The sequence below is a fragment of the Mucispirillum schaedleri ASF457 genome, assembly GCF_000487995.2.
GTDB classification, from domain to species: Bacteria; Chrysiogenota; Deferribacteres; order Deferribacterales; family Mucispirillaceae; genus Mucispirillum; species Mucispirillum schaedleri.
Map to the genome: position 1 here is coordinate 1,016,370 of NZ_CP097562.1, position 230,686 is coordinate 1,247,055.

A 230,686-nucleotide genomic window follows, 5' to 3' on the forward strand; every position below is an offset into this window, starting at 1 on the left:
GGCCAGAAATAGAGAACACATCTTCAATTGGCATTAAGAATGGCTGATCAACAGCTCTTTCTGGAGTTGGAATATATGCATCTAATGCAGCTAATAAATCCCAAATAGGTTTAGTTTGAGCTTCATCAGTTGGGTTTTCTAATGCTTTTAAAGCAGAACCTTTAACAATTGGAGTGTCATCACCAGGAAATTCGTATGAAGATAATAATTCTCTTATTTCCATTTCAACAAGTTCTAAAAGTTCTTCATCATCAACCATATCGCATTTGTTCATGAAAACAATGATATATGGAACACCAACTTGACGAGCAAGAAGTATGTGTTCACGAGTTTGTGGCATAGGACCATCAGCAGCTGATACAACTAATATAGCACCATCCATCTGAGCTGCACCAGTAATCATATTTTTAACATAGTCGGCGTGTCCTGGACAGTCAACATGTGCATAGTGACGAGTTTCAGATTCATATTCAACGTGGCTTGTTGCAATAGTAATACCGCGTTCTCTTTCTTCTGGAGCTTTGTCAATATTTGCATAATCTACAAAAGATGCAAGACCTTTTTGAGATAATACATTTGTTAAAGCAGCAGTTAATGTAGTTTTACCGTGGTCAACGTGACCAATTGTGCCAACATTAACATGTGGTTTTTTTCTTTCAAATTTTTGTTTAGCCATGATTTATTCCTCCAAATCTTATTAATTTCTAGATTTTATAATTTCTTCTGCAATATTTGCAGGTACTTCTTCATAATGGTCAAACTGCATAGTATAAGTTGCACGACCTTGTGTAATAGAGCGTAATTCTGTAGAGTAACCAAACATTTGTTTTAATGGCACCATTGCATTAATAACCTGTGCATTACCTTGAACATTCATACCCTCTATTCTACCGCGTCTAGAGCTTAAATCGCCCATAACATCGCCCATGTATTCATCAGGAGTAACAACTTCAACTTTCATAATTGGCTCTAAAAGCACAGGAGAGCCTTGTTTCATACCATCTTTAAATGCCATAGATGCAGCAATTTTAAATGCCATTTCGTTAGAGTCAACTTCGTGGAAAGAACCGTCAAATACAGTAACTTTAAAGTCAACAACAGGGTATCCTGCAACAATACCATTTTCCATAGCTTCAGTAACACCTTTTTCAATAGCTGGAATATACTCTTTTGGTATTGCACCACCAACGATTTTATTTTCAAATTCAAAACCAGCACCCGGTTCAAGTGGAGTCATTTCTAACCAGCAGTGGCCATAGTTACCTTTACCACCAGACTGTTTAATGTATTTACCTTCAGTTTTAACTGCTTTACGGAAAGTTTCACGATAAGCAACTTGTGGGTTACCAATGTTAGCTTCCACTTTAAATTCTCTTTTTAAACGGTCAACAATAATTTCAAGGTGGAGCTCGCCCATGCCTGAAATAACTGTCTGACCAGTTTCTTCATCAACTCTTACTCTGAAAGATGGGTCTTCAGAAGCAAGTTTGCCTAATGCAACAGAAAGTTTATCTTGGTCTGCTTTTGTTTTTGGCTCAATAGCAATAGATATAACTGGCTCTGGAAACTCCATAGCTTCTAATACTACTGGATTTTTTTCATCACAAAGAGTATCCCCTGTTGTAGTGAATTTAAGTCCAACTGTTGCACAAATATCACCAGCACGGATTTCTTTAATTTCTTCTCTTTTATTAGAGTGCATTTTTAAAAGACGACCGATACGCTCTTTTTTATCTTTAGTAGAGTTAAGAACATAGTTACCAGCTTCAAACACACCAGAATAAACACGGAAATATGCAAGCTGCCCCATGTATGGGTCTGTCATAATTTTAAATGCTAATGCAGAAAATGGAACATCGTCACTAGCTTCACGAGTTTCTTCCTGATTAGTTTCTGGATTAATACCAGTAATAGCAGGAATATCAAGTGGAGATGGGAGATAATCAACTACTGCATCAAGAAGTTTTTGAATACCTTTATATTTAAAAGCTGTTCCGCATAATACAGGGTTAAACTGTAATGCACATGTCCCTTTACGAAGTGCAGATTTGATTTCATCATTAGTGATTTCTCCGCCTTCAAGGTATCTTTCCATAAGAGCTTCATCAGCTTCAACAGCTGTTTCTATCATTTTTGCACGATATTCTGCAGCTTTGTCTTTAAGGTCAGCAGGAATTTCTACTTCCTTAAATTTCATACCAAAGTCACCTTCAACATCCCAAATATAGCCTTTCATTTCTATTAAGTCTACAACACCTTGGAATTTATCTTCCGCACCTATTGGTATTTGAACTGCAACAGGTGTAGCACCAAGCCTGTCATTCATCATTTCAAGAACACGGTAGAAATTTGCACCAGTTCTATCCATTTTGTTAACGAATGCAACTCGTGGAACTTTGTATTTATCAGCTTGTCTCCAAACTGTTTCAGACTGTGGCTGAACACCAGCAACAGCACAGAATACACCAACTGCACCATCTAATACTTTAAGGGAGCGTTCAACTTCAATTGTAAAGTCAACATGTCCCGGAGTATCAATAATATTAACAACATAGTCTTTCCAGAAGCATTGTGTAGTAGCAGAAGTAATTGTAATACCTCTTTCTCTTTCCTGCTCCATCCAGTCCATAGTAGCAGCGCCGTCATGAACTTCACCGATTTTATAGTTAACACCAGTGTAGTAAAGAATACGCTCAGTTGTAGTAGTTTTACCAGCATCAATGTGAGCCATGATACCGATATTTCTTTGTAAATCTAAAGATTTTGTTCTTGCCACAACAAACTCCTGTTATTACCATCTAAAATGTGCAAAAGCTCTGTTTGCTTCTGCCATTTTGTGAGTATCTTCTCTTTTTTTAATAGATGCACCTTTATTAGATGCTGCATCCATTAATTCACCAGCAAGACGCTCAACCATAGTTCTTTCTTTTCTTGAGCGGGATGCTGTAATAATCCATTTAATAGAAAGTGCCTGCCTTCTTGCTGCTCTCACTTCTGTTGGCACTTGATATGTAGCACCACCAACTCTGCGAGATTTAACTTCAAGAACAGGTTTAACATTTTCAATAGCTTTTTTGAAAACTTCAATACCTTCTTCGCTGCCTCTTTCTTTAATCAAATTTAATGTTTTGTAAAAAATGCCTTCTGCAACTGATTTTTTACCAGAATACATTAAACTGTTAATAAATTTTGTAACAAGTGTATCCCTGTATATTGGGTCAGGTAACACTTCGCGTTTTTTAGTTCCTCTTCTGCGTGCCATTTATATTCCTCTCTTATTTAGGCCTTTTAGCACCGTATTTAGAACGGCTTTTTTTCCTGTTTGCAACACCGGCAGTATCTAATGCTCCACGGATAACTTTGTAACGAACACCTGGTAAGTCTTTTACCCTTCCGCCACGAACAAGAACAACAGAGTGCTCTTGAAGGTTGTGACCAATACCCGGGATATAAGCTGTTACCTCAATACCATTTGTTAAACGAACCCTTGCAACTTTTCTTAAAGCTGAGTTAGGTTTTCTAGGTGTTGTGGTATATACACGAACACACACTCCACGCCTTTGTGGGTTTGCTTGTAATGCCGGAGATTTAGTCTTTTTAATCATCTCCATACGACCAAATCTAACTAACTGATTAAGAGTCGGCAAAGAACACCTCCAATAAAATTATGACATTATGCCATGAATGTATTTATTTATTAAAATTTTTCTGCCTCTATTAAAAGCAATTTTAATTTTTTATTAATAATTTAGCTTGTCGGAAACTCCCCTTTAATGACATAGGCATGATAGACCTGACGGTTTGTTTCCATCTCAATGGCAGAAATCTTATAACATCTAAAAGAAAAAAGCAAGTATTTTTTTTCTGTTTCACCCACATTTTTCTTAAATCACAATTTATATGTTAAACTAAATATAAAAGAATAAAATTTACTGTAAATACATTCAATATATAATAAATTAGAATAAGATAAATATGTGCAGTATTTGCACTCTAGTTCCTTCGCCTGCTTGGCAGGCTCAGGAAGACATTTGAGAGAGTATGGAATGAAAATATGATGAATAACCTATAAATAGAAAGTGATAATTATAAAATTCAGGTTAAACCAATAAAAAACAGATTCTTCACGGCTTGCAAGCAAGCGTTCAGAATGACAATTACCCAGCGATTTTGTCATTCTGAATGTTTGTGTCAACAAACAATGAAGAATCTATAAGGCGAAGAATATAGAATATGCAAATTTCTAATATATTAAATAAACTAAAATGTAATAAATATATGCAGGATTTATAATCTATAATCTAGTTCCTTCGCCTGTTTAACAGGCTCAGGAAGACATTTGAGAAAGTATGGCATAAAAATACTGCATTTAAACCAATAACACATCATCCACTGTCTATTCTGTATTTAGCAAAATTTGACTATTAGATTTCAAAAAACAGCTCTACACAGTATTATTTATGTTATATACTGCATAGAGCTTTAAAAATTTCTTATAATTTCATTTTATAATGACTTGTGTCTGCCTGTTTATGATTTACCACAACTGTCCCTATTATAAACCATACTCCATAAATTACTAAATTAATTTTCACAGTATTTGCAGTATATATATCATTTCATATTTTCAAAAAGTGATATTATTTTATTAAATTCAGCAATAGGTTCTGCTAACTTATCATACAGCGAGTCTTTTACTTTTTTTATATATTCTTCATTATTAGTATATACTTCACTTTTAAAGTTTGTATCAGTCAAAATATACCAACCCCACTTATTGATTTTTTTATTTAAGTCTTTCTCAAATATATTTTTTAATTTATCATAATTATTATTTTGTTCAGCAGTATTGTTTTCGTTTCTTCCACTTCCTTGTAAATATATTGTTACATTTTCATCTTTTATTTCTATTGAGATTGTTAATGCAAGATATTCTCTATCTTTTTGAAATCCACATTGCAATTTTTCTCTTGTCTCACTTTTGCAGTGTGGTAAATATACTATATGACCATAATTTTTAAGTATTACCTTTCCATTATAAATTTGTTCATTATCCAATATTTCATTTATAACTTCTGTTAAATAATAAGTTGTATTTCCATACTGCATAATTTTATCTAATGCTTCTTTATGCTCCACATATAATTTTCTGCATAAATCTACCATTTCTTTATCTATACTGCCCATAATATATCTCCCTATTATTTCTTTATATTGTCTTATAATTACACTTATCTCAAATTTAATTTGATTTTCCTGTAATACACAATTTAGAACACTATAAATCATACTATATGTTATATGAATATATCCTTTATATTTTTCTTTTCTTTCTTTTTCTGGAGTAAGAAATAAAAATATCCTGTTATAATCACTATATTTTTCATCTATATAATTTTTATAATCTTCTAACTGGTTATCACCTTCTCCACTCCATATTTTATTTTCAATAATAAAAATTACTTTATTATTTTTACTTTCCATTACAATATCTATTCTTCTGCCGTTATCTACTGTATATTCTCTATATACTTCTAAATCAGAATAATCTAGTAAAAGCAGGTTTATATACTCTGCATCTTTTTTTGAAAGCTGCATCAATATTTCTTTTAATACTTTATCATTAAGATTATGATTTTCATAAGGATTAAAAAGCCATGCTAACATATCAGAATGAACTATTTCCTTATCTGCCATATTAATTATTTTAAAAATATTGGCTTCATCTTTTTTATATGTTAGTCTTTTAAAATCATTAGATAATAATAAATCTCTTATTTTTTCCTTTATGCTGTCTTCACTCATATATTACTCCAAAACTATAGATATTTTAAGATTATTTTTATACAGCTGTAATCAGCAGTTGATTTCTTCCAAGTATATTGCCGCTGATAATCAGGGATTTTAAGTTTATAGTCATTTATCAATACTCCTAAACTCTTTATATCTACTTCAATGCTTTCTGACATAATATAAACCCTCCATGCCATTATAAAATATAAAGTTTAATCTCTTAAATCTATTTTATGTTCCCATGTATCTTCATATTCTTTTCCACAACACTCATTTTTGTATTTACCTTTCCATTCTTCAACTCGCACAGGAACATATGTTTCAATTCTATTTCCATGTTTATTTTTTATTGTTCTTTTTTCTTGCTTATTATATACCCTAATACATTCTTCACTCAATTTTGTTGTTTTAAAATCTTTTTCATAACAGTAAGGACAGTATCTCCTTATTTCATCAGCATCAGGAACTTTTTTGACAAAATAAATAAATGCTATAATTAATGGAATAAATATAATACTATTTAGCACTAACAAAGGTAAATCCTGCTGATCCCCATTTAACACGGCAAATAAGAAAAGCAACTCAATCAACCCAAAAAAAATTGATGGAATAAAAAACAATGCTGATATAATACTATACTTCTTATCCATTTTTTTTAATTGTTCATATTTCTTTTTATTTTCTAAATTTTCCATAAAATTCTCCTTGTTTAACAATAAATTGTACAATACTATTCTTTATAACAGTGTGTGTATTTCTCTTGCACACCACAAAATGTTCTTTAAAATTATTACAAACTTTGATAAGGTGTAAATCTTTACACTGAATAATAATTATTGGAATTTAAGAAGAATTATCAAATAAAGATGAATGATACAATAAGATTGTGTTATTTATAAAGGGATATAGGCAAAAAGGGTGAGTTAGAAAATCAGAACTGCGTCTGCCCCCCCCCGATTAAAACCAGATTTATTTAATATTATTAACAAATTACACCTCAATATAACTATTATATAAAGAATAATATAAGTCACCATTTTTATTATACAGCAAACTTGTTATTTTGTCTATCAATATTTACCAGCTTGTAATACAATATTTAATCTACCAAACTTATGCGACAATAGGTTTCACTTTGAAATAATATTTTAAGATTAGTTATATTAAATTTTAACTCATCCAATATTTTCTAATAAGCTTATTGTAAAATATAATGCGTACTTATACTAAATCTCTTCCTAATTCTGCCAAGGGGGCGAGATAACTAGATTGTAAATATTACATATATTTACCACATTTTAATTTATTACATACATTAGAAATTTGTATATTTCAGATTATTCGCCTTACAGATTCTTCATTGTTTGTTGACACAAACATTCAGAATGACATGGCTCAGAATAGACAAACGAAATTTAAATTAGTATAATATTATATATTATTAATAGTTATTTTCTTTGCTTATAAAATATTACCCGTTATTTTACAATGTTAAATTTCATATAATACTTATTATTGAATAAATAACCTTATAGGGCTTATTCAACTTTTTATTCTAATTCTTTTAAGATTTCTCTTGTTCTAATAAGGGCTTTATCAATATGGTTTGTAATATTTTCTTCGCCAATCATCTCTATAAAGTGCATTTTTTTAAGTGTTGCATAAGGTGCTGGATTTACACCAGATAAAACAAGCTGTGTTCCTGCTTTTTTACATGTATTATAAAAGTTTTCCAGTGCATGCTCGCCAGTTGCATCTATTGCAGGAACATTTCGCATGCGGAGAATAAATACTTTTGGAGTTTTACCTATATGTTCTAATGTATTAATAAGCATATCTGCAACACCAAAGAAGAATGGTCCATTAATTTCATAAACTTCAACACCTTCTGGTATTTCTTTATTTGATGTTGCATCTGGGTCTGCAATATTCTTAGCAGTTTTTTCTGACACATCAAAATTTATTTTACCCATACTTGTAACATCACTCATACGCTTCATAAAAAGCAGTGCAGCAAGCACAACACCAACCTGCACTGCAGCAGTTAAGTCTATTACAATAGTTAATATAAATGTTGTAAGCAGCACAACCACATCGCTTTTTGGCGAACTTAAAAGGTTTGCCATATTTTTTATACCCATCATATCAACAGAAACTACTAAAAGAACACCAGCAAGAGCGGCCATTGGTATTATTTCTATTAAAAATGAAAAGAAAAGTATAAATAAACATAAAAATACTGCATGTGTAATGCCAGAAAGCGGGGTTACACCGCCAGCACGGACATTTGTTGCAGTCCTTGCTATTGCTCCAGTTGCTGGGATACAGCCAAAAAAGCCGCTTAAAATATTTGCAGCACCTTGACCTATAAGCTCTGTATTTGATTTATGATGCGAGCCTGTCATACCGTCTGCCACAACTGCTGAAAGCAGAGATTCTATACCTGCAAGCAGTGCAATTGTTATGGCGGCAGGAAATAATGCTCTTATTTTCTCAATAGTTACTTCCGGCACTGTAAATGATGGAAACACTGCATTAATTGTGCCAAACCTGTCACCTATTGTTTCTGCATTTAAGCCTAATAAAAAACAAGCAGCTGTTGAAATAACTATTGCAACAACATGAGATGGTATATTTGTAGACATTTTTCTTATAATTAATATTATGATAACTGTGCCTGCACCTATAGCTGCAGATGATATATTGATTGTAGAAAGGTTTGAAAATATACTTATCCATTTATCTATAAATTCAGGTGATGTTTCTTTATATGTTAAGCCTAAAAAGTCTTTTATCTGAGATGAAAAAATAACAACCCCAATGCCTGCTGTAAAGCCTGTTGTAACAGGATATGGTATAAATTTAATAAATGAGCCAACCCGAGCTATACCTAAACATATTAATATAATACCTGCCATAATTGTAGCAATAATCAGACCGTCATAACCATGCTGAGCAATAATACCATATATAATAATAACAAATGCACCAGTAGGACCGCCTATCTGATAACGGCTGCCGCCTAAAAATGAAATAAAGAAACCTGCAATAACTGCAGTAAATATACCCTGAGATGGTGTAGCACCACTTGCTATTGCAAAAGCCAGTGCCAAAGGAACTGCCACAATACCAACTGTTATACCTGCAAATAAGTCTTTTTTAAATAAAGCTAATGAATAATTTCTTATAACTTCAAAAAATACTGGAACAAACCTTTCCTTAGATGCCATAAAATACTCCACACTATATAATAAAAAATCATATAATACTTATATGATAAAATGGCAATATTTTATTAATAGCGTAACCCACTTTTTTTAAAACATCACATAAGTCTTAATAAATAATTACAAATAAAATTTGATAACTTATTAATAATACTAAATAAAATAATAAATGTATTCTAGTAGATGTATAAAAAGGCAACAATTAAACTTTGTCGCCTTATATGTTAAAAACAATTAAATCAAATTATATTAATTATTATATCCAATATCTGCTTTAAATATATTTGATATATCAGGTGTAGGAAATGCAGTATTTGGATCAAGAGTTTCTACATTATCAGATACTTTTTTCATACGAACAACAACAGGAGCAGTTTTTGCAATACTAATACCAGTATCTTTAATCATATCTATTATAACAATACCATTTTCTATAGTTATATTATAAGTATCATCTTTACTGCCTGCCAAACTATCTGCATTTCTACCAGTTGTTCCCTTTGTAACATTATCAAGATTTAAATAATTATCTTTAACAGCAGAAACTGGTATATCATTATAAACAGTGTAATTATATTTTTGATTTTTTGCAACTTGAGCTACCGTTGGATTATTAAATCCACCACCATCTAATTGAACTTTTGTAATTATTTTTACATAATCATTAGAAACAGCTATACTTCCTTTTCCTTGCATTTCCGAATCTCTTTGATTTGCAATGTTAGAACATTTTGCATCACTACCTACATATTCTTGAAGTTTGCTGCAATCATTTGTTAATGTTGCTACTGTTGCATATGTATAGAAAAACTCTATATCATATGTGCCTTGTAATGATTTCAAATCTGATTCTGATAATGTTGGCTGAGTTATCACTGGTGTATCATTTTTTTCTTCGTCTGCACAGCCAGTAAGTGCAAAAACAGTAAAAAGACTTGCTAAAATAAGTAATAAAGACTTTTTCATAAAATCACCCTTTTCTAAAAAATTTCTGGCATTATATATGGGGGGGATTTTGTCAACTATTTTTTTAAAAAATAAGCATTTTTGGATTATTTGTTTTGTGTATGTTTTATTTTAATATTTTTATTGATAATTTTATTTTAATAGTATAAGTTTACCCTATGGGTAATGGATGTAACCACGGCTGCATATATAAAAAAGAAATAAAAGTAGAGCAGATGAAAGAACTTTATATTTTCAGATGTGCAGCTCAAAAAAAATATATTACAAAAGATGAAGTGAAAACTAGATGCAGCCTTTTTCAAGGACCGCTTAAAATCAAGGAACATTCCATTGATGAATTCCTTGGTTCAGTTTAAGTCTATTCTATTATTTTGTATCAATATATAAGGAGAGTAAATGACTTCTACTATTTTACCAAAATATACTAAAAATGAAGAAATAATGAATGCAGTAACACATGGTCTTGGTGCAGGGCTCAGCATAGCTGGACTTGTTATATTAGTTGTTTTTGCATCAAAATACGGTGATGCATGGAAAATTACAGCATCAGCTATATATGGTGCTTCAATGATAATATTATATACTGCTTCAACATTATACCACAGCTTATCAAAAACAAAAGCAGCATCAAAACTAAATATGTTTGACCATATTTCTATATACTACCTTATAGCAGGCTCTTATACTCCATTTATGATTGTAAATTTAAGGGGTGGCTGGGGCTGGTCTATTTTTGGTGTTGTATGGGCTTGTGCAATAGTCGGCACTGTTTTAAAAATAATATATGGCAATAAATTAAGAAAAGTATCTACTTTTATTTATCTTATTATGGGCTGGATAATTATCATTGCTATATACCCTTTTATAAAAAATGTAGAAACAGGCGGTATTATCCTTGTAGTGCTGGGCGGGCTTTCATACACTGTCGGTGTCATATTTTATAAATGGAAATCACTGCCTTTTAACCATGCTATATGGCACCTTTTTGTGCTTGGTGGCACTGTTTTACAGTTTTTTGCAGTGCTTTTTTATGTGGTTCTCATTTAAAATATTCTATATTCTTCATCATATTTAGGAAATTTAAATGATTATTAAGCTGATTCAGCCTAAAATGTGTAAAAGACCAATGGATAGCGGGCTTAAAGCTCAAATGGCACCATCTCTTGGTCTTTTAACCATTGCTAATATGCTGCAGGATAAGCATACCATAATATATGAAAATGAAAATACAGCTCCAATTAACTATGATGAAAAAGTTGATATTGTAGGAATAAGCATTACAGTAGATGTTTTTCCAAGAGCAAAAGATATTGCAAAAAAATTTCAGGAAAAAAATATTCCTGTTGTAGCAGGCGGTATACACACTACTGCAAATCCAGAAGAAACTGCCAAATATTTTGATGCTGTATCTATTGGTATTGCAGAAACTACATGGCAGATGATTATTAATGATTTTGAAAAAGGCTGCTTAAAAAAAATATATAAACATAATGCTTCAGATATTACTCCATCACAAATTGTATCCCCTGCTTATAACCTGATAAAAGAGAAAAACTACCTTTACTGCAATATTATATCTACAAGCAGAGGCTGCCCTTATAAATGCGATTTCTGCTACAACAGCTGCGATGCCTATAAAAAGTTTTATATTAATAGAAATATAGAAGATGTTATAAATGATATTAAAACAGTTAATAAAAAACATATTATGTTTATAGATGATAACTTTATAGGCAATCCAAAATGGACTATGTTATTTATTAAAGAATTAAAATATTTAAATGTAAAATGGAATGCTGCTGTATCTCTTAATGTTGCTGATATGCCTGAACTGCTTGATGAAATGAAAGCAGGCGGCTGCCAGAGCCTTTTTATTGGTTTTGAAAGTATAAACGAAAGCTCAATATCTAATGTTTCAAAAGTGCAGAATAAATTAGAAAAATATAATTTTGCTGTTAATGAAATCCATAAGCGTGGTATTATGATTAATGCAAGCTTTGTATTTGGACTTGATGGTGACGATAAATCAGTATTTGAAAACACTTTAAAATGGATAATTGATAATAAAATAGAAACAGTTACATCACATATTTTAACCCCATATCCGGGCACAAAACTTTATAAAGAATTTCTTTCAAATAACAGAATTATAGATTTTGATTACTCCAAATATAACACCGCAAATGTAGTATTTCAGCCAAAAAATATGACTGCCTGTGAACTATATCAGGGTTATCTTAAAATATATAAAGATATATACTCCCTTAAAAATATTATTAAAAGAACACCAAAGGCAAAAAACCAGTGGATACCATACTATCTGTTTAATGTGTTTTACAGAAAATATGGCAGATTTACTGACTTATTATGCAAAATTATAGGTTATAAAAGAGTTGGTAAAATAGCAGCATTTCTATCATATCACACTAAATGAAATACTTTATTTAATAGTTTAAAAATTATACATCACTTTTATTTTTAATTATACCGCAGGCAAAAAATAATCTACCAATTATTATATTTTGCATTAAATGCTTCATCACTTGATATTAAAAGCATAATAAAATGAATAAATGCTATAATTGATGGAATAAATGTCCAGCAAAAAAGTATGGAAAGCACTCCATACATAGTCTTACCTAAATAAAACCACTGTATACCAAAACCACCTAATAAAAATGCCAATATAGCAGCAACAAACCTGTTTCTTCCAGAACCTGCTGCTTGTAACGGCTTTAATTGAACTCCACAGTTCGGGCAAACAACCGCATTAGAAGAAATCTCCCTGCCACATTCTGAGCAGTATTTAATATTATTACTCATTATATATACTCCTATAAATATATTGAAATATAATGCAATAAAATTATTTAGTCAAGGCATAATTAACAGCAGCTTGTGCCAGTTCATAAGTTGCATCAATTACTGGAAGGTTAGTTTTTACATAAGGCATAAGTAAAGGAATTTCTGTGCAGCCTTCTATTAACAAATCTGCCCCTAATGCAGTTATTTCATCAATGCACTGCTGAAATAATGGACTGTATTCTTTAGTTTTACCAGCTTTTACACCTTTATAAATGCAGTCCATTATATTATTTTCTATTTTTTCAGAAAGCACAACAGTTTCAAAGCCGTATTCTTTTAATATATTACCATAAACATCTGCTTTAATAGTGCCACTTGTAGCAATAAGACCTATTTTTTTAGTTTCTGGGTATCTACTTTTAACAGCTTCAGCGCTGCATTTAACAATATGTATTAAAGGAATATTTACTGCTCGTTCAATATCTTTTGCAAAATAATGAGCAGTATTGCAAGGCATAATAAGAGCCTCAGCTCCTGATGCTTCAAGACGCTTTGCACTTTCAACTAATTTTAATGATGGATTTATACCACCATAAAGTATATATCTCGTTCTATCTTCTATCTGTGGATAACTGTCAATTATAACATGTATATGGTCTTGGTCTTTTTCTGCTGGAGTCTGGTCTATGAGTTTTTGATATAAATCAATAGTAGCTGCAGGCCCCATTCCACCTATTATACCTATAGTTTTCATTGTATTCCCCATTATTTTAATAAAATATGAAAAAATTTATCCGCAGCCTGCACTGCGGATAAACGAATTAAATATTAAAGTTAATAAATTATATTAAATTTTTTCAGTGGTCCAGAATGAAGGGTCCATTTCATCTTCTAGTTTAGCCACAACACATGTTCCGCAAAGGTCGCCAACAATATTCATAGAAGTTCTACCCATATCTAAAAGAGCATCAATACCAAGTATCATTGCATAAGCTAATTTTACATTACCTTGTGTAACATCAAGGTTTACAGAGTTCATAACCATAATCAGCATAATTGCACCAGCACCAGGCACACCTGCTGTTCCAATAGAAGCTAAAACTGCTGTAATGATTACTGTCATCTGCTGGCTTGCATCAAGCGGCATACCTACTGCATTTGCAATAAAGGTTGCACAAACACCAAGATATATTGTTGTTCCATCCATATTAATAGTAGCACCAAGTGGCAGTGTGAAAGAATAAACACCTTTTGAAATACCCATTTTTCTTTCAGCTGTATCCATAGATACTGGCAGTGTGCCGCCTGAAGAACGGGTAACAAAAGCTGTAAGCCATGGTTCATATACTTTTTTCAGAAAAAGAACAGGATTTATTTTAAATGCTGCACAAATCAGCATATATACTACAAATATTTGCAATACTAAACCAATATATACTGCTAAAGTAACATGAAGAAGTGGTCCAAAAGCATCAGCACCTTGTTGAGTAAATACTTGGAAAATCAGGAAAAACACACCAATAGGAGCATAAAGCATTACCCAGCCAACTACTCTAAATATTACTTGAGCACAGCCATCAAAGAATTTGTAAACTACATCTGCACTTTCTTTTACTTTTTCATCTCTACTGTCCCTTGCAAATGCAAGTGCAATACCAAAGAAAATAGAAAAGAAAATAATAGGAAGAACATCACCTTTTGCAATAGATGCAAATGGATTTGTAGGGATAATATTAAGGAATATTGTTACAAGAGATGGAGCTTCTTTAGCTGTTATTTCTTTTGCAGTTTCCGCTAATACAATGCCTTGTCCTGGCTGCATTATATTACCAACAACTAAACCAACAATAATTGCCATCAAGGAAGTAAGCATATAGAAAATAATAATCTTAACACCAACTTTACCAAGCCTGCTAGGTTCAATACTTGCAACACCACTAACCAGTGTAAAAATAATAACTGGTGTAACAATCATTTTTAAAAGATTGATAAATAATGTGCCAAGCGGAGCAGCTACTAAAAGAGCATATTTTCTAACAACATTATCTGGTGAAATAAATGCGAAAATAACACCAGTTATTGCACCAAGTATAAGACCTATGAGAATAGCCCACAGCAGCATTTTGCGTTTGTCTCCAGCCATAATAGTCCTCCAAAAATAATTTATAAAACAAATAAAATATTGTTCTATCATTAAAGTAAACCATTTTATAGATATAATCAAGTAAAACTTTTATAAAACATTATTTTTTTTATTCTTTTACTTAAAATAATAATATAATTGCTTTTTTATAACTATATTTTAAAAGTATAAAAATACTAATGAAATATTTGGTGTTATATTATATGGTTTATTAATGCAGATTTTTTATTTTTTTTATAACTATGTTTAAATATTCAGCATTAACTTCAAATTGTAAAAATATACTTTTTTTACTAATGCTTTATTTTTTGTTTGACAATATATGATATTACTGATAAAAAATAATCTGTTTTTATAAAGTCTCTCTCCTTAATATAAAGGGGTGCATGATGACTCGTCAGGGGCTGTGCAACCGCTGTTTTAGTAAACCCCGTCAGGTTCGGAAGAAAGCAGCGGCAGCTATTACAGTGGTGTGCCATAGTTACTCTGGCGAGTCTTCTACAATATAATTATACAGGGAATATACTATGTTAAGTTCTATCAGAAATAATCGTAAAGCTTTATCTATCGTTTTATGGCTTGTAATCATTGCTTTTGTAGCCACAATATTTGTTGTATGGGGTGTTGGTGAGAAATCTAATGCTCTTGGATATGCAGCAAAAGTTAATGATAAAATTATAACATACGAAGAATATCAAACCAGATATAAAATGGCAGATGATGAGATACGCCGCTATGGTGGTGCTGTTCAAATTGAAAATCTGCCTGCAAGAGTATTACAATCATTAATTAATGAAAAATTAATGCTTATTGAAGCAGAAAGATTTAATATTCCTGCTACTGATTTAGAACTTGTTTCATATATCCGCTCTATCCCATCTTTTCAGGTAAATGGAGAATTTAATATTGACCAGTATGAAATGGTATTAAGAAATAATGGTTTAAATCCTGAACAGTATGAAAAAGCTGTTAAAGATGAAATAAAAATGAGAAAAATGACTAATCTTATATATCAAACTCAATCTATCGCAACTGAAAAAGAGATTGAAAATGAATATAATTATAGAAAATCTAATATTACAGTTGACTATGCTGCAATTCCTCTTAATACTTTTGAAAAAAATATTCCTGCAAACACTGATAATGCATCATTAAATGAATATTATAATCTCACAAAAGAAATATACAGAGTGCCTGCAGAAATAAAAGTGAAATATATAGCATTTGATAAAAATAAGTTTTTAGATGAATATAATGTATCTGATGAGCAGGCAAAAGAATATTATGATAATAATGTTATGCTTTATGATAAAAAAGAAAGTGCAGATGTCAGTTTAATATATATTATTGCAAATAACAGCGATAATAAATCAATGGAAGAAGCAAAAGCAAAAATAGATGAAGCTTACAGCCAGTTGCAGGCTGGTAAAAATTTTGCCGAAGTAGCTGATAACTATACTGATAAAAATATTATTCCTGCAGAAGGCGGGCATATTGGAACAGTTGAAAAAGGTATGCTTGAAAAAGATATTGAAGATACAGTATTTTCAACAGCAGTAAATACTTACTCTAAACCAGTAAAAGTTAATAACGGATATATTATTGCTTATTTAAATAACTTAATGTCTGCAAAAAAATATACATTTGAAGAAAAGAAAGATGAAATAAAGGAAACTATTAAAACATCTTCTTCGGCAGAGCTTTTTAATAAATATTTATTAAATGAGTTTCAAAAAATAGCAGATAGAGGCAGTATCACAGCAGTGCAGAACTCAAACCCTGATTATAATGCGAATATTACAGAGCTTGATTTTATTGCAGAAAATGAAATATTCCCAGTGACAGCAGTTGCTATTAAACCTGAAACAAAAAATACACTGTATAAACTTAATAAGGGAGAGTTAAGCCAGATAGTGCTTGACGGCAGTATGGCTTATATCTTTGAGATAGTTGATAGAAAAGCTTCCTATATCCCAAAAATGGATGAAATCAGCAAACAGCTTGTTATAGACTACAAAGTTGATAAAATAACAAAAGAAGGTATTAAAGCTCTTGAAAGCGATTTAGCAGGCAGTGGGTTTGAAAACACAGCTTCTAAATATAATGCTTATATTCAAAATGTATCATTTGTAAGAGACAGTGCAGAACTTGAAAAAATATTTAAAAATGATACTGTATTAATAGAGCAGATTATTAAAACTAAAAATGGCAGTTTTTTACAAAAACCTTTTCTTTTAGACAATAACTTTTACATTTTCAAAGTAGCAAAAATAACTCCTCCTGAAAAAAGCGGTCTTGAAAATGAAAAAGAAACTATTGCTGACTATATTTCAACTATAAAAGGTAATGCTGCAGTTGATGGATTTACAAAAAAAGCATTAGAAAAAGCTGATATAAAATTTAATCAGGAATTTCTAAACAGTATGAAAATTATAATACCTTAGTTAGATTAATATATTAATTGTTGGATATAGACTTATCCAAAAATGCAGTGTCATATTACTATACTGTTATAATCATGTCATAATGAGCCTGAAAGGCGAAGTATCTTAATCTATCCTTTATTAAAAAATTCATCCGTGAATTTTTTAAATCACGCTCTGCCGAAACAAGTTCGGCTATCACTTACTAAAGACGGGACTTCCTGTCCCTATCTTAGTCATACTGAGCCTTAAAGGGCGAAGTATCTTAATCTATATCTATCCTTTATTAAAAAATTCATCCGTGAATTTTTTAAATCACGCTCTGCCGAAACAAGTTCGGCTATCACTTACTAAAGACGGGACTTCCTGTCCCTATCTTAGTCATACTGAGCCTTAAAGGGCGAAGTATCTATAATAGTAATCTATATATTCATATTTAATTCGCTCGCTGATACTCACTCAGGAAGACATATTTTAGTATATCAAAAATTTATACAGTATAAAAATGCTACCGCATTAAAAAATATACAAAGTTAAATAAAGCACAATACACTTCAACTTATGTCTTACTGAGCTTGATTTTTAAGCGAAGTATCTAAAAAATAAAATAATTTAAATATATATACTCTACTGTAATATAAATAGTTTAGATTTTTCACCTTATAACTTCAGGCTCAAAATGACTTATATGACAAAATTTTTGGATAAGTCCAGTATCTAGAATGCAGCAGCTGCAATAATCTTAAAAAGTATTAATACTTATTGAAACTTATATTACATACATCCTTTGCCATATTATATTATATTATATTATATTATATTTAGATTAGATTAGATTAGATTAGATTATAAAATTTACTACTGCATATATCAAATGGCAAATTGTAAAAAATAAAATAAAAATTAATGCTATATAGTTTTTCCTATCAAGAGCAAAAAATAAAAATGCTAAACATGGTGGGATAGTTAAACCTAAAATCACAAACCCATTTATTATGCCAGCATAATAAACTAAAAAACTTGCAAAATATAGTAAACAGAAGCATACTGCAATGATAATAAGTGGAGTAAATGCAATTTTTTTACTTTTTATATTCTTTAAAAAACATAATGAAATAATCATAAAAATTTGAGATACAAATGCTGCTTTATCAATAGTTTCTGTAATTGAATTTGTCTGAAATATATCATGCAGGGGTGGGAAAACAAAGTAAATAAAATTTGGTATCATAATTATTAAAAATAAAATTAATCCCCAAAATTCAAAGCACAAGCGGTAATTTTTTAACATTTAATTAACTCTGATTATAAAACTTATTTATTATATTTATGCTTTTCACTATTTCTATAAAACAAATAAGCAAAATATCTCTGCCAGCAGTTAAAATGAACTAATTTAATATAAAACATTTATTAACCGTTTTTTATACTATACGATACTCAAACATAAAAATTAAGAAATAAAAATGAAAAAATCTAATTATTTAACATAAAAATAAGCATTTACAAAGTTTAAGTATGATTTAAACCTTTTAGCAGTACAAAACTAAATATTATTTTTCATAATTTTTTAAAAAATCCTGCTGTAAAATATTAAGCAGGATTATTCTATTACAGCTTATTTATTTAGCAGCGGATACCCCAAAGACTTTCTTGTTTCCACAAATTTTTCAGCACATATTTTTGCAAGTGCTCTTACTCGTGCAATATAGCTTGTTCTTTCTGTAACAGAAATAGCACTTCTTGCATCAAGCAGATTAAAAGTATGGCTGCATTTTAAACAGTAATCATAAGCAGGAAGCGGAAGCCCCATTTCTGCAATCCTTACACACTCTTTTTCATAAATCTCAAAAAGATTAAAAAGCGCAGGCACATCAGCTGCTTCAAAATTAAATCTGGAAAACTGCACTTCATTTTGGTGGTAAACATCACCATAAGTAAGTTTATCATTCCATTTAATATCATATACAGATTCTGCCTGCTGCAAATACATTGTAATACGCTCTAAACCATATGTAATTTCACCGGAAACTGGTTTTAAATCAATACCACCTGCCTGCTGAAAATAAGTAAACTGAGTGATTTCCATACCATCAAGCCATACTTCCCAGCCTAAACCCCATGCACCTAATGTTGGAGATTCCCAGTCATCTTCTACAAACCTTATATCATGGTCTAAAATATTAATGCCAAGAGCTTCAAGACTTTTTAAATAAAGCTCTTGAATATTATCAGGTGATGGTTTTAAAAGCACTTGAAACTGGTAATAGTGCTGCAGTCTGTTTGGATTTTCACCATATCTGCCATCTGTTGGGCGTCTGCTGGGCTCTACATAACATGCTTTCCATGGTTCTGGACCTAAACACATTAAAAATGTAGCAGGGTTGAAAGTTCCTGCACCTACTTCATTATCATAAGGCTGGTATACTATACACCCCTGGTCTGCCCAGTAGCGATGAAGATTCATTATTACATCTTGAAAATACATATATTCTCCTTATTTTTTTCGGGAAGCATGCATTTTTAATGGCAGAGAGTGCAGTCTGATAAACCCTGTTGCATCACTTTGGTTATATGCACCACCGTCATCTTCCATAGATGCAACAGCCATATTATAAAGAGAGTAATCAGAGCTTCTGCCAATACATGTGACATTACCTTTATATAGTTCAAGTTTTACTTTACCAGTAACATATTCCTGCGATTTATCAAGCATAGCTCGCATACAGTCCATTTCATGAGAGAACCAGTAGCCGTTGTATACAAGTGCAGCAAATCTTGGCATTAAAGTTTCTTTTAAGTTTAAAACACTGCCATCAAGAGTTAAGCCTTCTAAATCTCTGTGTGCTGCCATAATAATAGCTGCACCCGGTGTCTCATATACACCCCTTGATTTCATACCAACATAACGGCTTTCCACCATATCTACCCTGCCTATACCATTTTCGCCACCTAATTTATTTAAAGCTATAAGCATATTATATGGGCTTAATGTTTCACCATTTAATTTAACTGCTATACCTTTATCAAATTCAATCTCAATAACTTCTGCTTTATCAGGAGCAGCTTTTGGACTTTTGCTGTATTCAAACATATCATCTGGCGGACATACTGCAGGGTCTTCTAATATACCTGCTTCAAATGAAATATGTAATGCATTATCATCACTTGACCAAGGTTTAGAAACAGTAGCTTTAACAGGAATATCATATTTTGCAGCAAATTCCATAGCTTCTTTTCTACCTTTAATTACTGTAAAAAATTCTTCATCTCTCCAAGGAGCGATAACTTTTAAATCTGGAGCAAGAGCAGCAGCAGTTAATTCAAAACGGACCTGGTCATTGCCTTTGCCTGTTGCACCATGTGCAAAATAAGAACAGCCAGTTTTTCTTGCAGCTTCTACCATACCTTTTGCAATAACAGGTCTTGCAAGAGAAGTGCCTAAATAGTATCTGCCTTCATATAATGCATTAAATGATACAGCAGGAAAAACAAAATCTTTAACAAACTCTTCCCTTAAATCATCAATAATAACTTCGCATGCACCTGATTTATAAGCTTTCTCTTTAATATTATCCCAGTCAGAATCCTGACCAACATTTGCTACATAAGCAACTACTTCATAGCCTTTTAATGTAAGCCATTTTAAAATTACAGATGTATCTAAACCACCTGAATATGCAAGTAATACTTTTTCTTTTGCCATTTATATTCCTCCAATACAGTCTATTAATATAGCTTTTTGAACATGTAATCTGTTTTCTGCCTCATCAAAAATAACAGATGCTTTGCTTTCAAGAACTTCTTCGCTTACTTCTTCCCCACGGTGAGCAGGCAGGCAGTGCATAAATACTGCATCTTTATCAGCTAATGCCATAATTGATTTATCAACCTGATACCCCTTAAAATCTTGTATGCGTTTTGCACTTTCTTCTTCCTGCCCCATACTTGCCCATACATCAGTATATATAACATTAGCATTTTCTGCTGCTTCTTTTGGGTCATGGGTTAATGTAATTGTGCCGCCATTTTTTTCAGCATATCTCTTTGCATTTTCCACTATATCATAATTTACCTGATAGCCTTTTGGCGAAGCTATGGCAATATGAAAGCCCATCTGACAAGCACCATTTATCCATGAATGAGCCATATTGTTGCCATCACCAATATATGCAACTTTTAAGCCATTTATTTTACCAAATTTTTCCTGCATAGTCATCATATCAGCCATTATCTGACATGGGTGAAAACTGTCTGTTAAAGCATTAATCACTGGCACAGAAGAATATTCTGCTAATTCTCCCACTCTTTCATGACCAAATGTTCTAATCATAATGCCATGAACATACCTGCTCATAACTCTGGCAGTATCTTTTATAGTTTCACCCCTGCCTAACTGTATATCTTTACTGCTTAAAAACATAGGATAGCCGCCAAGTTCATTCATAGCTGTTTCAAAACTTATGCGTGTTCTTGTAGATGATTTTTCAAATATCATAGCAAGAGTTTTGCCTTCTAATTCCCTGTGTTTTATGCCTTTTCTTCGTTCATCTTTAAGCCTTATGGCATTGTCTATTAATGTTTGCAGTTCTTTTGGGCTTCTGTCTATCAGTGTTAAAAAATGGCGTGGTTTTGTCATAATTATTTACCTAATTCCTTAATAGTAGATACAAATATTTCTGCACCTTTTAATAAATCTTCACTGCTGATATTTAATGGCGGATAAAGACGCACAGAATTATTACCAGCAGTAACAACTAAAAGATGATTTTCTAAACATGCTTCTGCCACATCTTTTGGTGAATATGGAGTTTTAACACCTATTAAAAGACCTTCCCCTTTAACTAAGCATGTATCAGACAGATTTTTATATAAATAATCTTTTAATAATGCACCTTTTTCTTTTACTGACTGTAAAAAGCCCTCTTTTGTCATCTCTTTAATTACTGCAATACCAGCAGCACATGCAAGTGGATTGCCGCCAAAAGTTGAGCCGTGAGTGCCGCCAGTAAAAAGAGATGCAGCTTTTTCAACTGATACAACTGCCCCCATAGGAACACCACCTGCAATAGATTTTGAAAGTGTCATAATATCAGGCACCACTCCAAAAAGCTTATATGCAAATAATTCACCTGTTCTGCCGTAGCCTGTCTGCACTTCATCAACTATCATTAATATATCTTTTTCGTCACATATTCTGCGAACTTCTTTTAAAAACTCTATATCAACTGGAATAACACCGCCTTCCCCTTGAAAAAGCTCTAATATTATTGCAGCAGTATCATTTAAAGATACTGCATTTTTAAAAGCTTCAATATTATTAAATGGTATATACTGATTATATCCAGGCATAGGGTATGAGCCTTTTTGAATTTTTTCCTGAGCTGTAGCACCCATTGTGGCATAAGTTCTGCCATGAAAAGAGTTATACATTGATATAATTTTATATTTTTTTCCATGATGTATAGTATTGCCATAAAGGCGGGCAAGTTTTATTGCTGCCTCATTTGCTTCAGCTCCCGAATTACAGAAAAATACTTTACCATTAAAACTATTTTTAGAAATTAAATCTGCTAACTCTTCCTGTAACGGTATTTCATAAAGATTAGATGTATGCATAACCTTTGCAGCCTGAGAACATACTGCATCAGTTAATGGCTTAAAATTATGACCCAAATTTGTTACAGAAATCCCTGAAGCAAAATCAAGGTATTCTTCATTATCTGCTGTATAAAGTTTTGCACCAAGTCCGTAAGCAAATGATATTTTAAATCTGCCATAATTATTCATAAGAGATGACATATTATATCTCCAGTTTCATAATTCATATTAAGATTATTTTTATAAACCATATTTTTAAATAAATCAATGAAATATCATAGATTTTTTTATAATTTTTACAACAGAAAATATCTGTATAATATATATTTTAATTTTTTTTAAATTTTTGCAAAAAATAGATTGAAAATTATTTTATATCATATTATAAATATTTCTGTATGAATATTAGAAACAGTAAAGAAATAATTCAAAACATTTTAGAACGATACAATTTTACCGCTATATACAGCGACAGTTGTAACAAATTTGGCATTGAAACATCAAAAAATTATGCTGATGGTAATGATGCAATAGATTTCCTGTATTCTTCTGCAGTGATAGGCAGTAAATCTTTAGGTTTTTTTACAGAGCTTCCATTTTTTGAAGTAACAAGGCCTTTGCGAGCAGAATGTCTTTTCATTACACAAACTCTGCCAAAATACATAAGTACACCAGTCATTATTATTAAAAATGCAGAAGATATTTCAGCAAGACTTACACTTGCAGTAAAACTTTCTGTTGAACATAAAATACCTGTTACTGTTGTTATTACTCATAATGCTGCAAATAATTATACAGATTTTGAGCGTGCTAATAATGACTTAGGCAGGATTTCTCCATACATTAATGCTTCTACTTTTAAACAGTCTATTTCTAAAGAAGAGCTAAAAGAAACTTATAATGCAGTAAATAATAATCTTATGCAAGTGCTTCCAGCAAATTTAACTGATGATATTACACTTATTTCTTTACAGCATAAAGGCTGTTTTCCAGAATATTTTGTGCCGGAAATCAAACCTGATGTTTTTAAAATACTTAGTAATGATATTTATGCATATAGTAGTGAAAAAGATTTACTAGAACAGTTTTTCTTTAATAACTACAGCACAGAATTTGATTTTAAAGAACGAGAAGATAAAATATATCCGCAGATTAATAATCTTTTATGTCCGGGCTGCCCTTTTGTAAATATTTTTGCTCGTGGAGTAGAAAAAGATACTATTATATTTACAGATATTACATGCAAAGGTGTATTAGAGACTTTTCCTGAGCTTAATTATCTTACAATAGACGGGTATATGGGTATTATATCTAGTGAAGTCCGCTCATCTACTCTTTTTATTGGTAAAGCATCTTCATATAAATCTCACTATAATAACATTATCAGCAAAAGGGGAAGAGTTATTCTTTTAAATGACAGCGGTGTTGCAAAAATAGATGGTTTTTCATCTATCAGGCATCCTAAAAAACTGAATAAAATAAAAAATACTCTTTATCCATACAGCTGCAACAATATTAAAAAATATTCAAAAGTTAAAATTAAACTTCATAAATGTTCATGTATTAAAAATAATGCTCCATGCAGTGTATTTGAAAAAACTTTATGTCCTGCCATATATACATCATCTAATGATATATCAATAGATAATACAATGTGCAATGGATGTTTAGCATGTAAATTATTATGCAGTCAGGGAGCAGTTTCATGAATTACCGCATATTTTTAAACGGATATAGATTTTCTACTTATAATGACTGCATAAAACTGCTTATATATAGTGCAGAGCAGTCTGATTATATTGTTGATATAGAAGGGTTTGAAAAAACTACTCCATATTCCCCTGCTAAAAACTATATTTTGCTTAAAGGCAGCTCAAAAGAAATATACAGTGATATTATTATAGACTTTGATAACCTGCTTATTAATGCAAACTATGATAAGGCTATAACTATTTCGCCAAGCACACTGGAAACATCTCCACTTCCTGATGCAGTGCACTACTGGATGTCTATAGGTGCGGTATTTAAAATAATCAGTGACTTATCACCTGCTTATGTTACTGGGTATCTGCTTGAAAAAAATATGAAAAAAGAGCTGGAAGCATTTAATTTATCTTTAAGCAGGCTTCCGTTTGCTGTGCAGATAGCTGTAAACGAACTTATGACGGATATTGAATAATGGATGGGAAAAAAGCATACAGCACATTTAATGGTGTTATGCTTGGGTTTCTTATACTTATTGCTCTTTCACTTGCTGCTGTTTTACTTTTTACTAAATCATCAGTTTTCAGCAAAATAGACGAACATGGCTGCAACAACAGTGGCGGCTACACTTTCAGCTATGCAAAAGCTAAATGTATAAAAATATATGAAGAAGCAGTGCAGTTGAATAAAACAGGCTCAAATAATCCAAATGATTTAAAAGCATTTATTGTTTTTTCTGATGATAATAAATCGGCAGATATTTTTCTTCCAGACAGAATATATGCACTATTACTGCTAAAAGAGAATAATGCAGAATGGCACGACAACTCATCTACATATATACTTTATAATCTTCCTGAAAAATTAAGTCTTAAAGAAAATAGTGAAGAAATATATTATATTAACAGATAAAGTATATACTGAGCCTGCTTATATGTCATACTGATCCAAAGGCGAAGTATCTTAATTTATCCTTTATTAAAAAATACATCCTTGTATTTTTTAAACCATACTCTGCCGAAACAAGTTCGGCTATCGCTTACTAAAGACGGCTCGTCATGAGCCTAATAAGGCGAAGTATCTTAATTTATCCTTTATTAAAAAATACATCCTTGTATTTTTTAAACCACACTCTGCCGAAACAAGTTCGGCTATCGCTTACTAAAGACGGCTCATCATGAGCCTAATAAGGCAAAGTATCTTAATTTATCCTTTATTAAAAAATACATCCTTGTATTTTTTAAACCACACTCTGCCGAAACAAGTTCGGCTATCGCTTACTAAAGACGGCTCGTCATGAGCCTGATAAGGCAAAGTATCTAATAAAAAAGATAATTTAAAAATATTATACGCTTATGTAATATATATAATTTAGATTTTTCGCCTGTAAAAATCAGGCTCAAAATGACATGATTGTAATAGTTTTATTGTTCACAGAGTTATCGCTGCACAATGTCTATTCTGAGCGAAGCGAAGAATCTATTACAATTAGTTACATAAACTTATTATTATACAATTATTTTTAATCTCTTAAAAATGGAAGAAACTTAAACTTTCTTTCAGGCAGCGGCTCATCCTGATTATTTTGTGATGGGTTATTTGTAACATCATTTCTTTGGTTATCTAATGCAGAAGCTGGTGGAGTGTTTTGAGTGTTTTCTTCACCAGGCACAACAGGCACTGTTGTAACTGGTGCTAATACATTTGGTCTATTAATATTATCACTAACGGCATTAGGGTTTATAGATGCGGTATCAACAGCAAGTCTGAAACCAAGCCCTGCATATCTTAAAGAAGTTCTTTCATCTTTTATAACTTTTCTCATTTCTTTAGGACCGTCGCTAAATCCGCCGCCAGCAACAGCAAGGTTTGCAGCACCAAGCAGATTAGCACATGTATTAGTTCTATCATTTTCTGAATTGCAAAGCCATTCTTTTACATTGCCAAATAAATCATAGTAGCCTTTGCTGTTTGCTGCAAATGAGCCGACAGGTGCAGTGTTAGGAAATCTATCATCACATTCAAAATAAGCATTGCCAAATCGGTTTACTGTATTAGATGAAATATCATAAAAATTTGCATAAGAGCATACATCATCTCTATTAATTTTTATTTCTCCAACTGCTTCTTTCCATTCAGCAACTGTTGGAAGCCTGTAATTAGACTGAGTAGCAGAATTTAATGTATTTAAAAATTTCTGAATATCACCAATAGAAACAGATTCCACAGGATAAGAACCGCCTTTATTAAAATAAAATGGAGCTGTATTCATCACTTTATACCACTGCTCTTGAGTTACTTCATAAACAGCTAAATAGGTTTTGTTATTAAGTTTTTTAAACTCAATACCAGAGTAGCTGTCTATAAAGGATGGCTTGTCAAAAGCAGCAGCATATAACGGCATAACAATAAAACAAAGTAATATTAGTAATTTTTTAATCAAAATAATTCACCGTAATAAATACTATCCATAATATATTATAATCGCAATTATTATATATTTTAATAAGTATATTATCAAGTAAAAATATACTATATTACACTAATTTTTATAACATATTTATCCATTATTAAGATATTATCCTAAAAAGTTTATTTATTTTATCCATTAAAGCATTTATCTCAAAAATTATTTTATTATCTTTTCCGCTTAATTTTTATGAGCTGATTTTTAAATTAATATTTTTCATTTCCTTTTCTTTTTCGGACATAACGGACATATAAGTATTTTTTCTTGTATATATTAGCCATACAGAACAATAAAGACAAAAAATATTTTAAGGAAATATAATGAAGAAAAAATATAGAACACATAAAGATTTAGAAAAAATGGCAGAAAATTATTTTGCAGAGCAGGAAGAGCTTAATAAGCCATGCTCTATAGCAGGTATATCATACTTTATGGGCTTTGCAGATAAAAGCGAGTTTTTAGAGCTTGAAAAAGATGAAGAGTTTGCACCAGTTATTAACCGCATAAAGCTGAAAATTGAAAGTCAGGCTATTGAAATGCTTACAGATAAAAGTTATGCAACAACTGGTGTAATTTTTAACTTAAAATGCAGCTTTGGTTACAGTGACAAAATAACTGCTGGCAAAGATGATATGGCAGAGCTTATGCAGAATGCAAAAAAACTTATAGATGAGGCAGAGACTAATGAGTAAAAAATATGCTTTATCAAATACTGCACACGATTTAGCATATATTTTAGCCCGCACAGAAAGCGATCCGCTTTTATTTGTGCAGGCAGCATTTCCATGGGGTAAAGATGAGCTTAAAAATCACAGCATACTAGACTGGCAGAAAGATGTGCTGATAAATTTACGGGATGGAATAATAAACCTAAGTGAAGCTGTGCAGATAGCAGTATCATCAGGTCATGGAATAGGCAAAAGTGCTCTTGTTTCATGGCTTACTTTATGGGCACTATCAACAAAACCAAACACAAAGGGAGTAATAACTGCAAATACAGAGCATCAGTTGAAAAGCAAAACATGGGCAGAGCTTGCAAAATGGCACAGGCTTTCTATTGTGGAAAATATGTTTGAAGTAAGCAAAACTGCTATATTTTCAAGGGATGCAAGGTATGAAAAAACATGGCGAATAGATGCAATACCATGGAGTGAACACAGACCTGAAGCCTTTGCAGGTCTGCATAATCAGGGCGGCAGAATATTAATAATATTTGATGAAGCATCAGCCATACCATCATGTATATGGGAAGTGGCAGAAGGAGCTTTAACAGATAAAGACACACAGATATTTTTTGTATGCTTTGGCAACCCAACAAGAAGTGACGGCAGGTTTTATGAATGTTTTGGCAGGTTTAGGCACAGATGGATTACTAAAAAGGTAGACAGCCGCACAGTGCCTATTACAGATAAAAGGCAGATAAATAAATGGGTGGAAGATTACGGATTAGAAAGCGACTTTATAAAAGTGCGTGTGCTTGGTGAATTTCCATCTGGCGGCAGTGCTTCTCTTATCAAGCGGGATGATATAACAGCTGCTGTGATGAGAAATTTAGAAGAAAGCATATATATTCATGCACCAAGAATATTAGGGGTAGATGTAGCAAGATTTGGCGAGGATAAAACAGTAATAGCAAGGCGTCAGGGCTTAAAGCTTTATGATTTAAAAAAATACTCATCACTTGATACGCTGGAAGTATCTGATGCACTAATAAGGGAGATAAATGATTTTAAACCTGATGGTGTGTTTATAGATATGGGCGGAGTAGGAGCAGGAGTATATGACAGGCTTAAATGGATGGGCTATAATGTTACTGGAATAGATTTTGCAGGCAGACCAGAAAGAAAGGATAAATATATTAATAAACGGGCTGAAATGTGGTGCTCTATGGCAGACTGGCTTAAAATGGCAGATATTCCGCATGACAGTGATTTAAAAGAAGATTTAGCAGGTCCAGAATATTATTTCAGGGGAGATAATGCTCAAATTCTTTTAGAAAAAAAGCAGGATATGAAAAAACGGGGGCTTGCAAGCCCAGACTGTGCTGATGCTCTTGCTTTAACATTTGCAGGCAGTGTTCGTGCAGATAAAAGGCAGCTGCCTTCAGTTATGCTAAGATAAATAAAGGATATGTTTTAGGCAGTTTAAATTTAGCTGCAGTATTAAGAAATTAGATACTTCGCCTGTAAGGCTCAGTATGACATAGTTCAATATATAAATTACTTAGTATTATAAAACTAATGTCTATTCTGAGCAAAGCGAAGAATCTTTATTATAATCTTTTATTTACATTATAAATTTTTTAAACACTGTGTAATTAAAGGTATAATATTATGAAAGTAAAGTTAGAAGATAAAGATATTTTAGAGATTATAAAAAAGGATAAAGAGCAGGCTTTAAGTTACTATAACCAGCATTTAAAGCCAAGATTTAAAAAATATTATGAGCTTTATAATGGCGAAAAGATAGATACAAAAAAATACAGAATGCCTGAAAGCTCATTTATAAGCCGTGATGTGTTAGTAACAATAAGAGCATTAATGCCTGATATAAACAAGCTGCTTTTTTCTTCAAACCCTGTGGAAGTAACGGCAAGAAGTGGAGAAGATGAAGAAAAGGCAGCAAAAATGCAGGCTTTATTAAACTATCAGATAACAGCACAAAATCCATATCATACTATATTTACAAGGCTTATAACAAATGCACTTATAACAGGCTGTGCAGCTTTAAAAATCTTATGGATAAAAGAGTATAGTGAAAAAGAAATTGATGAAATAGTGCCAAAAGAAAAAATGCAGTCATTAATTAATGCAGGTTTTCAGGTAAAATCAAGCCCTGTGTATATAAATGGCATAGAAAAATACAGGGTCCAGTATAAAGCATCATATGTCAGTAAAAATCAGCCAGTTTTTGAAGTGCTGCCTTATAATGAATTTTTATTTGATGCAAGTGCCTTATCTTTACAGGAGGCAGATTATGTAATACACAGGAAACTTGTAAATTATGATTATTTAATCCGCAGGCAGAAAGATGGGGTGTATAAAAATATATCAAAGATAAAAGATAATGTTTTTACTTATGAAGATGATGATGTTCTAAATAAACCACACTATATTTCTTCCAGTGATAAAAATAAGGCAAGAAAGCTGTATATGCTTAATGAATACTGGGGCAGGATAGATATTGATAATGATGGTTTACTAGAAAATGTAGTTATAACTTACTGCGGCAGTCAGATATTATCTATAGAAGAAAACACTTATTCAATGTATCCGTTTTTTGTGTTTGCACCTTTTTTATCAATGGACAGCATTGCAGGCAGGGGGCTTGCAGAGCTGGCAGAAAATACTCAGATAATTAAAACTGCACTAATAAGGGAAATATTAGAAAATACAAGGCGGAATAATAACAGGAAGATTTTTTATAAAGTAGATGATTTGCTAAATCCATCGCAGATGGTAACAAGCGAGCAGTATGTTGCAGTGCGGGACAGTGCAGATATTAATAATATATTTGCTCCAGAGCCTTTTGAAGTAATAAGTGCAAATACATTTTCCTTAGTGGAATATTTTGATAAGGAAAACCAAAAGATAACAGGGGTCAGCGAAATGAAACATGGCTTGAAACAGTCAGTTGAAACTCAGACAGCAACAGAAGCAGTTATAAAATATGAATCAGCTGCTTCACAGGTGCAGACTGTTGTTTTAAATTTTGCTGAAAGTTTAAAGGAAGCATACAGATTTTTAGTATATCAAAACCAAAGGTTTATAGATAATGTGCAGGTTGTCCGCCTTTTAAATGATGTAATAGAAATAAATCCGCAGGATATAAAAGATATAGATTTTGATTTAAATATATCACAGTCCTTATCAAGCGGATGGGAAGATACAAGACGCAGAGCATTAAATAATGCACTTGCTATGATGATAGAAATAGGAGAGCCTAGGAATTTAACAGATAATATGCGTATAAGAAACCTAATGGCAAAAATATTAGAAGAAAGCGGGTTAAAGGATACAGAAAATTATCTTATAGGTTTAGAAAAACTTAGAGAGCAGGCAGAAAATGGATAATCTGCTTAAAAGCCGCATATCAAAAGGCGAAAAAGCATATTATGCAGCTGAATATATTTTACCGCTTTTAAAAACTTATGAAAAAGAAATATTACTGTCACTGGAAAAGGGTGAAAATATAAGAAAACTGCATGGTATGGCTTATATAATAAAGAAAATAAATGATGATATAAAGCGTGATATATCTCACGGAGAAGATGCAAAAAAAATGATGATAAATAAATCAGTAAATAAGGAATAAAAAAATGAGTGAAAATATGAAAGATAAAGAAACAAACAGTCAAAATATAAATATACAGGAACTGTTAGATAAATATAAAACTGGAAATATTGATGAATTAGAGATTCCAGAAGAGATTTTATCTCTTTTTGAAATGCTTTATGCAAAAAGAAAAGAGCAGGAGCAGTCAAATCAGAATGCAGCAGGAAATATGCAGGTGCAGATACCTTCTGTTTCTTATATTGATGGCTTAAGCCTTGAAGATATTAAGTATATTAATGAGCAGGCAGCTCATCATGTGGAAAAATATACTGGTGAAAATTTTAATATGGAAAATATAATTCACAGGGAATATTTTGAATACTTTAAACAGCAGGTATTAAAAGCAAAAGAGCAGGAAATAAAAATTATGCAGTTTGAAAAAAGTCTGCATGAAAAATACGGCTCAATGTATGAAAAGGTAGAAACTGCGGCAAGAAATGCTTTTGAAAATATGGCATATAGAGATGCAAAAAATATAATTATGTCCCGTATGAAAGGGGATATAGAAACCCTTATAACATTTTATGATAATATTTATAAAGGTTTACAGTCAGAAAATAAGTCAAAAGAAAATATGAATGAAAATGCAGTGTTTCCACCAAATGCAATAAAAGGCGGCAACTATACAAATACAGCCCAAAAACAGACAGGCTATGAAAATTTTATATAGAGTGAATATATAATACAGCAGCAATGCGAGCATTTTTTGCAAGTACACTTTTTTCCGACTGAGAAGTGAGGTATCAAAAAAAGTGGCTGAAAGAAAAAATTGAAAATGATTATATAATTGGAACATAAAGAATGAAACAGCGAAAAAATACTTTATGAGATTTACGGCGGTAAGACAGTATAGATTATAAAAACAAATACAAAATATATTTAATGTAAGGAGAATAAAAAATGAGTGTAATTTATGATACATATACAACAAACACACAAGCAGAATTAGTTAAAAGAAGTGTGGGATTAAGGGATAAAATATTTCAAAATGCAAAATTATCCCCATTATTTATGATGCTGCAGGCTCGCGGCAGAGTAATAAGCGAAACAAACCAAAAGTTTGAATGGCTTGAAACAAGGCTTAATAAGCCGACATTTAAAGTAAACCCAGCTGGCTCGTCAGAAACAAATTTAACTGTTGTAACAGATGAAGATACTGTTACATTTTTAACAGAGGGCTCTATCATTAAAGACATTAAAACCCATGAACAGATGAGAGTAACTGCTGTAAATGGTAAATCGTTAACAGTTATAAGGGGTTATGGTGTAACAAATGCAAAAGAAATCTTATCAGATGCAGATAATAATAATGCGACTCTTGTAAATATATCTGTTGCATATCCAGAGGGCAGCACAGCACCAAAAGGCACAGTTCTGCTTAAAAAAGATAACTTTAATTACTGCCAGACTTTTAGAAGAACTCTAAAAATCACCCGTAACAAACTCCGTCAGGGAGAATATGGAGATGACGGCACAACAGCAGAAAGCAGAAGAAAGGCAGAACGAAATAAAATATTAAGGCTTCATCAAAACGATATAGAGCAGTCATTAATGTTTGGAGAGCCAAAGAGAGATTTATCAGGCAGCGAGCCTTTATATGTTACTGGAGGACTTTTCCATTATATTAAAACTAATGTTATGAGTATTACAAACTCTGATAAATTTAAAATAGGCACTATTAATGAAATATTAGGTGCTATGGCAGATAAAGGTTCAGCAGGAGATAAAGTAATGCTTACAGGCTCAGGCTTTAATGCAAAGCTTAATGATAATGCAATTAAAACCTTTGCAGGCGGCTCAGGCTCTTTATTAAAAGAGTTTGGCATATCATTAGATAAAATAGATACTGAATATGGTGAGCTGAATATAATGTATGACCCAGTATTATCATCAGTTTATCCAAATACTGCTGTTATTATTGATTTAGATGAGCTGCTTTTACACTTTATAGAAGAAACAAAAATGGATACTAATATCCAAAGTGACGGCTATGACGGTGTGGCAGATACATTTTTAACAGACTGTGGTTTAGAAGTATCAAATGAAGAATGTCATGGCATACTAACGCTAAACTTTTAAGGTGCATATATGAGATTTTATTCATGTTTTACAGATTTAAAAGTAATCCATTTAAAAGGAACAGCCGTTTTCAAAAATGGCATATATGAAACATCAGATAAAGACATAATAACAGAACTTAAAAAAGATAAAAATATACAGGTGAAAAAATCTATTGAAGAAATAGTGACAAATGTAAAACAAAATCCATTAAAATGATAAAACAGGGGCAGTTTTGCCCCTGTTTTACAAACAAATCACTTAAAAATATGATTTTATTAATAATTTTATATTGATTTTTTTAAAAAATATTATATTATTGTTTCATGTGTTTTATGTATTTATACATTTATTTTATTTATTTAGGAGGAAAAGAATATGTTGAAAGTAAAACCGTTTTTATTCATTCTTTTTTTAACTGTTTTTGCTGCTCTTTTATCAACGGGCTGCAGCAATGATTCTTCTAGTTCTGGGGGGGGATATATAACCCAGATGGAGAAGAAGAAAAAGTAACACCTATTGATTTAGCAGGAAACCCATTCAGTCTTTTAGGTGTTTATGATGTTATTTTATACGGCATTAATGGAGAGCCAGTTAATACTCCAGCTATGAAAAGCGAACTTCGTGTTGGTTTGAATTTAAATAAAGCAGCAGGTGGTATGGAAGCACCAGAAGTTTTAATGTCCCTTGATTTTGAAGGCACACAAATCTTGTTTGATAAATATGTTATTGATTTATCAGGTTTAGAAAGTGCAGGTGGTGATTTAAATAAATTTATAGCTGATACATTTGATAATTTAGGTGCAGAATTAATTGAAGGCAGTGAATATGGTCTTTATTTCACATTAGACCCTGCTAAAAACCCACAATACAAACCAATATTAGATAACTCAATTGTTCAAGATGGTCAATATCTAAAATTAGAATTAAGAAAAACAAATGATATAGAAGTTGATGGCGGTTTAGATGTAGAACCAGCTGGTCCTGATGCCCCTGTAACCATTCCTGTAGAAAATATCGTTATAGATACTGCATCCCACTCATATTTCAGAGGCTCTAATATCACTATTGATTTTTCTATTACTCCATCAAATACTTCTGATACAGAAGTTGATTGGGCTACAAATTCAAATGGAAGTGGCACCATTACTTGTGTAAATGGCGAAGGAGAGCTTGTTTTATCAAAGGTAATGGTAGATGACACAGTTACATTGACTATTAAAAATGGTAAGACTGCACAGTTTCAAATAACACTTACTGATAGTATAGAAAATATAAGCTTTATCAAATCTTCATATCAATTAACACAAAATGAAACTCAAACTATTGCTATTGATAACTATGATACAATTAAAAATCAAATATCTAGTTTACAATACACAAGTAGTGATGCTAATATTGCTAGTGTTGATAATAATGGCAGTGTAAAAGCTTTAAAAAATGGTGTTGTAACTATCACAGCTACTGCTACATCAAACGGGAAAAATTTATCTGCAAGTTATGAATTAGATGTATTAGGCTTAGTTGATTTTTCTAGCAATGATTCTTTTATTGCATCAGCTCAAGGAACTTATAATATAACATTCTTTGGAACTAATCCAGGTAAAGCAGGTAGTTTTATGGGAGAACAAACAGAAGTGCCTGTTACAACTGACTGTGAGTTATATAAGGAATTATTTAATTCTACTAAGTGTGAAGGTGGTGGTTTTGTAAAAAATATTATTGTTAATAAAGATAAATTTGTAGGTAAGGCTACAATTACAATCCAAGATGATGGTTCAGCAGTTATACATACAAAAATATTAATGACTGCAGAATCTATGGCAAAGAATTCACCTGATGACCAATATCAATATTCTGTATATAGAACTACAAATCGTGGTGATTCTAATAACAGTAAAAACACTGTTCAAGGAATTACTGGCAGACATTTGACTGCAAATGGTACTTGGGCAACTTCTACATTTGATGTTAGACAATATAAAAATAATTTATCAAAAGAAATTATTTTATATTCTCATTTAATTGGAAAAGAAATTAGTATTCCAATAGCTGGAAATAAAACAGTTAACCCTATTACTTATGTTATTATGAGTAAGGAAAGTTCTCAACCAGAGAAAATGGGATATAGTGATATTTCTGTCGCACCATTTAATAAAGTTACAGGAATTAATCCTACAGATTTAGGTAAGGATGCACCAAATTATTAATTAAAATTAATCAACTTTCCCGCCCCGCATTATGCGGGGCTTTATTTTTATATATTTTACAGCCTGCATACTTCCTGTGCTGTTTTTCCAATTTCCTACCCTTATGTGTCTATTCCGATTTCCCTATCCCCAATGTCTATTATAAACCTTTAAAGCGAATAATCTAAAATATAAAACTACAAAACAATCTTAAAACAATATGGATAATTATTGAAACTTATATTATATAGATTCTCCGCTATGCTCAGAATGACAATATGTAGATTGCCATAACAGCATATATATAGATTTATCCAACAATATAGTCTATTAGTATAAATAGCATTGTTATTATTGTGTCATAATGAGCCTGCTTTATAAGCGAAGTATCTTAATAAATTTATATTAAAAAATTCATCCATGAATTTTTTAAATCACGCTCTGCCAAAACAAGTTTGGCTATCACTCACTAAAGACGGGACTTCCTGTCCCTGCATTGTCTTACTGAGCCTGCTTTATAAGCGAAGTATCTTAATAAATTTATATTAAAAAATTCATCCATGAATTTTTTAAATCACACTCTGCCAAAACAAGTTTGGCTATCACTCACTAAAGACGGGACTTCCTGTCCCTGCATTGTCTTACTGAGCTTGCTTTATAAGCGAAGTATCTAAAAGATAAGATACTTTTAATATATTATGCACTGCTGTAATATATATAATTTAGATTTTTCGCCTATAAAATCAGGCTCAAAATGACTTATGTGACAAACTTTTGGATAAGTCCAAAACAACAAAGTCATAAGCTGATATTTTCCACTATTAATGCTGATATATTCTATAAACCATGATTTATTTAGAACATTATGAAGATTAATTATACACAGCAGCTATATATTCTATCATGCCATATTAACATCTATAAAACTGTCTTATTAATGAAAGCACTTCATCTATGCTGTTAGTTTTATATATATTAGTTCTAAAATCTGCTGCCATTTCAAACCCCTTGCAAAACCATACAGCAAACTTTTTCAATATATGCATATAGTGAGTTTCTTTCATACCCCTGCCTTTTGTATGCTCAAGCATATAGCTCCAAAGCTCTATTAAAAGGCTGCCAATTTCAGCAGGACTTAAATAATTATATAAATCATCATCACTGCACTTATCTTCTATGGCTTTAAATACCCATGGTGCTTTCATCATGCTTCTTCCAATCATAATACCTGCAACGCCTGTTGCTTTCATTTCCCTATAAGTATTATATCCTGCTACACCACCATTACCAATAACAGTAATATTTGCCATATCTGCTATTTCCTGCAGTATATCAATGCGGACAGTGCCGCCAAACATATCTCGTTTTGTTCTGCCATGGACAACTAATGCATTTACACCTTCGTTTTCTGCTATTTTTAAAATCTCTTTATATACAAGATTTTTCTCATCAAGCCCTATGCGTATTTTAATAGAAAATGGTTTTTCTGTTGCATGGCGGATATTTGAAACAACAGCTTTTATTCTGCCTAAATCGCCAAGCAGAGAACAGCCACCGCCTGCTTTTATTACTTTTTTTACAGGACAGCCCATATTTACATCAAAAGCATCTACCTGACATTCATTTTCTGCCACACGCACTGCTTCTGCATAGTTTTCTGGTTTGCCTCCAAATATTTGAAACACTAATGGAGTATCACTTTCAAGCCTGTCAAGATATTCCATAGTTTCTTTATTTCTTCTTGCAAGCCCTTCTACAGAAATCATTTCTGAATATATTATGCCATTAAAAAATTTACGGAGTATTCTTCTATAAGGTAAATGTGAATAACCTGCCAGTGGTGCTGCGACTAGGTCATTTTTTAATAAATTATCTTTAAAAAAATCAGACATTATAATAAACCAATACTATGTTTTGTATCATATGCACTGCCTTTATAATTTAAAAAGTTTCTAAATCTATAAAATCTATATGCTGCATAGGCTATCATTTCTCCGTTATCTGTGCACCTTGCAGGCTCTGGAAAATATACATTTATATTTTCATAACTTTCTGCCCTTTCATTAAATACACGCCTTATTTCCTGATTTGCTGCAACACCACCGCCAACAACTATCTTATCTCTTTTAAAAAGTGATGCTGCCTGAAATGTTTTATCTGCTAATGTTGATGCAACAGTCCACTGAAAAGATGCAGCAATATCTTCAAGGCAGAACTGCTCTTTTTGTATAGTATTCATAACAGCAGTTTTTAAGCCGCTGAAACTAAACTTTATTTCCCCTTTGAAAGCCTGTGGAAACTTAACTGCATGCCTGTTCCCTTTTTCAGCCAGATTTTGAATAAATATACCACCGGGATATGGTCCACCCATAACCTTTGCAGTTTTATCAAAGACTTCACCTGCTGCATCATCTATGGTTCTGCCTATCAGTGTAAAATTCAATGCTTCATCTATATCAAAAATATGAGTATGACCGCCTGAAACAATTAATGCAGTATATGGCGGCTTTAAGTCTGGATATGAAAGCTCTGCTGCAAGGATATGTGCTGCTAAATGGTGAACTGGCACAACTGGTTTATGGAGTGCATAGCCTAACCCTTTGGCAAAAGAAACACCTACGAATAATGCACCTATAAGCCCCGGTGCATTTGTTACACCTATAATATCTAAATCCATACCTGTAAGAGCAGCATCTTTCATACAGGCATGGTATAAAGGCTCAATTTTTTGTATATGGTTGCGGGAAGCTACTTCAGGAATAACTCCACCAAATGAAGCATGAATATCTGCCTGAGAAAATGTTCTACTGCATAATGTTCCTTTCTCAGAAGAATATACTGCAACAGATGTTTCATCACATGATGATTCTATTCCTAAAACAATCATAATAACCTTTAATTTATAAGAGTTTTAATATCAACTAAATGATAGTTTAATTTTTCAAGCTGTGGCAGAGCTATTTTTAATGCTGCTAATGTGTTTGGGCGAATATGTCCGATAGCTATAATACTGCCGTCATCTCTTGCCTTTTCTGCAGCTTCATAGATTTTTGCAAGTATTGCTTCCACACTATTATCATTATCTAAAAACATTCTGTTTTCACCACATTTATAGCCTGCTTTCCTGCACTCTTCATAGGCTTTTGTCTGTGCTGTTGTGCGGCTGTCTACAAACCTGTTTGTGTAAGTTTTAGATGCACTTAATACTTGTGCCATTTTATGTGCATCTTCTGTAATAGCTGAGCCCATATGATTATTAAATCCGTCCACACTAACACCTAAACTTTCAAAATTTTCTTTTACAACACCAGCAATTAAAAGCTCCGGCATATTTGGAAGAACTGCACCCCTGCCCGGGTCAGTATTTGGATAGCTTTTTGGTGCCATTGGAAAATGCAGAAACACTGTTTTTCCAGCTTTTTTTGCAATCTGTGCTGTAAAGCTGCTATGCTCTAAATGAGGAAGCACAGCAACTGCAACAGGATATTTTATCTCTGCATATTCTTTTGCAAGCTCTGCACTATTTCCACCATCATCAAGAAGTATTGCAAACTTAACCTGTTTTTTAGAATATGGCGGAAGCGGAGGATATTTCACAGCTTCTGCCACCTGTGGTTTCTCTTTTACAGGCTCTTTCTTTTCCTGCTTCTTTACAACTTCTTTCTGAGGCTCTTCTTTTTTTACCACTTCTTTTTTAGGTGCTTTTAATACAATATTAAACTCATCTTTTTTACTTATACCTACTATTTTATTTTGTGCAGATTCTACTTTATAGCCATGTTTTCTAAGTATAGAACTTATGGCAGAATTTATGCCACGCTGCATATTTTCATCACATGTAATATCAAAATAAGTTATATCCCTGCCACTGCTTGTTTTTGACTTACGCTCTTTAACGGACGAGCGGCTTATTTCATGGTCATAAAGCACAAGGCGAATTAAATCTGTTATATTTTCATTACTAACTGTTTCCTGCTCTTTTTCCTTTTTAGGCTCTTCTTTTTTTACTGGCTCTTTTTTAGGCACAGGGACAGTTTTTGCAGCCTGCTGCTTTTGCTCTTTTTGTTCTTTCTGCTCTTTTTTCGCTGCTTCTGCTTTTTTCTGTGCAGGGATAACTGTTACAGTTTTAGGCTCTTCTTTTTCCTTAGAGCCTGTAATACTCATAATGCTGAAAGATATTAAAGCAATAAGCACAGCAATAAGACCAATGCCTAAAAAGATACCGCCACCTGCTGATTTAGATTTAGATGTTTTTTTACGGGTAGTAGTTTTTCTACCCGCAGGTCGCTTATTTGTTTGTCGTGCTGCCATATACTAACATACCTTTTAATACTTGAACTGCTGAAATGTATTGTAAATCATCATTTAACGGCAGCACTTGTGATGCTCTTTTTACTGAATCATCAACAGCTGCACTATTATCTTTTTCATTTTCGCCTTTTAAGTGGCCTGATAAATCTTTTTCTTTTATAACATAATAATCAGAAGTATATTCAATTATGCCAGGCTCTACTTCCACATCAGGCTTAATGCCTACACCCTGAATAGAGCGTGCGGCAGGGGTATAATATCTTGATGTAGTAAGGCGGACAGCAGAGCCGTCAGGAAGCGGAACAATAGATTGAACACTGCCTTTTCCAAAAGTTGATTTTCCAACAATTACTGCCCTTTTATAGTCCTGCATAGAACCAGCAATAATCTCACTAGCTGAAGCTGACCATTCATTAACTATTATAACCATAGGTATAGTTCTGTTAGAAAAATTAACTGATTCCGTTTTATAATGTTTTTCCTGTTTATCTCTTTCTCTTGTGAAAACTACTGTCTGGTTTACAGGTAAAAAGATACTTGCAATAGAAATAGCTTCGTTTAAAAGACCGCCGCCATTATTTCTTAAATCAAGCACTAAACCTTTTGCACCAGAATTAGTTAAGGCTTTGACTGCATCTGCCATTTCTCTGTATGAATTTTCCTGAAACTGTGTAAGTCTTATATAGCCAAGTTCTTTATCTATCATTTCATATTTAACAGATTTTATTTTAATTATTGCTCTTGTAAGAGTTAAATCAATAGGCTTGCTTTCCCCTTTTCTTGTAATAGTGAGCTTGATTTTAGAGCCTGATTTACCACGCATTTTTTTAACAGCTTCATCCAAAGTCATATTTGCAGTAGGCTCACCATTGATTAATGCTATAACATCGCCGCCTTTAATGCCTGCCTGCCATGCCGGTGTATCTTCTATTGCACTCATTACTGTTAATAAATCATTTTTCATAGTGATAGTTATGCCTAGCCCGCCAAAAGAACCGCTTGTGCTTTGCTGAAAACTGTTAAACTCTTCTGGTGTCATAAAAGATGAATGTGGATCTAGCTCTTCAAGCATACCCTTTATTGCACCATAAATTGCTTCTTTTTTATCTATTGTTTCTACATAATTTTTATCAACTAAATCAAGAACTCCCATAAATGTTTCAAGAGCTTTATACTGGTCATCTGGATTATATTTACCTTTTTGAGATAACTGAACAAATAAATTATTTATACCATCATTGTTACTATTTGCAGCGTATGCTTCACTTTTTGTGCCGCTGCCACTTAACTGCAATAAAGCATAAGAAATAAATACTATAGGAACTACTATAAATAAAACTTTTTGGATAATTTTCATATATAACTCCAATTTAAAAATTTAACTTTATATTATATAAACTATTTTCAAGATATATCAACCTTTTTTAAACCATAAATTAGGATTTAATGCCTGCTCTTTTTTCCGAAGCTCAAAATAAAGATACGGATTATCTACTGCAGGGTCTACTATAATATCGCCTAATATATCACTTTGACGAATTTTTTTACCTGTTTCTACAAGCAGAGTATCCATATTTCCATAAACAGTATAGTATGATGAGCCATGATCAATAATTACAAGATTATTAAAATTCTTTACATTATCTGCAAAAACTACCATGCCGTCTGCTACAGCTTTTACCTGAGTTGTGCCTGCTGGAGATATTTTTATACCTTTATGCATTATCTTAATGCCAGCATCTGCCACTATATGCTCGCCATACTGCTCTATTATTTTTCCATTTACAGGAGTAGGAAGTTTTTTTACAAGCCTGCCAAATGGTGAATCATCTGCCATAGCTGTCATAACAGGCTTATCTTCACCAAAGGTTTTTATCCTGCCCTGATTATTATTTGCACTATTTTTCTGCTGATAAATAGATTCTGCATTTGTATCTTTTTCTGCCTGTAATTGTATCTGGTCATCAAGCTCTTTTCTTTGAAATTTTAAAAGCTCAATATATTCTTTCCTGCCTGCTTCATCATGCTTAATCATAGTCATCATAGAATTATAGCGTTTTTTTTCTGACTGCAATTCTTTAACAGCACTATTCCTGCTTTCTTCTAATGATGCAAGCTCTAAAACTCTGGCTTCTTCTTCTACTTTAAGGTTTTTAAGGGTTTTTACATCTTCATTAAGCTTATCTATTTTCAGCCTTAAATTAACACCTGCTTTTCCTAATATTTCAAGAATTTTAACAGTATCTTGCGGCTTTTCTGATGTGGTGATAATCTTAATATCTGAATAACCCATATTATCTATCACATACATATTGCTTTTTGCAATATCCTTTTTATTTTCATCTATTTCTTTTGAAACTTTTATTATACTGCTGCGTATACTGTTTATATTGCTTTCACACCTTTTCTTTTCCTTATTAAGCTCAGAAATAAGAATATGATAGTTGGATATTTTAGATGATAATACACTTATCTGCTTTGTAATACTCATTTTTTCTGACTGCAGTTTTTTAAGCTCCGCTTCTTCACTGCGAATATTTCTATTTATTTCTTCTAATGATGCAGTCTGAGCATATACACAAACAGTATAAAATAAAAGTAATAAACCAGTTAGTATAAACTTAATCTTCATTGATAGATGATACCTGTTTTAAAAATGATATAACACTTGCTCTTGCAGAAATCACACCTATTATACATACAATTATACATGATAATATAAAATATTTTATATCTGGCACATCATATATGTTAATACCTGCCTGAATTAATATGCGACTGTTAAAAGGAATGAAAACTGCTGCAAAAATAATCAGGCTGCATAAGTATGCAAATAATGATAAAAAAAATGACCCAAATAAATAAGGCACTGATATAAAAGGTCTGGTTGCTCCCACAAGAGAATAAAGCTTAATTTCTTCCTTATATTTGTATAATGAGAGTTTAATAGTATTATACACTACAAAAACAGCTGACAAAGCAAAAAGCACACTCATTGCTGTAATAAAAAGCCATGCTCCTCTGCCTATTGCTTTAAATTTTATCATATATTCTTTGCCATAGCTTACTTCATCTACTCCTTTAATATGTCCTGCTTCTGTAACTATTTTATCAAGAGTTTCTTCTAATGTATCACTTGGATAAATCTCTATAAACGACGGGAAAAACTCTTCTGCAAAACTTTCAAGAGTAGCAGCTTTTGGTGCATTTGCAACTGCAAAAGCCTTTGCATCTTTCTGACTGTAATATTTTGCACTTGTAACATTATCAAGCACTTTTATAGATGACAATATTTGTTCCGCTATAATATCATTATTATTTGCAAGATATACCCTTATTGTATTAGCCTGTGATAAATGGTTTAAAAAACCTGCTGTGCCTGAGCCTGCCACCCAGAAAACATGATACATAAAAATAACAGTAGTAAGAGTTAAAAAAGAAAGAAAATTACTGCGTAATATAACAAAAAACCTAATCACACCACGCATAAAAAGATAGGTAAGCTTAGAGCTCATTTCTCACCTCATCTCTCATAACTTTACCTTTTTCAAGCTCTATTTCTCGGGCTGGATATTTTTCCCGTAAAAATTTATCGTGGGTAGCCATAATTACTGTAGCACCAGTGTCTATACATTCTCTTAATACTGCCATAATATTTTCAGCATTTTCCTGGTCTAAATTACCAGTCGGCTCATCTGCTAAAATAATTTTAGGGTCATTAATTAATGCTCTTGCAACAGCTACACGCTGCTTTTCTCCACCTGATAAGTTTTTAACTATATCATCACGCTTTTCAAATATTCCCATTCTTTTAAGCAAAGGCCATATACGCTCTCTTGCTGCACTGCGTTTCATATAAAATATATCAAGCCCTAGTTTTACATTATCAAAGACTGATACATTTTCTAAAAGTTTATAGTCCTGAAATACTACACCTATCTGACGGCGTAAAAAGGGCACTTCTATTCTGCTCATTAAATTAATATCTCTGCTTTCAATAGAGACAACTCCACGGCTTGGAAGTAAATCGGCATATATAAGTCTTAAAAATGTAGACTTGCCTGCCCCTGACCTGCCTATTATATATACAAACTCACCACGCTTTATTTCCACATTAACATTATTTAAAGCCTGATATTCACCAACAAAGGAAACACCAACATTAACAAACTTTACCAATACTTTACTCTCAAAAAATTTTTAATATTTTACTAAAAATATTCTAATTATTCAAGTTTTTTATTTTTAAGCATTAATTTACTTTATATATCAACATATTAAAAAAAATCATATTTTTTTAAATTTTAAGTTTATTTTTTTTGTTAATAGGATTATAATTCAATAACTAAATAAGGTAAGGAGTTTGTTATGCTGAATGATATTATTGAACAGTTTATGAAAAGCAAAAATATGACTAATTTTGATTTTTCTCTTAGACCAAATCACGATATAGACAATCCTTTTGCTAAAACATCAATGGATATTATTGACAGATTACAGCAGTCAATTGAAAAAGCTGATAAGTCAGTTTTAGGTGATGTTCTTTTAGATGAAGCAAAAGAACATATCAATTTTTCCTACAAAATATATAGTCAGGTTGTTAAAATGACAGCTGAAGATGAAGGACTTCTTTTTAAAGCCAGACTTATAGAAATCCTTAATGAACTTGAAAGTAAATGTGATAATGAAAATGAACAGTTTGCTGATTTATTAGATTTTGCTGCTATATTAACAAATATAATAGAAAACCACATACATGATAACGAATTAAAAAATGCTTTTATAATCACTCTGCTTTTATTTGAAACAGCTGAAGAAATGAGAATTAGAAATATACATATTCCTTTTACTTTAGAATTTAAGGATTATATTATTGATAACCATCTTACTTTACTGCATGTTATCACAGCAAAGGCACATCAGCATAATGATAAAGAAACAAATAACTTTTTTATAAATGAAATATTACAGTATATAAATAAGTTTGCATATAATAAAAATGTTGGTATATGCTTTGATATGCTTTATTTTGCATCTTATTTAACAAATGAAGAAAGTGCAGCTGTTATCACTCAGGCTGCAGCAGAGCTGCAAAAACATACTGCACATTCTACATCAAAATCTATACTTAATTACATTAATGCAGGCATTATATATGCAGACAAAGGCTCTGATGAAACAGTAGAATATGTATGCAAAAATGTTAAAGATTACCACTGCATAGGCAATATTGCAAACACATGTATGCTTATAGATGATATAAAATGTGCAGAAAAAATTCTTGAATTTGTTGTGAAGAATAAAAAATTACCTAAACAATTTAAACTTTCCTTTTATCAACAGTTACAAATTGTATACTCTTTATTACAAAATGAGACAAAATTTGCTAAAATTGCAAAAGCAAGATTTGCACTTGGCGATAAAAACGCTTATTTTGATGCAGTAGATGCCTATACATCACTTGGTATATATGAGCAGGTGAAAGAAGAAATACACAAAACAGCTTGCAGACAGGTGCCTATATATGATTACTGCAGCTTACTGGCAGATAATAAAGAATTTACATTATTAATAGACAGATTTAACATAATTCAATCTACAAAAGATATCAGCGAAGCTGTAAAATTTATGGATGATAAAGGTATTGCTCTGTATGATGATGACACAAATAAAAGGCTGCTTAATATTCTAGAAGAAAAAACTAAAAATTATAAAAAACTGTCAGCACATGTTAAAAGTCTGCTTGATTTAATTACATTATAGCATATACAATAAAATTTGTAAAAATGATATATTGTGTATATTTTGTTATAAAATACAAATAATAATTAAAAAATACTTGTAATAACAAAAAAAATGTGTTAAATCCTACTATATGACTATACATTAAGATTACACTTATTATTTTGTGAAAAAATGTTAAATATTCATTAATTTAATGTATAAATCATAAATATAAATTGACATAAGGAGCAATTATTATGATATATATTAAAAGCTTCATAATGAGTTGTGATAAGGAGAATTTATTATGATAGGGAAAAAGCTCAAAGTGCTGCTAAAACAGACTGGCAAAAGGCAAATTGACCTTGCAAGACATTTAGGTATCTCTGCATCTCGTTTGTCTAACTATTTAAGTGATAAAAGAGAACCAGATTTCCAAATGCTTTCTGAAATGGCATACTTCCTTGGCGTTGATTTAAACTATTTTTCTAACAAAAACTTTAAAAAGAAACGCAAAGATGATATTTTTGAAATAGCTGAAGATGGTTATGTTCATGGCAGCGAAAGAGAAAGCATTGTTAAAGTTGCCATCTCACCTGTTAATGGCAAAAAGAAAGGTATTACCACAAACACTATTCCTGTTAGTGGTCTTTTCCTTTTAGGCACAAAAAATCCAGAAGAAAATGTTACTGTGTTTGAAGTAAACAGCGAAGTTCCTGCTTTTATTGCAGGGGATAATGATTACTTTATATGCGTAAAATGCTCTGCTACTCCACTTAATGATGGTGATATGATATTTGAAAATGGCAGAAATATGAAATTTTACCGCTTTTACAGAGATAAAGATTTCGTTGTTCTTATTAATATGGAAAACAATAAAGAACATTTAAGAGTTACTTCTATGAGCGAATTAGAAGGTTTTCACAAAGTTCTTTGGTTAATAAAAAAATATTAATCAAAGCAGCTGCAAATCAAAACTGCACTTATTATTTATGAGACAAACCAGATTTCTGGATAGATTTTAATATTATATGGTTTGAGTTTTGTATTATACATGGCTCAAACCATTTAGTCCATATTTTATAGATTTGTCCAAAAATTTCTACTATATTCACTTTAAACCTGATTTTTAATATAAAAAATTTAAATTATATATTATTAAAGTATTGTATAATATATTTAAAACTATATAGCTTTTTAGATACTCCGCCTTTAATAAGGCTAAGTAAGACAATGCAGGGACAGGAAATCCCATTGCATAGCATAAGTAATGGGAGCATTTGCGAACAAGTGTGATTTAAAAAATTCAAGGGGAGCGTATTTTGCGATACAAGGACTTTCCGAGCAAGCAGCGGTGGAATTAAAAGTCCGCAGTTGGACAGTATTTTTAATATAAATTTATTATGGCATTTTGAGCCTGATTTTATAAGGCGAAAAATCTATCAGTGTGATATATCATAAAAATATATTATTATTTCTTTCATATAAATTTATATACAGCTTGTTTTTTTTGAATAAGTATATAAAAACTCCGCTCTGCAATACAGAGCGGACAATATATTAATGCAGGATATTTTATAAATATCAATGCAGTTACTTCACAGTATGCAGAGCACCTGATTTTGTTACAGGTCTTGTTTTGTGACATACAAGACAGTTTTTAGATGGGGTGTTATTCCAGCTGCCTACGGGAACTACACAGCTTGTGCCACAGTGGGAGCCTGCTCCTGATACAAATCCTGCTCGGGCATGGCTCATTGGATAGGATGTCTCATGACAGCTGTCACAGAAATCTTCTTTATGACATGTCTGACATGTTGTTCTGTTCCATCTGGATTCTAACCCATGTGTTTTATTCACAAAGGTTACTGTATGGTTTCTTGGAGCAGTATCTTCATGACAGGATATACATTCTACTCGTTCTTCATGGCACATTATGCATTCGCTCATATTAGTTTTGGCTGCCTGACCATGCTTCTGCTCCCAGCTGCTGTTATGGGTAGAAGGCTTAGTGGAATCTACTGCTGATGTTACACCTGCTGTAAGAAGAAATAATAAGATGATTAGTAATAAATTCTTTTTCATATCCTGCACCTACCAGATAAAGTTTGCCCAGATACTTAATGTATGAATATCTGGCTGTAAGTCGGCACTTTTAAAAAGGTCTGCATATTCATAACTATAATCAACCTGTAACACACACCAGTCTATTGGGCGATACATCGCTCCAATGTATGCCATTGTGGTATTTTCATTTCTGTCTTGTAAACTAACCATATCTTCTCCATACTGCGGGTAGGATTTTATCGGGCTGTTTCTATACTGATAGTTCTGAACATTTACTCCTGCCCATGCTTCTAGTCTATCTGTAAATACCTGAGTTATACGAAAACCTCCCATTACTTTAGAATTGCTGTCCTGTCTCTTATATGCTGCTACATCATACCAGTCTACTATTAAACTTAAATAATTGTTTTTATGGAGTAAACCCACAAGGTCTATATTACCGAATACTCTCTGGTAGTCTCTGTCGCCATAGCTTTCACTGAAATTAAATCGTGTTTCCCAGCCTATTCCTAATACTAAATAGTCAGTTATTCCCTGTGTAACCATTACTCCGCCCATTACATATTCACTGCTGCCGCCCAGCATATTTTCATACATGGATATATACGGGTTTATATCGCCTTTATTCTTATCATACTGACCTGCTATGTAGGCTGATATGCCTGTGCGGCTTATATCTATATTCGCATCCAGACCTGCTTCATAAAGCATAGCTTTACCTATTATGGCTCCTTCCAGATAGATATTGGATGATATTATATCGGGAAAGGATAAGCTCTGGTCTATTCTGCCTCTGGCAGTATGGGTGTTAAAGTCTCCGCCATCTTCATGTATGAAGTAATTATACTCGGCTCTGATTTTTGTGCCGCTTATCGTTACTGGAACTTCTATCGCTGCTCCTATTAAAGATGTTTTTAAATTGCTGTAATAGCTGACAGGCAGACCGCCGTATATGTCAAGCTTAAAATAGTCACAGGTATCAAAATGAAAACTGCCGCCGTCTATTTTATACATATCTAGATTGTTTAAATATATTCTGCCTGCTGTTATATCTGTATACGGCACTACTCCTTTAAACTCTACATTAGCCTGATATATTCTAAAATTACCATCATATTTACCGTTTAAGCGGGTGTATTCATCATATTTGCGGGAAGTATATAAGCCGTCATAAAACTGGTTATATGAATTTCCTGAATAGCTTGATGACTGGCCATCCATTGTGCTGCCACCAATATCTGGAAGACTGTCATAAGCTCCACGAATATTTAAGTTTACATTCACTGTGCCTTGACCTAGTTTCGTTTCACTTAATCTCAGACGGGCATACTGATAAATTGACCAGTCTTCATCTTCTCCAAATTTAAATGCAGCTCTTGTTGTTAACCCTATTTTTAATATGCCTGTATCTCCAAAGCTGAGACCGTTAAGGCTTGCTTTGATACCGTTGGCATTCACATGTCTGCTCCAGCTGTCTGGGGTTACATAAGAATCGCCAACATAGGAATATGCTGGAACTGCTAAAAACAGAAAAACAACTAATATAATATTTATTAAACTTTTTCTCATGTAGTTATCCTAATTTTTTGTTTCTGCAAGAATATTTTTAATATCTTGAAGAAAAATATAATTTTCATTAATATAACCTTCTGTAAATTCTGCTAATTTGTTATAATAAATTTTCTTGATTGGAGAATTATGAATATTAGCAGTGAATTTTTTTATCCATTTAGAAAAATGCTTATTATGGACATAAAGTTGTTTGTCTACTAATATTTCAAGTGATAAATAATCTTTTTGCTCAACTAATTCTGCACCTATATTATTATAAAGAGCCATAAGATATGTTTCAAAACCAATATGGTCTTCAGGCTCATTATAAAGTTTTCTTGGGTTTATTTTTTCTATGCTGAAAAGTTTAAGCATATCATCTCTTGCTTCCTGCATTTCAAGATTATTTTGAGATGTATACACAGATTCTGACATTGGTATTGCCACAGACCCTAAACAAAAAAGAGAAGTATATTCCATTAGTATCTCTGTATCATAGGCTGCCAGTTTATTATATTCTATACAGTTTCTTTCACTTATAACATTAGATATACCTTCTATACCATTGTTTAAAAGTGTATTACTGTCACTTTTCAGCATTATCAAGCACTCTTTTAAATCATTAAGCATTTGGAAATATGTATCACTTACAGGCTCAAAATATGAGCGAGAAATAAATTGGTATACAACTTCACTGCCTTTAAATATTTTGTATAAATCATTTAAATAATTTTCTAACATTCTCCATTTCCTTAACATCCAGATACTTTTACATATCTGGATGTATATTGCTTAGTGTGTTTTAAATATAATATTTAATGGATTTCTTGGTATAATTAAGAAAGATGGTCCTGTATCCTCATTATCATTTTGGTAAGCATAAGGAAATTTGTTTTTATTTATAGTAACTGCTGCTGGGTAATCCCTTTTTAACTCATCAATTGGTCCCCAGTGGATTGCTCTGCCTACACAACTTGCAACACATACAGGCTCCTGCCCATCATTTACTCTGTCTATACACATATTACATTTTTGTGCTGGGTGAGAAATCTGCCATCCACCTTGTTTTTCAGGTTCCTGATAGTCATCTGCTATACCAATCGCGCCAAATGGGCAGGCAGTAATACAAGCTAATACTCCTATACATTTTTCTCTATCTATAGATACTATGCCTGTGTTAGCATCTTTTGAAATTGCATTGCTGGAGCATGCTTTTACACATGCTGGTCTATCACAGTGGTTACAGCTCATAACTAAATTTTCAACATTTTGCAATATTGAAGTCCGTGTGGTAACATCATATCCTTCATTAGTTTTTTCATGTCCCACATGTTTTCTCCATCTAACTAAACCTGATTTTACCTGATTCCAGTCTTTACATGATACAGTGCAGGCATTGCAGCCCATACATCTTGATTGGTCAAATACAAATCCGTATTGCATGATTATCCTCCTAAGCTTTCTCTACAAATACTACTATTGACATTTGAGCATTGCCATGGTCACAGCGTGTTGGGGTTGATGCACAAAGTGTATTTGAACAGCCGCCATCATCTATGCCATTTGCATCTGGGTCATACCAGCCACCCTGTGGAAGTAATGTTACACCTTTACTCATTCTATTAGATAATTTAGCAACAGCATGGACAGAGCCAATAGGATTATATACTTTCACAAGGTCGCCATCTTTAATGCCTTTTTCATACGCATCAGACGGATTCATCCATAAAGCTTCATATCCACATCCTGCTTGACCAACAGGAGTAAGCCTTTTTAATGTAAGTTTAGTATTATATGGAGGGTTTATATCTGCAAAATCTGGAAGCACATCTGCAAATATATCAGTATCTGTTGAAGCTTTTCCACCTATAGCATATTTCCCAAGTTCTCTTACAAGCGGACTTTCATTAAATGTAGAGTGGGAACGATATCGTATATGAGTGCCAAGGTTAAAGAATGGTTTGTTGTTATTATCTTTAAATAAATCTTTTCCATAAGCTTGTTTAAAATAATCTCTATAATCAAAAAATACGGGAATATTATAAACAAGTGGGTCGCCCTGATTATCAGTATTTTTATTTCCCCTTTCTTCAATAGGAAGATAACCATGAAATTTTTCATTTCTATGCTCATATTCCCATACCATAACATCAGATAATACATGAAAACGATATGACATTTTAGGATCATTAGTATCTACTATATAATGCTTATAGTCGTTGCCTGTCCCTGTTCTACAAGACTGACCATCAAATGTATTAATAACACCTGCTCCACTACTTGCTTGAATAAATGGAATAGTCATATCTGTTGCTTTATAGTCATTAAATGCAGTAAGTATTGCATTTTCAGATAAAGACTTAGCATCATTTAAAGCAACTGGCTTACCAAGAATATAGCCATCTTTTTGATAATTTTCAAAAGTTCCCCACCGTCCTTTTGCTTCATCATTATTATTAAATGCCTGTTCAATTAATGAATTTGGAGTATCATTTCTTGAAGCAAACTCGCTGTTTAATCCTGCATAATATCCACCATCTATTTCTACTAAATATTTTGCTAATAATTTATTCATTTCAAAAGTAGATTTAGATTCACCTGGTCCATCTATTACTTTAGGCATATATATTTGTTGAGAAGCACCAGCACCATTGATAATATCAGTCATTTCCCAGTTAGCTGTGCCAGGAAGTGCATAGTCTGCCCAGCGCATAGTTGGTGAAAAGTTAGTATCAAGAGCTATATAGCAAAAACCGTCTGCATTTGATGGGTCTTCTGGATAAAATGGCAGACATTCAAGCATTTCTGCTGTATCATTTGAATTCATATGCTGATTAATAATTGCATTACCTGCTGCAGTGTATACAAACCTAATACCTGAATATACAGGTTTATTGCCATTCATTTCTACTGCATAATATCCATCAGGACCTACTTCATAGCGTTCTGCAGAATTATGATTTTGATTAATATAGTCTAATATAGAGCTGTTTTTAAATGTGGAACTTAATTTATGTTTTACAAATGATTTGATATTTGCATCATCTGCATAAGAATAACCAGCTGTAAATTTATTCATATCCATATCAGGAATATATCTGCCAGTATATCCATTTCTTTTTAATTCATCAGCAAATGCAAATTTTACACCAGCATGCCACATTGAGCATGATGGAAGTTTTGGAACAGTATTTGCATAGTTTGCTTTATCACTGTTTGCTGTTTTGTATACAAGTTTAGGAATTTCTGTATCATATTGAGCATTATATGCAGCAGCCTGATAATAGCCTGCACCGTCTACACCCCAGCCTTTTGAAATAATTGAAAGGTTTTGTAATGCAAATAAATAGTTTACACCTTCTGCATTTCTTTGCCATCCATTACTGCAATGATGAAGAACACCTTTCCCTGCTTTTACTGTATCACATATATTTTTAGCCATTTCCTTAATTGTAGCAGCTGGAACACCACATATACCTTCTGCCCATTCTGGAGATTTTGCTTTTCTTAAATCTTTTTTATAATAATATGCTGCATTTGCACCAACAGTATTATCCTTTCCAAGTTTGCATCTTCCACCTCTTACTTTCTGAGATGATTTTGAAAATTCTAAAGAGTTATAGTTTACTTTACCATTTATTGCTGTGCCATATTTTGCTTCTGCTAAACGATTATCTTCATTACCTAATATATAATCAGCATAAGAATATCCAGCAGGAACTGCATTAACTTTTGTATATCCATTTTGTGATGTAAGGCTGATATTTCCTGTTGTGCTGTCTATATAATATTCTGGAGAAGCAAAAAAGCCATAAACCATAGTATCAAGATAATCTACATCTAAGTAAGCATCTTCTTTTATAGAACCATCAGGATTAAATGTATTTACAAGCATTTCATAGATAATGGCTGAAATAAGTGCAACATCTGTCAACGGATTAAGCTGAACCCAGTCTGTTGCAAGAGTAATACCTGTATCTTCAAGAGTTGGACTCATATGCCATACTCTGCCACCTTTGTCTCTGATAGTTTGAGCACTGATTATTGCAGAATAAGCATAAGGATTAGAAGAAGTAAGCTGATGAGAACCCCATAAAAACAAGCTTCCTGTGTTTCTTTGCATTAACTGGGTAGTGTTACTTTTACCGTATGCACCTGTATATGTTGTGCCAAAATATGAAGCAGAATGTGCACTATAGTTATAACCCTGGTGCAGATAACCACCACTTAATGGTCCAATAACCGCTGCAAATACAGATGATGCACCATTACCACCACCACGCTGATATGGACCCTGCTGACCACTTGACATATGATTATATATTGCTTCAGAACCATATTTTTGCAAAATTGCATTATATCTTTGAGCAATTTCTTTCATAGCCTGTTCCCATGTGATGCGAACAAAACCTGTTAAATCACCGCGTTTTTTAGTTTGTTTTAATGGATATTTCATTCTGCTGGGAGAATAAAGACGACCTGCATAGCTTCTACATCTAGAACATGCACGGCTTTGAGGATTACTCACTTCATTTTCAAAACTTTTATCATAAGCGCGTTCGTCAGTGAGTATACGAACTATTTTACCATTTTTCTTAACTGCCCGAGTTACACATCTTCCGCCACAGTTATGTCCAGCAGTTCCTGCCCATACTGAAGCAACACCACTGTTAATATCATTTACAATGTTTTCCTGCTCACCAGTTGAGCCGCCAGCCCCCCCCCGTATATAATATCTGAACTGCCATCTTTAGAGCAGCCATACATGGCAGCCATTGCACCAAGTGCTGCTGTGCCTTTTAAAAAGGAACGCCTTGATACTGAGCTTTCTTCTAATGATTTTAAAACATTAGTTTCTTTTCCCATATTCTTTGCCTCCAAATTAGTTTATAAGCTAAAACTATAAAAAATATTTCACTTAGTCAATATCTAAAAATACATAATTTATACAAATTTAACATTTTTGATATATTTGTTAATATTGCATTATGTATTGATAAATAAGATAAAATTTATCTTATTTTGCTGTATCATTATTAATTTTTGCTTGATATAATTTGAATATATAAGATTTTATCAGGTAAAATATAGTAAAAAAGGGTTAGTTTTTGACCTAACCCTTTTGATTTATTATTAACTATTAATTTAAATTCTAACCTGCTGCATATTTTGAAATAAATACACCTGCTGCAACAGCAGAGCCAATTACACCCGCAACATTTGGTGCCATAGCATGCATAATTAAAAAGTTAGATGGGTCTGCTTTTGCACCCTCTACCTGACATACTCTGGCAGCAAGTGGAACGGCAGAAACACCTGCTGCCCCAATAATTGGGTTGATTTTATTTTTAGTAAATAAATTCATAATTTTTGCAAATAAAACCCCTGAACCTGTTGCTATACAGAAAGCGATTGCACCTAAACCAAAGATTTTAAGTGATTCTGGTGTTAAAAATTTATCTGCCTGAGTAGATGCACCTACTGTTAAGCCTAAAATAATAACAACAGTGTCTATTACAACTGTTCTTGCTGTTTTAGCAAGACGCTCTGTTACTCCAGATTCTCTTAATAAATTACCAAGGCATAGCATACCGATTAATATTAATGCACCGGGGTCTATCATAGAAACAATAATAAATGTGAATATTGGAAATAATACTCTCATTCTTTTTGATACTGGTTTAGACGGCGGCATTTTTATCATACGCTCTTTTTTAGTTGTTAAAAGCCTGATTACAGGCGGCTGCAGCACTGGAACAAGTGCCATATAAGAATACCCTGCCAGAGTAATAACAGGCAGATAATCTTTTGCAAGTTTACTTGCCACAAATATTGCAGTAGGTCCATCTGCACCACCAATAATACCTATTGCTGCCGCTTCTTTTAATGTAAAGCCTAAAAATAAACTGCCTAAAAATGTTATAAACACACCTATCTGAGCAGCTGCACCTAAAAGCATAAGTCTAGGCTGTGAAAGCATAGCAGAAAAATCTGTCATAGCTCCAACACCTAAAAATATAAGCGGTGGATAAATACCAAGCTCTACACCTTTATACAAAAAGCCTAATACACTATTATGGTCATACAAACCCATTTCCAGCACAGGGTCTGCTGGAATATTGCCAACAATAATACCAAAACCAATAGGCACAAGAAGCAGTGGTTCGTATTGTTTTGCTATTGCAAGATACAGGAAAATACCACCTACAATAAGCATAATCACATGCTTATATGTAAGCATACCACCTAAGGCACCTGTATCAATAAAATTCATTAAAATATCCATTCTTTTGCCTCCGCAATCTAAATGGTCTATTGAAACTCTACAAGCACTTGGCTTTCACGAACAGTATCACCTGCTGAAACATTAATAGATTTTATAGTGCCATCAACTGGTGAGTTAATTGATGTCTGCATTTTCATAGCTTCTAATATTAATAATTCTTGACCACTTTTAACTGCATCGCCAGCTTTTGCTTTTACTTCAACTATTGTGCCGCCAACTGGTGATATAATAGTTTTGCCACCTGCATTTGCTGCTGCGGCTGCTGCTGCACCTGCTGCTGCTCTGCTTGGTGGTGGTAATATTCCATCGTTGCTTTGGTTTGTTGGCATAGGATGTGACTGAACAAATCTTGGAACAGGTGGAAGACCGCTTAATGTGCCATAACCTTCTACTTCATCTAAAAGCTCAACTTCTACTTCGTAAGCTACACCGTGGAGAGTAATTTTCATTTTCATAATATATGCTCCTAAATATTTTTAATTTTTAATTTATTTTTTTCCACTATGGGAAGACTGCAATGCACTGCGTGCCTGCATAGCCCAGTTACCGCCTTGTTTTGCCTTAGATGGTAACACTCTAACTCGTCTCACTCGTGCTTTATTATGAGTATATGCTGCAACTGCTGCACTAATAAGAACTAATGTAGTATTATCAATATTTTGCTCTTCCTGTGAATTTGGCAGCACAACTTCGCCTTTATTATCTTTTTTTGCAAACATTAAGCCTATTTTATCAAGCATTGGCTCTAATGCTTTAAAAAGATTAATAAAAATAATCATAATAACAAGCACTGCAAATACAACCCCAACACCTGTAGCTGTAACAAGCAGACCTTCACCTATTGTATCATGAAAATCTCTGCTGTTATTTACAGCCTGAGTTGTGGCAGTAGTATTTATATCAGCCTGTGCAAGCTGTATACTTGTATATTCAGCCATAGTAAACTCCTATAATGGAATAAGACCGTGTTTTTTATATGGTCTTATTTCACGCTTGGAAGCATACATTTCAAGTGATGCTGCTAAATAGCTTCTTGTATCTGCTGGAAGTATAACATTGTGAATATAGCCTCTTTTTGCTGCAACATATGGATTTGCAAATAATTCTCTATATTCTTCAAGTCTTTTTTTAGTTTCAGCAGCTTTATCTTCTGCATTTTTGATTTCTTTGCCATAAAGCAGACTGACAGCACCTTCTGCTCCCATAACTGCAATTTCTGCACCCGGCCATGCTGCAACCCTGTCTGCTCCCATTTCTTTAGAACACATGCCTATATATGCTCCGCCGTATGCTTTACGGATAATAACTGTAAATTTTGGAACAGTTGCTGAAGCATAAGCAAATAAAAGTTTTGCACCATGTCTGATAATGCCACCATATTCCTGATCAACACCCGGCATAAATCCCGGAACATCAACAAGAGTAATCAATGGTATATTAAATGCATTGCAGAAACGAATAAAGCGTGCAGCTTTATCTGATGAGTCAATATCTAAAACACCTGCTTTAAATGCCGGCTGGTTAGCAATAATACCAACACTTCTGCCATTTAATCTGCCAAATCCTACAATAATATTTTTAGCAAAATTTTCCTGCACTTCTAAGAAATCTGCATTATCTACTATTCTCCAAATGATTTCGTGCATATCATAAGGCACTTTTGGATCATCTGGCACAAGAAAATTAAATGATTCATCAGGGCCTATTGAGCTATTTCTTGATTCTTCCATAATAGGTGCTTCTTCTGAATTATTAGATGGAAGAAATGATAAAAGTCTTCTAGCAAGTCCTAATGCTTCAGGACCTGATTTTGCAACAAAGTGCACAACACCAGAATAGTGAGCCTGTGCATCTACACCGCCAAGCTGTTCAAGAGAAACTTCTTCACCTGTAACTTCTTTAATGATTTTAGGTCCTGTAATATACATCTGACCTTCTCTTTGAACTTGTATGATAAAGTCTGTCAATGCTGGAGAATAAGCTGCACCACCTGCACATGGACCAGCAATAACACTAATCTGCGGAACAACACCAGAAAGAAGAACATTGCGATAGAAAATACCGCCGTAACCTGACAAGGCACTTACACCTTCTTGAACCCTTGCGCCGCCTGAATCGTTAATAAATACGAAAGGTGAGCCAGTTTTAAGTGCTGCATCCATTAATTCCTGAGCTTTTCTAGCACCTGCTTCACCCATAGTTCCTGCATTAACAGTAAAATCCTGACTGGCAACAAATACTGACCTGCCATCTACAAGCCCCATTCCTGTAACCATACCGTCAGCTGGCAGGTCTTTTTTATCCATACCAAAATCACTGCAACGGTGTTGAACCATAAGGAAATCTTCTTGGAAAGTATCTTCATCAAGAAACATTCCTATACGCTCTCTGGCTGTGTATTTGCCTTGAGAGTGCACTTTCTCAATCTGAGCATCACCGCCCCCTTTATATAAACGGGAACGAAGCTCAACCAGATCTTTAATTTTGTCCTTGCTCATTTGAACCTCATATCAAAAAATTATATTATAATGTTTTATCCTTAAAATACTAATCCTAAGCAATAATAAATTCAATACATTTATTACTTTTGCATATATTTTTTAAATGTAAAGAATATAATTTACTGTTTAAGGCATTATCAATTTTATACATTGCATATATTTACATTATATATTTCTATAAACTGAAGCTGATTTTATACCCTTTTTCCCCAGTTATCAAGTATAAATAACTGCAATATATTATCACTTTATAGATTAAATGATAGTATCCTAAAAATTTCGCAATATTTGTTACTGATATTTAAGTATATATGGCATAATATATATCCATCTTGCCACCGCAAAGCTCATAAAGTAATATTTTATCTATATTCCATCTATTAAATAAGTAAGATTATATTGATTTATACAATTAAACTCAAAAATTTATTAATGCATTATCTTAAATATAGTCTAGAATTTTTTATATTTACAACCTTTTCTACTTTTTTCTTTTAACAGGTCGCCTATTTGATACTTCTTTTCTGTTTTTCACTCTTTTTTCTCTGAAAGAGCCGGTTTTTTTTCTTCCTGCTCTGCCTGATTTAAACTGTTTTAATATTTTACTTAAATCATTAGGCACAGCCACAAGATTTTCTTCTGGGTTTATATAATTTAACTTATGTTTTGTATATGATTCTATTTTAGGAATAAGGTAAGAATCTTCTTCAGTTGCAAAAATAACCGACACTCCCTTTTCCCCTGCTCTGCCAGTTCTGCCTATTCTATGAACATAATCTTCAGGATCATCAGGCAGTGAGTAATTAAATACATGAGTAATGCCATCTACATGTATTCCGCGGGCAGCAACATCTGTTGCACATAATATGCGTATTGTGCCGTTTCTAAGTTCTTCTAATGTTTTAATTCTTCTTGACTGAGTAACATCACCTGAAAGCAGACCACAGGAAAGACCGCATGCTTTAAACATATCTGTAAGCCTTGCAACTTCATCCCGCCTGTTGCCAAAAATTATTACTCTGTTTAACATATCCTGAGAAACAATATTATATATTATAGCAAATTTTTCTTTATCTGATGCAATATATGCAATCTGTTCAATATTTTCAGAAGTTATTTCCTTTGATTCTACTTCAAAACTTACTGGGTCTTTTGTCCACTGAGAAGCAAGCCTTAAAATATCCTGATTTAATGTAGCACTAAAAAGCATTGTCTGTCTTTTAGATTTAGGTGGTGCTGCACTAATTATTTTCTTCATATCAGGAATAAAGCCCATATCAAGCATTCTATCAGCTTCATCAATAACAAGTATCTCTACTGCACTTAAATCAAGCACCTGCTGCTCTTTGTAATCAAGAAGTCTGCCGGGAGTAGCAACTAAAATATCAATAAATTTTTGTTCAATCTGGCGTTTTTGTTTTTCATAATTTATACCGCCAAAAACAGACTGTATAGTTAAGCCGCAGTATCTGCCAATATTTCTTGCATCTTTTTCTATCTGTATAACAAGCTCCCTTGTTGGTGCCATAATTAATGCTCTTGGAGTGCCTTTTTTTCTGTCACTTAATTCATTATTCATAAGCCTTGTAAATAATGTAATTAAAAATGCAGCAGTTTTGCCTGTGCCTGTCTGGGCTTTTCCTGAAACATCTTTACCTTTTAAACTTTCTGGCAAAATAAGCTGCTGAATTGGTGTGCAGTATTTATATTCACATTCATATATGCCTTTCATAAGTCTTGGAGAAAGCCCCAAATCATGAAAGCGGAGTATATCTTCTTTTTCTTCTACATGAAATTCGCTTATCTCCCAGCTGCCAAATTCTACTATTTCATCTTCTATGTTAATATTTTTAAGCTCACCACTTTTACTGTGCCTGCTTTTTGCTTTGCTTTTAATATTTCTACCATTTTGCCTTTTTTCTACATGCTTGTTTTCTGGTATTACTGCTTGATTTTCTCTATTTATTTCTTTCTGTGCGATTTTTTTTGAAATCTCTTTAATGATTATTTGATTTTGTGCAGTCTTATTTTTTTTAATAATTTGTTTAATTCTTTCCAGTATTGACATTTTACCCTTCATTATATTTGATTATCTCATAAAAAATTTATAAGCATTCGCAATATATAACATAAATTTAGATTTTGGTAGCGATTTTTTTATTTATTATGAAATTTTATTTTGGATTAAAAAATTATACTTTTGTATTAATAATTTAAGAAAAGATATAAAAAATAAAGTTTTTAATTGATAAAAAACACATACTTAAAACTAGAACTTAACTAAAAATTTTGTATTGCAGTTATTTTCAGCCTGATTTTACAGGCGAAGAATCTAAATTATATATATTACAACAGTGTATAGTGTATTTAATGTATATAGTTGTAGATACTTCGCCTTTGGCTCAGCATTACATGGAAGCAGATTCAATAAGACAATGCAGGGACAGGAAGTCCCGTCTGAAAGTAAGCGACGGGAGCATTTACTGCGACCAAGCGTGGTTTAAAAAATTCAAGGATGAATTTTTTAATATAAATTTATTAAGATACTTCGCTGTATTTCAAGTTCAGTGTGACCTAACTTACTTTAAATGCTCTTGCTGTATTCATTTTTTTGGATAAGTTTAATAATATATTTTAGAAAATAAATTACATGAAAAATTTGACAGTAGACGAAAAAGAGAATACCAAAAGACATCCTCTTTTCCATCTACTATTTGTAACACTACTAAATATACTACTATTTAATACTTTCTAATCTCAATATATACTTTATATATTTATATACTAAAGCTATACTTTATATACTAATATAAGTATTATTCTACTTATTATCTATGAGAATAATATAGATGCAATTAATTATAATGTCAATAACTTATTTTTATCTTTTTTACAATTCTTACTTTTTTGCTTAAAATTTAAGCAATAATTTTTAAAATATTTTTATATATCAGTAATTTAAAAATATTATTTTTTATATTATTTTTTAATAAATTGAATATATAAACTCTATTTTATTAAGTTTTATTTCGCATGTTTTCATTGTCCAAACTGATTAAAACTTTATAACTGCTTAAAAAAAAGGCAGATATTTAGTCTGCACCAATATCTGCCATTAACTTTGATGAGTTTTTAAGCAAAACATATAGTTTTATATATTTTTTTTAATACTTTCAGCATCTTTTGCGATTTCTGAAATTTCTACTTTTAATCTTGGGGGATTATGTTTACCAAAATCATCATTTTTGTATCTTGGAATAATATGAACATGAGAATGAAATACTTCCTGTCCAGAAGCAGGCTCATTTTGCTGAAACATATATATACCTTCTGCCCTAAAAGCAGCCTTTACTGATAAAGACACTTTTTTAAGCACAGGATAAAAACCTGCTCCCACATTATCAGGAGTATCAAGCAGGTTGCGGCAGTGATGTTTTGGTATAACAAGAGTATGCCCGCGAACCGCAGGATTAATATCCATAAAAGCTAAAAAATTATCATCTTCATATACTTTACAGGACGGAATCTCTCCTGCAATAATTTTACAGAATATGCAATCATTTTCCATTATACACCTCTTATACTTTAATATATATTAGTATGCGTTACATTTTTGTTTATGTAAAGTATTAAAATTTTTACAGTATTTTTCATAGATACTCTATCATTAAAACTATTAAGTTCTATTTTCAATTTCTTCAGGATAAGAATTATTATACAAATTAACTGGAACATAAATACTATTTTTATTTTCTGTAGTTTTGTTCCAAAAAAAATTTTATAATACTTGGAGTATTATACCCGACACCCAGCTCCAAATACATAAATTTAGAAGTTATATATTTTTCTGTAAAAGATAAAATCAGGCTCAGAATAGACAGGTTTTGATAGGATAGATAATTAATAAATAACAACTTATGTCATACTGATCCAAAGGCGAAGTATCTAGAATATAGATAATGAATTAAATTTAAAGCAGTATTAAAATTATAAGAATAAAATAAATTCTTCGCTTTCACTCAAAATAGACAACTGTTGCAATACAATATAGATTATATTCCTAAAATGTTTGTTACTGACTAAATAAGCTCATTATACAGCTTGTCTGATATTTTTAAGTAAGTCCAATATTGTAAAATATTTTAAAAAAATGTATAGTTATTTATATATTTAGTTGATTTTATTTTATTAATTTTATATGCTGTTTAGTAAATAAATAATATAAGGCGGTGTTATGAATTCAGATACACTTATAAATGACCTTAGTGTTGTTAGAGAATATTTTTCTCACAACCTGCGGACATCTACTGCTATGGTAGTTGCAACTGTCAGCCTTTTTAAATTTGGTCTTAGTGATGATTCTGACAGTATGGCAGATATGATTGTGGAATCTGCATACTTCCTTGATGTTTATGACAAAGGTATGGAAATATTATTTAACTATATATTAGGCAAGCCTATCCGCAATGATAAAGAAACTTTTGACCCTGTTAAAATAACAGGTAAAGTTATAGAAGATTTAAAAAACACAGTTAAAGAGCAGAATATCAATATTTTTTGCTGCTTTGAAAATATGAATACATGTGAAACTAACAGCTATGTAGCAAAAGCTCTGCTGGAACTTATTTTATGTGAAGAAATTAGAAAATGTAATGCAGAAATGACTATTTCTTCAAGAGATAATGTTTTATGCATAAAAAAAACAACAGAAACTAAAAACCCTGAAATATATAAAATCTTTGCTAAATTTTTTGCTGAATTTAGCATAGAATTTACATATACGCTTGATACTATTACACTGAGGTTTGCATAATGAAAGTATTAATTGCTGATGATGAACTTAGACTGCGTAAAGTTATTGCACTTTATATGTCTAAATGTGGTTATGAAATAATAGAGGCAGGAAATGGCGAAACAGCTATTGGACTGGCAAAAGAAAATAAACCAGACGCAATAGTGTTAGATGTTATGATGCCCGGTATGACTGGAATTGAAGCAACTAAAAAAATTAGAGAACTGCCAGAGTTTGCTGACACTCCTATTATACTTTTAACTGCTAATGCCAGTGAAGATGACATTAAAATAGGTCTTGCTTCAGGTGCAAATAAATATATTACAAAGCCTTTTTCTCCAAAGGAACTTGTAGAATCAATTGATAGTTTAATAAAATAATTAGTATATGGAATACGCATGAATATACGCTTTATTGGAAGTGAAAATGGATTAATCACTTTTAAAAAACTATTGAATGGTAAAGCAAATGTTTCAAACGGAGCTGATGCAAAAGATGCTTTAATATTTGAAATATCATCTTTAGAAGTGCTTTACAAAATACCAAAACGCAATTTTGGTGTGCCAGTATTTTTCTACATTACTACTCCTAATAAAAGTGTAATATCAAATATTAAAGAATATAGGATTTCTGGAATACTTTTTCCACCATTAAATGCTGAAACAATAATGTCAAAACTTATACGCTCGCAGACTCAGGATGCAGCAGTTAATGAAAGAGACTATGAAACTCTTCGCATTAAAATTATTGCAAAAGCTGAAAATATTCCTACTCTGCCAACTATTGCTCAAGAATTAATTAAATTAACACGCAATGCTTCTCAAGCTGCGATAGGACAGGTTACTTCTAAAATTAAAATGGATCAGGGCATAACTTCTAAAGTTATAAAACTTGTCAACTCCCCATTTTATGGTGTCCGTAAAGAGATAGCATCTATTGACAGGGCAACTATGCTTTTAGGTTTCAGCTCAGTTAAAAATATTGCTCTTGCTATATCCCTTGACCAGTATTATCAAAAACCATTTAATATGTATAAAACTACTGGACAGGCTATGTGGCAGCATGCTTATAATGTTGCATTAATTTCTTCAGAAATTGGTAAATATTTGCAGCAGGACTGCGATGCTCTTTATATGGCAGGGCTTATGCATGATATAGGCAAGGTTGTAATGGCAGATTTTCTTGTTAAAGAAGTTGAAGATGTGCAGGATGAGAGAGAGCAGTTAGGGTGCAGCCATGCAGAAATTGCAGCAGTTATTATGAACAAATGGTCTGTTGCTCCCGCAGTTGTAGATGCTGTTAAAACTCACCATGATACAAGGCCAGAGTTATATGGAAGAATTGTTGCTGCTGCAAACCATATAGACCATGATACAGATAATGCTGATGAATATATTTATCAGCTTGGCTCAGAATATCCAATACAAGATATTGATATGCTGAAAGATTCTATACAAACTATTTTAAGCGATAATACTGATGGCAGCTAACGATAATAATATATTAGATTTATTAAATATAGTTTCTTCTGATTCAACAGAAGATTTTATAAAGCATATTAATGAGTTTTTTATAAAACGCTCTATAACAGACTGTCATATATGGGATGTGATAGGCAATATTTGCGAGCCATGCCAGTATATCCATCCAGATGATTATGCAACTTTTGATATTTATGAGCTTGGATTTAAAGAAGATGAAGTGTTTTTGAAAAATATTAATCTTGATATATCTTACTTTGATTATAATTATCACATAGATTCTGCAATTTTTTTCTCATATAATTCAAGAATTACCCATATTATTACTTTTGAAACTCCACTGCCTGAAGATTTAGAAGCAAAAATCAAGATTGCAGCACCATACTTTGGTAAACGCTCAGTAGAGCTTTTTTCAAAAGAAAGGCAGATGGACTTATATATTAATTATCAGAAAAAGGTAGATTTTGTTAAACGAGCAAGCATAATATTTATGTGTCTTGAAATAGAGGAAACTATTTCTATGTCTCTTTCATTTTTTATGGATGTGTTTTCTGCTGATGTAGTATGTGCTGTATATAAAAATGAGTTCCATGGAATAGGTGTTAATGAAGAAGATTTAATAGAAAATATTACTATACACGATATGCCACTTAAAGATTATTTGATTAATATTAATGAAACAATATTTGTAGAAAACGAAGTTATTTCATCAAAATTTAATATAAAAAATGCTTTCTTTATATATGATGAATCTTCTGGACTTAGGTTTGCTCTTTTTAACATAATAGTAGATATTGTTCCTGATAAGGATTTTTGCTCCCTTGTTTCAAGCATTATATCTATTGCAGTAGAAAATGCCCTGAACCACGAAGCACTTACAAAATTTAAAATAGAAGAAACAGAAATAGCACATACTGCAGAAATTCTTAATAAATTTGTTAAATGCAATGTTCAGCTTGAAAATAACGACAATATATATGGAATAAGCTATCCTGCTAGAAATGCAGGAGGCGATTTTGTAAACCTTATGCAGATGGGAAATGATTATATTTTCTGTGTTACTGATGTATGTGGCAAAGGATATTCTGCTGCGGTGCTTACAGTTGTGCTTAGTGTATTTATGTCCCATTTTAAATCTGCTGATGAGCTGACTGCAAAAGTAACTAATCTAAACCAGTTTTTAATTTCTAAAAACTTTGACGACAGGTTTATTACCGCCTTTTTTGGAGTATATCACAGCAATACGAAAGAACTGGAATATATTTCATGCGGTCATGACCCTGCTGCTGTGCTTTCAAAAAATAATAAAATAGAATATATGACTTCTGATTATATGCCTATGGGAATTATGCTGGAAGATTATAAATCAAAATCTATAAAAATAGAAGATAACAGTATAATATTCATATATACTGATGGTTTAATAGAGTATTCTTCACTTGACGACCTGCTTTGTTTAGTGAATGCTCTATCAGATAAAAAATCAAAAGATATAGCAGAATCTTTATATAAAGAGCTTGTAGCAGATACAAGCCTGCAAAAGGATGATTTTACATGTCTAATAATGAAAATATAACAATTGATGAAAACTCTAAAAACATACAAAATATGTTTGATAAAATTGCTGACAAATATGACTTTTTAAATGGAATACTAAGTTTTGCCATGGATGAAAAATGGCGTAAAAAAGCCATACAGTGTGCTGATATTCAGGATAATCATAAAGTGCTTGATTTAGCATGCGGCACAGGAAATATGATTATAGAAATTAAAAAACAGCACCCTTTATGCCATATATTTGGCAGTGATTTCAGTATAAATATGCTGCACCACTGCAGAGAAAAAATACCGTCCTGTCCTCTTTCTGCAGCTGATGTCCATAATCTGCCATATAAAGATAACTATTTTGACAGATTGACTATTGCTTTTGGATTTAGAAATGTTACAGATAAACTAAAAGGACTTTCTGAATTCTTACGGGTAATTAAACCCGGTGGAAAAGTATGTATATTAGAGCTTACAAAGCCGGAAAATGCTTTTACAGATTTTGTTTATAAGATTTATTTCATGTATATACTGCCTGTAATTGGTGGTATATTTTCATCTAAAAAAGCATATAAATATCTGCCTGAATCAGTTTACCATTTTCCTAAGCGTAAGGAATATATGCAGTTAATAGAAGATGCAGGGTTTAAAAATGTTACATTTAAATCACTTGTTTTTGGAGCTGTGACTATTGCAATAATGGAAAAGTAGCTGCTACTGCTGCAAAATTAAATTTATTATACTTATGACATCATTTTTATGGGCTTGGCTTAATAATGCAAAAATTTTAAAAGTTTGTAATACAAATTCTTTATGACTTTCATCAAGTATTAAATATGCTTTTTCTTTTTCTTTTGCACAGCGACCAATTAACGGGTCGCTATCTGCTTGTAATTTAGTTACAGGGAAACAAACATACAACATAGGCTGCAAGCCAACTGCATATTGTTTTTCTTTAATAATAATTTCAACTAATACATCAAAAGAAGATAATTTATAAAGCAACAGTGGATATTGAACTATACTTTTTTGAAAATTTATTCCTTCTAATTCATATTCAACTGGATGACATCTTTGAACAGATAATTCTGCATTCTGCTCAATAAGTTTACTATTATCTATTTGATTTATTTCATTTAAAAGATTTTCTATTTCATCCTTACTTATTATTTCAATATCATAAAAATAATATAAATACTCACTTAATTCATATAATGCTTTTTCTTTTCCATTTGAGCCAATAAACCTTTTATTTTGTAATGTTGATAACTCAAGTTTTGTTTTCTCACTTGTTACTATATCATATCCTATTTGCCATTCTATATAAGAATTAAGCTCAAATTCTTTCTGCCTTGTTGCAACTGGATAACCATAACCATACCATATATCTCTACTTTTAACTCTTGTTTTACTTGTTTGCCCTGTCAATGGTATGGCAACTTTAATATTCTTATTTAATTCATCAATCTCTTCAATTTTCATAATGTATATCCAAATAATTCTGAAAAATATTTATCAATTTTTTCATTCCTAATATTTTTTTCAGAAGAATCTATAAATTCCTGCTCAATAGATTTAAAGTTATTATAATTAATAAACACATCAAAATTTCCAAAATAATATGGCAGTTTATCTATATATTTTTTAAATACATCAACATAGCAGTATAGTGAATATTTATTTTTAGTAACATAAACAGTATTTGAGCAATCATCTTGGATAAATGTTCTTGAACGCTTTAAAGCATTAATATCACGCATTGTATAAAATTTTGCAACAGCATTAGAAATATTAATTTTATTTTTATTCGGATATTTATCAATATACTTATTTATAAAATCATAATTATTCATAGAAAAATTATGACTGTCATCTGTTTTAAAAACATATCTTCTAATATATTCATAATCCATTCCTTTTTCATCTTTTTTGTATAAAGCAATAATAATAGGAAAAAAAGAACATGATGCAGGACAAAATTCCTGAGAACTAATAATTATACTATCCATTAAAATATAATTATCTTTAAACTGCCCTAACCCATTAAAATTTGTTTTCTTTATTAAATAAGATAAAGGATGAAGTACACATACATAATCAGCTTTTAATTCATTATATGATAATAAAAAACTAATTCCTAAATCTCTGTGTTCAACTTTTGGATTAATTTTATATATATTATATTTTTTTAAATAACTTTGTATTATAGAAGTCCTGTCATTATATGGCGGGTTGCCTACAATAAAAAGTTTATCACTATCCAATATATTATATTGTTTTCTATCAACATATTCCAATGAATTAAAAGTATATAAGCCAATATTTTTTTGACTAAGTCTATCTTTTGCAAACTCTATTGCTGCTGCATCAATATCTACACCTATTACTTTATTAAAACTATACATAAGTTCTAATAAATTTCCTGTGCCACAGGAATTATCAAGCAGAACATAGTCATTTAAAATATCAGTATTTATATTATTGCTTATAAGTTTATGAATATATTTTACAAGTTTATCTGGTGTATAAAAACTACCATAATTCACTATATCTTTTTTTGAAAGATGCTCTGCAGTTTTCAAAATAATCTCCAAAAATTTTTATGCTGTATATAATTACTGTTCCATTTCTACCATTTTTATATATTTACCATCATTATATACTTTAATATTATGTTTATCAATGTCATATACTACTTCACTGAAATTATATTTATTGTTTTTATGGTTTATAAGCATATAGTGTTCATTATAGACATATTCTACATTTTTAAATATTACTTTTAAATTTTCTTTACAGCCATGGACAGCTTTTGCATAAACTTTATCACCATTTACAGCAAAAACAAGTTTACCATCCTGAGTTATTGCAATGCTTTCTCCCTGCATTTTAAATTTTGAATTAATGTCTTCATAAGTTAAATCTATAAAATTGTTAGCAGATTTATATCCACCTGCTTTTTCAAAGAATATTTTTAATACTCCATGTTTACCAGTAAGAACTACTTTTTTCGTATTAGCTGCTGTAAGGTTTGCAAGCATACTTTCTGCCAGTGTTACATCAGCTTCCGCTTTTAATGATAATGGTGATAATATGACCAGTATCATCACAATACCTGCTGTTAATCTGTTAATAAACATACTTTTCTACCTCCTAAAATTAATATTGTATGAATTATATATTACCTAGGTATTAATTTTACACCTTTTGCGATATTATCTAACATATTTCCAGAGCGAATATATCCCGGAGAAATATATTTTTCTATTTCTGGAAAATTAGGATAATTTTCTTCACTTGCAAATATCATTTTAGTCAATACTCCCTCATGATGTCTTGGATTTACATATACTATACTTTCTGCAATATCAGGTTTGGTATATATATATTCTGTTTTATTAAATATTTTTTCTTTTACCCTGTATAATTCTTCTGAGCTTTTATAATCATCTACATTAAAGCCTAAACTGACTGCAATCTGTTTAAAAACATTTTCTGCATCTTTATCTATTTTTTTTCTAAAATAATCGCCTAATATATGAGCTATTTCCAGATTACTCTTACTGTTTATCGGGCTTTGCACTACTTTTTTCATGCGTAAAAGTCTGCCGTCTATACTTACAGCTGTGCCGTCAGTTTCTAAAACTGACCTAACAGGCAGCACTACATCTGCATTTTTAACTATGCCTGTTAAAAACATATCAAGTGCAGCATAAAACTCTGCATTTTCTATTAGCTGCATAAGTTCTTCATTTTTACCAATTGAAGGATTTACAGCTACTGCAAATACTGATTTAGGTGCAGCTGCTGCCACATCAAGAGTAGTCAGCCCGCCTGCATATAAACTGCCAACATAATTAACTTTATCATAAGTTAATATAAAGGCTCTTAATTTATCCTGCCCAATATAATCAGCAAATGATAATATAGATTCCAGCTTTTTTTCTCCACAAAAATATTCATTGCCTGCAATTATTGATATTTTTGTATTAGACGAAATCTGTTTTCTTAAAGCTGTATATATATTTTTATCTGATGATTTGATTTTTTCAAACTCTCCTGCAAAATCTGCATAATCTGCAATAAGGCTTAAATATGTTCTTTCGTCATAGTCATATCGCTGCAAACCAATTGTTATAACCTTTGCATTATTTTTACGGATTGCTTTAATAACACTCCATTTTACACCAACATTTTCTCGTGCAAAATCTGCCCCTATAACAAATATTACATCAGATTTTTCCACTTCTGCTAATGTGCCTACACTTTCATAATGACCAAACTTTTCTTTAAAAAGCCGTGCAAAACTGCCAAAATAAACTTCTGCCTCAGTTATAAATTTCATACCTGTTTTATCTGCCAGTGCTTTATAGCTGAAAAGCTCTTCATTTGAAAGCCAGCCTCCTGCAATGATAAGGCTGTTTTCCACTCCATATTCAGTTAAGCTGTGGTATACTCTATCCATAGCATAATGCCAGTCTGTTTTTGTAAAAACACCATCTTTTTTAATAAGCGGTGATTTTATTCTTTTATCAATATCTAAAAACTTAAACCCATAGCGTCCCTTAGAACATATAGATGTGCTGCAGGCAAGTCTTGTTCTATGTATCTGGTTTTGATGAACTCCATAATTAATTTTGCAGCCTACAGGACAAAATGAACATGTAGTATTAATATACTCTAACTCCCACACTTTTAAAGAATATGTAAAAGGCTTATCTTTTATAGCACCAACAGGGCAGCTGTCTACACACATACCACAGAAATCACAGTTTAATGGCTCATGTGCTGGCTCAATATGAGCATTATTTCCACGGGCAACCACATCTATTGCATCACAGCCTGCAATATCTCTGCATACATTAACACATCTCATGCAAAGAACACATGCATCTCTGTCATATAAAAGCATATTCCAGTCCTGTAATGGATGATGCTCTTCTTCATACACATCTGTTACTTCGCTTATACCCATTTGGCGGGCAAGTTCTCTTAATACACAGTCTTCTGCATTTTCACATGTTCCACATTTCAAAGGATGCTTTAAAAGTATAAATTCTAAAGCCTTTAACCTGTGTTTTTTTACTTCATCAGTATCAGTATAGACAACCATTCCATCAGTTGCAAAAGCAGAGCATGATGCAACTGGCTGTGGCACACCTTCTACTTCCACAAGGCATATTCTGCATGCTCCTGTTTCTGCAATATCTTTTATATAGCACAGGACTGGAATATGGATATTATTGCGTTCTGCCACCATTAATATTGTTTCGCCATCTTTAAACAGGCACTTTTTATCATTAATTGTAATATATCTATCCATTATTTCTCTCCTGCTGCAAACATACCTACACGCATGCACCTAAGGCAGCGTCTTGCTTCAAGTGCTGCTGTATGCTCATCATAAGCCTGCTCTACTTCATGAAAATTTTTTATACGCTCATCTACTGGCATTGCTTCTGTTTCATACCTTTTTATAACAGGTCTAGGCGGTTCTGGGGCTTCTCCATAGCTGAATATTTTATTATCATATAAATATTTTTCAATAACCTCTGACGGCTCTAAATAAGGACTGCCGCTCATCACATATCTATCCATCATTTGAGCAGCACGCTTGCCGTCACCTACTGCCCTTACCACTGTATTTTCTCCATCAATACAGTCACCTGCTGCAAAAATTCCTTTTATGGATGTAGTAAAATAAACCTTATCACATACTATTGTATTCCATTTCGTAATCTCTAAACCATCTTCTGCCTTAATAAAGCTCATATCAGGCTTTTGACCAATCGCAGGGATAAGATAATCACACTCTAATATAAAATTTTCGTCATTTATAATTTCAGGGCTTCTCCTGCCTGTTGCATCAGGTGACCCAAGCCGCATTTTACTGCATTCTATCCCTTTAAGTTTGCCATATTCACCTACTGTTCTAACAGGTGCAGCTAAAAAAATAAACTTTACACCTTCATCTTCTGCATATTTTATTTCATAATCTTCTGCAGGCATTTCATCACGGGTGCGTCTATACAATATAGTAACATCATTATTAAAACGAATGGCAGTTCTTGCACAATCTATGGCAGTATTTCCACCACCTACAATAATTACTCTGCTGTTTTCAAAAGGCTTTTCATATTTTGAGACCCTTTCTAAGTAATCTATTCCACTATATATTCCTTCCATCTGCTCCATATCTGCAATATGTGGGTCTTGAGCAAGCCATGCACCAATTGCTAAAAGTGATGCGTCATAAGAATTTGTCAAATATTCTAATGTAATCTCATTGCCTAATGTTTTATTATAATGAATATTTACCCCTAAACTTCTAATTATATTTGCTTCATACTGCAAATGCTCCCTAGGCTCTCTAAAATCTGGAATACCTGCCGCAGTCATACCCCCCGGCTCCTGCATTTTATCAAATACTTCTACCTGATGACCCATAAGTGCTAAATAATAAGCAGCAGAAAGCCCTGCAGGTCCTGCCCCTATTACTGCACATGTTTTGCCAGTAGGTGCTTTTTTCTCTGGAATATTTGGCACTTGGTTTCTAAAATATTCATAATTCCATGCAGACTGCTTTAAATTCATAATATTTATTGGCTCATCTACTTCACCACGCCTGCATACAGCTTCGCATGGGTGCGGGCATACTCTGCCACAGAGACCCGGAAGCGGCATATGCTCCCTGATAATAGATAAAGCCGGCAGAAATCGTTTAGTCCTAATTTCATCAATAAATTCTGGTATCTGTATATGAGCAGGACATGCAGAAGTACATGGTGCTGACATGTGAAAATAATAATCAAGTTTTGGAGCATTTTGATATTTATGTAATTTTTCTGGATATTCTTTTAGAAATGATTTTACTATACTTACAGAAGATGGAGCAAATGAACATTTAGAAGTAGCTTGAATACTGTCTGCTAAATCAAGTGCTTCCTGCATTTTAGTAAGCTCAGGGTCATTTTTTAACTCTTCCATCATATCTGCTAAAAGAGTTGTTCCGTTTTTTCCCGGAATACACCTGCCACAGCAGCCATGCTCGCTGACATACCGCACAAACTTACACATAGCAGCAGCTATATCTACTTCCCCATCATATACCAAAAACCCATGCCAGCTAATAACAAGTTTCACAGATTTACCGTTTACATCATCTTGAAAGATAAAGGGCGATTCTGGTCTGTCCTGCTCTTGAACATTCCTAAAATCAAGACGCTCACCTTTACGAAAGCCATAAACTACTTTTGGCATAATCTACCTCTTGTTCTCATCTTATATGCTTTATTATTCCATAATTTTTTAAAAAATGCTAGATGTGTTTTAAAGTTATTATGAACTTACCCAAAAAAGTTGGACGAGCCATATAATGAGCTTATATAGAAAGTAAATAAGGTCATACTGTGCCTGAAAGACGAAATATCTAAAATAGTAATCTATAATATTAATAGTTCCTTCGCTCGCTGATACTCACTCAGGAATACATATTTTAGTATATCAAAAATTTATGCAGTATAAAATGCTGCTGCATTAAAAAATATACTAAGAAAATACTATATTTTTCTTCCATAAAATTATTTTTCAAGATATAGTGATAATATGAGAAAAATTACATTAATATTATTCATAATTATAATATTTTCCAGTATCAGCTTTGCACAAACTGATATTCCTGTTAGAAGTATTAAACAGCTTGAAACTGAATGCAGCAATAATGATTTCCTTGCATGCTATTTTGCAGGTCAGCTTTTTCAAGACTCTGGGCTTATATTGTCAGCTGTTACTGCTTATAAAAAAGCATGTGGAAACAAAATATATGAAGCATGTGTCAAACTTGGAATATTATATAAAGGCGATTACAATAAAACTATGCAGAAAGAAGCCGTTAAACTTTTTAACACTGCATGTGAGAATAACATAGCTTCCGGATGCTTTGAACTTGCAGCCATTTATTATCAAGGGGAAATCATCAGAAAATCACTTAAAAAGGCTAAAAAACTATATGAAAAAGCATGCAGTCTGCAAAATGCTTCTTCCTGCTATAATATGGGTATTATATATCAGAAAGGCTTAAAAGTTGAAAAAGATATAACAAAAGCACTGGAATATTTTAATAAATCATGCAGCTTAAAATTTAAAAAAGGATGCTTAGAGTATGAAAAATTATTAAACAGCTTAACTGAAACTTTAAAGGAAAATTAATATGGATAATGTAATAATAAATATTGCAGAAAAAAGCGATATTAAAGAGATATTAGAGATTTACAGTTATTATGTTTTAAATTCCCCTGCTACTTTTGAAATAGATATACCTGATATAAATGAATTTTCTCTACAAATAGAAAAAATACAGAATAAATATCCATACTTAACTGCTAAAATCAATGGAAAAACAGCAGGATATGCTTATGCTGCACCACTTAGAACAAGAAAGGCTTATGACTATTCATGTGAAACAACAATTTATCTGCACCACAAATATTTAAATAAATCAATAGGCACAAAACTTTATACCTCTCTTTTTGAATATATCAAACAGATGAATATATTAAATATATATGCCTGCATAACTTATGCAAATACTGAAAGTGTGCTTTTTCATAAAAAATTTGGATTTCAGGAAGCAGCCCATTTTAATAACTGCGGTTATAAGCACAACACATGGCACGATATACTATGGCTTGAAAAAATCATAGGAAGCCATAAGACACCACCTGCACCATTTATTAATTTTAATGATTTAAAACTATAATTTTTTAGTATTACTTTTATTACTCATTTCATCAATGTAGTCTTTAAAGGCTTTTTTCACTTCTTCTTCTGATGAGCCTTTTACTGACACATTCTTTCCTGCCTTAACTCCTTTTACACTGCTTGTAAAATTATTATCATTAGAAGAATATGATATGCGGCCGTAATGTTCTTTATAATGTATTAAATTATGCATAGTAAAACTCCTTGTAACCAAACTTATACTATACAATAGTTTCTGCCCTGCTGTTTTGTATAAAAATCATACCATATAACAGGGCAGAATATATCTGCTAACCAATAAATTTAATAAATGCTTTTACTCTTTCATCATCAAAATTAATTTCATCTGGTTTATTCATTTCATAACTTGCATCTTTAATATAAAATGGATTTTCTGATACATCCATAGGCAAATCATCTTTTTCCTGCTTTTTTGCTTCATTATGAAGTGCCATAATGTATGCAAGCACCATATTTCTTTCTTTTACTGTTTCACCCTCTGCCATAAATGTAAGTTTTGGAGAAGTGTTACTCATGCCATACATTAAAAAGCCTGTTGCCCAGTCTATCCTAATCTGACCGTCAAACTCTACAATAGAAAAACCTGCCCTGCCTTCAAATGTTTTTCTTAATGTATCTAAAATAGAAGCTGTTATTGCATCTTTTGCTTCATTTGATACAGAAGTAGTGCGTATTTCTTTTGTGATAAAGCGTTTTGGCATTTTATCAAAAAATGGTTTTAATGTTTTTATATTCATTTCATCTAATACTTTTTCAAGCAGAAATATATTTTCAACAGCATCATCTCTTGGTATACCGTCCATAGTATCTGTTGCAAACATGTGAAGTGACGCTTCTATCTGTATATCTCTGTAACCTGTTTTTGCAACAAACTCTTTGATAGAAGAAAAGCCTGCAAGTGCTGCCATCTTATTCATATTAGCAGTAATAGTTTCTTTCCATAAAGAATGACCTTTTCTGTGAAACTCTGTTGTGCCTTTAAGCTCTTTTTCCACATAGCTTTTTACACTTGAAGTATAGCGTGGGTCTACATAAATAATGCTTGCAATTTTAACTATTTCATCAATTTTCTCTTTTGCAACATTTAAAGCTTCTAATTTTTTCTTTAATGCAGGCACTGCTATCATAAGTTTATAGCCGGCTAAAATAAATGCAAGATTATCACCTAAATAATGACCTTCCCCATTTAATGTTAATGCATCTTTGCCCTCTGTTATAGAGCCCCTGTCTGCATCTAAATCAAAAGAATGAACTCGTAAGCCTTTATCAAGAGCAGCCTGTAAAGACGGAACTCTTTCAAGCATTTCTTTTCTTGTAGGGTCTGCCAGTAAATCACCAGCATTTACATTTATATCTTTACCTAATATTGTTACTGTTTCGCCAAATATATCTTTAAATAGCTCTACATACTGCACACCTGTGCCACCAAACACATTTACTGCCACCATAGAGTTATCTCTTTTAGAAAAATAATCTTTATAAATATTTTTCATTTTTTCAAAATATACTTTTTTACCTTCTGCTGATTTATCTGTAATTGTGCCACATTTAGCATTTCTTGTGCTGAAACTGCCACTTGCAACAGCTTCATTCATCTGCCCCAAAAGATATGTATGAATACCTTGAGTGCCTATGCCAAATTTTGCTCCGTTAGTAGTTACTTCTACATGGCTTCTTGTAATCTGGCAGTGACCATGAGCCAATAACTGCTCTTGATTTTGGTACACCTGACCTGAAGAAGAAATGCCTATGTCATATACATTTACACCCTGAGAAGCTGCACCTTTTGCAAAAGATTCTGCTAATATTTTAGATGTAGGGCCGTTATCATAACCAACTACAATAGTATCTCCTTCTTTTAAAGAAACTGTGCCGCCATTTTGAGTATTAAATACCATACCTGCTGTAAGCATACCTGCTGTTTCCACAGCACTTGGTGTTAATACTGCATTATCATTAAAAAAATCTCCCGGCTCGCCAACATAAGCCCTTATATCATAAGATGTTTTCTTAAACAGTTTGTTATTATTTTCTTTAACTTTCTTTGGAAATTCAAATAACATAGATTACGCCCCCTTTTATATACATTATACTATATTAAATTATAAAAAAAAATACTTCAAGCATAATCACAAAAAAAATAAAAAAATCCCCTTTTTCATAAAAAGGGGACAGCATTTATTTAAATATTAATAATTAATGACCGCAGCTGCCGTGATGAGAGCAGCTGTTACTTCCACCATGATGAGAACATACTGAACTGCTTGATACAAGCTCTCCTTTTATAAATAATAATACTGCTTCATCTGGGTTTCCTGCAACACCTGTAACTACCTGCATATCCCTTGCATTGCAGCCATTTACAGCTCCAGCACCCATGCCGCCTGCAATAACGACATTTGCACCATGAGATGCTATAAAATCAGGCAGAATACCATGACCTGCACCGGGGCTTTGAATATTTTCTGATGATATTATTTTACCATCCTGAACTTCATAAAATGAAAAAGAAGGACTATGACCAAAATGGCCGCAAACCATGCCATTTTCTACAGCAACCGCTATTTTCATAAAACACCTCATCTATTTTGCAATAATGCTTTCTAAAATACTGTTTAAATTATCAATATCCACATATTCCACTTTACCAGCATCTACAAGCGAAGCTATTTTTGGGTCTACTGGTATTTTTGCAACAAGTGAAACATTGTGCTTTTTGGCGATTTTTTCTATATTGCTTTCGCCAAATATTTTTATCTCACTGCCACAGTCTGGGCATTTTAAATAGCTCATATTTTCCACAAGAGCTAATACTGGTATATCCATCATAGAAGCCATATTAACTGCTTTTTCTACTATCATACCAACAAGCTCCTGTGGTGACGATACTATAATAATACCATCAACTGGAATAGACTGAAATACTGTTAATGGCACATCACCAGTTCCGGGCGGCATATCTATAAACATTATATCTACATTTTTCCAAATAACATCAGTCCAAAACTGTTTAACAACGCCAGCTATAACTGGACCTCTCCATATTACAGGGTCAGTTTCGTTTTCTGAAATTAAGTTAAGAGACATAATCTGTGTGCCTTTTTTAGAAAGCGATGGCATCATTCCCTGCGGGCTTACCCTTGCCCTTTCATTAATTCCAAATGATTTTGGAATAGATGGTCCTGTAATATCTGCATCTAAAATAGCAGTATTTAAACCTTTACGCTGAGCCATTACAGCCATTAATGATGTTACTAAACTTTTACCAACGCCGCCTTTACCGCTGACAACCCCTATTACTTTTTTTACACAGCTGAATTCATTAAGCTTTTCAAACAAACTTTCTGCACTTCTATCACCGCAGTCCTCTCCACATCCGCTGCAATTATGTGAACAACTATCGCTACCCATATCCTAGCTCCTTATAATAATTTATAGTTATATTTATTTGAAAAATATACTGTTACAACCACAAAAACTGCATGGCAGTTCCTTTTTATCACATATAGTATAATCACCGCCATTAATCTCAAGCGGCAGCCCTAACACTAACGCATCTGCAATTTTTTTACGGGCATTGTTATAGACCTGCTGCACTGTTGTGCGGGCAACATTCATATATTTACTGCACTCGCTTTGCGAAAGACCTTCCCTGTCTATAAGCCTGATTGTTTCATATTCATCTATAGTCATAACTATAACTTCCATGCTTAAACCATCTTCATAAGATGATGGAGCAAACATATTCACAACAGGCATACAGCATACTTTACGGCATTTTTTAGGACGCGGCATATAACAACCTCATTTTATTATGCTACATAAGACTTCCGCTTTTTTCCTATACTACTCTGTTTTTAGAAAATTGCAAACATTATTTTTGACATATGCCATAAACTTTTTAATTTAAACATAATATATTATTAATTCTTTAGTTATTTTTTTATAAAATAAAGCCTGATATTTAATATTCTGTTTAAAATTTACTGCATTTTTTATATCGCATATAATTTCAAGGCTAAAATACTTATCAATGTAAAATATCATTGAAAATTAATTAATTGTATGCAATAATTAAGTGTAGTTTAATAAAAAAAAGTATTCTATCATTATGGTATTATGTATAAAAGATATTATGATTTAATAAAAAAATTTTTCTTTTCACTTAAATATACTGGCATTAAAGCTACTTATAAAAAGGTTGATATTTTCATTAAAAATATCATTGCAGGTAAACAGCTGAGTAAGTATTCCTTTGACTGCTTTTATCAGGCAAAGTATATTCCATCAAATACTACTAATACTGATATTAAGCCTATCGCCTTTTATAGTGTTGCTCAAACAGATATAGCATTACTTGCTGCTAGAAAACCACTTTATTTAAACCATTACTCTCCAAGAATTCCACTTGTATACAGCAACAATGCAAGTGAAAGAATAAACTACCATATAAAGCTTGCAAAAGAATACCAGATATATGCTTTCTGCTATGAAGTAAATGATACAAATAAATATAAAAATTTTATCAGTGCATTAAACCTGTGCGATAAAACACACCCTTTCTGCTTAAGCCTTGATGCATGCCTTACTGCTGATGATATAAATACGGTATTAAATATTACTGATTTTTCTAAAATGATAAAACTTGATGAAAAGTATATTATAATTTTAGATATACGCAGACTGAAAAACTATAAAGATATTGACAGCTTCATAAATTCAGCATTCAGTATTATATCACACAATATTAAAGATTTTCAAATATGGTGCAGAATACTTCACACTGCTGATATAAATCATGATAAAATATCACGATATATATATTCTGCTGATACTGATAAAATGCCGTCAATTTCTGCAAACAGTGTTTCATATATTAATAAAAAAATACAGCACTATTTATACAGCTATGATTTTTTAGCACATTTTTTCTGCCACCACATCATAAAATCAGATAAACCATTTTATAAAACTATTATCAACGGTAAAGATACTCTTTATAAAAATGAGCTGTCTGTTTATAAATACAGCCTTGAAATTTTTTATAACTGGATAAAAACAGAATGCAGCTTTTTACGAGATAATTTTAAGGAAAATGAAAGATTTTTATTTATAGATTCTTTTAATAACTGGGATGAATACAGCCATACTGCACCAGAGAAAAAAACTGGCTATGCTTATTTAAATACAATGTATAGAGCTGTATTTAATAAAAAAATATACGGCAAAAAACTTTCATCATACTCTCAAGCTATGCCAGAAGAAATGTGCAGTAAAGCTCAAATATGCCTGCAAATACATATTTTTTATCTTGATTTACTTGAAAATATTGTTACAGAAATAAATAAAATTCCTTATGCTTTTGACTGCTACATATCTACTGACAGCACTGATAAGGCAGAATATATTAGAAACTACTTTAAAAGCCATTCTAATGCTGTAAATGTTATAGTGGAAATTTATGATAATAAAGGCAGAGATGTTTATCCTTTAATTGCTCAAATGAGTAAATATGTTACAAAATATAAATTTATATGCCACATGCATACTAAAAAATCTAAAATAGATATTTTTGGAGATAACTGGCGGGAGTATCTTTTCGGCTCTCTTTTTGGCTCAAAAGAAAACATAGAAAATATCTTAAAAAATCTTGAAATGAATAAAGGGCTGGGGATAGTTTTCCCAAAACCATTTCAAAATCTGGAAAATGCTATCCACTGGGGTTTAAATAAAGAGCTGGCAGAAAATGTGCTGCAAAAGCTGGATATTGATATAAAACTGCCTGTAAATAATATTGTCTTTCCAGTAGGCAATATGTTCTGGGCAAGAGTAGATGCAGTGCTGCCTATTTTTACAAACACACTGGCAAACAACTTCCCTAACGAAAAAGGACAGGCAGATGGAACAATAGCTCATGCCATAGAAAGACTATGGGTTTATACAGCTGAATATAATGGATATACATTCAGCTATTGTGGTGAAAAATAAGCCTGTTTTACTTTCTGACAGCTTTCTATTTCACTTTTCAACATCATTCTATTTTACTTTTTGACATTAATATATTATACTTTTCAAATTAAGTTCACTTTATTTTTGAAACAAGCAGTCATTTTGAGCCTTAATTTATAAGACGAAAAAGCTAAATTATATATATTAAAGCAGCATATAATATATTTAAATTGTATACTTTTTAGATACTTCACCTTTTAGGTTCAGCATAACTAAGGTTAATAAAGGACAAATAAGAATAAGTATATTTAAAAAATGATAAGTCTTGATATAAATAATTAAAAAGCAGTGTAAAAAAGTGGCGGTTCAGGGAATTGAACCCCGGACACTGCGGATATGAGCCGCATGCTCTAACCACCTGAGCTAAACCGCCATAGAAAGTTGCGGGAGCCGGATTTGAACCGACGGCCTCCGGGTTATGAGCCCGACGAGCTACCAAGCTGCTCTATCCCGCGTCATTCAAGGATAAGTTATATAACCTATATATTTTTTTTTGTCAATAACTTTTTTTATTTTTTTAAAAAATAATTTTTATCTTACTAATAATAAATGATTTATTTTTCTTCTTCAACTGGTGGGTATGGCTTATCTTTTCTATACATTGTAGCTTGAGCTATGGCTATAAGGCTTTGGTCGCCATCATATACTTTAACTTCATAAGTGCCTAATTTCCTAGTTTTGCTAAGCTCTCTTGCTTCTGCTGTTAATGGACCTTTTGTTCCCGCCTTAATATAAGATATATTTGCTGCCGCTGTTACTGCAAATGTGCCATAAGCAGTTGCTGCTGCACCTAATGTAGTATCAACTATTGCAAATATTGCCCCACCATGAGTTATACCCATACTGTTTTTATGCTGCGATTTAAGCTCCATAATAGTTTTAGCATAGCCCTTATCTATATCAAGTATTTTTATATTCATTGCCTTTGCAAAAGCATTGTGTGTAGAGTGGTATTCTTTAATATGTTTTAACTCTTCTGTCATAACTCACCTTTAAAGATTTATGTAATACATTAATTAGAATATAAAATAACTTATAAATTCAATATATAACTTAAATAAAACCAAAAATTCTACATTGTTTTATATAAAGTAAAAAAAATAAGTTTTATGCAAAAACAGCTGTTCCTTATATAAAATTAAGAGAAAAAATATCTTATTTCTAAATAACTTATAAAAATATACATATATTATGCCGAAAATACTTGTGTTTTACATTAAGTTACAATAATATATGGTAATGAATTTTAATGTAATAGCATCAGGCAGTTCTGGTAACTGCTATTGTATAGAAAATAATGGATATTTTATATTTGTAGATGCAGGAGCAACATTAACATCTATTAGAAAAGGGTTGGAAAATAGAAAGCCTGATAAAGAAAAGGGAGCAAGCCTTTTTATTACTCATGAGCATACCGACCATATTTCAGGTGTTCTGCCATTAATATCATGCTATAACCCTAAAATATATACATCAAAGGGCACAGCAGCAGTTTTAGCAGAAAAAGGAGTAAACACTGAAATAATTTACACGATAGATGCTAATATTACTTATGAATTTGCAGATTTTACTGTTATGCCATTTAAAACTATGCATGATGCCTGTGAACCTTTTGGCTTTAAATTTGGATTTGGTGATAATGTTTTATCTATCGCCACAGATTTTGGCATAGTTACTGATGAACTATTTAAAGCTATAGAAAATACCCAAGTATTAACAGTAGAATCAAACTATGAAGATGATTTGCTGAAAAAGAACCGCAAGTATCCAGAATATTTAAAAAGACGGATACTTTCAAAAAAAGGTCACCTTTCCAACAAGGATGCTTTTTATCTTATAGGCGAACTAAGTAAAAGCGGATTAAAACGCTGCTTTTTAGGGCATGTTTCTGAAAATAACAATAATTATGATATTTTAGAAAAATATGCAGACGCATGCTTGAATGTTTATAATGTAGAAGCATCTGTATTAAAACAAAAAACAAGAGCAGTTTTTAATATATAACATTTGAAAGGTGCTATATATCTTTCAAGTCTTATAGTATAGAGCATATTGATATGTTTAAAATAGTTTTGGAGCTATTGAGTTTACTTCTGTATTTGCTCTTAATTTAGAAAAAATAATATAATATGTTAAAAAATTTCGCTTATATTCTATGCAGTTATTTATATTAACAATATTCATATACTGCTTTCGCTTAGGAATATAGTATGATATAATTTTTGGAGGAAAACACATGAAAGAAATGGGCTATGGAGCATCATTTGTAAAAAACTTTTTGGGGAATACTCCAGCATGGTATAAACTTTCCATACTGGCGTTTTTAATTATCAACCCAATACTTTTTTTGTTTGTAAGTAAAACACTTGCAGGCTGGGTATTAATTGCAGAGTTTATCTACACTCTTGCTCTTGCATTAAAATGTTATCCACTGCCATCAGGCGGTCTTTTGGCTATTGAAGCATTAATTTTAGGTATGACAAGCCCTTCTACACTTTTACATGAAGTAGAAGCAAATTTATCTGTTATACTTTTATTAATGTTTATGGTAGCAGGCATCTATTTTATGAAAGATTTTCTTTTATTTATATTTTCAAGACTGCTTGTAAAAGTAAAATCAAAACTGGCACTTTCTTTAATATTCTCTATTTTAGGAGCATTTCTTTCTGCCTTTTTAGATGCATTAACAGTAACAGCTGTTATTATTGCAGTAGCTTATGGTTTTTATGGTATATATCACAGATATTCGTCAAAATCAGGTGCTCAGGGCAGCCTGTCAGATGACAGCAGTATTCCAGAAGAAAGTAAACAGGATTTAGAGCAGTTCAGGGGCTTTTTAAGAAACCTTATGATGCATGGTGCTGTAGGAACTGCATTAGGTGGTGCTATGACTCAGGTTGGCGAGCCGCAAAACTTAATTATTGCAGCAGCTGCCGGCTGGAACTTCGTAGACTTTTTTATCCATTGTGCACATGTTTCTATACCTGTTTTTATTGCCGGTCTTTTAACAGTAGTGCTTGTTGAACTTACTCACTTTTTAGGCTATGGATATAAACTGCCATCAAATGTTCGTAAAATTTTAGAAGCAGATGTAGAAGAAAATGCAGCTAAAATGACAAAAAATACTAAAATGCGTTATATTGTGCAGGCGACTGTTGGGATAATATTAATTATTTCTCTTGCACTGCATATTGCAGAAGTTGGTTTTATCGGGTTAATGGTTATTATCCTTTTAACTGCATTTAATGGTGTTACAGATGAGCACCATTTTGGACATGCTTTTACAGAAGCACTGCCATTTACAGCATTACTGGTTGTATTTTTTGCAATAGTTGGTGTTATTCAGGATTTAAAACTATTTAAACCTATTATAGATATTGTTCTTAACATGCAGGGTAATGACCAGCTTGTGGCATTTTTTGCAGCAAACGGCGTGCTTTCAGCTATCAGTGATAATGTATTTGTTGCAACAGTATATATGAGTGAAGTGAAAACTCACTTTTTAGGCGCAGGAGCAAGAAGTGCAGCTGACATTTCTGCTGCTATTGCTAATCTTGATGAATCCACTCGTCAGCAGTATTATAATATTGCAGTTGCTATCAATATGGGAACAAATATTCCATCAGTTGCTACACCAAACGGACAGGCTGCATTTTTATTCTTATTAACTTCATCTCTTGCTCCATTAATAAGGCTTTCATATTTTGAAATGATGAAATTAGCGGCACCTTATGCGGTAATTATGACAGTAACAGGTTTAGTTGCCACAGCATTTTTATAAAATTTATATTCTGCCCCTGCATTAAAGTGGGGCAGAATTTTTTAAGGAATATCAATGGTATTTGGCAGGTATAAAAAACCAGTAAATATTAAAAACAGGCAAAACAAAGAAAATAAAAATCAAAATAAATCACAAAATATTTCTGCAGGAAGGCTTACTCCACTTTCATTTGAATATTCAAAAGATGTAGATGACCATTTAAATTATATTTTTCCAAGCCGTAAAACTGGTCTGCATATTGACCCAAATGGAGCAAAATATCAGATAGACATAAATATTATGTATCCATCAGATGATGAAGAATATTATGTTATTTATACATCAGGCATGAGCAGTGAAGATATGCTTTTACCAGAGAGTATTGAAAAAGAATATCCTGAATTTAAGCGTGCAGAACTTTTTATGCTGCTTCCAAAAAACTGGGATATAGATAATATGGTATCTCCCATACCAAAGCATAATGCTTACTGGCCTATGCAGCTTTTAAGAATGATGGCAAGGTATCACTATGAATTTTTTACATGGATTGGTCCGGGCTATACAATAGAGTATGAATCATTTGCAAATAATACAAAATTAAGTGCAGCTATGGTGCTTTCATTAGGTGATGATATATCTGTTATAAAAACAAGAGATAATAAACTAATATCACTATATTTAGTGCTGCCGCTTTATAAAGAAGAAGTAAAATATAAAATGCAGCATGGCTATGATGCTTTTGTAGATAAGTTTGCAGAATATTTCCCTGCAAATGATGGAAAAGAATGGATAGTAGATATAAACAGGAAAAATATAGGGTTATAAAAATCTTAAAAAGGTTATTTTTCAAAAAAATATGCAAAAATAATTATTTTCTCTTTATATTTTCATAAAAATTATTTATAAATATAATTTCATGGATTATATGGAGTGAACTATTTATAATGTTTTCTTTTGACATAGAATATAAAGACAGTGAAACAAGTGCCAGAGCAGGCAGAATTAAAACTCCTCATGGGGAGATAGAAACACCTATATTTATGCCTGTTGGCACAGTCGGTTCTGTAAAGGCATTATCCCCTGAAGATTTAAATAATGCAGGGGCACAAATAATATTAGGCAATACATATCACTTATATCTGCGTCCCGGAACAGAAGTATTAAAACATTTTGGCGGACTTGCCGCATTTTCTTCATGGAATAAGCCTACATTAACAGACAGCGGCGGATTTCAGGTATTTTCTCTTGCAGAGCTTAATAAAATAACAGAAGACGGTGTCAGCTTTAAATCACACCTTGACGGCTCATCATTATACTTAAACCCTGAAAAATCTATTGAGATACAGGAAGCTATTGGCAGTGATATAATTATGTCATTTGATGAATGTATCCCATATCCTGCAACTTATGAATATGTTAAAAATTCAGTAGACAGGACAGCCAGATGGGCTCTCCGTGGCAAGAATGCTAAAAAAAGAGATGAACAGGCTTTGTTTGGTATTGTGCAGGGCGGTATTTATGAAGATATGCGTAAACGATCAGCAGAGCAGCTCACATCTATTGGGTTTGACGGCTACTCTATTGGCGGGTTAAGTGTAGGTGAAGAAATATCTACAATGTATGAAATATGCGGATATACTGCATCTCTTCTGCCGCAGGATAAACCACGGTATCTTATGGGAGTTGGCACACCTGAAGATATACTTACATGTATTGGCTTAGGTGTTGATATGTTTGACTGTGTTATGCCTACAAGAAATGCTAGAAACGGCACACTTTTTACAAGCAGTGGCAAGTTTTCTATTAAAAGGGCAGATTTAGCTTTCAGCGACGAAAAGATAGATGAAAACTGCAGCTGCTATACATGCCGTAACTTTTCTCGCGGTTATTTAAGGCATTTATATAAAGCTGGTGAAATACTTGCTCTCAGGCTTAACAGTATACACAATATTTCTTTTTATTTATCCATTGTAAAAAACAGCAGAAATGCTGTAAAAGAAGGTAAATTTAAATCATTTCAACAGGAAATGCTTTATAGATTAAAAAATAATAATTAAATAATTTATAATACTTGGAGGTATTAATATGTTTTTTGAAACTGCAGCTTATGCACAGGCAGCAGCAGGTGCTGCACCACAAACAGCCATGGGCAGCTTAATGAGCTTTATGCCGATTATATTAATGGTTGTGATTTTTTATTTTTTACTTATCCGTCCACAGCAAAAAAGGCAGAAACAGCATGCTGTTATGCTTGATGCATTAAAAGCAGGTGACACTGTTCTTACTAATGCAGGGATGATTGGCACAATTTATTCCATTGACGGTAATGTTATGGTAATTGATTTAGGCAGCACAAAAGTTCGTATGTTTAAAACAGCTATTGCTGATAAACTTGACCCAGCAACATATAACACTGTTACAGATACTGCTGTTAAGGAGAATAAATAGATTATGGGAATTACTTCTCGCTGGGTATTAATTGTTCTTGTTCTTGCCTGGGCAGTTTATGCAATATACCCAATATCTGAAAAAATTAATTTAGGTCTTGACCTGCAGGGTGGTATGCACATTGTTTTAGAAGTGGATACAGATAAAGCTATTGAAGGCAAGATTGATAATGCTGCTGCCCAAATCCGCAAAGATTTAGAAAGCGAGCAGTTAGACTATACATTTGTTAGAAAGCAGAATGTTTATAATGTGGCAGTTGGCTTATCTGATGCAAAAGACAGGCAGAAAGTTGTTGATACAATAGATAAAAACTATCCTTATCTTACACAGGTCAGCTTAGATGATAATGAAAAATCAATACTTTTTGGTATGAAAAATGCAGATGAAAACCGCTGGAGACAAGATGCTGTTGACCAGTCTATTGAAGTATTAAGAAACAGGATAGATGAATTTGGTGTTGCTGAACCTTTAATACAAAAACAAGGCAGTAATAAAATTGTTGTTCAGCTTCCCGGTTTAGAAGACCCAGATGAAGCACTTAATCTAATAGGTAAAACTGCAGTTCTTTCATTCCACCTTGTAGATGAAAATGTTACTGCAGAAGCAATTAAAGCAGGGTTGCAGGCTCAGCCTATTGATGTGGCACTGCTTCCATATAAAATGACAGACCCAGTTACTGGTGGAACAATGCCTTCTACTGTTATGATGGCAGTCAAAAAAGAACCAGTATTGACAGGCAGCTATTTAATGGATGCAGAAGTAATGGTATCTCCACAGGATAACAGACCTTATGTTGCTATTAAGTTTGACCCAACAGGTGCTAAACTTTTTGAAGAAATCACTAAAAATAACCTGCAAAGAAATCTTGCTATTGTTCTTGACGGCACAATTTATTCTGCCCCAACAATACAGACTGTTATTTCAGGCGGTGAAGCAAGTATTTCAGGCAGCTTTACTTTTAAAGAAGCAAATAATCTGGCTATCGTTTTAAAAGCCGGCTCACTTCCTGCCCCTGTTACTGTTGCAGAAAACAGAACAGTTGGTGCATCTCTTGGTGATGACTCTATTAAAAGTGGTGTAACAGCAAGTATTACAGGCTTTATATTAATAGTGCTTTTTATTGGCATATACTACCGTTTAAGTGGTATAAATGCAGATATTGCTCTTGTATTAAACCTTTTATTAATTTTAGCTGTTCTTGCTCAGTTTAAAGCTACATTAACACTTCCCGGTATTGCTGGTATAATGCTTACTCTTGGTATGGCAGTAGATGCAAATGTTCTTATATTTGAGCGGATAAGAGAGGAGTTGAGAAAAGGCAGAACTGTTATTAATGCCATAGATATAGGCTACTCAAAAGCGTTATCTGCAATTATTGACTCTAACTTAACATCATTAATCGCAGCAGTTGTATTATTCCAGTTTGGAACAGGTCCTATTAAAGGCTTTGCAATTACATTAAGTATTGGTCTTATAGCTTCTATGTTTACTGCAATATTTGTAACAAGAACTATATTTATGTCATTTATGTATAAACGCACTATAAAGCATTTGAGTATATAGGGAGAGACTTGATATGTTTGAATTAATTAAAACAGAAACAAAGATAGATTTTATTGGCAAATCTAAAATATATTTTACAGTCTCTATTATACTCTGCATTATAGGGCTTGCATTTATATTTGGCAAAGGCTTTAACTATGGTGTAGATTTTTCAGGTGGCACAAGTGTGCAGGTAACATTTGAAAGGGCAGTAGATATTGATAAAATGAGAACTACACTTACTCAGGATATTGGTGCAAGTGTAAGCATACAAACATTAGGTTCAGACAGCTCATTCAGAATTAAAGTAGACCAGGGAGCAGGTGGGGAAGATTTGAAAAAGATTTCAGATACTATCAGCAATTCTTTGGAAACAAAATTCTCTGAAGGGGGCAAAGTTGTAATAGACAGTATTGAGCAGGTAGGTCCACAGGTTGGTAAAGATTTAAAAAGACAGGCTCTTTTAGCAGTGCTTTATGCAGTTATAGGTATATTAATATATGTTGCTATCAGGTTTGAATTAATGTCTGCAACAAGCTCTATTATAGCTTTAACACATGATATTATACTTACACTTGGTATTATTGTTGCAGCAAATGTTACTTTTGATTTAACAGTTTTAGCAGCTCTTCTAACAGTTGTTGGTTACTCATTAAACGATAAAATAGTTATTTTTGACAGAATTAGAGAAAGGTCAAGAATGGATGAACATAAACCATTGATGGAAAGTATAAATATTAGTATTAATGAAACACTTTCAAGAACAATATTAACATCTACTTCTACACTGCTTGCAGTAATAAGTTTGGCAGTTTTTGGCGGCGAAGTTATTAAAGGTTTTGCTGTTGTTATGATAGCAGGTATTATAATTGGCACTTATTCATCAATAGGTATTGCAAGCTCACTTGTGTATAATATTAAAATGATAAAAGGTAAAAAAACAGTTAAATAAATATATTGCCTGCTTTTTAAGCAGGCTTTATTCATGTATTAAATCAAATACAATGCATAAGTCAAAAATAAACTTTTATATATTTTACATATATATTTTACATATAATTAATGTAATACATACAATTCAGACGGCTCATCCTGAGCCAAAGGCGAAGTATCTAAAAACTAAAAAATTACCATATATAATAATTAATCATCATTCCAATTTATCATATAATCTTGCAACGGCTCTGCATAATCTATATCGCATGCTGCTTTTTTACCTATGATTTCTTTATAATATTTTGTGGATATTCCATATCCCGGTCTTACACTTTTGATATTATCTTCCGTAAAATACTCACCTTTTTTTATGCTTTTTGAAGTGAATAAAGACCTTCTATCCATTAATTGATTTTTCTGACTAAGTGATAAAGTATAGTTTATACATCCATAAGCTAGTTCAATTTCTCGTATCATTTTAACCATTGAATGAAATTCATCAGGTGTCATGCTGAATCCTGCATCAACTGTATTATCATTTTTATCAAGCACAACATGTTTTTCAATCACTCTTGCACCAAGGCAGAATGCACCAACAGCAACACTGTATCCTAATGTGTGGTCTGATATGCCTGCTTCTACTTGAAATCTTTCTTTAATATCCTTTATCATTATTATATTTGCATCACTTATGGAAGCAGGATATGATGAAGTGCATTTTAATAAACATATTTGATTATTTCCTGCATATCTTATAGTATTAACTGCATCCCATATTTCATGTTCTTCTGATAAACCTAAAGATAATAATATAGGCTTTTGTTTCTTAGCAATATGTTCTATTAAATATAAATCATTAATTTCAAAAGATGATATTTTATAGCATGGAATGCCTAATTCTTCTAAATAATCGGCAGATGTAATATCAAATGGAGTAGAAAAAAATTCCAGTCCTAAACTTTCTGCATAATCTTTTAACTCTTTATGCCAGCTCCATGGTGTATATGCTTCAGAATAAAGCTGATAAAGTGTTTTACCTGCCCATAACCCATTTATATTAGTATGAAAATAACTTTTATTAGAGTTTAATGTAATTGTATCAGGTGTATATGTTTGAAGTTTGACAGCATCTGCAGAAGCATCTGCCGCTGCTTTAATAAGTTTATAAGCCTTGTTAATATCACCACCATGATTTCCACTTAATTCTGCTACAATGAAAGCTTTTTTATTAGTGTCTACTTTACCTATAACCATATCATACTTCTCTTTGTTTAACATTTATATTAATTTTATTTATTTCATCATGTTTTAATAAAAATTTTATTACACTTTTTGTATCTATTATACTATTTTCTTTATAAAACTTATTATAAAGCACAGATGTCAGCTGGAAATCAGATTTTTCATCAACACATAGTCTTATATTTTTGCTTTTATATATTTCTTCAATCTTTGGGGAAAGTATTTTATACTCATTTTCATGATTATACATATATAATGTAACATGTTCTTTTTCTGAATCAGTTAAATCTTTGCCATGCATATCACATAATGCTTTAAAAGAGAATATTTCGTTATCAAGGCCTCTAATTAATCCGTCTTTACTTCGTGGAGATACACAGTCATGTTTACCCTTTAAAAATATATCTATATTTTTTTCAATAATAGATGGCTCAATAAATGGACAATCTGCTGTTATTCTAGTAATTATATCAGCATTATATTTTAGAGCACATTGAAAAAACCTTTCTAATACATTATTTTCATCACCTCTGAAACATAAAATATTATTAGCAGAACAAAATGAGAATATTGCATCATCTAATGGATTAATTGATGTGGCTACAACTATATCATCAATATTTTTAACATAGTGTAATCTGTTATATATATGATAAAGCATAGGCTTATTACACAGATTAAAAAGAACTTTTCCTTTTAATCTGGCAGAACCCATACGAGCTTGTATTATCACAATTTTTTTCATAAATGACCTAATATGCTGAACTATTTTTTATAACTTTATTTTATATCAGCCTGTATATTCTATAATTATCTCTATTTAGTAACCTGCAGCATCCACCAGCTATTATGTTTGTGTAAATTATCTTTATAGTAATCCTCTCTTTCTATATTTTCTATTTTAAAGCCTGTATTTATAAGCAGCTCTTTTGCTTCATCTAAATTAAAAAACGAATAAACTGCATCTTTATATTCATTTTCTAATATAAAAGTATTGTCATCAATTTTTTGACCTGTTTGATAAAGATAATCATAAGTAGTTCTAAAATTTATAAACATTTTGCCATTACTTTTTAATAATTTATTTATTACTAATAAATCATTTGTAATAGATTTTACATCTCTTAAAAAAATAACTCCAAAAATCAATATTACATCAAACTCCATATTAAAATTATATTCTGTAAAGTTGCCACAATATATTTCTTTTAAGTTTTTATAACCTTGTAGATTATTTTTAGCTATATTACATGCATCAGCAATATAGTCTATACCATAAGACTGAAAACCATAATCAAGTAATGCTTTAAGATTTCTTCCACTGCCTGTTCCTATATCCAATGCTTTCATTTCAGATATTACTGCTCTATCTATCTTGCTGTAATTTCTTCCTAAAAACCTTGCTACACTCTCTGCTGGATATAACATAACTGCATTTTCTATTACATTTTTCCAAACTGATTTATTTTGCTCATCCATTTTATTCATTTACTATTCCCCCTGTTAATTCATCTAATATTTTATTATTTTGAATATATAGTTCTTCCAGTGATTGATTTTCTATAATATAAAATCCCCTGTTTAATACATGTGATGTATTTGTAATTTTACCTATATATTGATTTTTTATAATATTATATTCCATGTAGATGATTTTATATTTATTTTGTATATATGAAATATCCAAATCTTTATCTACACACATATTCTCAAATGGTATATACTGTAATAATGTATAGCTGTTTGATTTTGATATTTTTGGGTTTGGTTTATTAAGTAATTGGTTAATATAATAGTCATATATATTAAATCCGCAAGATGATATAATTAATTTTGATGTAATATTAAGACCTGCTGCTCTAGGTGATATATCAATAATATATGCTTCATTATTTTTCAATATAATATCTGCATGAAATACTGCACTATCTATATTCATATTATTAATATATATATTTAATATATTATAAATTGTATTGTAGTCTTGATTAGAAATATTTGCAGGCATTATATAGGCAAGTTCCTGCCTATACGGCTCAGGTGTTATCTGTTTGCTGCGAATATTTAAGAAATGGAATTCCCCCCCCCCGATAACTATGTCGCAGCCATACTCAACACCTTGAATATATTCCTGTATTAAATATTCTCCATAGCTGCCATCATATTTATTATAAACTTCATCAAGTTCATTTTCATTATATACAATTTGGACATCTTTACTGCCAGAACCAAATTGTGGCTTTAAAATGGCAGGAAAAACAATATTATCTTTTTGGTATATCTGCGGAAAGGCAAGACCATTTTTTTCTAAATATTTATTATTTTTTAGTTTATCTGAACATATATCACAGCATGAAAACGAAGGACCTTTAAGCCCAAAATAATCATTTAAATACCCTGCTGTAACAACATTTCTACCAACAGGGCTTGGAAGAACACCACATATATCATATTGTGATAAAATATCTGCAATTTTTTCTTTTTCATGTATACTGATATTGTAAAATAAATCAGGTTTTACTAAACTATAATCACATTCTTTCATATCAAATGCAATTACCTTTAACCCTTTAGACATAGCAGTATTAATTGCAAATGCTTGTTCTTCTCCAGCACCTAGGGAAACAATATATTTCATTTAAGATTCAGTCTCATCTTCTGTAAGATTATGGTCATTCTTATAGATTTTATCAAGAATAACTGCAATAGCACCATCACCAGTAACATTTGTTGCCGTGCCAAAACTATCCATAACAATATATAATGCTATCATTAATGCATTTGTTTCTTGAGAAAAACCAAGAACTGCTGATAATGGTGCAAGAGCTGTCATAATAGCACCACCCGGAACACCCGGAGCCGCAACCATTGCAACTGCTAATGTAAAAATAAATGCAGAATACTGAGAAAATGATATATCCATACCAGTTGTATATATAACTGCTAATGAGCAGGCTACAATTTTAAGCATAGAGCCAGAAAGGTTAATTGTTGCACATAGTGGAACAGCAAAGCTTGCAATAGAGTTTCTAACACCATTTGATAAAGTAGACTCTAGTGTAACAGGAATTGTTGCAGCTGAAGAAGAAGTGCCAAGGGCTGTAATATAAGCAGGCATCATCCTTTTAAGCAGTGTGAGTGGATTTTTATGTGCTACAATACCTGCAATGCTGAAAAATATTAACAATAAGACAGCTGTTAAAATAAATATTAAAATTATAATCTTAATAAACACTGCTAAAACTTTACCAATTTCACCAACATAAGTTATACTCATAAAAATAGTTAAAATATAAAGCGGAAGCAGTGGAATAATAACTGACGAAATAATTTTATTAATAATTATTCTTAAATCATCAACAACATCCATAATTTTTTCTGTTTTTGTAACTGCTAAACCAAAACCTAAAACAAAAGCAAATATTAATGCTGATGTGACAGACATTATTGGCGGCATATCTATTGTAAAATATGCTTGAATACCTTTTGATACATCTGCATCTGGTGATATAAGTGCTGCACCGTCAAGCATAAAAGGATAAAGTAAAGATGCAATACCATAAGTAGAAAAGCCTGAAAAAAGTGTGAAAGCATACGCCAGAACAATAGTAATAAGTAGAAGTTTACCAGCATCTCTGCCAAGATGCCCAATGCCCGGTGCCACAAGCCCTATAATTAAAAGCGGTATGATAAAGCTGAGAAAATTACTAAAAATAGAATTAAAAATCATCAGTATTTTTGCAATAACAACACCGCCTGAAAAAAGGCTTAATATAAGTCCCAGCACAATACCAATAATTATTGCTGTAATTATTTTAATAAGTAATTTTGCCTGAAATTTTACAGGCTTTAAAGTGGATTGATTTTCTAAACTCATGGTATTTTCCATTAATAATTTATTTGCATATAAGCATGCCATAAAATACTAAACTAATAATCATTATTTGTAAATAATTATTTAAAATATACATTATAAAAAGTGTTATAAAGTCCATTACATAAAACAAGCAGAGATTTAATATATAAGTAAACATATTAAAATAATATTAATATCCTTGCAATTATTTTAATAACATAGTAAAATATTCAGAAATATATTTTTAAGGTGTTTAATGAAAAATATTCTCAAAAAAACAGTATATATTATTATAATTCTATTAATTATATTTATTTTACTTTCTATATTTTTATACTTTTTTACCCGACATCATTTAGATTTTCAGCCAGAAAATAAAGATATAGATAAAATTATTATATATGGCGATGTTCGCTCAGGATATTTAACCCATATAAGAATTGCTGATATGATTTATCAAGAAAAGCCTGATATGGTTATTTTTACAGGCGATATTGCCTCAAACAGCAGAAATTATATTCATTATATGCAGCATACCATATTTGAAAAAAAATTATGGGATAATGCAGAATATTATCCTGTAAGGGGCAATCATGAATCTACCTACTGGCTTTATGATGCTTTTTTTGATTTGCCAAATGATATGTCATATTATTCTTTTGATAGAATGGGTATGCACTTTATTGTGCTTGATTGCTGGAATGTATATGCTCCACTTGAAAAAACTCAGCTGGAATGGCTTAAAAATGATTTAGAAGCAAATAAGAATAAACCAATTTCTGTTGCTATGCATGTGCCGCTTTTTACATCAGGCAAATATGAGCCATATAATGAGCCAGACTTATTAGAACTTTTTGATAAATATAATGTAATGTTTGTATTTTCTGCCCATGTTCATTCTTATGAAAGGTCATTATATAAAGGGACAAACTATATAGTAACTGCCGGCGGCGGTGCTCCACTTTATCCTGTGACAAGAGATAACCCTTATAGACAGATAAGAAAAAATGTTCACCATTATACAATGCTTACAAAAGATAATGACACATATATGCTTAAAGCAGTAGATATAGATGGAAATATTATAGATACAGTAAGTACTTCATTAGAAAGTATTGTGAAAAATAAGGAAAAATAAAATGATATTAAATATTATATTTGTTATTTTTTTTATAATTTGTGTTTTTTTTACACTGGTTTTATTTATCTATTTTCTTGTCCGCCACAGGCTGAAATTTGACCCTGCTGATAAAAACATTAATAAAATAGTAATATATGGTGATGTGCGTTCAAGCTATAAAATGCATAACCATATTGCAAATATGATAAAAAAAGAAAATCCTGATATGATACTTTTTACTGGTGATATAGCTTCTAACAGCCACAATTTTCTCCATTACCTTATATTCAGCATTATAGAAAATAAACTTTGGAAAAAATGCGAATATTTCCCTGTAAGAGGAAACCATGAAGCTGAAATACACCATTATCAAATCTTTTTAGACTTGCCAAAAAATAAAACATACTATTCTTTTGACAGAATGGGTATGCACTTTATTGTGCTTGATGTTATTGATGAAAGTCTGCATACAGAGCTGATTACATGGCTTAAAGATGATTTAGAAAAAAACAAAAATAAAAATATAAGTGTTGGTCTGCATTACCCGCTTTTTACATCAGGCAAATATTACCCATACCAAGCACCATATTTACTGGAACTTTTTGATAAATATAATGTAATGTTTGTATTTTCTGCCCATGTTCATTCTTATGAAAGGTCAATATATAAAAAGACAAATTATATAGTAACTGCTGGCGGCGGTGCTCCACTTTATCCTGCATCTATTGAAAATAAATATAAAGTATGCAGGGTTAATGACCACCATTACTGTGTTATGACAAGAAATGATAAAGATGAATACACTATAAAAGTAATAGATAAAGACGGCAGCAAAATAGATGAAGTAACATCATCTAAAGCAGAAATAACAGCAGGTAAATTATGCACAGATATTTAAAACTTCTTTATGCTGTTTTAATTGGCCTTGCAATATTTACAGTTATCAGGCTGATAATATTCACAGTTTATTTTGATTTATTTAAAGAAAACAGTGCATGGAGCATATTTTTAGCACTGCTCCACGGCATAAGGTTTGATACATCTATCTTTTTAACAATAATATCGCCTTTTATTGTGCTTTTACTATTGCCTGTTAATTCTCAAAAATATCATAAAATAATATACTGGCTTATGTTTCCAGTATATGCAGTAATTACCATATACCTTGTTATAGATGCTGTATATTTTGGCTATGTTTCAAGACATCTGGCAGGTGAATTTGCCGCATTAGGCAATGATTATGAATTTATATATACAATGGCAAAAACTTACTTTTATATGGTGTTTATAGTATTAGCCATTATTGCAGTATGCGGTTTTTTCTGGAAAAAATTTGCAGATATTAAAGTAAAAGATGTAAATATTTCTAGAAACAGCTTAATTAAATCTGCACTTTATTTTATTCTTATAGGCGGCATTGTATTTATATTCATAAGAAGCAGTTTTGATATTAAACCAATAAGCACAATTAATGCTTTTGTAAGTGGAAATAATGCACTTGCCAACCTTACTTTAAATGGATTATTTACATCTCTTAGATATATGACGGAAAATGAAGCAGTGTCTAAAGATATGTATTCATTTTATGATGACAGGCAGGCACATGAATTTATACTGTCATTGAAACATGAAAACTGCACTCATCCTTATACTGAAATTAAAAGACCTAATATTATTTTTATCCTGCTTGAAAGCTGGAGCAGTTATTATGTAGATGCTTTTTCAGGCTCTAATATGCAGCTGACACCAAACTTTAACAGACTTGCATCTAATAGGGGGGGGATTATATTTAGTAACCACTATTCCCCTGAAAGACGCAGTATATCTGCAATACAAGCTATCCTTTTAGGCATACCTCCTATGGATAATATTCCAAAACTTGGCTTTGGTCTGGAAACTATTGCAGGAAGCGGCAATCTTGCTTCAAACCTTAAAGAAAATGGATATGACACAGTCTTTATACAGGCATCAAAAAGAAACTCTTTTTACCTTGATGTGATTGCAAAATCAATTGGATTTCAGGAATATTATGGTATGGAAGATATTAAGCAGATACTAGACTATCCAGACTATAAAGCATCTCAGTTTGGCTGGGACTATGAAACATATATGAAACTTGCAGAAGTTCTTAAAAATAAAGGAAAAGATAAACCATTTTTTGCATTTTTATTTACAGGCACAACCCATATTCCTTATGCTGAGCCAAATAAAATAAATGTAAAATTTCCACATGATATAAACAGTGAAAATGGCTTTAAAAATACACTTGTATATGCTGACTGGAGTTTAGGCGAATTTATTAAAAAAATAGAAAATGAAGAATATTTTAAAAATACCATATTTATTTTTACAGCAGACCATGTATTAGGCAACTTTGAAAAGCAGGAATTTCCAGATGATTTTAAAGTGCCGCTTTTAATATGGTCTCCATCATTTAAGGGAAATCAAAAAATTACATCTTCAACTAATCATGTAGATTTACCACCTACTATTTTAGGGCTTGCAGGACTTAATGATAATCTATCAGAATATATTGGTGAAAACATATTCTGCAAAGATAATAACAGCTACAGCATAATTCACACATGGGGCTCTGCTGCAATAATTAAAAATCATGAATGGCTGAAACATTCATTTAAATATATGCTTGAAAGCAGTCCAAAAAATATGGAACAGGACGAAAAAGATTATCTATCAAAAATACTTCTTTCATATTATCAGGAAAGTTATAATATCATGACAAAGGGGAAAAAATAATGCGTGCATTTATAGGCCTTGAAATACCAGAAAATATTAGAACATTGTATACATCATCATGCAAAACATTACACAATAGTGCAAATATGTCTTTTGTCCGTCTTAATAAAATGCACATAACTCTTGCATTTTTTTCAGATTTGTCAGATACACACATAAAAGATATTAAAAATATACTCTGCCATCTAAAAAGGGAACAGTTTGAAATAAAATGTGAAAATATTGGGCTTTTTAAAAGGAAAGGTATACCATCAACTGTATTTATTAAAATAGTTTCTGATGAATTAAAAAATTATACAGAACAGCTTCATCAAAAATTAAAAGAATTAAACATACTTTTTGATGACAGGAAACCATATACTCCACATATTACACTTGGAAGAATAAAAGAAATGAAAAACGAACAGGAATTTACAAAAAGTTACAGATATATTGCTGAAAATTTTCATTCATCATCTTTTATGGTGGAAAATATTAATTTATACAGCAGTGATATGGTAGTATATAAAAAAGAAGTTAGTGAAGAATTTATTAAAATATATTCAGAAGAAGAAAATAATATTACAAACTAAAAAATTAGATAAAGTATATAATCAATGAATATAGTAGAGCATTTAAAGCAAATAATGTGATACTGAGCCTGCATCTGTGTCTTACTGAGCTTGATTTTTAAGCAAAGTATCTAAAAAACATATACTTTAAATATATTATTAACTCCTGTAATATATATAATTTAGATTTTTCGCCTTAAAAATCAGGCTCAAAATGACTTATGCACAAAATTTTTGGATAAAATCTACCCGCCTGAATTTTTTATAAAATATATCTGCTTAAATCTAAATTTGTACTTATTTCTTTTAGTTTAGACTGCACATATTCTGCATTAATAATTATTTCACCTGTTGCTTTTTCCGGTGCTTCAAAAGCTATATCTTCTAATAATTTTTCCATAATAGTATGGAGCCTTCTAGCCCCTATGTTTTCATTAGAAGCATTTACTGTGCAGGCAATATCTGCAATAGCATCTATACCATCATCAGTATAAGTTAAAATAACATTATCAGCTTGCAAAAGTGCTGAATACTGTTTTGTAATAGCATTTTCAGGCTCTTTTAATATACGCAGAAAGTCTTCTTTGGTTAAAGCATCAAGCTCTACTCTTATAGGGAAACGACCTTGTAATTCAGGTATTAAATCTGATGGTTTAGCCATAGAGAATGCACCTGCTGCAATAAATAATATATGGTCAGTTTTTACTATGCCATATTTAGTATTAACTGTTGAGCCCTCTACAATAGGCAGTAAATCTCTCTGCACACCTTCTCTTGATACATCGCCGCCTTTTGAAGACCCTGTGCTTGATGAGCATATTTTATCTATTTCATCAAGGAAAACTATGCCAGATTGTTCCACTCTTTTTAATGCAGTGCTTTTTACATCATCCATATCAATAAGTCTGTTTAATTCCTGCACTTCTAATATGCCCCTTGCCTCGCTTATTTTCATTTTGCGTTTTTTCTTTTTATTTGGGAACATATTTTTCATCATATCATTTAAATCAACGCCCATATCTTGAAAACCTGCATTTGTAAGCACTTCTATATGTGGTGCAGGCTCATCAACATCTATTTCTATAAACCTGTCATTAAGCTCGCCTGCTGCTAATTTTTCTTTCATTTTTTCTCTTGATTCTTTGCCAGTGCTTTCATGTCCTTCCATAGAATAAGTCATAGGTTTAGGCGGCAGTAATATATCTAAAATTCTGTCTTCTACTAAGGATTTAGCTTTTTCAATATGCAGTTCTTTCTGCTCTGAACGCACCATATTTACCCCTATCTCTACTAAATCTCTTATCATAGATTCTACATCTCTGCCCACATAGCCTACTTCTGTATATTTGCTTGCTTCTACCTTTAAAAAAGGTGATTTAGTAAGGCGTGCAAGTCTTCTTGCTATTTCTGTTTTTCCAACACCTGTTGAGCCAATCATAATAATATTTTTAGGTGTAATATCTTCCTGTATTTTTGCCGGAAGCTGCAGTCTTCTCCATCTGTTTCTTAAAGCAACAGCCACTGCTTTTTTAGCATTTTTCTGCCCAACTATATATTTATCAAGCTCATCTACAATCGTCTTTGGTGTAAGCTCTTCTGCCATTTATTTCTCCTTAAATTATATTTCTTCTATAATAATGTTTTTATTAGTATATATACATATACTGCCTGCTATATTTATAGCTTTTTCAGCTATTTCTCTAACTGAAAGCTCTGTGCTGCTGGCTAATGCTCTGCCTGCTGCCAGTGCATAAGGACCACCTGAGCCAATAGCTGTAACTCCGTCATCTGGGTCTATTACATCACCATTTCCTGAAACAACATACATTCCAGTTTTATCTGCAACTATCATCATAGCTTCAAGTTTGCGAAGGTATCTGTCATTACGCCAGTCTTTTGCAAGCTCTACTGCAGAGCGTTCAAGATTAAAGTTATAGCTGTTTAGTTTTGCTTCAAATCTATCCATTAATGTAAAGGCATCAGCTGCTGATCCTGCAAATCCGCATAGAACTTTTCCGCCAGCTAAACGGCGGACTTTTCTGGCATTATCTTTCATTACCATATTGCCAAAAGTAACCTGTCCGTCTGCAGCCATTGCAACATGTTCTCCTTTTCTTATTGCGACAACTGTTGTTGCCTGTATTGAATTATTATCATGTTCCATTATAACCTCAAAATAATCTTTATAATTTATTAGCAAATTTTACAATATAATAAAAAAGTGTAAATAAAATGTCAAACTGTTATATTATTTTTTTGAATATTTTTTACAAATTTACTTTATTTATTAAAAATATTATAATAAAATGACATAAATAATTTTTAAGGTATAGTATGAAACTAAGTCGCAGAATAGGTTATGCAGTTACATATTATTTAGGCACTGCAATTTTAAAAACATGGAGAATAAAAAATATTAATAAAGAACCTTATAATAAAAGCAGAAAGGAAGGCAGGCGTCCTGTGCTGGTATTATGGCATGATTCTCTGCTTCCTTTATCATTTAGTCATTATAAAGACCCTATTGCTACAATAGCATCAGATTCAAAAGATGGTGATTTAATAGCATATATACTTGAAAAATGGGGATATAAACTTGCAAGGGGCTCATCTACCCGCGGTGGAATAAAAGCAGCTATGAAGCTTGTAAAATTATGCAAAACTCATAATATTTCTGCTGCAATTACTGTTGACGGTCCAAAAGGTCCACGCCATGAAGTTAAAAGTGGTGCAGTATTTATTGCAAAATGTCTTGATAATGAAATATATGCAGTTACACTAAAAACTGACAGCTTTATAAGGTTTAACAGCTGGGATAAATTTATTTTTCCTAAACCATTTGCAAAAGTGGAAGTATGGTATTCCGATGTTTTTTATGTTAGTGAAGATAAAGATGAAGAAGCATTAAATGAAGATACTAAAAAGCTGCAGAAATTTATGATGCAGAGAACTTGTGAAGTATACAGTGAATTTATTTAAAATGGTGAAATATGCGGATTTTACTTTTCATATATAATTTTATACTTATTATTTTAACACCAGTGTTAAGTATTGCAGGTTATTTTATACTCCGTAAAAAAAATAAACATCAGCACTACTGGGAAAGGTTTGGTTTTATCCCTGTTAACAATTTTAAGCCTGTTAAGTCAGTATGGTTTCACTGTGCCAGTGTAGGCGAAGCAAGAAGCATAAAAAAGATTGTTGATATTTTAAGGCAGGATAATCCAGAAATAAGTATTATTGTTTCTACAATGACAGCAACAGGCAGGCAGGCAGCATTAGATTATATACATGCAGACACTGCCTTTCTGCTTCCCATAGAAAATTCAAGAGCAGTAAGTATGATTATATCATATATGAGTGTGTCAGTATTGGTTATAGTAGATACTGAATTATGGCCAAATTTCATATTTACTGCATCAAATCAGGTGCCTGTATTTCTTATTAACGGCAGAATATCTGATAAAACATATAAAACATACAAAAGGTTTAAATTTATTTTTAAAGGTGTGCTTAAAAGATTTAGTGCCATTATGACTAAAAGCAGGCAGGATGAAGAAAGGTTTGCAAATATTTTAGGCAAAAGCAGTAAAATTATAACAGCAGGCAATATTAAATTTCAGGAAAGGAAATCAAAAAACAGTATAGAAACTATAAAAGAGCTTGAAAATATAAAATTTTTCTTAGCAGCCTCTACCCATAAGGGAGAAGAAGAAATAATATTATCATGGTTTACAAATAAAATGGAAGGCTTTGAAAAATTAGTTTTTGTGCCACGCCACATAGAAAGAGCTGCAGAAATAAAAGAGATAATTGAAAAACAGGGATACACAGTATCTTTCTATTCTGAAAAAGATTTTTCAAAGCAGGTAATTATTATTGATGCTTTTGGACTTTTAGAAAGTCTTTATATTTCAGCAGATAAAATATTTATAGGTGGCTCTTTAAAAGAGATTGGCGGGCATAATATATATGAAGCACTGCAGTTTGAAAAAACAGCAGCAGTAGGCAGGTATATGTTTTCTTTTAAAGAAATATTTGATGAGGCAAAAGAGTTTGGATTAGTTACTGTTATAAATAATAAGGAAGAAGCATTACAATTTTTGTCTAAACCAGAAAAAAAACATAATTTTATTGATTTTTTCAATAGAATAGATAAGATTAATCAAGATACAGTATCTATAATAACAGATACAATTAATGCAGTAATCAATAAATAAGGAAGTTGAAATGATACTTTATTATATATTAAAACCATTAGTAATACTTTTAAATTACACACCAAGAAAATTTTTGCATTGTGTGGCAAAATTTATGGCTTTCATGCTCTGGCATATATCAAAAGAAAGGCGTCATGTAGCAGTAACAAATGCAAAAATCTTAGGTGCAGAATACCCATATAAAACAGCAAGAAAATCATTTGATTATACATTTACAGCTTATCTTGATATTTTTTATGCCCACAGGATAGGTGATGATTATATAAAAAATCATGTAACAATAGAGGGCAGGCAGATATATGATAAAATAAAAAATGAAGATGAAAAATTTGTGTTTGTTGGCGGTCATTTTGGCACATGGAGCCTGCTTGCAACTATTGTTCCGCAGGCTTTAGATACTCAGGTAATTACAATAGGCCGTTCCACTAAAAATGCAGCATTAGATAAAATATTAGATGAGCTTAGAACATTTGACAGGGTAAAATATGTTACTCACAGGGGTGCTATGGATAAACTTTCATCATATATTAATGATGGATATATTCCGGGAGTATATATTGACCATACAGCAACTGAAAAAGACTGTATAAATGCAAATTTCTGTGGTTATAAAGTGCCAGTTATTGCAGGTATTCCAGCCCTTTGTGCAAGAAAAAATTATCCTATTGTATTTTTCTTTGGTCTTTATGATGGAATGGATACAAAAGTTATTTTAAAAGGTCCTATATATCCAGATAAAAGTTTAAAGCCTAAGGAAAGAATTATTAAAATTGCTGAAGATATAAATAAAGTATATGAAGAAGTTTTTAAGCAGTATCCTGAGCAGTGGTATTTAATCCACAGGCGTTTTAAAAGGGTGGAATTAGAAGACGGCACAATGAGTAATCATATTTATAAGGAGAGTAGATAATGAATGAATTGAAACCTGTTGTATTTTTAGACAGAGATGGCACTATAAATTATGATGCAGGCTATATTAATGATATAGATAATTTTATTATGTATCCTTATGCTGCACAGGCAGTTAGAATGTTAAATATAAACGGATTTTTAGTAGTAGTTATTACTAACCAGTCTGGACTTGCAAGGGGGTTTTTCACAGAAGACACATTATCAGAAATACATAATAAAATGGTGCAGGATTTAAAAAAACAAGGTGCAGAGATAGACGGCATATATTTCTGTCCCCATGACCCAAATGCAAAGGTAGAAAAATATAAATCTGTATGTTCATGCAGAAAGCCAGAAACTGGACTTATAGATATGGCATTAAAAGAGCTTAATATAGATAAAAGCAGAATGTATTTTATAGGCGATAAACATTCAGATATTATGGCTGGTTATAAATCAGGCTGTAAAACAATAATGGTAAAAACAGGCTATGGCAAAGGTGATTTAATTAATAAATCACATAAGTGGGAAGTTAAGCCTGACAAAATCGCAGACACTTTGCTTGATGGTGTAAAATTAATATTAAAAAAACAAATATAAAACTTGAAAATATTTTAATAATGTAATAGTATAAATTAAAGCAAAAAGGAGAGATTTTATGAAAGGTAAATTATTATTTTTTAAACTATTTATACTAGCTGCATTAGTTATTCCTGTATCTGCTTTTGCAGAAATCAAAGATGATGATGTTGCAAAAATAGATGAACTTATTAAAACAGGTAAATATATAGTAATTGATGTCAGGACAAAAGAAGAATATAATGCAGGACATCTTGCAGGTGCACTTAATTTTGATTACTACAGCGATGATTTTGAAGATAGTATTGAATCACAATTTAAAAATAAAAATAAACCATACATTGTTTACTGCCGTTCAGGTAAGAGAAGTCTTGCTTCTGCTGAAATATTAGAAGAACTTGGGTTTACTAATGTTACTAATATGAAAGGTGGTATTCTTGCATGGGAAAGTGCTGGCAAACCAGTAGTGAAGTAGGTTTATAATAATTTAGGTTTATTTTTAGAAGGAAATATGGGTTACGAAAAATTAAAAGAAGTAACAGTTCTCTATGTAGAAGATGAAGATATGATGAGAGAATCTGTTGTTATGCTTCTTAAAAGACGCTTTAAGCAGGTCTTTGTAGCTGCAAATGGTCTTGAAGCTGTAAATATATATAAAGCTGAACATCCTGATGTTGTAATTACTGATTTACAGATGCCTGTTATGGATGGTATGGAGCTTGCCCGCCAGATTAGAGCATTGGGAAATACTCCAATTGTGGTTGTTTCTGCATTTAATGATAACAGTCACCAAGTTCCAGAAGCAAACAGTATGCTGTTAAAACCTATTAGAAAAAATGATTTATTTGACACAGTAATGGACTGTATAAGTGTATAGTCCGATATTTATTGCTTTTTTTAATGGTGTTTAAAACTATAAACAGATAAACCTATCCAAAAAGAATGCATGGACTTTCCAAGCAAGTAGCGATGGAATTAAAAGTCAGTAGCTGGACAGTATTTTTTAATATAAATTATTAAGTCATTTTGAGCCTGATTTTAAAGGCGAAAAATCTAGATTATATATATTACAGCAGTGTATAATATGTTTAAATTATCTCATGTTTTAGATACTGAATTTATAATATTGATAAAGTGATTTTATATTGCATATCAATTATATCTGCATTTATAAATTATAAGCTTTTCTTAAAATATTTTCAGGGTCTTCTTTTATAAGGTTGCTGAAAAGCCTGATAATTCTTTTATTATCTTCTATATTATTGCCACAGGATATATTGTATAAAGCATTATTAATCACATTATCCACATAAATTTTAGTTGGTGTGGAAAGTGTCTTTGGTGTTTTAGGTGTAGAAAGAGATAAAGTATCAGTCTTTATATTATCTTGCTCAACTGCTGCATACTCATCATTTGATGGTGCCTGCTAAATAATATTTGTATTTTTTTCTATTTCAGCAGTATAAAAACTATTTTTATATGTTCCGCTTATATTTTGAATAACCATATCCCACCCCGTAAAAGTAATAGTATAGTAATATATTATCAAAAAGCGTGCCAAAAATAGATAATTAGAAACTTGAAGAAAGAAGAAGTTCTTTTTGTGCGTTGATATTATTTTTAAAGCGTCTTTTATACATATCAAGCTTAAAAGGAAGCTGAATTTTATTGCGGTAGCACATTTTTTTTGTGGATTCAATAATGTTTTTAAATACAGAAAAGTCATATACAGCAGGCACAGCATTATTTGTGCATTGAGTGCATATTTTTTCAACCAGCTCTGATTCTGCTGCAAGTATAAAAAATATATCAGCAGTTGTATAGATTTTATTATCAAAAATATCGTTTATAAAAATTAAAGAACAGGGAGAATATACCTGCAATTCTTTAATATTATTGTTTTGAAACCAGTGACAGCTTATATCATTAAGTCCTGTAAAACTGCATTGCCCTTTATTGCAGGTAAAATTAAGTGTCTGTATTTTTATATTATTGTTATTAATAAATTTATCAATACCTTCAATAATATTAGAAGTTTTTAATTCTATTGAAAAATTAACAGATTCTTCATTTAGGATAAGGTTTCTGATATATAAAATTATTTCACTGTAAGTAAGCTGTTTATACACATCCTCGCCTATAATAATATTATATTTCATAACAAACTCCTAGAATAAAGGTATTAATACTCTAAATTTTATACTATGTAAGCAAATCATATATTACTATGATAAAAATGTCAACACAAAATGTAAAACAAGTTATGTTTGATAAGATAATAAAAGTAAACATATAGTTTATATTTAAAATTATTTAAACAAAATAAATTGATAAAATTATAAAATAAAATATTTAAATATAGTATTTTGAAAAGTTTATAATTTTAATTGTAAAAATAAATATAAACTTATTTAATATATAAATTATATATATAGAATAATGATAAAAATATTTGTTTATTATTTATATATCAAGTATATATCATATATTATTTCATTTTCTGGACTTATTCAAAAATTTTGGATAAGTTTAATAACTATTATGATTATGTCATACTGAGCCTAAAAGGTGAAGTATCTAATAAATATACAATTTAAATATATTATACACTGCTGTAATAATATATAATTTAGATTTTTCGCCTGTAAAATCAGGCTCAAAATAATTTATAATGTGAAAGCTGTATGTCAATTTAATACAAGTTGAGAAGTTATTAATACATTATCAATTTAGAAAAATACTTTATTTTTTTTACTATATACTATACAATGAAGAAAATATAATCAGGTGATTAAATGGTAAGACAATTTAAAGGCAGCCGAAATACAAAAGAAACTCAGATAGATATTAAGCTTGATTTAGACAGTAATGAATACAATATAAATACAGGTATTGGTTTTTTTGACCATATGTTAGAGCTTTTTGCTCATCATGGCTCATTTGGGCTTGAATTAAAGGCAGCAGGAGATATTCATATAGATTTTCATCATACAGTTGAAGATACAGGCATACTTTTAGGACAGGCATTTTATAATGCAACAGGTGATAAAAAAGGAATAAAAAGATACGGCTTTTTTAAAGTGCCAATGGATGAAGCATTAGTAGAATGTGTTATAGATTTTGGCGGAAGACCATATTTTTCATACGATTTAGAGTTTATATCCCAAAAATGCGGCGATTTTGATATGGAATTGATAGAAGAATTTTTCAGAGCTTTTGCCAGTAATGCAAAAATTAACCTGCATATTATTATGCATAAAAATGGCAATTCTCACCATGTGTCAGAAGCTGCCTTTAAATCATTTGCAAGAGCTTTAAAAGAAGCATTAACAGTGGAAAACGACAGATTAATGTCTACAAAGGGAATAATAGAATAATATGATTACAATAATAGATTTTGGCGGTGGAAATCTTCGCAGTGTTCAAAAATCCATAGAATATATAGGATTTAAAGCAGAAATAACATCTGATGCAGAGACAGTCAGAAAGGCAAGCCATATTATTTTTCCGGGCAATGGTGCATTTGGCGACTGTATAGCCGGTATGAAAAAGCAGGGGCTTGTATCAGCAGTTGATGAATTTATTCAAAAAGGTAATCCATTTTTAGGAATATGTATAGGTATGCAGGCTCTTTTTGAAAAAAGTTATGAATTTGGTGTTCATGATGGGCTTGGATATATTAAAGGTGTAGTTAAAAGATTTTCTGATGAGCTTATAATGAAAGGTATGAAAATACCACATACTGGCTGGAACAGTGTTCATTTTAAAGAAAATCACCCAGTATTTAAAGATATAAAGCAGGATTCTTATTTTTATTTTGTTCATTCTTTTTATGGAGAATGTGCAGATGAAAAAAATATTCAAGGCAGGACTAATTATGGTATAGATTTTGTTTCTGCCGTTACTTATGAAAATATAACAGGGGTGCAGTTCCACCCAGAAAAAAGCCAGCAGGCAGGGCTTAAACTGATGGAAAATTTTTGTAATTTATAAGTGAGAAGGGGTAATAAATATGATAATTATACCAGCTATTGATTTGCTTGATGAAAAAGTTGTAAGACTTAAAAAAGGTATCATGGAAGATGCAACAGAATACGGTCATGACCCTAGAGATGTTGCATTAATGTTTGCAGAACTTGGTGTAGAAAGGCTTCATATTGTAGATTTAAACGGAGCAAGAACAGGTGAAAACCAAAATTTTAATATAATAAAAGAAGTAGTTAAAAAATCTAATCTGCAAATAGAAGTAGGCGGCGGCATTAGAGATATGGCTAGACTTGATACTTATATGGATATGGGTATAAGCTATGCTATACTTGGCACTGTTGCTGTAAAAGACCCTGAATTTGTTAAGGCTGCTGCAAAGAAATATCCAAATAAAATAATATTAGGCATTGATGCTAAAAATATGATGGCAGCAACAGAGGGCTGGTATGAAGAAAGCTCGTTATCAGTTTTTGATATTATAAAAAGATATGAAGGCTGCCAGATAGACAGTATTATTTTTACAGATATAGAAAAAGATGGTATGCTTTCAGGCATTAATGTAAAACAGATAAAAAAAGTGGCAGATAATTCAATATTTCCAGTAATTGCATCAGGTGGAGTATCAGGAATTGATGATATTAAACTTTTAAGAAGCATGGACCATAAAAATATAAAAGGCTGTATTGTTGGAAAAGCAATATATGAAAATAAAATTAATCTAGAAGAAGTTTTTAGTTAAAGGTAAAATATATGAAAAAAGTTCCATTTTTAATTGATATACTTGCAACAGGCTTTTATATGGGTAAAATTCCATTTATGCCGGGCACATTTGGCAGTCTTGTGGCAATTCCTGCAGGGTATTTATGCACATTTTTACCAGTTTATGGCAAATGGACAGTATTTGCTATCATCTTTTTTCTAGGTGTTTATCTATCTGACAGGTATTCAATAATTTCTGGTATTGAAGATCCGGGATGTGTTATTATAGATGAAGTTGCAGGCTTGTTACTGTTTTATATTATATTTCCATTTAAGCCAGTATATATTTTAGCAGGGTTTATATTATTTAGATTTTTTGATATATTAAAACCATTTCCTGTTATCTTTTTTGACAGAATAAAAAACGGCTGGGGTATTATGCTTGATGATATTGCTGCTGGCTTGTATGCTGCTGCAGTCTGGTTTGTTGTAATAAAAATATTACAATATTATAACATTGCATTATAATGGAGTATAAATTTATGCGTTCATGTATATTAAGTATTGGATCTGAGCTTTTAGAAGGAAGTGTTGTTGATACTAATTCAGCTTTTATAGGCAGCAGCCTTTCCCATTATGGCACTGCACCAGATATGATACGCATGGTTAAAGATAATAAGGAAGAAATAATTTCCCTTTTTCAATCCCTTTCAAAAGAGTTTGATGTAATCCTTACAACTGGCGGTCTTGGACCTACTTTTGATGATATAACAGCAGAATGTTTAGCATGTGCCTGCGGGGTAGATGTTACTCTTAATGAAAAAGCATATAAACACATGAAAGAAAGGCTTGAAAGAGCTGGTGTTTTACTTAATAAAGAGCATGAACATCAGTCTATGCTGCCATGCGGCTGTAATCTTTATTATAATGAAAAAGGTACAGCTTTAGGCTTCAGCATGCATTTAAACAAGGCAGATATTATATGTATGCCGGGAGTGCCTGTTGAAATGAAAACTATGTTTTTAAATGAAGTGCTTCCAGTTTTAAAAGAAAAATTTTCTTTGAAAGAAATTACATATAAAGATTTACATTTCTTATCTATCCCAGAATCATATATTGATACAGCCATAAGAAATTTACAAATAAGCAGTGATACTGAATGTATTATAAATGCAGGCAGCGGAAAAGTTATAGTTAAATTAAGGGGACATAATCATCAGGAAATAGATGGCATATCAAAAGTGTTAGTATCAGCTTTTAAAGAAAATTATTTAGGTGATAATATTGCAGATGAAGCAAAATTAATAGTAGATTTATTAAATGAAAAAAAACAGACTGTTTCTTTTGCAGAAAGCTGCACTGGTGGTCTTTTATCAGAATATATTACAAATATAAGTGGTGCATCAGCAGTGTTTATGGGCTCAGTTGTAAGTTATGATAATTCTGTAAAACAAAATGTATTAAATGTGCCAAAAGATATATTGAAAGAGTATGGAGCAGTAAGTGCTGAATGTGCTTCTTTTATGGCAAATGGTGTAAAAGATTTAATGAAAACAGATTATTCTGTATCTGTTACAGGCATTGCAGGACCTTTTGGTGCAACTGATACAAAACCTGTTGGGCTTGTATATATTGGAACAGCCTGTAAAAATGGCACATCAGTATATAAAAATATATTTAATGGAGATAGACAGCAGATTAGGATGAGAAGTGCAAAAAAAGCAATGTTTCATCTTTTAAATATGATAAAAGGTAAACAAAATGGGAATATTTAGAAAAGACAGGGAATTATTTAAGCCAGAATATAATAATGATTATACAATTCATTCTGGCAGTTATCGTTCTGATAACCAAAAAGAAGTTTCATTGGAAGAAAATGTCGGTGCAAGATGCCGCATAGATAATCTGCAAAAAATATGGACAAAAAATTTTCTACTTATTACCATTCTGCCTGTATTATTTATTATAGGAAGCAGTATGTTAGCATCCTGGACTGGTAATTATGATATGTTTTTAATATTTATTGTTGTATTTACTTTTCTATATGCAGGTATGGTGCTGAAAAATATGCTTATGAAAGATAATCTTGTAAATGTATATATAATAAGAAAAACAAAGTTTTATGAAATATTGTATAAAAAAATATCAGAAAAATATACTGTTTCATCAGAATATTCTAATAAAATAAATGAATATGTAAATTTATTTCCTAAAAAATATAAAATGCGAACTGCTGTAAAAGAACTTGCTGGTTCTATACTGATTTTTGTTTTTTTATTTGTTTATCTATCTATTGCTTTATTTACAGATAAATATGAATTTGAACCTTTTAATCATTATAATGATGTATTATTTATTGTAATGTTTGTTATAACTTTTATCATTATAAGTAAGTTTTTCATGATTAATCCATTAAAGCGTAAAAATGAAATATGGTATGAAATAAACTTATTTGAGAAAGATATAGCAGAAACTTTTCAGCAGATAATACCAGACAGTAATAAAAACAAGAAAATATTAAACTATCCTGTTGATAAATCATTAAAACAGCCTTTTGCACTTTATTTAACAGCAAGTATTTTTACAGGTTTCTTTTTCATACTATGGGATAATCAGATGGTAATGGCTAAACAGAAATATTTATCAAAAGCATACCTAGTTGAAGATTACTTTGTGGACTTAATTTCAGAGTAAACAAAACATGGTGAATATTAATGCAGTAAATTTTAGAAATAATATAAGTCTAATACATTATTAGTATTATATGTAGTAATTTATGCCATATATTTTGTGATGGAACTAGATAATTCAAATGTAAAAAAGTATTCAAAAATAATTTATCATTATAGAAGATAAATTATTATAAATTGTAGGATATTAATTATATTATATTATATATATTGAGAGGTCTTAATATATGGTAAATTTGGTATATAATCAGCTGCAGGAAAATATTTTAGAAAGGAAGAAAGTGGATAAGCCGCTTATCAACTGGTTTCTTCTTACTTTTGTTTTAAGCTGGCTTACATTTGGTATAGCTTTAATATATGTATTTATAAAGCGTATATTAAGGGTGGATAAATACATTAGAAGAAAATATGAATTTTTTGATATTGTAATCCATTTCATAGAGATTGAAGCAAATGAAAGAGGGCTTGATAATTATGAAACATATATTAAAGAGTTAAAGGGCAGGCTTGCAAGATTTCAAATGGAAGTAAAGCCTTTAATGCCTTTTGTAATAAAAGCATTTATACCTGTTATTATGTTTACTTTATTTATAGTTTTTTTTATAGTTTTTACTGGTTTATCAAATATATCTTCTGTAACATTAATGGCAGTGCTTGTTATATGGGGCATTTATACTGCAGGAGTTTTCTTAATATATATTTATAGAATGAATAAAATATGGGATGATGTGCAGCAGTTTGAAAGTGAGATATATGATACAATAAGTCAGGTATTTATATCGCTTAAACTGCTTGATTGTCCAGTTATTTACTGCACATACCATGGAATAAAAAAAGATTTTACAATTTATACTATTTTAGGTTTTGCAACAGGTGGAATATGGTTTTTAGTATGGGATTATTATATTCATACTGCACCAGATAATATGTATCAAATATTCCACAAAGCAGAAGATATTATGATAGAAGTTGTAACATCATGCTGTAAAAGGGATTAATATTTATATGAAAGTTATTTATGGTATTGAAAATGTATCTATAAAAGAAAAATGTGCAGTATGTATTGGCAATTTTGACGGTCTGCATTTAGGTCACAGGCTTATTATATCAGTATTAAAAAAGGAAGCAGAGCAAAGGGGTTTAAAAAGTGTTATTATGACATTTGAGCCGCACCCTTTCAGATATTTTAATAAGCCTATAAACCTTATTTCTACACATAAAAAAAGAATGGATAAATTTTTAGAGCAGGAAACAGATTATCTTGTAATTGCAAAATTTAACAACAGTCTTGCAGATTTAAGCCCTGAGCAGTTTGTAAAAGATATACTTGTAGAAAAATTAAATGCTGCACTCATTATTGTAGGCACAGATTACAGGTTTGGAAGTAGTAAATCTGGCAATACATCACTTTTAGCTCAGCTTGGAAAAAAATATGGTTTTCAATGTATGTTTGCTCACAAGTTAAAGGATACTGGTGGTGTAGATATATCAAGCTCACGAATACGCTCTTTATTAGAGCAGGGGTATGTAGAAGAAGCTGGCAGGTTTCTATCTTCTCCATACAGTTTAGATGGTGAAGTTATCCATGGTGATAAAATAGGCAGAACTTTTGGATACCCTACAATAAATTTGAAAACTGTCAATGAAATGATACCTGCTTTTGGAGTGTATGCTGCAAAAGTTAAAATAAAAGGTAAAATATATAATGCTATGGCTTATATAGGCAAAAGACCTACTATAAATAATGAGCCTGCACTAAGGGTGGAAGCAAATATTTTTGACTTTAATGAAGAAATTTATGGAGAATATGCAGAAATAATATTGTATAAATATCTGCGAAGTGATATAAAATTTAATTCATTTGATGAATTAAAGGCTCAAATGGGTAAAGATAAAAGAGAAATACAAGCATATTTTAAAAATATAGATAATTTAAATGAATATTAGGAATGTAGATGAATAAGAAAAAAATAAGTTATGTAAGTTTGGGCTGTGCAAAAAATCAGGTTGATTTTGAATATTTAATAGGTGAGCTTTCAAATTACGGCTTTGCGGCAGAAACGGACCCTGCAAAATGTGATGCTGTTATTATTAATACATGCGGTTTTATTGAGCCTGCTGTTAAAGAGGCTGTAGATAATATACTTCAAATGGAAAATCTTATATCTAAAAAAGCAAAATTAATAGTTACAGGCTGTATGGTTGAAAGATATAAAGATGATATATTAAAAGAAATGCCAGAGATAGATTTTATTACAGGTGTTGGAAAGCTGAGTGAAGCAGCAGATTATCTGTGTAAAGAGTTTAATATAGCAAAAAAAGCGGGGCAGAGTTTCAGAACAATAATTAATGCACCATATTATGCTTATGTAAAAATTAGTGAAGGCTGTAATAATACATGTGCATTTTGTGTTATCCCAAATATCCGTGGCAGGCTTAAAAGCAGGACTATGGAAGATATTGAGCAGGAAATTGAAATGCTTGCAGCAGATGGTGTAAAAGAGATTATTATTATAAGTCAGGATACTACTCAGTATGGTATGGATATATATGGTGAAGAAAAGCTGATACCGCTTATGAAAAAACTTACAGAAAGGTTTGATAATCTGCTTTTTAGAATGCTTTATTTAAATCCGGAAGGTGTAACAGAAGAAGTTATTAAGTTTGTGGCAGAAACAAAAAATGTTATTAAATATTTTGAAGTGCCAGTTCAGCATGCAAGTGATAAAATACTTACAAAGATGAGGCGTGCTTCTACAAGGCAGGTTATAGATAATGTATTTGATACAATTAGAAAATTATGCCCTGAAGCATTTATCCGCACTACATTTATTACAGGTTTTCCGGGGGAAAGTGAAGAAGATTTCAATGAGATATGCAAATTTATAGAAGATAAAAAGCCTGATTATGCTGGTTTTTTCCCATATTATAAAGAAGAAGGCTCTATTGCATATAATTATCATGATGATATTGATGAGAAAACAAAAAAATTAAGAATAAAAAAGCTGCAAAGCATGCAGAAAAAAATAACAAGTGCCAGATTAAAAGAATATAAAAAGAAAGAGTTTATATGCTTTATAGATAAAGTAAATGATGATTTTGAGTTTATACTTGAGGGCAGGGCATTATTTCAGGCACCAGATACTGACGGTAAACTTTATGTAACAGATGGTATTGCAGATAATGGCAGCGGTCCATACAGATGTATTATTAATAAAATAGCATATCCAGATATATATGTTACTTTTTTGGAGAATAATAATGGCTAGATTTTTATATATTTTACTAATAATTTTTGCCTTATATGGCTGTGCAAAGGAAGTGGAGCTTGATAAGCCTGCATCATATTATGAAGAGATGGGGGATAGTCTTGCATCAGAAGGCAAGTTTGTAAAGGCAGCAGAAAGATATGAGCAGGCTCTTGTTCGTGCTGAATCTCCAGAATATGCAGCAACTATCCAGCTTGCTCTTGCAGACAGCTACTTTTTAGCAGGTAAATATATAGATGCAATTCCTATATATGAAGTATATTTAGAAGTATATCAAGGCTGGGAAAGTGCAAAACTTGCCACTGTCCGTGTAGGGCTTGCATACTTTAATTTAGTCCGCTATGCTTCTCAGGACCAGACAAACACAGAGCGTGCATTATTTTATTTAGAAGAAGTAAAAAATAAATATCCTGATTTAGTGGAAGAATACGATGTTGATTTAAGGATACAGCTTTTAAGAGAGCGTCTTGCTAAAAAAGAAATGCAGATAGCTTTTTACTATGCAAGAATATTAAAGCCTGAGTCTGAAATTTTAAGATATAAATATGTAGTAACACATTACAGTGATACAATATATTATGGTGAAGCAGTATATAAGGTTGTAAAACTACTGTTAGAGAAAGATGAGCTTGATGAAGCAGAATATTATCTTTTAAAATTAATAAGTGATGATAAAGAAAATAAATATGTAGAAAAAACTCAAGAATTAATATATAAATATATAGATAAAAAAATATATAGATATATAGATAAAAAAGAAAAAGAGCGTTTAAAAGCATTAAAAGATGGCAAATCTGTAAAATCTAATGAAAATGAAAATATGGAAGAAAAACCTGAAGAAACAGTAAATGAGCCTGAAACAGAAGTTAATCAGCAGGAAAATCAAGAACAGCCAGCACAGGAAGAAAATAATATCCATAATAATCAAGATTAATCTGTTCTTAAAGAAATGAATTAATAATAATATAAAGGTGAAATATGTTAGATTTAAAATTTATCATCAGTAACTTAGAAGAAGTAAAGGAAAAGACAAAAGCAAGAAACTATTCATTTGATTTTGACTGCCTTATTCAAAAAGATGTTTTAAGAAAATCAGTTATTAGTGAAGTAGAAAAATTAAAAGCAGATAGAAATGCTGTATCAAAACAGGTAGGCATATTAAAAAGAGAAGGCAAAGATACTACAGAGCTGCAGGAACAGGTAAAAAGAGATGCAGGCAGAATGCAGGAGCTTGACAGCAGATTATCAGAAATAGATGAAGAAATACGAAGTATGCTTTTAAATATTCCTAACCTTATAGATGACACAACGCCAATAGGCAAAGATGAAACAGAAAATGTGATAGTTAGAAAATGGGGCGAGCCAAGAAAATTTGATTTTGAGCCAAAAAACCACTGGGATATAGGGGTGGATTTAGGAATAATTGATTTTGAAAGAGGTGTAAAAATAGCAGAATCCCGCTTTAATGTTTTAGCAGGGCTTGGTGCAAGGCTGGACAGAGCTATTTCATCATTAATGCTTGATATGCATAGAGAAAAAGGTTATATAGAAATGAGTGTTCCTTATCTTGTTAATACAAAATCAATGGTGGGAACAGGTCAGCTTCCAAAATTTGCAGAAGAAGCATATATATGCGAAAGGGATAATTTATATCTTATATCAACAGCAGAAATCCCTGTTACAAACTTATATTCAGATGAAATATTAGATTTAAAACAGCTTCCAGTAAAAAATACATCTCTTACAGCATGTTTTAGAAGAGAAGCAGGAAGCTATGGTAAAGATACAAAAGGGCTTATTAGAAACCACCAGTTTAATAAAGTAGAGCTTGTAAAAATATGTGCTCAGGATAAATCAGTAGAAGAGCATGAAAGTTTAACTCATGATGCAGAGATGGTGCTGCAGGCATTAAATCTTCCTTACAGGGTTATGGCATTAAGCTCTGGTGATTTAGGTTTTTCAAGTGCTAAAACTTATGATTTAGAAGTATGGCTTCCTGGTCAGAACTGTTACAGAGAAATATCTTCATGCTCTAACTTTAAAGATTTTCAGGCAAGGCGTGCAAATATCCGTTACAGAGATGCAGATGGCAAAGTCAAATTTGCCCATACATTAAATGGCTCAGGGCTTGCAGTTGGCAGAACTCTTGTGGCAGTTCTTGAAAACTATCAAAATGCAGATGGCTCAGTTGTAATTCCAGAAGCACTTCGTCCATATTTAGGCGGACTTGATATTATTAAAAAAGGTTAATATTAGTGCCAGTTTTATATGTTGCAGGGGTATCTATAAGTGAAAATATAAAAGATATCCCTGAAAAAACATTAAATGTAATAAATAAATGCAGTGTAGCAGTTGGTGAAGAAAGAAAAGTATCTTTAAAACTTTTAAATGCAGCTTCAAGCAGTGCAAAGCTTTATTTAATAAACGAGCATACAGAAGATAAGGAAAGATATGAAGTATTAAAGGCTGTGGAGCAGGCAGAATATTCTGTATTTTTTTCAGATGCTGGCACACCCTGCATTTCTGACCCAGATTATAAATTTATAAGTATGTGCAGGGACAAGGGAGTTATAATAAAAAGCCTGCCTGGACCAAGCTCAATAACTTCTGCCATAAGTGTATCAGGTATTAATTCAAAAACATTTTTTTTTGCTGGTTTTCCACCTAGAGAACGCGAAAAACGGAAAAAGTTTTTTGAAAACATAGAAAAAAGCAGTGTTACACAGGTATTTATGGAACGCCCTTATGCTCTTTCTGCCACATTAAAAGATATGTTATTTTTTAAAAGAAAAGTAAGCATATCGCTAAATCTAGACTGTAAAGATGAAGTTACATATTATGACTATCCTGATAAGTTGTTAGAAAAACTTGATGGAGTAAAAGCACCTTTTGTGATAGTAGTAAGTGGAAGAAAATAATAAAGAATTCTCTAGACTTATCCAAAAACTTTATATATTTTTGAGTGTAGTAATATTTTTACACTGCATATATTTTTGAAACACTAATATATGTTTTCCTGAGAGAATGCAAGCGAGCGAAGGAACTATTAAACATTATTATTATAGATACTTCGCATTTCGGTTCAATAAGACAGGGAAGCAGGCTCAGGACGAGCCGTCTTTAGTGAGCGATAGCCGAACTTGTTTCGGCAGAGTGTGCTTTAAAAAATACAAGGATGTATTTTTTAATAAAGGGTAAATAAAGATACTTCGCCTTTCAGGCTCAGTGTTACTAAGGTAGGGACAGGAAGTCCCGTCTGAAAGTAAGCGACGGGAGCATTTACTGCGACAAAGTGTTATTTTTCAAATTCAAGGACGAATTTGAAAATAAAGGACAATTAAGATACTTCGCATTTCGGTTCAGTAAGACAGGGAAGCATGCTCATTAAGATATAATTTTACGAGTATCAGTATCTTACTTAAATTTGCATAATTTTTTGAATGCAACAGTATCTTTATACTGCATATATTTTGAAATACTAAAATATGTCTTCCTGAGTGAGTGAAAGCGAGCGAAGGAACTATAAAAACAGATAATTTAAATATAGTCCACTCTGATGCAACAAGAGATAATTTAGATTTTTTGCCTTTAAAAAATCAGGCTAAAAATGACTGTTGCACAAATTTTTTGGATAATGCCAGAAGCATCTTTTTATCTGTAAGTCTATTTTATCATTGGTAGAAGTCAAATATTTGTTAAAAATTTTATTTGTGAAATTATGATAAGATAAATAATATGTTTCTGATGTTGTATCCTAAATTTTCTTAATAATTAAGCTATTACTAAAATTTTTATAGAGCTGCTTTTTTCTTTAAATCGGTTAAAATCTGTATAGCCTGTATAGGTGTAATATTATCTATATCTATAGATTTAAGCTCATCTATTACGGGATGAGAATTATCAAAAACAAGTATAGGCTGCACAAATCTTTGTTTTTGCTTAGGCAGCTTTTTTTCCTGCATAAGAGAAATGTCTTCATGGTTTTCTAAATCAGAAAGAACTTCGTTTGCTCTTTTTATAACACTTTCAGGAAGTCCAGCCATTTTGCCTACATATATACCATAGCTTTTATCAGCTGTTCCTTTTATGACTTTTCTTAAAAATATAACTTCATTATCCCACTCTTCAACACTTACAGTATAGTTTTGAGCACCTTTTCCTTTTTCGCCTATTTCTGTAAGCTCAAAATAATGGGTGGCAAATAATGTTTTAGCACCAATATTATTTAGTATATATTCAGCTACTGCCCATGCTATAGAAATACCATCAAAAGTGGATGTTCCTCTGCCTATCTCATCAAGTATAATAAGTGAATTTTTGGTAGCATTTTTTAAAATATTAGCAGTTTCAACCATTTCAACCATAAAAGTAGATTCTCCCCGTGAAAGGTTATCGCTTGCACCAACTCTTGTAAAAATCCTGTCAAGCAGTGGAATTTCTGCCATATCAGCAGGAACAAAGCAGCCACAGTGAGCCATAATTGCAATTAATGCACTGGAGCGAAGATATGTGCTTTTACCGCTCATATTAGGACCTGTTATAATTAAAAGCCTGTTTTCATCATTATCTAAATAAAAATCATTTGGCACAAACGCATCTTTACTTTTATTTTCTACAACAGGATGTCTGCCTTCTTTTATATTTATTATACCATTTTCCAGTATTTTTGGGCGACTGTAATTATTTTTTATGCTTATATTTGCAAAAGCTGCAATAGTATCTATCTCTGCAATAAGTTTTGCAAGCTGTCTTAAATTATCAGCCTGACTTGAAGCATATTTTCTTATATCTTGAAAAATAGAATACTCTATATCTGCAAGTTTTTCTTCTGCATTTAATATTTTATTTTCTAACTCTCTTAATTCATCTGTAATAAACCGCTCACTGTTTGCAAGGGTCTGTTTTCTTTCAAAGTATGCTGGCATTTTTGCTGCATTTATTCTTGAAACTTCAAAATAATATCCAAATACTTTATTATAGCCTATTTTCAGCTGACTTATACCAGTTGCCTTTCTTTCTCTTTCTTCTATTTCTAATATTAATGATTTGCCATTATGTTTAATATCCCTAAGTTCATCAACATGGCTGTTATACCCGCTTTTTATAATTCCACCCTCTTTAATAGCAGCAGGTGGCTCATCATTTATTGATTTTTCAATTAAAAAATATAATTTTTCCTGAGCATCAAGTTTATATTTTGCAAATATATCAGGCACTGATTGCAGCATAGCATCAAGCTCTGGAATATTTTTTATAGAAAGTTTAAGCCATATTAAATCCTTTGGTGTGGCTCTGCCTGAAATAAGTCTTGATGTAATACGCTCTATATCAAATATATTTGATAAAAGTCCATTAACTGTGCTTAAAAACGACGGGTTATTTATAAAATATTCCACAATATCAAGCCTTGTATTAATCTGGGCAGTATTTCTCAAAGGTCTTGTAATAGTGTTTTTTAAAAACCTTGCACCCATTGGTGTAGATGTCTGGTTAAGAATAAAAAATAAAGTATTATCTTTTCCGTAATCAGATGTTGTAAGCTCTAATGTAGAAGAAGCAACACTGTCTATTATTAAATTATCTGCATCATTTAATGTAACAGGCAGCATAAGTTTTGTTGTAAGTATCAAATCATCAAGATAATCAAGGACCATAGCTAATGCCCAGATATATCCTTTATCTTCAATGAATAATGCTTTTTCACTTGTAACAGAGTAATGAGAAAGAACTCTGTTTAGTGCTGTATTATAATGCTTTCCAGAATTTCTTATAGTAACAGGTATATTATTTATATCTACATCAATATTTGCAATAATTTCCTTTGCTTCCATTGAATGAGTATTTTCTTCTAATGTATCTACTGGTATAGTTTTTAAATATGTTTCTCCAGTAGTAACATCAACTGCTGCCATGTATATTTTATCAAGTTCTGCATAAAGACTTATTAAAAAGTTGTTATCAAATGCAACAACTGCTTCATCATCTATTGCTGTTGCAGGTGTAACAACTCTTGTAACTCCCCTTTTAACAACACCTTTAACAAGTTTAGGGTCTTCCAACTGTTCGCATATTGCTACTTTTTTACCTGCTTTCAAAAGTTTAATAAGGTATGGCATATAAGAATGATAAGGTATACCGCATAAAGGTATTTGATTTTCTGATGATTTGTTGCGGCATGTGAGAGCAATACCTAATATTTTAGAAGCTGTAAGAGCATCATCTCCAAACATTTCATAAAAATCACCCATCCGAAAAAAAAGAATAGAATCTGGATACTGCTCTTTTATATCATAAAACTGTGCCATTGCTGGTGTAACATTTTTTGGTTTTTGCATTTCTACCTTAGTTATTTTTATTTTGGATAAATGCTGTCATAAGCACTGCATTTTGGACAGTCATCTTTATACTGGTTTGTTTCAAAACCACAGTTTCTGCATTTGAAAGAATATGTGTCTTTTACTATATGTCCTATAAATTTATTATTAAATTTTTCTGCCAATACTTTCGCCGCTATTATTTTTGAGTCAGGCTGCTCAATATATGATTCTAAAATAATTTTAGCACTTTCTTTTTCATTATTATATTCATATTTTTCAGCTAATGCTATATGGATAAATGGATTTAATGCACCTTGAGATGCCTGCTGCCTTAAAAGGTTAGTAAGGTCGCCTTCTTTTCCTGCTGCAATATATGCTTTTTCCACATTTTTAAAGTCGTTCATATCACGGAGCAGCCCTTCTTCTATAACCTGCTGAAATTCGTCAACTGCTTTCTGCACTTTATCAGTTTTTAAGAATAAAAGCCCTTTTATTATCCTTGCAGGGCGGCATTGTCTGTTTTTTTCCAAGGCTGATTTAATATGTTTAAAAGAAGCCTGCGGATTTGCAGCATTGACAGCTTTTTCTACCATACATTTTTCAAAAAAGCCCGGAAGATATTTACCTGTTATTTTATTATATTTTATATGGTATTGCAGAGCATTATCATAGCTTTGAGAAAAAAGTGCACTTTTTGCCATAATTATAATATTATCAGGGTTGTTCATTACCTGATGTTCATTCTGCAAAAGTGATACTGCCTTTGCATATTGACCTGCAAGCATATAATCTTCTGCTAACTCACCAATTAAAGCATTTCTAAAATCTTTATCAAGTTCATTCTTTCCAAGCATCATTTCATGTATTTGAGCAGCACGGGTAAAGTCACCTTTTCTTCTGAATAAAAAACCAAGTATTAAATATATTTCAGGGTTTGCACCGCCTTTAAATGCTATATCTTTCAGTATATCAATGGCTGTATTGTCATCGCCGTTAAAAAAGGCAGAAAGGGCATTTACAACAGAAATACTTGTTTTTTTAGGCTGTTTCACAGTGTTTTTTCTAGTTAAGAAAAATATAAAAACTACTGCTATTATTATGGCTGTTGATATGCTTGCAATCTCTGTATAGCTCATAACATTACCTTAATGCATCTTTTATATCATTTTGAGTATTTTCTGAAGTTGTTTCTGTTTTATTTGTTTCTTCTATAACTGCTGGACTTTCCTGTTTTGCAGGCTCACTTGAAATAGTTAATTTCTGCAGCCTTTCTATTTCCTGCTGTTCTGCTGCAATTTCTTTATTAAGTTTTTTAATTTTACTTTTTAATGCAAGACTTTCACCCCATACTGCTAATGCACCAATAACTATACCTATAAAAAGAGTAATAATTACAAGCAGAAACAAGGGAATATTATATACTGCAATATTCATAAGCGGTTTAAATGTAACAGTTTCCACATTACTTACAGAAAATATTATAAGATAGCCAATAAATACAGCCTGTATAACCAGTTTAAATATTCTTATCATTTTTTAGTTCCTCCTGCAAAGTAGTATAAAGTTTGTTATATGTTGCTTCTAAATGTTCAGAAATAACTCTTGTTTCACCTATAACGGGCATAAAGTTAGTATCACCTGTCCATCTAGGAACAATATGCATGTGGAGATGGTCAGCAATCCCTGCACCTCCCGGTCTGCCAATATTCATGCCTATATTAAACCCCTCTGGGTTAAGTGATTTTTTTATGGCTTTTGTCATAATGCGGACAAATTTCATCATTTCAAAGGATTCTTCATCTGTTAATGTAGTAATATCAGAAGTATGTCTGTAAGGGATAACCATTACATGACCATTATTATAAGGAAACAGGTTCATTATAATAAAGCAGTGGCTGCCTTTGTGTAATATTAAAACTTCTTCATCTTTTGTGCTTTTAGGTGCATTGCAGAATACACAGCCAGTATCTTTATGTTTACCTGTAATATAAGCCATACGCCATGTAGCCCATAATCTGTCCATAAACACTCCAGTATATATTTTAATAGTTTATATATTACAGGTTAAATTACATTCTTGCAAGTTTTTTTATTTAAAACCTTTTGATAAAAATGTTATTAGAAAGATTAAACAGGCTATTAAAGTAAAGGCTGTTGTTAAGTTTGTCATTTCAGATACAAAACCCATAACAGCAGGGCCGAACAATGTGCCAAAATATCCGATAGTTGAAACAGCAGAAACTGCTATACTTAAAGGCATATTGCCTTTATATATGCCTGAAGCTGAAATTGTAACAGGCACTATATTTGCAAGTCCTGCTCCTGCTAATGTAAAGCCAATAAATGAAGCCCAGCTGTGTGGGATATACAGCATAATTAATATACCTGTTACAGCAGTCATACTGCTTGCAAAAAGAATATTTTTTATAGAAAATCTGTTGGCTATTTTATCTCCAAAAAGTCTGCATATTCCCATAGTAATATAAAAAAGAGAAAATGAATATCCTGCATACTGCGGCTCAATCTTTCTCACTTCCCGCATAAATAATGCACTCCAGTCAAGGATAACCCCTTCTGCAGCAAATGCTGTAAAGCATATAATACCTAATATAAAAAGTATCCGTGCAGGCTTTATAAAAAGTTTTTGTGGCACTTCTCCACCATAGTTTAAAAGAGCAGGTATACTTAATACAAGCAGTATGAAAATAAAGCCAGTAATAATAAATACAGCTGTAATATGGGTAAAGTGTTTTAAAAGATATGTTACAATTAAAATACCAAAAAATACACCAAAACTATACATGCTGTGAAAGCCTGCCATTAAGTGCTTTTTCATACCATCTTCTACTATTGCACCCTGTATGTTTAGTGTAACATCAAGCATACCAATACCTGCACCAAATAAAAACATAAATACAGCCGTAATAAAAATATTTCCTGATATAGAAAGAACTAAAAGGCATATAATTAATAATGATGAAGATAAAATCACTGTTTTTCTACAGCCTATTTTTGCAGCAGTCCATCCTGTAAAAAACATACTGATTACTGAGCCAAAAGCAATCTGCAAAAGTAAAAGTCCAAGTTCTGCTTTATTAACTGAGAGACTGTCTTTAACAAAAGGCACAAGCATTGCCCAAAGTCCAAAAGCTAAACCTAATATAATATAGCCTGTATATGTGCTTATTCTGTGTTTAAAGGATATGTTATTCATTATATTTCATTATTGATTTTTACTTTCCATTTTAATAAGCCTGTTATGCTTATAGAAAAAGTTAATATTTTTATTCACATAATCTATTTATAGATTTAATAGTATATAAATCAATTACTTTTAAGTTTCAAGTAAAATATAAAATAAACGGCATACAGATAAAATCCAAAAACGATTTCAAAACAATTGAGTCAAAAAAAGTGGTTGTTAAAACTCTTTAAATAAAATAATATTTTTCAGCCAAAAAAATAAAAAGGAGTTAACGACCACTAATGTATACTACACTAAAACGACAAAAAAATAAACACTTATTAATATTTAAAAGTATAACAGTAGATAATGGTGTAGAATTTTTAGATATGGAAAGTCTAGAAAAATCAGTGTATAATAAACTATCTAAGCGAACTATAATATATTATGCTCACCCTTATTGTTCCCCAAGAAAGTGGAAGTAATGAGAATAATAATAAACTTATAGATGAGTTTATTAAAAAGAAAACTGATATTAAACATTTTTCAGCTGCTTATATTAAAAAAATTCGGGGACTGGATGAATAATTATCCTAGAAAATTATTTAACTATAAATCGGCTAATGATATTTTTTATGAGAACTTGAAACAATGCTTAAACTCTTGCAATCGTTTTTGGATTTTACATATTTTTTAATGAAAGATAAATACAGTTGACAAATATATTTATTTATATATAATTGCTCCATTATAGCATAAAATCTTTGTTTTATTACTGGTGATTATGAACATTTATGTAACAAAATCTTTCACTCCTGCACTTGATGAATACATGCATTATGTAAAAGATATATTTGCAAGTGGAATTTTAACTAATACTGGCTCTTGTGTAAAAGGTTTGGAAGAGAAACTGCGTTCATTTTTAGGTGTTGAAAATATACATTATGTTACAAATGGCACAATAGCTTTGCAATTAGCTTTGGCTGCACTAGATATAACTCATGGTGAAATTATTACCACCCCTTTTTCTTATGTTGCTACCACATCTAGTATATTATGGGAAAAATGTAAACCAGTATTTGTTGATATAGAGCCAGATAATTTTACAATAGACGCCAGTAAAATTGAAGCTGCAATTACAAAAGATACAAAAGCTATTATGGCTGTCCATGTTTTTGGCTATGCCTGCGATATAGATGCAATTAATGCTATTGCAGATAAATATAACTTAAAAGTCATTTATGATGCAGCTCATACATTTGGTTCTGTATATAAAGGCAGGGCTTTATCAAGCTATGGAGATATTTCCACATTATCATTTCATGCTACTAAACTTTTCCATACAGTTGAAGGCGGAGCCTGCATAGTCAAAGATAAAGCAGTATCTGATAAATTAGAATTGCAAAAGCGTTTTGGTCACAATAAAGATGACCATATTACTCTTGGTATTAATGGAAAACAGTCTGAGTTTCATGCAGCAATGGGTTTAGCTAATTTTCCTTATATATCTAAAATTATTGCAGGCCGTAAAGCTATTTCTAACATATATGACACCATATTAAAAGAGCATATTCAAAGACCTAAAAAACAAGTTGACTTACAGTATAATTATGCTTATTATCCAGTAGTTTTTAAATCAGAAAAAGAATTATTAAATGTCTTTTCTATCCTTAATGATAATAATATTTATCCTCGCAGGTATTTTTATCCATCACTTAATAATTTACCATATATAGAAAAAGCAGCATCATGCCCTGTATCTGAAGATATTGCTTTACGCATTGCATGCCTGCCGTTATATCCAGATTTACCCCATGAAAATGTTAAACAAATTTCTGAACTTATTATTAAAGGCTTGTTATGCCCTTAGTTTCAGTATGCTGTGTTACATACAACCATGCAGACTTTATTAAGCAGACATTAGAAGGTTTTGTAACACAAAAAACAAACTTCCCTTTTGAAGTTATTATTGCTGATGACTGTTCTACTGACGGGCAGCAAGATATTATCAAGGAATATGCAAAAAAATATCCTGATATTATTAAGCCAATATTTCACAGCCATAATACAGGCAGTTATCAAAATCTTTTAGATGCTGCAAGTGCATGTAAAGGAAAGTATGTAGCAATGTGCGATGGTGATGATTACTGGACAGATGAAAACAAGCTTCAAAAACAGGCTGATTTTATGGATACACATAAAGACTGCAGCATCTGTTTTCACCCTGTTTTAATTAAATATGAAGATGGCTCACAAAAAAATGTAATTTTTCCAAAATCAAGACACCGCTTTTATAAAAAAACTTTAAATATTAATGATTTATTAAAATATAACTTTATTCAGACAAATTCAGTTATGTATCGCTGGGTTTTTAATGATAAAAACAGTATAGAAGATATACTCCCTAAAAATATTCTTCCAGTTGATTATTACCTGCATTTATTACATGCTTCAAAAGGAAAAATATGTTTTTTGCCAGATGTTATGGCAGTTTATAGAAAGCATGTAAATGGTATATGGTATGGAGTAAATCTTTTAGACAAATGGTTTTTAAATTACGGCATAGAGCACCTTTGCTTTTATGAATCTGTTGAAAAATATTTTGGAGCAGATAAAAGCAAGGAAAAAATACACATGGTTCGTAATACTGCATTAGCATCTTTGCGTAACAATGATAAAGAGACCTTAAATAAACTGCTAAATCTTTATCCACAAATATTAAAAACTGCATTTGCAGAAAATAAAGGTGCAGTATCAAAAATACGACATACTATTAATAAATTTAAACAAAGATTTACAGGCTTTATGCCATTTATTATTTAACTTTTAGACATATTTAATTATAGAAGGGGTATTTATATATAAAATGAAAAAACGCGTTTTAGTTTTTCCCTGCGGAAGTGAAATAGCATTAGAGATAAATAGAGCATTAAAAGACAGCATTCATTTTAAAATGGTTGGTGCATCATCTATTTCTGACCATGGGGAATATGTATTTAAAACATATATTCCAAATATTCCTTTTGTTGAAGATGCTGCATTTATTCCAGCACTGCAAAAAGTTTGCGATGATTACAAAATAGATTTTATTTTTCCAGCCCATGACAGTGTCGTTCTAAAACTAGCTCAGCATGCACATGAGTTTAAAGCAAAAATCATAACATCATCACTAGAAACAAATGAAATATGCCGTTCTAAAGAAAAAACATATAAAAAATTTCAAGGTATTATACCAACACCAAAATTATTTCAAAAAGATAATATAGAAAAATATCCTGTTTTTTTAAAACCATCAGTGGGACAGGGCTCTAAAGGCACCTGTAAAGTATCTAACAAACATGAGCTTGATTTTTATTTATCTAAAAATAGTGAATTATTAATTTTGGAATATTTACCCGGAAGAGAATACACAATAGACTGCTTTACAAATAGACATGGCAAACTTCTTTTTGCAATGGGCAGGCAGCGTATTCGCATAAGCAATGGTATAAGTGTTTCTTCAAAAACTGTTAATAACCCAAAATTTATAGAACTGGCAGAAAAAATAAATAAAGTTTTATCATTTCAAGGTGTTTGGTTTTTTCAAGTAAAAGAAAATACAGATGGTGAATTTGTATTAATGGAAATAGCACCACGAATAGCCGGCACTATGGGTTTATCTTTAGGTCTTGGTGTTAATTTTGCTCAATTAAGTCTTTTTGATATGATGGGCTATGATGTAGAAATTATTAGAAATAACTATGAAATACAAATAGATAGAGCATTATATGCAAGTTATAAAATAAATTTAGATTTTGATACTGTTTATATTGATTTTGATGATGTAATTTCTCTTCAAACAGGTGTAAATACTGATGCTGTTAAGCTGCTGTATCAATTTAAAAATCAAAAAAAAGAAATCATTCTTTTAACTAAGCATGCTGGTGATATTTATCAAAAATTAGATGATTTATGTATTTCAAAAAATCTTTTTAATAAAATTATTCATATAGCAGATACAGATGAAAAATCAAACTATATTACTAAAAATAATGCTGTATTTATAGATGATTCTTTTGCAGAGCGGCAAAAAGTTATGAAAAATAAAAATATTTCTGTTTTTGGAGTAGATAATTTATCAGCCCTTATTGACTGGAGAGTTTAGTAATGAGTGAAAAAAAAGAAATAAAAGTTCAAGTAGTTTGTGTTACATATAATCAAAAAGAATATATTAAGGAAGCACTTGACAGCTTTATAATGCAGAAAACTAATTTTGGCTATGAAGTATTAGTTGGTGATGATGGCTCTACTGACGGAACAAGTGAAATTGTTGCAGAATATGCAAAAAAATATCCTGATATTATTAAGCATATCAAACGCTCTTCTAATATAGGAGCTTTAGAAAATTTTATGGATATATGTGACAGGGTTACATCAAAATATGCAGCATTTTGTGATGGTGATGATTTTTGGACAAATGAAAATAAACTCCAAAAGCAGTATGATTTTATGGAATCAAATAATGATGTAAATATTTGTGCACATAAAACAAAGATTCAGGCTGATAAAGAATGGTCATTGTATGATTATTATGCCAAGCAGGATTTTATTCAGCCTAATGAAGATAATATACCATCAAAAAATAGACTTATTTTATCAGACATTGTTTATGAATGGCCCCATACTTCATCACTTTTTATCAGGTGGAATAATATTGAAATACCTGCAAATTTAAAAACAGATGGTTTTATTGGGGATATGCCTATGATTTTTCTGCACATGGGGCAAGGTCATCTATATATATTAAATGAAGTAATGAGTGTATACCGCAGAGGTGTTTCTGGTGTTTTTAACAATAAAACATCTATGGATGACCACTTTTTAAATACAAGACTAGAATATTTTAAAATATTAACAACATGTATAGATTACTATATAAAACATTATGATAGTTTTTGTATAAATAAACTGCAAGGCAGATTATGGACAGAAGCTAAAAACTATGCAAATGCAATAATTGAAAATGACAGATGGGATTTACTGACATCACTAGAAAAGCAATATCCAGAAGTTTATCAAATGACTAAAAATCTATTTTATGGATTTAATATAAGGTTAAATCAGGTAAATATATTAGGCAAAGAGAATGCTGATTTATTAAATAATAGGAAAATATTAAAAATTTTAAACCCATTTATATCATTTATTAGAAACATTAAAAATATAGTTTTTAAAATGTTTAGATTTTCGCTTTACTGGTGGTTAGCTCTTATTCCTAAAAATAAAAATCTTTGGGTTTTTTCTGGGTTTTCAAAAACATCTTATATGGATAATACTCAGTATTTTTATGAATATATTATAAAAAATCATCCTGAAATAAAGACTGTATGGCTTACAATGGATGATAAAGTATTTGAACAGCTGAATGAAGAAAAAATGCCATGTTATAAAATGAACTCTTTTGCAGGTTTTTGGACAATGGTTAGGGCGAAATTAGCTGTTTCTGACCATTTTAAAATGAGTGATTATACGCCAAGATACGGATTGAATGCTGGAACAAAATTTGTAAACTTATGGCATGGTGTTGGTCCTAAAAGTATGATACCTATAGGTAATGAACTCCCAAACACAACAGTTCCCGGTGCAAGATTATCATCAGATATTTTAATAAATAATGATGATGGAATAATAAATAAAATCATAAAGCCAGTTAAATATTTTTTTAAAGCACCTTTTAGAGAACTTTTTGAAGAATATTATGGTATGGTATGCCCGGGACAGCCATTTAGGGATATTGTTGCAAACCCTTGGAAAATACCAGAAAATGCACAGCTTGCATGTGGATATCCTAGAAATATTACTATGTATGAAAATATAGAAAAAGAAGTTACTGAATATAAAATACTTTATGCTCCAACATACAGATGGAAACCTGAAACAGAGCAATTTATGGTAAAAGATTTCATAAAAAATCTTGATAAAATTAATAATTTATTAGAAAAAATTGATGCTGTTATGTATCTTAGGCTGCATCCTCATACTTGGAGAAATTACACATCTCGTATTAAAAATGCCATAGCTGTTTATCCCCGCATTGAAGTTAGTGATGAAAAAGATATTTATGCATCATTATATGAATATTCGCAGATTATAACAGACTATTCATCCATTGGTTATGACTTTTTAATTACACAAAAACCAGTTATTTACTTTGCTTTTGATTTAGATACTTTTGAGAAAGAAGAAACTACATTTAATATGCCATATAAAGAAAATTGTGCAGGCGATGTTACAAAAACCTGGGAAGAAACAATATTCTCAATAGAAGAAAATTATAACAACCCAGACCGTCATAAAGAATTAAAAAGTAAAATATTAGAAAAGTTTTTCCCTTCTGAATATAATAATATAAACAATAGTGAAAGACTTACTGGAATATTAAAAACAAAATTAAAAATTAAATAAGGGGTGGCTTATGAATATTGCACTAATTATTGCAGGTGGTATTGGGGCAAGAATGTTGTCAGCAATACCAAAACAATTTATAACAGTAAATGATAAACCTATTATTATTTATACATTAGAAGCATTTGAGAAACACCCAAATATTGATGCTATAGCTGTAGTATGTATTGAAGGCTGGGAAATTATCCTACAAAATTATGCAAAAGAATATAATATTACAAAGCTAAAATATATCGCCCCTTCTGGTAAATCAGGACAGGAGTCAATTAAAAACGGATTAGATGAACTTGCAAAATTTTACAGCAGAGAAGATATAGTATTAATTCATGATGCTATTCGCCCTATGGTTTCTAGTGAGATAATTTCTGAATGTATTAATGTAACTAGAGAAAAAGGAAATGCTGTTGTCTGCATTCCATGTCAGGAAGCAATGCTTGAAACTGTAGACGGAGCTTCTGCTGTTTCTGCATATCCTAGAGATAATTTAAAAAGAACTCAAACACCACAAGGGTTTACACTAGGCAGTATTTTAGATACACACAAAAAAGCAAAAGAAATGGGTATCACTAATTCTGTTGCCAGCTGCACCTTATTAGTTGAAACTGGACAGACTGTATATTTTTCAAAAGGGTCTGAGAAAAATATTAAATTAACAACATCAGAAGACCTTGCAATTTTTAGAGCCTTATTAAAAGGAATTTAAAATGACAATCAACACATTAGAAAATGAATATAAAAAACTTGTAGATTTATTAGGCGATGAAATTTTAAAACTTAATAATAAGTCTTTTTTTATTACAGGTGCAACAGGGCTGGTTGCTTCTTACTTAGTAGATTTTATAATGTGGTATAATACTGCATATTCTCAAAATATATATGTATATGCCGTATCTTCAAAATTAGAAAAATTACAAAAAAGATTTAAAGCAAATAAAAATTTATGTTTTATAGAGCAGAATTTAAATGAACCTTTAAAGAAAAAATATGAAGCTGACTATATTATACATGCAGCAAGTAATGCACACCCACTTGCCTTTTCAAAAGACCCTGTCGGCACTATGAAAACAAACTTAACAGGGACTATGAATTTATTAGAAATGATAAAAGATACTGCCGCCTGCTTTTTATACATATCTACTGGCGAAATATATGGGAATAATGCTGATAAACCATTTACAGAAGATGATTTTGGTATGATAGATTCAAAACTTGTGCGTTCCTGCTACCCAGAATCTAAACGAGCAGCAGAAACATTATGTATGAGTTATAATCATCAATATAATATAAAAGCAAACATATTACGCCTTTGCTATGTTTATGGTGCTGCAATTACAAATGAAAATTCTAGAGCAGATGCACAGTTTTTGCGAAATGCCTTAAATGGTGAAAAAATAATTATGAAAAGTGAAGGCTTGCAGAAAAGGACATACTGCTATGTGGCAGATGCAGTATATGCTATGCTTTATGTTATTTTATATAGTAAAGACAGTCAGGTTTATAATGTTGCAAATCCAAACTCTATTGCTTCTATCAGAGAATATGCTGAAACTTTATCTGAACTTGCAGAAGTATCTCTCCAGTTTGAAATACCAGATGAAATAGAAAAACAGGGTTATTCTAAGCCACTTGATTCTATTCTTGATGCATCTAAACTAATGGATTTAGGCTGGCAGCCACAGTATGATTTAAAAACAGGGTTATCACATACACTAATGATAAAAAAGGAAGAAAAGCATGTTTGATAATATAAAAGAAAAAGTTTATGAAGCAAATATACAGCTTTATAAGCAGGGATTAGTGCCTTTAACATGGGGTAATGTTTCTGCCAGAGTAGAAGATTATATTATTATTAAACCATCTGGTGTTGAATATGAAAAAATGTCGCCACAGGATATGGTTGTTTTGGATTTAGCTGGTAAAGTTATAGATGGTAAATTAAAGCCATCATCAGATACAAAAACACATTTAGAAATTTATCATTCATGCTCTCAAATTTATAGTGTATGCCACACACACTCTAAATATGCAACTTCATACGCTCAAGCAGGAATTCCAATTAAAGCTATGGGAACGACACATGCAGATTACTTTTTTGGTGATATTCCCTGCACTAGAGCATTAACTTATGATGAAGTTGAAAGCGATTATGAATTAAATACAGGCAAAGTAATAGCAGAAACATTTAAAGATAAAGACTGGCTTCAAATACCTGCTGTTTTAGTTAAGCAGCATGGACCATTTACATGGGGCGGCAGTGCAGATAAAGGCGGGCTTGATGCTGTGGAAAATGCTGTTGTTTTAGAAGAGATAGCTCAAATAAATTATCAAACAATGCTTATTAATCCTGCTGCTGTTCTACTGCCTGATTATGTTCTTAATAAACATTATTACAGAAAACATGGTGCAGGTGCTTATTATGGACAAAAGAAATAATTAAGGTTAATAAATGCTTTTTAATTCCATAAGCTTTTTAATTTTCTTTCCAGTAGTTATCTTATTATACTTTATAATACCACACAGATTTAGATATATTTGGCTTTTAGCAGCAAGCTATTATTTTTATATGGCTTGGAACCCTGTATATGCTCTATTAATGCTTACATCTACTTTTATAACTTATACTAGTGGTATATTGATAGATAAAGCAAATAAAACGAGTGGGGGGGGGAATGCAGCAAAACTTAAAAACATATATGTTTCCATTAGCTTTATTTTAAACCTTTCCATTTTATTTTTCTTTAAATATTTTTATTTTGCAGTAGATAATATAAATATTTTATTATCTGCACTTCATATTCAATTAATTCAGCCAAAATTTGATATAATATTACCACTTGGTATATCATTTTATACTATGCAGATGATAGCTTATATAGTTGATATATATAGAGGTGCAAAAGCAGAAACTAATTTTATAAAATATGCTCTTTTTATATCATTTTTCCCAAAATTACTTGCAGGACCAATAGAAAGAACTGCAACTTTTCTTCCTCAACTGCAGGAAAGAAAATATTTTAATTATGATAATCTTAAAAACGGTTTATTATTAATGCTCTATGGTTATTTTTTAAAGATGGTTATAGGCGATAGAGCTGCCATTTTAGTAAATTTTGTATTTGAAAACTATGAAGCTTATATGGGGCTTGAAATATTTGTTGCAATAACAATCTATTCTATACAAATATATGCAGATTTTTTTGGTTATACATGTATTGCAATAGGTGCAGCACAAACTATGGGGTTTACTTTATTACAAAACTTTAACCATCCTTTTTTTGCAGTATCTGTTGGTGATTACTGGCGAAGATGGCATATATCACTTTCTATGTGGTTAAGAGATTACATATATTTTCCATTAGGTGGCAGCAGGTGCTCTAAAATAAAAAAATATAGAAATATATTAATTACTTTTTTTATAAGCGGCTTATGGCACGGTGCAAACTGGACATTTATTATATGGGGTATGATACATGGTTTAAGTATTATACTTGATGATATTTTTAAGCCAGTATTTCAAAAGATATACTCTATTTTTAATATAAATACACAATGTTTTAGTTTTAGATTATTTCAAATTATTATAGCATTTTTAATTATTAATTATTCACGGCTCTTTTTTAGAGCTCCAGATATAGAAACTGCTGTTATTATGACAAAGCAAATGTTTAGTGTTTGGAACCCTTGGATATTTTTTGATAACTCACTTTATGATATGGGACTTTCTAGAAAAGATTTCTATGTATTATGCTTTTCTATTATTATTTTATGGGCAGTATCTTTTATGCAGGAAAAAGGTATCAAAATAAGAGAAGAACTGGCGAAACAAAATTTAGTTTTTAGATGGATATTATATTGGATAGCAATTTTTGGAATACTGACTTTTGGTGTTTATGGCACAGCATATAATGCTAATCAATTTATTTATTTTCAGTTTTAGGTGATATATGATAAAAAAAGTTATTTCATTAATAATATTTACTGTATTAACAATATTAATTGCTGTTAATTATGAAGATATAATAAAAAATAAATATGAATCATATAATATTAAACAATACTATAATGAAAAAAATAATATAGATGTATTTTTTCTAGGAACAAGTAGAGTTTACTTTACCATGTCTCCAATGGAAATATGGCATAAATATGGGATTGTTTCATACAACCGTGGAACTGCTCAGCAATATTATAAAGTATCATACTTATTTTTAGAAGAAATACTGTCAAAATATAATCCAAAACTTATAATATTTGATACAGCTTATCTTGAAGATTTATCTTATAAAGAAAAACAAACTATGATACATTTACAAAATTTAAAAAATGATTTTTTTAAGTTTTATGCATACAAATATATTTATAAAAATACAGATGATATTTTAAAAAACATAAATACTATAAAACAATATCATTCAAGATGGAAAGAATTAACTAAGTATGATTTTACATACGACACTTTTTGGAAAGGTAGATTTTCAGGCTCTTCTTATGGCTCATGGTTATCTAAAATACACTCAATAAATAGTGTTAATAGATATGAAAATGATAATATTACACAAATAGAATTATATCCAGAAACAATAAAATATGCAAATATGATGGTAGATTTAGCAGCCAAACATAACTGTAATATTTTATTTGTAAAAATGCCTTTTTCTGCTAATTTATTACATTCACAGCTGGATAAAGCATTTAAACTTTATGCTGAAGAAAAAGGATGGAATTTTATTAATTATAATATAATGTATGATGAACTAAATTTAAATTTTAATAGAGATTTTCGTGACTGGTCTCATACAAACCTTTATGGTTCTCGTAAAGTTATGGACCACCTTATACCATACATTATAAAGCATTATAATATTCAGTCCCATAAAAATGATCCAAAATATGCTTCATGGAATGAAGATTATATTAAATATGCAAGAGCAGTAAACAGAGAAGAAATTAGAGAGCTTAAATCTTTTACAGAATGGAAAAATTTAGCTTTTTATGACAACTATACTGTAATGATTGCTGCAAATGGTGATGTTTTAAAAAAATTACCTGATAATTTAAAAAATGATTTAAAATCTTTTGGACTAAAAAAATATAATTCAGATAAGGCAAATATGCGTTATGCTGCTGTAATTGATGAAAATCAAATATTTTTTGAAGAAATATCAAATAAGCCTGTAAAATACAAAGGCAGAATGAAAAATATTATAAATCTGTTTATATCATCAGATGGCAAAGCGGCAATAAATGTAAGTGGCAAAAATAGAAGTAAAAATAAATATGGTTTAAATTTTGTAATTTATGATAAAGTGAATAGAGAAATAGTTGACAGCATCTATATAGACCCTGATAAACCTGATGTGGTTAGAAGATAATTCTAATATTAATATAATATATATACTCTTGCTTTTTTGTAGTATTTCATATATAAAAAAACAGGAGAAAAAATATTTAATGGAAAACAATAATCAGGAAACAGAAGACCAGAATTTTATAACAAATTCAAACATATATAAACACTATCAATATAAAACTGCTCTTTATAACCTTGTAAAGCGAGATTTTATTGTAAAATACAGACGCTCTATTTTAGGTATATTATGGAGTGTTTTAAACCCTTTTTTAATGATGGTAGTGATAAGTGCTGTTTTTTCTTATATGTTTCGCTTTGATGTGGAGCATTACCCTGTTTATTATCTTACTGGCTACATTCTATTTACAATGTTTACATCATCTACAAGTGGTGCCATTTCTTCCATTATTAATTCTGCTATGCTTATAAAAAAAATGTATATTCCAAACTATCTTTTTCCTGTAGAAAAATGCTTATTTGAATTTATAAATACTTCTGTTTCACTTATAGCACTTGCTGCAGTGCTTATATGGTTTAAAATACCTGCTGCTTTAAGCTGGCTGCTTATACCTTTGCCATTTATATATATATTTATATTTTCTGTTGGCATAGCTTTTATACTTTCCTCATTAAATGTATATTTTAGAGATATTGGTCATTTATACAGTGTTGTTACAAAAGTGTTAATATATGCTACACCAGTTTTTTATCCTGTTACTATACTCCCACCTGAAATAATGCAGATAATGAACTGGAACCCTTTGTATCATTTTATAGATTATTTTAGAATAATAATTTTAGATGGTCAAATACCTTCACTGAATGCAAACTTGATATGTGCTGCTTTTGCTTTTGGCTCTTTTTTCACTGGTGCTGTTGTATTTAGACTGCTGCAGCGTAAATTTATATTATATATTTAAAAGAAGAGATGATATGGATAATATTGCAATAGATGTAAAAAATGTTTCTGTTAAATTTAACCTTGCAATGGCTAAATATGACGGGCTGAAAGAGTATGTTATAAATCTTATTAAAGGCAGAGTTTTATATCAGGAATTTCAGGCATTGAAAGATGTGAGCTTTCAAGTAGCAAAAGGGGAAGCTTTAGGCATTGTTGGCTTTAATGGCTCTGGCAAAAGCACTCTTTTAAAAGTAATAGCAGGTATATTACGACCAGACAGCGGCAAAGCAAAAGTTTATGGCTCTATTGCTCCACTCATTGAGCTTGGTGCTGGTTTTGACCATAATTTAACTGCAAAAGAAAATATATTTTTTAATGGTGCACTCCGTGCAATACCTAGAAAAAAAATACAAGAAAAATATGATGAAATAGTAGATTTTGCAGAGCTGCATGATTTCATAGATGTGCCAATTAAAAACTTTTCTTCAGGTATGAGAGCAAGACTTGGTTTCGCTGCTGCAATAATGTTTGACCCAGATGTATTAATAGCAGATGAAGTATTATCAACTGGAGATTATAAGTTTAAAGCAAAATGTGAAACAAAAATAAATCAAATGCGTAAAAACGGCCTTACGATTTTATTTGTATCTCATCATGCTGCACAAGTAAAAAATGTATGCTCTAAGGCAATATGGCTTGACAAAGGTCAGATAAAAATGCATGGCAATACAGACGAAGTTTGCAAGGCATATGAAAACAGTAATAAAAAATAAGTAATGGACTTTGAACTCAGCCAAAAAATTTTTGCAGCAGACATTTTTTTAAGCCTGATTTTTACAGGCAAAAATCTATATTATATATCTTGCAATAATCTATAATATTTAAATTATCTATGTTTTAGATACTTCGCCTTATCAGGCTCAGTATGACCTATGGCTTTCATCTTGCAGTCATTTTGAGCCTGATTTCATAGGCGAAAAATCTATATTATACATATTACAATAATCTATAGTATATTTAAATTATATCTTTTAGATACTTCGCTATATCAAACTCAGTATGACAATGCAGGGACAGGAAGTCCCGTCGCATAGCGTAAGCGATGGGAGCATTTACTGCGACCGAGCGTGGTTTTTCAAATTCAGGGATGAATTTGAAAATAAAAGATAAATTAAGATACTTCGCCTTATCAGGCTCAGTATGAGCCATCTTTATTATACATATTACATTACTTCATAATATCTTAATTATCTTTATGAAATAAATAAGCAGACTTCACTATATCATATAAATTATTATATGTAATATCCCAGCCAAGTATATCTTTTGCTTTTTTATTTGATGCTATAAGCACAGCAGGGTCACCTGCACGCCTGCTGCGGATTTCCTTATTTATTTCCTGCCCTGTGACTTTTTCGCACACTTCTATTACTTCTTTAATAGAAAAGCCAGTGCCAGTTCCTAAGTTTATTTTTTCACTTTTACCGCCTGCTCTTAAATAATTTAATGCTGCATAATGAGCACAGGCTAAATCATAAACATGTATATAATCTCTTATACATGTGCCGTCTTTTGTATTATAGTCTGTGCCGTTGATATATAATTTTTCTCTTTTTCCAAGCGGCACTTGTAATATAAGTGGTATCAGATGTGTTTCAGGGTTATGTTTTTCTCCACTGCCACCCCATGCACCACATGCATTAAAATATCTTAATGCCACATATCGCATATTATATGCAGTATCAAAAGAAGAAAGGATATTTTCTGCTAAATATTTACTCATACCATAAGGATTAACTGGATTCAATGGGTGATTTTCATCAATCGGTGTATACTTAGGCTCTCCATATACAGCTGCAGTAGAAGAAAAAACTATCTTTAATACACCATTATATTTTAATGTATTAAATAAAATAAGAGCTTTTGACATATTATTTTCAAAATATTTATATGGATTTGCAACCGATTCTGCCACTTCTATGTAGGCTGCAAAATGCAGACAGGCTTCTATATTATGTTTTTTTACTATTTCACTTACCTTAACAGTATCTGCTATATCACCTTTATAAAAAATAGCTCTACAAGGCACATCTTCAATATTAGATGAAACAAGACTGTCTAAAATAACAACCTGTTCACCATGTTCTATCAAATATCTTGCAGTTGTGCTGCCAATATATCCTGCACCGCCAGTTACTAATATCATAATTATCTACTTAACTCAGCTTTTTTAATAATGTTTATTTCAATATCAAAAATAATTTGCAATTTCTACTTTATAAGATTCTTCGGCTTCGCCTCAGAATGACAATGCAGGGACAGGAAGTGAACTTACCCAAAAATTTTGAACTAAGCCACTAAATAAATTTCTTTTTCCTGCATAATAAAAGCCATACTTTTTCTGCTGCTGTCATATCACATATTAAATAACAAATTGTAACAGTATCTATATTTTCTGCCCTGATTTTTCTTTTATATATCTTTTAACAGCATCTTTCCAGTCTGGCAGCCTTTTAAACCCTGCATTATCAAGGCTTGCTTTACTTAGTCTTGAATTTTTTGGTCTTAATGCCTTTGCAGGATATTCTTCAGTTTTTATATGATGAACTACTATATTCTGACCTGTTACAGAAAATATATATTCTGCCAAATCTGCCCATGAGCAGCAGCCTTCATTTGTTGCATGATACAAACCATATTTTTCTGTTGCTGCCATATCACATATTAAAGGTGCTGCATCGCAAGTAAAAGTTGGGCTTCCTATCTGGTCTGCAACTACATTTAATTCTCTGCGGCTTTCACCAAGCTTCATCATAGTATTAATAAAATTGTTTCCATTAATGCCAAATACCCATGAAATGCGGATAATAAAATATTTACTCAATATCTTTTTAACTGCTTCTTCACCTTGATATTTTGTAAGACCATAAGTATTATTTGGAGCTGCATTATCATTTATTTCATAAGCAGTATCACCTGCCCCTTCAAATACATAATCAGTAGAAATATATACCATTTTTGCATCTATTTCTTTACATGCTTTTGCAATATATTCTGTGCCTTTTACATTTACATTATAGCACACTTCTTTTTCATCTTCTGCCCTGTCAACAGCAGTGTATGCAGCACAGTGAATAACTACATCAGGTGCATAATTTTTAATATAAGCTGACACTGCATTTTCATCTGTAATATCACAGCTTTCTCTATCTATGCCCTTATTTTCTATATTTCTTCTATCAAGCTCTTTACAGACATCAAAGCCAAGCTGACCATTTACACCTGTAACTAATACTTTCATTTTATACACTCCGCCTTAATGCAGTTTATAATATATTTAAAAGAAAAAACATATACTAAACCAGACTATTATTTTTTGCTGTAATGCTTTTCATAATAGTCTTTATATTCCCCATTTATTATGTGCTGCCACCAGTCAGCATTATCAAGATACCATTTTATAGTTTTTTTAATGCCATCTTCAAATTTTGTAACAGGCAGCCAGCCTAATTCATTATGTATTTTTGATGGGTCTATTGCATATCGCATATCATGACCCGGTCTGTCTGTAACATACTTTATTAAATCTTCACTTTTTCCAAGCTCTTTTAATATTATTTTCACTACTTCCAAGTTAGTTTTTTCATTATGACCGCCAATATTATAAACTTCACCAACTCTGCCTTTATGTATAATTAAATCAATAGCTGAGCAGTGGTCTTGCACATAAAGCCAGTCGCGGACATTTTCCCCTTTGCCATATACTGGCAGCTCTTTATCTGCTAATGCATTTGCAATCATAAGCGGTATAAGTTTTTCTGGAAAATGGTATGGTCCATAGTTATTAGAACATCTTGAAATTGTAACAGGCAGTTTAAATGTCCTGTGATATGCCTGCACCAATAAATCTGCAGATGCTTTTGATGCTGAATACGGGCTTGATGTATGCAGTGGAGTAGTTTCTGTAAAAAATAAATCAGGTCTTGAAAGTGGCAAGTCACCATAAACTTCATCAGTTGATACCTGATGATACCTTGTTATGCCGTATTTTCTACATGCATCCATTAATACACCTGTGCCTATAACATTTGTATGCAAAAATATACCCGGGTTATCAATAGAGCGGTCTACATGGCTTTCTGCTGCAAAGTTTACTATAATATCTGGCTTTTCTTTTTCAAATATTTCATAAACTGCCGTCCTGTCTGCAATATCTGCCTTATAGAATTTAAAGCAGGGGTTATCTTTTACTGGCTCTAATGTTTCCATATTGCCTGCATAAGTTAGAGCATCAAGACATATTATTTTATAATCATTATAAATATTCAGCATATAGTGGATAAAATTGCCGCCAATAAAACCAGCACCACCTGTTACTATTATTTTCATACTTTACCCCATTATATTAATATTTAAAATCTACATCGCTGTCCCTTAGTTTTGGGGCACGGCTGTCTTTTTCTGAGATAATTGGATTATCTATATTCCATTTTACTCCAATCTCTTCGTCGCACCATAATATGCTTCTATCATTTGCTGCATCATAGTAATTATCAGCTTTATATAAAAACTCTACATCGTCAGTTAATGTAACATATCCATGACCAAAGCCCCGTGGTATTAAAAGCTGGCGTTTATTTTCCGCAGATAATTCAACAGCTATCCACTTTTTATATGCAGGCGAGCCTTTTCTTAAATCAACAGCCACATCCAGCACTGCACCTTTACAGCAGCGGACAAGTTTTGCCTGTGCAGAATTTCCTTTTTGGAAATGTATACCCCTTAATGTGCCTTTTACAGCAGAGAACGAATGATTATCCTGAACAAAATTATAGTCAAACCCATACTCTTTCATTGTTTTTTCAGAGTAACTTTCCATAAACCAGCCCCTGTTATCTCCAAAAACTTTTGGTTCAAGTATATAAATGCCGTCTATCGCTGTTTTTATAATATTCATTGTATAACCTACCCTAAATATGTCCCATCTGCTACTAATTTTAAAAACTTACCATACAGACTTTTTCCATATTTTTCAGCAGATGATAATAATTCTTCTTTACTTATCCAGCCTTGACGGTATGCAATTTCTTCAACTGCTGCTACCTGCATTCCTTGTCGTTTTTCTATAACTCTTATAAATTCGCCAGCATAAGCAAGAGCTTCTATTGTGCCAGTATCAAGCCATGCATACCCTCTGCCAAGAGTTACTACATTTAATGAGCCGTCTTTCAAATACATATTGTTTAAATCAGTAATTTCCAGCTCTCCCCTGTCTGATGGTTTAACCTGTTTAGCAAATTCACACACTCTATTATCATAAAAATAAAGCCCTGTAACACAGTAATTAGATTTAGGATTTTTTGGTTTTTCTTCAATGGAAACTACTTTACCATCTGCATCAAATTCTACAATACCAAACCTTTCAGGGTCATCAACATAATAACCGAATATTGTAGCACCATTAGGCTGCCCTGCTGCTCTTTGTAAATGTCTTGATAAGCCATTGCCATAAAATATATTATCGCCTAATATCATAGCACATGCATCGCCATCAATAAATTTTTCGCCTATTATAAAGGCTTGAGCAAGTCCGTCTGGGCTTGGCTGCTCTGCATAAGATAATTTTATACCATAAGAAGAGCCATCACCTAAAAGTTCTTTAAATTTGGGTAAATCCTGCGGAGTAGAAATAATTAAAATATCTCTAATTCCTGCAAGCATAAGTGTAGACAGTGGATAAAAAATCATAGGTTTATCATATACTGGCAGTAACTGTTTAGATATTGTTAAAGTAAGGGGATAAAGCCTTGTGCCTGACCCGCCTGCCAATATTATTCCTTTCATACAACCCTTCCCCCACTGATGATATATACTAACTAGATATGTCATATTATTTTATAAAATGCAAGTAAAATAAAAAATAAGCATATATGCAGTAAAATATATACTTATTATCAGTAAAAAATACTGCAAACTTATTTTTACATTTTTATATCTTTCCTATATTCTTCTTCTAGATTAATATCCTGAAAGGTCTGCATATTATTCATTATATCGCATGCATTTTGTATTATCTGCATAGCAATAGGGCAGCCGCTGCCTTCACCTAATCTCATGTGTAAATTAAGTATTGGTTCCAGTCCCAGAATATTTACTGCCTTAATATAAGCTGGCTCTTCTGATAAATGAGATGTAAACATAAAATCAACTATTTTATTATTTATATTATATGCTGTTAAAGCAGCTGCCGCAGAAATAAGCCCATCTATCACAACTGGAAGTCTGTAATATGCTGCACCAATATATAAGCCAGTCATAGCAGCAATATCAAGTCCACCCACACAGGTTAGGACTTCAAAAGGCTCTTGATTAAATAAATCATAATCCTTTAAAGCATAACTTATTACATTACGCTTTATTTCAAGCTGTTCATCTTTAAGCCCCGCCCCCCTGCCAATAAGCATGCTGTCACTGCTTTTTATAAATGACATAATACATGCAGCAGCAGTTGTAGTATTAGCCATGCCTATTTCTCCGCTGCCTATAATATTATAGCCATTGTCATAAGCATATTTTGCATAATCTATACCAGTTTTTACTGCCTTTATAACAATATCATAAGGTATTGCTTTTTCTTTCATAAAGTTATTTGTGCCATTAATCATTAAGTTTCTATTATCTATATTTTTATGATTAACGCCGCCTTTAATACCCATATCTATAAGTTTCAAATCTGTATTACAGCTTTTTGTAATAGTATTTATGCCAGTCCCTGCATTATCAGCATAACTTAAAATTAATGTTTTTGTAAAATGCTGTGGAGTTGCTGCAACACCTTCTTCATAAATGCCATTATCTGCTCCAAAAAGAAAAAGTATTCTTTTATCTGCCATGTTATTAATTTTACCAGTAATACCTGCAAGTTTTATACTAATTTTTTCAAGAGTGCCTAAACTGCCCTTTGGTTTTAAAAGGTTATCCTGTCTGATTTGTGCTTTTTTTAAAGCATCTTTATCTGCACCTTTTATTTCATTTATTATTTTTTCAACTTCTTTCATATATTACCTTGGAAAAGCCTGATAAAGCATTGCATTAATAACAGCTGCTGCCACATTTGAGCCGCCTTTCCTGCCAACAGATGTGATACTTGGAATATTATGTTTTAAGATTAACTCTTTACTTTCCACCACATTAACAAAGCCAACAGGACATGCAATAATTAATACTGGGTTTAACTTACCGTTATTAATAAGCTCATCTATTTTAATAAGTGCAGTAGGTGCATTGCCTATTGCAAAAATAACAGGCTCATTAAGTTTTGCAGCTTTTTCTACTGCTGCTTGAGCTCTTGTAACACCTTTTTCTGATGCAGCATAAGCCACATCTTCATCGCCTATATAGCAGACTGCACTGTTTCCGCCTTTTTTTAATGATGGTTTATTTATTCCAGCAAGAGCCATATTAGTATCTGTTACTATAACACACCCTTTTTTTAATGCTTCTATCCCTTTTTCTACTGGATTGTTTCTAAAAACAAGGTTTTCTTTATAGTCAAAATCAGCAGTAGTATGTATTACTCGCTTTAAAACAAGCAGCTCTTTTTCATTTAAATCTACACTGCCTATCTCTTGTGATATTATTTCAAAACTTCTTTTTTCTATATCCATAGGTTTTAATATTTCCTGCATACTTCACCTTACATTTCTATTCCTTTTCTTGCATTTATCCCTTTATCCATAGGGTGTTTTATCTTTTTCATTTCAGTAATATAGTCAGCAATTTCCATTAATTCTTCACTTGGATTTCTACCAGTTAATACTACTTCTAAATTTTTTGGCTTATTGTTTAAAAAATCCATAACCATATCTTTATCAATATGACCGCCTGCATAAGCCCCTACAAGCTCATCACATACAAGCAGCGTTTTATCTCCATCTTTTTCTACAAGAGAAGTAACTTCTTTAAATAATTTATTATGTTCTTCTTTTAAAAGTGCAAGCTCATCTTCATTCATTTCCCATGTAAAACCTTTTGGCTTTGTTATTCTATATACTTTTATACCAAGTTTCTCAAAACTTAAAAGTTCGCCGCTTGGAGAAGTTTTTAAAAACTGAGAAAATATAATTTTAAACCCACTGCCAAAACTGCGGACTGCAAGCCCCACAGCAGCAGTTGTTTTACCTTTATTTTCTCCGCAGTATATATGTATCAGCCCTTTATCTTTTGCCATAACTATACTCCTTTTTCCATTATTTCATATATTTTAGAAATATTTAAATTTTTCATAAGCATATCTGCAAGTTTGTCATATTCCTTATTTCTTAATTCATTTATATTCTTTTCTTCTGCCTGATTTTCTATGCCTTTTTCCTGCATAAGTTTATCTATTATTCTTTTAGCTACATCACTTGAATCAAAAATACCATGGATATATGTGCCTAATATATTATCTACTGATAGACCATCATTTTTAATATTTCCATTAGTATCCTTTATTTCAGAAATATTGCGATTATCTGCATAAGTTTTACCCATGTGTATTTCATAACCTGAAAACTCTGCCCCATTTAAAAACGAAAAATAGCCTGTTATATTATTAAATTTTCCCTGAATGACTGTTCTTATCTTTTCTTTTTCAAAAACAGTTTCCGCTTTTATTAAATTTAAACCCTGCACATATCCGCCGGCTTCCATATTATCTGGGTCTTTTATTATGCTTGTAAGCATCTGGTAGCCGCCACATACTCCTATTATACCTTTGCCAGTTTCTGCATACTGCATTATTTTTGTAATAAGCCCTGATGAGCGAATATATCTCATATCATCAATAGTGTTTTTTGTGCCGGGAATTATAAGTAAATCAGGCTCGCCAAAATCTGCAATATTATTAATATACCTGACTTTTACTTCATCATAATATTCAAAAACTGCAAAATCAGTAAAATTTGATATTCTAGGAAGTCTAATGACTGCTATATCTATTAAACCTTTTGTATTATTTTTTAATATTTCTGCAAGGCTGTCTTCTTCATCTATATTAAATTTTTCATAAGGCAGCACACCTAATACATCTATGCCGGTCAGCTTTTCAATCTGCAAAAGTCCGGGCTCTAATATTGCTTTATCTCCCCTGAATTTATTAATAATAAACCCTTTAAAATATTTTTTATATTCTTTTAAAAGTTCTACTGTGCCGTAAAGAGATGCAAATACTCCCCCCTTGTCAATATCCCCTGCTAAAAGCACAGGTGCATGAGCTGTTTGAGCCATACCCATATTTACAAAATCTTTGTGGTTTAAGTTTATTTCAGCAGGGCTTCCTGCCCCTTCTATAACTATCACATCATACTCTTTATTTAAACTTTCATAACTTTCTTTTATATATTTAAAAAACTTATGCTTTTCTGCAAAATATTCACCTGCCGTCATATTGCCATATATTTCACCATTTATTATAATCTGGCTCGTTTTACTGCCTGTTGGTTTTAATAATACAGGGTTAAACCTTACATCTATATGCTGATAAGCGCATTCTGCCTGCACAGCCTGTGCCCTGCCTATTTCAAGACCGTCTTTTGTAATATATGAATTAAGTGCCATATTCTGTGACTTAAATGGAGCAGTTTTATATCCAGCCTGAGCAAATATTCTGCATAACCCTGCACTAATCAGACTTTTTCCAACATTTGATGAAGTGCCCTGCACCATTATACATTTAGCCATTTACTACATCCTTTATTGCGTTAATAAGTTTTTCATTATCTCCATGTTTTTTTACTGCTGCTCTGTAATATCCTTTTTCTAATCCATTATAATTTGAGCAGTCTCTAATTAATATACTATATTTTTCTAGTCTTTCTTTTAAGTCAAGTATTTCTGAATAAAAAAATATATAGTTTGCCTGCGAGCCATATATAGTAAATCCAAACGACTGTAAATTATTAATAAGATATTCTTTTTCTTTTTTAATATATTTTAAGGATGATTTAATAAAAGTTTTATCACTTAATGCAGCTATTCCGCAAATATTAGCAGGCATAGAAACCCGCCATTCTGGAAGCATATTATCTATCATCTCAGTTATTTTTTCATTAGATACTGCATAACCAAGCCTGATACCTGCAAATGAATAAGTTTTAGTAAATGCTTTGATTATAATAAGATTATCATATTTATTTATTAATGGAACTGCACTGGCCCCATTTTCTGCTAAATCAATAAAGCATTCATCAATCACTAAAATACAGTTTTCTTTTCTGCATTTTGCTGCTGTTTTTTCTATAAATTCCAGATTTATAAGGTTACCCGCTGGGTTATCTGGATTTGTTAAAAACACCATATCTTTAAAAGCTATATTATCTAAAAAATCATTTTGCAGTAAAAAATTATTTTCTTTTTTAATAAATATTCATATACATTACATTCTGAAAGCGATTTTTTATATTCGCTGAAAGCTGGAGCAGTAATAAGTGCATTTTTTGGCTTGAAAATAACTGGAATATATCTTATAAGCTCCCCTGCTCCATTTGATACACATATATTTTCAATACCTGTATTTTCTTTTTCTGCTATTTTTTCTCGTAACTCTTTATAATCATGGGGTGGGTATGCAAAGCTGTATTTATATGCTTCCACATAAGCGTTAGTTACTTCAAGTGGTGCATTAAGTGGATTTAAGCTGCTGGAAAAATCAACAGGATACCTGCCATATTTTTCATAATGGCTGTAAATATCACCGCCATGAGTGTAGTTTCTACTCATTACTGCTATAAACCATAGTTAATGATTGTTAAAACTGCAAATTTTGCTAAAATCATTAATATTAAAGCAAGCACTGATACAATAGTCATAAGCATACATGCTTTTGGTATATCTTCCATATTTGGCTCTTTATCATCATCACCAATATATTTTTTATCAACAATTTCCCCAGAATATGAAGCAGGGCCTCCAAGCTGCAAACCTAATGCTCCAGCCATAGCAGCCTCAGGGTATCCACTGTTTGGGCTTGAATGGTTCCACCTGTCTCTAATAAGTATTGCATAAGATTTTTTATAATTAAAGCCTGAAAGCAGTGCCGCTGCAACATATAAAAAGCCAGTAATACGGGCAGGTATAATATTTAATATATCATCAAGCCTTGCTGCTGCTTTTCCAAAATACTGATATTTTTTATTTTTATAGCCTATCATAGAATCAAGAGTATTTACTGCTTTATAAAGCATACCAAAACTTGCTCCGCCTATAAGCATATAAAAAAGAGGTGCAATAACTCCATCACTTGTATTTTCTGCAACACTTTCAACAGATGCTTTTATAACAGATTTTTCATCTAAATTTTCTGTATCTCTGCCTACTATATGGGTTAAATTTTTTCTTGCTCCATTAAGTGAGCCTGTTGAAAGTTCTGTATATATTTTCATAGCCGCTTCTTTTAATGAGCCAAGAGCAAGCAGCTGGAAACACATAAATATTTCTACTGATATACCAAGTATCATATTAATACTGTAACATATACTTAAAATAATATATGGAATAATAAATGAAATTATAATTACAAATAAAGTAAGAATAGTGCCTGCAATAGTTTCTGAAACTGCCCCTTTTCTAAATATCTTACGCAGAGATATTTCTCCATATTTAATTATTTTGCCAATCATTACAACAGGATGGGGAATATGTTTAGGGTCTTTAAATATTAAATCTAAAATAAAAGCAATAATAATCATAAATCCTATTTTCATAAAAACCCGCCTTGCACCGTATGTGCTATAATTTTTCTATAATAATTAATTCTTTTGTATACTGGTTATAATGGGCTTTATATCCTGCACCGTTATCTACATGATAATAGTAAATATCATTACTTTCACTGCAAAGCATAGCAAAAAGTGCCATAATAACACCACCATGGCAGACAAGCACTGCATTATTAGCATCTTTTTTATCCATACTTATAATCATTTCAAAAAATGCTTTTAATACCCGCATACTGAATTCTATGCCGCTTTCCCCTTTTGGTATTTTTGATTTGCCTTTTGTTTCTCTAAAATACCTGTATTCTTCTAAATACTCTAATTCATCATGAGTTTTGCCCTCAAACATACCAAAGTTCATTTCCCGCATATTATTAATCACTTCAAATGTGTCATAAGGAAATATTATGCCTGCTGTTTCAATACATCTTTTCATAGGGCTTGTAAAAATTATATCTCTTTCAATGTGAGATTTAATGCTGTCCCACTTATTAAAAATTTGTTTTCTTCCGTCTTCAGATAATGGCAAATCTGTAGAGCCTACAAACCTGCCCTCTACATTATATTTTGTCTGACCATGACGAATAAAATAAATAGTTTTCATATATCCATTCCCTTTATTACTGATGGTATACCATAATAAATTCTGATTACTCTTACACTTTTTTCACTTAATATAGACAATATTCTGCCAACATATTCCCGCATTTTATTATCTATTTTATCAACTGGCACAACACCATTTCCTACTTCAGAGCATATTATAATTTCTATATTTGATGAAAGTATTTTTTCTATAATATTATTATAGTCATCAATACCTGATAAAATAAACCGTTTTATAAGTAAATGCAGATTGTATATGCCTTTTTTATCAAATGCTTCATCAAGGCTGCATTCTGCACCATTTTGAAAATCTTTCTGCTTTAAATTGTAGTATTTTAAAACAAAATTAAGTTTTGAGTTATATGCTCCGCCAATAATTAATTCCATAATACCAGCCTGCTTATACTGCAAAATAAAAGTGCCGATATTTCATATATACATATACTAAACCCTGCCAAATCACCTGAAATACCGCCAAATACCTTTTTAAAATACTTTATGAGTATAATAGATATTATAACTAAAATCAATAAAAGTATTAACATAAACTTATAACTAATTAATATATAAGTTAAAAAAACAAACACTAATGATAAAGAAAAAGCATATATTAATAATGATTTTTTATTTTCTTTTGATGAAAAAATATATAAAAGCCCTTTATTTGCTGATGATGGCACTAATGCTATTAAAAAAAGACTTAAAACTCTGCTGATAGTAAAAACAAGAATAAAGATAAACACTGGAATATTTTTATCATACATATTTTCAAAGCTGGCAAAAAGCACTATAAAATAAAGTATGGTATATATTACAGCAAAAGCACCAGTATGAGCATCGCTTAATACCTGCCTGCGTTTTTCAATATCTCCATGGCAGAATACTGCATCTATTGTATCAGCATATCCATCTAAATGAATACCTCCTGTTAAAAGCACAATAACTGCAACAGAAAGTGCTGCATATAATACACTGGAAAATCCTAAATATAATGAAAGAATATATAATAAATACTCTGTTAAGCCAAGTATTATACCTATTAACGGCAGGCTGTAAAAAATATACTTCATATTTTTTTCTTCCCATATAATATGCGGCACAGGAATAGTTGTATACATTGATAAGCATATTAAAAAACTTCTTAAAAGGCTCATTTTTCACCTTTATGATATATTGGAGTGCCTGCTGTTACTTCTATCACTTTATCAGCCTGCTCTGCAATACTGCATACAAGCTGGTTTAATATTTTTATATATTTATACACTTCATCACTATAATTTATGGCACATGATGATATATCGTTTGTTACAATAATTAAATTTTCTGCTGCCATCATAAGAAAATTTATATCATCATAAAGCAGATTAATATTTCCACCGCTGTAAATATGATTAGCAGTTAAATTTGGCAGACATTCAAGCAAAACTATTTCATATTCTGATAAATCTAAATTATTGAAAAATTTTTCTTTTTCTAAAATTTCAAAATCTTTTCCCTGCCGCATTTTTCTATGTTTTAATATTCTTTCTTTTGCACTTATGCTTTTATTTTCCATTGTGGCAATATATAATTTTCTGCCATTATATTTTAGTGCTTCATCTTCTGCAAATTTTGATTTTCCGCTGCCAGAACCACCAGATATTAAATATATCATTCTACAGCCCTGTTATAGTGAATTGCTTTTATAATAAACCTTTCTGCAAGTTTTAAATTAGATAGAAAATATAAATGTGGATATCCTGCATATACATGGTCAGATAAATATACTCCCTGCCAGCTTTTTAAACTCTTTGGCTTTCGCATAATGCAGTCGCAGTATGGTTCATCAATAATAGAATAATGAAACTCATGGGCAGGGATACTTTCGCCTTTTTTTAAAAGCATACTGTCTTTATGGGAAGTCAATTCTACATATCCAAAGTTTTGCAGTTTATCAGTCATCATACATCTGCCTTTAATTAGTGATGCCATTTCTATATTATCTATACTTTGACTTATATACATAAACCCGCCGCATTCAGCAATAAGTGGTATTTTATTATCATATACTTTTTTAAGACTTTCTATAAAACTTTTATTAGCATTTAATTTTTTTAAATAAAGCTCAGGATAGCCGCCGTAAAAAATAAGCCCATCTAAATTTGCAGGAAGTGCAGTATCTTCAAGTGGAGAAAAATAAATAATTTCTGCTCCCATTTTTTCTAATACTTTTATGTTATCTGCATAATGAAAACAAAAAGCTTTATCATAAGCTATGCCTATTCTGCACCTGCCAATAAGACTTATATCTTTTGGCTCATATTCTACATCTGGTGTATTTTCTGCTGCGAGTAAAATATTTTCTATATCTATGCTTTTTTCAAGCTCTTCTGCCACTTTATCTATAATGCTGTTAATATCTGCCATTTCTTCTGCTGTTATAAGCCCTAAATGACGGCTTTTAAGAGTGCAGTTTTCAAGCTCTGGCATATATCCAAAAACTTTTACAGGCAGTTCTGCTTCTATCATATTTTTATATACTGGATATGATGCTTTTGATATTCTGTTTAAAATAATACCTTTTATATTATTTTTCCTGTAATGAAGCATACCGCTTATAAGTGCTTTTAATGTGGCAGATTTTCCTTTTACATCAACTATTAACAGGCAGGGTGTATCTGTTACACTGCTTATATGGCTGGCTGAAGCTGAATCTGTAAAAGCTATGCCGTCATAAAAGCCCATAACACCTTCTATGACTGCAAGATTTTCAGTATCTGCTAGTATATTTTTTACTGTATTTTCATCTGATAAAAATAAATCAATATTTCTTGAAGATATGCCTAATGCTTTAGTATGAAACATAGTGTCAATATAATCTGGACCGCATTTATATGACGAAACTTTTATGCCTTTTTTCTGCAAAAGCCTTAAAAGCCCCATAGTAAATGTTGTTTTACCACTGCTGCTGCTGAAAGCAGATATTAAAATACGACTTATTTTTTTATTCACTTATAACCGTCCTGTTATAATATATACAGGGTTGTTTCCCATCATCATGTGATATGGACCTGCTTTTTTTGATTTTGCACTGTTTATGCAGACAATATCTGGCTCTATATTATAATCCTTAAAGGCATTAACTGCTGAATAAATCGTTTCCAAAGTTATAGCTGTAACAGTTATTTTCACATTATTATTTTTTTCATAAACTGCTTTAAAAATATCTTTCATAGTTTTAGAGCTGCCGCCAATAAAAACTTTATCTGGAACAGGAAGAGTTGCAAGAACTTCTGGAGCAGAACCTTTTATGCTTATGACATTATGCCTTTTAAGATTTTTTTTATTTATATTTATAAGCTCAAATGCCTCATCTTCTTTTTCTACTGCATATACTAATCCGTCTTTTGCATGCCCTGCAAATTCTAATGCACAGCTGCCTGTTCCTGCTCCTATATCATAAACTATATCATTATTTTCTATACCAAGATAACAGGCAGAAAGCCACCTTATATCTTCTTTTGTCATAGGTGCTTTTCCGCGTATAAAATCACTGTCCCTTAAATGTATTTTTGGGTTTGTATATTCTTTATTATAAATAAGCAGCACTGTTAAACTTGAAAACTTATAATCAAGCATATCTGAAATTTTACCAGAGACTATTCTTTCATTATCAGAATGCAGATTTTCTCCAGCATATACATATACATAATCAAGCCCAGCATTATATAATTCATTTATAATATGTTCTCCCTTTTTATCGCCGCCTGATAAAATAAAAGTATATTCATTATAGCTTACAGCTCCAAAACATAAGTTATTTCTGCCGTGCATTGATACTGTCTTTATATTATAATTTATAATATTTAATTTTGATAAAAAATACTGCATAGAGCTTATACCTGAAACAAGCTCTATATTATATCTATCCTTAAATTTTTCCTGTATTTTTTTTGAAATGCTGTAAAAAAGCACATCGCCTGAAACTAAAAGAGCAGTATTTTTTAATGTTTCTTTTTCCAGCACATATTCTATTTCAGAATATTTTGGTGCAGTAATATTATTATTTAATACTTTATACTGCTCATAAAGCCTTGCACTGCCATAAACTATATCTGCATTTTTAATGATATTTGCTGCATACTCTGTTAAATCAGAAATATGCCCCATGCCTGCACCAATTATGTATAAATTCTGCATTTCTCTATAACACTTCCTTTATTCTGTCTATTAAAACATCAGCTATTCTTTTATCAACACCAAGAGTTCTACCCATAGTAATTTTCATATCCTTATGGTTTTCAAGATATGCTGCTATTTCTTCTGGTATATCTTTTATAATATGCATACCGTCAAAAAGAAAATAAGGCACAACAACTATCTCTGTCACCCCTTTTTCTCTTAATAAATCAAGACCTTTTTCTAAATTTACATCACAGAACTCCATATATGCATGTTCCACTATTATATCAGGCATATCGTCCTGCACCATTTTAAATATCTGCTCCATTGTATCAATAGTTTCTTTTCTTCTGCTGCCATGAGCTATTATTAATATCCCTTTCATTTTAATTACTCCATTTCTTTTAACTTTTCTATTAAACTGTCTATTGTTGGCTTTTCTGATATATAAGCCTGCATTTTATAGTTTAGAGCTGTTTCATAAGTCATTTTTCCTATACATACAGCTTTTATTTTACTTAAATCTTCTATTTTACTGCCATGCACAAACCCATGCACTGCTGCACTGCTTGTAAATGCTGCCACTACTCCATTATTTATATATTCCTGCACCGATTTTGTATAATCAAGTGGCAGATATTCTATATTATAAGCATTAAATGAAGTAACATTAAAGCCATAGTCATTTAATTTGCTAGACAGCCTTTTATCATTTTCTGCTTCAAGAACAGCTATCATTCCTTTAATATCTGCTTTTTTAAATGATAATGCAAAAGCATCAAATGTATATTCTGCTGGCACAATATCTGCACATATTCCATATTTTTTTAATTCATCATAAGTAGATTTGCCTAATGCACCAATCAGCAAATGGCTTAAAGCTCTGCTGTCTTTTTCATTATCCATAAGCGATTTGAAAAAATATGCAGCACTGTTTTTACTAGCAAAAACAAGCATATTATATTTATCAAGATTTCCTATAAGGCTTAATAAGCTGGAATTATTTTCTATTTCATTTATTTTTATGCATGGATAATCTATTACTTCTGCACCTGCACTTTTAAGCCTGTCTGTTAAAATATTATTTGATACAATTGGTCTTGTAACAATAATCTGTTTAGAGAAAATCTTTGATTTAGTATACCATGCAAATTTATCCCCAAGAGAGCATACTTTACCAACTGCAATAACGGCAGGGCTTCTTAACTGAAATTTTTCTGCATCTGATACCATATTTTCAACTGTTGAAACAAGGGTTCGCATATTATACCTTGTGCCATTTTCAACTGCTGCACAAGGTGTATTTTTATCTATTCCTGCCATAAGAAGCCCATTAATTAACTGACTTAAAGTAGAAACTCCCATATAAAAAAGGATAGTGCCTTTTGATGCAGCTAGTGCTTTAAAATCAATATTTTCCACAAGTCCGTCTTTTGCATGACCTGTAACAAAATGGATAGATGATGCAAAATCCCTATGGGTTACAGGAATACCTGCATAAGCAAGGGCTGAAACGGCAGATGTAATGCCAGGCACTACTTCATATTCTATATTATTTTCACTTAAAAGCTCAAGTTCTTCGCCCCCTCTTCCAAATACAAAAGGGTCGCCGCCTTTTAACCTGACTACTGTTTTACCTTCTAATGCCTTATTTAAAAGTATTTTATTTATTTCAGGCTGTGGAATATTATGATGATTCATTACCTTTCCCACATTTATAAACTCTGCTTTTTCCGGGCTTAATGATAATATATCTTTTGAAACAAGCCTGTCATAAACTACAATATCTGCCTGCTTTAAATATTCAAGCCCTTTTACTGTAATCAGCCCTTTATCTCCGGGACCTGCACCTATTAATATTACTCTGCCTTTTTTTCTACACATAATGTATTCCTTAAAATATCTGCATATTGTTTTGCAATTTTATGATTTAAGCCATTTTTAGATGTTAAACCACATACTATTTCATCATTTTCAATAACTGCTGGAAAGAAAAAATTATTATCATTCTTATCACTTATACTGTTATAATATTTAATGTTTTTTTCTTTTGCCAGCTTTATAATATTTTTATTTACTGCATTGTTATCTGTTGCTGCTATTACAATATCATATATCTCTTTAATATCATCTTCTTCAAATTCTTTTATTTTTATATCTATATTTTCCACATTAGTTTTTACTTCTTTTGTAATAACAGTTATTTCTGCACCAAAATTTTTAAGCACATTTATACGCCTTGCTGCAATGCAGCCTAAACCTATAACTAACACTTTTACATTTTCTACATTTATAAAAATAGGAAAATATGCCATTAAATTCTCTCTTTTATATATTCTTCCTGCATTATCTTTTTCAGCTCATCTAATGTATACCCTTTTGACTGCTCTTTTGGTCTTCCTATTACAATAAGTTCTGCTCCTGCTGCTTTTGCAGCTTCTAATTTTTCATTAAACCCGCCAGTTTTACCTGTATCTTTTGTTACAATATATTTAGCATTAATATGTATTAATGTGGCTGTATTCATATAAGTAGAAAAAGGTCCCTGCATACATATAATATTTTTCAAGGGATAGCCTAAATCTAATATATTTTTGATAACATTAATATCTGGCAGCACTCTTGGAAAAAGCCTTGTCATATCCCCTGTTTCCTTGTATTTTGCAAGCTCTTTGCTGCCTGTTGCAAGCAGTATATTTCCAGTAGTATTTTTTAAATATTCTACTGCTTTTTCTATGCTTTCAAAAAGCATACCACCGCCAGTATATGTGGAAGGCCTTAAAAGTCTGAAATATTTTACATTATTATCTTCTGCACTTTTATATAAATTTTCTGTAACTTGTGCTGCATAAGGATGAGTTGCATCAATTATAATAACATTTTCATCTTTTCGGCTTTTAAGCATATTATTTATATCGTCATAAGTAAGTCTGCCTGAATGCGACTTTATGTATTCCATTTCAGGCAGCACCTGCACTCCATATTCTGTGGCAGTATATACATCTGACATTATTTTATTTTCATTAAAAAATAAGGCAATCTCTCTGCCCTCTGTTGTGCCTGCAAAAATAAGGGGTCTTATCATAATCCTTTATATCCCCTTGGTGTAACCATTTGGTTTTTTATTAATTTTGTTGTGCTGTTGCCTATAATAATTAAAGTAAACATATCTGCCTGAAAATCTTTTAATTCCTTAAATAATAAAATACCTTTTTCTTCCTGCTCTCTTTCGCAGTTTCTAACATATCCGCACAATGTATTTTCATTTATATATGGGGATATGATTTCGCATGCTCTTTTTAGATAATCTGCTCTTTTTTTACTTGATGGGTTATATACTGCAATAATAAATTCTGCATCTGCTGCAGCAATAAGCCTTTTTTCTATTTTTTCCCAAGGTGTTAGTAAATCACTAAGAGAAATAACTGCAAAATCATGAGTTAATGGTGCACCAAGTTTTGCAGCAGCTGCTAAAACAGCACTGATACCGGGTATTACTTCCACTTCCACATCACTTTTCTCTGCTGTTTCTATTAAAAGCCCTGCCATACCATATACTCCAGCATCACCGCTTGAAATAAGTGATACAGTTTTACCTTCCTCTGCTTTTTCTAATGCTTTTTCACATCTTGATTTTTCCTGTTTCATAGGTGTTACTATAAGCTCTTTATCTTTTATTAAGTGAGCTATTAAGTCTGTATATACTCCATAACCTGCAATAACATCGCTTTTTTCTATCGCTTTTAATGCTCTTTCTGATATTAAGTCATCTTTTCCGGGCCCTGTGCCTATACAGTATATTTTTCCTTTCATACTATCCCCTTTTTAAAAACTTCCCTGCCATAATTTATGGCCTATTGATAAAGTAAATCCATTCTCACATAGCTTCTTTACTATAATTTCACTGCCATTAAAACATTTCACTGCCCTTTCACACACATTATCTACACCAGTAATTTTTTTTACAAAATTTGAAGATGTAAAATCTCCCTGCATATCTGTAAGCTGCTTTGCAGAATATGTAACAAAAGGCACATTTAAATATTTTGAAAGCTTTAATATAGCTTTTTCATCTTTTTTAATATCAATGCTTGCTATTGCAAGTATTTTTCTTTTATCTATATTATTTTCTTTCAATACTCTTTCTATAAAATCTTTTAAATAATTATATTCTGCATCTTTTCTGGCACCTATCCCTAAAACATACTCTTTTGGTATAAGCTGCATTGTATAAGGGTATGGCTTAATCTCTAAATTATCGGCTATCACTATTCCGCATTCCTGCTGCATATCCGCAACTATACCATCAGGCATTATGCCTGATACTTGATATTCTGAAACAAACCCTATCTTTTCATTTCTCAGAAGCCTTGATGATACTTCTTTTATCATAGTTATATCATCAATATATAAATTATTTTTTTCTGCCCATACATCTACTGCAAATTTATTATTTATATCTGTTGCAGTAGTTATCACTGGCTCTGCATTTATATACTCTGCAATTTTTAAAGCCATTTCATTAGCTCCGCCAATATGACCGGAAAGCACAGGTATAACATATCTGCCATTATCATCTAAAACAATAACTGCTGCATCTTTATTTTTTGACACTATAAGTGGAGCAACTGCACGCACAGCTATCCCAACAGCTGATATAAATATCACTGCCCTGCTTTCATAAAAAATATCTGCTGTAAACGATTTTATGTCTTTTTCAAGCATTTTTATATTATCAAATGGATATTTGCCATAAAGCAGTGCATCAGGATATATTTTATGCAGTTTTAAACTTAATTCTGCCCCTTTTTGTGTAAATGATATTATATATATTTTATCCATCAGTGCCTTTTCTAAATTCATGGGAAAATGTGCCGTCATAAAGTTTTGAGCGTTCATACTCATCCCCTAAAAAATCGCCTGCAAGCACAAGTGCAGTTTTTGAAATATTATTTTCTCTGCCTGCTTTTTCTAAATTTTCAAGTGTTGTAACAACTTTTAATTCATCTTCCCATGTAACTTTATATATTATGGCACAAGGTGTATCTTTACTATATCCACCTGCAATTAATTCTTCTGACAGGCTTTTTAACATAGATGAACTTAAAAATATAACCATAGATGCCTGATGAGATGCCAGAAGCCTTATATTTTCTTTTTCAGGAACAGGAGTTCTGCCTGCCATTCTTGTAAGTATTACAGTTTGAGAAATGGAAGGCAGAGTATATTCTGCATTCAAAGCTGCTGCCGCACCTAAAAATGAGCTTACTCCTGCTACACTTTCAAAAGGTATATTTTTACTTTTTAATATATCAGACTGCTCTCTAACTGCCCCATATATACTCATATCCCCAGTATGCAGCCGCACAACTATTTGATTATTTTTATGACTTTCTTCCATAATATTCATTACTTCTTCCAAAGTCATAGAAGCACTGTTATATATAATACATTCTTTTTTTGCATAGTTTAAAAGTTCAGGATTAACAAGCGAGCCTGCATATATAATAACATCTGCTTTTTTTAAAAGCTCTGCTCCACGGACTGTTATTAAATCAACAGCACCGGGTCCTGCTCCCACAAAATATACCATATCTTTACCCCTTTACTATTATTAATGAAAAATAACTGCTTTCATCTGCTGCTTTACTGAAATCTTTATATATTTTTTCTTCTTCCATGCCGCAGTTTTCTACCATATATGTTTTATCAGTAAGGCAGCATTCATCTATTTCCTGCTTTACTTTTGCTATTTTTCTGCCACTTTTCATAAGCACTTTATTTCCAGATAAATTTAACAATTTTTTATTATCTTCATAGTTTGCTGGTATTATTATTAATGGCTCAGCACCATCACATAACGATATATTAAGACGCGCTGCACTGGCACAAAAAGAAGTAACACCTGCTATCATTTCTACATCATATCCTTTGCTTTCTACTATACGGTGAATATACATATATGTAGAATATACAGATGGGTCGCCAAGAGTAGCAAATGCAGTATTTCTGCCTTTATCTAAATAGTTTATAATAAGCTCTGCACCACTTTCATGGCTTGCCTTTAAATGCTCTTTATCCTTTACCATAGGCATAGGAATAAATATTATTTCTTTTTCATAAATATATTCTTTTATTATTTCATAAGCCCTGTTTTTGCCAGAAAGGCTGTCAGGAATAGCTATAACATCAGCATTTTTTATAGTGTTTACTGCCTTTAATGTAATAAGCTCTTTATCCCCGGGACCTATACCCACACCAAATAACTTACCTTTTTTCATTTTTATATATCCTTAAAATATTTTATAAAATCTAGTGCCTTACTGCTGTATTTCCATGTGTTTTCTTTATTTGTAAATACCATAACTTCGCACTGTATTTTATTTTGAAGCCGTCTTTTAATATTTTCCATAATTTTATTAATTACTATATCCCACACTTTTTCATGCAGGTTATAACGCATTAAAATATAATCTATTTCATCAGTAGATACTGCATTAAATATTTCTTCAATAACTTGTTTTTCTGCACCGCAAAGAGCAGCATAAGCAGCAAATATTTCATGGCGGCAATCTGCATAGTTTGAATGGGTATTCATAATGCCGCCTGCTGTTTTTGAAAGTTTTCCTGCATGACCTATTATCAATATCCGCTCTGGCTGTTTATATAAAAGATAATCAAGAGTATCGCCTATATAGTTTGATATTTTTATACCTTTTTCTATATCTATTCCAAATTTTTCAAGTGCAGCATTTCTGCCGTAATTTCCGGGTGTTAAAAGTATATTTTTCCTGCCCTGCTCCATCTGGCTGTCAATTTCCAAACATATTGTATCAATTAATGCTTTTTCACTCATTGGCTCAACAATACCAGTTGTTCCAAGTATAGATATGCCCCCAATAATGCCAAGCCTTTCATTAAATGTTTTTTTAGCAGTTTCAAGCCCTTTTTCTGCTGAAATGATTACTTTAAAACTTTTATCATAGCCATAGTCTAAGCATACTTTTTCCATTTCATAAGCAATCATTTTCCTAGGAACAGGGTTTATTGCAGCCTGCCCTGCTGGCACTTTAAGCCCTGATTTTGTAACCCTGCCTATACCTTTGCCGCCATCTATTATTAATTTATCATACCCTTTATATACTGCTGCTTTTATCTCTATGCCATTTGTAACATCTGGGTCATCGCCGCTTTCTTTAATGACAGAGCATTCTGCATAATCATCATACTTTTCAAGACTTTTTATTTTTATTTTTAAAAGTTTTCCTGATAAAATATTTACTTCTACATAATCAAATTTTTTATCAGTAAATAAATATACTGCCGCTGCTTTTGCTGCTGCTTGAGCACATGTGCCTGTGGTATATCCTGTCTTTAATTTACTGCCATTTTTAATTATTTTTTCCATTAATCAGCTCTTTTATTGCTCTGCGTGCTTTTGAAATAGTATCTATACTTTCATCTACTGCCATATTATCACATTTTCTAAGTATTTCCATAAGATGAGCAATACGGGGGAGCCTTAAATCATACTTTCTTAATTCATCAGCCTGCAAAAATATTTCCTCAGGACTTCCCTGCATTACAACACATCCTTTATCAAGCACATAAGCATAATCACAGTATAGTGGCACAATATCCATTTCATGAGTTGCTGTAATTATAGTAGTGCCTTTTTCCTGATTTATTTTTTTAAGCAGCACAAGTATTTCATTTGCTCCCATTGGGTCAAGCCCTGCTGTCGGCTCATCTAAAATAATAAGCTCTGGCTCCATAACAAGCACTCCAGCTATTGCCACCCTTTTTTTCTGACCAAAACTTAAAGTATGGACAGGTCTTTCCATAAAATCATACATTTCTACATCTTTTAATGCTTTTTCTGCCCGCTGCTTTGCTTCTACCTGCGATAAGCCAAGGTTTAATGCACCAAAAGAAACATCTTTTATAACACTTGCTGAAAAAAGCTGGTCATTAGGGTCTTGAAAAACTATACCTATATTTTTGCGGATTTCTGCAATTCCTTTTTTATTATATTCTACTAACTTATCATTAAAATATACACTGCCTTTATCTTTTATATTTATACCATTTAATGTTAAAAAAAGAGTTGATTTACCTGCACCATTCCTGCCAAGGACAGCTGTTATACTGCCCCTTTTTATATTAAGAGATATGTTATTCAGGGAAAGCTCATCATCATAAGAAAAACATAGATTTTCACATTTTAATATACTTTCACTCATAATGCTGCCTTTAAAATAATACAGAATGCTGCAATAAAAAACATTAATGCATAAAATATATATGCTTTTTCATACTGATTACTGATAACAGTAATCTCGCCGTCATAACCCCTTGATAAAAGTGCCTGATAGCTGAAATCTGCCCTTTTATATGCTCTTATAAAAAGCATAGCTGCAAGCTCTGAAACACATAATAAACTGGATTTAAAATTTCTATATCCTAACCTTAATTTTTGAGCTTTATACATAGCAGCTGCTTCATCTATTAATATAAATATATACCTGTATATAAGCTCCATAAGGGAAATAAAAAGTTTAGGAAGTCTTAATTTATAAAGGCTTTCAAAAAAACTAACCATAGGTGTGGAAAGAGCAAGAAAATATGTAATACTTACAGCTGATAATGCTCTAAAAAACAAGTTTAATGATGTTTCTAATGACTGATAAGTTATTCCTATATTAAACTTATCTATTAATATAACTATATATTCATCTTCCACAAGCGAAATAAGCACAGGGATAATTCCCATAATTAAAAATGAAAATGGTATAAGCATAAATTTTATATATTTTATAAAGGAAACAGCAGGGTTTGACATAATAGTAAACCCTGCAAAAAATATTAAAATAAATATACTTACAAATACATTATTTAAAATTAAGCATAAAAAAAGCATAGTAAAAGTAAATATTACCTTTGCAAGAGGGTCTTTTTTTGCAAATTTTGAAATGTAAGCATATTTATCTGTTACAAGCAAAATTATTCTCCTTTTTTAGCAGTAATTCTGCCTAATATAAAACCTGCAACTCCTGCACCAAGAGCAGCCTGCACTGCAAAAAGAAGTGATTCTATTTCACCACTTGCAGGCTCATAAAGTGATGAAAACCAAGGCTCATAATCTGGGTTGATTTCAGTAATGGCAGTTTCTGCCAAGCCGTCTGCTCCTGCAAACTCTGCATTTTTTAATGTTATAAGGGGCAGCACTGCCAAAACTATTACAATTATTGATAATATAAGATTTTTTTTCCAAAGTGCCATAATATACCACCTATACTGCTTTTAAAAGATGTAATTCTTTATATGAATATTTAACTAAAACATTATAAACTATTACTGATAATAAACCTTCGCTTACTGCCAGTGGTATTTGAGTTAAAGCAAAAATACCCATAAATTTCCATAAAGATGTTATAAACCCGCCAGCTGCATCAGGAAAAGCAAGTGCCAGCTGGATAGATGTAGTTACATAAGTTAAAATATCTCCTGCAAATGCTGCTGAAAATACAGCAATTCCACTGCTGATACCAGCTTTTAATGCACCTTTAAATACACCATAAGCAGCAAAAGGTCCAACTACTGCCATTGAAAATACATTAGCACCAATAGTAGTAAGCCCGCCGTGAGCAAGCAGAATAGCCTGAAATAAAAGTATAATAAAACCTATTACTGCCATAGGTGTAGGTCCAAAAAGCACTGCACCTAAGCCAACCCCTGTTGGATGAGAACAGCTGCCTGTAACTGATGGAATTTTCAAGGAAGAAAGAACAAATGCAAATGCACCGCACATTGCAAGCAGAATAAAAAATTTAGTATTTTCTGATATTTTCTTTCTTATTGCAAAAAAGCCGTAAATTATGAATGGGAGAGCTGAAACTATCCAAAAAATAGACCAGAATGGAGAAAGATAGCCCTCCATAATATGCATTGCATAAGATTTTTCTGGCAAGATGAGAAAAATAGATAAAAATACAGGGATAAAACCTGCAAAGAGATTTTTTGTTATCATAAAAGATAACCTCCTATTTAATAGTGTGCTTTAAAAAGCATTAAAGGACAAACTGCATAGGCAATTAAAGCAAATTATATAAAGCATTCATTGTGCTTTTATAATCAGCCGCATAAGTCCTGATTATATGCGGCAAATATCGGCAGGTCTTCCGACTAAGAATCAAAGTTTGTTTTCGCCTTCCCTAAAAGTGGCTAAGTATTAAAACATACACTTTTTAATACTTGTGAAAACATTCTCATCAATACGGCAGCAAGACTGTGCAGGATTTACACCTGCTTCCCTTTTAATCTTAAAAACCGATATTCAGCTATTAAATTTAATATAAAAATACCACATATCCATTTGCTTGTCAAGTCAATATTCAAATATATAACTACCATTTTTTAATTAAGTTCATATATTATACATTATTGCAATATGTATAATTCAGATTTTTTGCCTGTAAAAATCAGGCTCAAAATAACTTATAGTCTAAGTATTTTATGTAAGTCCAGTCAATAAAGCACACCATTCTTTTATTGACTTTATACTGTCTTTTCAATAGAATGTTTCAATAAACATATGGAGAAGTTATGATAAAAAAAATTTTAAAATATTTTATATACACTCTTTCATTTATTATTTTATTTTCATTATTAATATGTTTTACAGTGTGGAGCATTATTCCTGTATATAAATTTCCTGAAGCAGTGTCTTTTACTGGTGATAAATTTTATAACCCTTATAAAGATTATGATAACACACACTACTATCGTGCAAACTTTCACGGGCATTCAAGGCTTGGTGGCGGGCTGACTAATGGCAGAGCAAACAGTGAAGAAGATGTATTTAAAGCATACCGCGATTTAGAATACGGCTTTGCAACAGTTTCCAACTATCATCATATTACAAGCAAACCACCATATTATGATTTTCCTTATGTGCCTGCTCAGGAATACGGTATTAATATTTTTAAAACTCATTTACTGCTTATAGGCACTAAAAGAAAAGAATATTTTGACCAGCCACTATGGCAGGGTGCAGACACTATACAATACCGCATAAATAGAGTTAAGCCATATAATGAAATAGTAACTCTTGCCCATCCTGCATTTGTAAATGGTATAGAAGTAGATTATATGGCACAGATTACAGGATATGATTTAATGGAAGTTGTTAATACTTTTGCAAACTCTGTTTCACACTGGGATAAAGCTTTATCAAGCGGCAGACCAGCTTTTTTACTTGCAAGTGATGACACTCACAATGTATTTAGAAATACAGATATTGGCAGAAATATTACTATGATACCATTAAACCCAGATACAGAAGCAGATAAATTATATGATACATTAAAAAGCGGTGCGGCTTATGCTGTTACTGTTCCCCATATTATTGCTATACTTGATAGAAGCGAAAAATTAAAAGTTTTAAATACTCATCCACAGCTTTTATCTATGCAGGTTGCTGATAATACTTTAAATATTAAATTAAATAGAATGGTAGATAAAATTGTTTTCTCTGCAGATAATGGTCAAGTCATGGCTGAATATGACAATGTTTCTGAAAGCTCATATAATATTGCAGATAATAACAGCTATGTTAGAGCAACAGTTTATTTTGACAATGGCTCAACAGCTTATTTTAACCCAGTAATAAGAACTAATAATGGGGGGGGGCTGAAACCTGATATGCCACAGGTATTAGTAAATTATCCTTTAAGTATTATTAAGTGGATATTTACAGCTGTAGTATTTTTGTCTATACTTTATTTTATTGCCAGAAAATTAAAAAAATAATAGAAAAATATAAATTTTAAAAATAGAAACGCCATGATAGTCCTATATCATGGTTTTCTATTTCCCAGTGATTTTTATAAGCATATTTTATCTCTATTGAATTATTTTGTGTTACAGGAATAGTATATCCAAAACTGCCGCCAAATTCTGCTCCAAGGTTATCTAATACAAAATATCTGTAATAGCCGCGAGCTAAAAATTTACCACCAATAAAACTATACATTAAGCCAATATCGCCGCCAAACCCAAGCCCTGTCCAATAAGGATTATACCCTTCAGAAAAAGCTAAATCCACATCAGCCATAATCCAAGATGAAAAGCCGCCACCTGCAAAAGTAACTCCAACACCGCCCCTTATATATGGAGTAAAAAAACTGCCATTTTTATAGTCCCTTTCTTCTCCTGCTGCTTCTATCTTCCAAGAAAGCGATTTTGTCATACGGCTTACAGGAGAATATGACGAAAACTTTAATAATGCTGCTTCAGGCACAGTTACTTCATTTGTGCGAGTATTCCACCTGACATTTACATCTAAAACAGAAAGCTGACTGTTTTGGATAAACCCTTTATCTATATCATCTAAATCATGAAAACCTAATTTAAATCCTGCTTCAGTATAAAAATCTTTAAAATTTTCTGCACCCACTCCAATACTTATTCGTGTAATATTATGACCTTCATCAGGAGAGCCGGGCTCATCTATTTTTTTATGGCTTACTACCCCAAGTTTTGCCCTGTTTGCAAGTATATTGATTGTAGCTGCCTGATACTCTTTAACTATCTGTTCTGTAAGATATTCCTTTTGCAGAAAATTAAACCGCATAGCCTCTATTGCTAAATCATATATAGCGGCTTTTTCTTCTACTGAATAATTACTGTTATTAATATCATCAATAGTTTTTTTGCCTTTTGCTACATCCTGAGCAAGTGTAACTGCTTTATTCGGCAGTCCTTTAGAGTATATTTCTAATATTTTTATATGGGATGGTCTGTATTTTTTATTATCTATCAAACCGCTTTTTTTGATTTTTTTTATAGTATCTGTTGGAGCTTCCCATAATATACTTGTTGACAAATATAAATCAGGTCTGGCAGATTCTAGAAGCATAAGCATATTATATGAGCAGTTTTCATCAAAAAAATAGTAATCACTGCCTATACCCTGCATTTCCCATAAATGATTAAAAAGTTTTATTGTTTCATCTTTTGTAAGGTTTAAATCATATTCCCAAATATCTCTGTTTTCCATATTGCCATATTCAAATATAGTTTTGTAATATTCTTTAATGGTAAAATAGCCAAAATAACCCCCAAATAAGCCTAGTGTAACATATTCTATTCCATTAACATCTTCTGGCATATCAGCTGCAAAAGTTACACTGTAAGAAGTAAGCGAGTCATTACTGGAATTATTTATTCTAAGCATAGTATGCCCAAACATACTGGCAGGGTTTTTAAGATACATAAATGGAAATATTACTGTTACACTTGCAGGGTCCATCTTTTTTTTAAATTCATTATATTTAGTGCATGATTTTTCAGGCAGTTTATTTCTATCTATATCAAGCCTTTCCACTAACCATTCCCGTCTGCCTGCAAAAACACATACTGGATGGCTGTTATCATCATTTTTTGATAAATCATTATCAAATAAAGCAAGTATAGTAGCTTCAAGCTCATCTTTTGGCGAATATTTACCATTTTCTGCTAAAAAAAATTTCTCATCATCTACAAGGCTTCTCAGCTTTCTGCCTGCTGGCTTTTTATACTCCATAAGCACATACCACATTCTTTCATCATATATTTTTTCATTTAATGCTTTTTCAGCAATTATTTTACCATACTGGCTTGGCTCTGCTTGAGAAAATACTGGAAGTAAAAAGATAATAAATATAAAAATAAATAGTGGAAATATCTTATATTTCATAGAAAATAAAGAGGGCATTAAATGCCCTCATTATGTTAATTAGCTGAGTGCTACAATTTTATTAGCAACTGAATCAGATTGAACATCTGCATTAGGGAAAATATCGCTGAAATTAGCCTGTAATTTGTTTGCGAAAGCATCTATATCTTTAACAGCAAGCATAGTGCCTAAAGAATTAATAGTGTCCCCGTGCCCCATAGCTATATCTTTAGCAAGATTATCCATATTATCAGTAACAAATTCATAGACTTCTGTGCTGACTACTTTATTGATTTTACCTTGACAACCAACTGTTCCAGTAGTCATAGAGAAAGTATTTGATAATGTTGAGTTAGTCCAAGAAGCTGTCATTTGAAGTAACCAGCCACCGTTAGGTTTACCAACAGTTTCAAATAATAATGTTCCGATACCACAACCAGCATTATTTCTAAGTGTACCTGCAAATGCAGCTGGTGCCATTATACATACAATGAGTAATACTAAAAAAACTTTTTTCATGTATACTCCTCCTAAAAAAATTCTTTTTTTACTTTTATCATTGAAAATATCTTTTGTCAACCTATTTATAATACTGTTTTTAAGCATTTTTTACTTAAAAATATTTGCTAAAAACAAGTGGTTTACTTTAAATATAAATCAAGAGCATTTAAAAATTCTTTTCTTATCCGCGGGTTGCTGATAATCTGTGCATGATTAGAAAAATCATCTTTCAGCAGCATTTTTGGCTCTTTTGCTATTTTATATAGTGCCTCTCCATTATTAAACTTCACAAGCTTATCTGCTTTTGAATGTATAATAATAGTATTTTTTATTTTACTGCTCTTTAAATTATCAAGTGAAGAATATTCTTTTGGTATGCTCCATGTGACAGCATACTGCCATATATATGTAAAAAAATTGCTGGCTGCCACTTCTTTTGCAATACTCCGCCATGAAGTAAAGGTGGATTCTAAAACAAGTACTTTAAATTTATCAGCATAAGGGGAATATCTTGCAATATGGGCAGCAACTGCTCCGCCTAAACTCTGACCATAAAGCACCATATTTCTTTTATCTATTTTATCATCTTTAAATACTGCTTCTGTATATTCTAAACCATCCTGCAAAACACCTTTTATATCAGGCTTGCCTTGAGATATACCATACCCCCTGTAATCAAAAGTCAATAAATTATAGCCTTTATCTACAAGCCACATCACAGCCACGCTTTCTGTGCTTATATTATTTGAATTACCATGAAGAAAAAATATTGTGCCTTTAGGATTTTTTACTTTTGTTTTAAAATACCAGCCATGCAGAAGCTTACCGTCGTTAGTGTCTACAAGAATATTTTCAGGATTATTTGCACATGTTTCAGGCATATAAAAAAGCTGCTGTTTAGGAAAGAAAAAATATTTTTCACAGCCTGCAAGTAATAATAAAACTGTAATTAATAATATAGTTTTTATTTTATTCATATTGTTATATATTTTTATTTTACGGAAAATGTCAAGTAATTATTTTACTGTTTTACCACCAATTTTTTTGAGCTGTAATAAAGAGTGATGATTTATAATAAACTTTGTAAGAATACTTATAACTCAATATTCCTATGAAATATATTGTAAACTATTATACCGCCGCACATCTCAAAAATCAAAGTTTTCGTTATTTTATTCCTTATGCTCCAATTCCTTAAACATTCACTGTTTTTAATTTTATTAAATAAGTTATTTCTATTATTTGATAGTTATAAGTATTCTTACAAAAAAATCGGGGCAAACCAGATTATTTTAAAATTTCAGATGAATAGATTATTTGCTTAGCTCAAAATGATGGCACATTTATGTAATATGCAGCATTTCAACCCATATAAAATTATGGGTTGAAATATATATAATTATAAAAATGAATAGGAATAAGATGAGTGGTCTTTATATTTGCCATTTAATACTGCAATTACATCTTCTGTAAGAACAATCTCTTCATCTGTTGGGATAACAAATACTTTTATTTTTGACGAGCTTGCAGATATTTCTGTTTCTACTCCCCGCTTTAAATTTCTATTTTTTTCTTTATCAATCTCAATACCCAGATATTCAAGATTTTCAAGAGTTTTTTCCCTAATTAAAGATGAATTTTCACCTACTCCACCAGTAAATGATAAAGCGTCTACTTTATTTAAAACAGCCATATAAGAGCCTATGTATTTTTTTAATCTGTAACATTCCATATCAACAGCCATCTTACACAGCTTATCTGTTTCCATATTTGCTTCTATATCTCTTCTGTCAGAATATTTGCCTGTTATTCCAAGAAGCCCAGACTTTTTATAAAGAATTTCATCTACTTCTTCAATACATTTTCCAGTCATTTTAGTAATAAAAGCAGGAACTGAGGCATCAATATCGCCACATCGTGTGCCCATAATAAGCCCTTCAAGTGGTGTCATTCCCATAGATGTATCTACTGAAAGCCCGTTTTCCACAGCTGTTATACTTGCACCATTTCCAACATGGAGAATAATCATATTGCACTCACTGGCAGGTTTGTCAAGCATTTTAGCTGTTCTTTTTGATACATACAGATGGCTTGAACCGTGAAATCCGTAACGCCTTACTTTATATTTACTATACCATTCATCGCAAACTGCATATCTATATGCCTTTTCTGGAATGCTTGAATGAAATGCAGTATCAAATACTGCTACATGAGATATATTTGGAAGTATTTTTTGCAATACTCTTATACCTAAAATATTTGCTGGATTATGCAAAGGTGCAAGATGTGAGATTGATTCTATCTGCTGTATGACACTTTCATCTATCAGTGTGCTTTTTTGAAATAAATCTCCACCATGAACAATTCTATGTCCAGCTGCTTCTATTTCATTTATGTCTTTTAGAACAGCGGAATCTTTAAAACACTTTAATATGCTTTCAATGGCTTCTTTATGGTCTGTAATAATTTTATCTTTTACAGTTATTTCTCCGTTATCACTTTTTACACTGATAACAGCACCACTAAGCCCTATTCTGTCTGCTGCAGCTTTTGCAATTATTTTGTTAGATGCTTCATCATATAATTGACATTTGAGAGATGAGCTGCCACAATTTAAAGTTAATATTAACATCATTCCACCTGCACTGCCGTTATAGCCGTTACATTTACTATATCGTAAACTGAACAGCCACGGGATAAATCATTTACAGGACTGTTAAGCCCTTGTATTATGGGACCTATAGCTGTTGCTTCAGCTATTCTTTCTACTAATTTATATCCAATATTTCCTGCATCAAGATTAGGAAATATTAAAACATTCGCTTTGCCTGCAACTTCACTTTCTGGTGCTTTCCGCCTGCCTACTTCATCTACAAGTGCCGCATCAAGCTGCATTTCTCCATCTACTGCTATATCAGGACATCTTTCTTTTAATATTTTAACAGCTTGTGCCACTTTTTCTGTTTCAGCTGTTTTTGCACTGCCTTTTGTGGAAAATGAGAGCATAGCAACTACTGCATCTACTCCCATCATCTTTTTACAGCTTTCAGCGGTGCTTTCTGCAATATCTGCAAGCATAGGTGCATCAGGGTTTGGGTTAACTGCACTATCTGCAAATAAAAGAATGCCGTTTTTTCCAAACTTTTCATTTTTTGTAACTATAATGAAATAAGAAGAAACAGTATTAAGCCCTTTTTTTACACCTATTATCCGCAGTGCCGCACGAAGAACATCGCTTGTAGTGTTTGCTGCTCCTGCCACAAGTCCATCACATATTTTTTGTTTTACAAGCATTGAGCCAAAAAACAAATTATTTTTCATAGATGATGATGCTTCTTCCATAGTAAGCCCTTTTTCCTTGCGGGATTGATAATATATATCTGTCCATTCTTGCAGGTAAGGGGAGTTTAAAGGATTTATAACAGTTAATTTTTCGCTGTCTATATATTCCTTTTTCAGACCATAGTTTAGAAGCTCTTTTTTAATTTCATCTTCACTGCCTAAAACAGTGAGGCGGGCAATGCCCTCCTCACATATTTTTACTGCTGCTTGAATTGTTCTATCATCATAACCTTCTGGCAGAACTATGTGCTTATATCTGTTTTTAGCTTTATTTTTAAATTCCTGCAGTATATCCATAAAAATTAAAGCTCCATTACTTTTAAATCAGGAGATACAGAATATTCTGCCGTAGTAACAGCTTTTATATCTTCCAGCGTAACATTTTCCGCATGCTCAATAAGCGTCATTTTTTTGTTTTCTATTTTAAAAACAGCCATCTCTGTAACTATCATATCAACACATTCAGAAGCTGTCAATGGCAATGTGCATTTAGGAAGTATTTTAGGATTTCCTTTTGCAGTATGTTCCATTGCTAAAATAACTTTTTTGGCACCTACAACTAAATCCATAGCACCACCCATACCCGGAACCATTTTGCCCGGAATATTCCAGTTTGCAAGATTGCCTTCGCTGTCAACCTGTAATGCACCTAACACTGTTGCATCAAGATGACCGCCTCTTACAAGTCCAAATGAAAATGCACTGTCAAAAAACATACCACCCGGAACAATAGAAGCAGGCTGACCACCCGCATTGCTTATGTCTTTATCTGCTTTATCTGGCTCTGGAGTAGGTCCTAACCCTATAAACCCGTTTTCTGAATGAAGAACAACTTTCATATCAGATGGGATATAATTAACTACCATAGTAGGAATGCCTATTCCTAAATTTATAAAATCGCCATCTTTTATTTCTTTTGCTACTCTCTTTGCTATAATTGTTTTTGCGTCCATAATACACTTCCTATGCTTTAACTAAATAATCTACCAATACACAAGGTATTGTTATTATTTCTGGGTCTAAATTGCCACTTTCCATGATTTCTTCTACTTCCACAACTACAACATCAGCAGCAAATGCCATAAGTGCATTGAAATTTTTAGTTGATTTAGCACAGAATATATTTCCGTCTTTATCTGCTTTTGCACCTTTAAGATATGCTATTTCTGCTTTTAAAGGCTTTTCAAGAATATATTTTTTACCGTCTGATTCAATAATCTGTTTGCCTTCTTCAACTACGGTATCTATCCCTGTTGGTGTTAAAATGCCGCCAAGTCCATATCCGCCTGCTCTTACACGCTCTGCCAAAGTGCCTTGCGGCGAAAGCTCCACTTCAAGCTCGCCTGAATTCATTTGGTTTCCTGTTTCTTTATTTGTGCCTATATGGGATGCTATAACTTTTTTAAGCATTTTCTTTGCAACAAGTTTGCCTATACCTGTATCTATAAAAGCAGTATCATTTGCAATAAGAGTTAAATCTTTTATATCTTTTTCTGCAATAACATCCATAATCTTATTAGGACCGCCCACACCAAGAAAACCGCCAGCCATTAAAGTCATACCGCTTTTAAGCATATTTGCAGCTTCTTCTATTGAAATTATTTTATTTTTCATAAAAATACTCCATATTTATTTTACAAGCTCTACTATAAGAGCAACGCCCATGCCACCGCCTACACATAAAGTAGCAAGCCCTTTATCCGTATTTCTTCTTTTCATTTCATAAAGCAGAGTTGTTAATATTCTGGCACCGCTTGCACCAATAGGGTGTCCCAAAGCGATTGCTCCACCATTTACATTTAATATTTCCGCATTAAATCCCAGCTCTTTTCCTACACTTAATGACTGAGCAGCAAAAGCTTCATTTGCTTCTATAAGCCCTATATCTGAAAGTTTCAAGCCACCTTTATCTAATGCTTTTTTAACTGCAGGCACAGGTCCTATACCCATAATAGATGGCTCCACCCCTGCTGTTGCTGAAGAAACATATTTTGCAACAGGTTTCAAACCATATTTTTTAACTGCTTCTTCGCTTGCTAAAACTATTGCAGCAGCTCCGTCATTTATGCCTGATGCATTGCCTGCTGTTACAGTGCCTTCTTTTTTAAATGCTGGTTTCAGTTTTGAAAGCCCTTCAATAGTAGCATCTTTTCTTGGAAACTCATCTTTATCTATTACAACATCGCCTTTTCTCGTTTTAATAGTTACTGGCACTATTTCATCATTAAATCTGCCTTCTTCAATAGCTTTTTGGGCTTTATGCTGGCTTGAAAGAGCAAATTGATTTTGTTCTTCCATAGAAAGACTATATTTTTCAGCTAAATTTTCAGCAGTAATACCCATGTGATAATCATTAAAAGCATCTGTTAAGCCGTCGCTTATCATAGTATCATTTAATGTGCCGTGTCCCATACGGTAGCCACTTCTTGCTTTATCAAGGCTGTAAGGAGCATTAGTCATACTTTCCATACCACCTGCCACAATAATATCACTTTCACCAAGCATTATGCTTTGAGCTGCTAAAATAACAGATTTCAGACCTGAACCGCATAAAATGTTTATAGAATAAGCTGGTGTTTCAACAGGAATACCTGCATTAATAGATGCCTGCCTTGCAGGACCTTGTTTTTCACCTGCCTGTAAAACATTGCCAAATATTACTTCATCTACCTGCTCAGGTTTAATGCCTGCTCTGTTTAATGCTTCTTTTATTGCAATAGAGCCTAATTCATGTGCTCTCAAAGGTGCTAAGCCACCATTAAAATTACCTATTGGAGTGCGGCATGCCGCAACTAAATATACATCTCTCATTTTATCACCTCATAAAATATTTTTTAAGTTAACAAGAAAAAACCACCGCATACAACCAAACCTACAAAGATAAGGGTTATAATACAGTATCCCATAATATCCCTTGCACCTAATCCAGCAATTCCTAATGCAGGCAGTGCCCAAAACGGCTGTATCATATTTGTCCATGCATCACCCCATGCGATAGCCATAGCTGTAACAGAGTAATCTACCCCAAGCTCTTTAGCAGCAGGCATCATGATAGGAGCCTGCACTGCCCACTGTCCACCACCTGATGGAACAAAGACATTTACAATACCTGCGGATAAAAATGTGAGTATAGGGAAAGTATCTGCATTGGCAATGTTTACAAATGCGTTAGAAATTGAGCCTGCCAGAGAAACACCCTCTGGGCTTGTTCCTACCATCATACCCATAATACCTGCATAAAAAGGGAACTGTAATATGATACCAGCAGCACTTTTTGTTGCATGGTTTATTGCACGAACATAATTGATAGGTTTTTTATGTAATATAATACCTGCAAATAAAAATATCATATTGATAATATTTAAACCTAAACCACCGCCTTTATAGAAGTAATAAATAATCCATGTAACTCCTATAAGAGATATAAGGATTGTTACTATAATACTGTTTTCAAGTTTTTCAGATGGAGTATGTTCTGATTTTATAAGCGGTTTATCGTCTTCATCATCTTCTAAAAGAGCAGGGTCTATTTCTATAACTTCATCTTTTGACGGCATCATTTTAGCCATAATTATAGGCAGACATACAAATATAATTGCAAGCATAATAAGGTTGTAAGATGAAAATAAAGTGAGACTTGTAGGAATAGCTTCTGTTATTATTCCACCTGTTGCTTTTGTTACGGCTTCTCCACCGCCTGCAACAGTTAAAGGCACAGAACCGCTTAAACCAGCATGCCATATTACAAAAGTAGAGTATGCAGCAGCTATTAAAAGTGGATAATCAACACCTTTTACTTTTTTTGCCAGCTCTTTTGCAAATATAGCACTTATTACTAATCCAAAACCCCAGTTTACCCAGTTTGCAATCAAACCAACGATTGTAACAAGAATAATTGCCTGCTGAGGACTTTTTGGAACGGAAGCAAGAGTTGAAAGCAGCCTTTTAAAAAGAGGTGCTCCTGCAAGTGCCTGCCCCAAAACCAGCACAAGAGCCATCTGCATTGAAAATCCTAAAAGGTCCCATGCACCTTTACCCCAGTGTGAAACCACTTCTAATGGTCCTTGATTTGTTACAGGCATAGTAATTCCAAACACCACTAATGTAAGTATAACTGCAAACAAAAATGGGTCTGGCAGATACTTATGAACTAAAGTAACACAAGCATGCGTAAATTTTTTAAACATATCAGCCTCTCCTGTTATTAAAATAATATACTTACTAAAAGAGCAAGTGCAATGCCACTTATTTGTTAATATAAATATTTGATAATAAAGATAATTTTATAAAATGAGATAATGGATTGTGCAAATAAATGCACATTTTGATATAATTTATTCTATGTTATATTCTTTTATTTTATAAAGTAGATTTCTTCTTGATATACCTAGATGTTTAGAACATTGGCTTCTATTGCCGCCATATTTTAAAAGTGTATATTCTATAACACTTTTCTCAAAATATTTAATAATTGATGTAAAGTCTTTTTCCTTTAAAAGCTGTTCTATAAGCATATTAAGTGAATAAGCTCCATCAGCCTGTGAACTATTATGCATATTCTGTGCAAAAATATTCTCATAAGTGATACTGTTATCCAGCAGTATCATTCTTTCTATTAAGTTTTTAAGCTCTCTAATATTTCCCGGCCATGAATAATTTTTAAACCACTGTAAAACCTGCTTATCAATAGTATGAAAAGGTTTATTATATTTTTTTGCAAACATAGATATAAAATGATTTATAAGCGGCTCTATATCATCTTTGCGTTCTCTTAAAGGCGGCACATGTATATGTATAACTTTTAAACGGTGATAAAGGTCTAGACGGAATAATCCTTTATTAACCATATCATCAAGGTTTCTATTTGTTGCAGCTATAATTCTCAAATCAAGGGGAATACTGTCAGGGGCTCCTATTGGAGTGATAACTCTTTCTTGAATAGCGTGTAAAAGTTTACTCTGCATACTTTTAGGCAGCTCACCTATTTCATCTAAAAATAAACTTCCTTTGTGAGAAAGCTCAAACCTGCCTTTTTTGGAAGTAACAGCACCAGAAAAAGCACCCTTATTGAAACCAAATAACTCGCTTTCCATTAAATTTTCTGGAATACTGCCACAGTTTATTTGCACAAACCTTCCTTGTCTGCTGCTTAACTTATGTATAGTTTCAGCTATAATCTGTTTGCCATTACCGCTTTCACCAGTTATTAATACTGTTGCATCTGTTTTAGCAATTTTTGCAGCAGTTTTAAAAATATTCTGCATGGAAGCACTTACTCCCACCAGTTTTTTTGTATTTTGTGGAAGAAGGACCTGTTCTCTTATAATTGTAAGATATGATGTAACTTTATCTATTACTTCTCGTATCTCACTTAGTGATGATGGCTTTACTATATACTCAAAAGCACCATTTTGTATGGCTTCTATTGCAATATCAACTGTGCCAAATGCTGTAATCAAAATAATAGGACAGCCTGCATTGATTTGCTTCATAAGCTCCATAGCCTGCATACCACCCATAACAGGCATTGAAATATCCATAAGCACAAAATCAGGCATCTGTTCTTCAAATACATTTAAAGCCTGCCTGCCGTCAAATGCAGTTACTACTTCAAGCCCAAGCTGAATGGCTATCTCCTGCAGCAAATCTACAATATTTTTCTCATCATCTGCTATTAATACTTTATATGACATTTAGTCTTCCTTTATATATGGCATAGTTATTGTAAAACATGTCCATAAATCTTTTAATGAAGATACATGCAGCTGCCAGCCCATAGAATCTATAAAACTTTTTACTATAAAAAGCCCAAGACCTGTGCTGTTTGATTTTGTTGTCCAAAAAGGCTGAAATATATCCTGCATTATATAATCAGGTATTCCGCAGCCGTTATCTTTAATGCTCACAGAAAGCATTCCACTTTCTGCTGTATCTGATAATGTTATTTCTATTTTATTGTTATCTCTGCCATTAAATGCTGATAGTGAATTAAGAAGCATATTCAATATAATCTGCTTAAATCTATTACTGTCGCATATTATATAATAATCTTGACTACTTTTAATCGTGTAACTTACATTATGCCTGCGAAAATTAGGCAGAAGCAATGAAACTGATTCGTTAATTAAATTATTTATACAGTGTTTTTCATTTATTACATCATTTTTCTTGGATACAGAAAGCAGATTTCCTATTAATTTATTAATTCGCTCAGTTTCATCAGAAATGATTTTTGTATATTTTATAATAGAATTGTCGCTGCTGCTTTCTTTTATAAGGTCTGAAAAACCTTTTATAGACATAAGCGGATTTTTTATTTCATGAGCTATGCTTAAAGTAATGAAACTGCCTACAAGCATATTTTCTGCTTTTAACATTCTTGTTTCTATTTCTTTCTGCTCTATAAACTGGTTGGAAAGTAAATTTATTGTATTATTAATTTCGCCATATATTCCCTGCATCTGCGGCAGTCGGATACTGTTATCTGATGATATACATTTAATGTAATCATTTAAGCTTCTTATATACTTTTTATCATTATATTTGAATAGTAATATACTGAAAACTGCAATACCTATACCTATGAGAATAGATACAGCTATGGCAATATTTACATACATTGGGAATAATTCTTTATTTATATTCTCATCAAGTTCCACAGCCCATATATAGCCAATAGATTCATTATTTCTTATAATAGGAAAAAAGACGGCTATTCCATTACCCCATACTAACTCCCCCCCCCTGTATGAAATCCACTGTTTAGTTGCCATAGCTTCCCGCCCATTGTGGTTTTTGCTTATAGGCATACCTATAGTCCAGTTCATTTTTTCAGATGGAGAATATGTTATTATTGCATCAAGTTCCTTACTGTAATAGCCTATGCCTGTATCTTTAAATCCTGATACAACAGTATCAGATACAGGGGATAACTCTTTTGATAATACTTTAATTTTATCTTCTTTAGAAGCATTCTGCATATTATATTTTTCAAGTATTGTATCATAGTCAGAAGTTAATAACTTATCAAGTGTATTAGCTATACCATAAAGCTTATTTGTCTTTTCCTCTACTATCCTGCCTGAAACATATTTGCTTAATACGAAACCAGAAGCAACAGGTGGAATAAAAATAAGCATAAAAAACACAATAATAGCTGCATCTATATTTAATAATTTACTCATGCAAACTGACCGCATTAATTAATATTAAATACATATTGATATATACACAAATTTATAACCGCTCCGCTATTTTCTCAGCTATCAGCTTACTTGTTTTTGTGCAGTCATTTAAGCCTATACCATAAAGCACATTACCGCCAATATAAATATTGCCTAATTTTGAAGTGATTTCTTCTATTTTTGCAACTTTCTCACGATGACCTGTGTGATATTGTGGTATTGCTTTCATTACTTTAAAACACTGCACCATATAAGGCTCTTTTTTTACCCCTAATACTTTTGTTACATCTTCTAAGCATATTTTAAGCAGTTCATCTTCGCTTTTTTGCATAAGCTCATGGTTTGTATCGCCGCCTGCCATAATACGCAGGAACTTTTTACCCTGTGGTGCCTGCACAGGAAACATACTTGATGTAAATAATGCACCTAATATTCGCATATTTTCTTTTTTAGGTATGAGATAACCAAAGCCGTGTATATCATCTTCTATATCTTCACTATTAAAACCTAAACCTGCCACAAACATTGGTGCATAAGGAATACTTAATAAGGTTTCTGCCAAATCACTATCTAACTCTTTTAAAAATCTGCCGCCTGCATAAGCTGGAGCACATACGGCAAGCACATCAAACTCATATTCTTTATTGCTGCTTGTTACAATATATCTGCCATCTTTTTTAATAACTTTTTCAGCAGGGCTTTCTGTATAGATTTTTACACCTTTGCTTTCTGCAGCACGGGCTAAATCTTTTACAGCTTCCCCCATACCGCCTTCATAGCTTGTTAATGCTCCACCGGGACCTGCAGGACCACTTTTTTTCTTAGGTTTTTTAAACATACCTTTTATTAAGCCGCCATAAGTTTTCTCTAAATCATATATTACTGGAAAACATGATTGTAAGCTCATTTTGTCTGGGTCGCCTGCAAATACACCTGATACCATAGGTCCTATTAAATAATCAAGTGCTTCTCTGCCTAGTCTTCTTTCAGCAAAATGTGCCAGAGTTTCATCGCTGTCGTCTTTTTTCTGTGGAACAAAAAACTCTTTTGCTAAACGCATTTTTCCGCCAAAACTTAAAAGTTTTGATGAAAGGAATGCAGAAGCACCCTCAGGCAGTCTTTGCAGAGCGCCATATCTTTGAATATATCTAATCCTTGCATTATCATTGCTTCTTACAAGTTTACTTTTTAAGCCTGCTTCTTCAAATACCTCTAATGTAAAAGGTTTGCTGTCTAAAAATCCATTTGTGCCAGATTCTATAACATAACCTTCTTTATGAACAGAATCTATTGTGCCGCCTAATCTATTTGATGCTTCCAGCAGTGTAATATCTATATCTTTTCCCTGCTCTTTTAATAAACCAAGTTTTAATGCAAGAGATACACCTGAAATACCGCCACCTATTACCCCAACTTTCATAAACTACTCCTGTTTTACATTATTGTTATTATTATTGAATAAACCTTTTTTAAAATTTTGCAAGAAATATTTTATAAAAAAGTGTTTTATTTTATTGCTATACAGATAATTTATTAATAAATAATATAAATTTTAAAAGATTTTTCATCACATTTTCTTCAACAAAGACAAATTTTATCTTATATTATCTACTTTGGACATACATAAATATCTTCAGAAGCAAACACTGGCACAACAGTATAGCTTACATTACCAGCAAGTTTTACCTGCCTGCATACCAGCTTATAATCATCATAAGAAAGCATACCTTTACCTAAAAATGATTTAGACTGCAGCTTCATTATAACTGCCTTTTCATTACCCATAACTTTTACAGCATTTTCTGCAATACTGCCAATAAATGCGGCAGTCTCTACCCTGCCTAGTTTCTGCTCACTGCTTATTTGTTCAAAATAGCCCATAACTGCAAAATAATCTGCACCTGCTGATTTTAAGGTAGATAGTTTCTGAGAATACCATGCCATAGCAGCCGCCTCATCTACTGGTGTTTCATAATATACATTTGCTGCAAACTTTATTTTAGGATTTACTGTTTTTGCTTTCTCTTTTAACTCTTTAAATAATAAGGCAAGCTGACTGCTTTTCCATTCCGCCCACACATAAAACTCATCTTTATATTCTGAAAAAACTTTCCTGCCATTATATTCCTTTATGCTTTTAAAAAAATTTTCCTTTTTAACATCTATCCCAGTTTCTTCTTTAAAAAGTGCAGCCGCATATTTATCACTGCCTTCTGTATATTTTATTATAAAATCATCCTGAAAAAGTATTCCGTCTATTTCATATTTTGCTAAATCTTCAAACAGGTTAAGCAGAGTATCCCGCACATCTTTCTTAAATATATTTGCACCATAGCCTGTAACATCTTTGCCCTCTGCACTTAAACTCATACTCATATTCTCTGCTGTTTTTAAAAAGGACAGTGAACGGGTTGCCATCCATGCATAAAGTTTAATATTATTTTTATGGGCATAATCTACCATATCTTTTAATAGATTATTGACTGTGCAGGCATACTTTGTTTCAAAATATACACCACTTTCACATGTTACAGGCATATTCAAATGGCTTCTGTCTTTGCTGTTATGAAATACTCTAAAAAAAACAGTATTAATGCCTTTTGACTTTGCTTCCTTAAAAAATAAGTCAATATTGTCTTTGTATTTTTCATCAAGAACAAATACCTGTGCTCCATTGATTAAATATATACTTTCACTGGAAAGGACAGTTTCACTATAAGCTGAACTAAAAGACAAAAATATAAATATTAATACTGCAAATTTCTTCATATATTTAGTTATTTTTAGTAACAATTGGTTTTATTTTAAATTCAGATGCTACTTTATTTGCTTTCTGCTGTGCCTGTTCCTTTGTAGCACTTACACCAAGACGAACTCTATACCATGTTTTGCCATCTATACTTACCTGTTTTATAAATACATCTGGGTATTTACTTCTATATTTTGCTGCCTCTTTTTCTGCAGCATCTCTTGACTGCACTGCCACAAGCTGCACTACGAAAGCTCCAGTCTGTGCAGGTGGTGCAGTTTTAACTGTTTCTTTGACAGGTGCAGGTTTTGTTTCCTGCTTTGGTTTTGCCTGCTCTGCCTGATTTGTATTTTCTTTTGGTTTTACAGTTTCTTTTGGTTTAGCGGTTTCCTGCACTTGTTTATTTTCCTGCGGTTTTACCTGCTTAGAAGCAGGCTCCACTGGCTTTTCTTCCTGTAATACTGGTGCTGGAATAGGTGATATATTATCCTGATATAACACTGCTGTTTCTGTATTATTCTGTTTTGGCGGTGTAACTGTTGTGCGGATATTATTTTCATCAGGCATAACTTCATCAGCAGTTTCCCCCATAGATGTAAAAGTTAAAGTATCACCTTCCTGCGGATTAGTTGTTACTTCCTTTGGTCTTTCATTAGCAGCAATCTCAGGCTCTGGACTGCTGGAAAATACTTTCCCTGTTAAATATGCTATGCCATATATTGTAATGCCAAAGCATATAAGCACTACAAATATAATTAAAATCATATCCCTGAATGAATTTTTATTTTCTTCTGTCATAATACACCTACATTTTTTCAGGTGCAGAAACACCTAATATTTCAAGCCCTGTTTTAATAGTCACAGCAACAGCTTCACATAATGAAAGTCTGCCTGTTGTAAGATCTTTATCTTCAAGATTTAATATTTTATTACTGTAATAATATGAATGAAATGCTGCTGCAAGCTCCTGTAAATGATAAGCAACTCTGTGTGGCTCTAAATGGACTGCTGCAAGCTCAATAACATATTTTAACCTTATCATATTTTTTATAAGCTGTATTTCTTCAATGCCAAGAGCTTTCTCTAACCCTGCTCCCCTTTCATATTTTATGCCTTTATCTTCTGCATTTGCAATTAAACTGTGCACCCTTGCATGTGCATACTGAATATAATATACTGGGTTGTCATTTGATTTTGATTTCGCTAAATCTATATCAAAATCAAACTGAGCGTCATGACTTCTCATATTATAAAAAAATCTTGCTGCATCAATTCCTACTTCATCTATAAGATATGAAAGTGGAATAAAATCGCCACTTCTTGTAGACATACTGATTTTTTCACCATTCTGTATTAAATTAACCATTTGGATTAATGAAACTTTAAATGTAGATACATCATGGTCTAAACACTCTAATGCACTCTGCATTCTTTTAATATAGCCGTGGTGGTCTGCTCCCCATATATCTACTAAATATTCATATCCTCTGTCATATTTATTCTGATGATATGCAATATCTGGTGTAAAATAAGTATATTCTCCAGTAGATTTTCTTAACACTCTGTCTTTATCATCACCCATACTGGAAGTATTAAGCCATAATGCTCCATCCTGCTCAAAAGTTTTACCAGATTTACTTAATTTTTCAAGTGCTTTATCTATTAAACCCTGTTTATAAAGGCTTTTTTCACTGAAATAATTGTGAAACTCTACTCTAAAATCTTTTAAATCATCATCTATATTTTTCTGAATAGTTTCCACAGCTGTTTCAAGACATAACTCTAATGCTTCTTTTTTATCAATATCTAATATATCTTTTCTTTGCCTTAAAAGAGCTGCTGATATATCTTTTATATAATCTCCATGATAGCCTGTTTCTGGAAATGGTGCTTCTTCTGCTCTGCCTAGCAGCTCCGCATATCTGGAATATACACTTAATGCCAGATTATTCATCTGGTTGCCTGCATCATTAACATAATATTCTCTTGTTACATCGTAGCCAGACATGGAAAGCACTCTTGCAACAGAATCACCATAAGCTGCCCCTCTGCCATGACCAATATGCAAAGGACCAGTTGGGTTTGCACTAACAAACTCTACCATTGCTTTTTTATTTCTGCCTGTATTATTATGAAAATATTTTTTATTGTTAATAATATCCATAACAGTTTCAGCAAAAAAGCATTTTGAAGTTTTTATATTTATAAATCCGGGACCTGCAATTTCCACAGACACCTGCCCATTCATTTTTTCAACTAATGCACTGCATATTTCTTCTGCTATCATTTTTGGGTTTTTCTTTAAAAAACGCACAAGCTGCATAGCAGCATTACATGCAAAATCGCCATGTTCTTCTTTTTCTGGTATAACAAGTGTAAAAGAAACTTCTTCTGATACACCTGCTTTATTCAGCATATCTTTTACTATTTCATCAATGATTAATGTAAGTTTTTCTTTCAAGTATATACTCCTTAAAATAAATTAAAACGGGGGATAAATCTAGTATATAAAAAAGATACTGGACTTACCCAAAAATTTTATATTATAAGTCATTTTGAGCCTGATTTTTTACAGGCAAAAAATCTAAATTATATATATTACAGTAATGCATAATATATTACAGTAATGCATAATATATTAAATCATCTGCTTTTTATATACTTCGCCCTATAACTCTCACTATGACAAGTCAAGAAGCAGGATGCTTCATCTAAAAGTGAGCGATAGACGAACTTATTTCGGCAGAGCGTGTTTTAAAAAATACAAGGATGTATTTTTTAATATAAATTTATTAAGATACTTCGCTTTGCAGGCTCAGTATGACATACTGTTTTCGCATTATCAGTCATTTTGAGCCTGTTATAACAGGCGAAAAATCTAAATTATATATATTACAGCAATGCATAATATATTAAATCATCTGCTTTTTATATACTTCGCCCTATAACTCTCACTATGACAAGTCAAGAAGCAGGATGCTTCGTCTGAAAGTGAGCGATAGACGAACTTGTTTCGGCAGAGCATGTTTTAAAAAATACAAGGATGTATTTTTTAATATAAATTTATTAAGATACTTCGCCTTGCAGACTCAGTATGACATACAGTTTTCGCATTATCAGTCATTTTGAGCCTGTTATAACAGGCGAAAAATCTAAATTATATATATTACAGCAATGCATAATATATTAAATCATCTGCTTTTTATATACTTCACACTATAACTCTCACTATGACAAGTCAAGAAGCAGGATGCTTCGTCTGAAAGTGAGCGATAGACGAACTTGTTTCGGCAGAGCGTGTTTTAAAAAATACAAGGATGTATTTTTTAATATAAATTTATTAAGATACTTCGCCTTGCAGACTCAGTATGACATACAGTAGTTTTCATGCTGTAAGTCCATTATATTTCAAGCTCTGCATAATATGCAGCTGTCGCTTATATTCGCACTTTTTTATTATTATTTTAAATATTCTTCTACATCAATGCCAGCGTCGCGGTATTCATTTAATTTGTTTCTTAAAGTTCTAACAGTTATACCCAATATTTCAGCTGCTTTTGTTCTGTTGCCTGATACATCCTGCAAAGTTTTAAGTATTAATTCCTGCTCCACATCTGCAATAGTTCTGCCTACTGCATTATCAACTTTATGTTCTTCTGCACTATATTTTGCTTCCTTTGCATCTTTTTCTGCCTTTTCTTCTTTTATAATATCTTTTATATCTTCCTTAGGGTTTGATTTAAAGCCAGCTATTGTTATACCATGCAGAAATAAATCTTTTGATGTAATTTCAGTAGTTTTTGAAAGAACAACTGCTCTTTCAATAGTATGTTCAAGCTCCCTTACATTGCCGGGCCATTCATAGCTTTGCAGTGTTTTTAAAGCATCATCTGAAAGCGGTTTCACTGGTTTTTTATTAATTTCTGAATATTTTTTTATAAAAAATAAAGATAAATCTGCCACATCTTCTTTTCTGTCTCTTAATGGCGGAAGCTCCATACTGATAACATTAAGCCTGTAATATAAATCTTCCCTGAAAGAGCCTTCTTCACTCATTACTTTTAAGTTTCTATTAGTTGTAGCAAGCACCCTTGTATTTATTTTAGAAGGCTTTAATGCACCAAGCCTTTCCACTTCCCTTTCCTGCAGCACTCTTAAAAGTTTTGCCTGTAAATGCAAAGGAATTTCACCAATTTCATCAAGCAGGATTGTGCCGCCGTCTGCTGCTTCAAATTTACCTATTTTTTTATTAACTGCACCTGTGAATGCTCCTTTTTCATAACCAAAAAGTTCACTTTCTATTAAGTTTTCTGGTATTGCAGCACAGTTTACTGCTACAAATGGACCTTTTGCATGGCCTGAATTTTCATGAATAAATCTTGCAAGTACTTCTTTACCTGTTCCTGATTCACCAGTGATTAATACTGTTGCTTCGCTTTCTGCCACATCTTTTGCCAGCGAAAAAATATGCTCCATATAAGCACTTTTATAAACAGTGCCTTTTTTACTGTTATCTTCCAAAGGCACATTTCCTGCTGCACTGCTCTGGCTTCCTGCAAGCTCAAATGTTCTTCTTATTAATTCTTCTATCACTTCTGGTGAAAATGGCTTTAAAATATAGTCATAAGCACCTATTTTTAATGCTTCTACTGCACCTGTAACAGAGCCGTAAGCTGTTACGAAACAGACTGGTGTTTTTATGCCTGTTGCCTTTAACATTTCAAACATAGAAAGACCGTCAATTTCAGGCATACGCATATCGCTTATGATTAAATCATATACTTTCTTCGTTGCTTTTTCAAACCCAATACGGCCATTTTCCGCTGTATCAACTGATACTCCAAGCCTTAATACAGTTTCTTTCATAGCTTCCCGCATATTGTCATCATCATCAACTATTAAAATATTCTTATCAATCATTATTTTCTCCACCAGATACCGCATATTCAGCAGACGGCAGTATTACTGTAAACATTGTATAATCTTTACCATTGCTTTCTGCTGTAATGTCTCCTCCATGCACTTTTATAATTTTATATGATATAGAAAGACCTAAACCAGTGCCTTTTGCTTTTGTTGTTTGAAAGGGCATAAAAAGACGGGAAAGCATATCTTCATCTATTCCACAGCCATTATCTCTAATATGCAAAACAGTTTCCTTTTCTGTCATTTCAGATGTAACAATTATTTCTCCACCTGTGCTGACAGCATCTACTGCATTGCCTATTAAGTTCATTATAACCTGCTTATACATATCTTCATCGCAAAAAACAATGTGTTCTTCATCAAGTTTATTAACAACTCTGACTTTCTTGTCTCTTATTATATGCTGCAGATAAAGCACTACCTCATCAACAATATCTACAAGCACATGCTTAGATGGATTTATTTTAATTTCTTTTGCAAAAAGCAGAGTGTTGCTTATCACAGCATTAATAGTGCGGACACCTTTTATTATGGAAGTTGTAAGCCGTTTTTTATCAGGATACTGCTCTAAATCTCTTGCTAAAAGTGATGCATAAAGCTCAATAGAGCCAAGCGGATTTCTAACTTCATGGGCAATATTTGCTGCCATTTCACCCATGATGCGAAGCCGCTCATTTCTCTGCTTTTCCTGCTCAAACTTTTTAAGCCTTGTAATATCATCCATTACATATACAAAGCCTTCAGAATCTTCTGATTTTAATGCACTGACACTGAGCCTGAAATATCTTCTGCCCTCATCATCATAGTCATGGACACCAGTTGTATGAAATGAGCTTAATATACTAAAAACTTTATCATAACCAAGCTCTTCTATTAACTCTTTTGCCCGTCTGTTTTTTAAAAACACGCCGTTTTTATTATCCTGAGCAATAATAGCAGAGTTTGTATTATCAAGCACAGAATCTAAAAGACCTTGTGTATGCTCTAATTTTTTCTGCAAAAGAGCATAAGATTCTTTTAAGCTTTCTGTTGTTCTATTTACAGCATCAACAACTTCTTTTAACAGCTGGACATCAATATTTTGTATGTCTGACAATTTATCACCTTACCACACATTATTTATTAAGATTTTTACGCCATTCATCTTCTTCCATCTCACCTTTTGCGATGCCTGCATATATGCTTGATGGAATATTTGATATAATATCATTATAATAATTATATCCACGCTGAATATCGCCCATATTAATAAATGATTTACCAAGATAGTATAAAGCTTCTGCCCGCCTGTCATCTTTTTCCTTATAGCTGTCTGTAAACTGTTTTAATGGAATAACTGCATTTTTAAAGTCATTTTTTCTGTAAAAAATTAAGCCTATATCCATATAAACATTATTGCTGCCCTCAAACCTTGCACCTGCATCCTGCCTGATAGTATCATATATACTCATAAGGATTTGCTGGCGTTTAGCATCACTTGGTATATTTTTCGCAAGAGAATATTTTAAGCTCAGTGCATATTTTTTATCTCTTGTATATTTATCAAGCAGTGACACTGCCATATCAGTATCAAGCTGTTCTAATTCGCTTGTAATATATTTAAATGTATCTTTATCAAAGCTGTTAACATCTGCTTTTAAGTTTTTGTCCCCTAAAAGATAGCCAAGCACAGCATAATTCATATTAGCAGGATTTGGTGTAATTTCTGCATAAAATGTTCTTGCTTTACTTGGTGAGCCAAGCCTGTAAACACTCATAGCAACCATAGTTTTTATTTTATCTTTAAAGGCTTTATTATTCCATGAGCTTATCCAGTCAGAATTTGCATCATAAAGCTGCACAACAGATGGATAATCAAGAGATTTATATGACTCTTCCAATGGTTTAAGCATAGCATTTTCTAATATTGCAGAAACTTCTTTCCTGTATTTGCCATTTTTAAATTTCTCAAAATATTCTTTAGCACCTGCTCTTGCTGCAGGGTAGTTTTTAGAGCCGTATATTACATTAATATCTTTATATGTGGCTTCATCAAGCAGAGCTTCCCACCTTGCCTTATCTCCATATTTTTCAGGGTCTGGTGAAGCAAGCTGTGCTTCTGCAAAAGAAATTACACTTTTATAATCATTATTTTTATAAATGCCGTCTATTTTTCCATATTTTATTTCATTAAGCATAATATCTGTTCTTGGTTTATATTTAGAGTCTGGATATTCTGTATTAAACCTGTTTATAAGCGGCTCTGCTGTAATATAATCTTTTTTATTATATACATCAGAAAGCTGAGCAAACATATAATCTTCTTTTATAGTGTTTAGCTCTTCATAATACCTGCTTTCAGGATACATGCCTAAAAAGTTTGATATCATATCAACAGCTTCTGCCATTCTGTTTTCTTTATACAGTGTTTTAATAAGCATATATTTTGCCTGCTCATGCAGTCCGTAAGAATCTGGCCTTGTAAATAAATCTTCAAAAAACTTATTCCAGTATTCATAAGGTTTTGTATTTAAGTATTTTTCTGCATATTCAATAGTTGCTCTTTGACCGCTTTCTCTATCAGGATAAAGCTGTTTAAGCCTTAATAAAAGCTGGTCTGCATCTGTATCTCTGCCAGTTTTATGCAGTATTGATGCTGACCTGAAAATTGCAGTGTTAGCTGATGAATCATCTGGATATTTTTCATATATATATGTATAAAGTTTTAATGCATTATCCAGCCTGTTCTTTTTATAAAAAGTATCTGCCACAGCATTAAGGCGTGCAAGAGTAATATCTGGATTATTTAAAAGCTCATCAATATTTAATGTGGAAAAATATTCAAAGGCTAAGTTTTCTTCATTCATATCATAATACATCTGCCCAACTTCCCCATTAATCATATTCTGGTCTGTTTTAAAATTGCGAAGATATGAAAGATATGTTTCTATTGCTTTCTCAACCTGACCTACTTTTTTATAAAGCTCTGCCATTTTTTTCAAAGCATCTCGTTTTGTTTCTAAATCAGGCACTGTATTATATATTTTTAAGTATGTATTTATAGCTTCAAACTGCTGGTTTGCATCAACTTTTGCTTCTGCTGATTTAAGCAGAGCATCAGGAGTGCGGAAGTTATCAGGGTAAAGTTTTACAAACTCATCAAATATTTCATAAGCACTTGTATAGTAAAGCCCGTCATACTGCCCCATTAAAAGATATGTTTCACCAAGCTTATATATGGCTTCCTGCTTATAAAACTCATTTTGAGTAGAAGCAAGTATCTGCTGCAGCACCTGTGCTCCCTGCCCAAACTGCTTTGATGCTATATATCTATCTGCCTGGTCAAGCATATCCTGCATATTTTTATCTTCAAGCCCTTGAGATTTAGTAGACAGCAGCGGCTTTGCTACACCATAGCTTGAAAGAGTATCTTCGTTAGTTTTAGATTTTGTTGCGATAATCTTAATACCTGTAGTATCATTAACAATAGAAAATTCTGCGTCAGGCTTAATATTGATTACAAAACTACTGCCGCTTCCATGTATGCTTGATACATAGTCATCATTAATATCTTGAGAAAAAGGCTGCTTAATACTGCTTTGAAATGATATAGTTACCTGATTTGTGCCTTTTTCAATGTTTTTGATATTCTTTTTATCAAGTTTTAAATATACTTCTGTAAAATATTTATCCTTTCTTAAAAAAAGCTGCTGAGCATAAAGACTGCTGAAACTTATCATAAGGATAATTATTACTAAACAAAACTTTCTCATCATAATACATAATACTACATATTTTCAATAATATTACAAGAAAAACTTTAATACATTTATGATTTTTCTATAAACTTTATCGTCAGATTTCCAAAATTAATATACATATAAAAAAATTTTAAAGATATTTTTATATTTTAATTGAATATTTAAAAATCTTTTGCTAAACTTCTCAAATGAAAACTTTAAAAGATTTACGAGAAGAAATTGATAATATAGACAGCCAGATACTGGAACTTTTAAATAAGCGTGCCGTCTGTGTTATCAAAGTTGGCGAAATTAAGAAAAAGGAAGGCTCGCCTGTATGGGTTAATTCCAGAGAAGAGCAGATATATGCCCGCTTAAAAGAAGAAAATCAAGGTCCATTTCCGCAGCATTCTTTAAGAAATGTTTTTCGTGAGATAATGAGTGCATCTTTATGTTTAGAAGAAGAAGTGCGTGTTGCTTTTTTAGGACCTGTTGGCACTTTTTCTAATTTGGCAGCAGTTAAAAGGTTTGGTCAGTCAGCAAAACTTATCCCTGTTAGAAATATTGGCGAGATATTTCAGGGGGTGGAAAAAGGTCATGTGCATTATGGTATTGTGCCTGTTGAAAACTCTCTTGAAGGTGCAGTTAACCAGTCCCTTGATATGTTTATGGACAGCGATGTTATTATTATGGGGGAAGTGTATGTGGAGATTGCAGAAAATCTGCTTAATAAAACTGGCAGAAAAGAAGATATAAAAAAAATATATTCTCATCCAAGCCCACTAGGGCAGTGTTCAAAATGGCTTGCTAAAAACTTTCCAGATACAGAGCTTATTCCATGCGAATCTACTGCACTTGCTGCAGAAATGGCACAAAATGATGAAACAGTTGCAGCAATAGGCAGTGAGCTTGCAGAAGCAGTATATAATTTAAAAGTTATAGAAAGGCATATAGAAGACGGAGCAGGTAACTTTACAAGGTTTGTGGTTATTGGCAAAAATCATCAGGAAGCAACAGGTAATGATAAAACATCATTAATGTTCAGCGTTCACCATAAATCAGGTGCTTTATATGATGTGCTTGAAATATTTAAGCGTGGCAGTATTAATATGACCACTCTTGAAAGCAGGCCATCTAAACAAAAACCATGGGAATATCTTTTTTATACAGATATAGATGGTCATAAAGACAGCCCTGAAATAAAGAAAGTATTAGATGAGTTTATAGAAAAAACACCTATTGCAAAAGTGCTGGGTTCATATCCAAAAGGAGAATTTTAATTATGGCAGATTATAAATCATTAGTATGGGATGGGCTGTTAGAGCTATCAGCTTATGTTCCGGGCAAACCAGTAAAAGAGCTTCAAAGAGAGCTGGGGATAGAAAAAGTTATAAAACTTGCATCTAATGAAAATCCTTACGGAGCAAGTCCAAAAGCAACAGCTGCTTTAAAAGAATATGAAAAGGAAATAACAAGGTATCCAATAGGCGACAGCTTTTATTTAAGAAATGAAATTGCAAAATTTCATAATGTTGATATTGATAATATTGTATGCGGTGCAGGAAGTGATGAAATTATCCAGCTTTTATATATGGCATTTTTGTCAACTGATACCCATGTGGTTGCACCAAGTCCATCTTTTTCTGAATATGAGCTGCTTGCCCGCAGTTTAAAATCAAGCTGCAGATGGGTGGAAACAAACAAAGATTTTTCTATTAATTTTGATAATATATTAAATGCTGTTAATAATGAAACACGCTTTATTATGCTTGCAAATCCTAATAACCCAACAGGCACTCTTTTTGGTGAAAAGGCATTTACTGATTTTATGGACAGGCTTTCCCCAGATGTGCTTGTTGTGCTTGATGAAGCATATATTGAATTTGCAGAGGGAGAATATCCTGATGCATTTATGCTTATGAAAAAGTATAATAACCTTATGACTATGAGAACTTTTTCAAAAGCTTATGGGCTTGCATCTATCAGGTGTGGTTATTTAGCAGCAGATAAAGAATGTATATCATTAATAAACAGAGTTCGTCCGCCTTTTAATGTAAACTCAGCTGCTCAAATTATTTGTGCAGAAGCAGTTAAAGACCAAGAGCATATTAAAAAAATTGTGGCTTTAAATAAAGCAGGCAAAGAATATATATATAAAGAAATCACTGCTATGGGTTTAGAGTATGTAAAAACTGATACAAACTTTATGCTTATAAAAGTGGGTGATGGCAGAAAAGTTTTTGATGACTTATTAAAAGAGGGTGTTATCGTAAGATTTTTAGGCGGCAGCAGATTAAAAGAATATATCCGAGTATCAATAGGGCTGGATGAGGAAAATAAAACATTTATCAGTGCATTAAAAAAAGTTTTAAATAAGTAATAAAGATTTTAGGGAGTTATACTATGATTATTGTAATGAAACATGATGCTTCAAAAAAAGAGATAGGCAATTTAACTGACCATTTAACAACATGTGGTTATAGACTGACTATTTCTGAAGGGGTAGAAAGAACAGTTATTGGAGCAATAGGTGATGAATCACTTTTAAAAGGCAAACAGGTGCAGACATTCCCTGGTGTTGATGAGATTATTCCTATCTCTAAACCATATAAACTTGTAAGCCGTGAATTTAAAAAAGAAGATACTGTTATTGACATAAAGGGTGTTAAAATAGGTGGCAAAGAACTTGCTGTTATGAGCGGACCATGCTCTGTGGAAAGTTTAGAACAGGCACACACTATAGCTTTGAAAACAAGTGCAAAAGGCTCAAAAATATTAAGAGGTGGTGCATATAAACCACGCACAAGTCCATATTCATTTCAAGGTATGGGACCAGAAGGCTTAATATATTTAAGAAAAGCAGCAGATGAGTTTGGTATGATTGTTGTTACAGAGCTTACAGACCCGCGGGATTTAGACATTGTTTCAGAATATGCAGATATTATTCAAATTGGTGCAAGAAATATGCAGAATTTCCGTCTGCTTCATGAGGTGGGAGCTCAGGAAAAACCAGTTCTTTTAAAAAGGGGCATGAGTGCTACTATAAAAGAGTTTTTATTAGCAGCCGAACATATAGCAAAAGAGGGAAACTCTAATATTATTCTTTGCGAAAGGGGTATTAGAACTTTTGAAACATATACAAGAAATACATTAGATTTAGCTTGTGTTCCTGCAATTAAAAGCCTTTCTCACCTGCCTATAATTGTAGACCCAAGTCATGGAACAGGCAGAATTGAATGTATTGGTCCTATGGCTCTTGCTGCTGTTGCAGCAGGTGCAGATGGTTTAATGCTTGAAGTGCATCCAAATCCAGATGAGGCATTAAGTGATGGCGACCAGTCACTAACACCAGACCAATACTGTGAAGTAATAGATAAAGTTGAAATTATTGCAAAAGCAGTAGGCAGGGAAATTGCAAAATAATTATGTATTTTAAAAATATAGGAATTGCAGGTTTAGGTTTAATTGGCGGCTCTTTTGCCAAAGCCTTTGCCTGCAAAGGTATAAAAGTTTACGGTTTTGATGTAAATAAGTCAGTGCTATTTCATGCAGTTGAAAGCCGTATATTTGAAGGGGTAACTGATGAGTTTGAAAAATTTATTAATTTCCCCCTTGATTTACTATATATATGTATTCCTGTTCAGTCAGCAGTTTGTTTTATTGAAATGCTGGGGCAGGCAGAATATAAAAAAGCTGTAACAGATGGCTGCAGCACAAAAACTACTATTTTAAAAGCTGCAAAAAATAATAATCTTTACTTTTGCGGCGGTCATCCTATCAAAGGCAAAGAAACAAGCGGGTTTACAAATTCAGAACAAGATTTATATAATGGTGCAAAACATATACTCACATCTATGGGGTATCATGAGCTTGATAATGCTCTTGAAGAACTGCATAAGTCTATAAATATGCAGGTATGTAAAATGACAAGTTATGAACACGATACAATTTTTGCCAATATAAGTCATCTTCCACATTTAATATCTTTTTGCTTAATGGATACTGTTTTAAATAAAAATAAGGAAGCACTTTCATTTGCAGGGGGTGGGTTTAGAGATTTTACCCGTATTGCTGCAAGCGATGCTTGGATGTGGAGCGATATTTTTATGGATAATAAAAAAGCTTTGCTTGAATGTGTAGAAAATTTAGAAAAAAATATTACTATTTGGAAAAATATGATAAAAGATGATAATAAAAAAATGCTTTTTGATAAAATAGAAGAAGTAAGTGGAGAACGCAGGAAGCTCTAATATAAAAATACATCTAATAAGCAAATTACAGATGTTTTTATTTTGTATATTAATATAACTTTTTGATATTGTTTTAAACAGCTTGCAGTTTTTAGAATATTTTATTTGCAATAACTTTTACATATCTGGTTAAATTTGCTAGTTTTAATAATCTAGATACTTCGCCTTTGGCTCGGTATGACATTATTGCAATGTGTTTTGAACTTACCTAAAAAAGTTGGACTAATCCATAAAATGAGCTTATATGGAAAGAAAATATAGTTATGAGTTTAAAAATTTAAAGTAAATTAAGTCATACTGAGCTTGAAATATAGCGAAATATCTATAAACACGGATAGTTTAAATATATTATAGACTGCTGTAATATATATAATATGAGATTTTTCGCCTGTAAAATCAGGCTCAAAATGACTTCAAGGACAAAATTTTTAATAGGAGATTAATTATGATTACATTTGATAAATGCAAATGTTTTAAAGGAAATATAAAAGTTCCAGCAGATAAATCTATTACACATAGAGCAGTAATTATGGGAAGTATGGCAGATGGTGTTACTGTTGTAAGAAATCCACTTATTTCAAGAGATACTCTTGCTACTATGAAGATTATGCAGCAGTTAGGGGTAAATATTGTAAATGAGACTTCAAGACTGCTTATACACTCAGAAGGTGTTAAAAATTTCAAAGAGCCTTATGATATTTTAAACTGTGATAATTCAGGTACAACAGCTCGTCTTGTTATGGGTGTGCTTGCACCATGCAGTTTTTATTCAGTTTTATCAGGGGATGCATCACTTTTACGCAGACCAATGGCAAGAGTGATTAACCCGCTTGCAAAACTAGGTGCTGTTATTAAAGCTAAGGATAATAATAAATTACTGCCTGCAACAATACTTCCTGCTGACATGAAAGCAGGGGAGATTACTGCTGAAACAAAATCTGCTCAGGTAAAAAGTGCAGTGCTTTTAGCTGGGGTGCAGTTAGAAGGAGCTGTAAGCTATATAGAAAAAACAGCAACACGGGACCATACAGAAAGAATGTTACAGGCTTTTGGTATAAAATGTGAAAATAATGATGGAAAAATAACTGTCCATGGTGGCAGTCTGCAATATACCCAGCTTGATGTTCCTGCTGATTTTTCTTCTGCTGCATTTTATATTGGTGCAGGGCTTATTTTTGAAGGTTCTGAAATAGTTATAGAAAACTGTGGTTTAAATCCAAGCAGAACAGGACTTTTAAATGTTTTAAAAGATTTAGGTGTTGATGTAAAATATGAAATCACAAGCAATGAATATGAACCAATAGGCAGCATATATATAAAAAGTGCAAAAATAAAAGGCGGAAAAGTAAGCGGTGATATTATTGCAAATATGATAGATGAAATTCCAGTATTGGCAATGATTGCTCTTTTTGGTGAAGCTCCACTTGAAATTAGAGATGCAAAAGAACTTCGTGTTAAAGAATCAGACAGGATAGCTGCTCTTATAAATAATTTTAGAGAGTTAGGAGCAGAAATAGAAGAATATGAAGATGGATTAAAAATATATCCACTTACAAAAGAGCCTGAAAAAGCAAAACTTTTAGCTTATGATGACCACAGAATATCTATGGTAAATATTATTCTTGCTAAAAAGTTTGGCATAAAAGTTCTTATGGATAATATTGCATCGCTTGATGTTTCATATCCTGATTTTATTGGTGATTTATTATCACTGGAAGAAAAATAATTAAGGTGAGATTATGCAGGTAGCAATAGACGGACCAGCAGGAAGCGGTAAAAGCTCAGTATGTAAAATAATTGCAGAAAAATATTCTCTTACATATATTGATACTGGTGCAATGTATAGAAGCATAGCATGGATTAGTATCCATTTTGGAGAAGATAACCTTGTAGAAAAAGCAGGAAATACAGAGTTTATTTTAGAAGATAATGGAAGAAAAATATCTGTAAAATATGATAATAATGTATATGATTTAACAAAAGAAATACGCATGCCTGAGATTTCTGCTAAGGTGGCTTTTGCTGCATCAAACAGGGACATTAGAAAAATTTTAGTGAAGAAACAGCAGGCTTTTGCAGAAGGCAGTGATGTAATTATGGAAGGCAGAGATATTACTACTGTTGTGCTTCCTAATGCTGATATTAAAATATATTTGACAGCAAGCCCAGAAGAGCGGGCAAAAAGACGCTTTAAAGAATGGGAAAGTATGGAACAAAATGAAGAATATGCAAAAGTATTAGAAGAAATAAAAAAACGAGATGAAATGGATATGAGTAGAAAAGAAAGCCCGCTTTTACAGTCAGAAGATGCAGTTTTGCTTGATACAACAGGGCTTTCATTAGAGCAGGTGGCAGATAAAATTGGAGAAATGATAATATCTTATAAAAATAAAAAATAAAAAGTAATATAAAATATTCTATTTTATTTGCCAAATGAAAAAAATTAGTATAAAATAACAATCCATACCATAGCTGAAAAGGAGCATTAATGGAGATAATGGTTGCACGCTATGCAGGTTTTTGCTTTGGTGTTGAGCGTGCTATTGATATAGTAAAAGATGCTGCAAAAGAATACTCATCAGTAGTAACTTTTGGTCCTATTATACATAACCCGCAGGTTGTAGGGGAGCTCAAAGATGCAGGAGTTGCAACTGTTAAATCTCTTGATGAAGTATCAAAAGATATGTCTGTGGTAATAAGAAGCCATGGTATAGAAAGGAAAGAAGCAGAATTTCTTATAGAAAATGCTGGTAATGTGGTAGATGCTGCCTGTCCTTTTGTAAAAAAAGCACAAAGAGCTGCAGCAAGGTTATCTAAAAGCTGCGATTATATAGTTATCCTTGGGGAGTCTGACCATCCAGAAGTAAAAGGTATTGTCAGTTATATAGATATTCCCTATAAAGTTATAGAAAGTGCAGAAGAAGTTGATGCACTTGATTATGTGGAAAAATATGGGTTTTTAGCCCAGACAACACAAAGCATAAGCATATTTGAAAAAAGTGCAGAAAAATTAAAGCAAAAATGCAGCGAGCTTTCCATAGCACGAACAATATGCTCAGCTACTGAAAAACGGCAGGAAGCTGCTATTGAAGTAGCATCAAAAGTGGAAGTAATGATAGTGGTCGGCGGTAAAAACAGTGCTAACACTACAAGGCTCTACCACCTTTGTAAAGAGATTTGTCCACATACTTATCATATAGAAACAGTTTCAGAGTTATCAGTAGAAATGTTTCAAAATATAAGTAAAGTTGGGCTTACAGCAGGAGCAAGCACTCCTGTATATCTGCTTGAAAAGGTGCGTGAATACATTTTAGAGGTCGCAAGATGAGTAATGAAAACAGACAAAACGAAGAACGCATGGAAGATTTTGAGTCATTTTTTGAAGAGTCTCTCCAGCAATATCACACAGGTGCAGAAGTTAAAGGCACTATTGTAGAAATCAAGGGGGATACTGCTCTTATTAATTTTGGCTACAAAACAGAAGGTGTAGTTAATCGTTCAGAATTAGAAGATGAGAATGTTGGCGATGAAGTTGAACTTAGTATCGTTAAAATGAATAATAACGGCGTTTTTCTATCAAAAAAAGCAATCAACGCTAAAGGCGACTGGAGTGCTATTAAAGAAAAAGAAAATAACGGTGAACCTGTTGAAGTTAAAATCACAGAATATGTCAACACTGAAAAAGTAAAAGGATACCGTGGCAAAGTTGGAGAGATTGAAGCATTTATCCCAGAAACACACATTGATATTCATTTAAAAAATATAGACCCTGCAAAATTTTTGCATAAAACAGTTCTTGCAAAAATATTAAAAGCACATGGTGGTAAAAGACAGTCAATTTTAGTTTCCCCTCGTCAGTATTTATCTGATGAAGCAAAAAAATTAAAAAGCGAATTTTTTGAAAAATATAATGTTGGCGATAAAATAAAAGGTGCTGTTAAAACATTAAAAGATTATGGTGCATTTATCAGTCTTGGCGGTATAGACGGATTTCTGCATAAAAATGAAATGAGCTGGGGCAGAGTAAAAAATCCTGCAAAATTTTTAGCAGAAAATGATGTTTTAGAAGTTGTGATATTAGAAATTGATAAAGCGGCTGGTAAAGTTGCTGTTGGTGTGAAACAGCTGCAAAAGGACCCATGGGATGATGCTGCAAAAAATTATCCAGAAGGCTCTAGTGTGAAAGGCACTGTAGTTGCAAGAAAAAGAGCAGGCTATGTTGTAGAAATTGCTCCAGGTATTGACGGATTTGTTCCAAACGAAGAAATCGGCTGGCTTAAAAACACTAAATCTACTTTAAACATTAAAGATATAGTAGAAGGCAGAGTTACTGGCTATGATAACGAGCGTAAAAGAGTTATTATGAGTGTTAAAGATTTAATAGATAACCCATGGAAAACTTTAAAAGAAGAAAATCCAGAAGGCTCTATTGTAAAAGGGACTATTAAAAATATAACTGATTTTGGCTTATTTGTAGATTTTGGCAGCTTTTTAGATGGTTTAGTTCGCAAAGGCGATATATCATGGAGAGAAGAGCCTGCAAATTTAAATGAGCTATACAGTGTAGGTGATGTAGTTGAAGCAAAAATTTTACACATTGATGAAAATAAAGAGCGTATCAGCTTAGGTATTAAACAGTTAGAAGTAAACCCATGGAAAGAAGTAACAAAACTTCTGCCGCAGGGTAAAGCAGTTGAAGTAAAAATTACAGCTGTAAATAAACAGGGGCTTGAAGTGGAACTTCCGCTTGAAATGAAAGGTATTATTTTTGCAAGTGAATTAGACCCTGCAAAAGCATCTTTAGACCAGTATAATGCAGGCGATACTGTAACCGCAACAGTTATCAAAACAGATAACAAAGAAAAACAGGTTATTCTTTCTATTAAAAAATATCTGCAGGATTCAGAACGCAGAGAAACAAAAGAGTATATGAAAAAAATGGAAACAAATATTGAAACAGGCTTTGGAAATATTTTCATGGATAAATTTGATAAATAGATTAGTTTATGTATAAACCATCAATAAAGGGCTTAAAGTGATTTAAGTCCTTTTTATATTATCAAAATATACATTCAATACTTTATTTTCAAATAAGCAGTATTTAATTATTATCTAAAATTTTATATTTCCAATTTACTATACTAATCGCTTAATTTTAAAAATACAGTGTCTTCATAAAGCTCTGCACAGTTAGACGAAGGATATACGGGCATACTTTCAATTAGTTTTTTTAAGTCATCAGGTGCACGAGATATATCTTTATTAATTATAATGCTGTTTAGTTTAATTTTTTCAGGAAGCCCCATAAGTCTTAAAAAACCATAAATTCTATGCGGCATTAATCTGCCACAACAGAAAAAAGAAGTATAAGCTAATGAGCCAGATGACTGTTTTAAATAATGTTTATTAGGTGTAATGCTTCCATAAAATGCTATCTTATATTCACCTTTAAATATTTCTGGATATTTTGTATATATAATATCAAGTATTTTAGCAGCTGTCATTTTATCCTGTTCATACATAAGTTTGGCTGTGTTTTGGAGTTTTATATTACTTGATGTATTAACTGATATAATTATCAATGCAAATATCACAGCAATGCTTTTTAATATATTATTATCCTTAAAAATATATAATAGTAAAAATATAAATGCTGGAAAAATAGCAAGTGGTGTCCTTGTTCTTTCAGTATTAATATTACCCATTAAAATTATTAAAGAATAAACAGCTAAAATAAAAAGAATAGATAAAAATATAAAAAATAATCTTTCTTTTATTTTTTTGAAATTAAACACTGCATATAAAACTGTTACAGCAGTATATAAATAAAACCATATATTAATAAATATAAATTTAGTTATTTTAATAATTATTTCTTTATAATCAGCATTATCTATAACCCAGAGAATTTGGTCAGTAAAATAACTTCTTATTTTTACTGTACCCATTTTATAAACTATATAATATATTATAAGTGATACTAATAATATCAATGTGCTTTTAATAATTAACATAAATGCTTTTTCTATATTTTTATCATTTATAAAATTAAGTATTACATTTAACATCATAACAGATAAAAAGACTGATACATTAGATTGATAAGATGAAACACCAATAAAAAGCAAAAACACAGCAAGTAAATACATAAAAATATTTTTATTATTTTCTATTAATCTAAATGCTGCAGCAGCAAATAATAAGCCAATAAAGTTATAAGCAGATTGAAAAAAGAAATGCTGCAAATATGTAAAATAAGTGGAGCTTATAAAAATAATAATAAATAAATTTTTTCCAGTGTTAGATACATTATGGCGGGATATTATTATAAGGGCTGCAAAGATTAATGATATAACACCAGTAAGCTGAGAAATAATATTGTATGAAAGAAAAGGAAATAAATTATGTAATATTAATGACCCATAACGCTGCATTACAAACTGTTCAGTATAAGGACCATAAGCAGAATCTACTCCAAATTTAAAGGTGAATATGTCTATGGAATTAATTAATATGCCAGAAATAAAAGATATTATTAAAACATCCCTATATTTTTTAAAAAATTCCTGAATATTTATTCCTGTATTATATATGCTTGTATTAACTTTTTCTAAGCATTTATACATTGCCTGCACCTTTATTAATAAAATCAAGGGGATTATATCATGGGGGGGGGAATGTCAATAAAAATATTTATTTTGGACTTATCCAAAAAAATTGGACTAAGTCATTTTGAGCCTGATTTTTAAAGGCGAAAAATCTAAATTATATATTAAAGCAGTGTATAATATATTTAAATTAGTTTATTCTTTTAGATACATTGCATTATCACTCTTAGTAAGACACGGCAGCAGATTCATTAAGACAATGCAGGGACAGGAAGTCCCGTCTGAAAGTAAGCGACGGAAGCATTTACTGCGACCAAGCGTAGTTTTTCAAATTCAAGGGGAGTGTTTTTTGCGATGCAAGGACTTTCCGAGCGAGTAGTGATGGAATCAAAAGTCCGTAGCTGGACAGTATTTGAAAATAAAAGATAAATTAAATTACTTCGCCTTTTACTTTCAGTATGACCTAATTTATTTCATAAGCTCTTTATATGGATTAGTCTAATTTTTTTGGGTAAATCCATTTTTGTATTACAAGAGATAATATTCCGCAGTTAAATTTATAGTTTATTTATTTCCCTATTGCTTTTTTCATATATTATTGCAATATTATATAAGAATTTAAGCATAAGGGTAAAATATGAATATATTAATAGCAGTAATAGTTCTTGGAGTGCTTGTGTTTGTCCATGAATTTGGTCATTTTATAGTGGCAAAATGGGCTAATGTATATGTAGAAAAGTTTTCAATAGGTTTTGGACCAGTGCTTTTAAGAAAAAAATATGGCGAAACAGAGTATGTGCTTTCTGCTCTGCCACTTGGCGGATATGTAAAAATGTATGGTGAGCAGAATGATGATGAGCCGGGACTTGAAAATTATGACACGACAAAAGAAGGCCGTTCCTTTAAAGATAAATCAGGCTGGCATAAAGCTGCTATTGTTTTTGCAGGCCCGCTTTTTAATGTAATTTTTGCAATACTTATTTTCTGGGGCTTATATATGACTGGTATTCCGTCATATTCTGCTGTTATTGGCACAGTAGAATATGGCTCTGTTGCAGAAAATGCAGGGCTTAAAGCAGGGGACAGAATAGTAGCTGTTGATAATGAAAAAATCCGCTCGTGGAATGAATTTGTTTCTATTATAGCAGATAAGCCAAATGAAAAAGTAACAATTACACTATCAGATAACAGACAGATAAACTTAACAATTGGTGAAAAAGAAGTTGCAGATATTTTTGGAGATAAAGAAAAAATCGGCTCAATAGGTGCTTCACTTCAAATAGATGCAGTTATTGGAGAAGTAATGCCTAATATGGCAGCAGCAGAAGCAGGACTTTTAAAAGGCGATAAAATATTATCAATTAATGGAGAAGAAATATTATCTTGGAATGATTCTGCTGATTTAATAAGAAGTAAGCCGGGGCAGGAATTAATGGTAATAGTCGAAAGACAGGGTAAAGAACTGCCGTTTAAGTTAACACCAAAACCCACAGAGCAGGGCAGCGGCGAAAATAAAAAAACAGTTGGTTTAATAGGTATAGCACCAATAGATGGCGATATAAATGTCCGTTATGGTCCAGTAGATGCAATGGTAATGGGGTTAGAAAAATCCTATGAGCTTACAAAAATAATATATCTTGGCTTTGCAAAACTTGTGCAGAGAGAGATACCCGCAGATTCTCTTGGCGGGCCTATATTGATTGTAGAAACTGCGGCTCAGTCAGCAGAATCAGGCTTTTCAGCACTTTTAATATTTATGGCTGCAATAAGTATAAATTTAGCAGTATTTAATCTGCTGCCTATTCCTGTATTAGACGGCGGTCAGCTTGCAATAATTGGAGCAGAGGGTATCATGGGAAGACCACTTGGAGAAAAAGCCCTTGGAGCATTTCAAATGTTTGGACTGCTTGTTATAATATCTTTAATGGTATTTGCCTTTTATAATGATATAATGCGTTTGATTAAATAAAAGCTGGACTTACAAATTTTGTGTATCAGTCATTTTGAGCCTGATTTTTAAAGGCGAAAAATCTAAATGATATATTAAAGTAACATATAATATATTTAAATTATATACTTTTTAGATACTTATTCTTATCACTCTAAGTAAGACAGATAAGCAGGTTTATTAAGACAATACAGGGACAGGAAGTCCCGTCTGAAAGTAAGCGACGGGAGTATTTATTGCGACTAAGCGTAGTTTTTCAAATTCAAGGGGAGTGTTTTTTGCGACGCAAGGAATTTCCGAGCGAGTAGCGATGGAATCAAAAGTCCGTAGCTGGACAGTATTTGAAAATAAAGAATCAATTAAACTACTTCTCCTTATCACTATCAGTAAGACAGGGAAGTATTCTCAGTATGCCTGTTTTTTTTCATTTAAGAGATGGGAATTGTTTTGCATAAGACATAATGTCTGTAAAATATTCACCTGATAATATTTTAATAATAAACATAGTAATATCTTCAATAGATATTCTGCCTGCATCTGCATGCCACTGTTTAAATGCCATAGTTAGTCCGCCTGCAATAAAAGAGTTTGCAACACTATCACCAACAGAAATAGAACCCCGTTCATACATAATTGTTTTATCAAGATGTTCTTTTAATATATCGGCTAATATGCCGCCTAAAACTTCACTGGAATAAAGCTGAGCAAGTTTCTCATCTTCTGTAATACCAAGTAAGAAAAATAATATTAAATCGTATAATGAATTAACACCGTTAGTTTTTGCCTGCTGTCTCCATTGACTAAATGTTTCTGCCAGATAAAATCTGATAACATCTTCTTTTGTGCCAAAAAGAGAATAAAATGTCTGGCGGGAAATACCTGCATGTGCACATATCTCTTTTATTGAAACATCATAATAAGACCTTTCCATTAGTATATCAAAAAAAGCTTCTGCTATTATCTTTTGAGACTTAACCGCTGTTTTATGTTTGCCTTTATACATATTGTAACCCCTATATAAGAAAGCAACTAAGTTATTATTAGATATATATTATAAAGTAAAAAAATATTTTTATCAATAGTTATAATGTCGGATATTAATATACAAATGTAGAAATTGTATTAAAATCATAAAAAAGAAAATTTGTTATAGTAAAAAAAATGATATAGTATATAATCAGCACTTGAAAGAATACATATAAATATGAAAGAGGTATATAATGTTAAAAAAATATCTTATAACTCCGGGGCCTGTATCAGTGCCAGAGCAGGTTCTTTTAGATATGGCACGCCCAATGATACATCACAGGACACCAGAATTTGAAGAAATATTTAAAGAAGCAAGAAATGGTTTAAAAAAAGTATTTAAAACAGAGCAGGAGCCGTTAATTCTTGCAAGCAGCGGAACAGGTGCTATGGAATCAGCTGTTATTAATACTTTAAACCAAGGTGATAAAGTATTAGTTATAAATGGCGGTAAATTTGGCGAACGATGGATAAAAATATGCCAAGCATATGGTATAAATGCAGAAAGTGTTACTATTGAGTGGGGACGCTCTGTAAATCCTGCAGATGTTAAAGCATTTCTTGATAAAAACCCAGATACTAAAGCAGTATTTGTTCAAGGAAGTGAAACATCTTCTACTGTATATCATCCTGTTAAAGAGCTTGCAGCAATTACAAAAGATATGCCTGAAACATTACTTATAGTAGATGGAATTACAAGTGCAGGTGTTCATGATACCAGATTTGATGAATGGGGTATAGATATTTTAATTACAGGAAGCCAGAAAGCGTTTATGCTTCCACCGGGTCTTGCTTTTATTACATTAAGCCAAAAAGCATGGAATATGGTGGAAAAATCTACACTTCCAAAATTTTACTTTAATTTAAAAACTGAACTTAAAAATCAGCTAAAAAATACTACTGCATGGACTGCTGGTGTCAGCTTAATAATTGGCTTAAAAACAGTTTTATCAATGATGGAAAAAGAAGGAATAGATAATGTTTTTAAAAGACATTCCATAAATGCAGAAGCTACAAGGGCAGCAGTAAAAGCATTAGGTTTAAAACTTTTAGCTCAGGATATACCGTCAAATGCAGCAACAGGCTGTTTTTTGCCTGAAAATATAGACGGCAAAGCATTTGTTAAATATTTAAGAGATAAATGCGGTGTTTCTATTGCAGGCGGGCAGGACCATTTAGCTGGCAAAATACTCCGTATTTCTCATCTTGGCTACCATGATGCATTTGATACAATTACAGCAGTCAGTGCTATAGAAATGGGGCTTAAAAAATTTGGTGCAGATATTGAGTTTGGCAAAGGTGTTGCTGCTGCACAGTCTGTTCTAATGGGAGAAATGCCATCAATATGACACATATTTCAAAAGAGCAGAATATAGAGCGAAGCGGCAGAATAGAAAATGCTTTAAATGTTATAAAAGGCACTCTCAGTCAGTATGGATATACTGAGCTGCATCTTCCTATTTATGAATATTATGATTTACTGCAGGATACAGTATTTAATTTTTCTGATGAAAGCATTATCCGTTTTATAGACAGACATACTGGTAAAACATTAGTTCTTCGTCCAGATTTCACTCCGCAGGTATGCCGCATAGTATCAGGTATGGAAAATCTGCCGCTGCCATTTAGAGTATCTTATAATGGCACAGTTTTTCGTTCAGTAGAAAAGGACAGGGGTATAAAAGGCGAAGAAAACCAAACAGGCTGGGAAATATTTGGTGAAAGCAGTATTTTTGGAGATATAGAGATAGTTTTAACTGCAAATGATGCTTTAAATGAAATGGGGCTTAATGGTTTCTGCTTTACTTTTGGAGATACTTTATTTTTAAACAGAATAAAAATACTTGCAGGTGAAAAAGGTGATAAAATACTTGAAGCTGTTTCAGAAAGAAGAACACATGATTTAAAAAAATTAGTATCAGAAATAAATGCAGACCAGAATTTAAAAGATTTAATAGTTAAACTTCCACTTGCTTTTGGCGACATAGATAATATATATAATCTTGCTCATCTTACATCATTTGATAAAGAGTTACATGAAAGAGTAGAGTTTGTTAAAAATCTTTTTAGTCAGCTTAAAGACTGCGGAGTAGATGAAAATATTTTAATTTTTGATGCTGCAGAATCAAAAGGGCTTGATTACTATACAGGTGTTCATTTTGAAATACTGCATAAAAGTTATGGCAGTATATTAGGAAGCGGTGGCAGATATGATAAATTAATGTCAAAATTTGGTAAAGATTTAACTGCCTGTGGTGCTGCTTTAAATATTGATAATCTTTTACATTTTCCAATATGTGAAAGTAAGTCACAGGAATACGATTATTTAGTTATCGGCAAAGATAATTTTAAAAAGGCTGTATCACTTCGCAAAGAAAATAAAAGTGTTATATTTACAGCAGAAGAAGACAATAAAGAAAACTTTATAAAAAATTATGCTTTTAAAAATATAATTTAATGGGGGAAATAATGAGCTGTTCAGCAGTGCTTGGTGCCCAGTGGGGCGATGAAGGAAAAGGAAAAATAGTTGATATGTATTCGGAGCAGGCAGATGTTGTTGTCAGATATCAGGGCGGCCACAATGCAGGTCATACTGTATGGGTAGATGGTGTAAAATACATTCTGCGGCTTATCCCTTCCGGCATTATCCATAATAAAACAATAAATATAATAGGTAACGGCACAGTAATTGAGCTTGATGCGTTATTTAAAGAGATTAATGAGCTTAAAGAAAAAGGTGTAAAATTTGACGGCAGATTTTTTGTAAGCGACAGAGCTCATGTAATTATGCCATACCATATCTTTTTTGATAAACATAAAGAAGAATTAAAAGGTGCTAATAAAATAGGCACAACAGGCAGGGGTATAGGACCTGCATATATGGATAAAATAGCAAGAAACGGTATCCGTATAGGTGATTTATTTAATGAAAAACTGCTTGATGAAAAAATTAAAACTAATGTAGAAGAGCTTAATATGTATGCTGTTAAAGCTTATGGTATAGCCCCTGTTAACATAGATGAAGCAAAAGCATACTGCAAACGACATATTGATGACTTAAAAAATTATGTTACAGATACATCATATTTAATAAATAAATTAATAGATGAAGGCAAAAAAGTAATGCTTGAAGGAGCTCAGGGCACAATGCTTGATGTGGATTTTGGAACATATCCATTTGTAACATCATCAAATGGCACAGCAGGTGGTGCATGCACTGGCACTGGTATTTCGCCTAGAAAAATATCATGTATAGCAGGTGTTATGAAAGCATATACAACAAGAGTTGGCAGTGGTCCATTTCCAACAGAGCTTTTTGATGCAGACGGTGAAGCATTAAGTGTAGCAGGTCATGAGTTTGGTGCTGTTACAGGCAGACCAAGAAGATGCGGCTGGCTTGATTTAGTAGCAGCAAAATATGCTGTTATGGTGAATGGTCTTGATTATATTGCACTTACTAAAATGGATGTGCTTGATAATATGCATGTAATAAAAGTGTGCACAGCTTATGAAATAGACGGCAAAATTGTAGAACAGTTTCCAGCTGATATAGAAAGTCTTGACAACATCAAACCAGTATATAAAGAGTTTAAAGGCTGGATGACTGACCTTACAAAAATTAAAAAAATAGAAGATTTTCCAAGTCAGGCAAAAGAATATATTGATTTTATAAGAAACTTTTTAGGCATTCCATACTGTGTAGTATCTGTTGGTCCTGACAGAAGCCAGACAATAGTATTAAATGAAATATTTAAATAAGAAATATTAAATAAACTTATATTTTGGGGAGTGTAAAAGCTCCCTTTTTTTATGAGTGGAGTAACCTAAAAATTTATGCAGCAGCATATAATATATTTAAAGTATCTAGTTTTAGATACTTCGCTGTAATACAAGCTCAGGATAACCTGCAGCTTTCACTTTGCAGTCATTTTGAGCCTGATTTTACAGGCGAAAAATCTAGATTATTTATATTAAATTATTGCATAATATATTAAATTATCGTATTTTTTAGATACTTTGTCTATAAATCAAGCTCAGTATTATCTTATTTATTTTAAATTCTCTTAATAAATACTTTGAAAAAAATTTTTCTATATAGTAAATAAGAAAAGCATTTGATATATAAAGGTAAAATTGCCTGCTGATTTTTTTTGAAAAAATTTTAAAAAAGTTGTTGACTTTTATTTTTTACTCTGTTATATATTATTTCCACCCGAGAGTAGCCGAACTTGCTCGGGATAGTAAAGAGCCGTTAGCTCAGACGGTAGAGCAATTGCCTTTTAAGCAATGGGTCATTGGTTCGATCCCAATACGGCTCACCATTTACTTTTTATATACGACCCGTTCGTCTAGCTCGGCCTAGGACATCGGCCTTTCACGCCGACAACAGGGGTTCAAATCCCCTACGGGTCGCTTTACCAAACGGACGGTTAGCTCAGCTGGGAGAGCATCGGCCTTACAAGCCGAGGGTCACAGGTTCGATCCCTGTACTGTCCATTTTTTAGTATGGGGGCGTAGTTCAGTTGGTTAGAACGCTGGCCTGTCACGCCAGAGGTCGCGAGTTCGAGTCTCGTCGTCCCCGTTCCAAGCTCTGCTTATGCAGGGCTTTTTTTATATCTTTCTTTAGTTTTTTAGATTTTATCATCTGCATATAAAAATAAAATTAAAAACATATAAATTAGTATTTGAAATTATTTTACATTAATGTATAATAGTAGACGAAGCAGGTATTATTTTAATATTTGGAGATAAAGATGGCAGATAAACCAAAAGATGATGTTTATGTTGAAGAAGGTGAATTAAGAAAAATGCGCGATCCTAGGACTGGGCAGATAAAAGAAGTAGATTTAAGCCTGCCAGCATTATCAAGGACGATGGAAAATATCCGCAAAAGTGCAGAAATTATTAACCAGCCGAATGTCAGCTTTGATATGGCTATGGGAAGGTTTGAATACATTAAGGAATTAGTGCTTGATTCTGCACAATTTTCACCAAAGCTGCAAAATCTGCAAATTAAAATACTCAATAGAAATATTGAAATAGTAAAAAATATTGAAGAACTTGATGAAATAATAGCTCAGTTTGCTAAACAGCATTATATGAAAGAAGCAAAAAATATATTATCAAAAACAGACAGGAAGTCAGGCTTTCAACGGATTGATTCATTACAGCAGGCAATAGAGTTTCTTATGAAGGGCAAAAAACATGTTGGTGATGATGAAGAATATAATAAATACATAGTTTCATTAAGAAAAGAAATAATGGAACATCACAAATCAGCATCTGATTTAACAAGGGGAATATAATATATAAATTTCAGTTCTTGCATTACAGCGAAGTATCTAACAAAACAAACAGTTTAAATATATTATATACTGCTGTAATATACATAATTTAGATTTTTCGCCTTTAAAATCAGGCTCAAAATGACTGCTACACAAAATTTTTGTAAGTCCACTTTTAAGGCTTTATTTAGAATAAAGAAATCTTGACAAATGAATATATATTTTTATATTTATTATTAAACCTGAGTGTATACAGCTCTTAAATGGAAATGAAAAATAAAGCATACGGAAATATTGGTCTGTATGCTTTTTTGCAATAATATTAATATAGTATTTTTACAAACCATATTTTAGCTTTATGAATTTTTCCTGATATTTAACTAACTCTTTCATTTCATCTAATTCTTTTCTTGATAACTTTGGAAAAAACAACATTGTTTTGATATCTTTTTCTTTCACATCCAACATAATACTTCCTGTAGCAAGGGCTTCCATTTGAATAAGATATTGATTAGAAAAAAGAAATTTATAAAAAGACAGCCTTTTTGCTTCATCACTAATACTAATTTTATAGCATCCGTTTGTAATGATGGTATTAATTGTTTCATCATGTAAAATCATACAAAATTTATCAATACTTCCTTTAAGTTTACTTATAAATATATCATTTTTTTTGGCAGATAGCTTTGCTCTATTAGGTAAATCCCAACCATATAGTTTATTATTTAAAGAATAGTCTCCATTAGACATATTTGTAATATCAATATAACTATATATTGATGCATTGTCTATTTTATTAATACTCTTTTTGTTAGTAACAATACAATCATTCAATGTATAAAAATCTTTACTTTTTATTTGTTTGACAATATCAAGGTAGGAAGGTATATTCATTTCTGGACGAATAACAAAATCTTCAGATTTGATTTTATTATAAGGTATATAATTGTATGAAGCATTGTTTTTTTCTTTTTCAAAACCAACTAATGAATTGTCAAAGGCAAAATTCTTGAATTTTTTTGCAATATCATCTAGGTCAGAAAGAATTATTTTATTATTATTATCATCTAATAGATAGTGTCCATTATTATAATTTTTCTTATATATTTTTTCCAATTTTTTTGATTTATAGTTAAAGCCAATATTTATTGCAACATCTGTAAATATATTATATTTTTTTGGTATATTCTTATCTTTTTGTAGTATTAAAATGCCAACTTTAACACCTGTCTCTGCACCTTTAAATGTTCCCTCTGGAAGTGAAATATATGCTATAATTCGAGCTTTGGAAACAATAAATTGTCTTAAATTCTTATCGTCTTGTGGATTTGTCATATATCCATGTGGTAATATAATACATAAAATACCACCGTCAATTAATAGATTTAATGCTCTTTCAATAAATAATTTTCCTAGTTGTTTATATCCATATTGATTATATAAATCATATTTTTCACACACTTCATCAGAACCAGTAAAAATGGTTTTTGACCCAAATGGAGGGTTTGTAATAACGATATCAAACATATCATTATCTATATTATATTTTTCAATAGAATCATGCATATTGATATTTGTTCTACCATCTCCACTAATTATCATATTAAGATGGGCAACCTCTACTGCTTTTGAGCTAGAATCCCAATAATATATATTTTGTGATATTTTGTGATTTTTTTTCAAACAACCTACAAGAAAATCTCCACTGCCACCTGCAGGATCAATTATTTTTTTCATATTTGATATGTCTAATAGAGTTACAATAAAATCTACTATTGTAATTGGTGTATAAAACTGGTCAAGTTCTGTTTTTAATGTAGATTGTGCAAATCTCATAAATAATGTTTGCAAAATATCCTGTTGACTTTTTAATAATGAGTACTCTTGCAATAAAATAACAATTCTAATTAATATTTCATTAGAAATCTTAATAGTTTTAGATAAAGTAAGTTTTGAATAAAATTTTTTAGCATCTTCATATAGCTTTTCTATTTGCTTTACAGTATTATTGGAGTGTTGGAATGTTAAATATTTATTACTACCTTCATTTTGCTTTTCGTCATAATATTTGCATAGTATTATTTTAAATAATTCTTTATATTTTTCTTCTTTTGTTTTTCCTATATTATGCAATAATTGATCAAAAATACTAATCAATGCATTAATATTATCAATAGGTATAAGATTATTCCACACTAATGGTGTAGTATTAAAATTATAGCCATAATTTGGTAATTTGACTAAAGAAAACTCGGTTTTATAATTAGTGCTTTTAGTAAATAGAGCATTACTGACACCATCAAAATAAATTCCATAATTGCACTGTTGCTTTGTACACGCAGGGATTAACTGATTTTCAATAGCTTTTTCTTTATCTTTTGTATCTCTTTTAGTCTCTACAATAATATGAATTTTCTTTGAAGCTTTTGTTTCATAAACGACAATATCAGCTCTTAAATGGTTTCTGCCACTATTTCCTATATCCCAAACATTTGTTTCAAATTTTATACATTCCTTAGGATACCCCTTTGATAGCAAAAAAATAACACAATCAATTCGTATTTTTTCTTCTGAAAAATGTAAACCATCTTTTGATTTATCATTGGTATTTAGTATCCCACGAATAGGACAAGTCAGTTCCATAATTAACCCCATAATATATATCATATATTATATTATATTATACAAAAAGTCAATTCAATAAATTAAGTGATAATGGACTCCCTGCCTGTTTCTAAGCTGATTTGGCGGTTGCTTAATAAATGAAACAGGCAGAGGATAATTCCATTGTCGGAAGGATATTATTATGTTTATGCATTAAAACAATATGCTGACTTTTGAAAAATATTTGGCGGATATTAATCTTGTCGGTTTAAGCCATACTAACAGCTTGCAATCGTTCTAATGCCTCTTTCGAAATGATTACTTTATCCATAGACATTCCTGCGTCTTCTGAATTAGACTTACTGCTGTCTACTTTTTCTCCACGCAGAAGTTTTGAAAGTTCTGATACACTTTTTTCATTTTTACTTGCGGCAGTATATGCTGCATACTGGTTAGAATTAGAAATTAATAGAGAATCAGTCATTATAAACGCTCCTTTGCCACCCTGCTTGGCTTATGCAATACTTATAGCAAACATCGTGCCAAAAAAAATACTTGCCAAAATTACAAAAAAATGAAAAATACATTTATGATTAGTTTTGATAATGTTTCTAAAAGCTACGGCTCAAAAATTTTATTTGAAAATGTTACCTTTAATATTAATAAGGGTGAACGCATAGGTCTTGTTGGCAGAAATGGCAATGGCAAAACAACTCTTATGCGTATTATAACAGGGGAAGAAGAAGCAGACAGTGGCAAAATCTCTATTCCTAAAAATTATAAAATCGGCTTTTTAAAGCAGCATATTAAGTTTGCAAAAAATACAGTTATAGAAGAAGCTATGCTTGGACTTACTGATGAAGAAATCCATGATAAATGGAAAGCAGAAAAAATTCTTTTTGGTTTAGGCTTTAAAGAAGAAGATATGGAAAAGAGCCCGTCATCTTTTTCTGGTGGTTTTCAAGTGCGTCTGATGCTTGCTCAAACATTACTTGCAAACCCTGATTTATTACTGCTTGATGAACCTACAAACTATCTTGATATTGTATCTGTAAGGTGGCTTAAAGGTTTTTTAAATTTATGGAAAGGAGAGCTTTTACTTATTACTCATGACAGGCAGTTTATGGATGATATAATTAGCCATACAGCAGGCATTCACAGGGCAAAAGTGCGTAAAATAGAAGGTAGAACTGATAAATTTTATGAGCAGATAGCACGAGATGAAGAAATATATGAAAAAACACGGATAAATGATGAGCAGAAGCGTAAAGAGTTAGAACAGTATATTACAAGGTTTAGAGCAAAGGCACGGCTTGCAGGGCTTGTGCAAAGCCGTATAAAAACTCTTAATAAAATGGAGAAAAAGGATAAACTTGAAGCCATTAAAAACTTGGAATTTGCTTTTAAGTATAAGCCTATTGCATCAAAACAGATTATGCGTGCGGAAAATATTTCCTTTTCTTATGATGGTAGGAAATTTTTAATTAATGACTTATCTATAATAATAGGCAGTGAAGATAAAATAGCAGTGATTGGTAAAAATGGCAAGGGTAAATCTACTCTTTTAAAGGTGCTTGCAGGGATACTTCCAGCTTCAAGCGGAAATGTTATATATCATACAGGATGTGTGAAAGGTTATTATGAGCAGACAAATATTTCTTCTTTAAATCCAGATAACACTATAGAAGAAGAAATCCAGTCAGTTTCAGATACTTTTGATAGAACTTATGTTAGAAATATATGCGGAGCTATGCTCTTTGAGCAGGATGCAGCACTTAAAAAAATAAAAGTTCTTTCAGGCGGCGAAAAAAGCCGTGTTATGCTTGGTAAAATTATAGCAAGCCCGCAGAATGTTTTAATGCTTGATGAGCCAACAAACCATTTGGATATGGATGCATGTGATTCTTTAATAGAAGCAGTTGATAATTTTAATGGAGCTGTTATAATGGTAACTCATAATGAAATGTTCCTGCATGCACTTGCAAATAGATTAATAGTATTTCAGAATGAATATCCTTATGTATTTGAAGGCACTTATGAAGAGTTTTTAGAAAAAGAAGGCTGGCAGGAAGAAAATACAGCTAAATTAAAGGAAGCAAAAACAAAACTGAATAAGAAAGATGCCAGAAAATTAAGAAGTGAGATAATATCAGAAAAAAATAAAGTATTGAAGCCATTAGAACAGCTTGTGGAAAAGCTGGAAAATGATATAAGCACTTATGAAAATGAAGTAGCAGAATTAAATAGATTATTAATTGAAGCATCAACTAATAATGATGGACTTTTGATTGGAGAATATGGTAAAAGATTAGCAGAACTTAATAAAATGATAGAAAATGCTTTTACTGAGCTTGATAGTGCTGTTACAGAGCTGGAAACAAAACAGCAGGAATATGAAAATAAATTAAACCAAATAGAAGAATAAAAAGGATGGGTAATATGAAAAAAATTTTTCTTACATTGTTCTGTATGCTTATTGCAGTGCAGGCTTTTGCACAAGCTGCAGCAGAAGATAATAAAGGGGAAGCAGCACAACAAGAACAGTCAAGTGATTTCAAAACTGATTCAAAAGGCAAGCCGGATTTTAATAAGAAAAAAATCTCACTTGACAGAGTTGATGAAAAAAAATGGTCGCTTCGTATAGGCTATAATTACTTTATGCCTGACAGCAAGTATTTAACAATGTTTCAAAACAAACTAAAAATTGGCGGAGCATACGATTTTAACAAAAATGTTCAATTACAGGCTTTTCTGTCGTATGCAGATGGCAAAAAAAGTTTTGATATAGATGGTGTGTCTACTCAGTTTAAAGGGACAGTATATAATATTGGAGTGCTTGCAACAGGTTTATATCCGATAGAATTATCTGTTGGCTCTGTTGCACCTTTTGCCAGCATTGGTGCTGTTTATACTTTTGGAAACTTAAATACAGTTTATCAAAATGGCATAGAAAATAAGCAGAATTTGTCTGGCGGTGGCATACTTGCTCAGGCAGGTCTGCAATACAGTTATCATATATTAGCATTCAGGGTATATGGTGAATATTTATATGATTTTACACCGATGAAAAATCCATATATTTCTTCATTATCTGGTTTTAGTATTGGAGCAGAGCTGGGTATTAAATTTTAACATACTATGGATAATAAAAAGCCTCACTATCAAGGTCATAGACAGCGACTGAAAAAGAAGTTTGATGAAGCACCATCAGTTTTAGCTGATTATGAAATATTAGAATTAATACTTGGTTACTGTATACCTAGAAAGGATGTGAAGCCGCTTGCGAAAGAAATGCTTATGCAGGCAGGCTCTATTGGCAATATTTTTAATATTAACTTCCAGCAGTTTGATGGTGCAGGAAAAGAAACAGAAAGATTTTTTAGGATAGCTGCTGAATTTTATAACAGGATAGAAAACTCATATTGTGAAACAAAGCAGTCGCTTTCTAGTCCGGAGCAGATATACAGGCTTTTAAAATATCATATCGGGTTTGCAGAAAATGAAAATTTTGCAGTAATCCTATTAAACAGTAAAGGTTTCCTTATTGATAAGAAAATAATGACAGAGGGTGTTGTAAATAATGCGATAGTATACCCTAGACAGATAGCAGAATATGCACTGAAAAATAAGGCAGTAAGTGTTGTTATCGCACATAACCACCCGTCAGGAGACAGCAGCCCGTCTAGAAAAGATATAGAGCTTACAAATATAGTAGCAGAATCGCTTTCCACTCTTGGCATTAAGCTGAGAGACCATATAATAGTATGCAAAAATGAATATTCAAGCCTTTATGACTTAGGATATATAAAAAACTAGATGATTTTTGCAGAAAATTTGTAAATTTTTTTATAATTTTGAAATTTCCACTTGCTTTTTTTTATATCATTGTAATATTAGCACTCATAAAAAGTGAGTGCTAATTAAAAGCAGCACTAAATTATTAAAACATAATTAATATATATACAGGAGGCTCAGAGGTATAATGGCTAAAATCCAACCTTTACAAGACAGAGTAATTGTTAAACGCTTTGAAAGCGAAGAAAAAACTGCATCAGGTATTTTTATCCCTGATTCTGCAAAAGAAAAACCACAGGAAGGTGAAGTAGTTGCAGTTGGTGCAGGTAAATATTTAGATAATGGTAATGTTATAAAACCAACAGTAAAAACAGGGGATAAAGTTCTTTTCAGTAAATATGCTGGAACAGAAGTTAAAATAGAGGGTGTTGACCTGCTTATTATGAGAGAAGATGATATATTAGGTATCATTGGATAATAATTAATTAAAAAACTATTTAGGAGATTACAAAAAATGGCTAAAAATATTACATTCAGTGAAGATGCTCGTCAGGCTATTATGCGTGGTGTTGACCAGCTTGCAAATGCAGTTAAAGTTACACTTGGACCAAAAGGAAGAAATGTTGTTATAGAAAAAAAATTCGGCACACCATTAATCACTAAAGATGGTGTTAGTGTTGCAAAAGAAGTGGAACTTGCAGACGCTCTTGAAAATATTGGTGCTCAAATGGTTAAAGAAGTTGCATCTAAAACTAACGATGTAGCAGGTGACGGCACTACTACTGCAACAGTGCTTGCTCAATATATTTATAGAGATGGTATGAAAAATGTTGTAGCTGGTGCTAACCCTATGGAAATCAAAAGAGGTATAGATAAAGCGGTTGAAGCAGTTATTGCAGAACTCCAAAAAATTTCAAAAGTAGTAAGCACTAATAAAGAAATTGAACAAGTTGGCTCAATTTCAGCTAATAATGATAGTGAAATTGGTGGTATCATTGCAAAAGCAATGGATAAAGTTGGTAAAGACGGTGTTATCACTATTGAAGAAAACAAATCTATGGAAACAGTTTTAGATGTTGTTGAAGGTATGCAGTTTGACAGAGGCTATCTCTCTCCATATTTTGTAAATAACCCAGATACTATGGAAGCAGTTGTTGAAAATGCTTACATTATTATCCATGAGAAAAAAATCTCTAATATGAAAGATATTCTTCCAGTATTAGAAAAACTTGCAAAAGTAAATGCTCCATTTGTTATTATAGCAGAAGATATTGAAGGTGAAGCACTTGCAACACTTGTATTAAATAAACTTCGCGGCACATTAAACTGTGTGGCTGTAAAAGCTCCTGGCTTTGGCGACAGAAGAAAAGAAATGCTTAAAGATATTGCAGTATTAACTGGCGGTCAGGTTATTACTGATGATTTAGGTATTAAAATAGATAGTGTTGAACTTGAAGATTTAGGCAGAGCAAAAAAAGTTGTTATTGATAAAGATAACACAACAATTGTTGAAGGAGCAGGTAATACTGACGATATTAAAGCAAGAGTTACTCAAATCAAAAAACAAATTGAAGATACTACAAGTGACTATGACAGAGAAAAACTTCAAGAACGCCTTGCTAAATTAATTGGTGGTGTAGCAGTTATTAAAGTTGGTGCTGCAACAGAAACTGAAATGAAAGAGAAAAAACATAGAGTGGAAGATGCTCTTGCAGCTACAAAAGCAGCTGTTGAAGAAGGCATTGTTCCTGGAGGCGGTGTTGCATTAGTAAGAACTGTTTCAGCTCTTAAAAATATAAAAGTTTCTCAAGAACAGCAGGTTGGTGTAAATATTATTGCAAGAGCTTTAGAATATCCATTACGCCAGATTGTTGAAAATGCAGGACTTGAATCAAGTGTTATTGTCAATAAAATCAAAGCAAGCAAAAATGTTAACTATGGTTTTAATGCTTATACAGAAAACTATGAAGATATGATGGCTGCAGGTGTTATTGACCCAACTAAAGTTACTCGTTCAGCATTACAAAATGCTGCATCAGTTGCTGGTCTTATGATTACAACAGAAGCAGTTATCACTGAAATTAAAGAAAAAGCAGCTCCAGCAGTTCCTGATATGGGAGGCATGGGCGGTATGGGTGGAATGGGTATGATGTAATTAGGTAAAACCTATTTATCATATTCATACATTAAATACATATAAAATAATAAAAATATCCGCCGTATTAAAATACGGCGGTTTTTTTGTATTATATAAAATATTAATTAAATTATAAGATTTTTAGATAATATCTTAAAAATTTCGCGATTTTAAGCATAAAAAATCTTTATTGGTTTATTTTCTATTTGCAATATAAATAATTTAGGTTTTTTGCTGCCAAAACAAGTTCATCTACCACTCACTTTCATACGGCTCGTTATAAGCCTGCTTCCGTGTCTTACTGAGCCTAAAAGGCGAAGTATCTAAAACTAGATACTTTAAATACATTATGCACTGCTGTAATATATATAATTTAGATTTTTGAACTTACCCGAAAAAGTTGTACTAGCCATATAAGGAGTGTATATGGCAAGAAAATACAGCTATGAGTTTAAGAAATATCTAGTAACAGTCATAGAAAATGGAATAATGAGTGCCAGTGAATTATCAAGATGCTGTAAAATTCATAAAGGAGTAATATGTAATATCTATAACAGATATAAGCATTCAGGCGAATCAAGTTTACATCATAGCTTTACCCGCAATGAATATAGTAGAGATTTTAAATTAAATGTGTTAACTTATAAGGCATCAAATAATTTAAGTTATGAGCAGACAGCACTATATTTTAATATACCATCAGCATCAGTAATATATGACTGGAATAAGTTTTGCAGTAAGTTTATTGGAGATAATATGTCAGATAAGAATATCCCGAACAGTAAAAAGAGTAAACACTCAAACTCTACTGATATTAAACTCACTAAATCAGATGATAGTGAAGAAGTAAGACAATTAAAAGAGAGAATATCAGAGCTTGAAAAAGAGCTTTATTACAAGTCAGCGGAGAATGCATATTTAAAAAAGCTGGAAGCCTTAATGCAGTCAAAGGAACAGAGAGTTCAACAGAAAAAGCACAAATAATAACTGCATTAAGGCTGTATTACAGTTTGGATATCCTGTTGTCTGTGAGTAATATGAAAAGAAGCACTTACTATTATAATGTTAAAAAGCCTGCTGCATTAGATAAATATGCAGAAGTCAAGGCATATATATTAGAAATATATGAAAAATCTAACAAGACTTACGGCTATCCAAGAATAACAAAGGCATTAGAGAAACTGGGTTATACTTATGACAGGAAGACAGTGTATAAATTGATGAAAGAACTAAAAATTTCATCACTAATCAGGGTTAAGAAAAGGTATAAACAAGGCAGAGTAAGTCATATATGCAGCAATAAATTAAACAGAGCCTTTACAAGTGAGAAACCATGTTTAAAATGGGTAACAGATGTGGCAGAGATAAAAATTAATAATGAAAAGGTGTATTTATCAGCAATAATGGATTTGTATAACAGAGAAATAACAGCATACAGTGTAAGCAAATATAATAATGAAGAAATGGTAATAGATAATTTAAAACAGGCAATAGATAAAACAAAAGATACAACAGGGTTAATGATACATTCAGACCAGGGTATATTATATCAGGCTAATCAATTTAGAAAGTTATTAAAGGAAAATAATATAGAGCAGAGTATGTCAAGGCGTGGCAACTGCTATGATAATGCTGTTATGGAAAGTTTCTTTGCTACTTTAAAATGTGAATTGGTTTATATTAACAAATTCAAAAATATAGAACAGTTTAAATATGAACTTGAAAAATATATTGATTTCTATAATAATTACAGAATAAAAGCTAATGGACTTACACCTTTACAGGAAAAAGAAATTTATTTAGTGGCTTAGTTCAAAATTTTTGGGTAAGTTCAATCAGGCTCAAAATGACTTATATGGCAAAATTTTTGGATAAACTTAAAGATTACTGCATATTTTATATTCCAGATGTTTCACTTTACAGGCTCAGGATGACATGTTACTTATTAATATCAACTACCTGCACAGGCACATTGCCAACAAGAATATTTTTAAGAGATAAAAATGCAGGTGTATCATCTGTTACAAGCACTTCTCTAAGACCTTTTTCTGTATCTGATAAATTTAATTTTTTAATATCTTCTATAATATAGTGAGTGCTGTCTACAATAGAAACATTAGGCAGATATTTTGCAATTAAATCTTTTAATACTGGGTAATGAGTGCAGCCTAAAATTACAGTGTCTATGCCAGTTTCTGCAATATTTTTAAGTGTTTCTTCTACAACTGTTTCTGCCATCTTGCCAGAAATAACAGCTTCCTCCACAAGCGGCACAAAAAGCGGGCATGCCTGCTGATAAACCTGAGCATCAGGCAGTATTTCTTTTATTGCATGGATATATGATTTACTGTTGACTGTCGCATGAGTGCCAAGCACACCAATTTTTTTATTTTTAGTTAAATCTACGGCATATTTTGCACCCGGTTTAATAACACCTAAAACAGGGATATTTAATGAGTTGTCTAAATCAGGAATAGCATGTGAAGAAATAGTGTTGCAGGCAGCGATTAATGCAGAAATATTATACTTTTCTTTTAAAAAAGAGGCACACTCTACACTGTAACGGATAATAGTTTCTTTTGAACGGTTGCCATAAGGCACTCTTGCTACATCGCCAAGATATATTAAATCCTGCTTTTTAAAATATGCTGCTACTGCTTTATATACTGTTAAGCCGCCTATACCTGAATCATATATGCCTATTGCCATAATATCTCCTAAACTATTTATATTATATTTATTACGGAAATGCAATAAAAATACCATAATCATCATTATACATTATTTTTTACAATTATAGCATTAAAATTTGCCAAAAGTATATATTTTTGAATAATTATTTTTGGGTTGTAACAGAGTTTCTTATTGTAAAATATACTATACATCTTTAAAAAAATTCTTTATATTAATTGACTATGAAAAAGGAAATTATAAAAAATTTGGAAATAACAGATACAGCTTATGGTGGAGCTGGTGTTGGCAGAAGTGAAAGCGGGCAGGTAATATTTGTGCAGAAAACTGTGGAAGGCGATATAGTAGAAGCAGAAATATTTGATGATAAAAAAAGTTTTGCTTTTGCACGCCTTATTAAAATAGTTAAGCCATCACATTTGAGAGTTAAACCATTATGCTCTGCAGCTGATATATGTGGCGGCTGTTCTTTTGCTCATATTGATTATGAAGCACAAAAAAATATAAAAAAACACATAGTATTAAACCAGTTTAGAAAATATAAGCATAATATGCCTGAAATAAAAATTGTGGAAAGCAGCAGTAAAGAATACAGGCTGAGAGCAACAGCAAGAAGCAGAAATGGCAAAATTGGTTTTTTTGAGCATGGCACAAATAAACTTGTTATGGCAGAAAAATGTCCTGTAATTAAAGAAAGTCTTTATAAGAAAATGAAAGAATTTGCAGAGATTAATAACTTATCTGGTGAAATATATGCAATAGAAAATGATGAGGGGTTATCGCTTGCAGATATAAGGGCAGAAAGTATTGATTATAAACATATAGGCAGTTTTGAAGGGGTATGTATAAATAATAAAAAATATGGTTGTTCAAATATAGCTTTTAATACAGCTTATGGAGCCGTGCAGGTTACACACAAATCATTTTTTCAGGCAAATAGGTATTTACTAAATGATTTTCAAGAGTATGCTTCAAGTCTTGTATCAAATAGTTTAGATATTGTGGAGCTTTATGCTGGTTCTGGTTTTTTTACATGTGCATTAATGGCAAAAGGCAGAGTGGAAGCATGTGAATATGAGCAGGTTTCAGCAAATTTAGGCAGGCAGTCAGGTTATAATATAAAAATCAGTGACAGCGGCATATTTTTATCAAAAATCAAAAAATGTGACTGCATTTTTTTAGACCCGCCTAGAAATGGTGCAGATAAAAAAGTAATAGAACACATAAAAAGATTACATCCTTATGAGATAATATATGTTTCATGCAACCCGATTACTCTTGCCCGCGATATAATAAGGCTTGAAGAAAAATATAAAATAACTGATTTTACACTATATGATATGTATCCTGATACTTATCATATAGAAAGTGTTGTAAGGCTTCAAAGGATATAGTATGAAAATAACTGTAAATTATATAAGCAATGTATTTTTAGCTGTTATTTTAGCAGTTATTCCATATACTGCATTGATTAAATTATTTATTAAAAATAATGATACACCATTTTTAAATGTTGAAATGGTTTTAATTATTATATTAAATATTATAGTATATATTTCAGCTGTTACAGGTCTTGAAACAGCAGAAAATAAAGCAAAGGAAAATGGTATAAAAACTCATCTTTCGGCGGCTCTGTTTATCCTTATGGTGCTGCCTGTAATATTAAAATATATTATAGGCATGATGATTGCTGTAATACCAGAATTAATACATTATAACATTACAAGGGCAGATGATGTTATATTGATTATATATACAATTATTCTTTTAACTGCATTTTTTAAATATTCACATAAAGCAGGATATTTTTTAACACCGCTTTTAATTTATCATATATATTCAGCTTTTCAGTATACGGGGTAAACTATGGTTTTATATGTAGCAACAAAAAATCAAGGGAAAATAAAAGAAATAAATAAAATTATGGAACGAGCAGATATTATATGCAAATCTTTTCCTGATATGGAAGATGTGGAAGAAACAGGTAATACTTTTGAAGAAAATGCAAAAATTAAGGCTGATTTTTTATCTTCTAAGTTAAAAGATGAATATGTAATAGCAGATGATTCAGGCTTATCAGTTGATGCTTTAAATGGAGCACCGGGCATTTATTCTGCTAGATATTCAGGCACTCATGGTGATGATAAAGCCAATAATATAAAGATATTAAAGGAAATGCAGGAGAAAAAAGACAGGAAATGCAGGTTTATTTGCGCAATAGCTCTGTCAAAAAATGGTAAAACTGTTAAAACATTTCATGGAGAGCTTGAAGGTGAAGTAGGGTATGAAGAAAGGGGTGAAAATGGTTTTGGGTATGACAGCATATTTTTACTGCCAAATGGAAAAACTACAGCAGAAATAGAACATAATGAAAAAAATAAAATAAGCCACAGATATAAAGCATTAGAAAAATTAAGAGATTATCTGAATAAAGTAATATGAAAAAATTAATTGCAGTTTTTATTATTTTGTTTGTTTTGCAGCTTGCAGCAGGTCTTGCTTTATATATTCATTCAGAAGTTGAATATATAAAAGTATATGTGCCTGAAACAGATAATATTGCTGCATATAATGATACAATAGCTTTTACTGTTTACGGGCAGAATGATTTTGTAATGTATCAAAAATATTATGTCAGGCAGGAAAAGCTCCGTGGCGATTATGATATATCTCAGATTATGCCAATGGTGGAAATCCTGATAAATGAAAGATATAATACAGTAAAAGAGCAGGGTATAGAAAGGTGGAAAAAGATAATATTAAATTATCAGGGCATAGAGCCGTTCTCTCTGGAAGCTGCTGCATATCTTCATTATACAGATATGCTTATATCTAAAAGCAGGCTTTCCGGTTTTAAAAAAGAGCTTTTACGCTGGTATACTATTGATAAGCTGCATAACCAATACAGCAGAGTAGGAATTACCAAGCTTTTTTTAGACAGTTCTAACTATGCAGAAAATATTTATGGAATAGCTGCAGCATCAAAATATTATTTTAATAAAGATATAAAAGAAATCAACTATTTACAGACTGCTTTTTTATTATCTGTAATATCTTTTTCAAATAAACATTATGACCCTGTAAAAGATTATCAGGAGTTAGACAGGAAAGCACGCAGTATTTTAAATAAACTTTATCAGCAGAATATTATATCATCCAGCAGGCTGGCAGAATATATGGCAATGTCTATTAAATTAGAGCCTGAAAATATAAAGATAGTGGAGCCTGCATATTTAAATGGAGTATTTAAACAGATAGCAGATATTAAAGAGATAAAAGAAAATCTTGGAAAAAAGAATATAGAAATATATACAGGTTATAATGAAAAGGCAAATCTTGCAGCAAGAAGTGCATTGAATGAGTATTTTAAAGATAAAGATGATAAGCTGCAGGCAGCTTTTGTTCTGATTAATAATAATACTCAGGAGATAATGGCAGCAATAGGCAGCAGACAGTATGATACAAAGGTTAATAGAGCACTAACTACATCAAGGCAGATGGCTTCTACATTTAAGCCAGTTGTATTTTTAGCAGCCTTTGAAAAAGGAATAAAGCCATCAGACCAGATTATAGACATGCCTTATGATTTCAGGGTAGGCGATATAATATACAGACCAAACAATTATAATGGTTATTTTATGGGAAAAATTCCTATCCGCTATGCTTTTACATATTCTCTTAATAATTCAACAGTAAAACTTGCAGAGCATGTTGGGCTTGATTATATATGTGAATTAAGTAAGTCAATGGGTATGAATGATGAAGTTAAACCATTTTATGCTATGGCTTTGGGTGCATTTCCTGCTACCCCATTGACTGTTGCTCAAATTTATTCTACAATAGGCAATATGGGGGAGTATAAAAAGGCTGTCCTTGCAACAGGGTATAAAATCAGCAGTAAGTATGTAGATTTAAGGCCACAGGGTGAGAGAGTAGTTTCTGCTGAGGCTGCATATCAGACATTATATATTATGCAGACAGTAGCAAGCAGAGGCACAGCACGAGGAGCAAACCTGCTTAAAGGCACAGGTGCTAAAACTGGCACATCTAATGATACAAAAGATGCTTGGACTGCCACTGTTTTTGGTGATTATACAGCAGTAGTGTGGGTTGGCTATGATGATTTAAGCCCTATAACTTATGCAGGCAGTGGTGGAAGGCTTGCTGCCCCTGTAATATCTTCATTTCAGCGGAAATATTTTGGAGCAGATGCTGAATTTTCATTCAAGACACCTAAAAATATTGTATATAAAAGAGTAAATGCAAGAACAGGATATTTAACAAACAAGAAAAATACTGGCACATATTTAGAAGCATATAATAAAAATAAACTTCCTAAGTATGAATAAAGATATAATATAATAAATGAAACTTTGGGTGCGATTTAAAGTATTACTGCATTATAATTTTTGCATTGTGTTAAGCAATGTAAAACCAGCATAGTTGGAAAAATTTTTTTGTCAGATATATCTCTAAAAGTGAGTAGATTTATGGAAAATTTAAAGAATAAACAAGACCGTATTTATCTAACAGGATTTATGGGGACAGGCAAAAGCACAGCAGGTGCATATTTAAGCCGTGTTACTTCCCGCAGAGTTATTGATACAGACAGCCTTATTGAAAAAGAAACAGGTATGAGTATCGCTGAAATTTTTAAATTACATGATGAAGCTTATTTTAGGAAGCTTGAACGAAGTGTATTAACAAGCACTTTTCAGTTACAGAATGTTATCATAGCAACAGGTGGCGGGCTGCCCTGCTATAAAGATAATATGAAGCTTATTAATGCAAACGGCATTTCTGTATGCCTTATGGCACGGCCTGATGTGATAATATCCAGATTATCATTTGAAAAAAATATCCGTCCACTGCTTATGGGAGAAGATAGAATAGATAAATTAAATTTACTTATGCAAAAAAGAGTGTATTATTATATATCAGCAGATATATTAGTAGATACATCAGATAAATCTATTGATGAAATAGTAAAATATATATGTGCAGAGGCAGGGATTAAAAAATGAAAAGCATTACAGTAAATATTTTAGAAAATAAAACAAATTACAATATATTTATAGGCAGTGATTTTATTGGGGATAAACTTGCCAAGTATGAAAAAGATGGTGCTTATTTTATTATAGACAGTAAAGTTGCATCTTTGTATAAAAATATCATTCCAAAAGAGCGTGTATTTTTATTTCAGGCAGCAGAGAAAAATAAAACATTTTTAAGTCTTGAAAAAATGCTTGATTTTTTAAGGCAGCATAATGCTTTAAGAGATTCTACACTTGTTTCAGTTGGCGGCGGCATAACTGGTGATGTGGCAGCTTTTGCAGCTTCAGTATATATGCGTGGTATTAAGCTTATTCAAGTCCCTACAACGCTTTTGGCAATGGTAGATTCCAGTGTTGGTGGCAAAACAGCAGTTAATTTTAAAGGAATAAAAAATAATATTGGCTCTTTTTATCAGCCAGGTATGGTGTTAATTGACAGCAATTTTTTAGACAGTTTAACTGATAAAGAATATTTAAACGGACTTGTAGAATCTATTAAAATAGCAGCCATTAGAGATAAAGAATTTTTTGAATATATTAATGCAAATAAAAGCAGTATCTTAAAACGCTCAAAAGCAATAATGGAATATATAATTGCTGAATCATGCAGGTTAAAAGCAGAGATAGTAGAGCAGGATGAAAAAGAGGCTGGCATTAGAAAACTGCTTAATTTTGGTCATACAGCAGCTCATGGTATAGAAAGTGATTCTAATTATAAAATTCATCATGGATTTGCAGTTGCATTAGGTATGATATATGAATCAAAATATGCTTTACAAAATGGCTATACTGATAAAGAAACATACGAAGCAGTATATGGTTTATTAAAATCACTTAAATATCCAACTCATTATGAGCCAAAAGATATAGATAAAATGCTTGAAGCTGTATCAAAAGATAAAAAAGCAGGCAAGAATGGTATAAGTGTGGCATTTTCTGGCAAAAATATGCAGGGGATTATTATAAATGATATAAAACCAAAAGAATTAATTGACTTATTTCTATAAATAAAAGTAATATATATAAACTGCTATATTAGTTTTAGATAAGGAAAAGATATAATTTCTGCATTTTTATAATCTAAAATCCTTATCTAAAACAATTCTAATATAAGTAAGGGGTGCAGCTGGTGGACGAAAGGACACATGCTCGCTATATGTCTGATATAGCTTATTTTCTTTCAAAAATGGAAGCAGAGCCTAATTCTGGTTATTTTATACCTATTGCATTAGCATATAATAAACTGGAAAAATATGACGAAACAATAGCAATGTGTAAAACAGCTGTTGAGCGTTTTCCATCAAACTGTGCTGCTAAAACTTTTCTTGCAGAAGCCTATGTTTATAAAGGTTTTTTTGACCAGGCACGAGACCTGCTTTTTGATGTTACAGCAGAAGATGACAATAACTACAAGGCTTTAAAACTGCTTGGTATTATCTGCAAAGAGAAAGGGGATAATACAGAAGCTCTTAAATATCTAACAGGTGCATTTATCCGCAGCCCAGAAGATGAAGAAGTCCGCAACATGATTGATGAGCTTGGGGGGACATTAAACCCTGTTGAAATATATGATGAGCGGATGAAACGACAGTCTCAAAATGCAGCAGACAGCGAAGAGGATGAAGAATTAAAAACATATCAGGAAATAGATAAACGAATTAGAAATGCAGAAATTATCATGGCAGATTTAGTGTCAGATACATCTATTAATGCTAGAAATTATGATGATGAAGAAGATGATTTTCACTCTGATAACCCTGATGACTATATGCCATTAATTACGCAGCATGAAGAAGAGGATGAAAGCCTTTCTGATAATCCTGATGATTTCCTGCCACAAATTACTACATCAGAAGAAAGTGAAGAATTAGAACCTGCTGAAACTTTATCAAATGAAGAAGAAAGTCAACGAGATGACTTATTATCAGCATTACAGGAAGAAGATGAGCTTTCTGAAACATCAGAAGAGAGTGCAGCAGATGATTTGCTTTCAGCTTTATCAAATGGTGATGAAAGCCAAGATGATGATTTATTATCAGCATTACAGGAAGAAGATAAGCTTTCTGAAACATCAGAAGATGGTGCAGCAGATGATTTGCTGTCAGCTTTATCAAATGATAACGAAAGCCAAGATGATGATTTACTATCAGCATTACAGAAAGAATACGAGCTTTCTGAAACATCAGAAGATGGTGCAGCAGATGATTTACTGTCAGCTTTATCAAATGATAACGAAAGCCAAAATGATGACTTACTATCAGCATTACAGGAAGAAGATAAGCTTTCTGAAACATCAGAAGATGGTGCAGCAGATGATTTGCTGTCAGCTTTATCAAATGATGATGAAAGCCAAGATGATGATTTATTATCAGCTTTGCAGGAAGACAATGAGCCTTATGAAATAAATGAAACAATATCAGAAACAGAAGCAGATACAGAAGAAGCAAAAGATAATGCAGAGTTTTTACCAGAAACAGCAGAAGAAAATACAGAAGAAACATTAGAAAATATAGAAGATAGTCAAGATATAATAGATATTCCAGAAGAAAATGCAGATATTAAAGATAATACAGATGAAAGCATGCCAGCAGATAATGAATATAATGAACTTCTTAATAAACAGGTGCCGTCATCTATTGAAAATATGACTTATAATGATATGATAGACGATGATTTTCAGTATGGCAGAATAGTTGATGAAAGCTATAAGGATAGTGATAATCCACCTATTGATTTAGGAGAATCTGCACCATTTACTCAAGGAGATATTATGGATGAAATATTAAGTGCAGTTGGTATGACTCACGATGATATGGCAGATGATGAAAGAATAGATATATCAGAAAAAGATAGAAAACTTATGCGGCTTGAAAACTTTTTAGAAAAAGTTCAGCATAATAAGGAAAGCAGATGAATATATTAGTGATTAATGGACCAAATATTAATATGCTTGGCAAGAGAGAGCCAGATAAATATGGACAAATAAGTTTTTATGAGCTTGAAGATTTAGTAAGAGAGCAGGCAGAAAAATATGATATGGATATAGATTTCTTTCAGTCAAATTCTGAAGGGGACATAGTGGACTGCATACAAAAATCAGCAGGATATGACGGCATTATACTTAATGCAGGAGCATATACCCATACAAGTATAGCTATAAGGGATGCTCTGCTTTCTATTAATGCAAAGTTTATAGAAGTGCATCTTTCAAATGTGTTTGCAAGAGAGCCTTTCCGTCATCATTCATATCTTTCAGATATTGCTCTTGGTGTAATAGCAGGTTTCAGGGAAGATTCTTATTTAATGGCAGTAGATTATTTTGCAAATGGAGTATGGCAATGATAACAAGAATTGCAGCAGTTCAAAGAGAATTACGCAGTCTTGATATACCTGCTGTTCTCATTACAAACTTAACTGATGTAAGATATTTAAGCGGTTTTACAGGCACTACTGCATATATGCTTGTAGATATAGAGAAAGCAGTATTTTTTACAGACAGCAGATACAGTATTCAGGCAGCAGAAGAAGTTTCTGAAAATATTATTGTAGAGATTGTCAGCGATTATTCAAGCATTTATAAAGAGAGATGTTCGTTTTTTAAAAAAATATTATTACAGCCATCATGCTCTATAAATATCAGTTCAAAAATAGCTGCTCAGGGAGTAGAAATATATCTTGATGAAAAAGATTTTATGCAGAAACTTCGTATGATAAAAGATAATTCTGAAATATCATTAATAAAAGAGCAGTATCATTTGGCAGGCACAGCATTTCTTCGTGCATTAAAATTATTTAAATATGGCACAAGTGAAAAATCATGGGCAGCAGCATTAGAGTATCATATGAAAATGCTTGGAGCTAAGGGAGAAAGTTTTGAAACTATTGTGGCTTCTGGTGTTCGCGGTGCAATGCCACACGGCACAGCTTCTGCTAAAAAAGTTAATGAAAATGAACCTGTTATTATAGATTTTGGAAGCCGTGATATATATACAAGTGATTATACAAGAATGATATATGCAGGAAATGATGAAGAAGTATTAAAGGTTATTGATATTGTCCGCTCAGCTTTGGAAAAGGCAGTAGACAGCATTGAAGAAGGCATAATGTGCAGTGATATTGATAATACTGCCCGTTCCTACATAGAAGAACAGGGATATGGTTCATATTTTAAACATTCATTAGGTCATGGCGTAGGGATAGATGTCCATGAACTTCCAGTATTAAAGCCAAAAAGTGATTTTTTAATTGAAGATAATATGATATTTACAGTAGAGCCGGGTATATATCTGCCAGAAAAATTTGGTGTCCGCTTAGAACAGACTGTTTTAATAAATAATGGCAAGCCTGAAATAATAAGCTCAATTCTTGATAGATATGTATATAATTTAATAGATTAAAATAATAAAACAGTTTTTTATGTTTGTTTTATTTTTCAGTCTAATAATATAAAAATTTTCTGTCATAATATTCCATATACTTTAATATTTCCTGTTTTCATATATGATGCTGAAAAATCTCTAAATAATAAAGATTTATAAGTATTTTTTGCAGTATATTATGTTTAATGCATAATATTTTTATTTAATAAACAAATTATTTCATAAAATAATTTATTTTTCTCTATAAAAAAACTCACTTTCTATTGCCTTAGTAAAATAAATATGCTAGATTAATAATGTTCAGTCTAGCAAACTGTTCTATAATCACAATTATCTAAGTAGTTTTTTACTGCTCATGGATATAATTTGGAGGGTTAGATGAAAGAGTATACTACTACTCAAAGGGTAGGACTATTTTTAGGACCTATTGTTTTTATTATTATGCTGCTTATCACTCCGCCAGAAGGTATGAATCCGTCTGCAATGAAAGTAGCGGCTATTACTACACTTATGGCTATATGGTGGATAACTGAGGCGGTGCCTATACCAGCAACTTCTTTACTTCCTATACTGCTTTATCCTTTATTGAATGTTATGGCTGCAAAAGATGTTACTGCACGCTATGCAGACCCAACAATATATCTTTTTATAGGTGGTTTTTTTGTTGCAGTTACTATGGAAAGGTGGAATCTTCACAGGCGTATAGCATTATATACTATTAAAATGGTTGGAACAAGTCCTGT

At 31.8% G+C, this 230,686-nt stretch carries 214 protein-coding genes, 6 tRNA genes, 1 other RNA gene and 1 riboswitch (2 of these 222 only partly in view); of the genes, 103 read left to right on the plus strand and 118 right to left on the minus strand.

The features are described from left to right. The 9 genes from tuf to N508_RS04810 form a co-directional block, all read right to left on the minus strand. Positions 1-676 carry the 5' portion of an elongation factor Tu gene (gene tuf / locus N508_RS04770; RefSeq protein WP_023275261.1) on the minus strand. It extends 515 nt beyond the left edge of the window, so only the first 676 of its 1,191 coding nucleotides appear in the window; the start codon lies at positions 674-676; its stop codon lies beyond the left edge, outside the window. 21 nt (positions 677-697) lie between these two features. Continuing rightward, positions 698-2,776: an elongation factor G gene (fusA, locus tag N508_RS04775; protein ID WP_023275262.1), complete on the minus strand. Its 2,079-nt coding sequence runs from the start codon at positions 2,774-2,776 to the stop codon at positions 698-700. A 15-nt stretch (positions 2,777-2,791) separates the two neighbouring features. Beyond that, positions 2,792-3,262: a 30S ribosomal protein S7 gene (gene rpsG, locus N508_RS04780; protein WP_023275263.1), complete on the minus strand. Its 471-nt coding sequence runs from the start codon at positions 3,260-3,262 to the stop codon at positions 2,792-2,794. A gap of 13 nt (positions 3,263-3,275) precedes the next feature. After that, complete coding sequence (gene rpsL / locus N508_RS04785; protein WP_023275264.1) at positions 3,276-3,647, minus strand: 30S ribosomal protein S12; 372 nt, start codon at positions 3,645-3,647, stop codon at positions 3,276-3,278. Between the two features lie 967 nt (positions 3,648-4,614). Next, entirely contained in the window at positions 4,615-5,805 is a 1,191-nt protein-coding gene (locus tag N508_RS04790; protein WP_023275265.1) for a PDDEXK-like family protein, read from the minus strand. 14 nt (positions 5,806-5,819) lie between these two features. Continuing rightward, positions 5,820-5,969: a hypothetical protein gene (locus N508_RS04795; protein ID WP_023275266.1), complete on the minus strand. Its 150-nt coding sequence runs from the start codon at positions 5,967-5,969 to the stop codon at positions 5,820-5,822. Between the two features lie 36 nt (positions 5,970-6,005). Continuing rightward, positions 6,006-6,488: a hypothetical protein gene (locus N508_RS04800; RefSeq protein ID WP_023275267.1), complete on the minus strand. Its 483-nt coding sequence runs from the start codon at positions 6,486-6,488 to the stop codon at positions 6,006-6,008. 855 nt (positions 6,489-7,343) lie between these two features. After that, the gene (locus tag N508_RS04805) at positions 7,344-9,023 is read right to left on the minus strand and encodes a SulP family inorganic anion transporter (protein WP_023275268.1); all 1,680 of its coding nucleotides are present in this window, start codon (positions 9,021-9,023) and stop codon (positions 7,344-7,346) included. Positions 9,024-9,269: 246 nt separating this feature from the next. Further along, positions 9,270-9,986 carry a hypothetical protein gene (locus N508_RS04810; RefSeq protein ID WP_023275269.1) on the minus strand — a complete coding sequence of 239 codons (717 nt, stop codon included), beginning with the start codon at positions 9,984-9,986 and terminating at the stop codon, positions 9,270-9,272. Positions 9,987-10,144: 158 nt separating this feature from the next. Between N508_RS04810 and N508_RS04815 the strand changes: the two genes are divergently transcribed. From N508_RS04815 to N508_RS04825, 3 genes are read left to right on the plus strand one after another with little or no spacing between them, the layout of a single operon-like run. Then, entirely contained in the window at positions 10,145-10,342 is a 198-nt protein-coding gene (locus N508_RS04815; RefSeq protein ID WP_023275270.1) for a hypothetical protein, read from the plus strand. 40 nt (positions 10,343-10,382) lie between these two features. Further along, complete coding sequence (trhA, locus tag N508_RS04820) at positions 10,383-11,033, plus strand: PAQR family membrane homeostasis protein TrhA (RefSeq protein ID WP_023275271.1); 651 nt, start codon at positions 10,383-10,385, stop codon at positions 11,031-11,033. A 37-nt stretch (positions 11,034-11,070) separates the two neighbouring features. Next, on the plus strand, positions 11,071-12,420 hold the full coding sequence (locus N508_RS04825) for a B12-binding domain-containing radical SAM protein (RefSeq protein WP_023275272.1): 1,350 nt from the start codon (positions 11,071-11,073) through the stop codon (positions 12,418-12,420). A 71-nt stretch (positions 12,421-12,491) separates the two neighbouring features. On the opposite strand, the gene N508_RS04830 is transcribed toward N508_RS04825, so the two are convergent. The 3 genes from N508_RS04830 to N508_RS04840 all read right to left on the minus strand — a co-directional run bounded on the left by N508_RS04830 (position 12,492) and on the right by N508_RS04840 (position 14,934). Beyond that, complete coding sequence (locus N508_RS04830) at positions 12,492-12,809, minus strand: TM2 domain-containing protein (RefSeq protein ID WP_023275273.1); 318 nt, start codon at positions 12,807-12,809, stop codon at positions 12,492-12,494. 43 nt (positions 12,810-12,852) lie between these two features. Then, positions 12,853-13,545 carry a cysteate racemase gene (gene cuyB, locus N508_RS04835; RefSeq protein WP_023275274.1) on the minus strand — a complete coding sequence of 231 codons (693 nt, stop codon included), beginning with the start codon at positions 13,543-13,545 and terminating at the stop codon, positions 12,853-12,855. 93 nt (positions 13,546-13,638) lie between these two features. Further along, positions 13,639-14,934, minus strand: a complete 1,296-nt coding sequence (locus N508_RS04840) for a dicarboxylate/amino acid:cation symporter (RefSeq protein ID WP_023275275.1) — start codon at positions 14,932-14,934, stop codon at positions 13,639-13,641. Between the two features lie 395 nt (positions 14,935-15,329). Between N508_RS04840 and ffs the strand changes: the two genes are divergently transcribed. Continuing rightward, an RNA gene (gene ffs, locus N508_RS04845) (signal recognition particle sRNA small type) lies at positions 15,330-15,429 on the plus strand. Between the two features lie 32 nt (positions 15,430-15,461). Then, positions 15,462-17,378, plus strand: coding sequence for a peptidylprolyl isomerase (locus N508_RS04850; protein ID WP_023275276.1), 1,917 nt, complete (start codon positions 15,462-15,464; stop codon positions 17,376-17,378). Between the two features lie 820 nt (positions 17,379-18,198). Here N508_RS04850 and N508_RS04855 read toward each other — a convergent pair. The 5 genes from N508_RS04855 to N508_RS04875 all read right to left on the minus strand — a co-directional run bounded on the left by N508_RS04855 (position 18,199) and on the right by N508_RS04875 (position 23,159). Beyond that, entirely contained in the window at positions 18,199-18,648 is a 450-nt protein-coding gene (locus N508_RS04855; protein ID WP_023275277.1) for a hypothetical protein, read from the minus strand. A 327-nt stretch (positions 18,649-18,975) separates the two neighbouring features. Beyond that, entirely contained in the window at positions 18,976-19,845 is an 870-nt protein-coding gene (locus tag N508_RS04860) for a glycine--tRNA ligase subunit alpha (RefSeq protein WP_023275278.1), read from the minus strand. Positions 19,846-19,854: 9 nt separating this feature from the next. Continuing rightward, positions 19,855-21,063: an argininosuccinate synthase gene (locus N508_RS04865; protein ID WP_023275279.1), complete on the minus strand. Its 1,209-nt coding sequence runs from the start codon at positions 21,061-21,063 to the stop codon at positions 19,855-19,857. Further along, complete coding sequence (gene argF / locus N508_RS04870; protein ID WP_023275280.1) at positions 21,064-21,996, minus strand: ornithine carbamoyltransferase; 933 nt, start codon at positions 21,994-21,996, stop codon at positions 21,064-21,066. A 2-nt stretch (positions 21,997-21,998) separates the two neighbouring features. Next, positions 21,999-23,159, minus strand: coding sequence for an aspartate aminotransferase family protein (locus N508_RS04875; RefSeq protein WP_023275281.1), 1,161 nt, complete (start codon positions 23,157-23,159; stop codon positions 21,999-22,001). A gap of 197 nt (positions 23,160-23,356) precedes the next feature. Between N508_RS04875 and N508_RS04880 the strand changes: the two genes are divergently transcribed. From N508_RS04880 to N508_RS04890, 3 genes are read left to right on the plus strand one after another with little or no spacing between them, the layout of a single operon-like run. Further along, complete coding sequence (locus N508_RS04880) at positions 23,357-24,667, plus strand: hypothetical protein (protein WP_023275282.1); 1,311 nt, start codon at positions 23,357-23,359, stop codon at positions 24,665-24,667. Continuing rightward, positions 24,664-25,137 (plus strand): hypothetical protein, encoded by a 474-nt coding sequence (locus tag N508_RS04885; RefSeq protein ID WP_023275283.1) that lies wholly within the window; start codon positions 24,664-24,666, stop codon positions 25,135-25,137. The genes N508_RS04880 and N508_RS04885 overlap by 4 nt, the downstream gene beginning before the upstream one ends. Beyond that, positions 25,137-25,574 (plus strand): hypothetical protein, encoded by a 438-nt coding sequence (locus tag N508_RS04890; protein ID WP_023275284.1) that lies wholly within the window; start codon positions 25,137-25,139, stop codon positions 25,572-25,574. The genes N508_RS04885 and N508_RS04890 overlap by 1 nt, the downstream gene beginning before the upstream one ends. A gap of 610 nt (positions 25,575-26,184) precedes the next feature. Here N508_RS04890 and N508_RS04895 read toward each other — a convergent pair. Beyond that, positions 26,185-27,105: a formylglycine-generating enzyme family protein gene (locus N508_RS04895; protein WP_040636516.1), complete on the minus strand. Its 921-nt coding sequence runs from the start codon at positions 27,103-27,105 to the stop codon at positions 26,185-26,187. 347 nt (positions 27,106-27,452) lie between these two features. Between N508_RS04895 and N508_RS04900 the strand changes: the two genes are divergently transcribed. The 9 genes from N508_RS04900 (at position 27,453) to N508_RS04935 (ending at position 35,735) form a co-directional block, all read left to right on the plus strand. Further along, on the plus strand, positions 27,453-27,824 hold the full coding sequence (locus N508_RS04900) for a terminase small subunit (protein WP_023275286.1): 372 nt from the start codon (positions 27,453-27,455) through the stop codon (positions 27,822-27,824). Beyond that, the gene (locus N508_RS04905; protein WP_023275287.1) at positions 27,817-29,253 is read left to right on the plus strand and encodes a hypothetical protein; all 1,437 of its coding nucleotides are present in this window, start codon (positions 27,817-27,819) and stop codon (positions 29,251-29,253) included. The genes N508_RS04900 and N508_RS04905 overlap by 8 nt, the downstream gene beginning before the upstream one ends. Before the next feature lie 212 nt (positions 29,254-29,465). After that, positions 29,466-31,205 carry a portal protein gene (locus N508_RS04910; protein ID WP_023275288.1) on the plus strand — a complete coding sequence of 580 codons (1,740 nt, stop codon included), beginning with the start codon at positions 29,466-29,468 and terminating at the stop codon, positions 31,203-31,205. After that, on the plus strand, positions 31,198-31,446 hold the full coding sequence (locus N508_RS04915) for a hypothetical protein (RefSeq protein ID WP_023275289.1): 249 nt from the start codon (positions 31,198-31,200) through the stop codon (positions 31,444-31,446). The genes N508_RS04910 and N508_RS04915 overlap by 8 nt, the downstream gene beginning before the upstream one ends. Positions 31,447-31,450: 4 nt before the next feature. Beyond that, on the plus strand, positions 31,451-32,137 hold the full coding sequence (locus N508_RS04920; protein ID WP_023275290.1) for a hypothetical protein: 687 nt from the start codon (positions 31,451-31,453) through the stop codon (positions 32,135-32,137). A 230-nt stretch (positions 32,138-32,367) separates the two neighbouring features. After that, a complete protein-coding gene (locus tag N508_RS04925) occupies positions 32,368-33,546 on the plus strand; it encodes an SU10 major capsid protein (protein WP_023275291.1) in 1,179 nt (392 codons plus the stop codon). 9 nt (positions 33,547-33,555) lie between these two features. After that, positions 33,556-33,744 carry a hypothetical protein gene (locus tag N508_RS04930; protein WP_023275292.1) on the plus strand — a complete coding sequence of 63 codons (189 nt, stop codon included), beginning with the start codon at positions 33,556-33,558 and terminating at the stop codon, positions 33,742-33,744. A 159-nt stretch (positions 33,745-33,903) separates the two neighbouring features. Then, the gene (locus N508_RS10925; RefSeq protein ID WP_286011352.1) at positions 33,904-34,038 is read left to right on the plus strand and encodes a hypothetical protein; all 135 of its coding nucleotides are present in this window, start codon (positions 33,904-33,906) and stop codon (positions 34,036-34,038) included. Between the two features lie 95 nt (positions 34,039-34,133). Next, on the plus strand, positions 34,134-35,735 hold the full coding sequence (locus tag N508_RS04935; protein WP_251930669.1) for an Ig-like domain-containing protein: 1,602 nt from the start codon (positions 34,134-34,136) through the stop codon (positions 35,733-35,735). 890 nt (positions 35,736-36,625) lie between these two features. On the opposite strand, the gene N508_RS04940 is transcribed toward N508_RS04935, so the two are convergent. The 7 genes from N508_RS04940 to N508_RS04970 are packed head-to-tail and all read right to left on the minus strand — an operon-like array spanning position 36,626 to position 44,204. Beyond that, positions 36,626-37,606: a tRNA dihydrouridine synthase gene (locus N508_RS04940; protein WP_023275294.1), complete on the minus strand. Its 981-nt coding sequence runs from the start codon at positions 37,604-37,606 to the stop codon at positions 36,626-36,628. Continuing rightward, positions 37,606-38,601, minus strand: a complete 996-nt coding sequence (tsaD, locus tag N508_RS04945) for a tRNA (adenosine(37)-N6)-threonylcarbamoyltransferase complex transferase subunit TsaD (protein ID WP_023275295.1) — start codon at positions 38,599-38,601, stop codon at positions 37,606-37,608. The genes N508_RS04940 and tsaD overlap by 1 nt, the downstream gene beginning before the upstream one ends. 8 nt (positions 38,602-38,609) lie before the next feature. Next, a complete protein-coding gene (locus N508_RS04950; protein WP_023275296.1) occupies positions 38,610-40,025 on the minus strand; it encodes a divergent polysaccharide deacetylase family protein in 1,416 nt (471 codons plus the stop codon). Further along, on the minus strand, positions 40,003-41,382 hold the full coding sequence (locus tag N508_RS04955; protein WP_023275297.1) for a S41 family peptidase: 1,380 nt from the start codon (positions 41,380-41,382) through the stop codon (positions 40,003-40,005). Before N508_RS04955 ends, N508_RS04950 begins: the two co-directional genes overlap by 23 nt. Before the next feature lie 57 nt (positions 41,383-41,439). Further along, positions 41,440-42,657: a murein hydrolase activator EnvC family protein gene (locus tag N508_RS04960; RefSeq protein WP_023275298.1), complete on the minus strand. Its 1,218-nt coding sequence runs from the start codon at positions 42,655-42,657 to the stop codon at positions 41,440-41,442. After that, on the minus strand, positions 42,647-43,540 hold the full coding sequence (locus tag N508_RS04965) for a cell division protein FtsX (RefSeq protein ID WP_023275299.1): 894 nt from the start codon (positions 43,538-43,540) through the stop codon (positions 42,647-42,649). Before N508_RS04965 ends, N508_RS04960 begins: the two co-directional genes overlap by 11 nt. Then, on the minus strand, positions 43,530-44,204 hold the full coding sequence (locus N508_RS04970; RefSeq protein ID WP_023275300.1) for a cell division ATP-binding protein FtsE: 675 nt from the start codon (positions 44,202-44,204) through the stop codon (positions 43,530-43,532). Before N508_RS04970 ends, N508_RS04965 begins: the two co-directional genes overlap by 11 nt. A 189-nt stretch (positions 44,205-44,393) precedes the next feature. Between N508_RS04970 and N508_RS04975 the strand changes: the two genes are divergently transcribed. Both N508_RS04975 and N508_RS04980 read left to right on the plus strand, forming a co-directional pair. After that, positions 44,394-45,788, plus strand: coding sequence for a hypothetical protein (locus N508_RS04975; RefSeq protein WP_023275301.1), 1,395 nt, complete (start codon positions 44,394-44,396; stop codon positions 45,786-45,788). A 268-nt stretch (positions 45,789-46,056) separates the two neighbouring features. Further along, positions 46,057-46,704 (plus strand): helix-turn-helix domain-containing protein, encoded by a 648-nt coding sequence (locus N508_RS04980; RefSeq protein ID WP_023275302.1) that lies wholly within the window; start codon positions 46,057-46,059, stop codon positions 46,702-46,704. Positions 46,705-47,342: 638 nt separating this feature from the next. Here the strand turns inward: N508_RS04980 and N508_RS04985 are convergent. The 12 genes from N508_RS04985 to N508_RS05040 all read right to left on the minus strand — a co-directional run bounded on the left by N508_RS04985 (position 47,343) and on the right by N508_RS05040 (position 61,722). Next, a complete protein-coding gene (locus N508_RS04985) occupies positions 47,343-47,834 on the minus strand; it encodes a hypothetical protein (protein ID WP_023275303.1) in 492 nt (163 codons plus the stop codon). 9 nt (positions 47,835-47,843) lie between these two features. Beyond that, on the minus strand, positions 47,844-49,385 hold the full coding sequence (locus tag N508_RS04990; protein WP_251930671.1) for a hypothetical protein: 1,542 nt from the start codon (positions 49,383-49,385) through the stop codon (positions 47,844-47,846). 9 nt (positions 49,386-49,394) lie between these two features. Continuing rightward, entirely contained in the window at positions 49,395-50,108 is a 714-nt protein-coding gene (locus N508_RS04995) for a TorD/DmsD family molecular chaperone (RefSeq protein ID WP_023275305.1), read from the minus strand. A gap of 51 nt (positions 50,109-50,159) precedes the next feature. Further along, positions 50,160-50,810, minus strand: coding sequence for a 4Fe-4S dicluster domain-containing protein (locus N508_RS05000; RefSeq protein WP_023275306.1), 651 nt, complete (start codon positions 50,808-50,810; stop codon positions 50,160-50,162). Between the two features lie 10 nt (positions 50,811-50,820). Continuing rightward, positions 50,821-53,895 (minus strand): molybdopterin-dependent oxidoreductase, encoded by a 3,075-nt coding sequence (locus N508_RS05005; RefSeq protein WP_023275307.1) that lies wholly within the window; start codon positions 53,893-53,895, stop codon positions 50,821-50,823. A 152-nt stretch (positions 53,896-54,047) separates the two neighbouring features. Beyond that, positions 54,048-54,233 (minus strand): twin-arginine translocation signal domain-containing protein, encoded by a 186-nt coding sequence (locus N508_RS05010; protein WP_023275308.1) that lies wholly within the window; start codon positions 54,231-54,233, stop codon positions 54,048-54,050. Positions 54,234-54,519: 286 nt separating this feature from the next. Continuing rightward, on the minus strand, positions 54,520-55,653 hold the full coding sequence (locus N508_RS05015; RefSeq protein ID WP_023275309.1) for a sodium ion-translocating decarboxylase subunit beta: 1,134 nt from the start codon (positions 55,651-55,653) through the stop codon (positions 54,520-54,522). Positions 55,654-55,679: 26 nt separating this feature from the next. Beyond that, entirely contained in the window at positions 55,680-56,108 is a 429-nt protein-coding gene (locus tag N508_RS05020) for an acyl-CoA carboxylase biotin carboxyl carrier protein subunit (RefSeq protein WP_023275310.1), read from the minus strand. Between the two features lie 33 nt (positions 56,109-56,141). Beyond that, a complete protein-coding gene (locus N508_RS05025) occupies positions 56,142-56,591 on the minus strand; it encodes an OadG family protein (protein WP_023275311.1) in 450 nt (149 codons plus the stop codon). 9 nt (positions 56,592-56,600) lie between these two features. Then, positions 56,601-58,151: an acyl-CoA carboxylase subunit beta gene (locus N508_RS05030; RefSeq protein WP_023275312.1), complete on the minus strand. Its 1,551-nt coding sequence runs from the start codon at positions 58,149-58,151 to the stop codon at positions 56,601-56,603. 484 nt (positions 58,152-58,635) lie between these two features. After that, complete coding sequence (locus tag N508_RS05035; RefSeq protein ID WP_023275313.1) at positions 58,636-60,222, minus strand: DEAD/DEAH box helicase; 1,587 nt, start codon at positions 60,220-60,222, stop codon at positions 58,636-58,638. 1,083 nt (positions 60,223-61,305) lie between these two features. Continuing rightward, entirely contained in the window at positions 61,306-61,722 is a 417-nt protein-coding gene (locus N508_RS05040; protein ID WP_023275314.1) for an HIT family protein, read from the minus strand. Between the two features lie 666 nt (positions 61,723-62,388). On the opposite strand from N508_RS05040, the gene N508_RS05045 reads away from it, so the two are divergent. The 5 genes from N508_RS05045 to ubiE are packed head-to-tail and all read left to right on the plus strand — an operon-like array spanning position 62,389 to position 66,683. Continuing rightward, positions 62,389-62,967 carry a hypothetical protein gene (locus N508_RS05045; protein WP_023275315.1) on the plus strand — a complete coding sequence of 193 codons (579 nt, stop codon included), beginning with the start codon at positions 62,389-62,391 and terminating at the stop codon, positions 62,965-62,967. Continuing rightward, positions 62,967-63,326 carry a response regulator transcription factor gene (locus N508_RS05050; protein ID WP_023275316.1) on the plus strand — a complete coding sequence of 120 codons (360 nt, stop codon included), beginning with the start codon at positions 62,967-62,969 and terminating at the stop codon, positions 63,324-63,326. The genes N508_RS05045 and N508_RS05050 overlap by 1 nt, the downstream gene beginning before the upstream one ends. An 18-nt stretch (positions 63,327-63,344) precedes the next feature. Next, positions 63,345-64,436 (plus strand): HDOD domain-containing protein, encoded by a 1,092-nt coding sequence (locus N508_RS05055; protein WP_023275317.1) that lies wholly within the window; start codon positions 63,345-63,347, stop codon positions 64,434-64,436. Continuing rightward, entirely contained in the window at positions 64,426-66,003 is a 1,578-nt protein-coding gene (locus tag N508_RS05060; RefSeq protein ID WP_023275318.1) for a PP2C family protein-serine/threonine phosphatase, read from the plus strand. The genes N508_RS05055 and N508_RS05060 overlap by 11 nt, the downstream gene beginning before the upstream one ends. Beyond that, a complete protein-coding gene (ubiE, locus tag N508_RS05065) occupies positions 65,982-66,683 on the plus strand; it encodes a bifunctional demethylmenaquinone methyltransferase/2-methoxy-6-polyprenyl-1,4-benzoquinol methylase UbiE (RefSeq protein WP_023275319.1) in 702 nt (233 codons plus the stop codon). The genes N508_RS05060 and ubiE overlap by 22 nt, the downstream gene beginning before the upstream one ends. A gap of 3 nt (positions 66,684-66,686) precedes the next feature. On the opposite strand, the gene N508_RS05070 is transcribed toward ubiE, so the two are convergent. From N508_RS05070 to N508_RS05090, 5 genes are read right to left on the minus strand one after another with little or no spacing between them, the layout of a single operon-like run. Beyond that, positions 66,687-67,454: a R.Pab1 family restriction endonuclease gene (locus tag N508_RS05070; RefSeq protein ID WP_023275320.1), complete on the minus strand. Its 768-nt coding sequence runs from the start codon at positions 67,452-67,454 to the stop codon at positions 66,687-66,689. Then, complete coding sequence (locus tag N508_RS05075; RefSeq protein ID WP_023275321.1) at positions 67,451-68,554, minus strand: methyltransferase domain-containing protein; 1,104 nt, start codon at positions 68,552-68,554, stop codon at positions 67,451-67,453. The genes N508_RS05070 and N508_RS05075 overlap by 4 nt, the downstream gene beginning before the upstream one ends. A gap of 33 nt (positions 68,555-68,587) precedes the next feature. After that, the gene (locus tag N508_RS05080; RefSeq protein ID WP_023275322.1) at positions 68,588-69,112 is read right to left on the minus strand and encodes a hypothetical protein; all 525 of its coding nucleotides are present in this window, start codon (positions 69,110-69,112) and stop codon (positions 68,588-68,590) included. A 41-nt stretch (positions 69,113-69,153) separates the two neighbouring features. Continuing rightward, a complete protein-coding gene (locus N508_RS05085; RefSeq protein ID WP_023275323.1) occupies positions 69,154-71,295 on the minus strand; it encodes a molybdopterin-dependent oxidoreductase in 2,142 nt (713 codons plus the stop codon). Continuing rightward, on the minus strand, positions 71,295-73,232 hold the full coding sequence (locus tag N508_RS05090) for an FAD-dependent oxidoreductase (protein WP_023275324.1): 1,938 nt from the start codon (positions 73,230-73,232) through the stop codon (positions 71,295-71,297). The genes N508_RS05085 and N508_RS05090 overlap by 1 nt, the downstream gene beginning before the upstream one ends. Before the next feature lie 345 nt (positions 73,233-73,577). On the opposite strand from N508_RS05090, the gene N508_RS05095 reads away from it, so the two are divergent. Then, the gene (locus tag N508_RS05095; RefSeq protein WP_023275325.1) at positions 73,578-74,180 is read left to right on the plus strand and encodes a tetratricopeptide repeat protein; all 603 of its coding nucleotides are present in this window, start codon (positions 73,578-73,580) and stop codon (positions 74,178-74,180) included. A gap of 1 nt (position 74,181) precedes the next feature. Next, positions 74,182-74,730 carry a GNAT family N-acetyltransferase gene (locus tag N508_RS05100; protein ID WP_023275326.1) on the plus strand — a complete coding sequence of 183 codons (549 nt, stop codon included), beginning with the start codon at positions 74,182-74,184 and terminating at the stop codon, positions 74,728-74,730. Here the strand turns inward: N508_RS05100 and N508_RS05105 are convergent. From N508_RS05105 to N508_RS05125, 5 genes are all read right to left on the minus strand, one after another. Continuing rightward, positions 74,725-74,925, minus strand: coding sequence for a hypothetical protein (locus N508_RS05105; protein ID WP_023275327.1), 201 nt, complete (start codon positions 74,923-74,925; stop codon positions 74,725-74,727). The genes N508_RS05100 and N508_RS05105 overlap by 6 nt on opposite strands. Positions 74,926-75,022: 97 nt before the next feature. Beyond that, entirely contained in the window at positions 75,023-76,816 is a 1,794-nt protein-coding gene (locus tag N508_RS05110; protein ID WP_023275328.1) for a phosphohexomutase domain-containing protein, read from the minus strand. A gap of 133 nt (positions 76,817-76,949) precedes the next feature. Next, positions 76,950-77,324: a NifB/NifX family molybdenum-iron cluster-binding protein gene (locus N508_RS05115; protein WP_023275329.1), complete on the minus strand. Its 375-nt coding sequence runs from the start codon at positions 77,322-77,324 to the stop codon at positions 76,950-76,952. Between the two features lie 12 nt (positions 77,325-77,336). Beyond that, on the minus strand, positions 77,337-78,164 hold the full coding sequence (locus N508_RS05120; protein WP_023275330.1) for a P-loop NTPase: 828 nt from the start codon (positions 78,162-78,164) through the stop codon (positions 77,337-77,339). 33 nt (positions 78,165-78,197) lie between these two features. Beyond that, positions 78,198-78,548, minus strand: a complete 351-nt coding sequence (locus tag N508_RS05125; RefSeq protein ID WP_023275331.1) for a DUF134 domain-containing protein — start codon at positions 78,546-78,548, stop codon at positions 78,198-78,200. 324 nt (positions 78,549-78,872) lie between these two features. Here N508_RS05125 and N508_RS05130 point away from each other — a divergent pair, with 324 nt between their 5' ends. After that, positions 78,873-80,741, plus strand: coding sequence for a rhamnan synthesis F family protein (locus N508_RS05130; protein ID WP_023275332.1), 1,869 nt, complete (start codon positions 78,873-78,875; stop codon positions 80,739-80,741). 320 nt (positions 80,742-81,061) lie between these two features. On the opposite strand, the gene N508_RS05135 is transcribed toward N508_RS05130, so the two are convergent. From N508_RS05135 to N508_RS05145, 3 genes are all read right to left on the minus strand, one after another. Next, positions 81,062-81,135, minus strand: a tRNA-Met gene (locus N508_RS05135). 8 nt (positions 81,136-81,143) lie between these two features. Continuing rightward, a tRNA-Met gene (locus N508_RS05140) sits at positions 81,144-81,217 on the minus strand. 99 nt (positions 81,218-81,316) lie between these two features. Then, the gene (locus N508_RS05145; RefSeq protein WP_023275333.1) at positions 81,317-81,745 is read right to left on the minus strand and encodes a PaaI family thioesterase; all 429 of its coding nucleotides are present in this window, start codon (positions 81,743-81,745) and stop codon (positions 81,317-81,319) included. 250 nt (positions 81,746-81,995) lie between these two features. Here N508_RS05145 and N508_RS05150 point away from each other — a divergent pair, with 250 nt between their 5' ends. From N508_RS05150 to secF, 7 genes are all read left to right on the plus strand, one after another. Further along, a complete protein-coding gene (locus tag N508_RS05150) occupies positions 81,996-82,766 on the plus strand; it encodes an MBL fold metallo-hydrolase (protein ID WP_023275334.1) in 771 nt (256 codons plus the stop codon). A gap of 232 nt (positions 82,767-82,998) precedes the next feature. Then, a complete protein-coding gene (nhaB, locus tag N508_RS05155; RefSeq protein ID WP_023275335.1) occupies positions 82,999-84,543 on the plus strand; it encodes a sodium/proton antiporter NhaB in 1,545 nt (514 codons plus the stop codon). Positions 84,544-84,597: 54 nt separating this feature from the next. Beyond that, the gene (locus tag N508_RS05160; RefSeq protein WP_023275336.1) at positions 84,598-85,347 is read left to right on the plus strand and encodes a suppressor of fused domain protein; all 750 of its coding nucleotides are present in this window, start codon (positions 84,598-84,600) and stop codon (positions 85,345-85,347) included. A gap of 119 nt (positions 85,348-85,466) precedes the next feature. Further along, complete coding sequence (tgt, locus tag N508_RS05165; RefSeq protein WP_023275337.1) at positions 85,467-86,579, plus strand: tRNA guanosine(34) transglycosylase Tgt; 1,113 nt, start codon at positions 85,467-85,469, stop codon at positions 86,577-86,579. 28 nt (positions 86,580-86,607) lie between these two features. Beyond that, the gene (gene yajC / locus N508_RS05170) at positions 86,608-86,970 is read left to right on the plus strand and encodes a preprotein translocase subunit YajC (protein WP_023275338.1); all 363 of its coding nucleotides are present in this window, start codon (positions 86,608-86,610) and stop codon (positions 86,968-86,970) included. Between the two features lie 3 nt (positions 86,971-86,973). Beyond that, entirely contained in the window at positions 86,974-88,533 is a 1,560-nt protein-coding gene (gene secD, locus N508_RS05175) for a protein translocase subunit SecD (RefSeq protein ID WP_023275339.1), read from the plus strand. Positions 88,534-88,546: 13 nt separating this feature from the next. Further along, positions 88,547-89,464: a protein translocase subunit SecF gene (secF, locus tag N508_RS05180; protein ID WP_023275340.1), complete on the plus strand. Its 918-nt coding sequence runs from the start codon at positions 88,547-88,549 to the stop codon at positions 89,462-89,464. Between the two features lie 191 nt (positions 89,465-89,655). On the opposite strand, the gene pseI is transcribed toward secF, so the two are convergent. From pseI to N508_RS05205, 5 genes are all read right to left on the minus strand, one after another. Next, complete coding sequence (gene pseI, locus N508_RS05185; protein WP_023275341.1) at positions 89,656-90,702, minus strand: pseudaminic acid synthase; 1,047 nt, start codon at positions 90,700-90,702, stop codon at positions 89,656-89,658. A gap of 1 nt (position 90,703) precedes the next feature. Next, the gene (locus N508_RS05190) at positions 90,704-91,435 is read right to left on the minus strand and encodes a cytidylyltransferase domain-containing protein (RefSeq protein ID WP_023275342.1); all 732 of its coding nucleotides are present in this window, start codon (positions 91,433-91,435) and stop codon (positions 90,704-90,706) included. A gap of 71 nt (positions 91,436-91,506) precedes the next feature. Then, positions 91,507-92,178, minus strand: a complete 672-nt coding sequence (locus tag N508_RS05195) for a class I SAM-dependent methyltransferase (RefSeq protein ID WP_023275343.1) — start codon at positions 92,176-92,178, stop codon at positions 91,507-91,509. Further along, complete coding sequence (locus tag N508_RS05200; RefSeq protein WP_023275344.1) at positions 92,171-93,328, minus strand: ATP-grasp domain-containing protein; 1,158 nt, start codon at positions 93,326-93,328, stop codon at positions 92,171-92,173. The genes N508_RS05195 and N508_RS05200 overlap by 8 nt, the downstream gene beginning before the upstream one ends. Further along, entirely contained in the window at positions 93,329-94,567 is a 1,239-nt protein-coding gene (locus N508_RS05205) for a dicarboxylate/amino acid:cation symporter (RefSeq protein WP_051350759.1), read from the minus strand. It abuts the gene before it with no gap. 235 nt (positions 94,568-94,802) lie between these two features. On the opposite strand from N508_RS05205, the gene N508_RS05210 reads away from it, so the two are divergent. From N508_RS05210 to thpR, 4 genes are read left to right on the plus strand one after another with little or no spacing between them, the layout of a single operon-like run. After that, positions 94,803-95,684 (plus strand): metallophosphoesterase family protein, encoded by an 882-nt coding sequence (locus tag N508_RS05210; RefSeq protein WP_023275346.1) that lies wholly within the window; start codon positions 94,803-94,805, stop codon positions 95,682-95,684. Position 95,685: 1 nt separating this feature from the next. Beyond that, positions 95,686-96,564, plus strand: coding sequence for a metallophosphoesterase family protein (locus tag N508_RS05215; protein WP_023275347.1), 879 nt, complete (start codon positions 95,686-95,688; stop codon positions 96,562-96,564). After that, on the plus strand, positions 96,549-98,423 hold the full coding sequence (locus N508_RS05220; protein WP_076654041.1) for an LTA synthase family protein: 1,875 nt from the start codon (positions 96,549-96,551) through the stop codon (positions 98,421-98,423). Before N508_RS05215 ends, N508_RS05220 begins: the two co-directional genes overlap by 16 nt. Next, complete coding sequence (thpR, locus tag N508_RS05225; RefSeq protein WP_023275350.1) at positions 98,423-98,995, plus strand: RNA 2',3'-cyclic phosphodiesterase; 573 nt, start codon at positions 98,423-98,425, stop codon at positions 98,993-98,995. Before N508_RS05220 ends, thpR begins: the two co-directional genes overlap by 1 nt. Positions 98,996-99,236: 241 nt before the next feature. Here thpR and hslU read toward each other — a convergent pair whose 3' ends face one another. Next, positions 99,237-100,577 (minus strand): ATP-dependent protease ATPase subunit HslU, encoded by a 1,341-nt coding sequence (gene hslU, locus N508_RS05230; RefSeq protein WP_023275351.1) that lies wholly within the window; start codon positions 100,575-100,577, stop codon positions 99,237-99,239. 15 nt (positions 100,578-100,592) lie between these two features. Beyond that, positions 100,593-101,138, minus strand: a complete 546-nt coding sequence (gene hslV, locus N508_RS05235) for an ATP-dependent protease subunit HslV (protein WP_023275352.1) — start codon at positions 101,136-101,138, stop codon at positions 100,593-100,595. 170 nt (positions 101,139-101,308) lie between these two features. Between hslV and N508_RS05240 the strand changes: the two genes are divergently transcribed. From N508_RS05240 to N508_RS05265, 6 genes are read left to right on the plus strand one after another with little or no spacing between them, the layout of a single operon-like run. Then, positions 101,309-101,953, plus strand: coding sequence for a lysophospholipid acyltransferase family protein (locus N508_RS05240; protein ID WP_023275353.1), 645 nt, complete (start codon positions 101,309-101,311; stop codon positions 101,951-101,953). An 11-nt stretch (positions 101,954-101,964) separates the two neighbouring features. Next, positions 101,965-103,194: a 3-deoxy-D-manno-octulosonic acid transferase gene (locus tag N508_RS05245; protein ID WP_023275354.1), complete on the plus strand. Its 1,230-nt coding sequence runs from the start codon at positions 101,965-101,967 to the stop codon at positions 103,192-103,194. Positions 103,195-103,204: 10 nt separating this feature from the next. After that, positions 103,205-104,104: a lysophospholipid acyltransferase family protein gene (locus N508_RS05250; RefSeq protein WP_023275355.1), complete on the plus strand. Its 900-nt coding sequence runs from the start codon at positions 103,205-103,207 to the stop codon at positions 104,102-104,104. Further along, positions 104,104-104,685 (plus strand): D-glycero-beta-D-manno-heptose 1,7-bisphosphate 7-phosphatase, encoded by a 582-nt coding sequence (gene gmhB, locus N508_RS05255; RefSeq protein WP_023275356.1) that lies wholly within the window; start codon positions 104,104-104,106, stop codon positions 104,683-104,685. The genes N508_RS05250 and gmhB overlap by 1 nt, the downstream gene beginning before the upstream one ends. Positions 104,686-104,743: 58 nt before the next feature. Next, positions 104,744-105,139: a rhodanese-like domain-containing protein gene (locus tag N508_RS05260; protein WP_023275357.1), complete on the plus strand. Its 396-nt coding sequence runs from the start codon at positions 104,744-104,746 to the stop codon at positions 105,137-105,139. Between the two features lie 36 nt (positions 105,140-105,175). Continuing rightward, the gene (locus N508_RS05265) at positions 105,176-105,541 is read left to right on the plus strand and encodes a response regulator (RefSeq protein ID WP_023275358.1); all 366 of its coding nucleotides are present in this window, start codon (positions 105,176-105,178) and stop codon (positions 105,539-105,541) included. Positions 105,542-105,832: 291 nt separating this feature from the next. On the opposite strand, the gene N508_RS10930 is transcribed toward N508_RS05265, so the two are convergent. After that, positions 105,833-105,964, minus strand: a complete 132-nt coding sequence (locus tag N508_RS10930; protein WP_283805222.1) for a hypothetical protein — start codon at positions 105,962-105,964, stop codon at positions 105,833-105,835. A 271-nt stretch (positions 105,965-106,235) separates the two neighbouring features. Next, a complete protein-coding gene (locus N508_RS05270; protein ID WP_023275359.1) occupies positions 106,236-106,823 on the minus strand; it encodes a hypothetical protein in 588 nt (195 codons plus the stop codon). 636 nt (positions 106,824-107,459) lie between these two features. On the opposite strand from N508_RS05270, the gene hisB reads away from it, so the two are divergent. The 12 genes from hisB (at position 107,460) to rsmI (ending at position 118,227) form a co-directional block, all read left to right on the plus strand. Beyond that, on the plus strand, positions 107,460-108,041 hold the full coding sequence (hisB, locus tag N508_RS05275) for an imidazoleglycerol-phosphate dehydratase HisB (RefSeq protein ID WP_023275360.1): 582 nt from the start codon (positions 107,460-107,462) through the stop codon (positions 108,039-108,041). Between the two features lies 1 nt (position 108,042). Continuing rightward, positions 108,043-108,657, plus strand: a complete 615-nt coding sequence (gene hisH / locus N508_RS05280) for an imidazole glycerol phosphate synthase subunit HisH (protein ID WP_023275361.1) — start codon at positions 108,043-108,045, stop codon at positions 108,655-108,657. A gap of 19 nt (positions 108,658-108,676) precedes the next feature. Then, positions 108,677-109,390: a 1-(5-phosphoribosyl)-5-[(5-phosphoribosylamino)methylideneamino]imidazole-4-carboxamide isomerase gene (gene hisA / locus N508_RS05285; RefSeq protein WP_023275362.1), complete on the plus strand. Its 714-nt coding sequence runs from the start codon at positions 108,677-108,679 to the stop codon at positions 109,388-109,390. A gap of 11 nt (positions 109,391-109,401) precedes the next feature. Continuing rightward, positions 109,402-109,878: a phosphatidylglycerophosphatase A family protein gene (locus N508_RS05290; RefSeq protein ID WP_023275363.1), complete on the plus strand. Its 477-nt coding sequence runs from the start codon at positions 109,402-109,404 to the stop codon at positions 109,876-109,878. A 14-nt stretch (positions 109,879-109,892) separates the two neighbouring features. Further along, positions 109,893-111,125, plus strand: a complete 1,233-nt coding sequence (locus tag N508_RS05295; protein ID WP_023275364.1) for a CinA family nicotinamide mononucleotide deamidase-related protein — start codon at positions 109,893-109,895, stop codon at positions 111,123-111,125. Next, positions 111,112-112,044 (plus strand): hypothetical protein, encoded by a 933-nt coding sequence (locus N508_RS05300; RefSeq protein WP_023275365.1) that lies wholly within the window; start codon positions 111,112-111,114, stop codon positions 112,042-112,044. Before N508_RS05295 ends, N508_RS05300 begins: the two co-directional genes overlap by 14 nt. A 223-nt stretch (positions 112,045-112,267) precedes the next feature. Further along, on the plus strand, positions 112,268-113,038 hold the full coding sequence (locus tag N508_RS05305) for a hypothetical protein (protein ID WP_023275366.1): 771 nt from the start codon (positions 112,268-112,270) through the stop codon (positions 113,036-113,038). Between the two features lie 7 nt (positions 113,039-113,045). Further along, positions 113,046-113,987, plus strand: coding sequence for a riboflavin biosynthesis protein RibF (gene ribF, locus N508_RS05310; protein ID WP_023275367.1), 942 nt, complete (start codon positions 113,046-113,048; stop codon positions 113,985-113,987). Positions 113,988-113,995: 8 nt separating this feature from the next. Beyond that, a complete protein-coding gene (gene rimO / locus N508_RS05315) occupies positions 113,996-115,309 on the plus strand; it encodes a 30S ribosomal protein S12 methylthiotransferase RimO (RefSeq protein WP_023275368.1) in 1,314 nt (437 codons plus the stop codon). Beyond that, positions 115,302-116,243 (plus strand): outer membrane protein assembly factor BamD, encoded by a 942-nt coding sequence (locus N508_RS05320; RefSeq protein ID WP_023275369.1) that lies wholly within the window; start codon positions 115,302-115,304, stop codon positions 116,241-116,243. The genes rimO and N508_RS05320 overlap by 8 nt, the downstream gene beginning before the upstream one ends. Positions 116,244-116,287: 44 nt before the next feature. Next, a complete protein-coding gene (serS, locus tag N508_RS05325; protein ID WP_023275370.1) occupies positions 116,288-117,559 on the plus strand; it encodes a serine--tRNA ligase in 1,272 nt (423 codons plus the stop codon). Positions 117,560-117,564: 5 nt separating this feature from the next. After that, on the plus strand, positions 117,565-118,227 hold the full coding sequence (gene rsmI, locus N508_RS05330) for a 16S rRNA (cytidine(1402)-2'-O)-methyltransferase (protein WP_023275371.1): 663 nt from the start codon (positions 117,565-117,567) through the stop codon (positions 118,225-118,227). A gap of 873 nt (positions 118,228-119,100) precedes the next feature. Here rsmI and mutS read toward each other — a convergent pair. The 5 genes from mutS to N508_RS05355 all read right to left on the minus strand — a co-directional run bounded on the left by mutS (position 119,101) and on the right by N508_RS05355 (position 124,840). Next, positions 119,101-121,644 (minus strand): DNA mismatch repair protein MutS, encoded by a 2,544-nt coding sequence (gene mutS, locus N508_RS05335; RefSeq protein WP_023275372.1) that lies wholly within the window; start codon positions 121,642-121,644, stop codon positions 119,101-119,103. Between the two features lie 17 nt (positions 121,645-121,661). After that, the gene (locus tag N508_RS05340) at positions 121,662-122,762 is read right to left on the minus strand and encodes a tetratricopeptide repeat protein (protein WP_023275373.1); all 1,101 of its coding nucleotides are present in this window, start codon (positions 122,760-122,762) and stop codon (positions 121,662-121,664) included. 4 nt (positions 122,763-122,766) lie between these two features. Then, a complete protein-coding gene (locus tag N508_RS05345; protein WP_023275374.1) occupies positions 122,767-123,159 on the minus strand; it encodes a LapA family protein in 393 nt (130 codons plus the stop codon). Further along, positions 123,143-123,649: an HIT family protein gene (locus N508_RS05350; protein ID WP_023275375.1), complete on the minus strand. Its 507-nt coding sequence runs from the start codon at positions 123,647-123,649 to the stop codon at positions 123,143-123,145. The genes N508_RS05345 and N508_RS05350 overlap by 17 nt, the downstream gene beginning before the upstream one ends. A 66-nt stretch (positions 123,650-123,715) precedes the next feature. After that, positions 123,716-124,840, minus strand: a complete 1,125-nt coding sequence (locus N508_RS05355) for an MFS transporter (protein WP_023275376.1) — start codon at positions 124,838-124,840, stop codon at positions 123,716-123,718. Positions 124,841-125,112: 272 nt separating this feature from the next. On the opposite strand from N508_RS05355, the gene N508_RS05360 reads away from it, so the two are divergent. The 12 genes from N508_RS05360 (at position 125,113) to N508_RS05415 (ending at position 138,278) form a co-directional block, all read left to right on the plus strand. Further along, the gene (locus tag N508_RS05360; RefSeq protein ID WP_023275377.1) at positions 125,113-125,295 is read left to right on the plus strand and encodes a hypothetical protein; all 183 of its coding nucleotides are present in this window, start codon (positions 125,113-125,115) and stop codon (positions 125,293-125,295) included. Between the two features lie 299 nt (positions 125,296-125,594). After that, a complete protein-coding gene (locus tag N508_RS05365) occupies positions 125,595-126,680 on the plus strand; it encodes a DegT/DnrJ/EryC1/StrS family aminotransferase (RefSeq protein WP_023275378.1) in 1,086 nt (361 codons plus the stop codon). Then, positions 126,671-127,633, plus strand: coding sequence for a glycosyltransferase (locus N508_RS05370; RefSeq protein ID WP_023275379.1), 963 nt, complete (start codon positions 126,671-126,673; stop codon positions 127,631-127,633). The genes N508_RS05365 and N508_RS05370 overlap by 10 nt, the downstream gene beginning before the upstream one ends. Before the next feature lie 43 nt (positions 127,634-127,676). Further along, positions 127,677-128,954: an ATP-grasp domain-containing protein gene (locus tag N508_RS05375; RefSeq protein ID WP_023275380.1), complete on the plus strand. Its 1,278-nt coding sequence runs from the start codon at positions 127,677-127,679 to the stop codon at positions 128,952-128,954. Between the two features lie 2 nt (positions 128,955-128,956). Continuing rightward, positions 128,957-131,254, plus strand: a complete 2,298-nt coding sequence (locus N508_RS05380) for a bifunctional glycosyltransferase/CDP-glycerol:glycerophosphate glycerophosphotransferase (RefSeq protein WP_023275381.1) — start codon at positions 128,957-128,959, stop codon at positions 131,252-131,254. 10 nt (positions 131,255-131,264) lie between these two features. Then, positions 131,265-131,957 (plus strand): IspD/TarI family cytidylyltransferase, encoded by a 693-nt coding sequence (locus N508_RS05385; RefSeq protein ID WP_023275382.1) that lies wholly within the window; start codon positions 131,265-131,267, stop codon positions 131,955-131,957. 1 nt (position 131,958) lies between these two features. Continuing rightward, positions 131,959-132,996, plus strand: a complete 1,038-nt coding sequence (locus N508_RS05390; RefSeq protein WP_023275383.1) for an NAD-dependent epimerase/dehydratase family protein — start codon at positions 131,959-131,961, stop codon at positions 132,994-132,996. Further along, positions 132,989-133,687: an L-ribulose-5-phosphate 4-epimerase AraD gene (araD, locus tag N508_RS05395; RefSeq protein WP_023275384.1), complete on the plus strand. Its 699-nt coding sequence runs from the start codon at positions 132,989-132,991 to the stop codon at positions 133,685-133,687. The genes N508_RS05390 and araD overlap by 8 nt, the downstream gene beginning before the upstream one ends. A gap of 13 nt (positions 133,688-133,700) precedes the next feature. Next, complete coding sequence (locus tag N508_RS05400) at positions 133,701-135,191, plus strand: MBOAT family O-acyltransferase (protein ID WP_023275385.1); 1,491 nt, start codon at positions 133,701-133,703, stop codon at positions 135,189-135,191. Positions 135,192-135,198: 7 nt separating this feature from the next. Continuing rightward, on the plus strand, positions 135,199-136,626 hold the full coding sequence (locus N508_RS05405; protein ID WP_023275386.1) for a hypothetical protein: 1,428 nt from the start codon (positions 135,199-135,201) through the stop codon (positions 136,624-136,626). Between the two features lie 79 nt (positions 136,627-136,705). Beyond that, positions 136,706-137,524 carry an ABC transporter permease gene (locus N508_RS05410; RefSeq protein ID WP_023275387.1) on the plus strand — a complete coding sequence of 273 codons (819 nt, stop codon included), beginning with the start codon at positions 136,706-136,708 and terminating at the stop codon, positions 137,522-137,524. A gap of 13 nt (positions 137,525-137,537) precedes the next feature. Beyond that, a complete protein-coding gene (locus N508_RS05415) occupies positions 137,538-138,278 on the plus strand; it encodes an ABC transporter ATP-binding protein (RefSeq protein WP_023275388.1) in 741 nt (246 codons plus the stop codon). A gap of 470 nt (positions 138,279-138,748) precedes the next feature. Here the strand turns inward: N508_RS05415 and galE are convergent, their stop codons facing one another. From galE to N508_RS05570, 31 genes are all read right to left on the minus strand, one after another. Then, on the minus strand, positions 138,749-139,714 hold the full coding sequence (gene galE / locus N508_RS05420) for a UDP-glucose 4-epimerase GalE (RefSeq protein WP_040636520.1): 966 nt from the start codon (positions 139,712-139,714) through the stop codon (positions 138,749-138,751). A 237-nt stretch (positions 139,715-139,951) separates the two neighbouring features. Further along, entirely contained in the window at positions 139,952-140,806 is an 855-nt protein-coding gene (gene rfbD, locus N508_RS05425; RefSeq protein WP_023275390.1) for a dTDP-4-dehydrorhamnose reductase, read from the minus strand. A gap of 68 nt (positions 140,807-140,874) precedes the next feature. Then, the gene (gene rfbB / locus N508_RS05430; RefSeq protein WP_023275391.1) at positions 140,875-141,894 is read right to left on the minus strand and encodes a dTDP-glucose 4,6-dehydratase; all 1,020 of its coding nucleotides are present in this window, start codon (positions 141,892-141,894) and stop codon (positions 140,875-140,877) included. 16 nt (positions 141,895-141,910) lie between these two features. Next, on the minus strand, positions 141,911-142,462 hold the full coding sequence (rfbC, locus tag N508_RS05435) for a dTDP-4-dehydrorhamnose 3,5-epimerase (RefSeq protein WP_023275392.1): 552 nt from the start codon (positions 142,460-142,462) through the stop codon (positions 141,911-141,913). A gap of 8 nt (positions 142,463-142,470) precedes the next feature. Beyond that, positions 142,471-143,349, minus strand: a complete 879-nt coding sequence (gene rfbA / locus N508_RS05440) for a glucose-1-phosphate thymidylyltransferase RfbA (RefSeq protein ID WP_023275393.1) — start codon at positions 143,347-143,349, stop codon at positions 142,471-142,473. Positions 143,350-143,486: 137 nt separating this feature from the next. Continuing rightward, on the minus strand, positions 143,487-144,563 hold the full coding sequence (gene cobT, locus N508_RS05445) for a nicotinate-nucleotide--dimethylbenzimidazole phosphoribosyltransferase (RefSeq protein ID WP_023275394.1): 1,077 nt from the start codon (positions 144,561-144,563) through the stop codon (positions 143,487-143,489). 3 nt (positions 144,564-144,566) lie between these two features. Next, positions 144,567-145,193, minus strand: a complete 627-nt coding sequence (locus N508_RS05450) for a precorrin-8X methylmutase (protein ID WP_023275395.1) — start codon at positions 145,191-145,193, stop codon at positions 144,567-144,569. Positions 145,194-145,201: 8 nt separating this feature from the next. After that, a complete protein-coding gene (locus tag N508_RS05455; RefSeq protein ID WP_023275396.1) occupies positions 145,202-145,735 on the minus strand; it encodes a cob(I)yrinic acid a,c-diamide adenosyltransferase in 534 nt (177 codons plus the stop codon). 2 nt (positions 145,736-145,737) lie between these two features. Continuing rightward, entirely contained in the window at positions 145,738-147,228 is a 1,491-nt protein-coding gene (locus N508_RS05460) for a cobyric acid synthase (protein ID WP_023275397.1), read from the minus strand. Continuing rightward, the gene (locus N508_RS05465; RefSeq protein WP_251930674.1) at positions 147,221-147,844 is read right to left on the minus strand and encodes a pyridoxal phosphate-dependent aminotransferase; all 624 of its coding nucleotides are present in this window, start codon (positions 147,842-147,844) and stop codon (positions 147,221-147,223) included. Before N508_RS05465 ends, N508_RS05460 begins: the two co-directional genes overlap by 8 nt. Before the next feature lie 20 nt (positions 147,845-147,864). Further along, a complete protein-coding gene (locus N508_RS05470) occupies positions 147,865-148,266 on the minus strand; it encodes an aminotransferase class I/II-fold pyridoxal phosphate-dependent enzyme (RefSeq protein ID WP_251930675.1) in 402 nt (133 codons plus the stop codon). Positions 148,267-148,271: 5 nt separating this feature from the next. After that, on the minus strand, positions 148,272-149,249 hold the full coding sequence (cbiB, locus tag N508_RS05475; protein WP_023275399.1) for an adenosylcobinamide-phosphate synthase CbiB: 978 nt from the start codon (positions 149,247-149,249) through the stop codon (positions 148,272-148,274). A 25-nt stretch (positions 149,250-149,274) separates the two neighbouring features. Then, positions 149,275-149,865, minus strand: coding sequence for a histidine phosphatase family protein (locus N508_RS05480; RefSeq protein ID WP_023275400.1), 591 nt, complete (start codon positions 149,863-149,865; stop codon positions 149,275-149,277). After that, positions 149,862-150,254 (minus strand): bifunctional adenosylcobinamide kinase/adenosylcobinamide-phosphate guanylyltransferase, encoded by a 393-nt coding sequence (locus tag N508_RS05485; protein ID WP_023275401.1) that lies wholly within the window; start codon positions 150,252-150,254, stop codon positions 149,862-149,864. Before N508_RS05485 ends, N508_RS05480 begins: the two co-directional genes overlap by 4 nt. Further along, complete coding sequence (gene cobS / locus N508_RS05490; protein ID WP_023275402.1) at positions 150,245-151,021, minus strand: adenosylcobinamide-GDP ribazoletransferase; 777 nt, start codon at positions 151,019-151,021, stop codon at positions 150,245-150,247. Before cobS ends, N508_RS05485 begins: the two co-directional genes overlap by 10 nt. Beyond that, positions 151,018-151,521: a bifunctional adenosylcobinamide kinase/adenosylcobinamide-phosphate guanylyltransferase gene (locus N508_RS05495; RefSeq protein WP_023275403.1), complete on the minus strand. Its 504-nt coding sequence runs from the start codon at positions 151,519-151,521 to the stop codon at positions 151,018-151,020. The genes cobS and N508_RS05495 overlap by 4 nt, the downstream gene beginning before the upstream one ends. Beyond that, positions 151,518-152,858 (minus strand): cobyrinic acid a,c-diamide synthase CobB, encoded by a 1,341-nt coding sequence (locus N508_RS05500; RefSeq protein ID WP_023275404.1) that lies wholly within the window; start codon positions 152,856-152,858, stop codon positions 151,518-151,520. The genes N508_RS05495 and N508_RS05500 overlap by 4 nt, the downstream gene beginning before the upstream one ends. Further along, positions 152,859-154,046 carry a bifunctional cobalt-precorrin-7 (C(5))-methyltransferase/cobalt-precorrin-6B (C(15))-methyltransferase gene (locus N508_RS05505; protein WP_023275405.1) on the minus strand — a complete coding sequence of 396 codons (1,188 nt, stop codon included), beginning with the start codon at positions 154,044-154,046 and terminating at the stop codon, positions 152,859-152,861. It abuts the gene before it with no gap. Positions 154,047-154,050: 4 nt separating this feature from the next. Then, positions 154,051-154,413, minus strand: coding sequence for a sirohydrochlorin chelatase (locus N508_RS05510; protein WP_023275406.1), 363 nt, complete (start codon positions 154,411-154,413; stop codon positions 154,051-154,053). 5 nt (positions 154,414-154,418) lie between these two features. After that, positions 154,419-155,912 carry a uroporphyrinogen-III C-methyltransferase gene (gene cobA / locus N508_RS05515; RefSeq protein WP_023275407.1) on the minus strand — a complete coding sequence of 498 codons (1,494 nt, stop codon included), beginning with the start codon at positions 155,910-155,912 and terminating at the stop codon, positions 154,419-154,421. Beyond that, a complete protein-coding gene (locus N508_RS05520) occupies positions 155,888-156,343 on the minus strand; it encodes a precorrin-2 dehydrogenase/sirohydrochlorin ferrochelatase family protein (RefSeq protein WP_023275408.1) in 456 nt (151 codons plus the stop codon). Before N508_RS05520 ends, cobA begins: the two co-directional genes overlap by 25 nt. Then, the gene (cobK, locus tag N508_RS05525; RefSeq protein ID WP_023275409.1) at positions 156,343-157,113 is read right to left on the minus strand and encodes a precorrin-6A reductase; all 771 of its coding nucleotides are present in this window, start codon (positions 157,111-157,113) and stop codon (positions 156,343-156,345) included. The genes N508_RS05520 and cobK overlap by 1 nt, the downstream gene beginning before the upstream one ends. After that, positions 157,110-157,841, minus strand: a complete 732-nt coding sequence (gene cobJ, locus N508_RS05530; RefSeq protein ID WP_023275410.1) for a precorrin-3B C(17)-methyltransferase — start codon at positions 157,839-157,841, stop codon at positions 157,110-157,112. Before cobJ ends, cobK begins: the two co-directional genes overlap by 4 nt. A gap of 12 nt (positions 157,842-157,853) precedes the next feature. Next, positions 157,854-158,870 (minus strand): cobalt-precorrin 5A hydrolase, encoded by a 1,017-nt coding sequence (gene cbiG, locus N508_RS05535; RefSeq protein ID WP_023275411.1) that lies wholly within the window; start codon positions 158,868-158,870, stop codon positions 157,854-157,856. Continuing rightward, the gene (gene cobM / locus N508_RS05540) at positions 158,863-159,621 is read right to left on the minus strand and encodes a precorrin-4 C(11)-methyltransferase (RefSeq protein ID WP_023275412.1); all 759 of its coding nucleotides are present in this window, start codon (positions 159,619-159,621) and stop codon (positions 158,863-158,865) included. The genes cbiG and cobM overlap by 8 nt, the downstream gene beginning before the upstream one ends. A 4-nt stretch (positions 159,622-159,625) precedes the next feature. Then, positions 159,626-160,309 (minus strand): precorrin-2 C(20)-methyltransferase, encoded by a 684-nt coding sequence (cobI, locus tag N508_RS05545; RefSeq protein ID WP_023275413.1) that lies wholly within the window; start codon positions 160,307-160,309, stop codon positions 159,626-159,628. Positions 160,310-160,311: 2 nt separating this feature from the next. Then, entirely contained in the window at positions 160,312-161,436 is a 1,125-nt protein-coding gene (gene cbiD / locus N508_RS05550) for a cobalt-precorrin-5B (C(1))-methyltransferase CbiD (protein ID WP_023275414.1), read from the minus strand. Then, positions 161,420-162,271, minus strand: coding sequence for an ATP-binding cassette domain-containing protein (locus tag N508_RS05555; protein WP_023275415.1), 852 nt, complete (start codon positions 162,269-162,271; stop codon positions 161,420-161,422). The genes cbiD and N508_RS05555 overlap by 17 nt, the downstream gene beginning before the upstream one ends. Beyond that, positions 162,268-163,029 carry a cobalt ECF transporter T component CbiQ gene (cbiQ, locus tag N508_RS05560; protein ID WP_023275416.1) on the minus strand — a complete coding sequence of 254 codons (762 nt, stop codon included), beginning with the start codon at positions 163,027-163,029 and terminating at the stop codon, positions 162,268-162,270. The genes N508_RS05555 and cbiQ overlap by 4 nt, the downstream gene beginning before the upstream one ends. 2 nt (positions 163,030-163,031) lie before the next feature. Then, the gene (locus N508_RS05565) at positions 163,032-163,310 is read right to left on the minus strand and encodes an energy-coupling factor ABC transporter substrate-binding protein (RefSeq protein WP_023275417.1); all 279 of its coding nucleotides are present in this window, start codon (positions 163,308-163,310) and stop codon (positions 163,032-163,034) included. A gap of 10 nt (positions 163,311-163,320) precedes the next feature. Beyond that, entirely contained in the window at positions 163,321-164,058 is a 738-nt protein-coding gene (locus tag N508_RS05570) for an energy-coupling factor ABC transporter permease (RefSeq protein ID WP_023275418.1), read from the minus strand. Positions 164,059-164,182: 124 nt separating this feature from the next. After that, positions 164,183-164,377: riboswitch (cobalamin riboswitch) on the minus strand. Positions 164,378-164,633: 256 nt separating this feature from the next. On the opposite strand from N508_RS05570, the gene N508_RS05575 reads away from it, so the two are divergent. After that, entirely contained in the window at positions 164,634-165,839 is a 1,206-nt protein-coding gene (locus N508_RS05575; RefSeq protein ID WP_023275419.1) for a CehA/McbA family metallohydrolase domain-containing protein, read from the plus strand. Between the two features lie 16 nt (positions 165,840-165,855). Here the strand turns inward: N508_RS05575 and N508_RS05580 are convergent, their stop codons facing one another. From N508_RS05580 to N508_RS05665, 18 genes are all read right to left on the minus strand, one after another. After that, the gene (locus N508_RS05580; protein WP_023275420.1) at positions 165,856-167,784 is read right to left on the minus strand and encodes an Lnb N-terminal periplasmic domain-containing protein; all 1,929 of its coding nucleotides are present in this window, start codon (positions 167,782-167,784) and stop codon (positions 165,856-165,858) included. A gap of 21 nt (positions 167,785-167,805) precedes the next feature. Beyond that, positions 167,806-168,264, minus strand: coding sequence for a DUF3015 family protein (locus tag N508_RS05585; protein WP_023275421.1), 459 nt, complete (start codon positions 168,262-168,264; stop codon positions 167,806-167,808). 122 nt (positions 168,265-168,386) lie between these two features. After that, a complete protein-coding gene (locus N508_RS05590; protein WP_023275422.1) occupies positions 168,387-169,223 on the minus strand; it encodes an alpha/beta hydrolase in 837 nt (278 codons plus the stop codon). A gap of 422 nt (positions 169,224-169,645) precedes the next feature. Continuing rightward, positions 169,646-170,878 (minus strand): acetate kinase, encoded by a 1,233-nt coding sequence (locus N508_RS05595; protein WP_023275423.1) that lies wholly within the window; start codon positions 170,876-170,878, stop codon positions 169,646-169,648. Then, a complete protein-coding gene (pta, locus tag N508_RS05600) occupies positions 170,878-171,885 on the minus strand; it encodes a phosphate acetyltransferase (protein ID WP_023275424.1) in 1,008 nt (335 codons plus the stop codon). Before pta ends, N508_RS05595 begins: the two co-directional genes overlap by 1 nt. A 5-nt stretch (positions 171,886-171,890) precedes the next feature. Beyond that, the gene (locus tag N508_RS05605; RefSeq protein WP_023275425.1) at positions 171,891-172,541 is read right to left on the minus strand and encodes a 3-oxoacid CoA-transferase subunit B; all 651 of its coding nucleotides are present in this window, start codon (positions 172,539-172,541) and stop codon (positions 171,891-171,893) included. Between the two features lie 10 nt (positions 172,542-172,551). Then, the gene (locus N508_RS05610; RefSeq protein WP_023275426.1) at positions 172,552-173,202 is read right to left on the minus strand and encodes a 3-oxoacid CoA-transferase subunit A; all 651 of its coding nucleotides are present in this window, start codon (positions 173,200-173,202) and stop codon (positions 172,552-172,554) included. A 15-nt stretch (positions 173,203-173,217) separates the two neighbouring features. Then, positions 173,218-174,399, minus strand: coding sequence for an acetyl-CoA C-acetyltransferase (locus tag N508_RS05615; protein WP_023275427.1), 1,182 nt, complete (start codon positions 174,397-174,399; stop codon positions 173,218-173,220). Positions 174,400-174,422: 23 nt separating this feature from the next. Next, on the minus strand, positions 174,423-175,775 hold the full coding sequence (locus tag N508_RS05620; protein WP_023275428.1) for a TIGR00366 family protein: 1,353 nt from the start codon (positions 175,773-175,775) through the stop codon (positions 174,423-174,425). Between the two features lie 147 nt (positions 175,776-175,922). Beyond that, on the minus strand, positions 175,923-177,281 hold the full coding sequence (locus N508_RS05625; protein WP_023275429.1) for a sigma-54-dependent transcriptional regulator: 1,359 nt from the start codon (positions 177,279-177,281) through the stop codon (positions 175,923-175,925). Further along, positions 177,282-178,772, minus strand: a complete 1,491-nt coding sequence (locus N508_RS05630) for an ATP-binding protein (protein ID WP_023275430.1) — start codon at positions 178,770-178,772, stop codon at positions 177,282-177,284. It abuts the gene before it with no gap. 52 nt (positions 178,773-178,824) lie between these two features. Further along, positions 178,825-180,192 (minus strand): protoporphyrinogen oxidase, encoded by a 1,368-nt coding sequence (hemG, locus tag N508_RS05635; protein ID WP_023275431.1) that lies wholly within the window; start codon positions 180,190-180,192, stop codon positions 178,825-178,827. A 188-nt stretch (positions 180,193-180,380) separates the two neighbouring features. Beyond that, positions 180,381-181,541, minus strand: coding sequence for a poly-beta-1,6-N-acetyl-D-glucosamine N-deacetylase PgaB (locus N508_RS05640; RefSeq protein ID WP_023275432.1), 1,161 nt, complete (start codon positions 181,539-181,541; stop codon positions 180,381-180,383). Positions 181,542-181,545: 4 nt separating this feature from the next. Next, a complete protein-coding gene (locus N508_RS05645) occupies positions 181,546-182,319 on the minus strand; it encodes an SPOR domain-containing protein (protein WP_023275433.1) in 774 nt (257 codons plus the stop codon). 7 nt (positions 182,320-182,326) lie between these two features. Further along, positions 182,327-183,982, minus strand: a complete 1,656-nt coding sequence (gene argS, locus N508_RS05650) for an arginine--tRNA ligase (protein WP_023275434.1) — start codon at positions 183,980-183,982, stop codon at positions 182,327-182,329. A 998-nt stretch (positions 183,983-184,980) separates the two neighbouring features. Then, entirely contained in the window at positions 184,981-186,441 is a 1,461-nt protein-coding gene (locus N508_RS05655) for a sigma-54-dependent transcriptional regulator (protein WP_023275435.1), read from the minus strand. Further along, positions 186,434-187,543 carry a sensor histidine kinase gene (locus N508_RS05660; protein ID WP_023275436.1) on the minus strand — a complete coding sequence of 370 codons (1,110 nt, stop codon included), beginning with the start codon at positions 187,541-187,543 and terminating at the stop codon, positions 186,434-186,436. The genes N508_RS05655 and N508_RS05660 overlap by 8 nt, the downstream gene beginning before the upstream one ends. 19 nt (positions 187,544-187,562) lie before the next feature. Further along, positions 187,563-190,202, minus strand: coding sequence for a tetratricopeptide repeat protein (locus N508_RS05665; protein WP_023275437.1), 2,640 nt, complete (start codon positions 190,200-190,202; stop codon positions 187,563-187,565). 173 nt (positions 190,203-190,375) lie between these two features. Here N508_RS05665 and pheA point away from each other — a divergent pair, with 173 nt between their 5' ends. The 8 genes from pheA to N508_RS05705 all read left to right on the plus strand — a co-directional run bounded on the left by pheA (position 190,376) and on the right by N508_RS05705 (position 199,414). Beyond that, positions 190,376-191,446 carry a prephenate dehydratase gene (gene pheA / locus N508_RS05670; RefSeq protein ID WP_023275438.1) on the plus strand — a complete coding sequence of 357 codons (1,071 nt, stop codon included), beginning with the start codon at positions 190,376-190,378 and terminating at the stop codon, positions 191,444-191,446. A gap of 2 nt (positions 191,447-191,448) precedes the next feature. After that, a complete protein-coding gene (hisC, locus tag N508_RS05675) occupies positions 191,449-192,546 on the plus strand; it encodes a histidinol-phosphate transaminase (RefSeq protein WP_023275439.1) in 1,098 nt (365 codons plus the stop codon). A 23-nt stretch (positions 192,547-192,569) separates the two neighbouring features. Then, positions 192,570-193,589 (plus strand): 3-deoxy-7-phosphoheptulonate synthase, encoded by a 1,020-nt coding sequence (gene aroF / locus N508_RS05680; protein ID WP_023275440.1) that lies wholly within the window; start codon positions 192,570-192,572, stop codon positions 193,587-193,589. 2 nt (positions 193,590-193,591) lie between these two features. Further along, complete coding sequence (locus N508_RS05685; protein ID WP_023275441.1) at positions 193,592-194,416, plus strand: prephenate dehydrogenase; 825 nt, start codon at positions 193,592-193,594, stop codon at positions 194,414-194,416. A 445-nt stretch (positions 194,417-194,861) separates the two neighbouring features. Beyond that, complete coding sequence (gene aroA, locus N508_RS05690; RefSeq protein WP_023275442.1) at positions 194,862-196,142, plus strand: 3-phosphoshikimate 1-carboxyvinyltransferase; 1,281 nt, start codon at positions 194,862-194,864, stop codon at positions 196,140-196,142. Between the two features lie 13 nt (positions 196,143-196,155). Next, positions 196,156-196,815 (plus strand): (d)CMP kinase, encoded by a 660-nt coding sequence (cmk, locus tag N508_RS05695; RefSeq protein ID WP_023275443.1) that lies wholly within the window; start codon positions 196,156-196,158, stop codon positions 196,813-196,815. Positions 196,816-196,904: 89 nt separating this feature from the next. Then, on the plus strand, positions 196,905-197,744 hold the full coding sequence (ispH, locus tag N508_RS05700; RefSeq protein ID WP_023275444.1) for a 4-hydroxy-3-methylbut-2-enyl diphosphate reductase: 840 nt from the start codon (positions 196,905-196,907) through the stop codon (positions 197,742-197,744). Beyond that, positions 197,741-199,414, plus strand: coding sequence for a S1 RNA-binding domain-containing protein (locus N508_RS05705; RefSeq protein ID WP_023275445.1), 1,674 nt, complete (start codon positions 197,741-197,743; stop codon positions 199,412-199,414). The genes ispH and N508_RS05705 overlap by 4 nt, the downstream gene beginning before the upstream one ends. Positions 199,415-199,557: 143 nt before the next feature. On the opposite strand, the gene N508_RS05710 is transcribed toward N508_RS05705, so the two are convergent. Further along, positions 199,558-201,042 carry a glucosyltransferase domain-containing protein gene (locus N508_RS05710; RefSeq protein WP_023275446.1) on the minus strand — a complete coding sequence of 495 codons (1,485 nt, stop codon included), beginning with the start codon at positions 201,040-201,042 and terminating at the stop codon, positions 199,558-199,560. 619 nt (positions 201,043-201,661) lie between these two features. On the opposite strand from N508_RS05710, the gene rseP reads away from it, so the two are divergent. Beyond that, entirely contained in the window at positions 201,662-202,993 is a 1,332-nt protein-coding gene (gene rseP, locus N508_RS05715) for an RIP metalloprotease RseP (RefSeq protein ID WP_023275447.1), read from the plus strand. Positions 202,994-203,396: 403 nt separating this feature from the next. Here rseP and N508_RS05720 read toward each other — a convergent pair whose 3' ends face one another. Further along, on the minus strand, positions 203,397-203,975 hold the full coding sequence (locus tag N508_RS05720; RefSeq protein ID WP_023275448.1) for a TetR/AcrR family transcriptional regulator: 579 nt from the start codon (positions 203,973-203,975) through the stop codon (positions 203,397-203,399). A 217-nt stretch (positions 203,976-204,192) separates the two neighbouring features. On the opposite strand from N508_RS05720, the gene N508_RS05725 reads away from it, so the two are divergent. From N508_RS05725 to N508_RS05760, 8 genes are all read left to right on the plus strand, one after another. Continuing rightward, positions 204,193-205,347 (plus strand): pyridoxal-phosphate-dependent aminotransferase family protein, encoded by a 1,155-nt coding sequence (locus tag N508_RS05725; RefSeq protein ID WP_023275449.1) that lies wholly within the window; start codon positions 204,193-204,195, stop codon positions 205,345-205,347. Further along, positions 205,344-206,456 carry an ATP phosphoribosyltransferase regulatory subunit gene (locus N508_RS05730; RefSeq protein ID WP_023275450.1) on the plus strand — a complete coding sequence of 371 codons (1,113 nt, stop codon included), beginning with the start codon at positions 205,344-205,346 and terminating at the stop codon, positions 206,454-206,456. Before N508_RS05725 ends, N508_RS05730 begins: the two co-directional genes overlap by 4 nt. Before the next feature lie 11 nt (positions 206,457-206,467). Continuing rightward, positions 206,468-207,757, plus strand: coding sequence for an adenylosuccinate synthase (locus N508_RS05735; protein WP_023275451.1), 1,290 nt, complete (start codon positions 206,468-206,470; stop codon positions 207,755-207,757). Between the two features lie 487 nt (positions 207,758-208,244). Further along, positions 208,245-208,320, plus strand: a tRNA-Lys gene (locus tag N508_RS05740). Positions 208,321-208,336: 16 nt separating this feature from the next. Beyond that, a tRNA-Glu gene (locus N508_RS05745) sits at positions 208,337-208,411 on the plus strand. A gap of 11 nt (positions 208,412-208,422) precedes the next feature. Beyond that, positions 208,423-208,495: transfer RNA gene (locus N508_RS05750), tRNA-Val, on the plus strand. Between the two features lie 11 nt (positions 208,496-208,506). Next, positions 208,507-208,580, plus strand: a tRNA-Asp gene (locus N508_RS05755). 172 nt (positions 208,581-208,752) lie between these two features. After that, positions 208,753-209,304, plus strand: coding sequence for a hypothetical protein (locus tag N508_RS05760; protein WP_023275452.1), 552 nt, complete (start codon positions 208,753-208,755; stop codon positions 209,302-209,304). Positions 209,305-209,619: 315 nt separating this feature from the next. Here N508_RS05760 and N508_RS05765 read toward each other — a convergent pair whose 3' ends face one another. Both N508_RS05765 and N508_RS05770 read right to left on the minus strand, forming a co-directional pair. Then, positions 209,620-211,926 (minus strand): type I restriction-modification system subunit M, encoded by a 2,307-nt coding sequence (locus N508_RS05765; RefSeq protein ID WP_040636523.1) that lies wholly within the window; start codon positions 211,924-211,926, stop codon positions 209,620-209,622. Between the two features lie 229 nt (positions 211,927-212,155). Then, the gene (locus N508_RS05770; protein WP_023275454.1) at positions 212,156-212,371 is read right to left on the minus strand and encodes a hypothetical protein; all 216 of its coding nucleotides are present in this window, start codon (positions 212,369-212,371) and stop codon (positions 212,156-212,158) included. A gap of 90 nt (positions 212,372-212,461) precedes the next feature. On the opposite strand from N508_RS05770, the gene N508_RS05775 reads away from it, so the two are divergent. The 7 genes from N508_RS05775 (at position 212,462) to N508_RS05805 (ending at position 219,630) form a co-directional block, all read left to right on the plus strand. Next, positions 212,462-214,312, plus strand: coding sequence for an ABC-F family ATP-binding cassette domain-containing protein (locus N508_RS05775; protein ID WP_231380090.1), 1,851 nt, complete (start codon positions 212,462-212,464; stop codon positions 214,310-214,312). A 14-nt stretch (positions 214,313-214,326) separates the two neighbouring features. After that, the gene (locus N508_RS05780) at positions 214,327-215,019 is read left to right on the plus strand and encodes a hypothetical protein (protein ID WP_023275456.1); all 693 of its coding nucleotides are present in this window, start codon (positions 214,327-214,329) and stop codon (positions 215,017-215,019) included. Positions 215,020-215,025: 6 nt separating this feature from the next. Beyond that, positions 215,026-215,703 (plus strand): JAB domain-containing protein, encoded by a 678-nt coding sequence (locus tag N508_RS05785; protein ID WP_023275457.1) that lies wholly within the window; start codon positions 215,026-215,028, stop codon positions 215,701-215,703. Positions 215,704-215,869: 166 nt separating this feature from the next. Beyond that, positions 215,870-216,160, plus strand: a complete 291-nt coding sequence (gene groES / locus N508_RS05790) for a co-chaperone GroES (protein ID WP_023275458.1) — start codon at positions 215,870-215,872, stop codon at positions 216,158-216,160. 36 nt (positions 216,161-216,196) lie between these two features. Next, on the plus strand, positions 216,197-217,837 hold the full coding sequence (gene groL, locus N508_RS05795) for a chaperonin GroEL (protein WP_023275459.1): 1,641 nt from the start codon (positions 216,197-216,199) through the stop codon (positions 217,835-217,837). A 408-nt stretch (positions 217,838-218,245) separates the two neighbouring features. Further along, positions 218,246-218,803 carry a hypothetical protein gene (locus N508_RS05800; RefSeq protein WP_023274985.1) on the plus strand — a complete coding sequence of 186 codons (558 nt, stop codon included), beginning with the start codon at positions 218,246-218,248 and terminating at the stop codon, positions 218,801-218,803. Beyond that, positions 218,734-219,630 (plus strand): IS3 family transposase, encoded by an 897-nt coding sequence (locus N508_RS05805; protein ID WP_143815547.1) that lies wholly within the window; start codon positions 218,734-218,736, stop codon positions 219,628-219,630. The genes N508_RS05800 and N508_RS05805 overlap by 70 nt, the downstream gene beginning before the upstream one ends. A 127-nt stretch (positions 219,631-219,757) precedes the next feature. Here N508_RS05805 and murI read toward each other — a convergent pair whose 3' ends face one another. Beyond that, positions 219,758-220,528, minus strand: a complete 771-nt coding sequence (gene murI, locus N508_RS05810) for a glutamate racemase (protein WP_023275461.1) — start codon at positions 220,526-220,528, stop codon at positions 219,758-219,760. Positions 220,529-220,758: 230 nt separating this feature from the next. On the opposite strand from murI, the gene N508_RS05815 reads away from it, so the two are divergent. The 10 genes from N508_RS05815 to N508_RS05860 all read left to right on the plus strand — a co-directional run. Then, positions 220,759-221,904, plus strand: a complete 1,146-nt coding sequence (locus N508_RS05815; RefSeq protein WP_179077827.1) for a class I SAM-dependent RNA methyltransferase — start codon at positions 220,759-220,761, stop codon at positions 221,902-221,904. Between the two features lies 1 nt (position 221,905). Continuing rightward, complete coding sequence (locus tag N508_RS05820; RefSeq protein ID WP_023275463.1) at positions 221,906-222,373, plus strand: hypothetical protein; 468 nt, start codon at positions 221,906-221,908, stop codon at positions 222,371-222,373. A 3-nt stretch (positions 222,374-222,376) separates the two neighbouring features. Next, positions 222,377-222,952, plus strand: coding sequence for an RdgB/HAM1 family non-canonical purine NTP pyrophosphatase (gene rdgB, locus N508_RS05825; protein ID WP_023275464.1), 576 nt, complete (start codon positions 222,377-222,379; stop codon positions 222,950-222,952). Then, positions 222,949-224,859, plus strand: coding sequence for a transglycosylase domain-containing protein (locus tag N508_RS05830; protein WP_023275465.1), 1,911 nt, complete (start codon positions 222,949-222,951; stop codon positions 224,857-224,859). The genes rdgB and N508_RS05830 overlap by 4 nt, the downstream gene beginning before the upstream one ends. 141 nt (positions 224,860-225,000) lie before the next feature. After that, positions 225,001-225,534 (plus strand): shikimate kinase, encoded by a 534-nt coding sequence (locus N508_RS05835; RefSeq protein WP_023275466.1) that lies wholly within the window; start codon positions 225,001-225,003, stop codon positions 225,532-225,534. After that, positions 225,531-226,571, plus strand: coding sequence for a 3-dehydroquinate synthase (gene aroB / locus N508_RS05840; protein WP_023275467.1), 1,041 nt, complete (start codon positions 225,531-225,533; stop codon positions 226,569-226,571). Before N508_RS05835 ends, aroB begins: the two co-directional genes overlap by 4 nt. A gap of 122 nt (positions 226,572-226,693) precedes the next feature. Beyond that, complete coding sequence (locus N508_RS05845) at positions 226,694-228,478, plus strand: tetratricopeptide repeat protein (protein WP_076654029.1); 1,785 nt, start codon at positions 226,694-226,696, stop codon at positions 228,476-228,478. Beyond that, positions 228,475-228,906 carry a type II 3-dehydroquinate dehydratase gene (gene aroQ, locus N508_RS05850; RefSeq protein ID WP_023275470.1) on the plus strand — a complete coding sequence of 144 codons (432 nt, stop codon included), beginning with the start codon at positions 228,475-228,477 and terminating at the stop codon, positions 228,904-228,906. Before N508_RS05845 ends, aroQ begins: the two co-directional genes overlap by 4 nt. Beyond that, positions 228,903-229,961 carry a M24 family metallopeptidase gene (locus N508_RS05855; RefSeq protein WP_023275471.1) on the plus strand — a complete coding sequence of 353 codons (1,059 nt, stop codon included), beginning with the start codon at positions 228,903-228,905 and terminating at the stop codon, positions 229,959-229,961. Before aroQ ends, N508_RS05855 begins: the two co-directional genes overlap by 4 nt. Positions 229,962-230,321: 360 nt before the next feature. After that, positions 230,322-230,686: the 5' portion of an SLC13 family permease gene (locus N508_RS05860; RefSeq protein WP_023275472.1), read on the plus strand. The gene runs 1,171 nt beyond the window's last position; 365 of the gene's 1,536 nt are visible here — the first part of the coding sequence; its start codon is at positions 230,322-230,324; the stop codon falls past the right edge of the window.

Bases quoted from the DNA above. Each gene is read 5' to 3' on its own strand.
- rpsG (WP_023275263.1), bottom strand. From the start codon at position 3,262: ATGGCACGCAGAAGAGGAACTAAAAAACGCGAAGTGTTACCTGACCCA.
- N508_RS04790 (WP_023275265.1), bottom strand. From the start codon at position 5,805: ATGAGTGAAGACAGCATAAAGGAAAAAATAAGAGATTTATTATTATCT.
- N508_RS04795 (WP_023275266.1), bottom strand. From the start codon at position 5,969: ATGTCAGAAAGCATTGAAGTAGATATAAAGAGTTTAGGAGTATTGATA.
- N508_RS04800 (WP_023275267.1), bottom strand. From the start codon at position 6,488: ATGGAAAATTTAGAAAATAAAAAGAAATATGAACAATTAAAAAAAATG.
- N508_RS04805 (WP_023275268.1), bottom strand. From the start codon at position 9,023: ATGGCATCTAAGGAAAGGTTTGTTCCAGTATTTTTTGAAGTTATAAGA.
- N508_RS04810 (WP_023275269.1), bottom strand. From the start codon at position 9,986: ATGAAAAAGTCTTTATTACTTATTTTAGCAAGTCTTTTTACTGTTTTT.
- N508_RS04815 (WP_023275270.1), top strand. From the start codon at position 10,145: ATGGGTAATGGATGTAACCACGGCTGCATATATAAAAAAGAAATAAAA.
- trhA (WP_023275271.1), top strand. From the start codon at position 10,383: ATGACTTCTACTATTTTACCAAAATATACTAAAAATGAAGAAATAATG.
- N508_RS04825 (WP_023275272.1), top strand. From the start codon at position 11,071: ATGATTATTAAGCTGATTCAGCCTAAAATGTGTAAAAGACCAATGGAT.
- N508_RS04830 (WP_023275273.1), bottom strand. From the start codon at position 12,809: ATGAGTAATAATATTAAATACTGCTCAGAATGTGGCAGGGAGATTTCT.
- cuyB (WP_023275274.1), bottom strand. From the start codon at position 13,545: ATGAAAACTATAGGTATAATAGGTGGAATGGGGCCTGCAGCTACTATT.
- N508_RS04840 (WP_023275275.1), bottom strand. From the start codon at position 14,934: ATGGCTGGAGACAAACGCAAAATGCTGCTGTGGGCTATTCTCATAGGT.
- N508_RS04850 (WP_023275276.1), top strand. From the start codon at position 15,462: ATGTTAAGTTCTATCAGAAATAATCGTAAAGCTTTATCTATCGTTTTA.
- N508_RS04855 (WP_023275277.1), bottom strand. From the start codon at position 18,648: ATGTTAAAAAATTACCGCTTGTGCTTTGAATTTTGGGGATTAATTTTA.
- N508_RS04860 (WP_023275278.1), bottom strand. From the start codon at position 19,845: ATGTATTTTCAAGATGTAATAATGAATCTTCATCGCTACTGGGCAGAC.
- N508_RS04865 (WP_023275279.1), bottom strand. From the start codon at position 21,063: ATGGCAAAAGAAAAAGTATTACTTGCATATTCAGGTGGTTTAGATACA.
- argF (WP_023275280.1), bottom strand. From the start codon at position 21,996: ATGACAAAACCACGCCATTTTTTAACACTGATAGACAGAAGCCCAAAA.
- N508_RS04875 (WP_023275281.1), bottom strand. From the start codon at position 23,159: ATGTCATCTCTTATGAATAATTATGGCAGATTTAAAATATCATTTGCT.
- N508_RS04880 (WP_023275282.1), top strand. From the start codon at position 23,357: ATGAATATTAGAAACAGTAAAGAAATAATTCAAAACATTTTAGAACGA.
- N508_RS04885 (WP_023275283.1), top strand. From the start codon at position 24,664: ATGAATTACCGCATATTTTTAAACGGATATAGATTTTCTACTTATAAT.
- N508_RS04890 (WP_023275284.1), top strand. From the start codon at position 25,137: ATGGATGGGAAAAAAGCATACAGCACATTTAATGGTGTTATGCTTGGG.
- N508_RS04900 (WP_023275286.1), top strand. From the start codon at position 27,453: ATGAAGAAAAAATATAGAACACATAAAGATTTAGAAAAAATGGCAGAA.
- N508_RS04905 (WP_023275287.1), top strand. From the start codon at position 27,817: ATGAGTAAAAAATATGCTTTATCAAATACTGCACACGATTTAGCATAT.
- N508_RS04910 (WP_023275288.1), top strand. From the start codon at position 29,466: ATGAAAGTAAAGTTAGAAGATAAAGATATTTTAGAGATTATAAAAAAG.
- N508_RS04915 (WP_023275289.1), top strand. From the start codon at position 31,198: ATGGATAATCTGCTTAAAAGCCGCATATCAAAAGGCGAAAAAGCATAT.
- N508_RS04920 (WP_023275290.1), top strand. From the start codon at position 31,451: ATGAGTGAAAATATGAAAGATAAAGAAACAAACAGTCAAAATATAAAT.
- N508_RS04925 (WP_023275291.1), top strand. From the start codon at position 32,368: ATGAGTGTAATTTATGATACATATACAACAAACACACAAGCAGAATTA.
- N508_RS04930 (WP_023275292.1), top strand. From the start codon at position 33,556: ATGAGATTTTATTCATGTTTTACAGATTTAAAAGTAATCCATTTAAAA.
- N508_RS10925 (WP_286011352.1), top strand. From the start codon at position 33,904: ATGTTGAAAGTAAAACCGTTTTTATTCATTCTTTTTTTAACTGTTTTT.
- N508_RS04935 (WP_251930669.1), top strand. From the start codon at position 34,134: ATGAAAAGCGAACTTCGTGTTGGTTTGAATTTAAATAAAGCAGCAGGT.
- N508_RS04940 (WP_023275294.1), bottom strand. From the start codon at position 37,606: ATGTCTGATTTTTTTAAAGATAATTTATTAAAAAATGACCTAGTCGCA.
- tsaD (WP_023275295.1), bottom strand. From the start codon at position 38,601: ATGATTGTTTTAGGAATAGAATCATCATGTGATGAAACATCTGTTGCA.
- N508_RS04950 (WP_023275296.1), bottom strand. From the start codon at position 40,025: ATGGCAGCACGACAAACAAATAAGCGACCTGCGGGTAGAAAAACTACT.
- N508_RS04955 (WP_023275297.1), bottom strand. From the start codon at position 41,382: ATGAAAATTATCCAAAAAGTTTTATTTATAGTAGTTCCTATAGTATTT.
- N508_RS04960 (WP_023275298.1), bottom strand. From the start codon at position 42,657: ATGAAGATTAAGTTTATACTAACTGGTTTATTACTTTTATTTTATACT.
- N508_RS04965 (WP_023275299.1), bottom strand. From the start codon at position 43,540: ATGAGCTCTAAGCTTACCTATCTTTTTATGCGTGGTGTGATTAGGTTT.
- N508_RS04975 (WP_023275301.1), top strand. From the start codon at position 44,394: ATGCTGAATGATATTATTGAACAGTTTATGAAAAGCAAAAATATGACT.
- N508_RS04980 (WP_023275302.1), top strand. From the start codon at position 46,057: ATGATAGGGAAAAAGCTCAAAGTGCTGCTAAAACAGACTGGCAAAAGG.
- N508_RS04985 (WP_023275303.1), bottom strand. From the start codon at position 47,834: ATGAAAAAGAATTTATTACTAATCATCTTATTATTTCTTCTTACAGCA.
- N508_RS04990 (WP_251930671.1), bottom strand. From the start codon at position 49,385: ATGAGAAAAAGTTTAATAAATATTATATTAGTTGTTTTTCTGTTTTTA.
- N508_RS04995 (WP_023275305.1), bottom strand. From the start codon at position 50,108: ATGTTAGAAAATTATTTAAATGATTTATACAAAATATTTAAAGGCAGT.
- N508_RS05000 (WP_023275306.1), bottom strand. From the start codon at position 50,810: ATGCAATACGGATTTGTATTTGACCAATCAAGATGTATGGGCTGCAAT.
- N508_RS05010 (WP_023275308.1), bottom strand. From the start codon at position 54,233: ATGGGAAAAGAAACTAATGTTTTAAAATCATTAGAAGAAAGCTCAGTA.
- N508_RS05015 (WP_023275309.1), bottom strand. From the start codon at position 55,653: ATGGATATTTTAATGAATTTTATTGATACAGGTGCCTTAGGTGGTATG.
- N508_RS05020 (WP_023275310.1), bottom strand. From the start codon at position 56,108: ATGAAAATGAAAATTACTCTCCACGGTGTAGCTTACGAAGTAGAAGTT.
- N508_RS05025 (WP_023275311.1), bottom strand. From the start codon at position 56,591: ATGGCTGAATATACAAGTATACAGCTTGCACAGGCTGATATAAATACT.
- N508_RS05030 (WP_023275312.1), bottom strand. From the start codon at position 58,151: ATGAGCAAGGACAAAATTAAAGATCTGGTTGAGCTTCGTTCCCGTTTA.
- N508_RS05035 (WP_023275313.1), bottom strand. From the start codon at position 60,222: ATGTCAATACTGGAAAGAATTAAACAAATTATTAAAAAAAATAAGACT.
- N508_RS05040 (WP_023275314.1), bottom strand. From the start codon at position 61,722: ATGGAAAATGATTGCATATTCTGTAAAATTATTGCAGGAGAGATTCCG.
- N508_RS05045 (WP_023275315.1), top strand. From the start codon at position 62,389: ATGAATTCAGATACACTTATAAATGACCTTAGTGTTGTTAGAGAATAT.
- N508_RS05050 (WP_023275316.1), top strand. From the start codon at position 62,967: ATGAAAGTATTAATTGCTGATGATGAACTTAGACTGCGTAAAGTTATT.
- N508_RS05055 (WP_023275317.1), top strand. From the start codon at position 63,345: ATGAATATACGCTTTATTGGAAGTGAAAATGGATTAATCACTTTTAAA.
- N508_RS05060 (WP_023275318.1), top strand. From the start codon at position 64,426: ATGGCAGCTAACGATAATAATATATTAGATTTATTAAATATAGTTTCT.
- ubiE (WP_023275319.1), top strand. From the start codon at position 65,982: ATGTCTAATAATGAAAATATAACAATTGATGAAAACTCTAAAAACATA.
- N508_RS05070 (WP_023275320.1), bottom strand. From the start codon at position 67,454: ATGAAAATTGAAGAGATTGATGAATTAAATAAGAATATTAAAGTTGCC.
- N508_RS05080 (WP_023275322.1), bottom strand. From the start codon at position 69,112: ATGTTTATTAACAGATTAACAGCAGGTATTGTGATGATACTGGTCATA.
- N508_RS05085 (WP_023275323.1), bottom strand. From the start codon at position 71,295: ATGGATAGATATATTACAATTAATGATAAAAAGTGCCTGTTTAAAGAT.
- N508_RS05090 (WP_023275324.1), bottom strand. From the start codon at position 73,232: ATGCCAAAAGTAGTTTATGGCTTTCGTAAAGGTGAGCGTCTTGATTTT.
- N508_RS05095 (WP_023275325.1), top strand. From the start codon at position 73,578: ATGAGAAAAATTACATTAATATTATTCATAATTATAATATTTTCCAGT.
- N508_RS05100 (WP_023275326.1), top strand. From the start codon at position 74,182: ATGGATAATGTAATAATAAATATTGCAGAAAAAAGCGATATTAAAGAG.
- N508_RS05105 (WP_023275327.1), bottom strand. From the start codon at position 74,925: ATGCATAATTTAATACATTATAAAGAACATTACGGCCGCATATCATAT.
- N508_RS05110 (WP_023275328.1), bottom strand. From the start codon at position 76,816: ATGTTATTTGAATTTCCAAAGAAAGTTAAAGAAAATAATAACAAACTG.
- N508_RS05115 (WP_023275329.1), bottom strand. From the start codon at position 77,324: ATGAAAATAGCGGTTGCTGTAGAAAATGGCATGGTTTGCGGCCATTTT.
- N508_RS05120 (WP_023275330.1), bottom strand. From the start codon at position 78,164: ATGGGTAGCGATAGTTGTTCACATAATTGCAGCGGATGTGGAGAGGAC.
- N508_RS05125 (WP_023275331.1), bottom strand. From the start codon at position 78,548: ATGCCGCGTCCTAAAAAATGCCGTAAAGTATGCTGTATGCCTGTTGTG.
- N508_RS05130 (WP_023275332.1), top strand. From the start codon at position 78,873: ATGTATAAAAGATATTATGATTTAATAAAAAAATTTTTCTTTTCACTT.
- N508_RS05145 (WP_023275333.1), bottom strand. From the start codon at position 81,745: ATGACAGAAGAGTTAAAACATATTAAAGAATACCACTCTACACACAAT.
- N508_RS05150 (WP_023275334.1), top strand. From the start codon at position 81,996: ATGGTAATGAATTTTAATGTAATAGCATCAGGCAGTTCTGGTAACTGC.
- nhaB (WP_023275335.1), top strand. From the start codon at position 82,999: ATGAAAGAAATGGGCTATGGAGCATCATTTGTAAAAAACTTTTTGGGG.
- N508_RS05160 (WP_023275336.1), top strand. From the start codon at position 84,598: ATGGTATTTGGCAGGTATAAAAAACCAGTAAATATTAAAAACAGGCAA.
- tgt (WP_023275337.1), top strand. From the start codon at position 85,467: ATGTTTTCTTTTGACATAGAATATAAAGACAGTGAAACAAGTGCCAGA.
- yajC (WP_023275338.1), top strand. From the start codon at position 86,608: ATGTTTTTTGAAACTGCAGCTTATGCACAGGCAGCAGCAGGTGCTGCA.
- secD (WP_023275339.1), top strand. From the start codon at position 86,974: ATGGGAATTACTTCTCGCTGGGTATTAATTGTTCTTGTTCTTGCCTGG.
- secF (WP_023275340.1), top strand. From the start codon at position 88,547: ATGTTTGAATTAATTAAAACAGAAACAAAGATAGATTTTATTGGCAAA.
- pseI (WP_023275341.1), bottom strand. From the start codon at position 90,702: ATGGTTATAGGTAAAGTAGACACTAATAAAAAAGCTTTCATTGTAGCA.
- N508_RS05190 (WP_023275342.1), bottom strand. From the start codon at position 91,435: ATGAAAAAAATTGTGATAATACAAGCTCGTATGGGTTCTGCCAGATTA.
- N508_RS05195 (WP_023275343.1), bottom strand. From the start codon at position 92,178: ATGAATAAAATGGATGAGCAAAATAAATCAGTTTGGAAAAATGTAATA.
- N508_RS05200 (WP_023275344.1), bottom strand. From the start codon at position 93,328: ATGAAATATATTGTTTCCCTAGGTGCTGGAGAAGAACAAGCATTTGCA.
- N508_RS05205 (WP_051350759.1), bottom strand. From the start codon at position 94,567: ATGAGTTTAGAAAATCAATCCACTTTAAAGCCTGTAAAATTTCAGGCA.
- N508_RS05210 (WP_023275346.1), top strand. From the start codon at position 94,803: ATGAAAAATATTCTCAAAAAAACAGTATATATTATTATAATTCTATTA.
- N508_RS05215 (WP_023275347.1), top strand. From the start codon at position 95,686: ATGATATTAAATATTATATTTGTTATTTTTTTTATAATTTGTGTTTTT.
- N508_RS05220 (WP_076654041.1), top strand. From the start codon at position 96,549: ATGCACAGATATTTAAAACTTCTTTATGCTGTTTTAATTGGCCTTGCA.
- thpR (WP_023275350.1), top strand. From the start codon at position 98,423: ATGCGTGCATTTATAGGCCTTGAAATACCAGAAAATATTAGAACATTG.
- hslU (WP_023275351.1), bottom strand. From the start codon at position 100,577: ATGGCAGAAGAGCTTACACCAAAGACGATTGTAGATGAGCTTGATAAA.
- hslV (WP_023275352.1), bottom strand. From the start codon at position 101,138: ATGGAACATGATAATAATTCAATACAGGCAACAACAGTTGTCGCAATA.
- N508_RS05240 (WP_023275353.1), top strand. From the start codon at position 101,309: ATGAAACTAAGTCGCAGAATAGGTTATGCAGTTACATATTATTTAGGC.
- N508_RS05245 (WP_023275354.1), top strand. From the start codon at position 101,965: ATGCGGATTTTACTTTTCATATATAATTTTATACTTATTATTTTAACA.
- N508_RS05250 (WP_023275355.1), top strand. From the start codon at position 103,205: ATGATACTTTATTATATATTAAAACCATTAGTAATACTTTTAAATTAC.
- gmhB (WP_023275356.1), top strand. From the start codon at position 104,104: ATGAATGAATTGAAACCTGTTGTATTTTTAGACAGAGATGGCACTATA.
- N508_RS05260 (WP_023275357.1), top strand. From the start codon at position 104,744: ATGAAAGGTAAATTATTATTTTTTAAACTATTTATACTAGCTGCATTA.
- N508_RS05265 (WP_023275358.1), top strand. From the start codon at position 105,176: ATGGGTTACGAAAAATTAAAAGAAGTAACAGTTCTCTATGTAGAAGAT.
- N508_RS05270 (WP_023275359.1), bottom strand. From the start codon at position 106,823: ATGAAATATAATATTATTATAGGCGAGGATGTGTATAAACAGCTTACT.
- hisB (WP_023275360.1), top strand. From the start codon at position 107,460: ATGGTAAGACAATTTAAAGGCAGCCGAAATACAAAAGAAACTCAGATA.
- hisH (WP_023275361.1), top strand. From the start codon at position 108,043: ATGATTACAATAATAGATTTTGGCGGTGGAAATCTTCGCAGTGTTCAA.
- hisA (WP_023275362.1), top strand. From the start codon at position 108,677: ATGATAATTATACCAGCTATTGATTTGCTTGATGAAAAAGTTGTAAGA.
- N508_RS05290 (WP_023275363.1), top strand. From the start codon at position 109,402: ATGAAAAAAGTTCCATTTTTAATTGATATACTTGCAACAGGCTTTTAT.
- N508_RS05295 (WP_023275364.1), top strand. From the start codon at position 109,893: ATGCGTTCATGTATATTAAGTATTGGATCTGAGCTTTTAGAAGGAAGT.
- N508_RS05300 (WP_023275365.1), top strand. From the start codon at position 111,112: ATGGGAATATTTAGAAAAGACAGGGAATTATTTAAGCCAGAATATAAT.
- N508_RS05305 (WP_023275366.1), top strand. From the start codon at position 112,268: ATGGTAAATTTGGTATATAATCAGCTGCAGGAAAATATTTTAGAAAGG.
- ribF (WP_023275367.1), top strand. From the start codon at position 113,046: ATGAAAGTTATTTATGGTATTGAAAATGTATCTATAAAAGAAAAATGT.
- rimO (WP_023275368.1), top strand. From the start codon at position 113,996: ATGAATAAGAAAAAAATAAGTTATGTAAGTTTGGGCTGTGCAAAAAAT.
- N508_RS05320 (WP_023275369.1), top strand. From the start codon at position 115,302: ATGGCTAGATTTTTATATATTTTACTAATAATTTTTGCCTTATATGGC.
- serS (WP_023275370.1), top strand. From the start codon at position 116,288: ATGTTAGATTTAAAATTTATCATCAGTAACTTAGAAGAAGTAAAGGAA.
- mutS (WP_023275372.1), bottom strand. From the start codon at position 121,644: ATGCAAAAACCAAAAAATGTTACACCAGCAATGGCACAGTTTTATGAT.
- N508_RS05340 (WP_023275373.1), bottom strand. From the start codon at position 122,762: ATGAGCTATACAGAGATTGCAAGCATATCAACAGCCATAATAATAGCA.
- N508_RS05345 (WP_023275374.1), bottom strand. From the start codon at position 123,159: ATGATAAGAATATTTAAACTGGTTATACAGGCTGTATTTATTGGCTAT.
- N508_RS05350 (WP_023275375.1), bottom strand. From the start codon at position 123,649: ATGGACAGATTATGGGCTACATGGCGTATGGCTTATATTACAGGTAAA.
- N508_RS05355 (WP_023275376.1), bottom strand. From the start codon at position 124,840: ATGAATAACATATCCTTTAAACACAGAATAAGCACATATACAGGCTAT.
- N508_RS05360 (WP_023275377.1), top strand. From the start codon at position 125,113: ATGTATACTACACTAAAACGACAAAAAAATAAACACTTATTAATATTT.
- N508_RS05365 (WP_023275378.1), top strand. From the start codon at position 125,595: ATGAACATTTATGTAACAAAATCTTTCACTCCTGCACTTGATGAATAC.
- N508_RS05370 (WP_023275379.1), top strand. From the start codon at position 126,671: ATGCCCTTAGTTTCAGTATGCTGTGTTACATACAACCATGCAGACTTT.
- N508_RS05375 (WP_023275380.1), top strand. From the start codon at position 127,677: ATGAAAAAACGCGTTTTAGTTTTTCCCTGCGGAAGTGAAATAGCATTA.
- N508_RS05380 (WP_023275381.1), top strand. From the start codon at position 128,957: ATGAGTGAAAAAAAAGAAATAAAAGTTCAAGTAGTTTGTGTTACATAT.
- N508_RS05385 (WP_023275382.1), top strand. From the start codon at position 131,265: ATGAATATTGCACTAATTATTGCAGGTGGTATTGGGGCAAGAATGTTG.
- N508_RS05390 (WP_023275383.1), top strand. From the start codon at position 131,959: ATGACAATCAACACATTAGAAAATGAATATAAAAAACTTGTAGATTTA.
- araD (WP_023275384.1), top strand. From the start codon at position 132,989: ATGTTTGATAATATAAAAGAAAAAGTTTATGAAGCAAATATACAGCTT.
- N508_RS05400 (WP_023275385.1), top strand. From the start codon at position 133,701: ATGCTTTTTAATTCCATAAGCTTTTTAATTTTCTTTCCAGTAGTTATC.
- N508_RS05405 (WP_023275386.1), top strand. From the start codon at position 135,199: ATGATAAAAAAAGTTATTTCATTAATAATATTTACTGTATTAACAATA.
- N508_RS05410 (WP_023275387.1), top strand. From the start codon at position 136,706: ATGGAAAACAATAATCAGGAAACAGAAGACCAGAATTTTATAACAAAT.
- N508_RS05415 (WP_023275388.1), top strand. From the start codon at position 137,538: ATGGATAATATTGCAATAGATGTAAAAAATGTTTCTGTTAAATTTAAC.
- rfbD (WP_023275390.1), bottom strand. From the start codon at position 140,806: ATGAAAGTATTAGTTACAGGTGTAAATGGTCAGCTTGGCTTTGATGTC.
- rfbB (WP_023275391.1), bottom strand. From the start codon at position 141,894: ATGAAAATAATAGTAACAGGTGGTGCTGGTTTTATTGGCGGCAATTTT.
- rfbC (WP_023275392.1), bottom strand. From the start codon at position 142,462: ATGAATATTATAAAAACAGCGATAGACGGCATTTATATACTTGAACCA.
- rfbA (WP_023275393.1), bottom strand. From the start codon at position 143,349: ATGAAAGGAATAATATTGGCAGGCGGGTCAGGCACAAGGCTTTATCCC.
- cobT (WP_023275394.1), bottom strand. From the start codon at position 144,563: ATGAAAGAAGTTGAAAAAATAATAAATGAAATAAAAGGTGCAGATAAA.
- N508_RS05450 (WP_023275395.1), bottom strand. From the start codon at position 145,193: ATGCAGGAAATATTAAAACCTATGGATATAGAAAAAAGAAGTTTTGAA.
- N508_RS05455 (WP_023275396.1), bottom strand. From the start codon at position 145,735: ATGGCAAAAGATAAAGGGCTGATACATATATACTGCGGAGAAAATAAA.
- N508_RS05460 (WP_023275397.1), bottom strand. From the start codon at position 147,228: ATGGCTAAATGTATAATGGTGCAGGGCACTTCATCAAATGTTGGAAAA.
- N508_RS05465 (WP_251930674.1), bottom strand. From the start codon at position 147,844: ATGGTGTTTTTAACAAATCCAGATAACCCAGCGGGTAACCTTATAAAT.
- N508_RS05470 (WP_251930675.1), bottom strand. From the start codon at position 148,266: ATGAGTAGAAACTACACTCATGGCGGTGATATTTACAGCCATTATGAA.
- cbiB (WP_023275399.1), bottom strand. From the start codon at position 149,249: ATGAAAATAGGATTTATGATTATTATTGCTTTTATTTTAGATTTAATA.
- N508_RS05480 (WP_023275400.1), bottom strand. From the start codon at position 149,865: ATGAAAACTATTTATTTTATTCGTCATGGTCAGACAAAATATAATGTA.
- N508_RS05485 (WP_023275401.1), bottom strand. From the start codon at position 150,254: ATGGAATTAATTATTGGCGGAGCATATAACTCAAAACTTAATTTTGTT.
- cobS (WP_023275402.1), bottom strand. From the start codon at position 151,021: ATGAGCCTTTTAAGAAGTTTTTTAATATGCTTATCAATGTATACAACT.
- N508_RS05495 (WP_023275403.1), bottom strand. From the start codon at position 151,521: ATGATATATTTAATATCTGGTGGTTCTGGCAGCGGAAAATCAAAATTT.
- N508_RS05505 (WP_023275405.1), bottom strand. From the start codon at position 154,046: ATGCAGAATTTATACATAATTGGTGCAGGCATGGGGCATATTTCTGAT.
- N508_RS05510 (WP_023275406.1), bottom strand. From the start codon at position 154,413: ATGAAAGGGATATTAATAATAGCTCATGGCAGCAGAAGAAAAGAAACT.
- cobA (WP_023275407.1), bottom strand. From the start codon at position 155,912: ATGTGTAGAAAAAAAGGCAGAGTAATATTAATAGGTGCAGGTCCCGGA.
- N508_RS05520 (WP_023275408.1), bottom strand. From the start codon at position 156,343: ATGGCATATTTTCCTATTTTTATAAATGTAGAAAATGTAAAAGTGTTA.
- cobK (WP_023275409.1), bottom strand. From the start codon at position 157,113: ATGATAAGACCCCTTATTTTTGCAGGCACAACAGAGGGCAGAGAGATT.
- cobJ (WP_023275410.1), bottom strand. From the start codon at position 157,841: ATGAAAGGAAAAATATACTGTATAGGCACAGGGCCCGGAAAAGATGAC.
- cbiG (WP_023275411.1), bottom strand. From the start codon at position 158,870: ATGGATAAAATATATATAATATCATTTACACAAAAAGGGGCAGAATTA.
- cobM (WP_023275412.1), bottom strand. From the start codon at position 159,621: ATGGTATATTTTGTGGGAGCAGGACCCGGTGCTGTTGATTTAATAACA.
- cobI (WP_023275413.1), bottom strand. From the start codon at position 160,309: ATGAAAAAAGGTAAGTTATTTGGTGTGGGTATAGGTCCCGGGGATAAA.
- cbiD (WP_023275414.1), bottom strand. From the start codon at position 161,436: ATGGAAAAAATAATTAAAAATGGCAGTAAATTAAAGACAGGATATACC.
- N508_RS05555 (WP_023275415.1), bottom strand. From the start codon at position 162,271: ATGAGTGAAAGTATATTAAAATGTGAAAATCTATGTTTTTCTTATGAT.
- N508_RS05565 (WP_023275417.1), bottom strand. From the start codon at position 163,310: ATGGCACTTTGGAAAAAAAATCTTATATTATCAATAATTGTAATAGTT.
- N508_RS05570 (WP_023275418.1), bottom strand. From the start codon at position 164,058: ATGATAACAAAAAATCTCTTTGCAGGTTTTATCCCTGTATTTTTATCT.
- N508_RS05575 (WP_023275419.1), top strand. From the start codon at position 164,634: ATGATAAAAAAAATTTTAAAATATTTTATATACACTCTTTCATTTATT.
- N508_RS05580 (WP_023275420.1), bottom strand. From the start codon at position 167,784: ATGCCCTCTTTATTTTCTATGAAATATAAGATATTTCCACTATTTATT.
- N508_RS05585 (WP_023275421.1), bottom strand. From the start codon at position 168,264: ATGAAAAAAGTTTTTTTAGTATTACTCATTGTATGTATAATGGCACCA.
- N508_RS05590 (WP_023275422.1), bottom strand. From the start codon at position 169,223: ATGAATAAAATAAAAACTATATTATTAATTACAGTTTTATTATTACTT.
- N508_RS05595 (WP_023275423.1), bottom strand. From the start codon at position 170,878: ATGTTAATATTAACTTTAAATTGTGGCAGCTCATCTCTCAAATGTCAA.
- pta (WP_023275424.1), bottom strand. From the start codon at position 171,885: ATGGATATACTGCAGGAATTTAAAAATAAAGCTAAAAACAGATATAAG.
- N508_RS05605 (WP_023275425.1), bottom strand. From the start codon at position 172,541: ATGGACGCAAAAACAATTATAGCAAAGAGAGTAGCAAAAGAAATAAAA.
- N508_RS05610 (WP_023275426.1), bottom strand. From the start codon at position 173,202: ATGAAAAATAAAATAATTTCAATAGAAGAAGCTGCAAATATGCTTAAA.
- N508_RS05615 (WP_023275427.1), bottom strand. From the start codon at position 174,399: ATGAGAGATGTATATTTAGTTGCGGCATGCCGCACTCCAATAGGTAAT.
- N508_RS05620 (WP_023275428.1), bottom strand. From the start codon at position 175,775: ATGTTTAAAAAATTTACGCATGCTTGTGTTACTTTAGTTCATAAGTAT.
- N508_RS05625 (WP_023275429.1), bottom strand. From the start codon at position 177,281: ATGTCATATAAAGTATTAATAGCAGATGATGAGAAAAATATTGTAGAT.
- N508_RS05630 (WP_023275430.1), bottom strand. From the start codon at position 178,772: ATGAGTAAATTATTAAATATAGATGCAGCTATTATTGTGTTTTTTATG.
- hemG (WP_023275431.1), bottom strand. From the start codon at position 180,192: ATGAAAGTTGGGGTAATAGGTGGCGGTATTTCAGGTGTATCTCTTGCA.
- N508_RS05640 (WP_023275432.1), bottom strand. From the start codon at position 181,541: ATGAAGAAATTTGCAGTATTAATATTTATATTTTTGTCTTTTAGTTCA.
- N508_RS05645 (WP_023275433.1), bottom strand. From the start codon at position 182,319: ATGACAGAAGAAAATAAAAATTCATTCAGGGATATGATTTTAATTATA.
- N508_RS05655 (WP_023275435.1), bottom strand. From the start codon at position 186,441: ATGATTGATAAGAATATTTTAATAGTTGATGATGATGACAATATGCGG.
- N508_RS05665 (WP_023275437.1), bottom strand. From the start codon at position 190,202: ATGATGAGAAAGTTTTGTTTAGTAATAATTATCCTTATGATAAGTTTC.
- pheA (WP_023275438.1), top strand. From the start codon at position 190,376: ATGAAAACTTTAAAAGATTTACGAGAAGAAATTGATAATATAGACAGC.
- hisC (WP_023275439.1), top strand. From the start codon at position 191,449: ATGGCAGATTATAAATCATTAGTATGGGATGGGCTGTTAGAGCTATCA.
- aroF (WP_023275440.1), top strand. From the start codon at position 192,570: ATGATTATTGTAATGAAACATGATGCTTCAAAAAAAGAGATAGGCAAT.
- N508_RS05685 (WP_023275441.1), top strand. From the start codon at position 193,592: ATGTATTTTAAAAATATAGGAATTGCAGGTTTAGGTTTAATTGGCGGC.
- aroA (WP_023275442.1), top strand. From the start codon at position 194,862: ATGATTACATTTGATAAATGCAAATGTTTTAAAGGAAATATAAAAGTT.
- cmk (WP_023275443.1), top strand. From the start codon at position 196,156: ATGCAGGTAGCAATAGACGGACCAGCAGGAAGCGGTAAAAGCTCAGTA.
- ispH (WP_023275444.1), top strand. From the start codon at position 196,905: ATGGAGATAATGGTTGCACGCTATGCAGGTTTTTGCTTTGGTGTTGAG.
- N508_RS05705 (WP_023275445.1), top strand. From the start codon at position 197,741: ATGAGTAATGAAAACAGACAAAACGAAGAACGCATGGAAGATTTTGAG.
- N508_RS05710 (WP_023275446.1), bottom strand. From the start codon at position 201,042: ATGTATAAATGCTTAGAAAAAGTTAATACAAGCATATATAATACAGGA.
- rseP (WP_023275447.1), top strand. From the start codon at position 201,662: ATGAATATATTAATAGCAGTAATAGTTCTTGGAGTGCTTGTGTTTGTC.
- N508_RS05720 (WP_023275448.1), bottom strand. From the start codon at position 203,975: ATGTATAAAGGCAAACATAAAACAGCGGTTAAGTCTCAAAAGATAATA.
- N508_RS05725 (WP_023275449.1), top strand. From the start codon at position 204,193: ATGTTAAAAAAATATCTTATAACTCCGGGGCCTGTATCAGTGCCAGAG.
- N508_RS05730 (WP_023275450.1), top strand. From the start codon at position 205,344: ATGACACATATTTCAAAAGAGCAGAATATAGAGCGAAGCGGCAGAATA.
- N508_RS05735 (WP_023275451.1), top strand. From the start codon at position 206,468: ATGAGCTGTTCAGCAGTGCTTGGTGCCCAGTGGGGCGATGAAGGAAAA.
- N508_RS05760 (WP_023275452.1), top strand. From the start codon at position 208,753: ATGGCAGATAAACCAAAAGATGATGTTTATGTTGAAGAAGGTGAATTA.
- N508_RS05765 (WP_040636523.1), bottom strand. From the start codon at position 211,926: ATGGAACTGACTTGTCCTATTCGTGGGATACTAAATACCAATGATAAA.
- N508_RS05770 (WP_023275454.1), bottom strand. From the start codon at position 212,371: ATGACTGATTCTCTATTAATTTCTAATTCTAACCAGTATGCAGCATAT.
- N508_RS05775 (WP_231380090.1), top strand. From the start codon at position 212,462: ATGAAAAATACATTTATGATTAGTTTTGATAATGTTTCTAAAAGCTAC.
- N508_RS05780 (WP_023275456.1), top strand. From the start codon at position 214,327: ATGAAAAAAATTTTTCTTACATTGTTCTGTATGCTTATTGCAGTGCAG.
- N508_RS05785 (WP_023275457.1), top strand. From the start codon at position 215,026: ATGGATAATAAAAAGCCTCACTATCAAGGTCATAGACAGCGACTGAAA.
- groES (WP_023275458.1), top strand. From the start codon at position 215,870: ATGGCTAAAATCCAACCTTTACAAGACAGAGTAATTGTTAAACGCTTT.
- groL (WP_023275459.1), top strand. From the start codon at position 216,197: ATGGCTAAAAATATTACATTCAGTGAAGATGCTCGTCAGGCTATTATG.
- N508_RS05800 (WP_023274985.1), top strand. From the start codon at position 218,246: ATGGCAAGAAAATACAGCTATGAGTTTAAGAAATATCTAGTAACAGTC.
- murI (WP_023275461.1), bottom strand. From the start codon at position 220,528: ATGGCAATAGGCATATATGATTCAGGTATAGGCGGCTTAACAGTATAT.
- N508_RS05820 (WP_023275463.1), top strand. From the start codon at position 221,906: ATGAAAATAACTGTAAATTATATAAGCAATGTATTTTTAGCTGTTATT.
- rdgB (WP_023275464.1), top strand. From the start codon at position 222,377: ATGGTTTTATATGTAGCAACAAAAAATCAAGGGAAAATAAAAGAAATA.
- N508_RS05830 (WP_023275465.1), top strand. From the start codon at position 222,949: ATGAAAAAATTAATTGCAGTTTTTATTATTTTGTTTGTTTTGCAGCTT.
- N508_RS05835 (WP_023275466.1), top strand. From the start codon at position 225,001: ATGGAAAATTTAAAGAATAAACAAGACCGTATTTATCTAACAGGATTT.
- aroB (WP_023275467.1), top strand. From the start codon at position 225,531: ATGAAAAGCATTACAGTAAATATTTTAGAAAATAAAACAAATTACAAT.
- aroQ (WP_023275470.1), top strand. From the start codon at position 228,475: ATGAATATATTAGTGATTAATGGACCAAATATTAATATGCTTGGCAAG.
- N508_RS05855 (WP_023275471.1), top strand. From the start codon at position 228,903: ATGATAACAAGAATTGCAGCAGTTCAAAGAGAATTACGCAGTCTTGAT.